The organism is Azospirillum brasilense, from assembly GCF_001315015.1.
Lineage (GTDB): Bacteria > Pseudomonadota > Alphaproteobacteria > Azospirillales > Azospirillaceae > Azospirillum > Azospirillum brasilense.
This window is the reverse complement of the sequence record NZ_CP012915.1, coordinates 229,556-456,309: the sequence shown is the minus strand read 5'-3', so window position 1 is coordinate 456,309 and position 226,754 is coordinate 229,556. Positions and strand designations below refer to the sequence as shown.

211 protein-coding genes, 3 tRNA genes, 5 pseudogenes and 1 riboswitch (2 of these 220 running past the window's edge) are annotated in these 226,754 nt (G+C 67.2%); of the genes and pseudogenes, 96 read left to right on the top strand and 123 right to left on the bottom strand.

Annotated features, from left to right (window positions below):
- The 6 genes from AMK58_RS15820 to AMK58_RS15800 all read left to right on the top strand — a co-directional run.
- Nucleotides 1-620, top strand: the 3' portion of a protein-coding gene (locus tag AMK58_RS15820; protein WP_035676932.1) for a response regulator. The gene continues 79 nt to the left of window position 1, outside the view; only the last 620 of its 699 coding nucleotides appear in the window; its start codon lies beyond the left edge, outside the window; the stop codon is at nt 618-620.
- A 30-nt stretch (nt 621-650) separates the two neighbouring features.
- Nucleotides 651-2,012, top strand: a complete 1,362-nt coding sequence (locus AMK58_RS15815; protein WP_079285363.1) for an ATP-binding protein — start codon at nt 651-653, stop codon at nt 2,010-2,012.
- A 17-nt stretch (nt 2,013-2,029) separates the two neighbouring features.
- On the top strand, nt 2,030-2,362 hold the full coding sequence (locus AMK58_RS15810; RefSeq protein WP_035676770.1) for an HNH endonuclease: 333 nt from the start codon (nt 2,030-2,032) through the stop codon (nt 2,360-2,362).
- 89 nt (nt 2,363-2,451) lie between these two features.
- Nucleotides 2,452-3,630: an NAD(P)/FAD-dependent oxidoreductase gene (locus AMK58_RS15805; protein ID WP_035676773.1), complete on the top strand. Its 1,179-nt coding sequence runs from the start codon at nt 2,452-2,454 to the stop codon at nt 3,628-3,630.
- Nucleotides 3,631-3,695: 65 nt separating this feature from the next.
- Entirely contained in the window at nt 3,696-3,851 is a 156-nt protein-coding gene (locus AMK58_RS30920; protein ID WP_167555917.1) for a hypothetical protein, read from the top strand.
- A 111-nt stretch (nt 3,852-3,962) separates the two neighbouring features.
- Entirely contained in the window at nt 3,963-4,214 is a 252-nt protein-coding gene (locus AMK58_RS15800) for a hypothetical protein (RefSeq protein ID WP_035676775.1), read from the top strand.
- A 147-nt stretch (nt 4,215-4,361) separates the two neighbouring features.
- On the opposite strand, the gene AMK58_RS15795 is transcribed toward AMK58_RS15800, so the two are convergent.
- From AMK58_RS15795 to AMK58_RS15730, 14 genes are all read right to left on the bottom strand, one after another.
- Complete coding sequence (locus AMK58_RS15795) at nt 4,362-5,999, bottom strand: AMP-binding protein (RefSeq protein WP_059399167.1); 1,638 nt, start codon at nt 5,997-5,999, stop codon at nt 4,362-4,364.
- Nucleotides 6,000-6,013: 14 nt separating this feature from the next.
- Nucleotides 6,014-7,087 (bottom strand): SDR family oxidoreductase, encoded by a 1,074-nt coding sequence (locus tag AMK58_RS15790; RefSeq protein ID WP_051140450.1) that lies wholly within the window; start codon nt 7,085-7,087, stop codon nt 6,014-6,016.
- 26 nt (nt 7,088-7,113) lie between these two features.
- The gene (locus AMK58_RS15785) at nt 7,114-7,848 is read right to left on the bottom strand and encodes an ABC transporter ATP-binding protein (RefSeq protein WP_051140451.1); all 735 of its coding nucleotides are present in this window, start codon (nt 7,846-7,848) and stop codon (nt 7,114-7,116) included.
- Nucleotides 7,845-9,548, bottom strand: a complete 1,704-nt coding sequence (locus tag AMK58_RS15780; protein WP_035676784.1) for a branched-chain amino acid ABC transporter ATP-binding protein/permease — start codon at nt 9,546-9,548, stop codon at nt 7,845-7,847. The genes AMK58_RS15785 and AMK58_RS15780 overlap by 4 nt, the downstream gene beginning before the upstream one ends.
- Before the next feature lie 16 nt (nt 9,549-9,564).
- A complete protein-coding gene (locus tag AMK58_RS15775; RefSeq protein ID WP_014198893.1) occupies nt 9,565-10,428 on the bottom strand; it encodes a branched-chain amino acid ABC transporter permease in 864 nt (287 codons plus the stop codon).
- Nucleotides 10,429-10,579: 151 nt separating this feature from the next.
- Nucleotides 10,580-11,725: an ABC transporter substrate-binding protein gene (locus AMK58_RS15770; RefSeq protein ID WP_035676787.1), complete on the bottom strand. Its 1,146-nt coding sequence runs from the start codon at nt 11,723-11,725 to the stop codon at nt 10,580-10,582.
- Nucleotides 11,726-11,800: 75 nt separating this feature from the next.
- Nucleotides 11,801-12,547: an enoyl-CoA hydratase/isomerase family protein gene (locus tag AMK58_RS15765; protein ID WP_059399166.1), complete on the bottom strand. Its 747-nt coding sequence runs from the start codon at nt 12,545-12,547 to the stop codon at nt 11,801-11,803.
- The gene (locus AMK58_RS15760; protein ID WP_035676937.1) at nt 12,544-12,945 is read right to left on the bottom strand and encodes a MaoC family dehydratase; all 402 of its coding nucleotides are present in this window, start codon (nt 12,943-12,945) and stop codon (nt 12,544-12,546) included. The genes AMK58_RS15765 and AMK58_RS15760 overlap by 4 nt, the downstream gene beginning before the upstream one ends.
- Nucleotides 12,946-12,947: 2 nt before the next feature.
- Nucleotides 12,948-13,331, bottom strand: coding sequence for a MaoC family dehydratase (locus AMK58_RS15755; protein WP_014198889.1), 384 nt, complete (start codon nt 13,329-13,331; stop codon nt 12,948-12,950).
- Between the two features lie 26 nt (nt 13,332-13,357).
- Nucleotides 13,358-13,783 (bottom strand): Zn-ribbon domain-containing OB-fold protein, encoded by a 426-nt coding sequence (locus tag AMK58_RS15750; RefSeq protein ID WP_079285361.1) that lies wholly within the window; start codon nt 13,781-13,783, stop codon nt 13,358-13,360.
- A gap of 2 nt (nt 13,784-13,785) precedes the next feature.
- Complete coding sequence (locus AMK58_RS15745; RefSeq protein ID WP_059399165.1) at nt 13,786-14,934, bottom strand: thiolase family protein; 1,149 nt, start codon at nt 14,932-14,934, stop codon at nt 13,786-13,788.
- Nucleotides 14,931-15,779 (bottom strand): IclR family transcriptional regulator, encoded by an 849-nt coding sequence (locus AMK58_RS15740; protein ID WP_059399164.1) that lies wholly within the window; start codon nt 15,777-15,779, stop codon nt 14,931-14,933. The genes AMK58_RS15745 and AMK58_RS15740 overlap by 4 nt, the downstream gene beginning before the upstream one ends.
- Nucleotides 15,780-16,280: 501 nt before the next feature.
- Nucleotides 16,281-17,129, bottom strand: coding sequence for a sugar phosphate isomerase/epimerase family protein (locus AMK58_RS15735; RefSeq protein WP_035676793.1), 849 nt, complete (start codon nt 17,127-17,129; stop codon nt 16,281-16,283).
- A 178-nt stretch (nt 17,130-17,307) separates the two neighbouring features.
- The gene (locus AMK58_RS15730) at nt 17,308-18,003 is read right to left on the bottom strand and encodes a GntR family transcriptional regulator (RefSeq protein WP_035676795.1); all 696 of its coding nucleotides are present in this window, start codon (nt 18,001-18,003) and stop codon (nt 17,308-17,310) included.
- Nucleotides 18,004-18,484: 481 nt separating this feature from the next.
- On the opposite strand from AMK58_RS15730, the gene AMK58_RS15725 reads away from it, so the two are divergent.
- The 5 genes from AMK58_RS15725 (at nt 18,485) to AMK58_RS15705 (ending at nt 23,187) form a co-directional block, all read left to right on the top strand.
- Nucleotides 18,485-19,471 (top strand): C4-dicarboxylate TRAP transporter substrate-binding protein, encoded by a 987-nt coding sequence (locus tag AMK58_RS15725; protein WP_035676940.1) that lies wholly within the window; start codon nt 18,485-18,487, stop codon nt 19,469-19,471.
- A gap of 28 nt (nt 19,472-19,499) precedes the next feature.
- Nucleotides 19,500-20,003, top strand: coding sequence for a TRAP transporter small permease (locus AMK58_RS15720; RefSeq protein WP_035676797.1), 504 nt, complete (start codon nt 19,500-19,502; stop codon nt 20,001-20,003).
- 2 nt (nt 20,004-20,005) lie between these two features.
- Nucleotides 20,006-21,286, top strand: a complete 1,281-nt coding sequence (locus tag AMK58_RS15715) for a TRAP transporter large permease (RefSeq protein ID WP_035676943.1) — start codon at nt 20,006-20,008, stop codon at nt 21,284-21,286.
- A gap of 75 nt (nt 21,287-21,361) precedes the next feature.
- Complete coding sequence (locus AMK58_RS15710) at nt 21,362-22,105, top strand: SDR family oxidoreductase (protein WP_035676800.1); 744 nt, start codon at nt 21,362-21,364, stop codon at nt 22,103-22,105.
- Nucleotides 22,102-23,187, top strand: coding sequence for an Ldh family oxidoreductase (locus tag AMK58_RS15705; RefSeq protein ID WP_035676803.1), 1,086 nt, complete (start codon nt 22,102-22,104; stop codon nt 23,185-23,187). The genes AMK58_RS15710 and AMK58_RS15705 overlap by 4 nt, the downstream gene beginning before the upstream one ends.
- Nucleotides 23,188-23,258: 71 nt before the next feature.
- Here the strand turns inward: AMK58_RS15705 and lipA are convergent, their stop codons facing one another.
- From lipA to AMK58_RS15670, 7 genes are all read right to left on the bottom strand, one after another.
- Nucleotides 23,259-24,176, bottom strand: a complete 918-nt coding sequence (gene lipA, locus AMK58_RS15700) for a lipoyl synthase (RefSeq protein ID WP_035676805.1) — start codon at nt 24,174-24,176, stop codon at nt 23,259-23,261.
- A 181-nt stretch (nt 24,177-24,357) separates the two neighbouring features.
- Nucleotides 24,358-25,143, bottom strand: coding sequence for an SDR family NAD(P)-dependent oxidoreductase (locus AMK58_RS15695; RefSeq protein WP_035676807.1), 786 nt, complete (start codon nt 25,141-25,143; stop codon nt 24,358-24,360).
- Between the two features lie 60 nt (nt 25,144-25,203).
- Nucleotides 25,204-26,337 carry an acetoin dehydrogenase dihydrolipoyllysine-residue acetyltransferase subunit gene (locus tag AMK58_RS15690; protein WP_035676808.1) on the bottom strand — a complete coding sequence of 378 codons (1,134 nt, stop codon included), beginning with the start codon at nt 26,335-26,337 and terminating at the stop codon, nt 25,204-25,206.
- 18 nt (nt 26,338-26,355) lie between these two features.
- Nucleotides 26,356-27,387 (bottom strand): alpha-ketoacid dehydrogenase subunit beta, encoded by a 1,032-nt coding sequence (locus AMK58_RS15685; RefSeq protein ID WP_035676810.1) that lies wholly within the window; start codon nt 27,385-27,387, stop codon nt 26,356-26,358.
- Nucleotides 27,388-27,429: 42 nt separating this feature from the next.
- A complete protein-coding gene (locus tag AMK58_RS15680; protein WP_035676817.1) occupies nt 27,430-28,413 on the bottom strand; it encodes a thiamine pyrophosphate-dependent dehydrogenase E1 component subunit alpha in 984 nt (327 codons plus the stop codon).
- Between the two features lie 40 nt (nt 28,414-28,453).
- Nucleotides 28,454-29,500: an ATP-NAD kinase family protein gene (locus AMK58_RS15675; RefSeq protein ID WP_035676819.1), complete on the bottom strand. Its 1,047-nt coding sequence runs from the start codon at nt 29,498-29,500 to the stop codon at nt 28,454-28,456.
- Nucleotides 29,501-29,675: 175 nt separating this feature from the next.
- Complete coding sequence (locus AMK58_RS15670; protein WP_059399163.1) at nt 29,676-31,610, bottom strand: sigma-54-dependent Fis family transcriptional regulator; 1,935 nt, start codon at nt 31,608-31,610, stop codon at nt 29,676-29,678.
- A gap of 439 nt (nt 31,611-32,049) precedes the next feature.
- On the opposite strand from AMK58_RS15670, the gene AMK58_RS15665 reads away from it, so the two are divergent.
- Nucleotides 32,050-32,640: an IMPACT family protein gene (locus AMK58_RS15665; protein ID WP_035676821.1), complete on the top strand. Its 591-nt coding sequence runs from the start codon at nt 32,050-32,052 to the stop codon at nt 32,638-32,640.
- A 63-nt stretch (nt 32,641-32,703) separates the two neighbouring features.
- Here AMK58_RS15665 and AMK58_RS15660 read toward each other — a convergent pair whose 3' ends face one another.
- The 4 genes from AMK58_RS15660 to AMK58_RS15645 form a co-directional block, all read right to left on the bottom strand.
- Complete coding sequence (locus tag AMK58_RS15660) at nt 32,704-33,120, bottom strand: nuclear transport factor 2 family protein (protein ID WP_035676824.1); 417 nt, start codon at nt 33,118-33,120, stop codon at nt 32,704-32,706.
- Between the two features lie 101 nt (nt 33,121-33,221).
- Nucleotides 33,222-34,067 (bottom strand): helix-turn-helix domain-containing protein, encoded by an 846-nt coding sequence (locus tag AMK58_RS15655; protein WP_051140458.1) that lies wholly within the window; start codon nt 34,065-34,067, stop codon nt 33,222-33,224.
- A 61-nt stretch (nt 34,068-34,128) separates the two neighbouring features.
- A complete protein-coding gene (locus AMK58_RS15650) occupies nt 34,129-34,977 on the bottom strand; it encodes an alpha/beta fold hydrolase (protein WP_051140453.1) in 849 nt (282 codons plus the stop codon).
- Between the two features lie 49 nt (nt 34,978-35,026).
- Nucleotides 35,027-35,395: a nuclear transport factor 2 family protein gene (locus tag AMK58_RS15645; protein WP_035676836.1), complete on the bottom strand. Its 369-nt coding sequence runs from the start codon at nt 35,393-35,395 to the stop codon at nt 35,027-35,029.
- A gap of 373 nt (nt 35,396-35,768) precedes the next feature.
- Between AMK58_RS15645 and AMK58_RS15640 the strand changes: the two genes are divergently transcribed.
- Together AMK58_RS15640 and AMK58_RS15635 are read left to right on the top strand one after the other, a co-directional pair.
- Nucleotides 35,769-36,347 carry a TetR/AcrR family transcriptional regulator gene (locus AMK58_RS15640; RefSeq protein ID WP_035676839.1) on the top strand — a complete coding sequence of 193 codons (579 nt, stop codon included), beginning with the start codon at nt 35,769-35,771 and terminating at the stop codon, nt 36,345-36,347.
- Between the two features lie 137 nt (nt 36,348-36,484).
- Nucleotides 36,485-36,973: a hypothetical protein gene (locus AMK58_RS15635; protein ID WP_035676842.1), complete on the top strand. Its 489-nt coding sequence runs from the start codon at nt 36,485-36,487 to the stop codon at nt 36,971-36,973.
- 336 nt (nt 36,974-37,309) lie between these two features.
- On the opposite strand, the gene AMK58_RS15630 is transcribed toward AMK58_RS15635, so the two are convergent.
- The 4 genes from AMK58_RS15630 to AMK58_RS15615 all read right to left on the bottom strand — a co-directional run bounded on the left by AMK58_RS15630 (nt 37,310) and on the right by AMK58_RS15615 (nt 40,109).
- The gene (locus AMK58_RS15630) at nt 37,310-37,840 is read right to left on the bottom strand and encodes a VOC family protein (protein ID WP_035676845.1); all 531 of its coding nucleotides are present in this window, start codon (nt 37,838-37,840) and stop codon (nt 37,310-37,312) included.
- A gap of 101 nt (nt 37,841-37,941) precedes the next feature.
- A complete protein-coding gene (locus AMK58_RS15625) occupies nt 37,942-38,790 on the bottom strand; it encodes an alpha/beta fold hydrolase (RefSeq protein WP_035676848.1) in 849 nt (282 codons plus the stop codon).
- 50 nt (nt 38,791-38,840) lie between these two features.
- On the bottom strand, nt 38,841-39,665 hold the full coding sequence (locus AMK58_RS15620) for an oxidoreductase (protein ID WP_035676851.1): 825 nt from the start codon (nt 39,663-39,665) through the stop codon (nt 38,841-38,843).
- A gap of 141 nt (nt 39,666-39,806) precedes the next feature.
- The gene (locus tag AMK58_RS15615; RefSeq protein ID WP_244621407.1) at nt 39,807-40,109 is read right to left on the bottom strand and encodes an EthD family reductase; all 303 of its coding nucleotides are present in this window, start codon (nt 40,107-40,109) and stop codon (nt 39,807-39,809) included.
- A 263-nt stretch (nt 40,110-40,372) separates the two neighbouring features.
- On the opposite strand from AMK58_RS15615, the gene AMK58_RS15610 reads away from it, so the two are divergent.
- Nucleotides 40,373-41,233 carry a LysR family transcriptional regulator gene (locus AMK58_RS15610; RefSeq protein WP_035676854.1) on the top strand — a complete coding sequence of 287 codons (861 nt, stop codon included), beginning with the start codon at nt 40,373-40,375 and terminating at the stop codon, nt 41,231-41,233.
- A 57-nt stretch (nt 41,234-41,290) separates the two neighbouring features.
- Here AMK58_RS15610 and AMK58_RS31410 read toward each other — a convergent pair.
- From AMK58_RS31410 to AMK58_RS15600, 3 genes and pseudogenes are all read right to left on the bottom strand, one after another.
- Nucleotides 41,291-41,464: pseudogene (locus AMK58_RS31410) on the bottom strand (transposase); the annotation flags it as partial.
- Nucleotides 41,465-41,666: 202 nt separating this feature from the next.
- On the bottom strand, nt 41,667-43,280 hold the full coding sequence (locus AMK58_RS15605) for a GMC family oxidoreductase (protein ID WP_035676856.1): 1,614 nt from the start codon (nt 43,278-43,280) through the stop codon (nt 41,667-41,669).
- A gap of 49 nt (nt 43,281-43,329) precedes the next feature.
- The gene (locus AMK58_RS15600; protein ID WP_035676858.1) at nt 43,330-44,124 is read right to left on the bottom strand and encodes an alpha/beta fold hydrolase; all 795 of its coding nucleotides are present in this window, start codon (nt 44,122-44,124) and stop codon (nt 43,330-43,332) included.
- 128 nt (nt 44,125-44,252) lie between these two features.
- Here AMK58_RS15600 and AMK58_RS15595 point away from each other — a divergent pair, with 128 nt between their 5' ends.
- Complete coding sequence (locus AMK58_RS15595; protein WP_035676861.1) at nt 44,253-44,726, top strand: MarR family winged helix-turn-helix transcriptional regulator; 474 nt, start codon at nt 44,253-44,255, stop codon at nt 44,724-44,726.
- A 168-nt stretch (nt 44,727-44,894) separates the two neighbouring features.
- Here AMK58_RS15595 and AMK58_RS15590 read toward each other — a convergent pair whose 3' ends face one another.
- Together AMK58_RS15590 and AMK58_RS30915 are read right to left on the bottom strand one after the other, a co-directional pair.
- Nucleotides 44,895-45,683, bottom strand: a complete 789-nt coding sequence (locus AMK58_RS15590; RefSeq protein ID WP_035676863.1) for an SDR family oxidoreductase — start codon at nt 45,681-45,683, stop codon at nt 44,895-44,897.
- Nucleotides 45,680-46,009 (bottom strand): nuclear transport factor 2 family protein, encoded by a 330-nt coding sequence (locus AMK58_RS30915; protein WP_035676866.1) that lies wholly within the window; start codon nt 46,007-46,009, stop codon nt 45,680-45,682. Before AMK58_RS30915 ends, AMK58_RS15590 begins: the two co-directional genes overlap by 4 nt.
- Before the next feature lie 96 nt (nt 46,010-46,105).
- On the opposite strand from AMK58_RS30915, the gene AMK58_RS15580 reads away from it, so the two are divergent.
- Complete coding sequence (locus AMK58_RS15580) at nt 46,106-47,014, top strand: LysR family transcriptional regulator (RefSeq protein WP_035676868.1); 909 nt, start codon at nt 46,106-46,108, stop codon at nt 47,012-47,014.
- A gap of 334 nt (nt 47,015-47,348) precedes the next feature.
- Here AMK58_RS15580 and AMK58_RS15575 read toward each other — a convergent pair.
- The 9 genes and pseudogenes from AMK58_RS15575 to AMK58_RS15540 form a co-directional block, all read right to left on the bottom strand.
- Nucleotides 47,349-48,071 (bottom strand): annotated as a pseudogene (locus AMK58_RS15575) (argonaute/piwi family protein); the annotation flags it as partial.
- A 14-nt stretch (nt 48,072-48,085) separates the two neighbouring features.
- A pseudogene (cas5c, locus tag AMK58_RS29630) lies at nt 48,086-48,571 on the bottom strand (type I-C CRISPR-associated protein Cas5c); the annotation flags it as partial.
- 454 nt (nt 48,572-49,025) lie between these two features.
- Entirely contained in the window at nt 49,026-49,778 is a 753-nt protein-coding gene (locus AMK58_RS15570; RefSeq protein ID WP_035676870.1) for a TlyA family RNA methyltransferase, read from the bottom strand.
- A gap of 89 nt (nt 49,779-49,867) precedes the next feature.
- Nucleotides 49,868-50,851 carry a histidine kinase dimerization/phosphoacceptor domain -containing protein gene (locus AMK58_RS15565; RefSeq protein ID WP_236778294.1) on the bottom strand — a complete coding sequence of 328 codons (984 nt, stop codon included), beginning with the start codon at nt 50,849-50,851 and terminating at the stop codon, nt 49,868-49,870.
- 174 nt (nt 50,852-51,025) lie between these two features.
- Nucleotides 51,026-52,942, bottom strand: coding sequence for a 1-deoxy-D-xylulose-5-phosphate synthase (gene dxs / locus AMK58_RS15560; RefSeq protein ID WP_035676876.1), 1,917 nt, complete (start codon nt 52,940-52,942; stop codon nt 51,026-51,028).
- Between the two features lie 18 nt (nt 52,943-52,960).
- Nucleotides 52,961-53,827, bottom strand: coding sequence for a polyprenyl synthetase family protein (locus tag AMK58_RS15555; RefSeq protein ID WP_174436128.1), 867 nt, complete (start codon nt 53,825-53,827; stop codon nt 52,961-52,963).
- A gap of 25 nt (nt 53,828-53,852) precedes the next feature.
- Nucleotides 53,853-54,107 carry an exodeoxyribonuclease VII small subunit gene (locus AMK58_RS15550; RefSeq protein WP_035676881.1) on the bottom strand — a complete coding sequence of 85 codons (255 nt, stop codon included), beginning with the start codon at nt 54,105-54,107 and terminating at the stop codon, nt 53,853-53,855.
- A gap of 156 nt (nt 54,108-54,263) precedes the next feature.
- Nucleotides 54,264-55,193, bottom strand: coding sequence for a histone deacetylase family protein (locus AMK58_RS15545; RefSeq protein ID WP_035676883.1), 930 nt, complete (start codon nt 55,191-55,193; stop codon nt 54,264-54,266).
- Between the two features lie 168 nt (nt 55,194-55,361).
- Nucleotides 55,362-55,589, bottom strand: coding sequence for a sulfurtransferase TusA family protein (locus AMK58_RS15540; RefSeq protein ID WP_035676886.1), 228 nt, complete (start codon nt 55,587-55,589; stop codon nt 55,362-55,364).
- 271 nt (nt 55,590-55,860) lie between these two features.
- On the opposite strand from AMK58_RS15540, the gene AMK58_RS15535 reads away from it, so the two are divergent.
- Entirely contained in the window at nt 55,861-56,220 is a 360-nt protein-coding gene (locus AMK58_RS15535; RefSeq protein WP_035676889.1) for an ArsR/SmtB family transcription factor, read from the top strand.
- An 18-nt stretch (nt 56,221-56,238) separates the two neighbouring features.
- On the opposite strand, the gene AMK58_RS15530 is transcribed toward AMK58_RS15535, so the two are convergent.
- Nucleotides 56,239-56,643, bottom strand: coding sequence for a DUF423 domain-containing protein (locus AMK58_RS15530; protein ID WP_035676892.1), 405 nt, complete (start codon nt 56,641-56,643; stop codon nt 56,239-56,241).
- A 294-nt stretch (nt 56,644-56,937) separates the two neighbouring features.
- On the opposite strand from AMK58_RS15530, the gene AMK58_RS15525 reads away from it, so the two are divergent.
- The gene (locus tag AMK58_RS15525; RefSeq protein ID WP_051140456.1) at nt 56,938-57,381 is read left to right on the top strand and encodes a response regulator; all 444 of its coding nucleotides are present in this window, start codon (nt 56,938-56,940) and stop codon (nt 57,379-57,381) included.
- Here AMK58_RS15525 and AMK58_RS15520 read toward each other — a convergent pair.
- The 4 genes from AMK58_RS15520 to petA all read right to left on the bottom strand — a co-directional run bounded on the left by AMK58_RS15520 (nt 57,356) and on the right by petA (nt 60,657).
- Nucleotides 57,356-57,907, bottom strand: a complete 552-nt coding sequence (locus AMK58_RS15520) for a DUF924 family protein (protein ID WP_035676895.1) — start codon at nt 57,905-57,907, stop codon at nt 57,356-57,358. The two genes, AMK58_RS15525 and AMK58_RS15520, sit on opposite strands and share 26 nt — an antisense overlap.
- A gap of 118 nt (nt 57,908-58,025) precedes the next feature.
- Nucleotides 58,026-58,790: a cytochrome c1 gene (locus AMK58_RS15515; protein WP_035676897.1), complete on the bottom strand. Its 765-nt coding sequence runs from the start codon at nt 58,788-58,790 to the stop codon at nt 58,026-58,028.
- Entirely contained in the window at nt 58,790-60,058 is a 1,269-nt protein-coding gene (locus tag AMK58_RS15510) for a cytochrome b (protein ID WP_035676900.1), read from the bottom strand. The genes AMK58_RS15515 and AMK58_RS15510 overlap by 1 nt, the downstream gene beginning before the upstream one ends.
- Before the next feature lie 29 nt (nt 60,059-60,087).
- Nucleotides 60,088-60,657 (bottom strand): ubiquinol-cytochrome c reductase iron-sulfur subunit, encoded by a 570-nt coding sequence (gene petA, locus AMK58_RS15505; RefSeq protein ID WP_014198445.1) that lies wholly within the window; start codon nt 60,655-60,657, stop codon nt 60,088-60,090.
- Between the two features lie 256 nt (nt 60,658-60,913).
- Here petA and AMK58_RS15500 point away from each other — a divergent pair, with 256 nt between their 5' ends.
- Nucleotides 60,914-61,387: a tRNA (cytidine(34)-2'-O)-methyltransferase gene (locus AMK58_RS15500; protein ID WP_035676903.1), complete on the top strand. Its 474-nt coding sequence runs from the start codon at nt 60,914-60,916 to the stop codon at nt 61,385-61,387.
- A 20-nt stretch (nt 61,388-61,407) separates the two neighbouring features.
- Nucleotides 61,408-62,295: an oxygen-dependent coproporphyrinogen oxidase gene (hemF, locus tag AMK58_RS15495; RefSeq protein ID WP_079285355.1), complete on the top strand. Its 888-nt coding sequence runs from the start codon at nt 61,408-61,410 to the stop codon at nt 62,293-62,295.
- A gap of 10 nt (nt 62,296-62,305) precedes the next feature.
- On the opposite strand, the gene AMK58_RS15490 is transcribed toward hemF, so the two are convergent.
- Genes AMK58_RS15490 through AMK58_RS15475 form a run of 4 tightly spaced genes read right to left on the bottom strand, consistent with a single transcriptional unit; the run spans nt 62,306 to nt 65,143 of the window.
- Nucleotides 62,306-63,544: a CCA tRNA nucleotidyltransferase gene (locus AMK58_RS15490; protein ID WP_035676906.1), complete on the bottom strand. Its 1,239-nt coding sequence runs from the start codon at nt 63,542-63,544 to the stop codon at nt 62,306-62,308.
- A 25-nt stretch (nt 63,545-63,569) separates the two neighbouring features.
- Nucleotides 63,570-63,875 (bottom strand): DUF6111 family protein, encoded by a 306-nt coding sequence (locus AMK58_RS15485; protein ID WP_035676909.1) that lies wholly within the window; start codon nt 63,873-63,875, stop codon nt 63,570-63,572.
- A gap of 12 nt (nt 63,876-63,887) precedes the next feature.
- Nucleotides 63,888-64,574, bottom strand: coding sequence for a CoA pyrophosphatase (locus tag AMK58_RS15480; RefSeq protein WP_035676912.1), 687 nt, complete (start codon nt 64,572-64,574; stop codon nt 63,888-63,890).
- The gene (locus AMK58_RS15475) at nt 64,571-65,143 is read right to left on the bottom strand and encodes a DUF1285 domain-containing protein (protein WP_035676914.1); all 573 of its coding nucleotides are present in this window, start codon (nt 65,141-65,143) and stop codon (nt 64,571-64,573) included. Before AMK58_RS15475 ends, AMK58_RS15480 begins: the two co-directional genes overlap by 4 nt.
- A 188-nt stretch (nt 65,144-65,331) precedes the next feature.
- Here AMK58_RS15475 and AMK58_RS15470 point away from each other — a divergent pair, with 188 nt between their 5' ends.
- From AMK58_RS15470 to AMK58_RS15430, 13 genes are all read left to right on the top strand, one after another.
- On the top strand, nt 65,332-66,363 hold the full coding sequence (locus AMK58_RS15470) for an AAA family ATPase (protein WP_035676917.1): 1,032 nt from the start codon (nt 65,332-65,334) through the stop codon (nt 66,361-66,363).
- Between the two features lie 10 nt (nt 66,364-66,373).
- Nucleotides 66,374-67,273 (top strand): DUF58 domain-containing protein, encoded by a 900-nt coding sequence (locus AMK58_RS15465; RefSeq protein WP_035676918.1) that lies wholly within the window; start codon nt 66,374-66,376, stop codon nt 67,271-67,273.
- A 168-nt stretch (nt 67,274-67,441) separates the two neighbouring features.
- Nucleotides 67,442-70,177, top strand: a complete 2,736-nt coding sequence (locus AMK58_RS15460; protein WP_059399162.1) for a DUF4159 domain-containing protein — start codon at nt 67,442-67,444, stop codon at nt 70,175-70,177.
- Nucleotides 70,174-72,273, top strand: a complete 2,100-nt coding sequence (locus AMK58_RS15455) for a glutamine amidotransferase (RefSeq protein ID WP_035675777.1) — start codon at nt 70,174-70,176, stop codon at nt 72,271-72,273. The genes AMK58_RS15460 and AMK58_RS15455 overlap by 4 nt, the downstream gene beginning before the upstream one ends.
- Before the next feature lie 79 nt (nt 72,274-72,352).
- A tRNA-Gln gene (locus AMK58_RS15450) sits at nt 72,353-72,427 on the top strand.
- A gap of 113 nt (nt 72,428-72,540) precedes the next feature.
- Nucleotides 72,541-74,289 (top strand): DUF6538 domain-containing protein, encoded by a 1,749-nt coding sequence (locus AMK58_RS15445; protein WP_059399161.1) that lies wholly within the window; start codon nt 72,541-72,543, stop codon nt 74,287-74,289.
- A 677-nt stretch (nt 74,290-74,966) separates the two neighbouring features.
- On the top strand, nt 74,967-75,788 hold the full coding sequence (locus AMK58_RS30545) for a class I SAM-dependent methyltransferase (RefSeq protein WP_137165201.1): 822 nt from the start codon (nt 74,967-74,969) through the stop codon (nt 75,786-75,788).
- Nucleotides 75,757-76,149 carry a nuclear transport factor 2 family protein gene (locus AMK58_RS31970; RefSeq protein ID WP_079285354.1) on the top strand — a complete coding sequence of 131 codons (393 nt, stop codon included), beginning with the start codon at nt 75,757-75,759 and terminating at the stop codon, nt 76,147-76,149. The genes AMK58_RS30545 and AMK58_RS31970 overlap by 32 nt, the downstream gene beginning before the upstream one ends.
- Nucleotides 76,143-76,943, top strand: a complete 801-nt coding sequence (locus tag AMK58_RS30540) for a hypothetical protein (RefSeq protein ID WP_137165202.1) — start codon at nt 76,143-76,145, stop codon at nt 76,941-76,943. The genes AMK58_RS31970 and AMK58_RS30540 overlap by 7 nt, the downstream gene beginning before the upstream one ends.
- Before the next feature lie 30 nt (nt 76,944-76,973).
- Complete coding sequence (locus AMK58_RS29615) at nt 76,974-77,510, top strand: AAA family ATPase (RefSeq protein ID WP_079285353.1); 537 nt, start codon at nt 76,974-76,976, stop codon at nt 77,508-77,510.
- A gap of 388 nt (nt 77,511-77,898) precedes the next feature.
- A complete protein-coding gene (locus AMK58_RS15440; RefSeq protein WP_035675775.1) occupies nt 77,899-78,399 on the top strand; it encodes a site-specific integrase in 501 nt (166 codons plus the stop codon).
- Between the two features lie 37 nt (nt 78,400-78,436).
- Nucleotides 78,437-79,198, top strand: a complete 762-nt coding sequence (locus AMK58_RS15435; RefSeq protein WP_137165203.1) for a hypothetical protein — start codon at nt 78,437-78,439, stop codon at nt 79,196-79,198.
- A gap of 226 nt (nt 79,199-79,424) precedes the next feature.
- The gene (locus AMK58_RS15430) at nt 79,425-80,108 is read left to right on the top strand and encodes a recombinase family protein (RefSeq protein ID WP_035675771.1); all 684 of its coding nucleotides are present in this window, start codon (nt 79,425-79,427) and stop codon (nt 80,106-80,108) included.
- 62 nt (nt 80,109-80,170) lie between these two features.
- Here AMK58_RS15430 and AMK58_RS30535 read toward each other — a convergent pair whose 3' ends face one another.
- Complete coding sequence (locus AMK58_RS30535; protein ID WP_155903515.1) at nt 80,171-80,338, bottom strand: hypothetical protein; 168 nt, start codon at nt 80,336-80,338, stop codon at nt 80,171-80,173.
- A 457-nt stretch (nt 80,339-80,795) separates the two neighbouring features.
- Here AMK58_RS30535 and AMK58_RS15425 point away from each other — a divergent pair, with 457 nt between their 5' ends.
- From AMK58_RS15425 to AMK58_RS15405, 5 genes are all read left to right on the top strand, one after another.
- A complete protein-coding gene (locus AMK58_RS15425) occupies nt 80,796-81,728 on the top strand; it encodes a helix-turn-helix domain-containing protein (protein ID WP_059399160.1) in 933 nt (310 codons plus the stop codon).
- 94 nt (nt 81,729-81,822) lie between these two features.
- Nucleotides 81,823-82,542: a hypothetical protein gene (locus AMK58_RS15420; protein WP_059399159.1), complete on the top strand. Its 720-nt coding sequence runs from the start codon at nt 81,823-81,825 to the stop codon at nt 82,540-82,542.
- Nucleotides 82,539-82,895: a hypothetical protein gene (locus AMK58_RS15415; protein ID WP_035675766.1), complete on the top strand. Its 357-nt coding sequence runs from the start codon at nt 82,539-82,541 to the stop codon at nt 82,893-82,895. The genes AMK58_RS15420 and AMK58_RS15415 overlap by 4 nt, the downstream gene beginning before the upstream one ends.
- A gap of 12 nt (nt 82,896-82,907) precedes the next feature.
- Complete coding sequence (locus AMK58_RS15410) at nt 82,908-83,141, top strand: hypothetical protein (RefSeq protein WP_137165204.1); 234 nt, start codon at nt 82,908-82,910, stop codon at nt 83,139-83,141.
- Between the two features lie 260 nt (nt 83,142-83,401).
- Nucleotides 83,402-83,917 (top strand): hypothetical protein, encoded by a 516-nt coding sequence (locus AMK58_RS15405; RefSeq protein ID WP_145611146.1) that lies wholly within the window; start codon nt 83,402-83,404, stop codon nt 83,915-83,917.
- Between the two features lie 111 nt (nt 83,918-84,028).
- On the opposite strand, the gene AMK58_RS15400 is transcribed toward AMK58_RS15405, so the two are convergent.
- On the bottom strand, nt 84,029-84,724 hold the full coding sequence (locus AMK58_RS15400; protein ID WP_035675761.1) for a hypothetical protein: 696 nt from the start codon (nt 84,722-84,724) through the stop codon (nt 84,029-84,031).
- Nucleotides 84,725-84,772: 48 nt separating this feature from the next.
- On the bottom strand, nt 84,773-85,147 hold the full coding sequence (locus AMK58_RS30530) for a hypothetical protein (protein WP_137165205.1): 375 nt from the start codon (nt 85,145-85,147) through the stop codon (nt 84,773-84,775).
- 25 nt (nt 85,148-85,172) lie between these two features.
- Here AMK58_RS30530 and AMK58_RS30525 point away from each other — a divergent pair, with 25 nt between their 5' ends.
- On the top strand, nt 85,173-85,787 hold the full coding sequence (locus AMK58_RS30525) for a hypothetical protein (RefSeq protein ID WP_137165206.1): 615 nt from the start codon (nt 85,173-85,175) through the stop codon (nt 85,785-85,787).
- Between the two features lie 330 nt (nt 85,788-86,117).
- On the opposite strand, the gene AMK58_RS15390 is transcribed toward AMK58_RS30525, so the two are convergent.
- From AMK58_RS15390 to AMK58_RS15375, 4 genes are read right to left on the bottom strand one after another with little or no spacing between them, the layout of a single operon-like run.
- Nucleotides 86,118-89,249 carry a type I restriction endonuclease subunit R gene (locus tag AMK58_RS15390; RefSeq protein WP_035675758.1) on the bottom strand — a complete coding sequence of 1,044 codons (3,132 nt, stop codon included), beginning with the start codon at nt 89,247-89,249 and terminating at the stop codon, nt 86,118-86,120.
- Complete coding sequence (locus AMK58_RS15385) at nt 89,246-90,631, bottom strand: restriction endonuclease subunit S (protein ID WP_035675757.1); 1,386 nt, start codon at nt 90,629-90,631, stop codon at nt 89,246-89,248. The genes AMK58_RS15390 and AMK58_RS15385 overlap by 4 nt, the downstream gene beginning before the upstream one ends.
- The gene (locus AMK58_RS15380; protein WP_035675755.1) at nt 90,628-91,563 is read right to left on the bottom strand and encodes a GIY-YIG nuclease family protein; all 936 of its coding nucleotides are present in this window, start codon (nt 91,561-91,563) and stop codon (nt 90,628-90,630) included. The genes AMK58_RS15385 and AMK58_RS15380 overlap by 4 nt, the downstream gene beginning before the upstream one ends.
- Entirely contained in the window at nt 91,560-93,302 is a 1,743-nt protein-coding gene (locus AMK58_RS15375) for a type I restriction-modification system subunit M (RefSeq protein ID WP_035675754.1), read from the bottom strand. The genes AMK58_RS15380 and AMK58_RS15375 overlap by 4 nt, the downstream gene beginning before the upstream one ends.
- Nucleotides 93,303-94,893: 1,591 nt before the next feature.
- On the opposite strand from AMK58_RS15375, the gene AMK58_RS15370 reads away from it, so the two are divergent.
- Entirely contained in the window at nt 94,894-96,234 is a 1,341-nt protein-coding gene (locus AMK58_RS15370) for an IS1380 family transposase (protein WP_059399413.1), read from the top strand.
- A 216-nt stretch (nt 96,235-96,450) separates the two neighbouring features.
- Here AMK58_RS15370 and AMK58_RS15365 read toward each other — a convergent pair whose 3' ends face one another.
- The 15 genes from AMK58_RS15365 to AMK58_RS15315 all read right to left on the bottom strand — a co-directional run bounded on the left by AMK58_RS15365 (nt 96,451) and on the right by AMK58_RS15315 (nt 108,209).
- Complete coding sequence (locus AMK58_RS15365; protein WP_035675751.1) at nt 96,451-97,269, bottom strand: hypothetical protein; 819 nt, start codon at nt 97,267-97,269, stop codon at nt 96,451-96,453.
- 568 nt (nt 97,270-97,837) lie between these two features.
- Nucleotides 97,838-98,908, bottom strand: coding sequence for an IS630 family transposase (locus AMK58_RS15360; RefSeq protein WP_059399157.1), 1,071 nt, complete (start codon nt 98,906-98,908; stop codon nt 97,838-97,840).
- Nucleotides 98,909-98,956: 48 nt separating this feature from the next.
- Complete coding sequence (locus AMK58_RS15355) at nt 98,957-99,226, bottom strand: YgjV family protein (protein WP_051141050.1); 270 nt, start codon at nt 99,224-99,226, stop codon at nt 98,957-98,959.
- A gap of 8 nt (nt 99,227-99,234) precedes the next feature.
- The gene (locus AMK58_RS15350; protein WP_051141051.1) at nt 99,235-99,768 is read right to left on the bottom strand and encodes a hypothetical protein; all 534 of its coding nucleotides are present in this window, start codon (nt 99,766-99,768) and stop codon (nt 99,235-99,237) included.
- Between the two features lie 164 nt (nt 99,769-99,932).
- Nucleotides 99,933-100,631, bottom strand: coding sequence for a T3SS effector IpaJ family cysteine protease (locus tag AMK58_RS15345; protein ID WP_035683696.1), 699 nt, complete (start codon nt 100,629-100,631; stop codon nt 99,933-99,935).
- 428 nt (nt 100,632-101,059) lie between these two features.
- Nucleotides 101,060-102,166, bottom strand: a complete 1,107-nt coding sequence (locus tag AMK58_RS29600) for a helix-turn-helix domain-containing protein (RefSeq protein WP_196813287.1) — start codon at nt 102,164-102,166, stop codon at nt 101,060-101,062.
- A 54-nt stretch (nt 102,167-102,220) separates the two neighbouring features.
- Complete coding sequence (locus AMK58_RS30520; protein WP_137165207.1) at nt 102,221-102,814, bottom strand: hypothetical protein; 594 nt, start codon at nt 102,812-102,814, stop codon at nt 102,221-102,223.
- 169 nt (nt 102,815-102,983) lie between these two features.
- Nucleotides 102,984-103,496 (bottom strand): peptidoglycan-binding protein, encoded by a 513-nt coding sequence (locus tag AMK58_RS15340; protein WP_158283150.1) that lies wholly within the window; start codon nt 103,494-103,496, stop codon nt 102,984-102,986.
- A 33-nt stretch (nt 103,497-103,529) separates the two neighbouring features.
- Complete coding sequence (locus tag AMK58_RS30910) at nt 103,530-103,706, bottom strand: hypothetical protein (protein ID WP_167555916.1); 177 nt, start codon at nt 103,704-103,706, stop codon at nt 103,530-103,532.
- On the bottom strand, nt 103,694-104,167 hold the full coding sequence (locus AMK58_RS15335; RefSeq protein WP_035683699.1) for a hypothetical protein: 474 nt from the start codon (nt 104,165-104,167) through the stop codon (nt 103,694-103,696). The genes AMK58_RS30910 and AMK58_RS15335 overlap by 13 nt, the downstream gene beginning before the upstream one ends.
- A 104-nt stretch (nt 104,168-104,271) precedes the next feature.
- Complete coding sequence (locus AMK58_RS15330; RefSeq protein WP_051141052.1) at nt 104,272-104,817, bottom strand: gp53-like domain-containing protein; 546 nt, start codon at nt 104,815-104,817, stop codon at nt 104,272-104,274.
- 28 nt (nt 104,818-104,845) lie between these two features.
- The gene (locus tag AMK58_RS15325; protein WP_051141053.1) at nt 104,846-106,957 is read right to left on the bottom strand and encodes a right-handed parallel beta-helix repeat-containing protein; all 2,112 of its coding nucleotides are present in this window, start codon (nt 106,955-106,957) and stop codon (nt 104,846-104,848) included.
- A gap of 26 nt (nt 106,958-106,983) precedes the next feature.
- Nucleotides 106,984-107,649: a YmfQ family protein gene (locus AMK58_RS15320; protein ID WP_199228256.1), complete on the bottom strand. Its 666-nt coding sequence runs from the start codon at nt 107,647-107,649 to the stop codon at nt 106,984-106,986.
- Between the two features lie 49 nt (nt 107,650-107,698).
- Complete coding sequence (locus tag AMK58_RS30515; protein WP_155903790.1) at nt 107,699-107,845, bottom strand: hypothetical protein; 147 nt, start codon at nt 107,843-107,845, stop codon at nt 107,699-107,701.
- A gap of 115 nt (nt 107,846-107,960) precedes the next feature.
- Nucleotides 107,961-108,209: a hypothetical protein gene (locus tag AMK58_RS15315; protein WP_137165208.1), complete on the bottom strand. Its 249-nt coding sequence runs from the start codon at nt 108,207-108,209 to the stop codon at nt 107,961-107,963.
- Between the two features lie 431 nt (nt 108,210-108,640).
- On the opposite strand from AMK58_RS15315, the gene AMK58_RS15310 reads away from it, so the two are divergent.
- Nucleotides 108,641-108,934, top strand: coding sequence for a YciI family protein (locus tag AMK58_RS15310; protein WP_035683703.1), 294 nt, complete (start codon nt 108,641-108,643; stop codon nt 108,932-108,934).
- 171 nt (nt 108,935-109,105) lie between these two features.
- On the opposite strand, the gene AMK58_RS31880 is transcribed toward AMK58_RS15310, so the two are convergent.
- Together AMK58_RS31880 and AMK58_RS15300 are read right to left on the bottom strand one after the other, a co-directional pair.
- Complete coding sequence (locus AMK58_RS31880) at nt 109,106-109,522, bottom strand: hypothetical protein (RefSeq protein WP_059399155.1); 417 nt, start codon at nt 109,520-109,522, stop codon at nt 109,106-109,108.
- A 300-nt stretch (nt 109,523-109,822) separates the two neighbouring features.
- Nucleotides 109,823-110,170: a peptidoglycan-binding domain-containing protein gene (locus AMK58_RS15300; protein WP_035683705.1), complete on the bottom strand. Its 348-nt coding sequence runs from the start codon at nt 110,168-110,170 to the stop codon at nt 109,823-109,825.
- A gap of 51 nt (nt 110,171-110,221) precedes the next feature.
- Here AMK58_RS15300 and AMK58_RS30510 point away from each other — a divergent pair.
- Nucleotides 110,222-110,431: pseudogene (locus AMK58_RS30510) on the top strand (IS3 family transposase); the annotation flags it as partial.
- 2 nt (nt 110,432-110,433) lie between these two features.
- Here the strand turns inward: AMK58_RS30510 and AMK58_RS15295 are convergent.
- Nucleotides 110,434-110,682: pseudogene (locus AMK58_RS15295) on the bottom strand (IS256 family transposase); the annotation flags it as partial.
- A gap of 1,008 nt (nt 110,683-111,690) precedes the next feature.
- On the opposite strand from AMK58_RS15295, the gene AMK58_RS15290 reads away from it, so the two are divergent.
- On the top strand, nt 111,691-112,320 hold the full coding sequence (locus AMK58_RS15290) for a transposase (RefSeq protein ID WP_059399153.1): 630 nt from the start codon (nt 111,691-111,693) through the stop codon (nt 112,318-112,320).
- Between the two features lie 429 nt (nt 112,321-112,749).
- Here AMK58_RS15290 and AMK58_RS15285 read toward each other — a convergent pair whose 3' ends face one another.
- On the bottom strand, nt 112,750-113,862 hold the full coding sequence (locus tag AMK58_RS15285) for an IS110 family RNA-guided transposase (protein ID WP_035683708.1): 1,113 nt from the start codon (nt 113,860-113,862) through the stop codon (nt 112,750-112,752).
- A gap of 420 nt (nt 113,863-114,282) precedes the next feature.
- On the opposite strand from AMK58_RS15285, the gene AMK58_RS15280 reads away from it, so the two are divergent.
- Nucleotides 114,283-114,639, top strand: a complete 357-nt coding sequence (locus AMK58_RS15280; protein ID WP_079285345.1) for a winged helix-turn-helix domain-containing protein — start codon at nt 114,283-114,285, stop codon at nt 114,637-114,639.
- A gap of 131 nt (nt 114,640-114,770) precedes the next feature.
- Here the strand turns inward: AMK58_RS15280 and AMK58_RS15275 are convergent, their stop codons facing one another.
- The 5 genes from AMK58_RS15275 to AMK58_RS15255 form a co-directional block, all read right to left on the bottom strand.
- The gene (locus AMK58_RS15275; protein ID WP_035676978.1) at nt 114,771-116,372 is read right to left on the bottom strand and encodes an aldehyde dehydrogenase (NADP(+)); all 1,602 of its coding nucleotides are present in this window, start codon (nt 116,370-116,372) and stop codon (nt 114,771-114,773) included.
- 94 nt (nt 116,373-116,466) lie between these two features.
- Nucleotides 116,467-117,969, bottom strand: a complete 1,503-nt coding sequence (locus AMK58_RS15270; RefSeq protein ID WP_035676980.1) for a tripartite tricarboxylate transporter permease — start codon at nt 117,967-117,969, stop codon at nt 116,467-116,469.
- The gene (locus tag AMK58_RS15265) at nt 117,963-118,448 is read right to left on the bottom strand and encodes a tripartite tricarboxylate transporter TctB family protein (protein ID WP_035676982.1); all 486 of its coding nucleotides are present in this window, start codon (nt 118,446-118,448) and stop codon (nt 117,963-117,965) included. Before AMK58_RS15265 ends, AMK58_RS15270 begins: the two co-directional genes overlap by 7 nt.
- Nucleotides 118,449-118,503: 55 nt before the next feature.
- Nucleotides 118,504-119,466 (bottom strand): tripartite tricarboxylate transporter substrate binding protein, encoded by a 963-nt coding sequence (locus tag AMK58_RS15260; protein WP_035676985.1) that lies wholly within the window; start codon nt 119,464-119,466, stop codon nt 118,504-118,506.
- A 51-nt stretch (nt 119,467-119,517) separates the two neighbouring features.
- Entirely contained in the window at nt 119,518-120,507 is a 990-nt protein-coding gene (locus AMK58_RS15255; protein WP_051140463.1) for a Bug family tripartite tricarboxylate transporter substrate binding protein, read from the bottom strand.
- Nucleotides 120,508-120,698: 191 nt separating this feature from the next.
- Between AMK58_RS15255 and AMK58_RS15250 the strand changes: the two genes are divergently transcribed.
- The 5 genes from AMK58_RS15250 to AMK58_RS15230 all read left to right on the top strand — a co-directional run bounded on the left by AMK58_RS15250 (nt 120,699) and on the right by AMK58_RS15230 (nt 125,178).
- On the top strand, nt 120,699-121,613 hold the full coding sequence (locus AMK58_RS15250) for a dihydrodipicolinate synthase family protein (protein ID WP_035676987.1): 915 nt from the start codon (nt 120,699-120,701) through the stop codon (nt 121,611-121,613).
- A 216-nt stretch (nt 121,614-121,829) separates the two neighbouring features.
- The gene (locus tag AMK58_RS15245; protein ID WP_035676989.1) at nt 121,830-122,636 is read left to right on the top strand and encodes an IclR family transcriptional regulator; all 807 of its coding nucleotides are present in this window, start codon (nt 121,830-121,832) and stop codon (nt 122,634-122,636) included.
- 146 nt (nt 122,637-122,782) lie between these two features.
- Complete coding sequence (locus tag AMK58_RS15240) at nt 122,783-123,781, top strand: dihydroxyacetone kinase subunit DhaK (protein ID WP_059399150.1); 999 nt, start codon at nt 122,783-122,785, stop codon at nt 123,779-123,781.
- A gap of 2 nt (nt 123,782-123,783) precedes the next feature.
- Complete coding sequence (locus AMK58_RS15235; protein ID WP_035676994.1) at nt 123,784-124,398, top strand: DAK2 domain-containing protein; 615 nt, start codon at nt 123,784-123,786, stop codon at nt 124,396-124,398.
- Nucleotides 124,399-124,905: 507 nt separating this feature from the next.
- Nucleotides 124,906-125,178: a ribbon-helix-helix domain-containing protein gene (locus AMK58_RS15230; RefSeq protein WP_035676997.1), complete on the top strand. Its 273-nt coding sequence runs from the start codon at nt 124,906-124,908 to the stop codon at nt 125,176-125,178.
- A gap of 117 nt (nt 125,179-125,295) precedes the next feature.
- On the opposite strand, the gene AMK58_RS15225 is transcribed toward AMK58_RS15230, so the two are convergent.
- Complete coding sequence (locus AMK58_RS15225) at nt 125,296-125,883, bottom strand: histidine phosphatase family protein (protein ID WP_035677000.1); 588 nt, start codon at nt 125,881-125,883, stop codon at nt 125,296-125,298.
- A 146-nt stretch (nt 125,884-126,029) separates the two neighbouring features.
- Complete coding sequence (locus tag AMK58_RS15220; protein WP_051140465.1) at nt 126,030-126,839, bottom strand: AraC family transcriptional regulator; 810 nt, start codon at nt 126,837-126,839, stop codon at nt 126,030-126,032.
- Between the two features lie 121 nt (nt 126,840-126,960).
- On the opposite strand from AMK58_RS15220, the gene AMK58_RS15215 reads away from it, so the two are divergent.
- The 10 genes from AMK58_RS15215 (at nt 126,961) to AMK58_RS15170 (ending at nt 140,368) form a co-directional block, all read left to right on the top strand.
- Nucleotides 126,961-127,503, top strand: coding sequence for a carboxymuconolactone decarboxylase family protein (locus AMK58_RS15215; RefSeq protein WP_035677003.1), 543 nt, complete (start codon nt 126,961-126,963; stop codon nt 127,501-127,503).
- 369 nt (nt 127,504-127,872) lie between these two features.
- Nucleotides 127,873-128,985 carry an efflux RND transporter periplasmic adaptor subunit gene (locus AMK58_RS15210; RefSeq protein ID WP_236778271.1) on the top strand — a complete coding sequence of 371 codons (1,113 nt, stop codon included), beginning with the start codon at nt 127,873-127,875 and terminating at the stop codon, nt 128,983-128,985.
- Between the two features lie 13 nt (nt 128,986-128,998).
- Nucleotides 128,999-132,259 (top strand): efflux RND transporter permease subunit, encoded by a 3,261-nt coding sequence (locus AMK58_RS15205; RefSeq protein WP_059399148.1) that lies wholly within the window; start codon nt 128,999-129,001, stop codon nt 132,257-132,259.
- Between the two features lie 386 nt (nt 132,260-132,645).
- Nucleotides 132,646-133,338: a FadR/GntR family transcriptional regulator gene (locus AMK58_RS15200; protein WP_035677007.1), complete on the top strand. Its 693-nt coding sequence runs from the start codon at nt 132,646-132,648 to the stop codon at nt 133,336-133,338.
- Between the two features lie 45 nt (nt 133,339-133,383).
- The gene (locus AMK58_RS15195; RefSeq protein WP_035677010.1) at nt 133,384-134,388 is read left to right on the top strand and encodes a zinc-binding alcohol dehydrogenase family protein; all 1,005 of its coding nucleotides are present in this window, start codon (nt 133,384-133,386) and stop codon (nt 134,386-134,388) included.
- Nucleotides 134,389-134,605: 217 nt separating this feature from the next.
- Nucleotides 134,606-135,514 carry a C4-dicarboxylate TRAP transporter substrate-binding protein gene (locus tag AMK58_RS15190; RefSeq protein WP_236778292.1) on the top strand — a complete coding sequence of 303 codons (909 nt, stop codon included), beginning with the start codon at nt 134,606-134,608 and terminating at the stop codon, nt 135,512-135,514.
- Nucleotides 135,515-135,571: 57 nt separating this feature from the next.
- Entirely contained in the window at nt 135,572-136,042 is a 471-nt protein-coding gene (locus AMK58_RS15185; protein ID WP_035677016.1) for a TRAP transporter small permease, read from the top strand.
- Nucleotides 136,039-137,313 (top strand): TRAP transporter large permease, encoded by a 1,275-nt coding sequence (locus AMK58_RS15180; RefSeq protein ID WP_035677019.1) that lies wholly within the window; start codon nt 136,039-136,041, stop codon nt 137,311-137,313. Before AMK58_RS15185 ends, AMK58_RS15180 begins: the two co-directional genes overlap by 4 nt.
- A gap of 66 nt (nt 137,314-137,379) precedes the next feature.
- On the top strand, nt 137,380-138,867 hold the full coding sequence (locus AMK58_RS15175; RefSeq protein ID WP_035677022.1) for a UxaA family hydrolase: 1,488 nt from the start codon (nt 137,380-137,382) through the stop codon (nt 138,865-138,867).
- Between the two features lie 34 nt (nt 138,868-138,901).
- Nucleotides 138,902-140,368: a tagaturonate reductase gene (locus tag AMK58_RS15170; RefSeq protein WP_035677024.1), complete on the top strand. Its 1,467-nt coding sequence runs from the start codon at nt 138,902-138,904 to the stop codon at nt 140,366-140,368.
- 73 nt (nt 140,369-140,441) lie between these two features.
- Here AMK58_RS15170 and AMK58_RS15165 read toward each other — a convergent pair whose 3' ends face one another.
- Nucleotides 140,442-140,867, bottom strand: coding sequence for an NUDIX hydrolase (locus AMK58_RS15165; protein WP_035677026.1), 426 nt, complete (start codon nt 140,865-140,867; stop codon nt 140,442-140,444).
- Between the two features lies 1 nt (nt 140,868).
- Between AMK58_RS15165 and AMK58_RS31710 the strand changes: the two genes are divergently transcribed.
- Nucleotides 140,869-140,994 carry a hypothetical protein gene (locus AMK58_RS31710; RefSeq protein ID WP_257722159.1) on the top strand — a complete coding sequence of 42 codons (126 nt, stop codon included), beginning with the start codon at nt 140,869-140,871 and terminating at the stop codon, nt 140,992-140,994.
- Nucleotides 140,995-140,996: 2 nt separating this feature from the next.
- Here AMK58_RS31710 and dgcN read toward each other — a convergent pair whose 3' ends face one another.
- The 5 genes from dgcN to AMK58_RS15140 form a co-directional block, all read right to left on the bottom strand.
- Entirely contained in the window at nt 140,997-142,010 is a 1,014-nt protein-coding gene (gene dgcN / locus AMK58_RS15160) for an N-acetyltransferase DgcN (RefSeq protein ID WP_035677028.1), read from the bottom strand.
- A 33-nt stretch (nt 142,011-142,043) separates the two neighbouring features.
- Nucleotides 142,044-144,119 carry a TRAP transporter permease gene (locus AMK58_RS15155; protein WP_059399147.1) on the bottom strand — a complete coding sequence of 692 codons (2,076 nt, stop codon included), beginning with the start codon at nt 144,117-144,119 and terminating at the stop codon, nt 142,044-142,046.
- A gap of 170 nt (nt 144,120-144,289) precedes the next feature.
- Complete coding sequence (locus tag AMK58_RS15150) at nt 144,290-145,276, bottom strand: TAXI family TRAP transporter solute-binding subunit (protein ID WP_059399146.1); 987 nt, start codon at nt 145,274-145,276, stop codon at nt 144,290-144,292.
- Nucleotides 145,277-145,411: 135 nt separating this feature from the next.
- Nucleotides 145,412-146,275, bottom strand: coding sequence for an S-formylglutathione hydrolase (fghA, locus tag AMK58_RS15145; RefSeq protein ID WP_035677033.1), 864 nt, complete (start codon nt 146,273-146,275; stop codon nt 145,412-145,414).
- 7 nt (nt 146,276-146,282) lie between these two features.
- Complete coding sequence (locus AMK58_RS15140; protein ID WP_035677036.1) at nt 146,283-147,401, bottom strand: S-(hydroxymethyl)glutathione dehydrogenase/class III alcohol dehydrogenase; 1,119 nt, start codon at nt 147,399-147,401, stop codon at nt 146,283-146,285.
- Between the two features lie 131 nt (nt 147,402-147,532).
- Here AMK58_RS15140 and AMK58_RS15135 point away from each other — a divergent pair, with 131 nt between their 5' ends.
- Complete coding sequence (locus tag AMK58_RS15135; RefSeq protein WP_035677038.1) at nt 147,533-148,435, top strand: LysR family transcriptional regulator; 903 nt, start codon at nt 147,533-147,535, stop codon at nt 148,433-148,435.
- A 19-nt stretch (nt 148,436-148,454) separates the two neighbouring features.
- Here the strand turns inward: AMK58_RS15135 and AMK58_RS15130 are convergent, their stop codons facing one another.
- The 3 genes from AMK58_RS15130 to AMK58_RS15120 all read right to left on the bottom strand — a co-directional run bounded on the left by AMK58_RS15130 (nt 148,455) and on the right by AMK58_RS15120 (nt 152,268).
- Nucleotides 148,455-149,690: a YeeE/YedE family protein gene (locus AMK58_RS15130; protein WP_079285343.1), complete on the bottom strand. Its 1,236-nt coding sequence runs from the start codon at nt 149,688-149,690 to the stop codon at nt 148,455-148,457.
- A 129-nt stretch (nt 149,691-149,819) separates the two neighbouring features.
- Nucleotides 149,820-151,067, bottom strand: coding sequence for a cation:proton antiporter (locus AMK58_RS15125; RefSeq protein WP_035677039.1), 1,248 nt, complete (start codon nt 151,065-151,067; stop codon nt 149,820-149,822).
- 61 nt (nt 151,068-151,128) lie between these two features.
- Complete coding sequence (locus AMK58_RS15120; RefSeq protein ID WP_236778270.1) at nt 151,129-152,268, bottom strand: MBL fold metallo-hydrolase; 1,140 nt, start codon at nt 152,266-152,268, stop codon at nt 151,129-151,131.
- Nucleotides 152,269-152,333: 65 nt separating this feature from the next.
- Between AMK58_RS15120 and AMK58_RS15115 the strand changes: the two genes are divergently transcribed.
- Nucleotides 152,334-153,446 carry an ABC transporter ATP-binding protein gene (locus AMK58_RS15115; protein WP_079285342.1) on the top strand — a complete coding sequence of 371 codons (1,113 nt, stop codon included), beginning with the start codon at nt 152,334-152,336 and terminating at the stop codon, nt 153,444-153,446.
- On the opposite strand, the gene AMK58_RS15110 is transcribed toward AMK58_RS15115, so the two are convergent.
- The 3 genes from AMK58_RS15110 to AMK58_RS15100 all read right to left on the bottom strand — a co-directional run bounded on the left by AMK58_RS15110 (nt 153,427) and on the right by AMK58_RS15100 (nt 156,769).
- Nucleotides 153,427-155,154 carry an ABC transporter permease gene (locus tag AMK58_RS15110; protein ID WP_079285341.1) on the bottom strand — a complete coding sequence of 576 codons (1,728 nt, stop codon included), beginning with the start codon at nt 155,152-155,154 and terminating at the stop codon, nt 153,427-153,429. The genes AMK58_RS15115 and AMK58_RS15110 overlap by 20 nt on opposite strands.
- A gap of 2 nt (nt 155,155-155,156) precedes the next feature.
- Complete coding sequence (locus AMK58_RS15105; RefSeq protein WP_051140469.1) at nt 155,157-156,185, bottom strand: ABC transporter substrate-binding protein; 1,029 nt, start codon at nt 156,183-156,185, stop codon at nt 155,157-155,159.
- Between the two features lie 137 nt (nt 156,186-156,322).
- A complete protein-coding gene (locus tag AMK58_RS15100) occupies nt 156,323-156,769 on the bottom strand; it encodes a hypothetical protein (RefSeq protein WP_079285339.1) in 447 nt (148 codons plus the stop codon).
- Nucleotides 156,770-156,959: 190 nt separating this feature from the next.
- Between AMK58_RS15100 and AMK58_RS15095 the strand changes: the two genes are divergently transcribed.
- On the top strand, nt 156,960-157,268 hold the full coding sequence (locus AMK58_RS15095) for an Rdx family protein (protein ID WP_079285338.1): 309 nt from the start codon (nt 156,960-156,962) through the stop codon (nt 157,266-157,268).
- A 10-nt stretch (nt 157,269-157,278) separates the two neighbouring features.
- On the opposite strand, the gene AMK58_RS15090 is transcribed toward AMK58_RS15095, so the two are convergent.
- Nucleotides 157,279-158,412, bottom strand: a complete 1,134-nt coding sequence (locus AMK58_RS15090; protein WP_059399145.1) for a D-alanyl-D-alanine carboxypeptidase family protein — start codon at nt 158,410-158,412, stop codon at nt 157,279-157,281.
- Nucleotides 158,413-158,776: 364 nt separating this feature from the next.
- Between AMK58_RS15090 and AMK58_RS15085 the strand changes: the two genes are divergently transcribed.
- Nucleotides 158,777-160,378, top strand: a complete 1,602-nt coding sequence (locus AMK58_RS15085) for a L,D-transpeptidase family protein (RefSeq protein ID WP_059399144.1) — start codon at nt 158,777-158,779, stop codon at nt 160,376-160,378.
- Nucleotides 160,379-160,496: 118 nt separating this feature from the next.
- The gene (locus AMK58_RS15080) at nt 160,497-160,895 is read left to right on the top strand and encodes a hypothetical protein (protein ID WP_051140472.1); all 399 of its coding nucleotides are present in this window, start codon (nt 160,497-160,499) and stop codon (nt 160,893-160,895) included.
- Nucleotides 160,896-161,214: 319 nt separating this feature from the next.
- On the opposite strand, the gene AMK58_RS15075 is transcribed toward AMK58_RS15080, so the two are convergent.
- Together AMK58_RS15075 and AMK58_RS15070 are read right to left on the bottom strand one after the other, a co-directional pair.
- Nucleotides 161,215-161,697, bottom strand: a complete 483-nt coding sequence (locus AMK58_RS15075; RefSeq protein WP_051140473.1) for a MarR family winged helix-turn-helix transcriptional regulator — start codon at nt 161,695-161,697, stop codon at nt 161,215-161,217.
- 117 nt (nt 161,698-161,814) lie between these two features.
- Nucleotides 161,815-162,003 carry a hypothetical protein gene (locus AMK58_RS15070; protein WP_035677089.1) on the bottom strand — a complete coding sequence of 63 codons (189 nt, stop codon included), beginning with the start codon at nt 162,001-162,003 and terminating at the stop codon, nt 161,815-161,817.
- A 535-nt stretch (nt 162,004-162,538) separates the two neighbouring features.
- On the opposite strand from AMK58_RS15070, the gene AMK58_RS29590 reads away from it, so the two are divergent.
- From AMK58_RS29590 to AMK58_RS30905, 8 genes are all read left to right on the top strand, one after another.
- On the top strand, nt 162,539-165,430 hold the full coding sequence (locus AMK58_RS29590; protein ID WP_079285337.1) for a hybrid sensor histidine kinase/response regulator: 2,892 nt from the start codon (nt 162,539-162,541) through the stop codon (nt 165,428-165,430).
- 298 nt (nt 165,431-165,728) lie between these two features.
- A tRNA-Leu gene (locus AMK58_RS15060) sits at nt 165,729-165,815 on the top strand.
- 30 nt (nt 165,816-165,845) lie between these two features.
- A tRNA-Ala gene (locus AMK58_RS15055) sits at nt 165,846-165,921 on the top strand.
- Between the two features lie 238 nt (nt 165,922-166,159).
- Complete coding sequence (locus AMK58_RS15050) at nt 166,160-166,474, top strand: hypothetical protein (RefSeq protein WP_035677092.1); 315 nt, start codon at nt 166,160-166,162, stop codon at nt 166,472-166,474.
- An 80-nt stretch (nt 166,475-166,554) separates the two neighbouring features.
- A complete protein-coding gene (gene treZ / locus AMK58_RS15045; RefSeq protein ID WP_059399143.1) occupies nt 166,555-172,191 on the top strand; it encodes a malto-oligosyltrehalose trehalohydrolase in 5,637 nt (1,878 codons plus the stop codon).
- A 98-nt stretch (nt 172,192-172,289) separates the two neighbouring features.
- Nucleotides 172,290-175,058, top strand: a complete 2,769-nt coding sequence (gene treY, locus AMK58_RS15040; RefSeq protein ID WP_035683634.1) for a malto-oligosyltrehalose synthase — start codon at nt 172,290-172,292, stop codon at nt 175,056-175,058.
- 5 nt (nt 175,059-175,063) lie between these two features.
- A complete protein-coding gene (locus AMK58_RS15035; RefSeq protein WP_236778269.1) occupies nt 175,064-175,543 on the top strand; it encodes a cupin domain-containing protein in 480 nt (159 codons plus the stop codon).
- 179 nt (nt 175,544-175,722) lie between these two features.
- A complete protein-coding gene (locus AMK58_RS30905; protein ID WP_167555915.1) occupies nt 175,723-175,881 on the top strand; it encodes a hypothetical protein in 159 nt (52 codons plus the stop codon).
- A gap of 66 nt (nt 175,882-175,947) precedes the next feature.
- Here AMK58_RS30905 and AMK58_RS15030 read toward each other — a convergent pair whose 3' ends face one another.
- Complete coding sequence (locus tag AMK58_RS15030) at nt 175,948-176,436, bottom strand: response regulator (RefSeq protein ID WP_035683639.1); 489 nt, start codon at nt 176,434-176,436, stop codon at nt 175,948-175,950.
- Between the two features lie 214 nt (nt 176,437-176,650).
- Between AMK58_RS15030 and AMK58_RS15025 the strand changes: the two genes are divergently transcribed.
- Nucleotides 176,651-176,869 (top strand): hypothetical protein, encoded by a 219-nt coding sequence (locus tag AMK58_RS15025; protein WP_035683641.1) that lies wholly within the window; start codon nt 176,651-176,653, stop codon nt 176,867-176,869.
- A gap of 24 nt (nt 176,870-176,893) precedes the next feature.
- Here the strand turns inward: AMK58_RS15025 and AMK58_RS15020 are convergent, their stop codons facing one another.
- The gene (locus AMK58_RS15020; protein ID WP_035683644.1) at nt 176,894-177,085 is read right to left on the bottom strand and encodes a hypothetical protein; all 192 of its coding nucleotides are present in this window, start codon (nt 177,083-177,085) and stop codon (nt 176,894-176,896) included.
- A 168-nt stretch (nt 177,086-177,253) separates the two neighbouring features.
- Here AMK58_RS15020 and AMK58_RS15015 point away from each other — a divergent pair, with 168 nt between their 5' ends.
- The gene (locus AMK58_RS15015; RefSeq protein WP_035683647.1) at nt 177,254-177,955 is read left to right on the top strand and encodes a glutathione binding-like protein; all 702 of its coding nucleotides are present in this window, start codon (nt 177,254-177,256) and stop codon (nt 177,953-177,955) included.
- Between the two features lie 47 nt (nt 177,956-178,002).
- Here the strand turns inward: AMK58_RS15015 and AMK58_RS15010 are convergent, their stop codons facing one another.
- The 7 genes from AMK58_RS15010 to AMK58_RS14980 form a co-directional block, all read right to left on the bottom strand.
- Nucleotides 178,003-178,788: a 3-hydroxybutyrate dehydrogenase gene (locus tag AMK58_RS15010; protein ID WP_035683663.1), complete on the bottom strand. Its 786-nt coding sequence runs from the start codon at nt 178,786-178,788 to the stop codon at nt 178,003-178,005.
- Between the two features lie 67 nt (nt 178,789-178,855).
- Nucleotides 178,856-180,835 (bottom strand): acetoacetate--CoA ligase, encoded by a 1,980-nt coding sequence (locus AMK58_RS15005; protein WP_051141047.1) that lies wholly within the window; start codon nt 180,833-180,835, stop codon nt 178,856-178,858.
- A 47-nt stretch (nt 180,836-180,882) separates the two neighbouring features.
- Nucleotides 180,883-181,869, bottom strand: coding sequence for a branched-chain amino acid ABC transporter permease (locus AMK58_RS15000; RefSeq protein WP_059399142.1), 987 nt, complete (start codon nt 181,867-181,869; stop codon nt 180,883-180,885).
- Nucleotides 181,870-181,872: 3 nt separating this feature from the next.
- The gene (locus AMK58_RS14995) at nt 181,873-182,760 is read right to left on the bottom strand and encodes a branched-chain amino acid ABC transporter permease (RefSeq protein ID WP_059399141.1); all 888 of its coding nucleotides are present in this window, start codon (nt 182,758-182,760) and stop codon (nt 181,873-181,875) included.
- Between the two features lie 155 nt (nt 182,761-182,915).
- Nucleotides 182,916-184,118: an ABC transporter substrate-binding protein gene (locus AMK58_RS14990; RefSeq protein ID WP_059399140.1), complete on the bottom strand. Its 1,203-nt coding sequence runs from the start codon at nt 184,116-184,118 to the stop codon at nt 182,916-182,918.
- Nucleotides 184,119-184,176: 58 nt separating this feature from the next.
- A complete protein-coding gene (locus tag AMK58_RS14985; RefSeq protein WP_035681427.1) occupies nt 184,177-184,899 on the bottom strand; it encodes an ABC transporter ATP-binding protein in 723 nt (240 codons plus the stop codon).
- Entirely contained in the window at nt 184,892-185,656 is a 765-nt protein-coding gene (locus AMK58_RS14980; protein WP_059399139.1) for an ABC transporter ATP-binding protein, read from the bottom strand. Before AMK58_RS14980 ends, AMK58_RS14985 begins: the two co-directional genes overlap by 8 nt.
- Before the next feature lie 290 nt (nt 185,657-185,946).
- Nucleotides 185,947-186,162, top strand: a riboswitch (cobalamin riboswitch).
- A 180-nt stretch (nt 186,163-186,342) separates the two neighbouring features.
- Between AMK58_RS14980 and cobW the strand changes: the two genes are divergently transcribed.
- The 6 genes from cobW (at nt 186,343) to cobJ (ending at nt 194,527) form a co-directional block, all read left to right on the top strand.
- Nucleotides 186,343-187,416, top strand: coding sequence for a cobalamin biosynthesis protein CobW (cobW, locus tag AMK58_RS14975; protein WP_035681422.1), 1,074 nt, complete (start codon nt 186,343-186,345; stop codon nt 187,414-187,416).
- A 162-nt stretch (nt 187,417-187,578) separates the two neighbouring features.
- Nucleotides 187,579-190,989 (top strand): cobaltochelatase subunit CobN, encoded by a 3,411-nt coding sequence (gene cobN / locus AMK58_RS14970; RefSeq protein WP_059399138.1) that lies wholly within the window; start codon nt 187,579-187,581, stop codon nt 190,987-190,989.
- Nucleotides 190,986-192,383, top strand: coding sequence for a precorrin-3B synthase (cobG, locus tag AMK58_RS14965; RefSeq protein ID WP_059399137.1), 1,398 nt, complete (start codon nt 190,986-190,988; stop codon nt 192,381-192,383). Before cobN ends, cobG begins: the two co-directional genes overlap by 4 nt.
- The gene (locus tag AMK58_RS14960; protein WP_035677109.1) at nt 192,373-193,014 is read left to right on the top strand and encodes a precorrin-8X methylmutase; all 642 of its coding nucleotides are present in this window, start codon (nt 192,373-192,375) and stop codon (nt 193,012-193,014) included. The genes cobG and AMK58_RS14960 overlap by 11 nt, the downstream gene beginning before the upstream one ends.
- Nucleotides 193,014-193,766: a precorrin-2 C(20)-methyltransferase gene (locus tag AMK58_RS14955; protein WP_035677111.1), complete on the top strand. Its 753-nt coding sequence runs from the start codon at nt 193,014-193,016 to the stop codon at nt 193,764-193,766. Before AMK58_RS14960 ends, AMK58_RS14955 begins: the two co-directional genes overlap by 1 nt.
- Entirely contained in the window at nt 193,763-194,527 is a 765-nt protein-coding gene (cobJ, locus tag AMK58_RS14950; protein WP_059399136.1) for a precorrin-3B C(17)-methyltransferase, read from the top strand. Before AMK58_RS14955 ends, cobJ begins: the two co-directional genes overlap by 4 nt.
- Before the next feature lie 107 nt (nt 194,528-194,634).
- Here cobJ and AMK58_RS14945 read toward each other — a convergent pair whose 3' ends face one another.
- Nucleotides 194,635-195,369: a cobalt-precorrin-6A reductase gene (locus AMK58_RS14945; RefSeq protein ID WP_035677116.1), complete on the bottom strand. Its 735-nt coding sequence runs from the start codon at nt 195,367-195,369 to the stop codon at nt 194,635-194,637.
- Between the two features lie 23 nt (nt 195,370-195,392).
- Between AMK58_RS14945 and AMK58_RS14940 the strand changes: the two genes are divergently transcribed.
- The 3 genes from AMK58_RS14940 to cobM are packed head-to-tail and all read left to right on the top strand — an operon-like array spanning nt 195,393 to nt 197,784.
- Entirely contained in the window at nt 195,393-196,619 is a 1,227-nt protein-coding gene (locus AMK58_RS14940) for a bifunctional cobalt-precorrin-7 (C(5))-methyltransferase/cobalt-precorrin-6B (C(15))-methyltransferase (protein ID WP_059399135.1), read from the top strand.
- Entirely contained in the window at nt 196,616-197,026 is a 411-nt protein-coding gene (locus AMK58_RS14935; protein ID WP_035677120.1) for a cobalamin biosynthesis protein, read from the top strand. Before AMK58_RS14940 ends, AMK58_RS14935 begins: the two co-directional genes overlap by 4 nt.
- On the top strand, nt 197,023-197,784 hold the full coding sequence (gene cobM, locus AMK58_RS14930; RefSeq protein WP_059399134.1) for a precorrin-4 C(11)-methyltransferase: 762 nt from the start codon (nt 197,023-197,025) through the stop codon (nt 197,782-197,784). The genes AMK58_RS14935 and cobM overlap by 4 nt, the downstream gene beginning before the upstream one ends.
- Before the next feature lie 125 nt (nt 197,785-197,909).
- Here cobM and AMK58_RS14925 read toward each other — a convergent pair whose 3' ends face one another.
- A complete protein-coding gene (locus AMK58_RS14925; protein WP_236778268.1) occupies nt 197,910-199,061 on the bottom strand; it encodes a cobalt-precorrin-5B (C(1))-methyltransferase in 1,152 nt (383 codons plus the stop codon).
- Between AMK58_RS14925 and cobA the strand changes: the two genes are divergently transcribed.
- From cobA to bluB, 3 genes are read left to right on the top strand one after another with little or no spacing between them, the layout of a single operon-like run.
- Complete coding sequence (gene cobA / locus AMK58_RS14920; protein ID WP_051140477.1) at nt 199,060-199,866, top strand: uroporphyrinogen-III C-methyltransferase; 807 nt, start codon at nt 199,060-199,062, stop codon at nt 199,864-199,866. The two genes, AMK58_RS14925 and cobA, sit on opposite strands and share 2 nt — an antisense overlap.
- Complete coding sequence (locus AMK58_RS14915; RefSeq protein WP_236778267.1) at nt 199,859-201,205, top strand: cobyrinate a,c-diamide synthase; 1,347 nt, start codon at nt 199,859-199,861, stop codon at nt 201,203-201,205. The genes cobA and AMK58_RS14915 overlap by 8 nt, the downstream gene beginning before the upstream one ends.
- On the top strand, nt 201,202-201,861 hold the full coding sequence (gene bluB, locus AMK58_RS14910; protein WP_035677133.1) for a 5,6-dimethylbenzimidazole synthase: 660 nt from the start codon (nt 201,202-201,204) through the stop codon (nt 201,859-201,861). Before AMK58_RS14915 ends, bluB begins: the two co-directional genes overlap by 4 nt.
- Before the next feature lie 9 nt (nt 201,862-201,870).
- Here the strand turns inward: bluB and bdcA are convergent, their stop codons facing one another.
- A complete protein-coding gene (gene bdcA, locus AMK58_RS14905; protein WP_035677136.1) occupies nt 201,871-202,584 on the bottom strand; it encodes an SDR family oxidoreductase in 714 nt (237 codons plus the stop codon).
- Nucleotides 202,585-202,657: 73 nt separating this feature from the next.
- Between bdcA and AMK58_RS14900 the strand changes: the two genes are divergently transcribed.
- Nucleotides 202,658-203,257, top strand: coding sequence for a TetR/AcrR family transcriptional regulator (locus AMK58_RS14900; RefSeq protein WP_035677138.1), 600 nt, complete (start codon nt 202,658-202,660; stop codon nt 203,255-203,257).
- A 126-nt stretch (nt 203,258-203,383) separates the two neighbouring features.
- On the top strand, nt 203,384-203,833 hold the full coding sequence (locus AMK58_RS14895) for a carboxymuconolactone decarboxylase family protein (RefSeq protein WP_035677141.1): 450 nt from the start codon (nt 203,384-203,386) through the stop codon (nt 203,831-203,833).
- Nucleotides 203,834-203,848: 15 nt separating this feature from the next.
- Here AMK58_RS14895 and pdxR read toward each other — a convergent pair whose 3' ends face one another.
- Nucleotides 203,849-205,291: a MocR-like pyridoxine biosynthesis transcription factor PdxR gene (pdxR, locus tag AMK58_RS14890; RefSeq protein ID WP_059399133.1), complete on the bottom strand. Its 1,443-nt coding sequence runs from the start codon at nt 205,289-205,291 to the stop codon at nt 203,849-203,851.
- 440 nt (nt 205,292-205,731) lie between these two features.
- On the opposite strand from pdxR, the gene AMK58_RS14885 reads away from it, so the two are divergent.
- Both AMK58_RS14885 and AMK58_RS14880 read left to right on the top strand, forming a co-directional pair.
- Nucleotides 205,732-207,252: a bifunctional metallophosphatase/5'-nucleotidase gene (locus tag AMK58_RS14885; RefSeq protein WP_035677144.1), complete on the top strand. Its 1,521-nt coding sequence runs from the start codon at nt 205,732-205,734 to the stop codon at nt 207,250-207,252.
- A 7-nt stretch (nt 207,253-207,259) separates the two neighbouring features.
- Nucleotides 207,260-209,731, top strand: a complete 2,472-nt coding sequence (locus AMK58_RS14880) for a sensor histidine kinase (protein ID WP_059399132.1) — start codon at nt 207,260-207,262, stop codon at nt 209,729-209,731.
- 25 nt (nt 209,732-209,756) lie between these two features.
- Here the strand turns inward: AMK58_RS14880 and AMK58_RS14875 are convergent, their stop codons facing one another.
- The gene (locus tag AMK58_RS14875; RefSeq protein ID WP_035677154.1) at nt 209,757-210,089 is read right to left on the bottom strand and encodes a DUF1491 family protein; all 333 of its coding nucleotides are present in this window, start codon (nt 210,087-210,089) and stop codon (nt 209,757-209,759) included.
- Between the two features lie 66 nt (nt 210,090-210,155).
- Between AMK58_RS14875 and AMK58_RS14870 the strand changes: the two genes are divergently transcribed.
- Nucleotides 210,156-211,610: a tetratricopeptide repeat protein gene (locus tag AMK58_RS14870; RefSeq protein WP_059399131.1), complete on the top strand. Its 1,455-nt coding sequence runs from the start codon at nt 210,156-210,158 to the stop codon at nt 211,608-211,610.
- On the opposite strand, the gene AMK58_RS14865 is transcribed toward AMK58_RS14870, so the two are convergent.
- Complete coding sequence (locus AMK58_RS14865; protein ID WP_236778305.1) at nt 211,583-211,801, bottom strand: hypothetical protein; 219 nt, start codon at nt 211,799-211,801, stop codon at nt 211,583-211,585. The genes AMK58_RS14870 and AMK58_RS14865 overlap by 28 nt on opposite strands.
- A gap of 328 nt (nt 211,802-212,129) precedes the next feature.
- Here AMK58_RS14865 and AMK58_RS14860 point away from each other — a divergent pair, with 328 nt between their 5' ends.
- The 3 genes from AMK58_RS14860 to AMK58_RS14850 all read left to right on the top strand — a co-directional run bounded on the left by AMK58_RS14860 (nt 212,130) and on the right by AMK58_RS14850 (nt 219,127).
- Nucleotides 212,130-215,579, top strand: coding sequence for a flagellar hook-basal body complex protein (locus tag AMK58_RS14860; RefSeq protein WP_051140105.1), 3,450 nt, complete (start codon nt 212,130-212,132; stop codon nt 215,577-215,579).
- A 78-nt stretch (nt 215,580-215,657) separates the two neighbouring features.
- Complete coding sequence (gene flgK / locus AMK58_RS14855) at nt 215,658-217,064, top strand: flagellar hook-associated protein FlgK (RefSeq protein ID WP_035671656.1); 1,407 nt, start codon at nt 215,658-215,660, stop codon at nt 217,062-217,064.
- Nucleotides 217,061-219,127 carry a hypothetical protein gene (locus AMK58_RS14850; RefSeq protein ID WP_035671652.1) on the top strand — a complete coding sequence of 689 codons (2,067 nt, stop codon included), beginning with the start codon at nt 217,061-217,063 and terminating at the stop codon, nt 219,125-219,127. The genes flgK and AMK58_RS14850 overlap by 4 nt, the downstream gene beginning before the upstream one ends.
- Nucleotides 219,128-219,230: 103 nt before the next feature.
- Here AMK58_RS14850 and AMK58_RS14845 read toward each other — a convergent pair whose 3' ends face one another.
- The 8 genes from AMK58_RS14845 to AMK58_RS14810 form a co-directional block, all read right to left on the bottom strand.
- A complete protein-coding gene (locus AMK58_RS14845; RefSeq protein WP_035671649.1) occupies nt 219,231-219,719 on the bottom strand; it encodes a flagellar biosynthesis regulator FlaF in 489 nt (162 codons plus the stop codon).
- A gap of 92 nt (nt 219,720-219,811) precedes the next feature.
- Nucleotides 219,812-220,825, bottom strand: a complete 1,014-nt coding sequence (locus AMK58_RS14840) for a glycosyltransferase family 9 protein (protein WP_079285258.1) — start codon at nt 220,823-220,825, stop codon at nt 219,812-219,814.
- A 17-nt stretch (nt 220,826-220,842) separates the two neighbouring features.
- Nucleotides 220,843-221,964: an LPS export ABC transporter permease LptF gene (gene lptF, locus AMK58_RS14835; protein WP_035677169.1), complete on the bottom strand. Its 1,122-nt coding sequence runs from the start codon at nt 221,962-221,964 to the stop codon at nt 220,843-220,845.
- 121 nt (nt 221,965-222,085) lie between these two features.
- Nucleotides 222,086-223,798, bottom strand: coding sequence for a methyl-accepting chemotaxis protein (locus tag AMK58_RS14830; RefSeq protein ID WP_059399129.1), 1,713 nt, complete (start codon nt 223,796-223,798; stop codon nt 222,086-222,088).
- A 153-nt stretch (nt 223,799-223,951) separates the two neighbouring features.
- Nucleotides 223,952-224,677 (bottom strand): ABC transporter ATP-binding protein, encoded by a 726-nt coding sequence (locus AMK58_RS14825; RefSeq protein WP_035677172.1) that lies wholly within the window; start codon nt 224,675-224,677, stop codon nt 223,952-223,954.
- Nucleotides 224,677-225,666 carry a branched-chain amino acid ABC transporter permease gene (locus AMK58_RS14820; RefSeq protein WP_035677175.1) on the bottom strand — a complete coding sequence of 330 codons (990 nt, stop codon included), beginning with the start codon at nt 225,664-225,666 and terminating at the stop codon, nt 224,677-224,679. The genes AMK58_RS14825 and AMK58_RS14820 overlap by 1 nt, the downstream gene beginning before the upstream one ends.
- Nucleotides 225,663-226,532: a branched-chain amino acid ABC transporter permease gene (locus AMK58_RS14815; RefSeq protein WP_059399409.1), complete on the bottom strand. Its 870-nt coding sequence runs from the start codon at nt 226,530-226,532 to the stop codon at nt 225,663-225,665. Before AMK58_RS14815 ends, AMK58_RS14820 begins: the two co-directional genes overlap by 4 nt.
- A gap of 119 nt (nt 226,533-226,651) precedes the next feature.
- A protein-coding gene (locus AMK58_RS14810) for a L,D-transpeptidase (RefSeq protein ID WP_236778266.1) crosses the window boundary here: on the bottom strand, nt 226,652-226,754 show its final stretch. Its footprint extends 809 nt past the window's final position; the window shows 103 of its 912 coding nt (coding positions 810-912); its start codon lies beyond the right edge, outside the window; its stop codon occupies nt 226,652-226,654.

Genomic DNA, 226,754 nt, shown 5'->3' with positions numbered 1-226,754 from the left:
CCGGCAACGGCTTCCTGGTGGCCACGGCGAAGGACGCCGCGGAGGCGCGGGCCAAGCTGGCCGGGCTCGCCTTCGACCTGCTGGTGCTCGACATCATGATGCCGGGGGAGACCGGGCTGGAGCTGACCGAATCGCTGCGGCGGGAGCGCGACCTCCCGATCCTGCTGCTGACCGCGCGGGGCGAGCCGGACGACCGCATCGCCGGGCTGGAGGCCGGGGCCGACGACTACCTCGCCAAGCCCTTCAACCCGCGCGAGCTGCTGCTGCGCATCAACTCGATCCTGCGCCGCCAAGCCAGCCGACCGGCGGACCCGGTTCCGCCGCAGCCGGTCAAGCTTGGCCCGATGATCTACCTGCCCGACCGCGACGAACTGCGGGCGGGCGAGGAGGTGGTCCGGCTGACCACGGCGGAGGCCGGGCTGCTGCGCGTGCTCGCCGCCTCCCCCGGCACGATCTTCTCGCGCGAGGAACTGACGGAGCGCAGCAAGGTCGCCGGCAACGCCCGCACCATCGATGTGCAGGTGACCCGCCTGCGCCGCAAGATCGAACCCGACCCGCGGGAGCCACGCTACCTCCACACCGTACGCGGCGAGGGCTATGTGTTGAGGCCGGACCCGTAACGGGACCGCCGGAAAGCCAGGACCAGGACCATGACCACCGACACCGCCGCCGCCCCGATGCCGATGCCGCGCCGCGAGCAGACGGGGCTGCTGAAGCGGTTCCTGCCCCGGACGCTGTTCGGACGCTCGCTGCTGATCATCGTGACGCCGGTCATCCTGGCCCAGGCGGTGGCCACCTGGATCTTCTACGACCGGCACTGGGACACCATGACGAACCGGCTGGCCTTCGCGGTGGCCGGCGACATCGCCATGGTCATCGGCATGCTGGAGCACGACCCGACCCCGGAGGGGCGCAACTGGACCCTGGCCGCCACCGCGCGCAGCACCGATCTGATCGTGACGCTGGAGCCCGGCAGCACCCTGCCCGACCATCCGCCGAAGCTGCGCGGCATGCTGGAGAACACGCTCAGCAAGGCGCTGCACGAGCGGGTGCGGCGGCCTTTCGCCATCAACACCCGCATCACCCGCGAATGGTACGAGATCCGCGTGCAGATGCCGGACGGCGTGCTGTCGGTGATGTCGCCGGAACGCCGCCTGTTCAGCCCGACCAGCTACATCTTCATCCTGTGGATGGTCGGTTCGGCCCTGGTGCTGTTCACCGTCGCCATCATCTTCATGCGCAACCAGATCCGCCCCATCAAGCGCTTGGCCGCCGCCGCGGACGCGTTGGGCAAGGGCCGCGACGTGCGCAACTTCAAGCCGGAGGGAGCGACCGAAGTGCGGCAGGCCGCGGTCGCCTTCCTGCGCATGCGCGAGCGCATCCACCGCCAGATCACCCAGCGGACGGAGATGCTGGCCGGCGTCAGCCACGACCTGCGCACGCCGCTGACCCGCATGAAGCTGGCGTTGGACATGATCGGCGACGGGCCGGAGGTCGAGGAGCTTCTGACCGACGTCACCGAGATGGAGACGATGATCGAGGGCTATCTGGCCTTTGCCCGCGGCGAGGGGACGGAGACCGTGCAGCCGACCGACCTGACGCGCATCCTCAACGAGGTGGTCTCCGGCGTCCGCCGCGAGGGGGCGGAGGTGGCCCTGGCGGCGCCGGACGGGCTGACCCTGCCGCTGCGCCCCAACGCGACGCGGCGCTGCCTCGCCAACCTGTTGTCCAACGCGCGGCGCCACGGCGACCGCATCTGGGTGCGGGCGGAGCGGGAGGATGGCTTCATCGACATCCTGGTGGACGACGACGGGCCGGGCATCCCGCAGGTATCCCGCGACGACGTGTTCAAGCCCTTCTTCCGCCTGGACAGCTCGCGCAACCAGGCGACCGGTGGGGCCGGGCTGGGGCTGACCATCGCCCGCGACGTCGCCCGCAGCCACGGCGGCGACATCACGCTCAGCGACAGCCCCTACGGCGGCCTGCGCGTGCTGATCCGCCTCCCGGTGTGAGCCTCACAGGAGACCCCATGCCCGTCAGCCCCGACGAATACCGCCTCATGGACGTTCTGCAGGGTGGGCGCTGCTTCTATTGCGGGGAGCCGGTGGGCACCAAGGCGACCTTCGACCATCTGATTCCGCTGGCCTATGGCGGCCTCGACGCGGCGCCGAACGTCGTGCTGGCGCACCGCCGCTGCAACCAGCGCAAGGCCGACCGCCTGCCGACGCCGGAGGAGATCGAACGCTTCGTCACCCAGCGCCGCCACAGCCGGTTGGGCGCTTGGCCGCCGCTGCTCGCCCTGCGCGACGCCGAGCCGGGCGACGAGTGGATGACCGTCGCCCGCGCCATCGCCGGGCTGTGAGCACCGGGCCTCTTGAGCCCTCTTGACGGCGGCCCCGCCTTCTGGCCCGATCACCGGAACGATAAACATAGTTAATTCGGGAGCGTTCGATGGCGGATCGGTACGATGTCGTGATCGCCGGCGGTGGTGTGATGGGCTGCGCGGTCGCCTATTTCCTGGCGAACGACCCCGGCTTCGGCGGCAGCATCGCGGTGGTGGAGCGGGACCCGACCTACCAGCGCGCCTCCTCCGCGCTGTCGGCAAGCTCGATCCGGCAGCAGTTCTCGACGCCGGCGAACATCGCGCTGTCGCAGTTCGGCCTCTCCTTCATCCGCAACGCGACGGAACATCTCTCCGTGGACGGCGACCCGGTGGATCTGGGCCTGCGCGAGCCGGGCTATCTCTATCTGGCGACCGGGGCCGGGGCGGACATCCTGCGCCGGAACAACGCCATTCAGCGCTCCTGCGGCGCCGACGTCGCCCTGCTGTCGCCGGAGGAATTGGCTGCCCGCTTCCCCTGGCTGTCGGTGGAGGGGATCGCGCTCGGCTCGCTCGGCCTGTCCGGGGAGGGCTGGTTCGACGGCTACAGCCTGATGCAGGCCTTCCGCCGCAAGGCCAAGGCGCTGGGCGTCGCCATGATCGCCGGGGAGGTCGCGGGCATCGATACCGCCGACGGCAAGGTCACCGCGGTGCGTCTGGCCGACGGCCGGCGGCTGTCCTGCGGGGTGGCGGTCAACGCCGCCGGGCCGCAGGCCCGCCGCGTCGCCACCATGGCCGGGGTGGCCCTGCCGGTGTCGGCGCGCAAGCGCTGCGTCTTCGTGTTCGATTGCCGCGATGAGCTTCCCGGCTGCCCGCTGGTCATCGACCCATCCGGCGTCTGGTTCCGGCCCGAGGGCAAGCAGTTCATCTGCGGCGCCCCGCCACCCGCCGACCGCGACCCGGACACCGACGACCTGACGGTGGAGCACGGCCTGTTCGAGGAAATGATGTGGCCGGCGCTGGCCGCACGCGTCCCCGCCTTCGAGGCGATCAAGGTCACCAACGCCTGGGCCGGCTTCTACGAATACAACGAGATCGACCAGAATGCCGTCATCGGGCCGCATCCGGAGCTTCGCAACTTCCTGTTCTGCAACGGCTTCAGCGGCCATGGACTGCAACAGGCGCCGGGCGCCGGGCGCGGCTTGGCAGAGTTGATCGCGACCGGCGCCTACCGCAGCCTGAACCTGTCGGCCTTCGAGTACGACCGTCTGGTGGAGAACCGCCCCCTGCTGGAGACGAATGTGATCTGAGGGAACGGGCGCGAGCCTGGCCGGTTGATGGGGTGACCTTTCCGAACGGAGCATGAGGCCCCGCCATGAAGCAGCCCCACACCGAAGAGACCGTCAAGCACACCGACGACCAGCAGAACACCGGCAATCACAAAAAGCCGGACGCCCCCGACGCCAAGGGCGCCGACCGCTTCGGCGGCACCCGCAAGGGCGCGGAGAACGTGGAGCCGAGCAAGGACTGATGCTGGGGACTGACGCCGGCCCGAAGGGCTTGCGCCGGTGGGGGCGGACGTGCCACATCCCCTGGCGCGTCCGTCCCCACACAGGCCCCACCCAGGCCGGGAGCCCCTCCCATGGCTCACGCCATGTTCAAACGTTACAAGATCCTGTTCACCCGCCCGCTGCCCGGCCTGCGTCCGGGCCGGCCCGAGCGCGACGCCATGGTGGAGCGGGTCAAACGCTTCGCCAGCCAGAACGGCATGGCGGGCGATCTGCATGCGATATCCCCCAATGCCGGCTTTGGCATCCTGGAAATCCAGTGCACGGACAAGCTGGCCCGCCGATTGAGCGACCTGACCGACGTCGAGTCCGTGCTGGAAAGCTAGGCGCCGGACCGTCTGATTTCTCCACCTGATGCAATGTGACGATGACGGGGATTTATCGGCGTGATGACGTCATGGCCCGCCGTGTGAAGCGCGGCCATTCCCTGTTCAGCGCCCGTATCGGAGCGCGGGTCGCTCATCCGCGGCCTTCTATGGCGCTGCCCTCTCTTTGGCGACGCGGTACGATTCAGACGGCAACGCCTCGCGGTCCCAGATTCCGTCGTTCGGCATCGCGCGCAGCTTGTGACGCTCCACCTCGCGCTTCGTCACGGAACGGGGAAAGCTCTCCACGAAAGCGATGAAGCGGGGAATCTTGAAGGCGGCCATGCGGCCCTCGCACCAAGCGGCGATGGCGGCGGGCTCCACGCCGCTGCCCGGTTCGCGGATGACGAAGGCCTTCACCTCCTCCTCCCCCTTCTCGGAGGGCGTGCCGACCACCACGACCTCGCGGACGCCTGGGCACTGGCTGAGCACGCTCTCCACCTCGTAGGCCGAGACGTTCTCGCCCCGGCGGCGCAGCCAATGGGCCTGACGGCCCGTGAAGTGCAGATAGCCGTCCGCGTCCAGATGACCAAGGTCGCCGGTGTGCAGCCATAGATTCGACAGACACTCCAGCGTGCGCTCCGGCGCGTTGAAATAGCCCGACATAAAGATGTGCGGATAGCGGGGGCGCAGGGCGATCTGACCGGTGATGCCCGGCGGCACCGGCTGGTCATCCTCGTCGAGGATGGTCACCTCCGCCCAGCCGTGGGTCAGGCCGTTGGCGCGCGGCTTGGGCGAGTCCATCCGGTTGTTGACGATCAGCACGCCGCCGGTCTCGGTCAGCGAATAGACGTTGACGAAGCCGACGCCGAACCGCTCCACGAAACGGTCGGCCACGGCGGGCGGAATCTGGCCCGTCACCCCCAGCGAGACGCGCACCCGGTGGTCACGGTCGTCGGCACGTTCCGGCTGTTCGGTCAGCACGGTGATCATGGTGCCGATCAGATCGACGATGGTCGCCCCGGTCTCCCTTGCCCGCGCCCAGAAGTTGCTGCCGCTGAAGCGGCGGTCGATGACCGTCGGTATGTCGGCGACCATCGGCCCCATCACCCCCAGCATCAGGCCGCCGACGTGGAACAGCGTCAGGATCGAGTAATGGACGTCGTCCGGCCGCGTCTCGAACGCCTCGACGTAGCGCATCCCCGCCGCGATCCAGGCGAAATGCGGCAGAAGCGCGCCCTTGGGCAGGCCGGTGGTGCCGCCGGTGTAGATGATGACCGCCGGATCGCCGCCGCACACCTCCACCACCGGCAGCGGATGCCCCGGCTCCAGCAGGTCGGCGAAGGGCCGGAAGCGACCGCCGGTCCCCCCATCGCCATCCTCCACCGCATAGACGCGCATCGGCGGCAACCGCTCCGCGACCGCCTCCACCCGCTCCGCCAGTTCCCCGTCCACCACCAGGACGGCGGGCGTGGCGTTGGTCAGGGTGTGGACGAGATCCTCCCCCACCAGTCCGGCGTTCAGCGGCACCCAGATCGCCCCCAGCTTGCCGGCGGCGACCCAGGTCAGCAGATGCTCCGGCGCGTTGCGCAGGAAGCAGGCCACCCGATCCCCCCGGCGCACCCCCAGCCGATGCAGGTTGGCGGCCACGCGGCTGGACTCCCCGTCCAGCTCGCGATAGCTCATCGCCCGCCCGGCAACGGTCAGCCGGGGCGCGTCCCCGTGCTGCGCCGCACGGGCGGCGACCAGCGCCGGCAGGGTTTCCCACTGCACGGGAACGCCGTGGATTTTGCGCGTGATGGTCATGCGGCGGGCCTCTTTCATTCCGGCAGGATGCGGCGCTTCTGAAGCTCCTGGAGGAGATCGACGAACATCTCCTCGCTGTCCACGCAGTCGTGGAAGCCCAGCTTGCGCGCCTTGATCGTGCTCATGTGGTGCGGGTTGGGGCGCTGGCCGTAACCGAACAGGAAGTCGGCGAACTGCCAGGACGGAACCACCTCGGTGTATTTGTAGGGCTTGAGACCGTGCTTGGCGACCACGCGGTCCCAGATCGGCTCGTTCTGCGGCATGATGCGGGCCAGCGAGAAGGGCTGCGCCGGTTCCAGTTCCATGCGGAACAGCTCGGCCACCTTGGGGAACACGTTCTCCCAGACATAAACGTCGCCGTTGGCGATGTTGAAGACCTGGTTGGCGCATTGCGGGCTGGTGCCGGCCCATTCGGCGGCCTTGGCGATCAGTCGGGCGTCGGTCGCCTCGCCGATGCGCGACGCCCCGCCGGGGAAGCGCAGCGGCAGGCCGTATTCGCGCGACACCGCGGCGAAGACGCCGATGGCGGTGATGATGTTCAGCGGGCTGCCGACCGCGAGGCCGCAGACGATCTGCGGGCGCAGCACGCTCCAGCTCCACTCCTTGCCCTGCTGCCGCTCGGCAATCCAGTCCTGCTGGTCGTAGTAGAAGTTGGGGCGCATGTAGCGCTTGTCGCTCTCGCGCGCCGGCTGGCGGAAGGGGCCGAGATGGCCGCCATAGGCCTTGGTGCCCTGCAACAGCGTGATGTGGCGCAGGTTGGGCGACACCGCCTCGACATTCTCCACCACGTTCTTCAGCATGGCGAGGTTGGTCTCGACATGGTCCCATTCCGACCATCCGCGCGTCACGTCGGGCTTTTCGTAGACGGCGGTGTAGCAGATGTTGGTGACGCCCTTGATCTCGCGCAGCTTGCGGCAATCGTCGGGGTCGCGCAGGTCGACGGCGGCCCATTCGGCGGTGGTCTCGAAATCCGGGGTGCGGCGCGACACGCCGCAGACGTCCCATTCCGGGGACGCTTCGAAATGCTCCAGCATCGGGCGGCCGACGGTCCCCAGCGCACCCACGATCAGCATCTTCTGACGGGCCATGATTTCGTCCTTCTGTGCGGAATTCTTCAGAAAAGGGTCATCAGGTATTGGCGGTCGCCCAGCGGTTCGGGCGGGCCCTCGTAAATCTTGCGGCCGGTGCGCAGCACGGTGACGCTCTGCGCGATGGGCAGGGCGTGGACGACGTTCTGCTCGACCATCAGCACGGCCATGCGCAGCGTCCGGTTGACCTCGGCGATGGCCTCCATGACGCGCTGGACGAGGTTGGGGGCGAGGCCGATGGACGGCTCGTCCAGGATCATCACGTCGGGCCGGTGCATCAGCGCCATGCCCATCGCCAGCATCTGCTGCTGCCCGCCCGACATGGTGCCAGCGATCTGGCCGGCGCGTTCGCGCAGGATCGGGAACAGGTCCATCACCGCGTCGCGGTTCGTCCGGATTTCCGCCGGGTCGTGGGCAGTGTAGGCGCCGAGTTCCAGATTCTCGCGCACGGTCAGGCTGCGGAAGATGCCGTGACCCTGCGGGACCAGCGCGATTCCGGCCTTCACGTTGTCGGCGCAGCGCCGCCGGGTGATGTCCTCCCCCCGGTAGCGGACGGTCCCGGCGGAGGGGCGCAGCAGCCCGAAGACGGAGCGCACCAGCGTCGTCTTGCCGGCCCCGTTGTGGCCCAGCAGCACGCGGATCTCGCCGGCCCGCACGGTCAGGTCCACATCGTGGACCACCGCCCGCTTGCCGTAGCCGGCGCTGAGGCCGCGCACCTCCAGGACGGGTTCGGCGATCGGCATGGTGTGAATCTCGGTCATCCGAAATACCTCTCGGCCAGTTCGCGGTCGCGCATCAGCGTGTCCGGCGGTCCCTTGGTCAGCACGCGGCCCTCGTCGATGAAGACGATCTCGTCGCAGACGCCGCGGATGACCTCCAGATTGTGCTCGATGATGCAGACGGCCTTGTTGGCGCGGGCGAGGTCGCGGATCACCCCGCAGATGCGCTCCACCGTCACGGTGTCGAGGCCGGACAGCGGCTCGTCGAGCAGCAGCACGTCGGCCCCGGTCGCCAGCAGCCGGGCGATGACCAGCAGCTTCTCCTCGGCGTAGGACAGGTTGGCGGCGGTCTCGTCGGCCTTTGCGAGCAGCCCGACGAAGGAGGCGATCTCCAGCGCGCGGGCGACGTTCTCGCGGTCGGTCCGGCGGACGAGGCCGGGGCGGAAGTAGACGTCCAGCGGGCGGTCGCCCGGCTGCGCGGGCAGCGAGACCAGGATGTTCTCCACGACCGTCAGCTTGGTGAAGAGCTTCAGGTCCTGGAAGGAGCGGGCCAGCCCGGCGGCCACCACCTCGTGCGGCTTCAGCGTCGTCACGTCGCGGCCCCGGTACAGGATGGTGCCGCCGGTCGGGCGCAGGAAGCCCGACAACAGGTTGAAGGCGGTCGTCTTGCCGGCGCCGTTGGGACCGATCAGCCCGACGATCTCGCCGCGCTTCAGGTCGATGGTCAGGTCCTTCACCGCCTGGATGCCGCCGAAATGCTTGGACAGCGAAGTCGCGGAGACCACCACCTCCCCCAGCGTGCCGCTCGCGCGCTCCAGCGCACCCGTCAGCGGGCCGTTGGCTGGGACGCTGGACCGCGCGGCCCCGGTCGGGGTGCGGAACACCGTCTCGGGGAACAGCCCCTCCGGCCGCAGGCGCAGGATGACGATCAGCACGACGCCGTAGATCACCTGCCGCACCATGTCGGCGATATCGCCCGGCACATGGACGAACTTCAGCCCCTCCGGCAGCAGCACGAGGATCGCCGCCCCGGCCAGCGAGCCCCACAAATTGCCCATGCCGCCCAGGATCACCATGGCGAGAATGAGGATGGTCTCCTCGATGGTGAAGGATTCCGGATTGACGAAGGCGATGTAGTGGGCGACCAGCGTTCCGGCGACGGAGGCCAGCCCCGCCGACATTGCGAAGACCACCAGCTTCATACGGACGAGGTTCTTGCCAACCGCCTGGGCCGCCGCCTCGTTCTCCCGCATGGCGCGCAGCGAGCGCCCGAAGGGCGAGGCGCCGAGCCTCCAGGCGACGGCACAGCACAGCGCCGCCATCACCGCGGCCAGCGGCAGGAAGGTCACCGGGCTGGTTAGCGCCATGCCAAACAGCGACACCGGGGGGATGCCGGGGATGCCGTCTGGCCCGCCGGTCAGCGGCTTGCTGTTCATCAGCACGTCGATGGTGATGGCCTGCAACGCCAGCGTGATGACGACCAGATAGTGGCTGCCCACCCGCATGGCGGGAAAGGCGACCAGCAGGCCGATGGCGGCGGTGACCACCACCCCGGCCAGCAGGGTGAGGGGAAAGCCGATGCCGAGCTTCGTCGCCAGGATGCCGGCGGCGTAGGCCCCGCTGGCGTAGAAGGTGGCGTGCGCCAGGGCGAAGATGCCGCCGAAGCCGATCAGCAGGTTGAAGGAGGTCGCCAGGATGCCGTAGAGGCAGACCATGACGAGGATGTGGGCGAGATATTCCATGGCTGTGTCCCTCTCCTCACGCCCGGCGGACGATGCCGGAGGGGCGGGCGAGCAGGAACCCGAACAGCACCACGAAGACGATGGTGTTCTGCCACTCCGTGGGGATCTGCCACATGCCCAGGCTCTGCACGAAGGCCAGCAGGAAGGCGGCGATGACCGCCCCGCGCAGCGATCCCACCCCGCCGACGATCACCGCGACGAAGGCGACGAACACCGCGCCGAAGCCCATGTTGGGGTTCAGCCCGTCGCGCAGCAGGACCAGCGCCCCGGCCACCGCCGACACCGCCGATCCCAGCGCGAAGACCAGGATGGACAGCCGCGTGGTGTCGATGCCGATGACGGTGGCCATCTCGCGGTTGTCGGCCATGGCACGGATGGCCTTGCCGTAGCGGCTGGCCCGCAGGAACAGCGCGATGCCGCAACCGACCAGCAGCGCCGCCGCCACCTGCCCCAGCTGCACCGTGGTGAAGAAGGCGTTGCCGACGAAATGCACGTCGTAGGCGACGCTGTCGACCGTCTTGACCCCGGTGCCAAAGACGATGCCGATCAGGTTCTTCATGACGATGAACAGGCCGAGGGAGGCCACCAGAACGACGAAGGGCGGGCTGCCGCTGATCTCGAACGGGCGGTAGATGAACAGGTAGCACCCGACGCCGAGCGCCGCGGTGAAGGCGATCCCCAGCAGCACCGCCGCCCAGAAGGGCAGCCCGACGAGCGCCGCCAGCGCCCAGATGGCGTAGGCGCCGACCGCGTAGACCGGCCCATAGGCGAAATGCACGACACCGGTCGTCCCGAAGATCAACGCGAAACCCATCGCCAGCAGGGCGAAATGCGCGCCGTTGAACAGACCGTTCAGGGTCAGTTGGATGAGCAAGTCCATGGAATGGCGCTCCTGTCTATATCCCCCTCTCCCCTCTGGGGAGAGGGTTGGGGTGAGGGGGATGCGCGTGTCGGAGCGTCCGGCAAAAGCGCAACCCCCTCACCCTCCCCTCTCCCCAGAGGGGAGAGGGCTAAGTCGGACGGACCGGCGATCATTCGCCCGTGGTGAACTTCACGAATTTCTGTTCGCCGTTCTCCAGGCGGAACACCGCCACAGGCTTCTGCGCCACGCCGTTCTTGCGGAAGGTCAGCGTCTTGCCGTAGACGCTGTCGAAGGTCGGGTTCTCCCACAGCGCCTGCACCAGACGCTCCCCGCTGTAGTAATCGCCGCCCTTGGCCTTCGCCCGCCGGATCAGCTCGGCGATGACGTAGACGCCCTCGTAATAGTTGGCGGCGTAGAAGTCGGGCATCTCGCCGAACTTCGCCTTGTAGGCGTCGGCGAAGCGCTTGGACCACGGGTTCTCGTCGGTGGCGGCGAAATAGTCGGTGACGACCTCCACCCCCTCGGCGTGCTTGCCGGCGACCTTGGTGTCCTCGGCGGTCCATTCCATGCAGTAGACCGCCTGCTTCATGCCCAACTCGCGCATGCGCTTCACCGCCAGCCCGGCCTGCGGCGTGGTCGGCCAGTTGGCGATGGCGTCGGGCTGGGAGGCGCGCAGCTTGGCGACCTGGGTGTCGATGTTGGCGGCGTCGGCCTGGAACTGCTCGGCGGCGACCATCTTCAGCCCCATGCCTTCCCACGCCTTGGTGGTGGCGGCAATGGTGGCGTCGCCGAACTCCGACTTGATGGCGATCTGGGCGAGCTTCTTGGCCCCCTGCTCCGCCGCCCGGTGGGCGATGCCGGCGGCCAGATCCGACGCCATGGAGCGGATGTTGAACATGTAGGGAGAGGTGCCGACCGTCTGGGCGCTGACCCCGCCACCGTTGATCATCATCACCTTCTTCTGGTCGCCGATGGGCATGGTGGCCAGCGTCACCGTGGAGAAGGAGGGCAGCACCGCCTTCACCCCTTCGACGTCGATCAGCCGGTTCATGCCGGCGACCGCGGCCTGGGCGCTGCCGCTCTTGTGGTCCTCGATGACCAGTTGCAGCTTGATGCCGTCGATGCCGCCCTGAGCATTGATCTCGTCCACGGCGAGCTGCGCCCCGGCGCTCATCACCTTGCCGTAGTGGGGCGAGGCGCCGGTCATCGCGAAGATGCCGCCGATCTTGTAGACCGCCGGGTCGGCGGCCAGGGCGGCGCCGCTGGTGAGCGCGCTGCTCAGCACAAGCGCGGCGAACAGGGTGCGTTTCGACATCGTTCCCTCCCAGGAATCCGTTTTTCGGGGGTGACGCGGTCCCGTTGGCGGGACTCGTTGCCGTTTCGAAGGAAATCAGCGGGCAAAAGACAGCCCGGACAGCAGCCGCCGGACGGACGGCGCCGCGTGGTTCTCGGCCAGCAGCGGGGCCAGCCGCGCGGTCTTCTCCGCCATCGACGGACGGTCCTCCATCCGCAGGATGCGCCGGCCCGCCGCCAGGGCGTCCAGCCGGTCGCGGTACCAGGCGATGCGCGCCTCCGCAGCCTCGGCAAAGCCGTCGGCGGGCAGGATCTCGGTCAGGAAGCCGAAACCGTAGGCCTGCGCGGCGTCCATCATCCGGCCCCCCGCCAGGATCTGGAAGGCCAGCGCCGCCGGCAGCCGCTCCGTCAGGGCGGCGTGGACGAAGGCCGGGTAGAGGCCGAAGCGCATCTCGGGAAAGCCGAACTGCACATCGTCGGCGCCCAGCACGAGGTCGCTGAGGCACGCCACGATGCAGCCGGCGCCCAGCGTCCTGCCATGCACGACGCTGATGACGGGCACCGCCGAGCCGTGCAGCGCCTGCATCACCGCCCGCAGCGCCTCCTCCTGGGCGGCGAAGGCCTCGGCGCCGCGGCTCATCTCGGCGACGTCGCCGCCGGCGCAGAAGCCGCGCGGCCCGGCGCCGTCGATCGCCACCAGCGCTATTCCAGCGGCGGGAGCGCCGCCCACGGCCTCGGCCAGCACCAGCAAGGTCGCGGTGTCGAGCGCGTTGATCTTCGCGGGGCGGTTCAGGGTGATGCGCCGCAGGTCGCCGTCGTCGCGGACGAGAAGCGTGTCGGTCATGACGCCGCCCTCCCCGCCCCGTGCCGGATGAGTCCGGCGATCACCGTCTCGCCATGCTGGTTGTCGATCCACACGTCGTAGCCGTCGCCGTCGGAGCGGCGCTGGCCGCCCGCGGTCACCACGTCGCCCTCGCGCACCGGGCGCAGAAAGCGGATGTCGAGCGTCGCATCGGACACCGCCGCCTCGCCCAGGCTGCGGCGGACCGACTGCCAGAGCAGGTTCACCGACAGCAGGCCGTGGGCGATGATGCCCTTCATCGGGGTCTTCGCCGCGAAGTCGGGGTCGACGTGGATCGGGTTGAAATCGTCGGTCAGCTCGGCGTAGAGCCGGATCGCCGCGCGGTCGATCCGTTTGGTGACCGGAGTCAGGCGGTCGATGGTGGTCGTCCCGTCCGCCATGGTCAGGCCGCCCACAGGATGGTCATGCGGCCGCGGAAGCAGGGGGTCCCGTCCTCCCCCACCGTCTCGGTGTCGAAATGGACCCAGCGGCGGTCGCGCTTCAGCTCCTTTCCAGCGCAGGCGATGCGGGTGGTCAACCGCTCCCCGACCGCCGGACGGCGCAGCATCTCGTACCGCTGGGAGCCGTGGATGTTCCCCGGCGGGCGCGGCACGACGAGGCTGGAATAGGCCCGCATGGTCGCCACCGCGATCATCCCGGCGGGCATCCGCCCGTCCGGCGGGTCGTCGGGGTAGAGGCTGGTCCAGCGCTCCATCAGCGCGTCGGACAGGTGAAGCTCCTCGGCGCCGAAGGCGGCGCCCTCCCGGAGCGTGTCGAACAGATGCATGGATGGTCCCTCCCGAAGGGTTGGGTTCACTCCACCAGGGGCCGGACCTGCGGCAGCGCGCCGCCCCCGGCCAGCGGCTCGAACAGGACGCGGACGCGCAGGCCGATGCGGGCGTCCGACGGCGGTCCACCGCGCAGATTGACCATCAGGCGGAAGCCCTCGTCGAAATCGACCAGCGCCAGGACGTAGGGCGTGTCCGCCTTGAAGGCCGCGGTCGGCGCGCGGTGGACGATGGTGAAGCTGTGGATGGTGCCGAGCCCGGCGGACCGCTCCATCCCCGGCCCTGCGGCCCGGCATTCGGTGCAGAAGGGCCGCGGCGGAAACTGGACATGGCCGCAGGCGGCGCAGCGCTGAAAGGTCAGCGCCCCCTCCGCGCAGGCGTCCCAGAAGGCGCGGGTGTCTGCGGTGACCAGCGGAACGGGCTTCATGGGGGATGGATCGGTCGCGGTCATCGTCAGGCCCTCCCCAGGATCAGCGAGCAGTGGGCGGACAGGATGCCGCCGTCGCCATGAACGAAGGCGGTTTCCGCCCCCGCCACCTGCCGGGCCTCGGCCTCGCCGCGCAGTTGCCGCACCGCCTCGACGATGTGGAACATGCCGCCCGCCGCTCCCGAATGGCCGTAGGACAGCAGCCCGCCGTGGGTGTTGCAGGGCAGGATCCCGTCCAGCTCCAGCGCGCCGTCGAGGATCGCCGGGCCGGCCTCCCCCTTCGGGAAGAAACCGATGGATTCCAGCTCGGCCAGCAGGGTGATGGTGAAGCTGTCGTAGATCTCGGCCACATCGATGTCCGCCGGGGTCAGCCCGGCCATGGCGAAGGCCTGCGCCGCCGATTGCCGGCAGCCAAAATCGGTCAGCGACGGCATGGCGAAGGCGTGCTCGTGCGTGTTCATCTGGCCGTAGCCGAGGATCGACACCGCGCGGTCCGTATGGTCGGCCGCCGCGTCGGCGGCGCTGATCACCAGGGCGGCACCGCCGTCCGAGACGAGGCAGCAGTCGAACAGCCGCAGCGGGTCGGCGATCATGCGGGCGGACAGCGCCTGCTCCATGGTCAGCGGGTCGCGGGCCTGGGCCTTGGGATGACGGCGCGCGTGGCCGCGCTGGGTGACGGAGATGGCGGCGAGATGCTCCGCCGTGACGCCGCGCTCATGCATGCAGCGCCGGGCGACCAGCGCGTAGGCCGCCGGGATCGACATGCCGTAGGGACGCTCGAACTGCGGGTGCCCGACCTCGGCCAATGCAGCGACGGCGCCGTTGCGCCCCAGCCCGGTCAGGCGGTTGTCGGCGCAGACCGCCAGCACGTTGCGGCAGATGCCCGCCCGCACCAGCGCCGCCGCCTGCATCACCAGCGCGCAGGCGGTCGCCCCGCCGGCCTGGACGGCGGCGCTGTAGGAGGGCGCGATGCCGAAATACTCGTTGAAGACTGACGACAGCATCAGATGCGGCTCGGCCAACGAATAGGCGCAGAGCACGCCGTCCACCTCGTCGGCCCGCAGGCCGGCGTCGGCCAGCGCCGCGGACGCCGCTTCGGCGTGAAGCGCCATGCAGCCGCTGCCGTCCAGCCGCCCGACGGCGGTGTCGGCGGCTCCGGAGATCACCGGGGTCATCGCGTGGTCTCCCGTGGGGAAAGGGGGGCGGCGGCCCGGCCCGGCCCGGCGAGCTGCCGTCCGATGCGCCGCGTGGTGTCGCGCAGGTCGGCGGCCATCGCCGCCGCCCGCTCGTCGGAGAACTGCGCGGTCAGCCCGACCGCCGACAGGGCCAGGAAGGGCCGGCCCTCGGCGTCGAGGATCGGGCTGGACACCGTCGTCACGCCACGCGTGAAGCCGTCGCGGTCCACCGCATAGCCGGCGGCCCGCGCCTCCTCCACCTCGGCCAGGAATTGCTCGAAGGGCGGCGGGTTGTCCTGACGGACGGCGGCGTACTGGCGGCGCATCTCCTCCACCGGCAGGCCGGCGTGCGCCGCCATGCAGCGGCCGAGCGCGCCGACCAGCAGCGGCAGCCGGTGACCGATCCGCATGTGGATCTGGATGGCCGAGCTGGACACCGCCTGATCCACCAGCATGACGCGGTGGTCGCTGACCCGCAGCCACGCCGTCATCGGCGTCTGCCACGCGGCGGCCAGCCGTTCCAGCTCCGGGTGGAGCAGCCGGGTGTAGCCGACCTGATCGAGCGCGCTGCCCGCCAGCTCCAGCAGCCCGGCGCCCAGCCGGTAGGCCTTGCCGACCTCCTCGAACTGGACCACCCGCTCCGCGGCCAGGGTCTTCAGGATGTTGAAGCAGGTGCTCGGGTTGAGGCCGAGCGCGCGGGCGACCTGCGCGCTCGACACCGCCCCCTCCTGCGCCGCCAGATGGCGCAGGATCGCGAAGGCGCTGACCACCGCGCCGACCGGCTTGCCGGCGTTGAAGGTCGTCGAAAGGGTGAAGGACTCCCGGTCCTGATCGTCGGTGAGCATGGCGCGCTCTCCGTTCTCTATTGAGAATTCTATTTTCTATGAAGATTATGAGTGCGCAAATATTGTTGGTCAAACGAATTATCTGTCTTCTGCATTGTTTGAAATGCATACCCCCATAGTCATTTTGCACGACTGTTCCCCTCCGTGTCCCAAACGCGAAACGGCCCCGCCGGGAGGGGCGGGGCCGTTCGTGCCGTACGGTGGTGGCGCCTGCGGATCACCAGGCCAGTTCGAGGATCTCCCTCGCCGGGCGCACCTCCAGATCCTGGGGACAGTGGGAAATTGCTGCGCCTTTTGCGTTTCGGGGCGGTGGGCGGACAGCGAGCCGGACATGGCTGCGCTTCGTCTGCGCAGTCCTTCATCGACACTTTCACCCGCCGCGGCATGGCCTCCTCCGACACCGACCATGCCAAACGTCAATCATGTCTCCGAACAGGTGTCAGCGATGTCTCCGGTCTGGACAACAGCGGCCGGATGGGCGTGCGCCGGCGGCGGGCGTCGTCAGAGGCCGTGTTGATCGAGCAACAGTTGCCCGTCACGCGCCACCTCGTCGCCATGGTCGAACAGGTTGCGCCAGGACGCCACGCCCGCGGTGATGTCCGGATGCGACACGGCGGAGGAGAAGGCTTCGACGCCGATCAGCCCCTGATAATTGGCCGCCTTCAACCGGCGCAGCATCGGGGCGAAATCGATGGCCCCCTCCGTCAGACGGCCGCGGTGGTTCTGGTCGATCTCGAAATAGCCGAGATGGGGCATCGCCAGTTCAAGCGCGCCCAGCAGGTCGTTCTCCTCAATGTTCATGTGGAAGGTGTCGAGATGGACGCGGACGTTGTCGGCGCCGATCAGCTTGACCATCCGGACGGCCTGTTCCGCCGTGTTGATCAGGTTGCTCTCGTACCGGTTGACCACTTCGAGCGCCAGCAGCATCCCGTAGGACGCGGCCCGTTCGGCAACGATCCGCAACCCGTCCGCCGCCGCCTGGAAATTGGCGTCGCTCGGCACCCTCGACGCCTTGCCGAAGGCGCTGTAGAGGATGCCGCCCATGCGGTCCGCGCCCATGTCGCGCGCCAGGGCGAGCGCCGCGCAATGCCGCTCGATCCCGCGGCGGTGCACCTCCGGGTCGGTGCTTGAAATGTCGTTGTCCACCTGAAGGGGCGAGGTCGCCACGGGGCGGACCCCCGCCCGCTCGCACAGCGCGGCGATGGCCGCCGGTTCGATGCTGTCATGGTCGCGGATCGGCACGACGAGTTGGCCATAGCCGAAGGCCGCGGCACGCTCGGCCGCATAGGCGCCGTCCTCGGTGGACCACTTCGGGATCCAAGTGTAGCTGTGGATCGACCGTCTGTTCATCTCGTTTCCTCCTGATTCTACCCGCTTGTGGGGTCGTTGGTTTTGCCGCCGGTTCGCAAAGGGCAGGCAGCCCCCATCCCCGCCGGCCTTTTTCGATCGGCTTGGGCCTGCGTTCGTCAGCGATGTCCGGATGAACCGTCCGGCGATGGGCCCCTTCGGCGGAGCCCCCGGACGGGGTCTATTCGAAGAGAATGTCGTGACGTTTGAGGATGTCGTCGCGCATCGCCTCGATCATCTTCAAATGGGCCAGCAGAAGCGACTGGGTTCCCGTGACGTCGTTCGCCATGATCGAGCCCATCAGCTTGACGTGGTCGGCGATCGCATCGTCCTCATGGTGGGCCTCCTGAAGTTCGAGGAAGCGCACCCGTGTCAGATGCGTCCTCACGTCGCTCAGCATCTCCAGCAGCATGGCGTTCCCCAGAACCCCGATGACGGTGTCGTGGAACGCCACGTCCAGTTCGGTGAAACCGACATAGTCCTTCTCCCGCACGACCTGTCTCTGCTGCTCGATCAGCGACAGCGCCTTGCTCTGCGCCGCGCTGTGATCGGCGGTCTTGTTCCAGATGCGCGCCACCTCGCCGAACGCCGACACCTCCAGCGCCTCCCGGATGAACTGGGCCTCCTTCACCTTGGCCACCGACAGGTGGGATACCTGCGCCCCGCGCTGCGGCAGGATGCTCAGCAAGCCTTCGTTCGCCAGCCGGGAAAAGGCCTGACGCACCGGTGTCCGGCTGACGCCGTATTCGTCGGCGACGGCGTTTTCGTAGATCATCGAGCCGGGCTGGAACGACAGCGAAATGATCCTCTTCCGCAGCTCCTTGTAGATCACGCTGTCCAGCGTGTTGCGTTCCAACACCAGCCGTTCGTTCTTCACCGTGTTCCCCCAGCCGCCGCGCAGGCGGACTTCGCCCTTTCCGAGCCCAGAATCGCGATTATCGCCGGATCGGATTGGCCCACGCAAGGTCGCAGCGCCGCTGAACACAGTCCGGGATGCGGGTGAAACCGAACCGATGTCTGGTACCGCCGGACGATCACTTTGGCATTATTGGTTGCACCTCCCCTCCATGACGCCACCCCTGCGCAGCGGAATCCCATCCGAATGTGGATTTGATTGGGTACCAATCAAATCGCCTTCTTGATGATCCGTACCATCTTGCATCCTTGGATACAAGTGTGCAAGATAACCGAACGTTGCACGGATTGACCCGTTCGCCATCCGTGCATCGCCTGTCCGCTCCGCACGGGCGAACAGCAAAAAAACAGTGCAAGGGCGGTCTCAGGCTCCACGCTCAAAGCAACGAGCGCCCTCGTTCTCCGAACTCATAATAAATTCTAGGGAGTAGAAAGTGATCAACATGTCCAAGCACCTTGGCGCTTTTCTTGGAGCCACCGCGCTGACGCTGATCGCCGGCGTGGGCATGGCCCAGGCCCAGGAAAAGCACATCCTGCGCATGAACCACGTCCACAGCCCGGTCGAAGCCTATCATTCGGCATTCCAGGAATGGGCCAAGCGCGTCGAGGAGCGGACAAACGGCGGCCTCAAGATCGAGGTGTTCCACAGCGCCCAGCTCGGCAACGAAGAGGACATCATCGAGCAGATCCGCCAGGGCGCCAACATCGGCCAGAACACTGACGCGGCGCGTCTCGGCAACTATGTCCGCGAGATCGCGGTCCTGAATGGCCCCTATTTCATCGAGACGCTCGATGAGGCCTTCGCGCTGTCGAAGCTCGACACCGTCAAGAAGTGGAAGACGGAGCTGGCTGACAAGCACGGTCTCCAGGTCGTCTGCTTCGACTTCGTGCAGGGCAAGCGCCATGTCTTCGCCAACAAGCCGGTCCGCAACCCAGGTGAGCTGTCCGGGCTGCGCATCCGCACCCCGCCCGCCCCGATCTGGCAGGAATCGGTGCGTGCGATCGGCGCGGCCCCGACGGCGATGAGCTTCGGCGACATCTACCCCGGTCTTCAGCAGCGGGCCGTCGACGGCGCGGAGCTGACCTATGCCAACATCCGTCCGGGCAACCTCCAGGAAGTCGTCCGGAACGTCAGCGAGACCGGCCACATCCTGCTGATCAACTTCGAGGTCGTCAGCGCCTCCTGGTTCAAGAAGCTTCCCGCCGACTACCAGACCGCGCTGGTCGAGGAATGCAGCGCCGCCGGCCAGAAGGTGTCGAAGGTGCTCGCCGACGCCGCGGAAGGTGAGAAGGCCGCGCTGGTCAAGGGCGGCATGAAGGTGACCGACAACGTTGATCTGGAAGCCTTCCGCAAGGCCGGCGACGCCGCCTACCAGAAGCTCGGCCTCACCGAGGTGCGCGCGGCCATCTACAAGGAAATGGGACGCTAAGTCGTCCGAAGCCGGCGAGGCCTGCCTTATGAAAACTCTCTATGATTATGTTCTGAAGCTGGAGGCGATCCTCGCCGGCTTGTTCCTGATGCTGATGGTGGGGTTGCTTCTGCTGGGCGGCGTGGCGCGGATGATGCAGCACCCGCTCAACTGGACCATCGATCTGGCGACCTGCTTCTTCGCCTGGGCGGTGTTCCTGTGCGCTGACATCGCTTGGCGCAAGGACATGCTGATGTCCCTGGATCTGGTGACCGCGAAGCTGTCCGAGCGGTACCAGCGGACCCTGCTGTTCGTGAACTACGCGGCGATCGCGCTGTTCCTCTGCTACGCCGTCTACGGCGGCACCCTGCTCGCCTGGACCAGCCGGTCCCGGACCTTCAACGGCATTCCCGGAGTCAGCTATTCCTGGGTCACCGCCAGCATCGCCGTCGGGGCGGCCCTGATGCTCATCACCACGATCCTCAAGATACGGGCCCTGATGCGGTCCGACGGCGTTCCGTGCGCCGCTGCCGCCAGCGGGGAGACCGCCTGACCATGCTGCTCGTCGTTCTGGCCTTCGCGGTCTTCCTTCTCATCGGCATGCCGGTCGCCTTCGCGATCGGCATCTCGGGGGTTCTGTTCTTCCTGCAGCACCCGGAGCTGCCCTTCACCATCCCGCTCCAGGTGACGGTGTCCCAGACCCAGAATTTCGCCCTGCTCGCCGTTCCCCTGTTCATCATGGCGGGCAACTACATGAACCGGTCCGGCATCACCGAAAGCCTGCTGAATCTGGCGTCGGTGGCCACCGGACACTTCAAGGGCGGCCTCGCCCAGATTTCGATCGTCCTGTCGGCGCTGATGGGCGGCGTGTCGGGATCGGCCATCGCGGACGCGGCGATGCAGTCGCGCATCCTCGGCGAGGAGATGACGAAACGGGGCATGTCGCGCGGCTTCACCGCCGGAGTGATCTCCTTCACCTCGCTTCTCACCCCGCTGATCCCGCCGGGCATCGGCATGATCCTCTACGGGACCATCGGCCAGGTGTCGATCGGACGGATGTTCGCGGCGGGCTTCGCCCCGGCGCTTCTGCTCGGCATCGCCATGAGCATCGCCGTCTGGTACACCTCCAACAAGCGCGGATACCCTCCGGAGCGGGCGAAACGGGCGTCCCTGGCGGAAGTCGGCAGCGCCCTGAAGGGCGGCGTCTGGGCGCTGCTGTTCCCGGTCATCCTGCTCGTCGGGTTGCGCATGGGCATCTTCACGCCCTCGGAGATCGGCGCCTTCGCGGTGCTGTACGCGCTGTTCATCGGTTTCGTGGTCTACCGCCGGCTCAAGACGAAGAGCTTCGTCGAGGCGCTGGAGATCAGTCTCGCCGACGTCGGCTCCGCGATGTTCCTCATCAGCCTGTCGGCGATCTTCAGCTACGGCATCGTCTTCGAGCGCATCCCCGAAGTCATCGCCTCGTCCCTGACCAGCCTCACCGACAACGTCCAGCTGGTGATGGTCCTGATCGTCCTCCTGGTGCTGGCGGCCGGGCTGTTCATCGACGCCACGGTCATCATCATCATGATGACGCCGATCTTCCTGCCCGCCGTGCGGGCGATGGGCGGCGATCCGGTGCACTTCGGCATCGTCTTCATCGTTGCGGCGACGATCGGCAACTTCACGCCTCCGGTCGGAGCGGCGATGTTCACCGTGTGCTCGATCCTGAAGGTGTCGGTGGGAGCCTATGTCCGGGAGTCCGTGCCCCTGATGGTCGCCATCGGGCTGACGACCCTGCTTCTGATCTTCGTGCCCGAGTTCATCCTCCTGATCCCGAACCTGCTCTTCGGATAACCGCGGCGGGCACACCGAAACCCTGCATCCAACCCGGCGCCCCGCGCGGCGCCGACTGGTGGAGTTCCAAACACGATGACCGGCAGACTAGACGGAAAACGCGCCCTCGTGACCGGCGCGGGACAGGGCATGGGACGGGCCATCGCGCTCGCCTTCGCCAGGGAGGGGGCAAGCGTCCTCGCGGCCAGCCGCACGCTGTCCAAGATGGAAGACCTGCCCCGGATCGATTCCCAAATCACCCCGGTCGCGCTCGACGTGACCGACCCGGCGGCGGTGCGGCGCGTCATCGCCGAGGCCGGGCCGCTCGACATCCTCGTCAACAACGCCGGGTGGGTCCACAACGGCACCATCCTGGACTGCAGCGACGAGGATTGGGCGCGCAGCCTGGACCAGAACGTCACCTCGATGTTCCACACCATCCGCGCGGCGCTTCCCGGCATGATCGAGCGGCGCCGGGGCTCCATCGTGAACGTCGCCTCGGTGGCGTCGAGCCTGACCGGCGTCGCCAACCGCACCGCCTACGGGACCAGCAAGGCGGCGGTGATCGGCCTGACCAAGGCCGTGGCCCGCGACTTCATCGGCGCCGGCGTCCGCTGCAACGCGCTGTGCCCCGGCACCACCCACTCGCCGTCGCTTGAGGACCGCATCCAGTCGAGCGCCGACCCGGAGGGGATGCGGGCGCAGTTCATCGCGCGCCAGCCGATGGGCCGTCTGGGCACCGTCGAGGAGATGGCCGCCGCCGCGGTGTATCTGGCCAGCGACGAATCCGGTTTCATGACCGGAAGCCTGCTCGTCGCCGACGGGGGGCAGACGCTGTGACCCGACCGGCTCAGCCGACCGCGCGCTACGACGCGGACGCCCTGGACTCCTTCTGCCGCGCGGTGTTCCTGGCCGCGGGAGCGGACGAGGCGACGGCGAACGCGGCCACCCGCGCGATGATGCACGGCTCCCGGCTGGGGGTGGACAGCCACGGCGTGCGGCTGCTCGGGCATTATGTGGCCACCATGACCCAGGGACGGGTGAACCCGCGCCCTACCCCGCGCATCCTGTCGGAATTCGGCGCCGTCGCCACGCTGGACGCCGACAACGCCCATGGCGCGCTCGGCGCCTACCGCGCCCAGGAGAAGGCGGTCGAGCTGGCCGGCCGGTTCGGCATCGGCGCGGTCGCCATCCGCAACAACTCCCACTTCGGTCCGGCCGGCGCCTTCGCGCTTGCCGCGGCGGAAACGGGCTGCATCGGCATGGCTTTCTGCAATTCCGACAGCTTCATGCGGCTGCACGACGGCGCCGAACGCTTCCACGGCACCAACCCGATCGCCATCGCCGTTCCGGTGAAGGACGGCGATCCGTGGCTGTTCGACATGGCCACCAGCGCCATCCCCTACAACCGCGTCCAGCTCTACCGCAGCCTCGGCATACCGCTTCCCGAAGCCACCGCATCGGACCCCCAGGGGCACAACACCACCGATCCCGAGCGGGCCGAGATGCTGGCGCCGCTGGGCGGCGAGTTCGGCTTCAAGGGGGCCGGGCTGGCGGGCTTCGTGGAAATCCTCAGCGCCGTCCTGACCGGCATGAAGCTGAGCTTCGAAATCCTGCCGATGCCGGGGCCGGACCTGAGCACGCCGCGCGGCATGGGCGCTTTCGTCATGGCGATCCGTCCGGAGGCCTTCCTGCCGCAGGAAAGCTTCCAGGACAACATGGCGCGCTATCTCGCCGCCCTGCGCGGGTCACAGGCCGTGCCGGGCCGAACGGTCATGGCGCCCGGCGACCGGGAATGGGCCGAGGCGGAGCGCCGCAGGACGCTTGGCATTCCCATCGACCAGACGACCGTCGACTCCTTCAACGAACTCGCCCATGCCTATGGCATTCCCACTCCGGTCCCGGCGGCCTCACCACCATAAGGCCGGCATAAGGCCGGGTGGAGTGGACACCGCTGTCGACGTTGCGGTTGGTCGATGCACTTCCGCGGTCATCACCGCCCTGTTGGGAACGGCCGGCCTGCGCTTCGCACCAACGCCGCGAAGTCCTGTTCGGCATGGTAGGAGGAGCGGGTCAGCGGGCTTGCCGAAACCATCCGGAAGCCCTTGGCCCGCGCCACGCGCTCATACTCGGCGAATTCCCCCGGCGGGGCGTAGCGCGCCACCGGGTGGTGGTGCGGCGTGGGCCGCAGGTACTGTCCGACAGTCAGGAAATCGACGCCCGCCACCCGCAGGTCGTCCATGACCTGAAGCACCTCGGCGCGCTCTTCGCCAAGGCCCAGCATGATGCCGGACTTGGTGAAGATCTCCGGGCGCCGGTTCTTCACCTGATCGAGAAGGCGCAACGAGTGATAGTAGCGCGCGCCCGGCCGCACCGTCGCGTACAGGCGCGGCACGGTCTCCAGATTGTGGTTGAAGACGTCCGGCCGGGCATCGGCGACGGTCTCCACGGCTCCCGTCTTGTTGCGGAAATCGGGGGTCAGGATCTCGATCGTCGTCGCGGGCGAGGCGGCGCGCACCCGTTCGATGCAACGCGCGAACTGTCGGGCGCCGCCGTCCGGCAGGTCGTCGCGGTCCACCGAGGTGATGACCACATGGCGAAGGCCAAGCTCCAGAACCGCCTCGGCCAAGCGGTCCGGTTCCTGCGGATCGAGCGCGGCGGGCCGTCCCGTCGCCACGTTGCAGAAGGCGCATGCCCGCGTGCACACGCTGCCCAGGATCATCACCGTCGCGTGCCGCTTGCTCCAGCATTCGCCGATGTTGGGACAGGCGGCCTCCTCGCAGACCGTGTGCAGGGCATGTCGGCGGACGAGGGCGCGGGTGTCCTCGTTGGCACCGGTGGACGGCGCGCGGGCCCGAAGCCAAGCCGGCTTCTCGGCCTGATGAACAAGCGCAGTGGGTGAAGCGGGCATGGCCGTTATTCCACCGCGACGGCCGGGGCCGCCGGCTGCCCGATGATCTTCACGTTCCGGCCCTTGTTGTGGACCAGCTCCTCGAACCCGCGCGAGACGATCATGTTCGATCCCTCCAATTATGTCGTTGCCAATCCTGCCGTTGAACGGTGCGCATCGCCCCGATATCGCCGGGTTGCGGTCAGGCGAAGACCATCCCGCCGTCGACCAGCAGGGATTGGCCGGTCATGAAGTCGGAATCCGACGAGGCGAGGAAGCGCGCCACCCCGACCAGATCCTCCGCCGTCGACGGACGGCCCAGCACGGCGCCGGCCGCGAACTGGTTGAACGCCTCGTCCTCGGCCGTCGTCAGGCCGGTGTCGCGGAAGCCCTTGTCGATGATCTTCCACATCTCCGTCGCGACGACGCCGGGGCAGATTGCGTTGGCGGTGATCTTCTCCTTGCCGAAGGCACGCGCCGCCGCCTGGGTCAGGGCGACCACCGCGAACTTGCTGGCCGAGTAGTGGGCGAGCGGTTCGTACCCCTGCTTGCCGGCGATGGAGGCGGTGTTGATGATCTTTCCACCCCCGCCCTGCGCGCGGAAGGTCTTGATCGCCTCCTGCATGCCGATCAGCACTCCCAGCGCGTTGACGTCGGTGACGAAACGCCAGTCCTCCTCGGTGATGTCGAGGAAGGGCTTGGTCTGGGCGACGCCCGCGTTGTTGAAGAGGACGTCGAGGCGTCCGAAGGAGGCGACGGCCGTATCGATCATGCGGCGGACCGCGGCGCGGTCGCGGACGTCCACCGTGACCGCGACGGCGTCGCCACCGGTCGCGCGAATGGACTCCGCCACCGCACTCGCGTCCTCCTCCGTGCGATCGGCGATGACCAGCCGCGCGCCGTCGGCCGCGAGCGCGCGGGCCATGGTGGCGCCGATCCCGCGGCCAGCGCCGGTGACGATGATGCTCTTGTCCTTGAGGGTGGGCATGGTGCGTCTCCAAGGGCCGGCCTGGGGGAGAACCGCAAGCCGGCCGCACGGGTGGAAAGGTCAGGCGTTTTTCGTGACGTGGTCCTTGATGAGGGCGTTCACCTTCCCGGCCGCCTCCATCTGCACCATGTGACCGGCGTTCGGGACCACCTCGACCCGCGCGGCGGAGCCCAGCGCCGTGGCGTGGGCGGCGGGAATGATGCGGTCCTCCGCGCCCCACACGACCAGCGTTGGCACCGTCGCGGCCCCGACCGCCTCACCGAGAACGGCCGTCTGCTCCCCGTTCTCGAACATCGAGGACGCAATGGCCCGAAGCGCACCGTCCACGCCGTCCAGCCGCTTGTACTTCAGCAGGTCGTCGATCAGCTGGCGGTTGACCAGCCCGGCGTCGGCGAACAGGGTTTCCAGCACCGGTTTCAGGTCGCGGCGCGACGTCGCGCCGATGAAGCCCGTGATGTAGTCCTGGTTGATCTCCCGCCCCAGGCCGGCCGAGCAGATCAGCGACAGCGACGCCACCCGCTCCGGCGCGTCGAGCGCCGTGCGCATGGACACCGCACCGCCCATGGAATGGCCGACCAGATGCGCGGCCTTGATGCCCACCGCGTCCATGAAGTCCCGCACCGCCTTCGACAGGCCGGACAGCGTCGGGTCGGGCAGCGTTTTGGCGGACTGGCCGTGCCCCGGCAGATCCAGCGCGTAGACCGTGGCGCCCTCCGCCAGTGCGTCGATGGTGAACAGCCAGTTGTCGAGGTCGCCGCCGAAGCCATGGACCAGCAGCACGGTCGCCGCCCCGTCGCCGCGCCTGGCGTAGCGGATGGTGCCTGCCGCCGTCTCGGCGAACTCGTAGCGCGGGCCGGCGTCGGCCCCGTCCTCCCCGCCGTCGGCGGCGGGGACGGCGTAGCCGGCGATGAAGGCGTCGATGTCGCTGTCCGGCACGTCGGGTTCGGCCAGCACGGCGATCAGCGCCTTCACCGGGTAGACGGTGCCGGGCTCGCCCAGCACCCGGCGCAGCACGCCGGCCTCGCCGGCCTCGACCACGTTGGTGATCTTGTCGGTCTCGACCTCCAGCAGGTCGTCGCCTAGGTTGACGGTGGCCCCCGGCTGCTTCAGCCAGCCGGTGACCTTGCCCTCCGACATGGACAGGCCCCATTTGGGCATGACGATGGGCTTGATGCGCTCGTTGGATGTGGTCATGAAAAAGCGGCTCCGGGATCAGGCGGCGAGGGTGCTGCGGGGCGAGGGGGCCATCGTCCGGCGGACAGCGGCGGCGACGGCCTCGGCGCTGGGGATGTAGAGGTCCTCCAGCGAGGGTGAGAAGGGCACCGGCGTGTGCGGCGGCGTCACCATCTGGATGCCGGACTTCAGCGCGCCGAAGGCGTTCTGCGCCACGAAGGCCGAAATATCGGTGGCGAGGTTGCAGCGCGGGTGCGCCTCGTCCACCACGACCAGCCGGCCGGTGCGCTCCACGCTGTCGATGATGGTGTCCCAGTCGATGGGCGACAGGGTGCGCAGGTCGATCACCTCCGCCTCCACCTTGTCCCTGGCGAGCGCGTCCGCGGCCTCCATGGCGCGGTGGACGGTCAGGCCGTAGCTGACGATGGTGACGTGATCGCCGTCGCGGAGCACGTTCGCCTCGCCGAAGGGGATGGCGTAGGATTCCGCCGGCACCTCGGTCTCATGACCGTAGAGGTTCTTGTGCTCGCAGAAGATGACCGGGTCGTTGTCGCGGATCGACTGGATCAGCAGGCCTTTGGCGTCATAGGCGTTCGACGGGCAGACGACCTTCAGCCCCGGAATGTGGGTGAACAGAGGCGTGAGCATCTGCGAATGCTGGGCCGCCGCGCGGAAGCCCGCGCCGACCATGCCGCGGATCACCACGGGGGTCTCCGCCTTGCCCCCGAACATGTAGCGGAACTTGGCCGCCTGATTGAAGATCTGGTCGAAGCAGACGCCCATGAAGTCCATGAACATCAGCTCCGCGACCGGGCGCATGCCGCAGGCGGCGGCGCCGATGGCGGCACCGATGTAGGCGGATTCCGACAGGGGCGTGTCCAGCAAGCGGTCGCCGTGCTTGGCGAACAGGCCCTTGGTGACGCCCAGCACGCCGCCCCAGGCGTCGTCCTCGCCGGGCGCGCCGGTGCCGCCGACGATGTCCTCGCCCATGAGGATGACGGTCGGGTCGCGGCGCATTTCGAGGTCCAACGCCTCGTTGATCGCCGTCTTCATGCTGATTTTGCGGGACATGGTGTTTCCTCCGGTGAAAGCCGATTTTTTGGCGTGGGCCGCTCAGTAGGCGACGTAGACGTCTTTCAGCAGGTCGGCGGCGACGGGCAGCGGGGCCGCCTTGGCGCAGCGCACGGCGTCCTCGATCAGCGCGTTCACCTCGCGGTCGATGGTTTCAAGCTCGGCGGGGGCGACGGTGCCGGTTTCGGTCAGGCGCTGGGCGAGCAGCTTGATGCAGTCGCGGTTGGCGCGCAGGTTCTCGACCTCGCCCTTGGCGCGGTAGGTCTGGGCGTCGCCTTCGAAATGGCCGTAGAAGCGGATCATGTTGCATTCCAGCAGCGCCGGGCCGCCGCCTTCGCGGGCGCGCCGGATGATTTCGCCGGCCGCCTCGTGCACGGCGAAGAAGTCGGTGCCGTCCACCGTCACGCCCGGCAGGCCGAAGCCGGTGGCGCGGTCGATGTAGCTGTCGCAGGAGACCGCCCATTCCATGGCGGTGGATTCGGCGTAGCCGTTGTTCTCCACCACGAAGACGACCGGCAGGTTCCACACCGCCGCGAGGTTCATGCTTTCCAGGAAGGTGCCCTGGTTCGACGCGCCGTCGCCGACGAAGGTGATGCCGACTCCGCCGTCGCCCCGGAACTTGGCGGCCAGCGCCGCCCCGCAGATCAGCGGCGCGCCGGCGCCCAGGATGCCGTTGGCGCCCATCATGCCCTTCGACAGGTCGGCGATGTGCATCGACCCGCCCTTGCCCCGGCAGGCGCCGGTGGAACGGCCGTAGATCTCCGCCATCATCTCGTGGACATCGACGCCCTTGGCGATGCAATGACCGTGGCCGCGATGGGTCGAGGCGATGCGGTCGTTGTCGTTCAGGTGCATCATGATGCCGGTGGCGCAGGCCTCCTCACCGGCGTAGAGGTGCACGAAGCCCGGAATGTCGCCCTTGGCGAAGTCGATGTGCAGACGCTCCTCGAACTCGCGGATGGTCCGCATGGTCCGGTAGGCTTGCAGCAGGTCCGCTTTGTCGAGTGGATAAGGATTGTTGGTCACGGACGTTTCTCCCCTGTCAGGCTTTTCAAAGGCAGGTTCTTCAAAGCTCGGCCGTGACCGGCGCCGGAGCGCCGGTCAGCAGCCTGTATTGGGCGGCGTGCTGCATGCAGCCGCCCACGTTCACGGTGCGGAAGGCGTCGTCCCGGAGCGTCAGGGACACGCGGTCTTGCGCCGAGAAGGCGATTTCCCGCTCGCCGTCGAGCGCGATGGAGCCGGCCTTCACCTCCGGCACGAAGGGCACGCCGGCCGGCATGCGGCGCCAGTCAGCGACGCCGACCGAGGCCATCAGCCCCGGCGCGATGGGCGCGCGCAACACCGTCACGCCGCCGGACGCCGCCGTGCCGAGACGCACCATCAGCCCGCCGCTCTCCTCCCGCGTCACGGGCTCCAGCAGGCCGGCGATGGCCGACATGCCGATGACCTCCGGGTCGGCGAAGGTGACGAACAGCTCGCGGAAGCTGTCCGGCTTCCACAGGGCGCGGGCCCCGACGTAGCGCTCGGTCACCAGGGCGACGTCGACCAGCGCGATCTCCTCCACCCGGCCGTTGAGCGACAGGTCGATGCGCTTGTTCGCCGCGAAGGCGATGTCCGCGGGCACTCGCCCGGTCACCGCCAGGCCGGTCGCCAGTCCGGTGATGGTCGGCTCGCGGTGTTCGGGAAAGGCGTTGTTGGTGCCGGTGGAGATGCCGGCCACGGGCACCGCCCCGCAGTGCGCCACCACGGCGCGGTGCGTGCCGTCGCCGCCCAGCACGACGATGGCGGCGACTCCCGCCCGGCGCATCGCGTCCGCCGCCCGATGGGTGTCGGCGACGGTGCCGGTGACCGGCATGGGCAGTGGGTGAATGGCGGGATAGGGCGCCTCGCCGTGCGCCGCCGCCCGTGACAGCCCGCGCGCCACATGACGCCCGATGCCGCCATGCTCCGGCATCATCAGGACGTCGGTGACCCCGCAGGCGCGCAGCGCGGCCAGCACCCGCAGGACGATGTTGGCGCGATCGGTGATCTGGAGGTTCGCCGCGTTCGCGACGACCCGGCGGATGTCGCGTGCGGATACTGGATTGGCAATGATGCCGACGACCGGTGCCACGCCCCTTCCCCTTCGCTTCGCTGTTTTGAAGGGGTCTATGGCAAGAGCCGTGCCAAATGTCCGTGTGGCTGACTATCGTGGTTCCGCAACGGTTTGCGCGACGCGTGGCGGTGTTGCGATCACCTCACCTGTTGCATGACCTGTTGCAGGGGCGTTGCAACAGGTGTTGCATGCCTCAATCCAGCCGGTGCGGCGGGACGATGCCGAAACGGCGCATCTGGCGGTGGACGGTCGAGCGGTCCACGCCCATGTCCCGCGCCGCCGCCGACACGTTCCAGTGCAGGCGGCGCAGCACCTCGCGCAGGCGGACGGCGGGGTCGTCGCTGTCAGGGGCGGCTGTCGGAGCGCCCGCCGGCCACGCCTTGAACACGTCGCTGCGCTGCATGGGGTCGGGAATGTCCATCAGCTCGATCAGCCCGTCGGTGCAGACGGCGCAGGCGTAGTCGAGCGCGTTCACCAGCTCGCGCACGTTGCCGGGCCAGCCATGGGCGCGCAAGGCCGCCAGCGCCGGGGCGGCGATGGCATAGGCGATGCCGTCCCGCTCCGTCCGCTCGGCCAGCAGCCGGTCGATCAGCCAGTCGAGGTCGCCGCGCTGGCGCAGCGGCGGCACGGTGAACACCGCGCCGTTGAGACGGAAATACAAGTCGTCGCGGAACGTTCCGGCCTTGATCAGCTCGACCAGATCGCGGTGGGTCGCGGCGATGACGCGCACGTCCACCGACACCGCCCTGGTGCGGCCGACGGGCGTGACCTCCCGCTCCGCCAGGACCCGCAACAGGCGTGTCTGCGAGGACAGCGGCATGTCGCCGATCTCGTCCAGGAACAGCGTGCCGCCGTCCGCCTCCAGGATCAGCCCCTTCTTGCCCCGCGACGCGGCCCCGGTGAAGGAGCCGGGCTCATGGCCGAACAGCTCGCTTTCGATCAGCGCCTCCGGCAGCGCGGCGCAGTTCACGGCGACGAAGGGCTTGGCCGCGCGCACGCTCGACTGGTGCAGGGCCTTGGCGAGGTGCTCCTTGCCGGTGCCGGTCTCGCCGTGAATCAGCAGGCTCATCCGCGTGTTCACCAGCTTCGCCGCGCGCGTCAGCACCGCCTTCAGCGCCGGATCACCGCCGCACATCGCCTGGAGCGGATTGGGCAGGCTTCCCTCGTCTCCTTTGCGTGGGCGCGGGACGGCGATGGCCGGCGGCGGCATCGCCTGCGCAAACAGGGGTGTCCCGCTGCGCCGCAGGCGGAGGGTGCGCTGGTCGGTGGGCAGAGAGCGCACGAACCGCACCAGGTCGTCCACTTGGCAGTCGAACAGGTCGGAGAAGGATCGTCCGATGAGTTGCTCCCGGCCCTCCCCCTCGCCGGCCAGCAGTCGACACGCGCGGTGATTGAAGCCGATGATCCGCCCGGCGCCGTCCAGCGCGATCACGAAGTCCGGATCGACCTCCGCGAATTCCTGGGAGGCGGAGAGCTTGACCACCCACTCCCGGCGGAAATTGTTGTAGAGGTTGGCGTTTTCGATCTTGTGCGTGTAGGCCTTGACCAGTTGGAGGGCCAGATACTGGCTGATCTTGGGCTCCGGCGAACGGAGCGCGGAGATGTCCAGCACCGCCGCAAGCCCGCCGCCGCTGTGGAACACCGGAGCCGCCGTGCAGGTGAGGGGAATGTGGGTCGCGTCGAAATGGTCCGTCTGGTGGACGGTCAACGCCTCGCCCGTGGCGATGCAGGTGCCGACCGCGCAGGTGCCGGCCCGTCCCTCGTTCCAGTCGGCGCCGAGATAGAGGCCGGTCCGGCGCAGGTCGTCGTCCGACGCCCGGTCGCCGATGAAGTCGACGGTGATACCGTTGCTGTCGGTCAGCAGCAGGGCGTAGCCCATGCCGGCCACTTGGCGGTACAGCGCCTCCAACCCGAAGCGGGCCATGCGCAGGAACTCGTCCATCGCGTCGCGATGCAGGCTCAGACGCTCGTGCGGCAGGATGTAGGCCTCGCGCCGAACGGTCGGGTCCAGCTTGTGATCGGCCACGCAGCGGCGCCAGGATGCGGTGATGATGGCATCACGCTTCGACGCGGTCCCTTCCGAGACGCGGACCAATTCGTTGATGTGCGCCGCTTTGGCGTTCTCCATCAGCGTATCCTCCCTGGAGCGCAATCGCTCTGATCTGGTCAGCCAGATCAGAGCAATATATCAAGCGCCTCGTCGCACAGGCAATTTGTGCAATGGTATTGTCGGCGCCTGTGCCCCGCCCTGCCCCGCCGGGCACGAATTTCCGTTTCTCCCGCAGCTAATCTTCCCATGGAATGAATACCTTGCCGTCACCGTCGATGCCAGAACCTGGAAAACATTCTTTGCCAAGTCCAGACCGATTGTCATCACGCTCATCGCTGGCTCCTATGAGGGGGTGTCTTCGACGTTGAACGCTTTTCACCAAGATTTGGGAAAAGGGCCGTCCACCACATCACCTCAGTGCGCTGGCGTCGCAATCTCCCCATGGAATGAATAAATTCCATGAACCCTAGGCCAAGGCGGCCTCCGGCCCATGCAGGAATGATCGTGGCGAAAGGTAATGTTCACACTTAAACGGAAAGAGCAATTCGAGCAGGAGATCAAGAAGAGCCGCTTTTCGGCCTCGGCGGGTCCGGTCACGACCGAAGAGGAGGCACGTGGATTTATCGCTGCGTGCAGCCAACGGGATGCGGGCCACAACTGCTGGGCCATCCGGATCGGCGACCTCTACCGGTCCAGCGATGACGGCGAACCGGGGGGAACGGCGGGACGCCCGATTCTTCAAGCCATAGACGGCCAGAAGCTGGATCGGGTGGCGCTGGTGGTCAGCCGCTGGTTCGGTGGCGTTCTTCTCGGTGCGGGCGGGCTGGTGCGTGCTTACGGCGGCACCGCAGCGGCGTGTCTCCATGCCGCTGAACGTCAGCCGATCATCCGCTTTGCAGCCTTGGCCGTCACGTGCGCCTTCGCCGACGAGGCCAGGATCAGGTCGGGGCTTGGCGCCTTCCCAGCAGCCTCTGCCGAGACCAACGGCTTCACGCCCCAAGGCGTGCAACTCCAGATCAAGGTTCCTTGCGAGCAGCTGGACGATGTCGTTGGCATGATCACGGATGCGTCTCGCGGTCAAGCCAAGATCCAAAAGTCGCCCGGTTAGCGAATGAAAATCCATCCGGCGAGCGCTGGTCCTATCACCGCGCTCCGTTGGGCACACGGGCCGTTAAGGCTCGGACGGGCGGCAAGCCGCCTCCAGGGCCGCTTCATCGTCGCAACGCTCCTCGAAGCGGCGGATTCGGCCGTCCTGCAGCACCCACCGGTGTTCGGTCGTCACCGCCACCGGTTTCCCGGTGACCTTGCTGACGGCCTCAACGAGGTTGCGCGTGACGACGTGGTCTCCGTCCCGTGCGATGTCCCGCATCTCGTGCTTGGTGATCGTCCATTCCTGAGCCAACCCCTGGAAATAGCGCTGGACACCATCCAGGCCGTGGAAGTTGCCGGAAAAGGCCGCAAGGGCCGGGGATTGGCCGCAGGATATCCACTCGACGTCAGGCGCGAGATGCTCGAACAGCGGCGCCACATCGCCCACGGCGTAGCGGTCGTACAGGTTGCGAAGCAACTCGATGTCGGTCTGCGCCATGCCGCATCTCCGCCCGTCATGGGATGGTCCGCCATGATAAGGCCGGGTCCCGTGCGCCATGCCGGCGCAAAGGCGGTGCCTCCGTCGGGCGGGGCTGCCTCTCACAACCGGGCGAGGGCCTGCCGCATGATCTCCGCTGTGGCGAGGTCGGCCGGGAAGAAAGCCTCGATGGCCAGTTCGGACAAGGTGACGTCCACCGCCGTTCCAAACACCGTCGTGGTGCTGAAGAAGCTGAGCGTCCCGCTTTCCGTCCTGAGCCGCAGAGGAACCACCACGCCATCATGCGACGACAACGGCTCGCTCCGGCTGTGCGAAGGCTGCCCGTCGGGCACCGGGTAGCCCTTCAACTCGCCGAACAGCGCGGCCAGCACAGGATCGGCGCTGACGTCAATCTGGCGAATCAGCCGGTGCAGGACGTGCGTCCGCCACTGAGCGAGGTTTTCGATCCGCGGCGCCAGCCCGGAGGGGTGGAGGCTGAGGCGCAGCACGTTCACCGGAGGCTGGAGAAGGTCCGGCGCGGCTCCGGTGAGCAGCGGTGCGACCGCCCGGTTGGCCGCGACCAGCGTCCAATGCCGGTCCACAGCCAGCGCCGGATGAGGCTCGTGCCCGGTCAGCACGAGATCGACGGCCTGACGGGCGGCCTGCATCTCCGGATCATCCAACCGGTGTTCGGAAAAGACCGGTGCGAAGCCCGCCGCGGCGAGCAGCGCGTTGCGGTCGCGCAGCGGAATGTCCATCCGTTCCGCCAGATGAAGCAGCATGGTCCGGCTGGGCTGCGAGCGTCCCGTTTCCAGGAAGCTGACATGGCGGGTCGAAACGTCGGCCTCGCAGGCAAGGTCCAGTTGGCTGAAGCCGCGCCGCTTGCGCCAGATGCGCAGCAATTCCCCGACCGGCTGGCGCGGCACGGTCCTGGGGGGCGGCTGGTGACGGGCGGCTGTTTGCGGCATCGATCCGGCCTCCCGTCCGGCGTTTTCGGTGTTCTGCGTTCCATGATACCAGCGCCGCCGCTCATCCATCCAGAAAGGTCAGCAGGTCGCGGTTGAAGCGGTCCATATGCGTCAGGAACAGGCCGTGCGGCGCCCCCTCGTAGACGGTCAGCGTCGCGTTCGCCATCAGTTCGGCGGTTGTCATCCCGGTGATGGCAAGCGGGCTGGACACATCCAAGTCGCCGTGGATCAGCAGGGTCGGCACGGTGATGTCCTGAAGCTCCCGCCGGAAATCTGTGGACGTCGTCGCCCGATGGCAGTCGAGAAGCGCCTTCAACGAGGCTTGCAAGGCCATCGATTTCACCCAGGCCATCATGCCGGGTGAACTGTCCGCCGCCATAAAGGGGCGGATGTTGTCCTCCAGCCATTTCGGAAAGTCCTGCAGCAGGCAATTTGAGCGGAAGGTTTCGAAGACGGCGGGATCGATTCCGTCGGGGTTGTCATCGGTGCGGGAAAGCGTTGGGGTCACCGTGCCAACCAGAACCGTGCGGGAAACGCGGCGGTCGCCGTGCCGGCTCAGATAGCGGACGATTTCCCCGCAGGACATGGAATGGCCGACCAACGTGACGCCGTTCAGGTCGAGCGTGTCGAGCAGGGTGGCGAGGTCGTCGGCCAGCCGGTCGAAGTCGAAGCCGGTTCCCGGGTCGCTCGACCGGCCATGGCCACGGCGATCGTAAGCGATGCAGCGGTAGCCGCGCTCGGCCAGCGCCAGCATCTGGTAGGCCCAGGAATCGGAATTTAGCGACCAGCTGGACAGAAAGACGACGGGCTTCCCCAGTCCCCAATCCCGGTAGAAAAGGGCCACACCGTCTTCGGTGCGGATGAAGCCGGGCTGATCCGGTGCGGCGGGAATTGTCGAAGCCATGCTCATGGCCGGTGCTCCTGGGTTCGGGACGTTGCGGGACGGGATGGCCGGTGCGCTATGCGCCTTCCGGAACCCGGTCCAGAAAGCCGCTCACCGAGCGGATGCGTCCATCGGCGGCCAACCGGATGAAGTCGGTGCCGCCGGCAATGGGCTCTGCCCCCGCCGGAACGAGGGACCAGGAGAAGCGCACGCGGCCGTTGTGGCCGTCGGGCGTGCCCTGCAGGATGAAACGACAGTTCGGGAACCGCTGCTGCACGGCGTCGATCAGGGCGTTAACGCCGGCGTGGCCGTTCGCCTGAACCATCGGGTCAAGGTAATGCGCATCATCGCTCCAATGTTCGACGAGCAGGGCCAGCCGGCGGTCGGGGTCGGTCTCGTTCCAGACGGCGATGTAGCGCTGGGCGACGTGGGCTGCGTTCGTCATGGCGGAACTCCTTCGTGGGGTTGTCCGGATCGACCGGACCTCCACAGCAGCATCGTCGTTCCGCGATCCTCCTGCGATTACATGGGAGGTAACGGTAAAGCCATCGATCGCGTTGGCGATCGGCGGCTGCCGATACGCCTCCGGTATGGGAAAGGGTCCATTCAGCCCCTTCCGGTCCACCCGCCGGATTTTCAGCTTATGGGGATGTTTGTGGGATCACGCATAAACTAATACCGGCGAGCGGAGGCGCTGACTCACGGAGAGGGCTTCCCAAGGCCAGCAACCCGTGATTCGGGTTTACGTGACGATACCCGTCGATATGCGGACATCAAATTTGCGTTGACGGGCTCCCTACTAGTTGGTAGGTAAAGATATGGGGAACACATCGACCAGAGCCGACGACATTCTAAGCTGTGCGCGCACCCTGATCGCCAGGGGCGGCTACAACAGCTTCAGCTACGCCGACATCTCCAAGGTCGTCGGCATCCGCACCGCGAGCATCCACCACCATTTCCCCGGCAAGGCGGATCTGGTCCGCGTGCTGGTTGCGCAATACCGGCAGGAGGTCGAGGCCGGGCTTGCCGAGCTGGAGCGGAACGTTGCCGATCCGCTCGATCAGCTTCGCGCCTATCTCGGCTACTGGGAGGGGTGCTTCGCCGACACGACCGACCCGTTCTGCGTCTGCGCGCTCCTGGCGGGCGAGAGTCCGGTACTTCCCGAAGCGGTCGCTCTCGAAGTGCGGGCGCATTTCCGCAAGCTTGCAGACTGGCTCACCTCCGTCTTTGAGCGAGGCGCCGCACAAGGCCGTCTTCGGCTGGTCGGAACCGCCAGGAGCGATGCCGAACTGTTCATGGCTGGCGTGCATGGCGCGATGCTATCCGCTCGCGCCTATGGCGACGCCACGACCTTCGGAGCGATAGCCCGTCCTTTGCTGCAGCGAATCGTCGCTTGAAGCCGGCGCTTCGCCGGGAGAATGAACGCATGTCCGTTTCACCTATCGACTGATAGGTAGATAGGGCGGCCTAAGATGGCGTTGCCGAGCTGCCTGCTTTGCCGCTCTGCCCCACTGGATAAGAAAGGAAATCCCTTATGTTCGGAATTTCTCCGCTTGGCTGGGCTCATACGCTCGGCAGCCTGCCGGCGATTCCCGTAGCCTTCTATATGTTTGCCCGCCATGGCCGGATCGTTCCCCGGTCAAAGGCGGGTGCCGTCTATCTCGTTTCCATGCTGATCGGCGCTTCGACGGTCTTCCTCGTGGCACATCAGCCGGTCAGCTACGTCATCGGCGCCGTCACGATCCTCCTTCTGTTCGCGGGCTATGGGGTCAAGGGAATTCTTGGGGTGGGGCGCTCGGCCGAATACATCGAGATCGTTTGCCTGAGCGCGAGCGCGTTTCTCCTGATGGTGCCGACCGTCAGCGAAATCCTGCGCCGTTTTCCGGACGGCCACCCTTTGGTGACTGACCTGAAGTCGCCGCTGCTCCTTGGTGCCCAGGGCAGCTTGGCGGTTATCCTGGTGGTTGGCCTGACCGCCCAGCTCCTCCACTTGGCAAAGCAGTGTAGGTCGGCCGCGAAGTAGTAAGCCAACGGAAAACCCGATCGCCCTGTAAGGAAGATCGATCTCTCGATGTTCGCGTTTCAACGGGTATCCAAAGAAAGACGGCAAAGTGCAGTTGGGTGTCTGCGGGTTTCCTCCTGGTCTCACCCAAGTTAATGTGACAATGTTCTGCCGATATTGTTACGATGACGGCGCGGACGGCGAGACGACCGCCGGATGTCTGTTCGGCCATGCGGGAAACGCCTGTTCGTTTTCTTGCATGTTGCCCGTCCGCCATTGTCAACGATGCGTGTGTGAATTCCTCTCGCTCGGCGGTGAACGGTGACTGCGACGCTGTACTGTCCGGTCGTGCCCCGCTCAGTCCTCGTCCTGCCACCTGCGCAGATCAGTCTGGTCATGATAGGGCATACGGTCCGGCGTGGTGATGAATTCCATCGTCGTGCCCCAGGGCATGCGGCAGTAGCAGACCTTGTTTCCAGGACCTTTCTCGGTAGCATAGGGAATAGCGCGCGGCGCGGTGAGGGGGGTGCCTCCAGCCTTCTCGAAGCGCTCGACCGATGCGTCGATGTCGTCGGTGTAGAGAGCGAAGTGCGTGATGCCGAAGTCGCTCGCCCGGATCGGCTGGGCTTGCTCGGGGCCGTGCATTTCGAAGAGCTCGATATCGGGTCCGGTTCCGATCTTGACCATCGCCTGCGCACGCACGACCGTTCCGGGGAAAGCGCCGACGGCCCGCTCGAATTCGGGTCCCTGCCGCGGTGGATCCTGCGGTCCGAAGGATTGGTAGATCACTTGGCCGCCAAAGGCTTTCACCAGGAACGATTTTGCCGCTTCAATGTCGGGCACCGTGATGCCGATATGATTGACGCCGCGAATGAGGGGTGCGGTCATGACAGTCTCCTTGATTTTGTCGATCCATCGCGATCGCTTCGGGTGCAATTCGCCCGCAGCGTCGCGATCCGCCCGGCCCGCGACGGCGCGGGCGCAGAGTATCAGTTGGCTTTGAGGAAATCGATCAGGGCGGCCGCGACTTCATTGGGCCGCTCATCCGCAACATAGTGGCTGCACCGCGCGATCGAGCCACCTGTCACATTACTGGCAAACTCTTTGAGCATCGGCACCATCTGTGCACCGAACCGCTGGTCCCCACCCAGACCGAGCACCGGTATCCCGAGGGGGTGCTTCTTGTACTCAAGAGCCGCCGCATGATCGGCGGCGAGCGTGCGATACCATTCCATGCCGCCGCGCGTGCGGCCAGGAAGAGCCATCGCCTTCGCGTATATCTCGATGTCCGCCGGATTGAATGTGCTGTGATCGTAGAAACGCTCTGCCATGAAGGTCGAAACATAGTCATATTCACGGCCATGGATCAGGCGCTCGGGCAGATCCCGGTTCATGTGGAAGCTGAAGTGCCAGAGCCCCGCGGTCGTCGTCTCCCATCCGGTCCAGCCGGGAAGCGGAACGTCGAGGACGGCCAGATGAGTGACAGCCTCCCGATAGATGGCGGCCTGAGGCAAGGCGACCATTCCGCCGATGTCATGTCCGCACACGGCGTAGCGTTCATGCCCAAGGGCAATCATGACCTCGTGCGCGTCGCGCGCCATCGTCGCCTTGTCATAGCCGTCGAGCGGGCAGTCGGAAAAGCCCGCGCCGCGAAGATCGATGGCCACCACGCTGACATGCTCGGCCAGCAGCGGCATCACATTGTGCCATTCCCACCATGTCTCCGGCCAGCCGTGAAGCAGAAGGATCGGCGGGCCTGAGCCTCCCGTGACAGCGTTGATCTTGATGCCATTCACCGGCACCAGCTGCTGGGTAAACCCCTTCAACGTTGCGATCATGATCGCTTCCCAGTCGATGTTGACGTCTAGACAGAGCTCGCGGCCAACGCTCAGGGCTGATCGAAATCGGTGGCGATCGAGATGTCGCGCCAAGCGTCGATATCGCCGCGGAACGCAGCCAGCTTTCGCTCGGCGATCGCGTGCGCGATGGGGCCGAGCGGCAGATGAAGCGGGGCGTCATCGGCGTCGACCGCCTGCAGGATCACCGTGATCGCTTTGGCGGGATCGCCCACCTGATTGCCGTTGTTGGTTTCGCGATAGTGCTTGCGCGAGCTCGCGGCGTATTCCGGCATCTCGTTGGCCGCCATCCTGATCGAGCGGCCAAGGAAATCGGTGCGGAACGGCCCAGGCTCGACGATCAGCACGCGGATGCCGAACGGCTTCAGCTCGCTGGCAAGCGCTTCGGAAATCCCTTCCACGGCGAACTTGGCGGCGTTGTAATAACCTCCGCCGCCGCTGCCCGCGATGCCGGCGCCAGACGACATGGTGACGATCGTTCCACTCGAACGTCGCAGGACGGGCAAGGCGGCTCTGGTGATTTCGATCAGACCGAAGACGTTCACCTCGAACATCGGCCGATATTCTTCGGGCGTCCCTTCCTCGATCGCGCCGAACAGCCCGTAGCCGGCATTGTTCACGAGCACGTCAAACCCGCCGAAGGTCTCGACCGCCTTTGCGACCGCTGCCTTGGCGGCCGCCGCATCCGTCACGTCCAGCGGCAAGGTGATCATGCGGCCGCCGAAAGGCTCGGCCATGTCTTCGATCGTCTTGACATCGCGGGCCGTCGCGATGACCTGATCGCCGCGCTGTGCTGCGGCGAGCGCGAGGCGCTGTCCAAAGCCGCTCGAGCAGCCGGTGATGAGCCAAGTCTTCATTGTTTCTTCTCCGAGTTGGTTTCAGACGACGCCACGCCGTCGCCGCGGCGAACCGTCATGTCGGCCATGATCGACCAGTCCTTCGTCCCGAAGCCCGCCGAGACAGCTTTGCCGAGCCCCTTGCGGACACCGCTGTGCCGCTCAGAGCGGCTTCACGATGCTGCGCTGCGGTTTGACGGCGGTGACGATGTCCACGTCGGCCATGACCTGGGCGGTTTCCGGCGAATTGAGCGCCGCTTCCATGGCGGCCTCGTCGCGGAAATTGACGACCCCAACCGCGATTAGCCCGGCACCCTTACCTTGCGGGAAGAACCCACCGGCGCTGACCAGCCCATAACGTCCCCAGCTTTCCCGCACGAGCGGGAAGTGCACGTTGATCCAATGGTCGCGGTCGAACGGCGTTTCCTCATCGCCCGCATAGGTCACCAGCATCGTGATCATCATCGAGATCCTCATTTGCGAGTATCGAGGCGGGACGCCGCGTTCCGCGCCCCCTCAGGAAAATCCTCTCTGTTCCGTCCGGACGAGCTTTCCTTGGGCTCCACAGCCAGGGTCACGATTCCTTCACCCAAGCGGTGGCCCACATGGGCTTGGCGGATCCGCAGAAGGATGAATCTCCAGACGATGATGGCAATCTAGGCATTTAGATTTGTTCGATAAGTGACATAACTGTACTCTCGCCGTTCAGTTTTGTGCGGGTGGTTGTGATGGAATGGAGCGACGTCAGAGTCTTTCTCGCGATTGCGCGATCCGGCACGCTCGGCGCAGCCGCGCGTTCTCTTCAGACAAGCCATCCGACCGTCGGCCGGCGCCTCCGCGCACTTGAGCAGGCGATCGGTCACACGCTCTTCCAGCGCACCGCGGACGGTCTTGTTCTGACCGAAGAGGGCCACGGGATCATCGCGCTGGCGGAGCAGATGGAGGAAAGCGCGCTGGCGATGGAGCGCCGGCTTGCGGGGCAAGAGCAGAACCTCAAAGGCAGTCTGCGCATTTCATCCGCGGACTGGTTCGGGGCCTATGTCTTGCCTCCCGTGCTGGCGGATTTCTCGAAAGCGTACCCCAACGTCGACGTCGAGATCCTGACCGGCACCCGCCTGTTCAATCTCGCCCAGCGGGAGGCCGACGTCGCTTTCCGTATCGTTCCGTTCGACGCCGCTGACGTTGTTCAGCGACGACTCTTCCGCCTTGAGTACGGCGTTTACATCGCGGAGGAGGCGCAGGAGCCGAAATATGGCGATGGGACCGGTTTCCGGCTGATCACCCACGACACGTCCACCGGCCATTTCCCTGACATCGCGTGGCTCATCGAAAGTTTCCCCAACGCGAGGCCGGTCCTGCGATCGAACAACCGGAACGTCCAGGGGCGCATGTGCAGGCAAGGCATCGGAATCGCCGTCCTCCCCCGCGTGGTCGGCAATCAGATCCCGGGTATCCGCAGACTGGACCTGCCGACGCCGCCGCCGGCGCGAGACATCTGGATGGGATATCACCGGGACCTACGGCGTCTTCAGCGTCTTCGTGCGTTCATCTCGACCGTATCAGGTCATCTCGTGAATGCGACCGCATGATATGCGGCCCGGAGATGATTTAAGGTTACCCGAGAAACTCCAAGATCGCTGCAGTCGTCTCGGTTCCTCGATGCAGCGCGCCAGGCGCTCGCAGACCCCAAGCCGCCGATCGATCTCGGCCAGCAGCAGGACGCCGGCGTCGGAGGTGAGACGGCCGCCATCGAAGGCGGCGTGAACCGGCTTGCCGGCAACCGGTGACAAGCCGGGCAGAACCCCGGTACTCTCGGCCATGGCGGGCGTGAACTCCGTTGATCCGTGGTGAGACTGCTTCAGCACCAGAATCATACACGAAGTCAGCGGCTTAACCTCGCGCCCGCCACCCCCAGCTTCAGCTCTGGTGAATTATCCGGGCTAGCCTACGGTATGTCCGCGAACCCTCGGCCAGTCGGACGCTCAACATGCAACGTATAGCCCGTGGGTTGGTGAAAGGCGCCTACAACCCATGCCGCCGCCGCAAGATTTCAGCCGCACGCTCGCCCACGATCGCGCACGGTGCTTGCGTGTTGCCCGTCGTGACCCTCGGGAGGATCGAGCCATCCGCGACGCGCAGCCGGTCGATGCCGTGAACCGCCAGCGACGCGTCGACGACCGACAGGTCATCCATGCCCATCCGAGCCGTCCCGCATTGATGCCAATAGGTCACCGCTGCGTCGCGGAGGAATTGATCGTCGATCGCCGCTCCCACCCCGGGGATGGCCTCGCGCTGGACATGGGGGGCGAAAGCTGCATTGTTCCCGATCTCGCGGCACAGCCGCACGCAGGCGCGGGCCGTCTCCAGGTCCCGCGGATCGGACAGCATGTTGGGATCGACCAGGGGCGCTGCGGCCGGGTCCGCCGACCGCAGCCGCACCTCGCCACGGCTATAGGGCTGCGCCAACCCGGCGAACATCGTCCACCCATGATCGGGGACGCCGCGCGCCGCCGTGCGCTCGCTGGGAACGGGGAACTCGACCTGGCAGAACAGAAGGTCCGGCGCCTCCAGTTCGGGACGGCTTTTCCAGTAGAGGGTCGCCTCGCTCCCGCTGGTGTGTGGAGCGATCGGCTGCCGATACTCCCAGGTGCAGCCGAACGACACATGATCCTGCAGGCCGCGGCCTACGCCGGGGAGGTGACGTGCGAGCGGAATGCCGTGCCGGTCAAGTTGGCTCCGGTCGCCGATCCCGGACAGCATGAGCAGCTTGGGCGTGTTGATGGCGCCGGTGGACAGGACGACCTCCGAGCCTGCCATGATCGACAGAATCTCGCCGCCCCGTTCGACCTCGACGCCGGTCGCCGTCGCCCCGTCGAGGAGCACGCGGCGCACAAGCGTATCGGTCAGGATCGTGAGGTTCGGTCGATCGGCCACAGGATGGACATAAGCGCGGTAGAGCGAGTTGCGCCGTCCGTCCCGCACGAGCATATCGGCATAGGCCACGCCTCCCGCGGTTTCCATCATCCTGCCATTGGGGCTGTCGTAGCGCGGAATGCCGAGGGACCCGGCCGCGCTGAGCAGGGCGTCGGCGATCGGGCTCGGGTTCTGTGCGGGCTGCACCCACACCGGTCCGGAACTGCCGCGGTAATGCGGGTCCGGCGCACCCTGCCAATTCTCGATGCGGCGGTAGATGCCGAGAGCCGCCTCATAGCTCCAGCCGGCATCGCCGGACTGTTCCGCGAAATAATCCCAGTCGGCGCGATGGCCCCTTGCCCACACCATGACATTGATGCTCGACCCGCCGCCGAGCCCCTTGCCCATGGACATGGGAAGCGCGCGGCCGTCCAGATGCGGGTTTGGCTCGGCGTGGAATCCCCAATCGCGCCGACTGCCGAGATTCGTGGGCCACAATGCCGGATTCAGCACCGCCTCATCCTCGTCGCTGCCCCCCGCTTCGATGAGGAGCACGGAGCAGTCGGCATTTTCAGCCAGGCGGCGCGCGATCACGGATCCGGATGCGCCAGCACCGCAGACGATAAAATCATAGGCAGGCTTGAGGTTGGAGAGTCTTTGCGTCTGATTGTCACGGACACGTCGGTTGAACTCCTCGGAGCCACCGGGGACGGATTGGTTCATGTCACGGGCCTTTCGGTAAGCGGAGAGAATGGTCCGACGAGGCCGGTGCCTAGCGCGAAGCCGCGCCCGACTGTTGGGCCGCTTCGTCGATCACCGTCGCGACGACTGCCGATTGCGTGAAGTAGACGGCGTGGCTGGCCGGAACGTTCGTGACCTTTGCTCCGATGCGTTTCGCCATGTCCTGGAGCATCCGCTGATCGAACGCCTTGTCCTCCGTCGCGACCACCGCCCAGCTGGGCTTGGTCCGCCAGGCGGCGTGCCCGAGCTTCACGCCGAAGCTCGCCATATTGATCGGCACCTGCGACGCCTTCAGAAAATCGGCGTCGGCCTTCGTCGCATCCGCCGCGAAGCCGGCGGCGAAATTGTCGGGCTTGATGAAGCCGAAGCCGTCCCCGCTGGTCTCGATGACGAACTCGGGCGGTGTCGTATAGCCGTCATACTGCTGCGCCGTGGTCTCGCCGGCGTCGGGCGACAGGGCGGACACATAGACCAGCCCGCGCACCTTGGGATGGACGCCGGCTTCGGTGATGACGGTGCCGCCCCAGCTGTGGCCGACCAGAACGGCGGGACCATCCTGCCGGTCGAGCGCGCGCCGCGTGGCCGCCACATCGTCGTCGAACGAGGTGAGCGGATTCTGGACGATCGTGACCCGGTAACCACGGGTGGTCAGGTCCTCATAGACCTTCCGCCATCCCGATCCATCGGCGAAGGCGCCGTGGACGAGGACAACATTCTTAACGGCCGTTTGCTCGACGGAATGGCTGGTCGGCTGCGCCTGCGAAACCGACGGCGGCAGGGTGACGACCGAAGCGGCCAGGATCAGGGACTGAAACGTCTTCCTCATGTGTACCTCCATCTGTTTGCGATAATTGTTATCGCGATAACTATGTGTATCTCCGGCGCGCGCTCTTGTCCAGGGAAATTTATCGCGATATATGTCAGTGGACGATGCGCTGCGAAGGGAGCCTGCCCATGTCGGATGAGAACAACCCGCCGGTGCCATTGGAGGATCAGCTCTGCTTCGCGATCTACTCGGCCGGCATCGCCATCCAGCGGGCATACAAGCCGCTGCTGGACGCCCTTGGCCTCACCTACCCGCAGTATCTCGTCCTCAACATCCTGTGGCGGGAAGACGGACAGACGGTGGGGAGCATCGCCCAGCAGCTTGCTCTTGAATCCAGCACGTTGACGCCCCTGCTCAAACGCCTCGAGGCCGCGAAGCTGATCCATCGCACGCGCAACCCGACCAATGAGAGGCAGGTCATCGTGTCGCTGACGGACCAAGGACTGGCTCTGCGTTCCAGGGCCGGTTGCCTGGGCGATACACTGCTCCGCGCCTCCGGGCAGTCACCCGACGCTTTGGGAAAGCTCAACCGCGAGATTGCACAACTGCGCGACGCCGTTTACGCGCATATCGGCGGCTGGACGTCCCCCGACGCACATTGACGAGCGGGTCGGTGCGGGGTGAGGGCAGTGCGAGGATGATGCGCCCCAACCGATCCTGCGGTCGATCCAGGCGTGGACAAAGCCGGTGACCAGGAGCGTCATGCCTGCGCCACAGGACCCACTGCTTCCCGACGCCCGCCACGGAGGCCGAACGTCGGGGCGATGACCTCAGACAGTCCGAACGGTGCCGCCGTCGATGATAAACTCGGCGCCGTGGATCGCGGCGGCGCGATCCGAGGCCAGATAGGCAATGAGATCGGCAACCTCATCGGGCTCGGCCGCACGCCCGATCGGGATCCCACCCAGAGCATCGAGGACAACTTGCCGCGCCTCCTCGATCGTTCCGCCATTGGCGGCCTGCAGACGCTTCAGAAAGTCGACGGACGACTCGGTCATGATCCAGCCGGGGGAGACAGCGTTGACCCGCACGCCCTTCGGTCCCAGCTCCTTAGAGATCGACTTGCTGTAGGTCCTGAGCGCAGCCTTTGCGGCGGCGTAGCCAGTGGTCGATTCGGGAAGCGGCAGGATCGATTGGATGGACGTGATATGCACAATCGCGCCGGCCCCCCGTTCCATCATCTGCGGAGCCAGGAGGCGATCAAGGCGGACAGTGGCCAGAAGGTTAAGGTTCAGCTCGGCGAGCCAGTGATCGTCCGTCAGGGCAAGAAAGCCGCCGCCCGGCGAGGCCGAGCCGCCGATCACATGAGCGAGGATGTCGATGCCGCCCATACGGTCGAGCGCCGCCTTGGCCAGGGTTGCCCCGCCCTCGGCTGTCGTCAGGTCTGCCTGGACGAACTCGACGCCGTCGATCGGTTGTGGAGTTCCGCGGGCGGCGGTCATCACCCGGGCGCCGCCGGCCAGGAAGCGATCGACGGTAGCGCGGCCCAAGCCCTTGGTGCCGCCGCTGACGAGCACTCGTTTTCCCGCGAACTCAGTTGGATCAGCTTTGATGCTCATACTGTGATCTCCAAGTCTTTGATCGCGTCATGTTCGAGCGTGAAGCGATAGGTGAAGCGGATGGGGCTGCCCTTGAAGTCGCCATGGGCAGGGCCTTCGACAACGACTTGCCCGTTCTCGTCGCGAACAGTGTCCGGCATGAAGATGGCCTTGACCGCAATCACCTCGTCTTCAAACAAGGTTCGCAGCTCGGCGTGGCCCTTGTGACGTTTTCCGTTGTCCAAGAGGACCGCGTCGGCGGCAAAAGGCGTCAGCATGCCGTCCACATCGAGTTGTGCATTAGCCTCGACATAGTCGGCTATGGGTTTGGGCAGTTCGATCGACATCGCTCGGCTCCTTGACGTTGCAAGGTTGATTTAGAGCCAAACATCAATCACGATAATTGGGGTAAACTGGCATGCGGCATTGCGAAAAGCGGGACAATGTCGAAACACGGTCTGATCGAATTTGATGCTGTTCTCGCCATTGCGCGGCGTGGATCGTTCCGGGCAGCGGCCCTGGAACTTGGCCTGTCGACCACCGCACTGAGCAACGTCATCGGGAAGCTGGAGCGTCAACTCGGCGTCCGACTGTTCAATCGCACGACCCGGAGCGTCTCCCTGACCGACGCCGGGCGGCAGTTCGTGGAGAAAATCGGTCCCGCGCTCCAGGACATCCATGAGGCGATGGAAACCGCCCAGTCGCAGCAGGATACGCCATCGGGCATCTTGCGGATCAACAGCTTTGCCGCAGCCGCGCGTGAGATCCTTCCCCTCCTGCTCCAGTTCCTGCGGCTCTATCCGCAGGTCCATGTCGATCTCGTCACCGAAGGCCGGCTCGTCGACATCGTCGCGGACGGTTTCGATCTCGGCATCCGCACCGCGGACCTCGTCCCCAGCGACATGATCGCGGTGCCGCTCGGTCCGCGCCGCCGCTATGCGGTGGTTGCATCACCGGGCTATTTCCGGACCCGGGGCCAGCCAAGGTCGCCCTCCGACCTGCTTTCCCATTCGTGCATCCGCGTAAGGCTGCCCAATGGAGCGCTTTATCGGTGGCAGTTCGAGAAGAGGGGACAGCCGATCCAGATCGACGTGGGCGGCCCGATCACCCTGGACGAGGCCAGCCTCGCCCGCATGGCGGTGCTGGAAAATATGGGGATCGGCTTCTTCATGGAGTCCGACGTTCAAGGCGACCTTGCCGCCGGCCGCCTCGTTCGCATTCTCGAAGACTGGACCCCGCCACTGGAGCGGCTTTGCCTCTACTATCCCAGCCGGCGACACCCGTCTGCCGCGTTCAAAGCATTCATTGATCTTGCCCGGAAATTTTCTGCTTCAACAACTGCGACGACTTGATCGTCGCCGCAGGGTTCCATTGCAAAGATTGACGGCGGGCGGCGATCACCCCGCCCTTTCGCGACAGCACCGGATAGGGTGGATTCCGGGCGCAACACCCGGCCGCGGCGGCTCCAGGGCGGGCGATTCCGCTTCTCTTGCGCAAAGCGCCAGAGATGGCCATTCGTATAAGTTCCGCTGAACGTCCGACCCTCTCGGAAGCTGCCTATTGGGCCGGTAAAACCGGACAATCAGTAACGCGCCGCAACTCCGATCGGCTGCCGCGCCGGCGCGGGACCCCAAAGTCGCTGAGAACGGTCTGGCCGAGGCGGTGCCACGGCGCGGGTGAGGAGCTTCACATGTAGAAGCTGTAGCTGACCTGCGGCTTCTCGGTCGGGCGAACGTACTTCATGATGTCGCCAATCTTCCGTGCGCATTCGAGAGTGATCGGCAGTCGGCCGTCCATCTGGGTGTTGTTCCAGTTCATCTTGGTCAGGCCGAGGATCTTCTCGCAGAGGCTCTCGAGGGACGAGTCCTGCTCGTAGACGGTGACCTTGAGGGGCTTAGGAACGTACGCGCCGGGATAGGTCTTGTAGAAGTCGACGGTACCGCGCGTGTAGAGCAGGCCCTCGGTCTCGGTTATGGCAAGCATTGTGCCGCGCTTGGGCGGATAGTCGCCGTCGCCGAAGAGGCGGATGTCTGTATCCGTGATAGCGACGAAGTCCTTAGTGCGGATGCCCTTCTCGTAGAGGGCACGCAGGAAGCCCTTGCGCTCGCTGTCGCGAAAGTGGCTCGACTTGTGGATGACGATGCGGGCGGGCATATGCTGCAGCGCGCGGTCGTACTCGTCCAGCGCGTCGCGCAGCAACTCGTAGGCCTGACCCTCGCTCAGGTACGGATGGCGGTTCTTCTTGTCGATCGACACCGGCGTTCCGCGCAGGATAATCCCGTGACCGAACTCGTCGAAGACTTGGGCGAGGCTAAACGAGACAGACTCGCCGTCGCGGTTCTTGTAGAAGCCGATCCCAATGTAGCAAGAGCGCAGCTTGGCGGTGTCCTCGACGAGACGCCAAGGGATACCCACAGCATGACGTCGGCCGGAAACTCGCGGGTACCGAGGCAGGGGGAGCGGAAGCATTGGCCGCGCCGGGCGCGGCGGGTGAAGATGCCAAGGGGAATGTCCAGCCGGCCCCCAACCGGGGCGTCATCGGTCAGGGTGAGGCGGGCGGTGATGAGATAATCGACCTCGACCAGGATGGTGGCGGCACGTCGTTGCCGGTTGTCGGCGGCGATTCGCGGCAGGGTCTGAAAGGCACCGTTCCGCATGGCATGGCGCACCGAGGCAACCGGGATGCGGTCACCGATCTCGTTGCGGCTCAGCGACTGGAAGCGGATTGGCTTGAGGACATGGATGCGGTCGATGATCCAGCGCAGCCCGGGGCGCCAATGCACGCTGTCGAAGATACCGCGAGCGGCGGACGGAGTAATGACATCGTAGGAGACGCGTTCGGTTTTGAACGCCGCGCGAGAAAAGCAAGCTCGAGCCCCCGAGACGCGCAATGTGACGCTGTGCGGCATGGGGAACCTCCTGCGATGAGCGTTCCTCAGCAGGATAACCGAATTTCATCTCCTTGAAATCGGGCATTCGTGAGTGAAATACAGAAAAATTCACTGTTATATAGAATATTATCCTATTCAATACTGAATATTTTGACTCTCCATTAGGTTCATCAGAATAAATTGATCCAATTTATATTCGTTAGATGCCTTTTTTATTTATAGATGGGAGGAAGAAATATTATTTTACAACCATCACGAAACCTACCCTTCCTGACCATGAAAGCCATCCAAAAGCGAGCGCCGGCCAAGCGGTCACAACACACAGAAGGCGCACCATATTTCACAAGGAAAATTATCCATCGGACGCTGTTTTACAGCCGCTCAACATCCTGGCCGGCGATCTTGGCGCGCGGTTGCAACGGACCATTTTATGGTTCCGCGGAGTGCGGTTTATGGGTGCTCTCGTAACAGTTTATGGTTCCATCCAGAAGTCCTTCACCGCTCCGATCAGGAATTCCTTGTTCCCTTCGGGGCCGGTGATCGGGCTTTCGGTGATGTCCAGCACGCGCCAACCCGGCAGGGCATCGAGCCACCCGCGGATGCGGTCGCAGACCTCCTGGTGCAGTTCCGGCTCGCGCACCACCCCACCCTTGCCGACGCGGCCCTTGCCGACCTCAAACTGCGGCTTGATGAGCGCGACGAGCCGCCCGCCCGGCACAACCAGAGCGAGGGCGGCGGGAAGCACCACCTCCAGTCCGATGAAGCTGGCGTCGCAGACCACCATGTCCACCGGATCGGGAATCTCGGTGCTGGTCAGGTGGCGGGCGTTGGTCTTTTCCAAAACCACGACGCGCGGGTCGTTGCGCAGCTTCCAGGCCAGTTGTCCATGTCCGACATCCACCGCATAGACCCTGGCGGCGCCGCGGGTCAGCAGCACGTCAGTGAAGCCGCCGGTCGAGGCGCCCACGTCGACGGCGGTCAGGCCGGTGGGGTCGATGCTGAAGACGTCCAATCCCTTGACCAGCTTCAGCCCGCCGCGTGACACCCAGGGATGGTCCTGGCCCTTCACCGACAGTGGAGCGTCCTCGGCGATCGCATCGCCGGCCTTGTCGATGCGCTTCGTGTCGGAATAGACCAGCCCGGCCAGGATCAGCGCCTGCGCCTTGGCCCGGCTTTCGGCCAATCCGCGCTCCACCAGCGCCACATCCGCACGCACCCGCGCCATCTCAGAACTCCCCCGTCGACGAGGGTGGATGCATGGCGCAGGATGAGGCGTTCGGCAAGAGGCGATGAACTGTCACCGGCCACGGACGGTCAGAAAGGCAGGTCAAGGACGAAGCGCGTGCCAGGAACGTTCGGCTCCGCGCGCAGCTTCCCTTTCAACTGGCCAGCGAAAGCCCGCGCCACCTTCATGCCCAGCGAGTCGGCGCGCGCAACCTCAAAGCCCTGCGGCAGGCCGCGGCCATGATCGGCGACGCTCAGGCGGCGGCCACCCTCGTCGCGCGGCACGAGACTGACTTCGATATCCCCCGGGCTACCCGCCGCATAGGCGTATTTGGTGGCATTGCCAACCAGTTCATTGAGAATGAGGGCGAGGGGGATCACGGAATCCACCGGCAGCATCGCCTGTTCCACCGTCACGGCAATGCGCCGTTCCGGCCCGCCCACCGCAAAGTGGCTTTCCATCTCCCGGCAGGCATCTTTCAGATAGGCCCCGAAATCGACGAGGCTGCCGCGGGCGGCGGCGTGAACGCGCTGGTGCGCCTGGGTCACCGTGCCGATGCGGCCGCACGCCTCCTGGAAGGCGCGGCGCATGTCCGGGTCCTTGGCCGACAGGGTCTGGAGCGTCAACAGGCTGGACACCAGTTGGAGCGTGTTCTTGACCCGATGGCTGACCTCCCGCGCGTGGTGATGGGCGGTCTCAGTCGAATCGGACTCGGCGGGATGCAGGGTGACCAGAAGCGATGGGCCGCCGTCGAGTGCGGCCACAGACAGGTTCCAGGACACCTCCTCCGGCCCGGTGATCCGCAGGCGGGCGCCCTCGCCATTGCGCAGCGTCTCGGCCATGCGCTCGTCGGAAGCTTCCGGAAAACGGTCGGACAGGGCATGCCCCGCTTCCAAGCCCAAGGCGCGCATGACGGCGTTGGCGTAAAGACAACGGAAGGATGTCCCGTCGACCACGGCAGTGGGCGTCGGAGACGACTCAACGATGGACCGGAACATCTCCGGACCATCCTGAGGCGAAGCGCCGTTCTCGTCGGATGCGCGCCCTGCACCCGCTGCAAACACCTGAGGCATGTTCGACAACACCCAGTCCCGCCGGATACGTTAATTATCTATTGTTTTCGAATTGTAAGACAGCGGTCCCAGCCGCACCAGAGAAAGCGCCCCGCGCGACCTTAGGCTAATGGCATTAGCCCCTTCGACCAGGCTCGACATTCGGGGTCGGGCGGCAGCGCTTTCCATTTGGAGTCAGGCCCGCACCGCCGCCGCCTCGATCCCCAGCGCCTGCAGAGCCGTGGCGACGATGTGGCGGGCGGCAAGACCGGCCTCCTCATACTGCTTGGCCGGGCTGTCATGGTCGAGGAAGCGGTCAGGCAGGACCATCGGCCGGATCTTCAGCCCGCCGTCCAGCAGCCCGGCCATCGCCAGATGCTGCAGCACGAAGCTGCCGAAACCGCCGACCGAGCCCTCCTCGATGGTGATCAGCACCTCATGCTCCAGCGCCAGACGGCGCACCAGCTCCTCGTCCAGCGGCTTGGCGAAGCGCGCATCGGCCACCGTCGTCGACAGGCCGCGCGCGCCCAGTTCCGCCGCCGCCTTGCGCGCCTCGGCCAAGCGCGTGCCGTAGCTGAGGATCGCCACCTTGGTGCCTTCCTGGAGGATGCGGCCCTTGCCGATGGGCAGGACCTCGCCGCGCTCCGGCAGCTCCAGCCCCACCCCCTCGCCGCGCGGGTAGCGCAGCGCCGAGGCGCGGTCGTCGATGGTGGCGCTGGTCGCCACCATGTGCATCAGCTCCAGCTCGTCCGCCGCCGCCATCAGCACGATGTCGGGCAGGCAGCCGAGATAGGCCACGTCGAAGGCCCCGGCGTGGGTCGCCCCATCCGCCCCGACCAGACCGGCACGGTCGAGCGCGAAGCGCACCGGCAGGCGCTGCAGCACCACGTCGTGCACCACCTGGTCATACGCGCGCTGCAGGAAGGTCGAGTAGATCGCGCAGAAGGGCTTGAAGCCCTCCGTCGCCAGACCGGCGGCGAAGGTCACCGCGTGCTGCTCGGCGATGCCGACGTCGAAGCAGCGGTCGGGGAAGCGCTGGCCGAACAGGTCGAGCCCGGTGCCCGACGGCATGGCCGCGGTGATGGCGAGGACGCGAGAGTCGCGCTCGGCCTCGGCGATCAGGGCGTTGGCGAAGACGCGGGTGTAGGTCGGGGCGTTGGACTTCGGCTTGGACTGGGCGCCGGTGACGACGTCGAACTTGGCGACCGCGTGCAGCTTGTCGGCCGAGGCCTCGGCGGGGCCGTAGCCCTTGCCCTTCTTGGTGACGACGTGGATCAGGACCGGCTTGTCGTCGTCGGCGTCGCGCACGTTCTGCAGGACCGGCAGCAGATGGTCCAGATTGTGCCCGTCGATCGGGCCGATGTAGTAGAAGCCCATCTCCTCGAACAGCGTGCCGCCGGTGACCATGCCACGGGCGTACTCCTCCGCCCGCCGCGCCGCCGTGCGCAGCGGCCGCGGCAGCTGCTCCGCGATGTCCTTGGCCAGATGGCGCAGGCTGAGATAGGGCTTCGACGAGATCAGCCGCGACAGGTACGCGCTCATCGCGCCGACCGGCGGAGCGATGGACATGTCGTTGTCGTTCAGGATGACGATCAGCTTGCTGTTCGCCGACCCGGCGTTGTTCATCGCCTCGTAGGCCATGCCGGCGCTCATCGCGCCGTCGCCGATCACGGCGACCACATGGTTGTCGCGGCCCAGCTGGTCGCGCGCCACCGCCATGCCCAGACCCGCGGAGATCGAGGTGGAGCTGTGGCCAGCGCCGAACGGATCGTACTCGCTCTCCGACCGGTTGGTGAAGCCCGACAGGCCACCGCCGGTGCGCAGGGTGCGGATGCGGTCGCGGCGCCCGGTCAGGATCTTGTGCGGGTAGCACTGGTGCCCGACGTCCCAGATCAGCCGGTCGGCCGGGGTCTGGAACACGTAATGCAGGGCGACGGTCAGTTCGACCACCCCCAGCCCGGCGCCCAAATGACCGCCGGTCACCGACACCGCGCTGATGGTTTCCGTGCGCAGTTCGTCGGCCACCTGCCGAAGCTGTTCGGGCTTGAGCGCGCGCAGGTCGGCGGGGGTGCGGACGAGGTCGAGAAGCGGCGTCTTGTCGTTGGGGGTCACGTTGGAAACGTCCTCCGTTCAGGTCCGCCGCGCGACGACGAAGTCGGCGACCGCTTTGAGGATATCGGCGCGCCCCTCGAAGATCTCCAGGTGCGCCTTGGCCTGCACGGCCAGCATCGCGGCCTGCGAACGGGCGCGGTCCTGCCCGAGGATGGACACGAAGGTCGACTTTCCGGCCTCCGCGTCGCGCCCGACCGACTTGCCGGTCTCCGCCTCCGTGCCTTCCACGTCCAGCAGGTCGTCGACGATCTGGAAGGCCAGCCCCAGGTCATGGGCGTAGGCGCGCAGCGCGAGACGCTGCGGCGGCGGGGCCTTGCCCAGGATGCCGCCGGCCTCGCAGGAGAAGGCGATCATGTCGCCGGTCTTCATGCGCTGGAGCCGCGTCGTCGTGCCGAGGTCGAAGGTCTCGTGCTCGGCGATCAGGTCGAGCATCTGGCCGCCGACCATGCCGTGCGGCCCGGCCGCCTTGGCGAGCGCCGCCACGAGCTGGCAGCGCACGTTCGGGTCCTCGTGGGTCGCCGGGTCAGCCAGCACCTCGAAGGCGTAGGTCAGCAGCCCGTCGCCGGCCAGGATGGCGGTCGCCTCGTCGAACTTGCGATGCACGGTCGGCTGGCCGCGGCGCAGATCGCCGTCGTCCATCGCCGGCAGATCGTCATGGACCAGCGAGTAGCTGTGCACGAACTCCACCGCCACGGCGACGCGCAGCGCGCAGTCCGGGTTGACGCCGAACAGCGCCGCGGACTGGCACACCAGGAAGGGACGCAGCCGCTTGCCGCCGTTCAGGCAGCCGTAGCGCATCGCCTCCAGCACACGCGATTCGGGGAGGTCGGTCGTCGGCAGGAGGTGCAGGATCGCACGCTCCACATCGGCGGCCATGTCGGCCATGGCTGTCTTGAGGTCGGTCTGCACGTCAGTCGATCCGGGCGGGTTCGGTGCCGAGGGTGCCATCGGCGGCAACGGTGATGCGGTCGATCTTGGCCTGGGCCTCCCGCAGCTTCGCCTCGCAATGCCGCTTCAGCGCGGTGCCGCGCTCGTAGGAGGAGATCGCGTCGTCGAGCTTGCCGCGCCCGTCCTCGAGTTGGCGGACGATGCGCTCAAGCTCGGCCAACGCGTCCTCGAAGCTGAGGGCGGCGATGTCGGGGGGAATGTTAGCGAGGTCAGCCATGATCCATCCGGCCAATGATCCATACGATGGGGTGCCCGCGATGGGACCGAGAACCGAAATTATGGCTCAGCCCCCAAATGCGCAAGGCCCGCGGCGGGCGTATCACGCTCCCACCACGGGCCTAGCCGGAAGAATCGGCCGGAAGAATCGGAAAGCTCAGCAATACATCAATTCGCGCACATGCGCCGCGGTGGCCGTGGCCAGGGCGCGCAGGTTGTAGCCGCCCTCCAGAACCGACACGATGCGGGCGCCGCAATGGGTGCGGGCCAGATCGCCCAGCTTGCGGGTGGCCCAGGCGAAGTCGTCATCGGTCAAATGCAGCCCGGCCAGCGGGTCGCGGGAATGAGCGTCGAATCCGGCGGAGATGATCAACAGGTCCGGTTTGAAATGGTCGATGGCCGGCAGAATGATGTGGGTCATCGCGTGCCGGAACTCCGGCGAGCCGGACATGGCGGCGAGCGGCGCGTTGACGCAGTTGCCGTACTCGCCCTTCTCGCCCGCGTCGCCCGTGCCGGGATAGAGCGGCGACTGGTGGGTGGAGCAATAGAGCAGGTCCGGGTCCCGCTGGAAAATGTCCTGCGTGCCGTTGCCGTGGTGCACGTCGAAATCCATCACCGCAACCCGCTGCAGCCCATGCGCCGCCCGCGCGTGGTAGGCGCCGACCGCGGCGTTGTTGAACAGGCAGAAGCCCATAGCCTTGTCATGCTCGGCATGGTGCCCCGGCGGGCGCACGGCGCAGAAGGCGTTGCGCGAATGGCCCGATGCCACCGCGTCCACCGCCGCGACCACCGCCCCGGCGGCGCGCAGCGCGGCTTCGCCGGAGCCGGGGGACATCACCGTGTCGGCGTCGATGCCCGCGTGCTCCTGCTCCGGCACCAGGGCCAGGATGCGCTCGACATGCTCCCGCGGGTGCGCGCGGGACAGCTGCTCGAAAGTGGCGAGCGGCGCCTCCTGCCGTTCGAGCATGTAGAATTCTTCGGTTTCAAGTGCCGCCAGCACCGCACGAAGCCGGTCGGCGCATTCCGGATGGCCCAGCCCTGTGTCGTGGTCCAGGCAGGCGGCGTGGGTGAACAGGGTGGTGAACATGCTTTTCTGTCTTTTTCGTTCGTGTTCGAGGCATTTCCCTGCACCCATTCTTCCCGGATCGCTAATGAAAGTACAGGATGATTGCGGGGCTTATCGTCACATCCCCCAACCGCCGTCCCCACCCCCTTTGCGCGGGGGACGCGCAAGACGCCCCGTTTCGCGGCGCTGTCAGGCGTTGCGTTCGATCACGAAACGGAAGACGCCCCCCTCCTCCACGCTGGAGGCCAGCCGGTTGCCGGTGGCTTCGCAGAAGGCGGCGAAATCCTTGGGCGCGCTGGGGTCGGTCGCCTCGACGGTCAGCGTCGATCCGGGCGGCACCGTCTTCAGCGCCTTGCGCGCGCGCAGCACCGGCAGCGGGCATTGCAGCCCCTTGGCGTCGAGCGTCTGGTCGGCCATCGTTCCTTGCACTCCTTCGGGCACCGCCACGACAATTCCAGGCCGGGAGTCTAGAACGGCGGGGCGCGCGCCTCAACCCGTTGAACCGTGATTTCACCAGTTGGGGTTTCGCGGAACGGGGAACATTCTTTCGACTACGGGACATCCACGGGTAGACAGCGCGGTACACTCTTCCATATGATTGAACACGAACGATAAACGGCGGTGCTGCGGCGCAAAGGTTGGGCGCAACGGTTCGCTGTTGCTTGGCGCCGATGGAAACGGTCGTTTTATGAACATTGCCGATCTGCAGAGCAACGCACGGCGGGCCAGCACGCTGCTCAAGGCCATGAGCAACGAACGCCGCCTGCTCATCCTGTGCTACTTGACCGAGGGCGAGAAGTCGGTCGGCGAGCTGGAGGAACTGGTCGATCTCAGCCAGTCGGCCCTGTCCCAGCATCTGGCCCGCCTGCGCCGCGACAAGCTGGTGCGGACGCGCCGCGCCGCCCAGAACATTTATTACTCGCTGAACGGACACGAGGCGCAGACCATCATGGCGACGCTCCATGAGCTGTTCTGTGCGCCCATCGCCCGCAAGAAGGACGAGGAGTCCCCCACCTCCGCCGAAGAGCCCAGCAGCGCTTCGGCCTGAACGCGGTTCCTTCTCGGCTCAAGCCTTTCCGAAGAAGCGCCGCCCGAACAGAAGAACGGCCAGGGCCAGAACCAGCCAGCCCAGGATGAAGGCGCTGCCCCCGGTCGGGGCCGTCATGGCGAAGGAAAGCGGACCGCTGATCGCCGTGGCGTAAAGCGTCCCGCTGAAAAGCAGAATTCCGGCCACGAACAGCCACCCCGACAAGCGCAACGCCAAGCGCGCCGGGCCATCGGCGGTGCGCAGCAGAGCGACCAGGGCGACCAGGGCCAGGGCGTGCCACATCTGGTATTGCCCGGCCAGCCGGAACAGCTCCTGCCCCCGCGGATCACCGGTGAGCCCGTGGCTGGCGTAGGCTCCCGCCCCCACCGCGACGGCACCGTTCAGGGCCGCGAAGGCCACCCAGAGCCGATCAAGCAATCCCATATGTCCTCTCCACGCTGGCGTTCCCGCATTCCGCCTTTTGCGGGCGGCAGAAAAAGTTCGATCTCGTAACCAACTGGCCCACCCTTTGCTTAGCATGGGCAGGCCGGCCATCTTACCCCTCGGGAAACCGGGAGTCTGCGGCGGTTCGGCGCAAACTGATTTGCAAAATGCCAAAGGCTCGTGGTGAACCACACCATTCTGCACCGACAGCCGCAAGATTCCTCCCGCACCGATCCGGTGCCACGCACCGCGCCGGTCTCCTCGACCACACCACCATCGCCTGCCGAGGACCGATTGACCTCCTGGGCCCTGGCGCGCGGCGGACGCCTGCTGGTGGTGGATGACAGCCCGACCAACCGGCTGCTGACCGCGGCGCTGATGCGCAAGGTCGGCTTCACCGTGGACACCGCGGATGGCGGAGCGGAGGCCATCGCCTCCGTCACCCTGGCGGAGACGCCTTACGACGCCGTTCTGATGGATGTCGCCATGCCAGAGGTGGACGGGATCGCCGCGACCCTGGCCATCCGGGCCATGACCGGCCCCCGCGCCATGGTGCCGATCATCGCGGTCACCGCCCACGGCTTCGCTGAGGACCGCGACCGCTGCGTGTTCGCCGGCATGAACGATTACGTGCCCAAGCCGGTCCGCCGCCTTGAACTGCTGGTCGCCCTGAAGCGTTGGCTGGAGCCCGGGATGCCGGAGGGCGAGACCGTCAGAAGGACGAACCCGGCTCCTTGAGGAACTCCGCCTCCTCCGGCGTCGTCTCGCGGCCGAGGACCGCGTTGCGGTGGGGGAAGCGGCCGAAGCGCGCGATGACCGCGCGGTGGCGTTCGGCGTAATCCACCACCTCCGGGTCGCTGACCCGCTCCCGGAACAGGGTGCAGGACAGTTCCTGGCAGCCCATGTCCTCCTGATGCTCGAACGGCAGATAAAGGAAGATCCGTTCGTCCTCGGTGCATTCGAGGTCGTAGCCCTGCTCCACCACGTGGCGGGCCACCGCCAGCGCCTTGCCGTCGGTCGCGAAGGCCCGCGGCGAGCCGCGGAAGACATTGCGCGGCACCTGATCCAGCAGGACGCAGAGCGCCAGACAGCCGTCCACATCCTCCAGCCAATGATCGTACCGGCCCTCCGCCGCCGCTTCGTGGTGGGGAAGCAGCGTGTCCCGCACGGTCCGGTCGAAACTGTCGGAGCGGCGGAACCAGTAGGGCTTCATCGCCTCGTCGAACCAGAAATCCACGATCTCGTCGATCAGCCTGTCGGTCATCTGCACCACCTTCGCTTGGGAATGGGGGCGCCGGTCAAGAACCCCGCCCACAAAAGAACAGGGCGCCCGAAGGCGCCCTGTCCAGTCTTCAATCATCCACACCGGGCCGGAAGGCGGCTCAGTGCAGGGTGCTCCACAGCTTGCGCTTGGTGGCGTACATCAGGCCGGCCAGCACGATCAGGAACAGAATCACCTTCACGCCCATCTGCTTGCGCGCATCCATGTGCGGCTCGGCGATGAAGGTCAGGAAGGTGCTGATGTCATGGGCCTGCTGCTGCACCGTCGCCGGGGTGCCGTCGGCGTAGGTCACGCCGTCCGGCATCAGGATGTTGGGCATGCCCACCTGATGGCCCGGGAAGTACTTGTTGTAGTTCATGCCCGGCATCAGGGTCACGCCTTCCGGCGGGTTCTCCTCGAAGCCGGTCAGGAAGGCGTAGAGATAGTCCTCGCCACCCACGCGGGCCTTCGCCATCAGCGACAGGTCCGGCGGCAGGGCACCGTTGTTGGCGGCGCGGGCGGCGTTGTCGTTGGGGAACGGCGACGGGAAGCGGTCGGCCGGGATGCCCGGACGCATGAACATCTCGCCCGCGTCGTTCGGACCGGCCTGGACCTCATAGCCGGCGGCGATCGCCTTCAGCTCGTCCTCGTTGAAGCCGATGCCGGCGAGGGTGCGGATCGGGACCAGCTTGGCCGAGTGGCAGGTCGAGCAGACTTCCTTGTAGATCTGGAAGCCGCGCTGCGCCGAGGCCTTGTCGATGGTGCCGAACACGCCGCTGTGCGACCACTCCTGCTTGGGAATGTGCACCGCTTCCGACGCCTGCGCGGCGCCGGCCAGACCCAGGGCGACGGCCGCGGAGAGGATGGCAGACTTCAGAGAGCGCATTATGCCTTCTCCATGGGCTTGGCGTGGGCGCCGGCGGCAACGCGGCCACCGCCCTTCAGAACCGGTTCGCAGATGCTGGCGGGAAGCGGCAGCGGACGCTCCAGCTTGCCCAGCAGCGGCAGCAGGATCAGGAAGTGGAAGAAGTAGTAGGCCGTGCCGATGCGGGCGACCAGCAGCCACACGCCTTCCGCGGGCATCGCGCCGGCGTAGCCCAGGACCAGGGCGTCAATGGCGAGGATCCAGAAGAACTGGCGGTAGATCGGACGGAACTTGCAGCTGCGCACCTTGGAGGTGTCGAGCCACGGCAGGGCCGCCAGCACCGCGATGGCGCCGAACATGGCGAGCACGCCGCCCAGCTTGTCCGGGATCGCGCGCAGGATCGCGTAGAACGGCAGGAAGTACCATTCCGGAACGATGTGCGCCGGCGTGACCAGCGGGTTGGCCGGGATGTAGTTGTCCGGGTGGCCGAGGTAGTTCGGGGCGAAGAAGACGAAGGCCGCGTAGAAGATCAGGAACACGACGACCGCGAAGCCGTCCTTGACCGTGACGTACGGGTTGAACGGCACGGTGTCCTGCGGGCCCTTGGCGTCGATGCCCAGCGGGTTGTTGGAGCCGGAGACGTGCAGGGCGGCGGTGTGGAGGACGACCAGGCCCAGCAGCACGAACGGCAGCAGGAAGTGCAGCGCGAAGAAGCGGTTCAGCGTCGGGTTGTCGACCGAGAAGCCGCCCCACAGCCAGGTCACGATCGGGTCGCCGACCAGCGGGAAGGCCGAGAACAGGTTCGTGATGACGGTGGCGCCCCAGAAGCTCATCTGGCCCCACGGCAGCACGTAGCCCATGAAGGCGGTCGCCATCATGGCCAGCAGGATCAGCACGCCGAGGATCCACAGGATCTCGCGCGGCGCCTTGTAGGAGCCGTAGTAGAGACCGCGGAACATGTGGATGTAGACGGCGATGAAGAACATCGACGCGCCGTTGGCGTGGACGTAGCGCAGCAGCCAGCCGTAGTTGACGTCGCGCATGATGCGCTCCACCGACTCGAAGGCGATGTGCGTGTTGGCCGCGTACTGCATCGCCAGCACGAGGCCGGTGGCGATCATGATGACCAGCATGATGCCGGCGATGGCACCGAACGCCCACAGATAGTTGACGTTCCGGGGCATCGGATACTGGTTGTACTCATGGTCCAGCATCGTGAAGATCGGCAGGCGGCTGTCGATCCACTTCACGACGGGATTCTTGAACTGGGGGGCGTGAGCCTGAGCCATCTTGGGGTCTCCAGAACCTTAAGGGCCGCTTAGCCGAGCCGAACCGCGGTGTCGCTCGTGAAAGCGTACTGCGGAACGACGAGGTTGGCCGGGGCGGGACCCTTGCGGATGCGCCCTGCGGTGTCGTAGTGCGAGCCGTGGCACGGGCAGAACCAGCCGTCGTAGTCGCCGCGCGGATCGGTCGGCTTCTGCCCCAGCGGCACGCAGCCCAAGTGCGTACAGATGCCGACGACGATCAGCCATTCCGGCTTCTTGACGCGGGCGTCGTCGGCGGCCGGGTCGCGCAGCTCGCCGAGGTTGACGGTGCGCGCCTCCTCGATCTCCTTCGCCGTGCGGTGGCGGACGAAGACCGGCTTGCCGCGCCAGGTGACCGTGATCGCCTGGCCTTCCTGGACCGGGGCCAGATCCACGTCGATCGAAGCCAGCGCGAGGGTGTCGGCGGCCGGGTTCATGCTGTCGATGAACGGCCAGACGGCCGACGCGACACCAATGGCACCCACGGCCCCGGTGGCGAGGTAGAGAAAATCACGGCGGGAAGCCCCCTCGCCGCCGGGGGCCGCGTGGCCACCCGTCCCGGGCGGATGCGTGGTCTGAGCCATAAGCGTTAATCTCCTCAAGGCATACGCGGCGCGCCGAAGCGCCCTATGACACGTGGACCAGTGTTTATCACGACTTGACGGGCATGTCCGCTCACTGGGTGGGTGGGTGCGCGCCGCGTCGACCGGGGTTGTATCTCCCGGGTATCCGGGGTGCGGTATACAGTCGCGGCAACGCCTTGAAAAGGTTTTGTCATCGGGACAACTTGTCGCGCTTTGCAGTGCACCATTAGACATCGCTGAACCAAAAGGGAATTTCATGCGCCTCGTTCTCTTCGAACCGGACATCCCCCAGAACGCCGGCACTCTGATGCGTCTCGCGGCGGGACTCGGGGTGCCTCTGGACCTGATCGAGCCCTGCGGCTTCGTTCTGGACGACCGCAAGCTGCGGAGAGCCGGCATGGACTACATCGACCAGCTTTCCCTGGTCCGGCACAGCTCCTGGGCGGCCTACCGGGCGCTGCCGCAGGGCGGGCGGCTGGTGCTGCTGACCACCCGCGGCGCCGTTCCCTACACCGATTTCGCCTTCGCCCCGGACGACCGGATCATGGTCGGGCGCGAGAGCGCCGGGGTGCCCGACGAGGTGCACGCAGCGGCCGACGCCCGGCTGGTCATCCCCCTGATGCCGCCCGCCCGGTCGCTGAATGTTGCGCTGAGTGCCGCGATGGTGTTGGGTGAGGCCCTGCGGCAGACGGCCGCATTGCCCAGACTCTCGCCCCTTCCTTCGCCCTGACCGACGCCGGACGCCCGCCCATGACCACCTCGCCCACCGACGCCATGGACATCAGATCCGCCCGTCAGGCCCAGGCCAGCGCCTGGTTCACCGAACTGCGCGACCGCATCTGCGCCGAGTTCGAGCGGATCGAGGACGAACTGACCGGCACCCATTCCGACCTGCCGCCGGGCCGCTTCGAGCGCAAGCCCTGGCAGCGCCCCGACCATGGCGGCGGCGAGGGCGGCGGCGGCGTGATGTCGGTGATGCGCGGCCGCGTGTTCGAGAAGGTGGGAGTCAACGTTTCCACGGTGCACGGCACCTTCAGCCCGGAGTTCCGCGCGAACATCCCCGGCGCCGCGGAGGACGGGCGGTTCTGGGCGTCGGGCATCAGCCTCGTCGCGCACATGCGCTCGCCCCTGGTGCCGGCCACCCACATGAACACGCGCCACATCGTGACCAGCCTCGGCTGGTTCGGCGGCGGCGCCGACCTGACCCCGATGGTCCCGGACGATCGGGACACCGCCGACTTCCACGCCGCCTTCCGCAACGCCTGCGACCGGCACGACCCGACCTGCTACGCGCGCTACAAGGAGTGGTGCGACCGCTACTTCTTCCTGCCGCACCGGGGCGAGGCGCGCGGCGTCGGCGGCATCTTCTACGACAATCTGGATTCCGGGAACTGGGAGGCCGACTTCGCCTTCACCCGCGACGTGGGCCTGGCCTTCCTGGAGGTCTTCCCCGCCCTGGTCCGCCGCCACATGAACCGCCCCTGGACCCCGGAGCAGCGCGAGCACCAGCTGATCCGCCGCGGCCGCTACGTCGAGTTCAACCTGCTCTACGACCGCGGGACGACCTTCGGCCTGAAGACCGGCGGCAACACCGAGGCCATCCTGATGAGCATGCCGCCCGAGGTGAAGTGGCCGTAACGGCGGCGCTTCACCCCAGACGCCGCCTCGCCTCCGCCAGACACTCGTCCCGTCCCGGACGGAAGTCCTCGGCGATCCACCACGCCTCGACCTGCTTCAGCAGCGCGCCGACCGCCGGGCCGCGCGGCATCCCCATGGCCAGCAGGTCGCGCCCGGCGATGGGAAGGACCAGGGACGGCAAATCCTCGGCGGTCGCCAGCGCCGCCTTCACCGCGTCGAGCGCCACCGGTCCAGGCGCGTCCACCGCCGCCAGCAGCACGAGGTCGCGGTACAGCCCGGCGTCGCCCAGCCGGTAGAGCGCCTGCCGCCGCTTCACACGACCGTCCGACAGCGACACGGCCATCGGCGGCTCGGTCAGGGCGGCGAGGCGGTCGCGGTCGGCGTTGGACAGGCGCAGGGTCTGGGCCACGGCCAGCGCCCCCGCCCGGTCGGTGTCCAGCACTGCGGCGAAGCGGCGGACCGCGTCGGGCGGCTCGTCCAGGTCATGCTCCAGCCGGACCAGCCCATCCAGCCGGGCGGTGCGGACCGCGTCTGGCAGCAGATGGGCCATCACGCCGAGACGGATCATCAGATCCCAGGCCGACGCCGGATCGGGCGCCGCCAGCAGGCGGGACAGCTCCCCTCGCACCCGCTCCCCGGACAGGGTGGGCAGGCGGGGGGCCATCGCCGCGCAGGCGGCCAGAGCCGCCGCGTCCGGGGCGCCGCGCCCGTAATGAGCGTGGAAGCGGAAGAAGCGCAGCAGGCGCAGCACGTCCTCTTCGATGCGCTGCCTCGGGTCGCCGACGAAGCGCACCCGCCCGGCGGCCATGTCCGCCAGCCCCCCGAAAGGGTCGTAGACGCAGCCGTCCAGCGTGCAGCTCAGCGCGTTCATGGTCAGGTCGCGCCGGGCCGCGTCCTCCCGCCAGTCGTCGGTGAACTCGACACGGGCGTGGCGCCCGAAGGTCTCCACGTCGCGGCGCAGCGTGGTGATTTCGTAATGGGCCTTGCCGACCACGGCGGTGATGGTGCCGTGCTCGATCCCGGTGGGGATGGCGCCGATGCCCGCGGCCTTCAGCAGCGCCATCACCCGTTCCGGCGGCGCGTGCGTGGCGATGTCGATGTCCTTGACCTTGCGGCCCAGCCACGCATCGCGCACGCAGCCGCCGACGAAGCGCGCGTCAGCCCCTCCGGCGGCCAGGGCGTCGAACACGGCGCGCGTCTCGGGCGCGGTCATCCAGGGCTGGGGGGCGATGCGGGCGTTGACGGTCATGGCGGCAGGCTAGCCCGCAAGACGCTCAATTGCCAGACGGCCCGCTGCCAGAGGGCCCACCGCCGACCACCCGCCCGTCTTCGACATGGGCCGGCGTATAGGGCGTGTGCGGCGCCACCCCGCTGGTCAGGGCGACGGAGCCCAGAGTCACGGCCATCGCCGCCACCCCGGCGAAGATCAGCCAGGGCCAGGGTGCCGTCGCCCACCACGGCGCCGGGATGTGCGCCTCCTCCGCCTCGCGGCGGCGACGCTCGACGACCAGCACATACAGGGCGTAACCGGCCGTGGGCAGGACGAGGGGCAGGATGACCGTCAGGAAAATCCGCAGCACCGCGCCGCCGCCCTACGATGGTCCGCCGGCGGGCAGGTCGCCCAGGCGATCACTTCCAAGGCCGTCACACCCCAGCCCCTCGCCCAGCCCCTCGGCGCGCAGAACATCGCAGAGATTCACCAGCATCCCCGCCGTCGCCCCCCAGATAAAGCGCTGCTGGTAGGGGAAGGCGTAGAAATAGCGTTGTGCACCCTGGAACTCGCGGCTGTGGCGCTGCGGGTTGGTCGGGTCGAGGATGGCGGCCAGCGGCACCTCGAACACCTCGGCCACCTCGGTCGGGTCGGGAGTCACCTGGAAGGGCGGGCGCACCAGCCCGACCACCGGGGTCACCCGGAAGCCGGTGCGCGTCACGTAGGTGTCGAGACGCCCCAGCACCTCGATGCGGTCGCGCGCCAGCCCGATCTCCTCCTCGGTTTCACGCAGGGCGGTGTCCTCCGGGTCGCGGTCCTCGCTCTCCATCCGCCCGCCGGGAAAGCTGATCTGCCCGGCATGGGCGGTCAGGTTGGCGGTGCGCTGGGTGAAGATCACCGTCGGCTCCTCCGGCCGGTCGACCAGCGGCACCAGGACGGCGGCCTCCCGCAGCTTGCCCTGCGAGGGCTCGAAGCCGGGATTCAGATCATGGTCGCCGCGCACCTTCACCGGGCGCAGGCCGGCGGCGGCGCTTCCCGGAAAGCGCTTGCGGACCTCGTCGAGACTCACCCGCCAGGCAGCCTGCCCAGCGCGAAGAAGACCTTCTTGCTCCATACCCCCACCTCAGCCTCACCATCATGGCCGCGCGTGTCGGCCCGGTCCACCAATTCGTAGTAGACCGAACGAAGAATTCGCGCTTCGAGCCCGTTACTTAGGAGGATATAGGGCGTCGGTTCGCCATTTTCAGGATTGTGGACAACTCTGATCGGATGATCCGACCCGCATTCAACCCATTCGTCTAAATTTGTACGGAATGACAACACCTGTTCGTCGCCACTTCCGCTTGCGGCCATTTCCACGGCGACGAACGGCGTGTCCTCGACCTCGATCCGCCCGCGCTCGACCGGGGTGACCAGCCAGAAGTCGCCGGCCTCGTCGCGCCGCAGGACGGTGGCGAACAGCTTGACCAGCTCGATCCGCCGGATCGGGTCGCCCTCGTGGTACCAGGTGCCGTCGCGGGCGATGCGGATGTCGAACCGCTGCTCCCTGGCAGTCAGGGGCAGGCCGTCGCCGCTCCCGCCACCCGGACGCGCATCATTTGGGCGCTTGTCATTCGCCCCGTCATTGCCGACCTTCATCGCTAGCCTTCTCGTCTTTTTCGGGCCTGAGGGGCACAGAGGGAACTGGCCGCGCAACGTAATTTCGCCATACTCGTCACATAGGTCCGGACTGGCGGATTTGCCACGATGGCCGTTTCGACCCCAGTTGTCATGATGGGGCGGACATGATTGCCCACCGAGTGCATGGTCTTAACGGGAGCAGAGACGTGAGCGCAACCGACGCCGCCAATCCGAGTCAGAGCTTTCCCGCCGGCGAGAATCCGCACCAGCTCATGGCGGAGATTGAGGCGCTGGGCGGCCGGCTGACCCATGTCCGCGACCGCATCGGCCGGATCATCTTCGGCCAGCAGGAGGTCATCGACCTCACGCTGATCACGCTCCTCGCCGGCGGCCACGTGCTGCTGATCGGCGTGCCGGGCCTCGCCAAGACGCGGCTGGTCGAGACGCTGGGCACCGTGCTCGGCCTCGCCGAGAAGCGCATCCAGTGCACGCCCGACCTGATGCCCGCCGACATCCTGGGGTCGGAGGTGCTGGAAGAGAACGAGCAGGGCCGCCGCTCCTTCCGATTCATTCCGGGGCCGGTGTTCAGCCAGCTTCTGATGGCCGACGAGATCAACCGCGCCAGCCCGCGCACCCAGTCCGCCCTGCTCCAAGCGATGCAGGAGCGGCGCGTGTCGGTCGCCGGCCACTACCACGCCCTGCCCCAGCCCTTCCACGTGCTGGCCACCCAGAACCCGCTGGAGCAGGAAGGCACCTACCCGCTGCCGGAAGCCCAGCTCGACCGCTTCCTGATGCAGATCGACGTCGACTACCCGGACCGCGACGCCGAGCGGCGGATGATGATCGCCACCACCGGCTCGGCGGACGAGCAGGCGGTGACGGTGCTCTCCCCCGCCGACCTCCAGGTCGCGCAACGGCTGGTCCGCCGCGTGCCGGTCAGCGAGGGCGTCGTGGACGGCATCCTCGACCTCGTGCGGCGGGGCCGTCCGGAGGCGACCGACCTGCCGGAGGTGCAGCGCCACGTCGCCTGGGGTCCCGGCCCGCGCGCCAGCCAGGCACTGATGCTCGCCGCCCGCGCCCGCGCGGTGCTGGACGGGCGGCTGGCGCCGTCGCTGGACGACGTGGTGGCCTTGGCGAAGCCCGTGCTGCGGCACCGCATGGCGCTGAACTTCGCGGCGCGGGCGGATGGGATCACGCTGGACGACATCATCAACCGCCTCTGCGCCCCGCTGTCGTAAGGACCCGCCTATGGCCTCCCCCACCCTCGGCGCCACCACCCTGCGGGCGCAGCAGCGCGCGGAGGGGCTGGCCGCCACCCTGCCGCCGCTTCTGGTCGCGGCGGAGCGCGTCGCCTCCACGGTGGCGCAGGGCGTGCACGGACGGCGCCGCGTCGGGCTGGGCGAGACCTTCTGGCAGTTCCGCCGCTACCAGCCCGGCGACTCGCCGCAGATGATCGACTGGCGGCAATCCGGCAAGGCCCAGCCCGTCTATGTGCGCGAGAACGAGTGGGAGGCCGCCCAGACCGTCTGGCTGTGGCGCGACCGCTCGCCGTCCATGGACTACCGCTCCGTCAACGGCCTGCCGACCAAGCGGGAGCGCGCCGACCTGCTGACCCTCGCCATCGCGGTGCTGCTGGTGCGCGGCGGCGAACGGGTGGGCCTGCTGAACTCCGGCCAGCGCCCGGACCATGGCAAGTTCGCCCTGAACCGCATGGCCGGTCAGATGACCGACCCGCGCAACGCCCATTCCCCCGACGCGCTGCCGCAGCCCGAACCGCTGCCCCGCCACGCCCAGGTGGTCCTGGTCGGCGACCTGCTGTCGCCGCTGCCGGAGATCCACGCCACCGTGTCGGCGCTCACCGGGCGCGGCGTGCGCGGGCATCTGCTGCAGATCCTCGATCCGGCGGAGGAGACCCTGCCCTACGAGGGCCGCGTCGAGTTCGAAGGCTTCGAAGGCGAGGAGGAACTGCTGGTGCCCCGCGTAGAGGCGGTGCGCGAGACCTATCTGGAGCGGCTGCGCGCCCACCAGGACGGTTTGGACGCGCTCGCCCGCACCGCCGGCTGGACCTACGCCGTCCACCGCACCGACCGGCCGCCCCAGACCGCCCTGCTCGGGCTGTGGGGCGCCCTGGCGCGCGAGGCGGTTTAGGTGGGGCGGGCGCCCTCGGCCCCCTCCCTAACCCTCCCCCGCTGCGCGGGAGAGGGAATCGTGGGCATCGCCGCACCCGTTCCCTCCACCTCGAAGAGGGGGAGGGTTAGGGAGGGGGCCGGCCCACTGAATCGCCATACCTATCATCCTCCAACAGCGTAGACGCCGATGCTGGGTTTCGGACCGATCGCCTTTGCCGTCCCGTGGGTGCTGGCCGCCCTGGCCGTCCTGCCGGTGCTGTGGTGGCTGCTGCGCGTCACGCCGCCGGCCCCGCGGGTGGTGCGCTTCCCCGCCATCCGGCTGCTGCGCGACCTGACAGCGCGGGAGGAGACTCCCGCCCGCACACCGTTGTGGCTGCTGATCTTGCGCCTGATCGTCGCCGCGCTGCTGATCCTGGCGTTGGCCGGACCGCTGCTGAACCCGCGCGCCGCCCTGCCGGGCAGCGGTCCGCTGCTGCTTCTGGTGGACAACGGCTGGGCGTCGGGCCGCGACTGGACGAGCCGCCGCGCCGCCATGGAGGAGCTGGTGTCGCAGGCGGAACGGCAGAACCGCCCGGTCGTCCTTCTGCCGACCGCCCGGCCCGCCGGGGGCGAGGCGGTGAAGGCCAGCCCGCCCCTGCCCGCCTCGGAAGCCCGCCGCCTGATCCAGGCCTTGGAGCCCCACCCCTGGCCAACCGACCGCGCCGGCGCGCTGGAAGCGGTGCGCGGTCTCGCCGCACGCGGCTCCGCCCACACCGTCTGGCTGTCGGACGGCATCGGCGACCGCACCGCCCGCGGCCTCGCCGAGACGCTGCAGCGCATGGGCTCCCTCGAAATCCTCGACGATTCCGCGGAGAAGCCGCCCCACCTGCTGCTCCCGCCATCGTCGGAGGGCGCCGGCCTGTCCGCCCGCGTGGTGCGTGCCGACGCCTCCCGTCCGGAAAGCGTTACCGTGCGCCTGTCCGGCGCCGACGGCCGTCTGCTGACCCGCCAGCCCGTTGCCTTCGACGCCGGGCAGCTCACCCGCGAGGTGCGTTTCGAGGTGCCGGCGGAGCTGCGCAACGACGCCGCCAGCCTGCGCGTGGAGAACGACACCACCGCCGGGGCCACCGTCCTGCTCGACGAGCGCTGGCGCCGCCGCCCGGTCGGGCTGGCCTCGGGCCGAGCCAGCGGCGAGAACCAGCCGCTGCTGTCCGACCTGCACTATCTGGAACGGGCGCTGGCCCCCTACAACGAGGTGCGCCGCGGCGAGCCGGACGAGCTTCTCAAGCGCGACCTCGCCGTGCTGGTGCTGTCGGACATCGGCGCCCTGACCGGGCAGGAGGCCCAGACCATCGAGGACTGGGTGCGCAAGGGCGGCGTGCTGCTGCGCTTCGCCGGGCCGCGGCTGGCCCAGAACCCCGACCGTCTGGTGCCGGTGCGCCTGCGCCTGGGCGACCGGGCGCTGGGCGGCGCCCTGTCCTGGTCGGAGCCGGCAAAGCTCCAGCCCTTCGACGGCCGCAGCCCCTTCGCCGGCCTGCACATCCCCGACGACGTTGCCGTCTCGCGGCAGGTGCTGGCCGAGCCGGCGCTGGACCTCGCCGACCGCACCTGGGCGCGGCTCCAGGACGGCACGCCCCTGGTCACCTCGGAAAAGCGCGGAGACGGCTACATCGTGCTCGTCCACACCACCGCCAGCCCGGAATGGTCGAACCTGCCGATGTCCGGCCTGTTCGTCGACATGCTGCGCCGTCTGGTGACGCTGAGCGGCGGCGTCGCCGGCGGCGCCCATGGCGGCACGCTGGAGCCGCTGGAGGTGCTGGACGGTTTCGGCCGGCTGGTGCCGCCGCCGGCCGCCGCCTTCCCCATCGCCGGGGACGCCGGGGCCGACGTGATCGGCCCGCGCCACCCGCCGGGCTTCTACGGCACCGAGGAGGCCCGCCGCGCCCTCAACCTGACCGCCACGCTGACCCGGATCGAGCCGCTGGGCGCCATGCCCGGCGGGGTCGCCCGCGGCCCCTACGGCACGCGGGGCGAGGTGGCGCTGAAGCCGGCGCTGCTCGGCATCGCGCTGTCGCTCGCCATGATCGACCTGCTGATCGCCCTGATGCTGCGCGGCCTGCTCGGAGGCTGGCGATTTGGCGGCAAGCGCCGCCGGGCCGGGGCCGCCGCCGCTGTCCTGCTGACGCTGGGCGCCGCGCTCCCCATGGCGGCGGCGCCCTGGACCCCCGCCCGCGCCGACGACGCGCAATCGACCAAGGTGACGGCGGAGACCTACCTCGCCTATGTGCGCACCGGGGACGGCACGGTGGACGACACCTCCCGCGCCGGGCTGGAAAGCCTTGTGGACGTGCTGACCCGCCGCACCGCGGTGGAGGCCGCCGGGGCGGTGGGCGTCGATCCGGAAAGCGACGAGCTGGCCTTCTACCCCCTGCTCTACTGGCCGGTGTCCGGCGGTCAGCGCGCCCTGACCGACCACGCCCGCGCCCGGCTGAACGAGTACATGCGCAACGGCGGCACCATCCTGTTCGACACGCGCGACCAGTCGGCGGGTGCCGTCGGCGGCAACCAGGCGCTCCAGGGCATGGTGCAGGGGCTGGACATCCCGCCGCTGGCCCTGGTGCCGCCCGACCACGTGCTGACCAAGTCCTTTTACCTGCTGAACGACTTTCCCGGCCGCTACAACGGCGGCAATCTGTGGATCGAAGCGCGCGAAGGCCGCGCCAACGACGGCGTGTCCCCCGTGCTGATCGGCGGCAACGACTGGGCCGCCGCCTGGGCGGCGAACCGCAACGGCCAGCCCCTCTATGCCGTCGTCCCCGGCGGGGAGCGGCAGCGCGAGATGGCCTACCGCTTCGGCGTCAACCTCGTCATGTACGCGCTGACCGGCAACTACAAGGCCGATCAGGTCCATGTGCCCGCGATCCTTGAGAGGCTCGGCCAGTGACCCTGCTTGACGGAACCTCCATCGCTCTGGCGCCGCTGCTGCCCTGGGTCTTCCTGGTGCCGCTGCTCGTGCTGGCTCTGGCGATCCTGGCTCTGGCCGTCTTCCGCCGGGCGCGCGGCGTCTGGCTGCGCGCCCTGGCGGTGGCGGTGCTGGCGCTCGCGCTGATCAACCCGTCGCTGGTGCAGGAGAAGCGGGAGCCGATCAAGGACGTGGCCGTCGTCGTGCTCGACGCCTCGCCCAGCCAGAACATCGGCGACCGCCGCGCCCGCGCCGAAGCCGAGCTGGAGCGCCTGGCCGAGCGGCTGAAGGCCTTCGACGATCTGGAGCTGCGGGTGGTCCGCGCCGGGGACGCGGAATCCGGTGCCTCGGCCATCAACGAAACGCACCTGTTCGACGCGCTGAACCGCGCCATGGCCGACGTGCCCCGCCGCCGCATGGCCGGGGCTGTGCTGATCACCGACGGGCAGGTCCATGACGTTCCGGAGAACCTCGCCCGGCTGGCCGAGATCGGCCCGGTGCACACGCTGCTGACCGGCAACCGCGACGAGGGCGACCGTCGTCTGGCCATCGTTCAGGCCCCGGCCTACGGCCTCGTCGGCAAACCGGTGGAACTGACCATCCGGGTGGACGACATGCCGCGCCGCCAATCGGCCGATGCGGCGGTGACTCTGCGTCAGGACGGCGGGCCGCCGCGCACCATCCGCGTGCCGGTGGGCCAGGACTTCCACATGGAGCTGCCGGTCAACCACGGCGGCCAGAACGTGCTGGAGATGGAGGTCGAGGCGGCGCGGCAGGAGCTGACGCTCGCCAACAACCGCACCGCCGTGGTGGTGAACGGTGTGCGCGACCGCCTGCGCGTCCTGCTGGTGTCCGGCGAGCCGCACGCCGGCGAGCGGACGTGGCGCAACCTGCTGAAGGCCGACCCGTCGGTCGATCTCGTCCACTTCACCATCCTGCGCCCTCCGGAGAAGCAGGACGGCACGCCGATCCGCGAGCTGTCGCTGATCGCCTTCCCGATCCGCGAGCTGTTCGAGATCAAGCTGGACGAGTTCGATCTGATCATCTTCGACCGCTACCGCCGGCGCGGCGTGCTGCCGCAGATGTATCTAGAGAACATCGCCGAGTACGTGCAGAAGGGCGGCGCCCTGCTGGAGGCGTCCGGCCAGGGCTACGCCACGCCGCTGTCGCTGTTCCGCACGCCGCTGGGCCAGGTGATGCCGGCGGAGCCGACCGGCCAGGCCATCGACCGCCCCTTCAAGCCGACCGTGACGGAGGTCGGCCGCCGCCACCCGGTGACCGCCGGCCTGCCCGGCGACCGCCCGGACGGCGAGCCGAGCTGGGGCCGCTGGTTCCATCAGGTGGAGGTCGTGCCGGGTAATGGCGCGGTGGTGATGAACGGGGCGGACGACCGCCCGCTGCTGATCCTCGACCGCGTCGGCAAAGGCCGGGTGGCGCAGCTGGCATCCGACCAGATGTGGCTGTGGAGCCGCGGCTTCGAGGGCGGCGGCCCGCAGGCCGAGCTTCTGCGCCGCCTCGCCCACTGGCTGATGAAGGAGCCGGAGCTGGAGGAGAACGATCTGCGCGCCCATGTGGACGGCAACCGCATCACGGTGGAGCGCCGTTCCCTGGAGCCCGACCCGCGCAGCATCACCCTGACCACCCCCTCCGACGAGACCCGGACTCTGGAGATGACCGAGGACCGCACGGGCCGCGCCAGCGCCACCGTGGTCGCCGGCGAGCCGGGCATCTACCGCATCACCGACGGCGAGCGCACGGCCCTGGCCGTGGTGGGCGCCGTCAACCCGCCGGAGTTGGCCGACGTGCGCTCCACCGGCGACCGCCTGTCGGGCGTCGCCGACGAAACCGGCGGCGGCGTGCATTGGATTTCCGACACGGAGAGCGGCGTGCGCCCCGGCATTGACGTGCGCCGCACCCGCCCCGACCGGACACAGACCGGCAACGACTGGATCGGCCTGCGCGCCAACGGCGATTTCACGGTGACGGGGGTGTCGGAGGTGCCATTGCTTCCGGTGGCCGCGGTGCTGGCCCTGGCGCTGGGAGCGCTGTTGATGGCGTGGCGTCGCGAGGGGCGGTAAGGGTCAACGAAGCTGTTGCAATCGGGTCGGGTTTCCGCTTATGGTCCCGACCCTTCCGGCGCTGATCGCGCCGTTCGGTTGGGGCGTCGCCAAGCGGTAAGGCAGCGGTTTTTGGTACCGCCATTCCCAGGTTCGAATCCTGGCGCCCCAGCCATCTTCCTCCTAAGTATTTCAATCGCTTAGCGATTTCCGGGCTTTGCAGTCGGCGAAACCCGTGTGGCCCACAAAAGGGGCCACACGAAGGGTCACATTCGCCCCCGAGGCGCTATGTCTTCCTATCTCAAGCGCAAGGGCGACCGGATGGTGTTCCGGCGCCGTATCCCCCAGAGCCTTATCCCTCGTTTCGGCCGGTCGGAACTGGCAATCTCGCTCGGCGACCTTGGCCCGCGAGCTGCCCGCGCGAAGGCGCGGGCGCTGGCCGCACGATCCGACGAGTTGTTCAGCATGGTTTCCCGGAATCTCCACCTCTCCCCCGATGAAGTGACCGAGCTGGCCCGCCGATGGTTCTCCAGCACGACGGCAGAGTATGAGGAACGCCTTCGGGCCATACCGCCGGGCGATAGCGCCCGTGCTGCTCACGAAAGGCAACTGGCCGAGGATGATCGCGAGTCGACACGCGTCATGCTGGCCGACAACCAATGGCCCGCGGCCAGCGCCATCGCCGATCGCCTGTTGGCAGACGCCGGCATTGAGCATTGGGAAGGTGAAGAAGCGGCCTATCGCGACCTGTGCCGCATGATTCTGCGCGCCAGCGCCCAGGCCGCCGAAATCCATCTCGCGCGATTGAAGGGCGACTACTCGGCCGCCCCCTCCGATCCGGCGTTCATCGAGAAGCCGGAGCCCGTCATCGTGCGGGTAGAGGTGCCTACCCCGCCACCAGCCGAAACGACGGCGCCGACCAAATCCGCGCCAGAGGCGCCTCTGTTCTCGACTGCCGTTGCCTCTTACACCGCCGAGAAGAACCGGGCCGGGGAATGGCGGGGCAGCACCGAACACCAGTACCGGCGCTTCTATGAGCTGTTCTCGGGCTTCTTGGGCGACAAGCCGGTGAACGCCTACGCGCGCGCCGACATTGGCCGGTGGGTCGAGGCGTTGCAGCAGATCCCTTCGACCTACGGCCAATCCACAGTCCTCCGCGGCAAGACTCTCAAGGAGCTGGCCGCCTACACTGCCGCCAATCCGTCCGTCGATCCGGTGACGGCCCGGACGGTGCAGAAGCACACCATCGCCCTATCGGGATTCTTCGGCTGGTGCCGGGACCGGGGCCATATCAACGATAACCCGGTGACTCGCGCCTTCCGCTACAAAAAGGACCGCCGCGCACGGGAGCAGCGGGCCGCATGGGAAGCACCAGAGCTGAACAAGCTGTTCGCCTCCCCGATCTGGACCGGCTGCAAATCGGAGGCTCGCCGGTCGGCTCCCGGCACGCTCATGCTGCGCGACGCGCTGTTCTGGATACCGCTGATCGCCGTGTTCTCCGGGATGCGCTTGGAGGAGATCGCCGCGTTGCGCGTCGAGGACGTTCAGACTGATTCCGGCATTGCCTTCTTTGACATCACACCAGCCGGGGGAAAGCTGCTGAAGACCGCAGCAGCCGTGCGCCGTGTCCCCGTCCACAAAGAACTGGTCGGCGTCGGGTTCCTGCGCTACGTCGAGCAGCAGCGGCGGGCCAAGGTGGAGCGGCTGTTCCCCGAACTCCAACCGGGAGGCCCGGACAAGCGCTTTGGCTTCTATCCGACGAAGAAGCTGAGCCGGTACTTTGATGCGGTGGGCATCCCCGATCTGGACGTTCACGGATTTCGTCATGCCGCGATCACCGGGTTGCAGCGGGCCGAGGTAGCGGAGCCGATCATCCGCGATCTGGTCGGCCATGAGGGGAACGGTTCGGAGACGCACCGCTATTCCAAGGGCTACCCCCTCCCCCAACTCGCCGATGCGCTCAATCGGCTGACCTACCCCGGCCTACGTCTAGAACATCTTAGAGCGCGGATCAAAACCTCCCTTGGGCCGAGCTAAATCAATGGCTTGGGGCCAGGAAACCGAGGTTTTGATCCGCGCTCTTAGATAGCGTTGCTTTGTCGAGAGCCTCCCGGACTGATAGGGTGGTGCCCAACCGACGGGCATCATGGGAAATCAGCTGCTGTGCTTTGCGCGGCTCGCCCACGCTGTGGCGCACCGCGCGCTTCCCGTGCGTCCGAGCAAAAACGCCCATCCTGTCTACCGCCCCTTCAGCCTGTTCGCCGCCTTGCTCGTGAAGGAACACCCGCGCCGGAACTACCGCGGCTTGGAAGACTTGCTGCGGAGCTCGTCTCTCTGCGCCACGTGTTCGGTTTCCTGAGTGTCTCAAACTGTTCCACCTTTTGGTGGTTCAATTGGCGTTGGCTCGGTCCGAAGTTGGTGGCCTCCGTGCTGGCGAAGACCGTGCGAGCATCCTTGTAGGACATAACCCGCTGCGCGATTCGCCCTATCAGCGCCGATGCATCGGCGGATAATGGCCCCGGATCTGTATTTCCTGGCGCATGGACGTTAGGGCTACGGGCTGTATTAGCGCCGTACGTGACGGGCGCGAAAGATCTGCTAATCTCCCACTCCGACCGAACATGGAACATCCCTGACAGGGAGCAAGCTTCAAGGTGGTTAGAAACCATAGGAATGATTTTCCAGCACACGCACTATGTGCGACCAACGGATCGATGATGGTTGCCAGCACAGCCTGTGGCACCGAAGGGGCTGTCCGCAATCCTCCTGCATCGGCCCGCCAATCAGCATCGTCCGCGCCAAACTCACCATTGGCTGCGCTGTTAGCGGACTTGTCCAACTTGCAGATCCATGAAGCATTCGACTTTGTATCGGACACCTTGAGCAAAGTGTATATAGAATGGCCAGAGCTTGCTTCTCAGGAAGCCAAGACGATTGCGCTCAAGAGAAAAGTTAAAAAGCTGCGCTGGTCTTCGTTGAACATCCATGATTACAAGGACAATGCGATTGACTTTAATAAAGCGTACTATCCAAAAAATCTATCAAAGTGCGCGGTGGTAGCTTCAGCTCTGCAATTGCTACATTCAGAGGTGGTTTACGATGTTGGCGGAGGTGCCGGTCCATTTGGCACGATGTGGAAGCACTATCACCCAGATAGCAAAGTCATAGTAGTAGATAGATCAATCGAACAAGAGTCAATTGGAAAAAAAATATCGAGCATCATTGGAATCAACATTGATTATGAGCACGGTGACGCTAGCAACTACTTTACAGAAGAAAAAACACGCGGAATAAGGATTTTTTCATATTTTCTGTGTGAGCAAATGCCTGAATTCGCTAGCATAAGATGGGATACTCTTATCGGAGAGTGCGGAATTTTTGTCGATTATGGAGAAGTTTTAGGAGCTCTCAGAAATATACCAAAGTCATTTAGTGTGAACTATGCGTCAGCCAGCGTAAAGGTTCCCAATAGCCTTGTGAGTTTTGTGGGAGATAAACAGCTAGATGTCAATGTTGCAGTGGTTCAGAGGAGATGATCTTCTTACCCGTTATTTTTGTGCATGGAGGGCGCACGATGAAGACGCGATCTTAAGGCTGTTCACTCCCGACGCTACCTACCACGTGCTAAATAAGAGGAGAGTCTATCGTGGTCTAGGAGATATTTCGAGCTACTGGAAACGAAACTCGTGCCGACAGAAGTCTCTCCACGTGACGTGGTATACCATACTTCGCTCTCGCTGGGTAAGAGTATGCTGGTTTCGCGCGGATTTCATAGACACGGAAGAGCGAGAGCACAATCTTGTCCGCGGACTCATGTGTCTAGAGGGATGTAGCCGCGTAAAGAGGCTATCGGAGTTCTATATTAAATCCACCGACGGAGCAGAGGAAACATGTTAGAACTCTTAAAAAGGGGCTTAGTTTGGTCCATCAATATCATCTGCGTGATAGCCGTGGTAGTAGCCATTGCTATGTTATTTCTACTTCTTGACGCGCGCGGGGCTTTTTCCCAAACTGTTCCAACATCAAGTTACTGGATCCCCTTCCTCAATGCGTGGCTAGACAGCACCACCGGCATAAAGGGCACGCCCAGAACAAGCGGCGAGTATCTTTCAGCGATAGATCAACTGCTGAATGTATGTTTCGCCGTCATTACCGTTGCAGGAATAATTCTAACTGTGTTTGGTGTTATCCGGGTCAGGAAGCCGGAAAATAGCGGAATATCATTGGTTCCACTTTATTTCTGGCGAAATGAAATCAAGCTTATGGCTTCATACTACAAGGGGGCAAGAAGCGTCCGAGTTTATTCCGGAGACTTTAGTTGGCTTATGAAAAACGATAGCATTAGCTGGATAGACCGCGCCTATAACTTTGTTTCTGGCGCGAACATACAAAAGACTACTCGCGAACTTTGTAGAAAAGGGGCGATAAATTTTGTTAGCTACAAGGCTGAGAATCAGGTCAGAGAGGCCCTTGGACAGCTATTTTCGGATTATTCAGCAAGTTTCGCATATAGCAGCTCTCTGCGCGCACACTTCTCGTTCATCGAATATCCTGAGCACAGAGTCTTTCTCTACCTGATCAAAGGGAGACAGAACCCGAATGCGTCATCAGCTCCTCCGAGAAGAATGCTCATTATCCGCGAGACCGATGAAACCAGAACCCTCTTCCAAGTCCTTCAACAAGTCAAATAGCGGTCAAGACTTTTGTGGAGTTCGGTAAACATGAACGGGCGCACTGGAGTTGCTGTTTGCGGTGTTTCTGGGTGCGGAAAAACAACCGCAAGCAAATTTCTCGCCGACACAACCAGAGGACTCGTTTCTGCCGGATCAGTCGTGCGTGAATATTGCATGACAAATGGATTTGCGACAGACCGCCCAACTCTTCAAAAAGTAGGAAGCGAATTAGCTCACCTCGAAGGAGGTGAGCTGTTTGCTAATATGCTCGCACGAAAGTCGTTTCTCGATAAAGAAGTCGTTTTCGATGGCATCCGTCGCCTTCCAATCTTGCATAAATTGAGAAAAAGCTTTGACGCATTCTATATCATCTACATCCATTGCTCCCCCCAAATCCTTGATGAGCGCCTCGCGCGCAGACGCGATCTCTATATACGCTCGTTTAATGATATTCTGACGACGCCTATCGAAAGAGATGCTCTTGACATTAGGAAGGCAGCAGATATTGAAATAGTCAACGACGGAATTTTAACAGAACTAGAAAAGGTCATCATGAATAACGTTGCGCCTGTTTTGTTCCGCTGACTGTTCAGTAGTTATAGTTTCCAATTTACATTCAAGGCATAAGATTTCTCCTGATCGAACACCCCATTCGATGTCCGCTCTTCTATCAACTGAAAGGATTTTTTGAGGGTTCAGGGATTATGTTGCTCTGCCGCGGGCTATTACCTAAACGGCAGAGCGCGGCATGCCCATGCAATCGCTGATGCGGACGATAGTGCGCATGAAGCCTTGATGCTTGTCGGTTTATAACGCTATCACGGGCTGCTTGGCCGATCGCAACCTGCCACCAGTTACGCACTGGCACCACCTCGACGATTCGGCGACAGGCCCAACCAATATACTTGAACCGCTATGCATCCGGTGAATCGCTCCAATTCCGGCAGCACATGTCTCCGGGTTCAAGGAAGATTTGTGTCATGGCTATACGGACGTCCACGCCGACAACAGCAGCGGCGAAGGGAAAGCGCCCGGCCGGCAGCTCGAGCCGCTTGCGGCCGTCCGCAAGGTGCCCCTGCATCGCGTCGCCCTGGAGCTTGGGTTTCGCGAGTACGTCGCCGAAAGGCGGCGCAAGGGCGACACGATGCTCTGGCCCGAGCTGGCGCCCGGTGGTATCGCACAACAATACGGCTTTATTTTCGGCAAATGGTTTGCCCGCTACCGGGAGGCCATCGGGATAGAGGGGGTGGACTTCCACACCTTCCGGCACAACGCCATCACGGCGTTGGTCCGGGCAAAAGCTCACCCGGACATCATCAACCAACTGGATGGGCATGAAGTGCCTGGAGAGCGGGGCCGGTACAACAAGGGTGCGGACTTGTCGGACCTGACGGCAGCTGTAGACACGATCATCTACCCTGACATTGACGCTCTTCTGCTACCCCAAACCCATTGCAAAGCGAAGGTTATCTAGGAAAGGGTTAGCTCCATTTTTCTACGGGGATGCCATAATGGACGACCAGCAAATCAAAGGCAAGTCACAAGAAGAAAAAAAACATACCCGCGTTGAGACAGAACATATAAAGACCGCAAAGTCTATTGGGTTTGGATTGTCCAATATCGTTGCTGTAATTTTGTCCCTAATTGGCTCAATAGCTTCGACATTTACAAGCAAATCACTGAATGGAGCTTTTAATTTTGAGCTGCCGCATTTGCATTGGATTGTTTTAGTGGTTGCGCTCAACATAATCTACGTGGCCGCCTCCTACGCGGTCGTGGCGTTTACCGATAAGGGCGGCTTTCTCGCCCTCATATTCCGCATCCCTTCGTGGGTCGAACTGCGCAATTTCGGCGACCAGCGGGTTGCCCGGATCTCGTACGTAGCCATGGCGGCAATACCCATTGCAGCATATTTCATCGTAGAGAACCCGCTTCAGCTTGAGTTGCTTCGTGGAGCGAAGCTGCCACTCAATACGAAGATTTCCTTCTTCATCGCATTCTTCCTGTCGCTCGCCCTCCTGACGTTCGCCGTTGGGTGTCCGAAGGAGTTCAATCGCAAGCCTGCCTTCGAGGGCGCGAAGACGGTCAATGTTGTGCTAACCTCTGTAGAGCGGAGCGTCGTCAATGTCCGCGAAGACCTGGAGTTCTTCGACGCGGACCTAGATGCATCGAAGCTTGGACTGCGGGGATTTTGCTGGCTGTTCTATACCTTGGGATTGGTACTATCGGTCATTTTACTAATTCGTGCTGCCCTGTTCGTGCTGAAAGCCTGACGTGAGTCCACTGTTTCGGGGGCGCCGCGGTGGGTGACGGTGAAGACGGACCTGACGAGAGAGTCGACCACAACAGCAGCGCACTCGAGCAAATTCCGTGCCAACGAATCAATCTTACTTTTTCATGCATAAGCGGTCCCATGTGCAAGAAATCCCTTGTGCAAGCCCATGTGCAAAGGCAGACTCACGGTATCGGAGCTGAACGCCTGAGATCGGAGTCGCCACCATGACTAGCACCCGCGTCGTCGCCTATGTCCGGGTCAGCTCGACCGACCAAGCTGACAACGGCCATTCCCTCGCCACGCAGCGGGAAAAGGTCGAGCTGTACGCTCGGCTCCATAGCCTGGAGCTGGTGGAGATCATCGAAGACGCGGGTGTGTCGGCGAAGACCCTGGAGCGGCCCGGCCTCACCCGCGCCCTCGCCATGCTTGACGCCGGCGAGGCGACGGCCCTCTTGGTCCCGAAGCTCGACCGTCTCACCCGCTCCGTCCGCGACCTTGGTGAGCTGATTGACCGCTACTTCGCCGAGGGCAAGAAGGCCGCGCTATTGTCTGTCGCCGACAGCATCGACACCCGGTCCGCCGCCGGCCGGCTCGTTCTCAATGTGCTGGCGAGCGTGTCGCAATGGGAGCGGGAAGCCATCGCCGAACGCACCCGCGACACCATGCGGTCGATGAAGGCGCAGGGGAAGGTCGTAAGCCGCCCTACCCTCGGCTTTGATACCGTTGACGGGCGACTGGTGGAGAACGCCGACGAAAAGGCGCTGATCGCCCGCATTTGCGCCATGCACACCAAGGGCGCCAGCTACAACGCCATCGCCGGCCGACTGAACGCAGAGGGCGTGCCGACCAAACGCGGGGGACAGTGGCAGCCCACGACGGTGCGCAACCTGATCCTGCGCTCAGCCTGAAAGACGGAGGGCGCGGCCTGTCCGACCGCGCCCCGTATTGCCATGTTGACCCGGCCCGTTGACTAGGCGGTCGTCAACCCCTCGAAGGCCACGCCATCGACGCTCAGCAACTCCGCGCCGGCCATCGACTGCACGCCCTCTTGGAGCCGCAACGAGAAGAATTCGACGCGCTCAGTGAGGGATAGATCATCCAAGCTCACGTCCCGCACCCGGATCACATATTCGGCCATAGCTGTATGACTCCTCGTCGCGATGCTGCGCCAAAGAGGTACATCTTTCGCCATGCCATCATCAAGAGAAATTTACATCAATTGCGCCATGTTTGATTTACTAAGCGCTTACTTATTAAAGGAAGTGCTTATTTGTCCTTCGAGCACGCCAGCAGGACCAAAAAAAACGGACCCCGCGGCGCGCTGATCCCCTCCCCCCATTGTGCGACGCGCGGAATCGGTCAACGTACGGCGCCGCACCAGCCGGTTGCACGCCCGCCCAACAGCGCGCTTGTCGTATTTGGCTCGAATGAGATAGGGTACAAATGGAAATGGCGGCCTTGCCGGGCCGCCATCGTCCGCGCAGCGGTGCAACGCTGCGACACCACCCGTCGATGATGTTATCGCGGATTCTACCGCCTGGACTGTTGTCGCACAAGTTCCCTGCGCTCCCCCTAACCGCGGAGAGCGTATAGCCATGCCTACGAAGACCCCCGGCGCCCCGGCCGGACCGAAGCACCTTCACGACCGGCCGATGGACCGCAAGTCCAAGGAGGCGCTGTGGAAGCGCTTCCTCGATGTCGCCAAACCGACGCCGGCCGAGAGGCACGTCCTCTCCATGCTGATGTTCCACTATCACAGCAACGAGACCGGCCAGTGCAATCCGTCGCAGGAAACCGTCGCCGAGATCACCGGCTATACCGAGAAGTTCGTCAGCCGGACACTCACCGCCTATCGCTGGTTCGTCCGCAGTCACCGAATGCCGACCGTCGCTGGCAAGGGTGGGGGCAACCGCTACAACTTCGCCCCGGAATCCGATTGGCCGAATACGGCGCTGGCGCGCCAGTCGCGGCCCCGCACATCACCGACCAATCCCACCGGCCGGTTGGCTTGCGACGACCCGATCAACGCCACCGGCCGAGGGGGTACCAACCCCATCGGCGGGGGCGACCAACCCCACCGGCCGGTGGGGTCAAGAAGTAAGGAAGAAGGAAGAAAGAACGAATCTTCTGACGAAGATTCGAGCGGCGAGGCGCCCGCTGCGCGGGCGACATCGCCGGGCGGCTTCGCGCCCGGCGATGGGAAGGTTTCACGACCGGAGGAAGGGAAGGGAAATCCGCCGGCCTCGAAAGACGGGAACCATCCCGCCGGCCCGAACTTGAGTGCGGCTGCGCCGCACCCGGCCTCTCTCTCGTTGGCGCCGCCCGCCCCGGCCCGGCCGGACCTTCAGCAGTTCGTTGCATCCCTCGCCGGGTTGCCGGCCGACCATCCGGCCGCTCCCAAGCGCGACTTTCTCGCCGGCGTCTTGAATCTCCATAATACCGATCTCGTCAATCAAGATGCTTGGCACAACAAGATAAATGAATTTGGCACCGACAAATTCTATGAAGCGGCAAGAATGATCGCCTAATATAAGTAAACATACACGTCTATCTGGCCGTGATTTGACTTAACGCAAGTCACGGCCTAGGATCTTATCCAGCGTTATAGCCCTGGAGAAGATCGTGTTTTTCGTTCACAGCCCCATCATCGGCACCATCGACCATCATCATTTCTTCGAATCCCCCTTCATCGCCGGTATCGGCTTGCACCCCGCCACGTCGTCGCAGATCTCGGCGTGGAAGGTCCGTGTCTCCGCCACCGAGAGCCTGACGCCGGCCGAGGCGACCGCTGCCTTGACGCGCATGGTCCGCGATGCCATCGCCGAGCTGACCACCTTCCGCGACGACCATGCGCGCCGCGTCGGCGACCTCCGGCCGCTCGTTGCCGACGCGGCGAAGCTCGCCGACGCGCCGCTGGACATGGCGAACGACCGCGCTACGGTCAGCGCCTACGTCGAGCAGGCCCGCACGCTCGCCGCGCAGATGCCGCCGGCCTCCCGCGCCATTCAAAACGCCGACCAGCTCGCACGCTGGATCGACCGCACCGAATTCCTGGACCGCACCCCGATCCAGGGGGCCTTGGACGCCATGGAGAAGGCCGTCGCCGGCATCGACAAGAGCCGTTCCCAGGCCGAGAAGTTCGCTGCGGACCTCCAGGCGGCGCTGGTCCGCATGGACGATCCCGCGACCGCTCAGCGCCTCGCCGGCCTCAAGCTCCAGCGTGATCTCTGCCGCGTCCTGCCGGACATGGCCGCCGAGTTCGCCGAGGCACAGGCCGCCGCCCTGGCCGCCGTCGCCCGCATGAGCACCATCGCCGACAAGCTCAAGGGGTTGGCAGCGTGACCGGGCGGTATCTCAACCCGGTGGAACGGGCGGGAATCCGTTTCCTCCGCGCGGAATTCGGCTTCATCCGGGCCGACATCATCGCCGCCATCTTCGGGCGGACCCGTCAGCAGGTTTCCAACATCGCCGCCGGCATCATCGTGGGCGGGACTGCCGGCGCGCAGGATGCGGCGTTGCGCCGCTTGTTCGAAGCGGATCACGGCGGCCCCCTCACGGACAAGATGTGGAAGGGCGTGCGTCAGCTCGCCGAAGCCGAAGCGCTGTTGCGGCTCAAGGCCGCCCTGCCCGATCCCGAACCCTACCCGGAGCTTGACCGCATGATGGGCGAGCTGACGGCGAGTCTGAAGCTGTAGGAGATGACCGACATGCTGTCGAAATCCGACCAGACGGAGTTGGAGGCGCTGAAGGCGCGCCTGGAAGCCGCCCTCGCCGGGGGCGACGACGTGTTGACCGAGGCTGAAATTGATCGCCTTGGCGAACTCCGCGCCCGCGAGCGGGCGCGCATCCTCGCCATCGCGCAGCAGCGCCAGCAGCGCGAGGCCGTGCGCGGGGTGGACCGCATCAAGCTCGCGCTCCAGCGCGCGCAGCGCCGGGCGTAGAGGGCCGGACGGTGGCGTTCCGCGACATCCCGGACGAAGACCTCCAGGCGTTCGCCGAGGGCCGGAAGTCCCTCGATGACCTCGCCGCGACGGCGGGCGTCAGCAAGCAGGCTGTTTCGCAAGCGCTCCGACGCCGTGGGATTCGCCGTGGTGCGTCCGTCGCCTCGCCGGCCCCCTCGGCACCCGCCGCGTCTCAGACTGCATTCAGCGGCCTCCCTGCGGCCTCGGCGGCGGCGCCAACCCCGGAGACCTTCGCTGACATGGTTCGAGCGGAGTTGGTCAACCTCGCCGCGCTGGCGATCATTGAGGGCGGCAAGCTCCTGCGCGGCGAGAAGGCCGCCGTTGGCGCCAGCGCCCTGAAGGCCATCGTCGCCGCCGCCACGATGGCGCGCGCCGAACTTGAGGCCGTTGGCATCATCGACGAAGCCACCGACGAACTGGAGCGCTTCGATATACGCATCATGTCGCAAGCCGAGGCCGACGCGCACCAGGACGCCCTGGACGCTGAGGACGCCGACTCGGACGTGGAGGTGTTCAACACGACCGAAGACCAGGGCAATGAGGACACGCCGGCCCCGACTCCGCCACCCGACCTGGAGGCCCTGCGCATGAAGCTCGCCGGCATCGCTGAGATGCGCGGCGCGGCGGGATTGCGGGCGCTGGCCGTCCAGCACGGGGCACCGGCCGGCCGGACCGCCGAGGCATTGACCGCCGGTCTTCTCGACCACGCTGCCCGCCACCCCGACGTGGCGAAGGCCATTCGGGGCGCCGCTTGATCAACATCGCCGCGAAGCTCGAATTGTCGCGCTTGTCGACCGAGTTGATCACAAAACAAGAAGGCCGGGCAATGCCGCCCGGCCTTCTTTGCATTCCGACAAGGTCATCAGTTATTCAGCGGCCAACACCAACTCTTCCGCACGCGCGTAGAGCCGTGCCTCGCGCCCTCGCCACTCAGGGGATAGGATAATTTCCCGTTCATCCCGGCTATCCGTATAATACAGCACCTCATCTTTCCGCACGTCGAGCGCATAGATGGCGCCGTCCTTGGCGGCGTACCTGCCAGCGTTGGCGAACTTCATCGCTTCATCAGCGTCGAGTGACCACGCGGTGCCGCGAACCATCTTCGTATCGCCGTTGTAGTTCGTGCCGCGATAGACGGTGAACGTTTCCGGCAACCCGCCCCAAACGCCCATGTCCTCGGAGCGTATCAAGGACTTGCCGTGTCTGCGTATCGCGTCCTGGATGCGCATGTTCATCACGGAGAAGGCGAGATACCACGTCGCCCACCCCCGGCCCTTACCGTCGACCATGGCGCACAATGCGAACGCCGCCATCGCCCGGTTGGCGCCGTCGAGATCATATTGGTCGATGGTGCCATAGCGGTACTGGAGCGCGTCCAGGCGACGGCGCCACGCCTGGACGGCGGCGTCAACCTCATCGCCGTTGCGCCAGATGAAATCGTCGGCCCGGTCCAGCACCGCATCGGCCGGATCGGTGACGCGGGCGGAGTTCAGGAACTCGGCGAATTGTTCATGCCGCTTCACCGTTCGGACGAAGGTGCGCGGGGTAAATGCGGCCTTCATTGCATCTCTCCACAAAAGAATGGCGGGGCATGAAGCCCCGCCCTTTGATCACTTCGCGTTCTCGACCGCGCGGAACACGTCCACGACACCTTTGACGAACCCCACCACGAAGGGTTCGCTGGGATTACCCGTCTCGACGTGGTCGCACCAGAAGTTGCGAATGTCATTCCCGTCGATGTAGTCGCCCGGTTCATCCTTCAAACCGGCCATTGCGACATCGGCCATGGTGTAGAAATCGACCTCATCCAGCATCGCGATGGCACGGAGATGGCAGTATTCGGCGTTTTCCTGCGCCCAATCGGCTCCAGCTCTACGCCCTTTCTCAAACTGACCGGCCCGATAACCCTCTTTGGACTTCTGCAATCTCTCCATGTTCGCTGGCAATACCTTCGGGAATTCAGCTTCGTTCGCCTGATCGGTCATGTTCAGCATCTCCGTGAGTACGCATATGCAGCTGCAACGCACATTGACATCACCGCGTTGTCACTACATAGTTAGCACTAACGAGGTCGCCGGACGCCGTCAAGCCAATTTATGGCGTTGTCACTACATTTTTTCCACGACAGAGGGGCAGATGTATATCCGAAAGAAAGATGCGAAGGGAAAGACCTATTACTCCGTTGTAAGATCAGAACGGGATAAATTTGGCCGAGTAAAACAGATAAATATTGTGTCATTAGGAACACACAACAATCTTCCCGATGCAATTTTTCACACTGAAGGAGAGCTTATCGCTTCGTATAAGCTTGGAGATGAGTTTCGCGAAAAGCTAATGGAAATATTCGGGCCACCACCATTCCCGGATTTTCCCGAATGGCCGAAATGGGCACTGAATGCTTTTAAAAAAATACGCAATAGAACAAACGAACTTCATGAAGCAACAATACTGATGAAACAATGCGCTCAAAAAATGAACATAAAATACGAAAGTAATCCGGATTTTATTATGTATCTATATGGTAGCTTTAATAATGTCTATGTCGCTAAGGAAGGGCTTACTGAGAGCGAGATCGAAAGGGTCGTAACCAAACTCAACGAACCTATCGAGCCGGACGACGAATGACCAACGTGAACCAGGGGGGCGGGGCATCAAAAACGCCCCGCCCCTCGTTTGTGCGCCACCACATGAGCGCCACCTAATACAACACGCAAACCTATTGATTTCCGCTCCGAATCGGCTAGTGTTGCTCCATTGCCGCAGTCCACGGCAACAGTCCACGCGGAAATTCATCCACAGCCTAAGCGGTTGATATAAAAGGGTGTTTGGCGAAATGGGTTCGAGCCCTGCAACCGGCACCGCTTCGTATGCTGACCTATAAGCACCGGCTCCCAATACAAAGCGCTTGGCTTTATGAACTTGTCCAGCAATAGCGGAAGAGCTCTTCCTCCATTGCTAAATCGGCGAGTGCGCTGGTTGGAAGCCTCGCGACCGCAGGGCCTCGTATAGCTGCGCCGGCCCCATAAGAATGTCACGCAGCCCGTTGCGCACCTTGTCGGAGTCGAGCGCCTGCTTGCTCATGGTGGTGTGGGCGACCAGCGTGTCCATGATCGCGTTCAGCAACTCGTTCGAGAGGTCGGGTGAGTTGGTGAACTGCTCCTTGGTGTTGTTGGCCGCCTGTTCGACCAGGATCTCCGACTCCAGCAGCTTTCCCTTGAGCACGCTGTTCACGTAGATCAGCTTGTCGTCGTCGCTCAGCTCGCCCTCGAACAGGCCGTTCACCTTCTCGATGATCTCGCTGAGCCGCGCCTTTTCCTTGTCGTGGACCTCGCCGCTGCCGGGCTCGGACATTGGCACCAACTTGGGGCTATCGCCATCGCCAAGCGGCAGGGTGCGCTTGCCCCGGTTCCGCAGGCTGTGGTGTGTCAGCGTCACCGCTGTCAGGTCGACGCCGTCGCGCTCCCGGCCGAACGCCAGCAGGGGCAGCAGGCGCTTGTAGAAGATCGCCCGCTTCTCGATGGCCGTGTTGCCGTAGTCGAAGATCTGCGACAGGAAGGCATACACGCGCAGGAAGGCGCCCAGATTGCGCTTAAACAGGACCATGGCGCTGATCTCGTCCTGCGCCTCCTTCTCAGTCCGGGAATCATTGGACGCCCGCGCGACCGCGACCGTCTCCTTCATGATCTTGTAGCGCTTCAGCAGCCGGTCGGCCACGGGCTCCAGGGCGGCGGCCAACTGGGACTGGGTCGCGTTCGCGTTCATCTCCACGTCCACCACCCGGTCCACCTCGTGGTCGTCGTAGTAGCCGGCGTCGTCCAGCTTGGCGCGCAGGTCGTAGACGAGGTTGGGATCGGTGACGCCGGCCAACTCGGCCGTGTCGTGGTAGGTTTTGAAGGCCGCCAGGATCTCCTCGGGATCGTTCACGAAATCCAAGACGTAGGTGGTGTCCTTGCCGGGGTGCGCCCGGTTCAGGCGCGACAGCGTCTGCACCGCCTGGATACCGGCCAGCCGCTTGTCGACGTACATGCCGCAGAGCAGGGGCTGGTCGAACCCGGTCTGGAACTTGTTCGCCACCAGCAGGATTTGGTACTCGCCCGTCGCGAACGCCTCGCGGATGTCGCGGCCGTTGAGATTGGGGTTCAGCACCCTGCTGGTTTCCGTGAGGGGATCCGGGCTGGACTCCTCGTCCTTCACCTCGCCGGAAAAGGCGACCAAGGCGCCGATCTTGTAGCCTTGGACCTTGATGTACTTCTCAATGGCAAGCTGCCAGCGCACAGCCTCCTTGCGGCTGGCGACCACCACCATGGCCTTGGCCTGCCCGTTCAAGAGCGGCGCGACATTCTCGCGGAAATGCTCCACGATCACTTGGACCTTCTGGCTGATGTTGTAGGGGTGCAGGCGCACCCAGCCCAGAATGCCCTTCATGGCCTCGCTGCGCTCAACCTCCGCCTCGTCCCACTCGCGGCCGTTGCTGGCTAGCCGGAAGGCCAGCTTGTACGGGGTGTAGTTCTTCAGCACGTCGAGGATGAAACCTTCCTCGATGGCTTGGCGCATGGAGTAGACGTGGAACGGCGCTGGCAAGTTGCCTTTCCCGGCCGGCTTGTCCGGGTCCGGGCGCCGGCCGAACAGTTCCATCGTCTTCGCTTTGGGCGTCGCGGTGAAGGCGATGTAGGTGATGCCGGCATCGTTGGCCCGCGCCGCCATCTGCGCGGCCAGGAGGTCCTCCGTGCCGATCTCTCCGCCGTCCGACAGCTCCGCCAGTTCCTCGACCGACAGCACCTGCTTCAGCTTGGACGCCGCCTCGCCGGTTTGGGAGCTGTGCGCCTCGTCGGCGATGACAGCGAAGCGCTTGCCCTCCGTCGCGGCCAGTTCTCGCACGGCCTTCAGCGCGAAGGGGAAGGTCTGGATGGTGCAGACGACGATCTTCTTTCCGCCGGACAGCGCCTTGGCCAACTCGCCGCTCTTGCTCTGGTTCTCGCCGGTGATCGTTGCGACGACGCCGGTGGTGCGCTCGAAGCTGAAGATCGCTTCCTGAAGTTGGGCGTCCAACACCGTGCGGTCGCTGACCACCAGCACCGAATCGAACAGCTTGCGGTGGGCGTCGTCGTGCAGGTCGGCCAGGAAGTGGGAGGACCACGCGATGGAGTTGGTCTTGCCCGACCCGGCCGAGTGCTGGATGAGGTACTTCTGCCCCGGCCCCTCCGCTAGGACGGCCCGCATCAGCCGGCGCGTGGCGTCGAGCTGGTGGTAGCGGGGGAAGATGATGGCGGTGATCCGCTTCTTGCCGTCGCGCTTGGCGACGACGTAGCGGCCCAGGATTTCCAGCCAGCTCTCCCGTGCCCAGACCTCCTCCCATAGGTAGGCCGTGCGGTGCCCGTGGGGGTTGGGCGGGTTGCCGGCCCCGCCCTCGTCGCCCTTGTCGAATGGCAGGAAGGTGGTATCGCTGCCCAGCAGCTTCGTCGTCATGCGGACGCGGGAGTTGCTGACGGCGAAGTGAACCAGCGCTCCGCGCGGGAAATCCAGCAGCGGTTCGGCCGTCCCCTGGCCCTTGGGCCGCGGGTTGCGGTCGAAGCGGTACTGATCGACGGCGTCCTCAACGCTCTGGGTGAAGTCGCTCTTCAGTTCCGCCGTCGCCACCGGGATACCGTTGAGGAAGAGCACCAGATCGATGGCATTCTCGCTGTGCTGGGAGTAGCGCACCTGCCGCACCACCCTCAGCCGGTTGGCGGCGTAGCGGGCTTGCAGCTCCGGGTTCATCGCCAGGGCGGGCCTGAACTGGGCCAGGGCCAAGGGCTGGCGCAGGCCCAGCAGCTCCACCCCGGCGCGCAGCACGTCCAGAGTGCCCCGGTCGTCCATCTGCTTGCGGATGCGGTCGAGCAGGACCGTGCCAGCCGAGGCGCCGTGGCTCTTGGTCAGAGCCTCCCAGGCTTTGGGCTGGGTTTCCTGCATCCAGGCCAGGACATCGGCCGGGAACAACGCCCGCTGCCGGTCGTAGGCCGCCGCGTCGCTCTGGTCGCACAGCCAGCCCTGTGCCGCCAGATGGCCGCAGATGTCGTTCTCGAACTCGACTTCCTTGTGCAGGGTCATGCCAGCTCCAGCACCTTCGCGGGTTGCTCGTCTTCCACCAGCGCCCGCACGTCGATTTTGCCGGTGACGGCGGCGGAGATCAGGGCTGAGCGGCGTTCTTTGAGGAGGTTAATGGCGCGTTGGGCTTCGGCAGTCATAGATCCGAGTTTACCGATGGAGCTATCTAGGCAGTTGAGGAGGGCTTCCTGTTCAGAGCGCGGTGGGAGCGCCAAGACAAGATTGGCGACCGTATCCGTATTCATTCCGGACAAAATTGCCCCGCGCTTGCCCACATTGATTTGCGTCTCAACGTATAGAGCGTCGACAAACAACAATGTAAGGAACTTTGGCAGAACTATCCCGCCGTTAACCCTGACTCGGATGGTATCAGAATCAATTATGCCAGGCGATATGCCGCCGTGTACCAATGCTGCATGACCAAGACTGCCCTTCCTTGTCAGCACAATGTCTCCAGGAGAAAGCTTATAGCTAATTAAATCTCTGAATCGCTCACCATTAATCCATCTTGTTCCGATTTCGAAGTTGCCGGAGATTGTGTTTTGCTGCCCATAGACCTTAAATCCTGTATTTTCTGACTCTAGGTCTAGGAGCATTCCACCAAAGGGTCCCATTTGAAGCCCCTCTGGGCCAGCTATCGTGAATTTTAGGCGCTTCACCTCCCAATGCGCGGGCACCGCGCCAAGCCACTCGATCCCGCTATCCTTCATTGGCACGGTGGGGTCGAGGCCCTTGGTAACGGCGTGGGAGATAACGGCCTGACGCTTTTCTCTCAGCAGCTCGATCAACTTCTCCTGCTCGGCCACCAGCGCGTCGATTTTGCCGGTTTCTCGGTCGAGGAAGGCAACAATGGAAGATTGTTCATGGAGTGGGGGCGCAGCAACGGGGAGCGATGTCCACGCGTCCATTCGCAACGCCTTCGTGCCGTGACCAGCTTCGTCCAATCGTCGCAAAGACTCCTCAGCGGTCCCGCGCAGATACCATGCCACGAAATCGGGAAGGACATTCGCTTTGGCGACGATCCCCTTCAAGTCTTGATTAATTGCCATGCGTGTGCGCGTCACGGTCACGGGGAAAGTCCGCGCCAAGATCATGCCACGCACGACAATCAGGACCGCCCCGACGTCCAACAAAGTGGCCGCACCTTGCTCGACGGCGTAGCCCGTTAAATGGTCTTCGGTGTCGGAAAGGAAATCAACCTTCATGTCCTTGGCGGACACCCAGGGAATTTCTCCTCCCCAGTATTCTTCATTTTCTTTGCTAGGTGTGCCGCCGCTGAAGAAGCGGGCCATATATTTCACAGGAGTCGTGCGCCAGTGCTTAGGCACCTCGCCCAGCCACTCGATTCTGCTTTCCTTGTATTCGGCGTAGCGTGGATAGCTCATTCCTCGCTCCCGGTTGGATCGACGGCGTCAATGCGCTCCTGTTGCCATTGTGAGTAGGTCTTACTAGTCCCTTTTACCCGCCATGTCGTCCGCCCGTTGTCATTCCGGTCTAGGATTACGGCGGATGCTGCACTTGGACTGCGGAAAGCCCGATCCCGCGTGAACTGGAGATAATCACCTTGCACTTTCAGGGTGCCGTCGTTCTTAAGCGTGTCCCGCAGTGCGCGATAGCTGTTCCAGGAATCCGAGCCGTCTCCGCGTGCCCAAGACCCTTCCAACACAACGAACTCGCCGTCGATCTCCCGCGCTTCTGCCCGCAGTTCATGTTTCTGGCTGACCAGTTCGAAGACGGGTGCCGCGACCGGCATAGAGGTCGGCGTGTCGGTCTCTGGATGGGCGGCGGCAACGGAGACGCGCGGCGGTTCGCGCAGGAATTCCAGCCCCAACACCGGCAGAACGGTTCGGACCTGTTCGATAAAGAACTCCATGTCGGCGATGTCTGCTTCGGGCAGCAGGCCGTAATCAGGAGCCGTGCCATTCACCAACTTGGCGCGCCCTGCCTGACCGGCGATGGCGATCAGGCGGCTTTCCAGATAGCGGGCGTGCGCCTTAGTCAGATTGTGGTCCTTGCTCGTAACTACGCAGGCGCGATCCCAAAACGCCTTGTCTTCGTCCCTGTTGTGCTGGGCAAGGCGCTTGCCGACGTTGTCGGTCTCACCGACGTAGACCAGAGAGGACAGCGTTCCCTCTGGGTCGTCCCCGGCGAGGAAATAGACGCCGGTGCGTCCGGCCTCCGACCGTCGCAGCAGATCAGGAAGCCGTGATCGGGGTGCAACCATGACATGGCCAGTCCAATTTACGATCTCGGCCGTGATGATCCCACCCGGCACGCCGTCAGCCAGGAACAGGCGGATGGAACGCCCCAAGGTCATCCCATCACCTCGCTCAGCATCGTTTGTATCCGGCCAACGACCTGCTTCAGTTCCACGTCGATCACCTCCAGCGAGCGCGGCGGGGTGAACACGTAGAAGTGTCGGTTGAAGGGGATCTCGTAGCCGATCTTGGTCTTGTCGTGGTCGATCCAGGCGTCCGAGGCGTGGGGCAGCACCTCGCGCTTGAAGTAGGCGTCCACGTCCTCGTTCAGCGGCACGTTCTCGGTGTCGCGCAGCTTGGCGTCGGCCTGCGGCTTGCCCTTCTGCTTGCCGCGCGTGCCCAGCACGATCTTGCCGGCCTCGTCGCGCTCGGGCCGCTCCACCGTGATGGTGCGGTAACCGAAGTCGCTGTTGCGGAAGATGCGGCTGATGGGCTTGCCGTCCTGCTCGGCCTCGACGAACTGGCCGAACAGGCGGGTGATCTCGTCGATGTGGGCGTCGGACAGCTCCTTGCGCTTGCTGCCCAGGCTCTTGCGCATCTTCTGCCACATACTGCCGGCGTCAATGAGCTGCACCTTGCCCTTGCGGTGCTCTGGCTTCCGGTTGCTGAGGATCCACACGTAGGTGCTGATGCCGGTGTTGTAGAACATGTCCGTGGGCAGGCCGACGATGGCCTCCAGCAGGTCGTTTTCCAGCACGTAGCGGCGGATTTCGCTCTCGCCGCTGCCCGCCCCGCCGGTGAACAGCGGGGAGCCGTTCAAGACGATGCCGAAGCGGCTGCCGCCCTCTGACGACGGGCGCATCTTGCTGATGAGGTGCAGCAGGAACAGCATGGAGCCGTCCGACACGCGCGGCAGGCCGGGGCCGAAGCGGCCGTTGTAGCCCTGGGTCTCGTGCTCCTTGCGGACATCCTTCTCCACCTTCTTCCATTCCACGCCGAAGGGCGGGTTGGACAGCATGTAGTCGAAGCGCTTGTGCGGGTGTCCGTCGTCAGACAGCGTGTTGCCGAAGACGATGTTGGCCACGTCCTGCCCCTTGATGAGCATGTCCGCCTTGCAGATGGCGTAGGACTCGGGGTTCAGTTCCTGGCCGAAGACGGTCAGGCGGGCCTTGCGGTTGTGCTCCGCCAGATACTCGCCAGCGATGGACAGCATGCCGCCGGTACCGGCCGTCGGGTCATAGATGGTGCGGACCACGCCCGGCTTGGACAGTGCCTCGTCATCCTCGATGAACAGCAGGTTCACCATGAGACGGATGACCTCGCGCGGGGTGAAGTGCTCACCGGCCGTCTCGTTCGACAGTTCGGCGAACTTGCGGATCAGCTCCTCGAACACCAGCCCCATCTGGTAGTTGTCCACCGCGTGGGGGTGAAGGTCGACTTGGGTGAACTTCTCCACCACCTGATAGAGCAGCCCGGCTTTGGCCAGTCGCTCTACCTGGGCGTGGAACTCGAACCGCTCGAAGATGTCCCGCACGGCCGGGGAGAAGGCGGCGACGTAGCTGAACAGGTTCTCGCGGATGTGGTCCTGATCGCCCATCAACGTCTTCAGGTCGAGCGGCGACGTGTTGAAGAAGCTCTGCCCGGCCTTGCGCAGCAGGAACGGCTCCGGGTTGATGCCGAGCTTCTTCTTCTCCTCGAACTCCGCCAGGACCGCGACCTTCGTCGGGGCCAGCACACAGTCGAGCCGCCTCAGCACCGTGAGCGGCAGGATCACCCGCCCGTATTCCGACTGCTTGTAGTCGCCGCGGAGAAGGTCGGCGACCGACCAGACGAATGCGGATAAGGCTTGCTGATTCATGACGTTGGCGTTCCTGCGCTTCCCTCCGGTTGCGCTTCAAGAAGCGCAGCCGACGGTAGGCTAGGCGATATACCACCAATGAGTCACTTGGGTTGTTGATCGTGCGCGTTATGTCGCTTGCCAGAGCAACATACGCCAGTATGTTTCTTATTTGGAGGACCAACCTTGGTTGTTTGCTACCAGCACATTCGGCGTGGCTGGATTTTAAGTGTCGCGTAGCCGTTGCCCTTCACATCTGACGACGAGGGACGGAAATCCGCGAGTTGGGTCGCTGCTCACCGCCGGCGGCAGACGGAAGGAGAATGCGGGTACGTTGTGGCCATTGACGAGGTCGCGACGTGGGGCCACAATCATTCCCAAGCCGACCGCACAGACCGGCTAAGCTGTTGATCTACAACAGGACTGGCGGAGCAACGTCAGGCTCCTGGCGCCCCAGCCAACCCAACCCACTGGTTTTGTTCTTGTTTTTGGGTTGGTTGGGGTTCCTTTCCGTGTGCACCAGACTGTGCACACATGGTAATCGAACCCGTTGGAAATCCTCACTTTCCAATTTTGTACGAAAATTTCCGGTGCACACCATGTGCACACGGATGAGCCCGATTTGTGCGCATCTAGGCTTGGCCGGCAACGCTGAGCGACTCGGACGCTCAGCTGTCCGGCAGGCGAATCAATACCCCGCTGGCCAGCTCTCCCACCAACTTCTCCAGCCCTTCGGCGTAGCCGATGATCTCGGTGCGGTTCCCGTCGAGGTTCATGCGGCGGCCCTTCCCTCGTCGGCGGCCGGGCCGCCCTGGAGACTGCCGGGGTCGAGTTCATCCCGGAGAATGGCGGGGTGCGGGGGTACGCTTGAGGAAGGGCAGCGAAGGATGCAGACACAGTCTGTGCCGTCGTTGGCCGACAGTATTATCAAGACCTAGTGGCAGAAGCATACAGAGTATGCAGTTCAACAAACGACACGATCTGTTCGGCACGCACCACTAGCATGCATAGATAGCTGTTCGTAAGTATTATGGCCGAAATGCGTCGAGAAGCGCGCTAATACGCGCCCAGTGATAACACGCAGAGGATTGCAAAACGGCGCCGACGGGAATTCCCTCAACGATTTTACTCAATGCGGGATTGCTCTAGATTGCAATCTGGCTTACCTATAACAGTAGATACCCTTATCATTTATGAGGAATCAATGTATCGCCCTATCCTCTCTGCGGTCGGCCTACTTACCCTCGCGGCATGCGCCGGCGGTCTTTCAGTTTCGGCTCCTGTCCTCATTGGTGAAAAAGACGGACTGCCGCTTTGGCAGTTTTCGGCGAGCTCCCATGATGACAGCGACATCCGCACCGACGCAGCCCAGCTATCCCAGGATCTGTGCGCTGCACCGGCTACGCTAATCGACGTCAGGGAATCTCACCAGCATGCCCTAGGCGCCTTACGACGCTGGAATGCACTTTTTACCTGCGCCAAACGAAGCTAGCCCGGATAATTCACCAGAGCTGAAGCTGGGGGTGGCGGGCGCGAGGTTAAGCCGCTGATTTCGTGTATGATTCTGGTGCTGAAGCAGTCTCACCACGGATCAACGGAGTTCACGCCCGCCATGGCCGAGAGTACCGGGGTTCTGCCCGGCTTGTCACCGGTTGCCGGCAAGCCGGTTCACGCCGCCTTCGATGGCGGCCGTCTCACCTCCGACGCCGGCGTCCTGCTGCTGGCCGAGATCGATCGGCGGCTTGGGGTCTGCGAGCGCCTGGCGCGCTGCATCGAGGACCCGCGGGCTCCTGAGCGCGTCCAGCACACGCTGGCGGAGATGATCCGCTTCCGCGCCCTGCTGATCGCCGCCGGGTACCCGGACGCCAACGACTGCGACGCCCTGCGCAGCGATCCCGCTTTTAAGATGGCGGTGGGCCGACTTCCCGAGAGCGGGGGTGACCTGTGCTCGCAGCCGACCATCAGCCGCCTGGAGAATCTGCCCGGTCCGGTGGCGCTCAAGCGCATGATGGCCGCCATGGTGGAGCTGTTCTGCGATAGCTTCGTCACGGTGCCGCGGCGCCTTGTGCTGGACATCGACGACACCGAGGACCGCGTCCACGGCGCCCAGCAGCTGTCCCTCTTCCACGCCCATTACGACGGGCGCTGCTTCCTGCCGATGCACATCTACGAGGCGACCACCGGCAAGCCGGTCGCCGTCATTCTGCGGCCCGGCAAAACGCCGGACGGTACCGAGGTGGCATTGGTGCTGCGCCATGTCGTGCGGGCCATCCGCGCCCGCTGGCCGCGCGTCGATATCCTGGTGCGCGGCGACAGCCATTACGGCCGCCACGAAGCGATGAGTTGGTGCGAGCGCAACCGCGTCGGCTACATCTTCGGCCTGGGCGGCAACACCGTCCTGCTCGGGTGCGTCACGGCCCTCGCCGAGGACGCCGCGATGGGCCGGGTGGCTGGGGAGGTGGACAAAGTGCGCCGCTTCGGCGAGTTCCGTTATGCCGCCCGCTCCTGGAAGGTCGAGCGCCGGGTCATCGCCCGCGTCGAGGCGTCGGCCCAAGGCACCGATACGCGCTTCATCGTCACCAACCTGACCGGCACGGCCAAGGCGCTGTACGAGACCACCTATTGCGCGCGCGGGCAGATGGAGAACCTGATCAAGGCGCACAAGCTGCACCTCGCCTCCGACCGGACGTCGTGCAGCAAGGCCACGGCCAACCAGTTCCGGCTGCTCATCCACACCGCCGCCTACTGGCTGCTGCACACCTTGCGCAGCTTGGCGCCGAAGGCGTCGTTCTGGCGCGAGGCGCAGTTCGACACGCTGCGCCTCGGCCTCATCAAGGTGGCGGCGCGGGTCACCGAGATGGTGACCCGCATCAAGGTGTCATTGCCGGCCGGCTTCCCCTACCAGGAAAGCCTGGCGATGCTGGCCGCCCGTACCGCGAAGTTGCCGCCGTAACCGCAGGGGCGGCGTGCCCCCGAACGAACCTGTCCCCGCAACCCTTGAGCCCCGTCATGCCGCGCCGTTGGCGCCACCCATCGACGCGCCTCCACGAAGCCCTTCCAGAGCGCTGATGAATGATCTGGGTTAACAAAGGAACCACCCCAATGAAAATAACATTGGGGTGGCGTTATCTTAATAAAAACTTTCAATCGTAACAGATGGAAGCGCAGGTTAATCTATACGCGTTACACAGAGGAAGGTCCAATTTGCCCTAGTCGAAATGGGGGTAGGTGTTCCGTTAGTATGAAAGAGGTGCAGACCGATCCTTTCACCTGCATCAAGGTGAACAATCGCAGTTGCGTTGGGGGTCATGTTCTGCCCCGCCGCCACGGGAGCAACAATTCCTTCAGAAATGATAGCCAGTTCTTTTGACAGGCCCACCATCAGGTAAGTGCCGATTTTCATTGCCATGCCGACTTGGCCAGAGATGAGGTAGTATCCCGAATACGGCGCTTTAAAGCACTGTGCAATGGCATCATAACCGCTGCCCACGTCGGGATTGGGCGACGCCAGATTGACTGCCACCCAAGCACCGGAAGCTGCACTGGGTTGCGGGACGCTGGCAGTGGCCCGAAAGATCACCCGGTCAGGGGGAGCCTCATGGAGCGCCCGCTCGTCCACGACGATATCGTTCGTGATGGCCGACGTGTTGTTCAGCAGATGAACCTGCGCGATCGGTAGCTTACCCGCAGGGATGGCCGGCGGAACGGTCGAACTCTCGACACCAAGAATGATTTCCGCTTCCCCGGTGGAGTGGTCGATGACCACCCGGTCCACACGCAGATTAGCTGTGGGAGCAAACGGACCAACGGTCTGGGCCGGCACCTCCAACAGGTTGGACTCTTTGAGTAGCCAGCCAGCATCGAGACCGAGAGACATGCTCGGGATCGTCAACTCGCGCGGTGCAAACGGGCCAACGATGCGACGGGCGACGGCCCAATTGCTTGCGCTCTGGTCAATGGGAGACGGATAGAAGGTCTGGACGGACATAGTTAGCTCCATATTGATGTAGGAGAATGCGTTTCTCCGATCAGCGAACGTTCCCTTGATCGGTCGATAGTAGGAATATCATCTTATGATAAGTTATTGAAGGACTTTATTCCATTATCAGCTAAAATTCCTATTGGGCGGCTCCCCCTTGCTGCTTGCCGATTTCCAAATCCGAGTCGTAACCGACAACACCAGTTGCTCGTTTTGAGCAACGCCGCCCGGCCCGATCGCATGAAGTGCAACGGGAGTCGCCTCACCCCGCTCCGGTGATAAAGGATGCTGGGCCGCTGCTCCAGCCGGCGCCGGCCACCGCCCCGGCCGCTCCTCACCGGCACCGTTTCCGGATCGACTGGCCCCACTACTCACTTCGGGGTCCAGCGGGCCAGTGCCCAGCGGCAGGGTTTCGACAAGGCGAAAGTCAGGCGCGACAGTGCGCGCCGGGAACATAGGGTTCATGGTGGTTTCCTCAATGATGGTGATGATGGGTGGAGACGGCGGATCAGGCCGCTGCACAGGCCGATGGCCAGCCCGCCCAGGTCAAGGCGGCCAACACCGCTAGTGCACTGACTCATTCAGAAGGTGCAGGCAGCCTGTCGAGTTTTGCGAAGATGCCGTCGGCGGGCTTGGTCCAGACGAAGGGCTTGGCCGCCTTGTTATGCGCGCGGATGTAGCGGGCGATGGCGTCCTGGAGATCGGCCACGGACTTGAAGACGCCGCGTCGGATGCTTCGGCGGGTGATGATCGAGAAGAAGCCCTCGACGGCGTTGATCCAGGAGGCGGACTTGGGCGTGAAATGGAACACCCAGCGGGGATGATCAGCCAGCCAAGCCAGCACCTTCGGGTGCGTGTGGGTGGCGTAGTTGTCGACGATGGCGTGGATCACCTTGCCCGCCGGGACATCGCGCTCCACGGCAGCGAGGAACTTGATGAACTCCTTGTGGGTGTGCTTGGGCATGCAGCGCCCGACCACGGTACCGTCCAGCGTGTTCAGCGCGGCGAACAGCGTGGTGGTGCCGTTGCGCTTGTAGTCGTGCGTCATCGTCCCGCACTTGCCGGGCTTCAGCGGCAAGCCGGGCTGGGTGCGGTCGAGCGCCTGGATCTGGCTCTTCTCGTCGATGGACAGCACCACGGCGTGGCAGGGCGGGTCCATGTAGAGGCCGACAATGTCCTCGACCTTGGCCGCGAAGGCCGGATCGCTGGAGCGCTTGAAGGTGCGCAGGCGATGCGGCTGAAGGCGGTTGGCCTCCCAGATGCGTTGCACGGCGCGCAGGCTGATGCCGACCGTTTTGGCCATCGCCCGGCCCGTCCAGTGGGTGACGGCGCCAGGCGGTTCCGAACAGGTCAGCGCCAGCACCTTGGCCACCGTCGTGGTGGGCAGCGGTGCCCGGCCGGGCTTGCGCGTCTTGTCGCGCAGCAAGCCATCGACGCCTTGTTCGGCATAGCGCACCTGCCAGCGCCATACCGCTGGGCGGCTGACACCAGCCCGGCGCGCCACCTCCTGCACGGGCAGCCGCTCGGCCGAGAGCACGATGATGTTCGCCCGCTGGACATGCTTGAGCGGGCGGTTGCGGTCGCTGAGGAGCGCGGCCAAGCGCGCGCGATCCTCTGCTCCGACGATGACACTGACGGTCTGGGCCATGCCGACAGAATCGCACGTCGGCGGCTCGTTGTGAATCCTATGTCTGTGTCAGTGCACTAGGAGGGGCGCCGTGGCGACGTAGAGAACCCGGCAACAGCGCGGCCGGTCATCCGGCCAGGCGGTGGCGACCTGCAGGACGGACAGCCCGGACATCGCGGCGCCTGTGGTGGCACCGATCAGCAGGTAGTGCAGCGCGAACGCGGCGGCGGATACGCCCTGCCCGGCCAGCAGAGAGCGGCGACCCGACAGCCAGGGCCAGAGGGCCACCAGGACGAATCCGGCAGCCCCGGCGAGGTCGGAGAGGTGAGGAACGATCATGGCACCCCTCACTTCCGCAACAGCTTGTCCTTGGCGGCGGACCCGGCGCTGGAGCCGACCCAGTAGGACACCGCCGCCGACGCCATGGTGGTCAGGGCGCCGAGCATCAGCGTGGCGTTCTGGTCGATTGCGCCGGCAGGCTGACTCAGCACCCGGTACAGCACGATGCCGAACGTCACCAGGACGATGGTCGAGACGATGGGCGCGCCCCAGGAGATGCGGCTGCCGGCCTGGGCAAGCTGGACCGTATGGGCGCGGGCGTCGGCCCGGTCCTCGTTGTCCAGCCGCAGCAGCGCCACGACCTGATCGCCCTGCTGGCGGTACAGCTCGGCCAGCTTCGCCGGATCGGTCTGCACCGCAGCGACGGCGCGCTCGGCATCCGCCGAGGTACTGATCGGCACGCCGGTCACAGCCGAGACGACGGACACTGCGGCCTCGTCGACCTTCTGGGCGGTCTCGCCGCCGCCGAGGGCGGCCTTGGCGACCTCTGGCAGCAGCACCGGGGCCAGGGCGGAGATGACGGGGATGAGCAGTGGCAGCATGGTTGGGCCCCTCCTTCGGGCATGAAAAAAGCCGCCGCGGCGGGGGCCGGGCGGCGGGGTGAACGATTGTCAGGATGGCGCGTCAGGCGCATCCTATGAGGGGACACAGGTCGATGGAGCCCGGCTTGCACACCGGATGGATCAGGCTCCTCCAGTCCAGGCCCCTACTTCAGGACCATCCAAATTCCGGTGAAGGTGTAGCCTCCGGTCATCGTCATCGCGCTATCGGCGTTGACGGCGATGGCGGGCCACACGCTGGCGATGGACGCGTCGCCGGGATCATAGAAGCCGTTCGCCCCACGCGCCAGCCAGTGCATGCTGTGGTCGCTGTTCATCACGCAGAGCAATTGCACCTCGTCGTTCGCCGGGGCGGTGTAGGGCATACCATCGGACACGCCCGTGCCGCCGGGCGCGTTGACAGTGGCGTTTGGAACGCAGCGGAGCACTTCGCCCGGAAGTTTCTTGAGAAGGTCATCCGCCACCGCCTGACACATGTTCGAGCGGGACTTGAAACCCTTGATGACGTTGACAGTGACGGTCCGCCCATACTGTTTGGCGACGTAGGCGAGGGCGGACGGTGAATTGCTCAGATTGGGGGCAAGTTTGTAGGAGAAAACCAGTGCAGTCGGCGGGCCGCTGATCTCGAGATCACCCGTGATCTGGTAGATCTTGTCCGCCAGATCCTTGTTATTCTCGGTGCCGTTGATGGTGATCTCCGTCGTCGGCATCTGAAGGTGTTTGAGCTTGATGGGATAAGGCGTGGTAGTCACGGGCACATAGGCCTTTAGCGCGGCCGTCAGCGCATAGGCACCGCACGCGTAGCTGAGGGGCGGCTGCGCCTCAGGGAAGTTAATGTCGGGCATGGAGTAAGTCCTTTCGTTGGCTCATGCTTCGTTCCCAAGACGATCCGGCGCGGCCACCCGTGAAAGCGGCCTTCCGACGGGCTGCGCAGCGTGAGAGCTGCCTGTGGGAGGAGTGCATGTCCGCCTGCCCATGCTTGGCACCGTCACCGTGACCGGTTGCCTCCATCTGATCGACCGGTCCCGTTGTAGCAGGCACGAATCGGGCTGCCCCCCGTGGACAGCGGGCTTGTACAGAGCCAAGTCGCCGTACTACCGGCGAACCGGCTTCGAACTGAGGATCTCGGTCATGAGATGGCTCCGGAAAATGAAAAGCCGCCGGGCGGGATGCCGGGCGGCTTATGAAGCATTGAGAGGATAGGGATGCTTGCGGTGAAGCACGCAGAGCCCTTGCCCGCGCACAAACCACCATCAATTCTTACTTCTTGGATCTACACACGCCGCAAGCTAACAACCTTTGGGTCATTTATTTCAGGGGTGGATGCGGGGAATCTTGAGTCAGTAATAAGTTCGAGCATTGCAGAGGACATCCCAACTTCATCTCCAACATAACGCGCTCCACCAGACATCACATCTTCGAGAGCAGCAAGAGCGGATGGAAGAAGTTCCGGTTGCTCAACAGGCATACTGGCATCGTTATCGTATTTTTCTATCTTCGACTGCCCAGTCTTTACAAGATGAATATTAGCCGTTCGATACTGCGCAGGAGTGAGCAGGCTCAGATCATAACCCCTCCGCACAATAGCTCGAACTGACATTTTCCACCTTAGCTTCAACTGATACAATGCAGGCCAGTTGATTGACCGGCCTCGAGGAAACTCCCGCAGAACAGCACCACGAGGAAACAGGAAAGCGCCAGCAAACCTATGCGCCTGATCTTCAGTTTCTCGATCACCCGTCTGAATACCGCGATGCATAATTAAGTGTCCGCATTCATGTGCGAAGTCAAACCTCTGCCTTGACAAGCATTGCTTCGCCGAACTTCTAACAATGATAGGGCGACGACGATCCATAGAAAACGCATCGACACGCTCGGACAGATCGCCAAAGTAAGTGACGATGGCACCTGCGTTTTCAACAACCCGCATCATGCTGGTGATGGGGCCCGTCGTACCAAGTTTCCAATGACGGCGAGCCTCTTCAGCAGCTTGCTCGATCTCCTCAGCGCTTTTTGCAGGGAAGTCCGGAAACGATACAGGTGGTAACTCCAGGTGCTGCTCCATAGCGGCGACAAATTTATCGAGCAACGTTCCCCGAGCAAGCACCTGACTCGTCACAGACGCGGGCCGCGTTATGTGACCACGGAAATGGCACTGCTCAGGCCTGACGGTCGATGCTAGAGGCGAAGATAGGAAGCTCCTCGTTACTCCAAGCACATCCACTAACGCTTCAACCACATCATCGGCAGGTGAGCGTGCACCTGTTTCGAGTTGGTGAATGAATTGGCGTGTAGCGCCAATCATCTCACCAATCTCTTCTAGTGAGTATCCATGCGCAAGTCGGGCGAGCCTGAGCTGCTCGCCCGAGATCTTCGACATAAATTCCATGGCAGACAGTCTAACGACCCCCCAAGGCCATTCTTTGAACCCATCTCACTCGGACGTCCCGTCCCTCTTCTTCTTCGCTGGAATACCAACGGAAGGAGCTGGAAGGTCCACCCCATCGCTTCCTTCAACCCAAAGCGGCGAAATCTTACTCACAGGCTCATCGAGCGGAACCTGCCAAGTCAGAACTGGAGTTTCTCCGTTAAGAACAACGAACGTTACCGCCATCAGTGAACCATCAATATCGGTTTCAACGGCGAAGCGGTAAAGGGATTGTTCGGTTAAATTGACCAACTCCTCAGTGCAAAAAAGGCTAAATTGGCGAAGCTCCGAGTATGACTGCTTGAGTGTTCGCGTGTTTGGATCGTCCGGCTCGCCACGATAAAACCGAACGGGAACGCTGCCGATATTGAAAACAAATTGCATGCTTGGATTGAGCACCTCCAGCCAGTCGATGCTTAAGCTGGCCTCAGCAATCTGGTGCTTTTGGAAGGAAAACGCTTCACAACCAAGCGTCCAGCCCGTGCAGCCGATGCTCGGGTCGTAGCGGTCTAACGCGTCATTTCGCCCTCTCTTGATTAATTGGGCGATGGTGATTAATCGCTCACGCGTGAGGTCAGCGTGGTGTTCCCAGGGGGTCATCAGAAGCTCCGGCCAAGTTAGAACCGAAAGATTGGGCAAAAATCAATTTTTGTCAACCGATGCCGAAAATGTAAACACGCGACGAGAATGTCAACAGTCGCGCTTCGCGCGGGCTACGCGATAGCCGGAATATCCTGCAATTTCAATAAGCTTCTTGTTCACTCCCCTCTCAAACCAGCCCCAGCGCAATAGCCGTCCGCGTGTCCACCCACCCAGTGACTGGCAGCCGGTGCACGGCTTGGACCTGCTCGACAGCGTTGGCCGTCCGCCGGCCGAAGTCGCCGTCCTCCACGATGCTGGGGAAGCCGCAACGCTGGAGCGCCCGCTGCAAGGCGGCCACGTCCGGCCCGACGTCGCCGATCCCCAGCACGCCGTCATATTCGCCGGCCGCCGTGCTGGAGTAGAGCCCGCGGTCCCAGCTCTGTTCCGCCAGACCAGGCACCGTCACACCGCCGTTGAGGCGGAAGGCGATATGGGCCTCGAACAGGATCGGCATGCGGCCGTCGGGCCGGTAGGCGCTGCGACCGCCGGTTTCTACGATCAGGACGGCGCGGTAGGCCGCCTCCTCGACGCCGAGGGCCGCAGCAGCGGTAGCGATGTCGTTCGGGCCGAGCGGGCGCGCGGCACCGACGACGACGGGCAGGCGCACGGCTTCAGCCGCGCCGGAGGGCACGTTGGTCATGATGGTCTCCATTATGATGATGGTGAAGGCGGCCTATCGCCGGTCTGGCGGCCCGAGCCGCTGAAAGCCGGAGCACATGCCCCGGCGCGCGTTGATGAGGAGGTGCGCCAGCAGCAGGAGGGCGTCGTCCTTGCTGCCCTCGCAGTCGGCCAGGGCCTGCGTGGCCACTTGCTGGGCGTCGTGCTGGTCCAGCTCGCTCAGCTTTTCCATGGCCGCTCTCCCGGCACCTGCCGCGCTGTGGGCTTCGTGCCGGCTGGCGCCCCACGGGCTTCAGCCTCAGCGACCGCAGCGTCTTCAACCAGCCGCTGGTTTGTCGCCATGAGGTTCTCCACCTCTTGCTGGACCCTGACGAGGGCAGTCCTGGCCTCGTCCCGCTCGGTCCGCGCCGAGTTCAGATGCTCCTTGGCGAGCCGCAATTCGGTTTCGAGCTGCAGCTTCACCATCACCGCTTGGTTTCGCTCGTGGGCCATCGAGGCGATGTCGGTCATCGCCTTGTCGAGCCGCTGGCGGAGGTCGGCGCGGATCTCCGCCTCCATCTTCGCGGCCCGGTCCTGCCGCCCGAAGGAGACCAGCAGCCGCCACGCGACGAGACTGCCGCCGACCCCGGCGGCGACCTGCGAATATATGTTGGACAGGACACCGCCATCAGCGGCGGACGATGGATCGGGCATGGGACCTCCTGCGGCCCGGCGTGGCGGCGCGGGCATAGAAAAGGCGCCTCTCGGGCGCCGGGTCGGTGGGGATGGGCTGGACTGTTGTCTCGGCCGTCAGACGGTCACGTCTGGCCAAGGGCCAGCCAGTTGAAGCTGCCGACCTCGCCGCCACCCTGGCCGCCGGCGACGCGCCCGGCGCGGATCGCGCACTGATCCGCGGCCTTGCCGGCCAGCCCATAGGTGTGCTCCAGCCCCTCCCCGGCGTCCGCGCCGGTCACCAGAACGACCCAGGGCGCCGCCGAAAACGGACGCGGGAAGGGGACCGTGACGGCGACGGTCGAATAGCTGGCCCCCAGCCCGCTGCCGGGATCGGTGAAGGTGGCGGTCCCCCATTGCAGCAGCAGGCCACCCGGCAGACCGAAGTACCCGGACGCGCCGGCCGAGCGGACGGCGAGCCCCAGCACGGTGGCGAGCTGGTCGTACTTGGTCGGGTCCAGCGGTGCGCCACCTGCCTCGACGGCGCGAGCGATTTCCTCCTGGAGGTGATTGAACATACTGGCCGACAGCGTGGTGGATGGGTCCCCGGTCAGCGGGTTGCCGTCCTTGAACCCGTGCTTGCCCGGCCCGAACAGGTCCGTGGCCCTGGTAGCCGTGTCGATGCGCTTCATGTCTCGTCATCCTTGTGATGGGGCGCGGTCAGGTCACGCCGGCCAGAGCCTTGGCGCGCCATTGCCCGTAAATGCTCTGCAGGGTGAGCGTCGAGGCGTTCGCAGCGGCAAGGTCCGCGCCACTCGGCCCGAGCACCACCGGAGGCCCGTTGCGCTTGATCGTGCAGGCCGCGTTGAAGTGGATCGTCAGTTCGCGCCGGCCGACCAGTGGAAGGCCGATCTGCGCCGTCGCGGTAGCGCCGGAGCCGCCACCGCCGCTGAAGGACACGGTCGCGGTGGAGTAGTTGGCCCCGTACTGGCTGACCCGCACCCCCTTGACCTTACCGCTCCCGTCGATGAAGGCGGTCGCCTGGGCGCCCGTGCCATCGCCGGTCACCACGACCGTGGGGGCCGAGGTGTAGCCGGAACCACTGTTGGTCACCTCGATCCACGCGATCCCCTTTGCACCGACCCACCCGGCCGACTGATACTGGATCGCATTGATCGTCGTGCTGGAGGTGACCAGAAGGGTATCCAGGACGTCCGGCACCCACAGGATGCCGTTGCCATCCGGGTTGATGGTCAGGGGGTCGGCGGTGGTCGACACCGTGTTGTCCTTGATGTTACCGCGCTTGCCGACGAACTTGATGGCATTAGCGGCCGTGGCCGAAGAGCCGGTTAGACGGAACATGTTGTCGACGACGTCGATGTCCCTGGCGCCGTCCTGCACGTGCACGCCCAGCCGGGTGTCGACCAGCCAGATGGTGTTGCCGCGGATGGACAAGTCCCGCGTCAACTCCGGCAGCGCCCAGCCGATGGCGTCGGTCTCCACATGCTGCACGCTCACCTCGTACGAGGTCGGTCCGCCGTTTTCCTTCAGCAGGTTGCCGACGAACACGACCCCGACGGTGCCACCGAGGTTGGCGCCGGTTCCCCAGCCGGCAAAACCGTTGCTGACAATGGTGTTGCCGGACAGCGTGCAGTATTCCGAGCCGCCGGCGTCGAGGCCGTACGTACCGTTGAAACGGATGCTGTTGTCGGACAGCGTGCAGAACCGGCCGTTTAGCAACACGCCACCGAAGCCGCCGACGGTGATGCCGTTATGCATCACCACGTTGCTGGTCACAGCCACGTTGTCGCCGGAGATGGCCAGGCCGTAGGCGAGATTGCCGTAACAGATGTTGCCGGACACCACCATCCCCACGGTGTCCGGCGTCCCGTGGCCGTACACCGGCGTGGTATCGAGGACGTTGTCTTCCAGGAAGTTGCCGCAGGAAATCCCGCTGCCGCCGTTGTTGGCACAGATGTTGTCCGACACGATCACGTAATAGTGTTTTTGTAGACCCGCCGGATCGATGCTGGCCACCTGGATACCGTTCCGCCCGTTGTCCGCCACGTAATTGCGCGTGATCAGCACGTTGTCGAAGTCCGGAGAGGTCAGGCCGACGCCGTCGTGGCCGGTGATGCGGCAGTCGATGACCCGGAAGGTGGTGCCCTGCGCCGCGTTGCCGAACACGCCAAGCCCGGTCCCGTATCCGTTGACCGCCTTCGCGTTCATAAATGCGCAGTTGTCAAGCGAGAGTTCATTGCAGGCGGCGTAAACCGTGAAGCAATCGCACGCGCGCGCGTTCTCCGCCTTGTTGGCGTCGAAGGCGACACCCGTGATGTAAAGCTTAGGGACGTTGGCAAACACCATGTAGTTGGTGGTTGACGCGGCGGAGCGGCGAATGATGGAGCGGTCAAGACCGTCGCCGATGACGCACAGGCTGCCGAGGCCCGCCGACCAGGAGAGTTGATAGCCGACCATGTAGACGCCGGCGGGGAAGTACAGCGGCTTTCCGGTGGCGGCGGCGACGAGGACGGCGGCGTTGATAGCGCCCGTGTCATCGGCCACCCCGTTGCCCTTGGCATGGAAGGGGCCGTCCTTGACGTTGATCCGCTCGCCGAAGCGGTCAGCGAGCGGGCGCCCGGCCACCGTCACCGCCGCGCCGTCGCCGTCCTCGCGCAGCAGTGGGTAGCCGCCGGCCTTCGCGCCGTCATGAACGGTGACGGTTTTCTTGTCCTGATCGACGATCAGTTCGCCATCAAGGCCGACAACGGTGGCCAGCAGCGACGACGACCCGCGGACGAGCGCAACTCGCCTTGTGACGCTCTCAGACATTTTCGTTTCCCTCCAAACGCGCCGCTTCAGGCAAGCGCACTCCAATCCTCAACGATCTCCGGCTGGCTTCCGATCTGGTCAAGCAATCCCCAGTCCTCGGCATGACCACCGTCGCGCAGCCAATCCTCATCGGCGCGGTAGCCGAACAGCACCGCCGTGTGGGCCGGAGCCGCCCGGCGGATCACGCATTCCAAAACCGCGCTTCCCCACCCGCGCAAAGCCTCGTCGCAGCCGCTGGTCGCGGTGAAGCTGACTGCGCCGGCCTGGACCGGGACATTGAAGCGCCATGCGTGTGGCCAACCCGTGTCAGCGGTGTTCAGCGGGTCGGAGCATCCAGACCCGGCTGTGAAGGCGGCGTATTCGGTGATGGTGCAGCCGGGGAAACCCAGACTGCCCGCCAAGCCGATGTAGTAGGCCCCCGACTGCCCCCCGGTATCGACCAACTTAGAAACGACGCGCCGACGCCGCTCTGCCAACCCGACCGCCGGGCCGGTGCAGGCGTCGGGGAGCGCCAGCGACACCTCCCATTCCGGCAAGAGCTGGGTCGTGGTTACCGGAAAGGCGTCCACCAGCAGCGCCGTCGCATCGACCGTCTGCCGCTCGTAGGCCGCAGCCAGCCCGTCCAACACTTGCCCCTGCACGGTACTGGCATCACGCGGCCAGACCCGCCCACGGGGCAATAGCGCTTGCATCGCCGACCGGAAATCAGCGCGCGTGAATGTCCATCGCTCCATGGCCGCCTCACGTCCAGTTGCCCACGACCGACGTCGCCATGGCGGTTAGGGCGCCGAGCATGATCGAGACTGTGGGCTCCCGCCCCGGCGGGATGGATTGGGTCAGGACAAGCTGGACCACATTTCCGGAGGCGATCAGCATGATCACCGACACGACCGACGCCCCATGAGATGCGGCTGCCGACCTTCGCCAGTTCGACCGTCTGGGCGCGTGCGTCGGCCAAGTCCTCGTTATCGAGCCTCAGCAACGCCACGACTTGATCGCCTTGCTAACGGTACAGCTCGGCCAGTTGCGCCGGATCGGCCTGCACCGCGGCAGCGGCGCGCTCGGCATCCGTCGGCGTGCTGATCGGGAATCCGGTCACAGCGGAAACGGCGGACACCGCAACCTCGCCGACCTTCTGGGCGGTCTCGCCGGAGCCGTGTGCGACCTTGGCGACCTCCGGCAGTACCGGGGCCAAGGCGGAGATGATGGGGAGAGCAGTGGTAGCATCGGGGGATGCCTCTCCTTCGGACATGAAAAGAGCCGCCTTGGCAGGGGCCGGGGGGCTGGTGGGTTGAAACCTTGATGCTGTAAGCTCCGAGACAGTCTGCGAAGACGTTTCGGACGTTGGGTGGCGGGGGAGCCTCGGCTCAGCACGCGCACGTCGCGGACAGTGACCGCCGTGTGGACCGGACAACACGGGCCGGCGTCGGCCCATCTTCGGATGGCTCGACCGAACGTAGGGGGTGACGTCCCTACCCGGCGGTCACGCCTTCAATCCAGCTCGTCCGCTGGGATGTCCGGCAGGTCCAGCGCTTGGCTGGCGAGTGCCCGGGCCGGTTGCGGCTCAGTTATGACGGGTGAAATGCCCGGAACGCGTTGTTGGATTGACGCCAGATCAGTTTGGGTAGCGGCACCTCTTCCGCAGAAGTAAATTGCGCGGTCGAGAACGCTAGGAGGACCCTGATGCCCAGATGGATCGCCCTGTTCACTGATGCGCCGGAAATGCTGGAAATTCGCCAGCAGCATGGCAATGCCCATCTCGCCTACCTCGATGCCAACCGCGATAAGATTTTGATCGGCGGCGGCCTTCGGCCAGAACCCGGCATGCCCTTCGTCGGCGGCTTGTGGGTGCTTGACGTCGAGAGCCGGGAGGAAGCGGTGATGCTCGTCGAGAGCGATCCTTACTATCGACCGGAATTCAGACGCTACGAGTTGCTGGTATGGGGCAAGGCCATCAATCGACCGGTCACGTTGTGACCGTTGCGAGTTGCAGGGTCAGTTCGCCGTGCTGCCGGCGGACCAGCTTTGGGCTGAGGAGGTCGGTGATGGACGGATCCAGAAAAGGGAAAGCCCGCCGCGGAGATCCGGGCGGGCTGGGTTTACGGCGCTGATCGGCGGTGCTGGACTGGTGGCAGAGGCGTCCTTACGTCACGAGCAGGAAGCGTCGAACGTCTTCGCAACCTCCAGTGCTGTGGAGGTTGCAGCCACCCCTTTTGCTCCCTTGCATGAAAGCAAAGCCTCAACGTAGTCACGGAACTCTGGCTCAGCCTTGCCGACAATCCCATGCCTCATGAATTGGCGCTGGTATTGGTACGTGCTCGTCCACAACGCGGCGATAACCCCCTGAGGATCGACGACAACGGTCAACGGAAGGTCGGAGACGGACTTCGGCGCCGGAAGGTCGCGGGGTAATGGGTCGCGGCTGTCGAGAGCGGCGATGTAGTCCAAGCGCAGCCCCTTTCGCCGCTGATAGTTCAGGTCGCGTTGGAACGCCTCCTCCAGGTCGGTTTCGCTGGGACGCGGGGAAACGAGCATCACGACGGGCACATCGGGGTGGGCCTTCATGAAACTCTCCACCGAAGGCCGCTCTCCGGTGCACGGCATGCACCATTCAGCCCCCCGCTTGAAAAGGAACCACTTGCCACGAAACTCCGCCGTTGAGCGACGCACACCATCCTCGCCGTGGAATGTGTAGATCGGCAGTGTGTCCCCTACTGCGAAGCCGTAGGCCGGCTCCGCAGCAGCCGGCACAGTCAGAGCCGCAATGGAGAGTAGTGCCAGCAGTCCACAAAAGACATTACGGGAGGCTGTTAAGGCTAGAGGCATTCTCATTCTTATCTCGCACGAGGTAGGTTCAATTTTCTATCACGTGCCGTACCGCTGAGCACTATCACTTGTCGAGCTGCCGGCCTGCTGAAATGCCACTCTCAGCGCGATAGCTGTCGGCGTGCCCACCCGCCCGGTGACTGGCAGCCGGTGTACGGCCTGGACCTGCTCCACCGCGCTTGCTGTCTGTCGGCTAAAATCGCCGCCTTCCACAATGCTTGAGAAGCCACGGCGCTGGAGCGCCCGCTGCACCGCGGCCACGTCCAGCCCGTCGCCTCCGATCCCCAGCACGCCGTCGCCTGGATTCCAGCGCCGTTCCGCCAGACCAGGCACGGTCACCCTGCCGTTGGGACCATAGGCAATGTGGGCTTCATAGAGGACCGGCATGCGTCCACACTCGCCGCCACAATGCAGGTCGGTGGGTCAAATCCACGGAATGACAGACCACGATCGGTTGACGGCGCAGCCGGTATCTACATTCCCATGCGCCGCGGCATCCTGTATTTGGTCGTCGTGATGGACTGGGCGATACGCCGTGTGCTGGCGTGGCGACTGTCGAACATCATGGACGTCGAGTTCGGCCTGGAGGCGGTGGAAGGGGCAACGGCGCGGCACGGCCGCCCGGAGATCCTCAACACCGATCAGGGCAGGCTGGCCTGGCTCTTGGAGAGGCCGTTCATGCCGAGTGCCTTGGCCAGATTGCCCAAGGAGCGCGTCGAGATGCCGTAGACGCAGGCCTCCTGATTGACGGCGGTCAGCGTTCTCTCGGCCATCCGGCGCGGTTCCTGCGCCTCCAATTCCATCAGCCGTTCCACGGCAAAATCGATCATCTCGCGGAGCACATCGGCGTCAGGGCTCTTCTCCAGCGGCTTGCGAAGCGCCATCATCTCGTCGGCCATCATGGCCTCCCTCGGTCGGGTCGTGGTGACCAGACTCCACCGGAGAACCACGATGGCCGGTCCCGCTGTGGAAAATCGGCCCGCCTACGCCAGCTTCGGCGGGCCGCGTCCTCACAGGTCCTCCACCACACCGCAGGACACGGCCCGGCTCCGTCCCTGGGGGCTGCCCCCATAATCCGGTGATCGTGCGAACCATCACCCTTTCCAGGTGGCAGAAGTCGGCAAACGCCCCAAGCGACGCCAATGCGTTTTGCTATTGGCGCATCATTGATTTTGGCAACGATGATCTTTATTGCCAAAACCTCCAATGACAAAAGGAATATTGCTTAAGTTACCACAGCAATGGTGAGAAAAATCTGAGGATTGCATATCCTTGTATGCAGGCCATGATAATAATAATCATTTATCAACCAAACGATTTACAGTGAATTTTTTGATGTTTACGATACCAATGAATCATAAGATAAAATTCTTTTGATGGAATGACGCGCTCTGGCATTATATGAATGTTCGGAGCGGTGGTGCTTTCGAAGGCACCTTTCCATAGTTTGCTCTCAGCCTGCCCTCCCATTCTGCACCACTGCCAAGACGACGTTGTAATCAGGAAAATTCTCTGCGGAGGTTGGTTCCTACACCCGAAATGGATGACAGAACCTATTGCAGGCATTTGCCAAAGCGATCAAAAGCGCGTGGCATGAATAACTTAAAGGAAGAGCAAGATAATACAAGAAAATATTGCTGGTGCGGCTAATAACTAAAAATAATTTTGGTGTCCTGGGACTAAGCCGAGTGATGCCTCGCCCCAGTGGAGCATCGAAACCTGATGGATATAACTTTGGTCGGCGATGCCCGTAACCACCGACGTTCAAAGGCGTAGCAGCCATCGCTGGTGGGCGCGCCGTGCGACACCGGTTTGGTCTGGTCTAGCAGGATGCGGAAAAAGGGCTGTGCACGGGCGGTTGGTCGTGATTCTTTTCGGTTGAGGAGAACGCGAGCGACGAGGGGACGGTGCGGGGTTTGGACGAACGCAGCGAGGGTCTGTTCAGCTACGTGAGCTGCGAGGCGCGGGTTCCAGCCAACCACCCGCTGCGAGCGATCCGGGCCATCGTGGACGAGGCGCTGGAAGTGATGTCGCCAGCCTTCGAGGGGCTGTACTCCAAGATCGGGCGCCCCTCGATCCCGCCGGAGAAGCTGCTGCGGGCGCTGCTGCTCCAGGCCTTCTACTCGGTGCGCTCGGAACGCCAGTTGATGGAGCAGCTCGATTACAACCTGCTGTTCCGCTGGTTCGTCGGCCTGTCCATGGACGCGCCGGTGTGGGACGTGACGGTGTTCACCAAGAACCGCGAGCGTCTGCTTGCTGGCGATGTGGCGGCCAAGTTCCTGGCGACTGTGCTGGGTCACGTTGCCCGGAACACCAGCAACCGTCGCTCGGCGATCGACGGCCGGACCACCCGCCATCCCGGCTACGCCGTCAGCCTGCGAGTCCGCAAGCGGATCGAAGAGGTCTTTGGCTGGATCAAGGGAGCCGGCTTGCGCAAGGCGCGCCATCGCGGAGCAGCCCGTGTCGGTTGGATGTTCACCCTGACCGCCGCCGCCTACAACCTGATCCGCCTGCCCAAGCTGCTAGCGGCGGCATAATCACGCCCGCAATCCGCCTGAACGGCGGTTCCGGGAGCCTCGGAGCGAGGAAAAACGCTCCGTCCCGACCAAATCAGTCCGCTGAAACCTGCATTTTCAGCCTCAGCGGAGGCAATAGGCCGGAATATGTTCGTTTTTCCGCACCCTGCTCTCATGTTCGCAGTCAAGGCTTTCAGGTATGCGTCACCGTCCCTGGCTACGCCCAGGCGCTGAAGCTCAGTGGATGCCCACGGCAGGAGACGGGGCCAAAGACGACGGTTGAGCAAGCTCTCATGCGCGGGTTGGGTACCGCATGACCGTGGTTTCGTCCTGAAGCTGCCTCGGTCTAAGCGGCGAGCGTCGACGAGGTCGGCTCATAACAGAGGACGAGGATTCCCCACCGCGCCCCGCCTCCAGCCGTGGGCACCGGTACGACCGGCTGGCGCTGGATCAGGCCGCCGGGGCCACTTGCACCTGCCGAGCAATCGCCCACAGGAAGCCCACCATCTCCCGAGCGATGGCGGTTGTCACCACCACCCGGGCTTTGCCTGTGGCCGCCAGCCGCCGAAAGCGGGCACACAGCCGGACCTGGGCCTTCCAGGCGATGTCGCGGATGGCCTGGGGCAGGTTCTCGAGACGGTCGTGCAATTTACGGCTGACCCGCGCCTGCATCCGGTAGGTCCAGGCGCCTTCGATGAGCGCTCGCCGGGCCAAGGCGTTGCCGGCCTTGGTGATGCCGCCGCGTCGTACGGTGGCGCCGCTGGAATGCTCGGACGGCACCAGGCCCAGATAGGCCATCAGCTGTCGGGGATTGTCGAAGCGGGAGAAGTCGCCGACTTCGGCGACCACGGTCACGGCGACGATGAAGGCGACACCGCGCATGGCCTGCACCGCCTCCACCACTGGCGCCATCGACCAGTGCGGCAGCAGATCCTCGATCTGCCGTGCCAGGCGTTCAACCCGAGCCTCGGCGTCTGTGAGCGCATGGATGTAATCCTGCAGCACCACCTGCTGGGCGGGGTGATCAAAGCGCACCGTGGTCAGCCAGCGCCGATAGGCCAGGGTCCAGCCCCGCTTGCCAGCATAAACACGCCCGTGCCGCAGCAGGAAGCCTTGCAGATGCTGACGCGCCTTGCCGAGCACCCGAACGGCTGTGGCCCGCGCCCGGATCAGGTCGCGCACCGCCTCGTGTGCGCTGTCCGGGACCCAAACAGCCGTGAGGTCCCCGGAACGGTGCAGCTTCGCCAACATCACCGCATCCCGGCGATCGGTTTTCACCCGGTCGCCGACCTTCATCGGGATCAGAGACGGCGCCACCACGATGCAGTCGTTCCCCAAGTCGGTCAGCTGCCGATGCAGACCGTAGCCACAGGGACCGGCCTCGTAGCAAAAGCTCAGCCGCCGGCCACCCTTGGCCAGCTTTTCCGCCAGCTTGGCGATTTGCTCAGGCGTGTGGCGGACGCTTCCCAGTTGCCGCACCTCACCGCCCCGCATGCCTTCCGCCACGGCGACCGCCACCGTCGCCTTGTGGACATCCAGTCCCACGTAGATGGTATCGTTCATCAGGCCCGCCCGCCCTCCATGTCTGAGGCTCGGCGCCGGCCAGTCCGGCGCAACCCTCGATTGGGGCATGTCGCAGGGCGGGCCGCCAGCCCTCTCAGGCCGCGAACATAGGGTCTAATGTTGTAGTTGCGCTGTTCGTCGGTGGGCCTCGTTTTGGCGAGCGCCTGATGGCATCGCCTCCAGGTCGACCACGCGATGACGACTGCTGGCTCAATCCGCCGCCGAGTTATACCGGCGAGCGGAGCCGCTGACTCACTGAAAGGGATTCCCAAGGTCGGCAATCCGTGATTCGATTTCCCAACGCGATGGGGAGGAGCGAATGCCAGCGGCGTTGCCGATCCGGGAAGACTTGAGCGCCAGCGAATTGCGTGCCCTGGCGCGGCGGGAGAGCAAAGGGCGGAAGCGGCGCGGCTGGCCGTCATGGACCGCCAAGCCCCGCGCGATGCGGTGGTGCGCTACAACGCCGAAGGCGTAGCCGGTCTCTATGATCGTCCGCTGCCCGGCCGGCCGGAATGGCTGAGCGAAGGCGAGCAGGCGACGCTCAAGGCCATCATCCTCGCCGGCCCCGATCCGAGACGGCACGGCTGCGTGGAATGGACTCTGCCGATTCTGTGCGAGGTGATTGCCAAACGCTTCGCCAAGACGCTGCATCCGGCCAGCCTGTCGCGCATCGTGCGTCGGCTGAACCTGTCGAAGCAGAAGACGCGGCCCCGCCATCTGCAATCCGATGCCAAGGCCCAGGCCGCCTTCCAAAAAAGTGGTTGCGCGAAGCGCTGAAGGCCGCGGCCGCCGCGCATCCGGAGCGTCGCCTCCAACTCTGGTTCCAGGGCGAAGCGCGCATCGGCCAGAATGGCCGCACCGCTGGTGGGAGCGCGGGCAAGGTCACCCTCGACGCTGCCGGCAGGCTCTCACACGGAGGCGTCCTTCCCATCGGGACTTTGGAGATCCCCATCGATACGGCGCCACAGGTTCAGTGGGTTGCCATCCTGAACCGCTTCCGGCAGCAGCGCCGCCGGAACGTCCTGGTAACAGACGGGGCGCAGGAAGCGGCGGATCGCCAGTGCCCCCACCGAGGTGGTGCGGCTGTCGGAGGTCGCCGGAAAGGGTCCGCCGTGGACGATGGCATGGCACACCTCGACCCCCGTCGGCCAGCCGTTGAACAGCATCCGCCCAGCCTTCCGCTCCAGTGTCGGGAAGAGCTGGCGGGCCTCGTCGGCGTCCGCGTCGTCGGCGTGCACGGTCGCGGTGAGTTGGCCCTCCAGACGCTCAGCCACCGCACGCATCGTCGCCACCTCGGGGCAGCGGATCACCAGCGAGGCGGAGCCGAACACCTCCTCCTGCAACCCCGGGTCGGACAGGAAGGCCTCGGCGTCGGCGGCGAACAGCGCCGCCTGGCACTGGTTCGGCCCAACGCAGGCCTGCCCGCGCGCAACCGTCTGCACGTCCGAACGCGCCGTCAGCCGGCGCACGCCGTCGTCATAGGCGGCGTGGATGCCCGGTGTCAGCATGGTGGCCGCCGCGCTCTCCCGCAAGGCTACCGAGGCCGCCTCCAGGAAGCGGTTCAGGCCAGGACCGTCCACCGCGAGGACGAGTCCCGGATTCGTGCAGAACTGACCGGCGCCCATGGTCAACGAGGCGGCGAACGCCTTGCCAAGCGTCTCCGCGCGCGTCTCCAACGCGGCGGGCAGCAGGAATATCGGGTTGATGCTGCTCATCTCGGCATAGACGGGGATGGGCTCCCGCCGCGCCGCCGCGACGTTCATCAGCGCGATGCCGCCCCGGCGCGAGCCGGTGAAGCCCACAGCCTTGATGCGCCAATCGGCAACCAGCGCGGTTCCGACCGCATGGCCGGAATCGAACAGCATGGAGAACACGCCTTCCGGCAGGCGGCACTCGGCAACCGCAGCCTGGATGGCGCGCCCGACCAGTTCCGATGTGCCGGGATGGGCGGCGTGCGCCTTGACAACCACCGGGCAACCGGCGGCCAGCGCCGACGCGGTATCACCGCCGGCCACGGAAAAGGCCAGCGGGAAATTGCTGGCGCCGAACACTGCCACGGGACCCAGCGCGATGTGGCGCTGGCGCAGGTCAGGCCGCGGCAGGGGCCTGCGCTCGGGCTGCGCCCGGTCGATATGGGCGTCGAGCCAACCGCCCTCCCGCACCACTTGGGCGAACAGGCGCAATTGGTCGACGGTCCGGCCACGCTCGCCCTCGATACGGGGACGCGGCAGGCCGCTCTCGGCAACGGCCCGCTCGACCAGCGCGTCGCCCAGGTCGAGGATGCGCTGGGCGATGGCCTCCAGGAAGCGGGCACGGGCTTCCAGGCCCGTTTCACGAAAGATGTCGAACGCCTCCCAGGCCAGAGCGCAGGCGCGCTCCACCTCGGCGTCGCCGCCACCGCCGAACGCCGGCTCCATCTCGCGGCCGGTGGCGGGGTCGACAGCCCGGAAGGCGATGCCCTTGCCATACACGGCGCCGCCGCCGATCAGCATCTCGCCCGTCATCGTCATGGCACGTTCCTGTCAGGGGTTGCTGGAACCGCAGCGCAGAGGCCCCCTGGAAGTCCTCCGCGCGTGGTCACGATGAGGCGCGGCCGCGGATGCGTCACGTCAGGACGGGGCGCGCCTTGGCTGCGTCCACAAGCTTCAGGACGCCCGCCAGCGCCCAGGAGCCGAGGGTCACAACCGCAAGGGCGATGGCGAGCGGACGGTCGAAGAACACGGACACCTCTCCGCCGCTCTTCAGCATGGACGTCATGAAGGTCTGCTCGATCACAGGCCCGAGGATCAGGCCGAGCACCGCCGGAGCCATGGGAATGTCGTTGGCTTCCATGAAATAGCCGAGCAGACCGACGATGGCGATGATTCCGACCGCGAACAGCGTGTTCTCGACCGAAAAGGCCCCGACGATGCAGAAGAGCAGGATGATCGGCGTCAGATAGGTCCTCGGCACCTTCAGGATCAGGCCGAAGGTGCGGATGCATAGGATGCCCAGCGGAATCATCAGGAGGTTCGCGACGAAGAAGATCGCGAAGATCGAGTAGATCGCCGTCGGGTTGTTGAGGAAGATGGTCGGGCCGGGATTGAGGCCCTTCAGGAACATGACGCTGATCACGATGGCGGTGATCGCGTCGCCTGGGATACCGAACACGGTTGCCGGGATGTAGGCTCCCCCCAGGGCGGCGTTGTTCGCCGCGCCGGCGGAGACGAGGCGTTCGACCTTCTGGTCGAGGGCGTTCGGGTCCTTGCCCTTTTGCGACCGGCGGGTGACCGCGTAGGAGATCCATGCGGCGATGTCCGCGCCGGCCCCCGGCAGAGCGCCGACGAGCGTTCCCAGCGTGCTTCCGCGCAGGACCTCGCGGCGGTGTCGCCACATCAGGCGGCCCATGCCAGCGCTGACCGAGCCGACCGCCAGCCGCGCCTGCCGTTCGCCGGTTGGCGGAAGCGTCACGGTGCGCAGCAGCTCGGAGATCGCGAAAACGCCGATGAGCAGCGGAATCAGGCCGAGGCCGCCGAGCAGATTGGTGACGCCGAAGGTGAAGCGGGGGGTTCCGGAGACCGGATCCATCCCGATGGTCGACAGCCCCAGCCCGAACAGCAGGGCCGCCACCCCCTTGAGAAGCGACGAGCCGCCGACGAAGGTCGCGCAGCTGAGGCCCAGGACTGCGAGCCAGAAATATTCAACGCTGCTGAACTGAAGCGCCAGTTCGGCGAGGTTCGGAGCCGCCAGGGTCAGAACCAGGGCGCTCAGCAGGCCCCCCAGAACCGAGGAGAACAGGCCGGCTCCGAGGGACAGCCCGGCCTTGCCTTCGCGCGTCAGGCTGTACGCGTCGTCGGTATAGGCCGCCGACGCCGGCGTGCCCGGCATGCGCATGAGCGCACCCGGGATGTCGCCGGCAAAGATGGCCATGGCGGAGGACGTGATGATGGCCGCGATCGCCGGCACGGGTTCCATGAACATGACGACCGGCACCAGCAGGGCCGTGGCCATCAGCGCGGTCAGGCCGGGGATCGCCCCCAGCACCAACCCGTAGATGGCCGAGGCAACGATCACCAGCAGCAGATGGACGTCAAGCAGGACGCCAAGAACGTCCGTTAGGATCACCATAGCAGCCACCCCGAAATGTTTTGAAGCGGTCCCCACGGCAGGGGTACGTGGAGCACGGAGGCGAAGATCGCCGTCAGCACGACGGCGGTGACGGCTCCCGCCGGCACGCCGCGGCGCAGGGGCACGCCGGATACGGCCAGCACGAGGACCATCACCAGGACGGCGGTGAGCAGGAAGCCGGCCGTATCGACGATCAGCACGTAAAGGGCGATCGCGGCGGGAATGGAGCAGAACCGCACCCAGCCCCGTCTGGTCCGCGACCACTCCGGCCGGTGCCAGAGGGGTTCTGTGCGCAAGGTGCGGAGGCCGAGCAGCGCGATGATCCCTCCGACGAGGATCAGCCCCGAGCCGATGATCAGCGGGAAGAATCCGGGGCCGAACTTGAGGTGGCGCGGCGGCTTCAGGTCGGCCGCGTACTCGATCATCAGGATGCCGATCGCGATGAAGAACAGGCCGACGAGGACGTCTTGAACTTTCATGGCGGATAGCCTCCACCGTCAGAAGGAATGCATGGTTTGGCCGGCTCCCCGCCGATCACTTGCCGTAACCGAGGGCGTCCATGACGCGGGCGGTGTCCTTCTCGTGCCGCAGCATCAGCTCCTCAAGCTGCTTGCCGTTCAGGTACTTGACCCCGAAGTTCGCCTTCGCCATGGCGTCCTTGTAGGCCGGGCTCTGCGTCGCCTTGGCGACCGCGGCGTCCAGCTTCGCGACCACGTCGCCCGGCATTCCGGCCGGACCGCCGAGGGCCCGCCACGTTCCGCCGTCGACGGCGGTGCCGATGGACTGCTTGGTGGTGGGCGCGTCGGGGAATCCGGGCACCGGCTCGGGGCTCAGAACGGCCAGGGGACGCACGCGGCCGGCCGACATCAGGGCGGACGCCTCGGGAAGGGAGGCGGTCTGGAAATCCACGCCGCCCGCCGCGAGTTCGATGAGGCCGGGTGCGGCGCCCTGGCCCGGCACCCATTTGATCGCGGCGACGTCGATCCCATAGTCGAGCATCATGCCGGCCACCGGGATGTCCCACACGCTGCCGCAGCCGCCGCTGCAATGAACCTTGAAAGTGCCCGGGGAGGCCTTGATCGCCTCCAGGGCCGTCTTCAGGTCCTTGAAGCGGGACCCGGAACCGACCAGAAGGGAGGAGGAATCACCGTTGAAGTTGGCGATCGGCGTGAAGTCCTTGGCCGAGAAGTCGGCTTGTCCCGTCGCCTTGTACCCCGCATACGGGAAGAGAAGCCCGACGGTGTAGCCGTCGGGCGTGGCGTTCTTGATCGCCGTCAGGCCGACCACGCCGCCGCCCTGGCCCTGGTTGACGATGGTGATTGGCTGCCCAAGGATCTCTTTCAGTTCCCGTGCCAGGATGCGGGTCGTCGTGTCGCCGCCGCCGCCGGCCGCCGCCGGAACGATGATGGTGACCGGACGCTCGGGGTATTCGGCTTGCGCCGTGCCGGCCAGCCCGGCGAAAGCCATCAGAACGGATGCAAGAACGCTGATACGCATGGATTTCCCTCCCGTTGCCGTCCGAGGCGCGCACGCCATCGGATCGATATCTTACTTGTTGTACCCGACGGCGTTGATCGCGCGTGCGGTCTCCTGCTCGTGCTGCTCCATGAAGGCCTTCAGCTCGGTCCGTCCAAGCCAGGCCGCCCCGAACCGGCGCGCCTTCATCTCGCTCTGAAAACGGTCGCTCTCGAACGCGTCCTTCACCGCGGATTCGATCCGCGCCACGAGCGCGGGGTCCATGCCGGGCGGGCCGGCCAGACCGCGCCAGGTGCCTCCACTGTACGGCTTGCCGACCTGTTCGCCGACGGTGGCGACGTCCGGGTAGCCCTCGATGCGCTTCTCGCTCATCACCGCGATGCTGCGGACCCGGCCCGCGTCGCGCAACGCGTCGACCTCGGGAAGCGAGCAAAGGACGACATCGACGCCGCCCGAAGCCAGTTCCTGCAGCCCGGCTGCCGATCCGGCGGCGGGAATCAGATTGAGCCGTTTGGCATCGACGCCCTGGTCGAGAAGCAGGGAAATGAAGGGAATGTCCCAACTGGCGTTGCACGTGCCGCCGCACGAGATGCGGAGCGAGCCGGGATCCGCCTTCAGCTTGGCCACGATGTCCGCCACGCTCTTCAGCGGGGAGTTCTGCGCAACGTGCACCGCCGCGGGATCGGCGTTGAACTGGGCGATCGGGGTGTAGCTCGCCGACGTGAAATCGGCCTGTCCCAGCAGCTTGTACTGGGCGAACGGGGCGATCTGGCCCAGCGTGTAGCCGTCGGGCTTGGCCGTCGTATAGGTCGTCATCCCGACGACGCCCGACGCCTGAGGCTGGTTCACGACGTTGAAGGGCCGGCCGAGCTTGGCTTCGAGTTCCCGGGCGAGCAGACGCATCGTGTAATCGCTGCCGCCTCCGGCCCCGGCAATGACGATCAGCGTCACCGGCCGCTCGGGCCATTCGGCGAGAGCCGGCGCGGCCCCCGCAAGACACGTCAGCATGGCAACGGTGGCCGCCGTTCCACGGCCGAGCCTGCCTATGGGCAGTCCCATCATGAGCGTCTCCTCCAAGACATGCCGCAGGGCGGTTCGGCGCCCTGCCTTTTCTGTCGTATCCCACGATACGGGATGTTCGTCAAGCCAACATACTTTCATAACCAGCATTGACAACGTTAATCAGCGTTGACAGGTTATGGGCGCTGAACGCAAATACCGCATTGTGGGACAAACAAAGAGGAAACGTCCAAATGTCAACTTCGCTGAGCGGCATCATCCCCCCTCTGGTCACACCGTTCACGGCCGACGGGGAGATCGATGAGGCGGCGTTCCGCGCCCAGGTGCGGTTCATGCTGCAAAAGGGCGTCCATGGGGTCTGCGTCGGAGGAAGCACCGGCGAGGGGCACACCCTCTCGACCGAGGAACTGACGCGTCTCGTCGCCATTTCCTGCGAGGAGGTCGACGGCGCCGTCCCCGTCGTTGCGGGAATCATCGTCAACAGCACCCGCGACGCCATCGCCAAGGCCAAGGCCATGGCGCACCTGCCGGTGGCGGCCCTGCAGGTGACGCCCGTCCACTACGTCTTCAAACCCGACGAGGACGCGACGCTGGCGCATTTCCGCACGCTCGCGGGCGAGACGCAGGTGCCGATCGTCATCTACAACGTGGTGCCCTGGAACTACCTGTCGCCGTCGCTCCTGGTCCGCATCATGAAGGAGATCGACAGCGTCATCGGCGTCAAGCAGAGCGCGGGCGACCTCAAGCTGATGGCCGATCTGCTGAACGAGCAGGTGCCGGGCAAGCTCGTCTTCACGGCGGTCGACGCGCTTCTCTACCCGTCCTTCGCGCTGGGCGCCCACGGCACCATCGCGGCGAACCCGGCCGCGGTGCCCGGCGTGACGGTCGCGCTGTGGAACGCCGTGCAAGCCGGCGACCATCCGCGCGCGCTGGAAATCCACCGGAGTCTGCTGACCTTCTGGAACACGATCAACGGCGACAACCTGCCTGGGTGCGTCAAGCATTCGCTCAGCCGGCAGGGGTGCGAGGTCGGCGTCCCGCGCCAGCCGATGCCCGCCGCCACCGAGGCGCAGAAGGCGCGCATCGATGCCGCCCTGCGCGAGGTGCTTCGTTACGAGGCCTCGCCGACAACGGCCGCGGCGGAATAGCGGCGTCAGCCGACGCCAAGGAATGCCGGCCACCCTCGCAAGCGCTTGCGAGGGTGGCATCCCCTGGGAGGGACGATGAGCGCGTCGACACGACTTGACCCCGAAGGGCCGGTTGGCCGATCTTTGCTTCGCCCTGCGCCTGAAGCAGGCGGAACGGGGCTCGACGACCAAGCCCGATACGCCTGTCCGGCAGGGGAGCAGAAGGAACAGGCATTCTTGAAGACGAACAACATCAAGTCAGCTGGAAAGATGCTCAGCGTCCTTGAATGTTTTTCCACGGTCGACCGCAGGTTGTCGCTCGCCGATGTGGCGCGCCGGACCAAGCTTCCGCGCAGCACGGCACACCGCCTTATTCTCACGCTCAAGGAAATCGGGTTCCTGGAACAGGACCACAGCCGCGACGAGTACCGGCTCGGCATCAAGCTCTTCGAGCTGGGATCGATCGTTCTGGCCAACATGGACGTGCACCGCGTGGCGAAGCCGTACGTGGACGCGCTCAGCACCCTGTCGCGGGAGACCGTCCACCTGTGCGTCTTCGACGGCATGAAGATGGTCTTCATCGAACGGGGCGCGGGGGGCCGATCCGGCCCGAACAACGCGACGACCACGATGGAGGCGTCGCCCTGCCATTGCACCGGTGTCGGCAAGGCGACCCTGGCCTTCCAATCGGACCTGGTCATCGACCGCGTCCTTGGGGTGGGACTCCCGGCCTACACACGCAACACCCTCACCGATCCCGACCGGCTGAGGGAGGATCTGGCGGCGATCCGCCAGCGCGGATACGCCATCGACGACGGTGAGATCGACATCGGCGTGCGCTGCGTCGCCGCGCCGATCCGCAACACCAGCGGGCATGTCTTCGCCGCGGTGAGTGTGAGCGGCCCCGCCACGCGCATGACGCATGAACGGGTGCAGAGCCTCGCCCCGGTCGTTATGAGCCACGCGGAGTCGATTTCACTCCAGCTGGGCTACAGCAACGGCGACGACGCCGTGGCGCCGGCGCTCACCACACCCATCACGTAACGGGCAGGACCGGGCCCCGGCGTCCGGCCCCAAGCCCCACAAGCCCGCATCCGACCATCGAACCCTTGCAGTCACCGACGCGCCGGAGCGCTGCGGGCGGAGGGCTGCCATGGCGCGCGGACGCGGCGCAACGGGAGGAATCCATCGTGAAGAAGCTGATCAACGATCCTGCGCACTATGTGGACGAGATGCTCGACGGGCTGTGCGCGGCCCATCCGTCACTCATGCGGGATGGACCGGCGGGGCGGGTGATCCGCCGCACCGAAGGCGCGCGGACGGGCAAGGTCGGCATCGTGACCGGCGGCGGGTCCGGACACCTGCCCCTGTTCACCGGCTATGTCGGTCCGGGTCTCGTCGACGCCTGCTCGATCGGCAACGTCTTCGAAGGCCCCACCGTGGATTCCTGCATAGCCGCGATCAAGGCGGCGGACGGCGGATGCGGTGTCCTGCGCCTGTACGGGAACTACGGTGGCGACCGCATGAACTTCGACATGGCGGGGGAGTTCCTTGAGGACGAAGGCCTGGAACTGAGCACGGTGCTCGGCACCGACGACATCGCCAGCGCCGCCCCCGAGGAACGCAGCAAGAGGCGCGGCGTTGCCGGCATCGTCTACGCCTACAAGATCGCCGGAGCCCGGGCCGACGAGGGCGCCTCGCTGGCCGAGGTGACCGCGGCGGCGGCGAAGGCCGTGGAGCGGACGCGGACCATCGGCTGCGCCCTCTCGTCCTGCCAGATCCCCGGTGCGGCGGAACCGTCGTTCCGCATCGCCCAAGGCGACATGGAAATGGGCATCGGCATCCACGGCGAACCCGGCATCTGGCGCGACACGCTCAAGCCGGCGGATGCCGTCGCGGACGAGATGCTCGACCGCCTTCTGGCGGAACGCCCCGAGGGAAGCGGACATCGCGTGTCGGTTCTGGTCAACAGCCTCGGCGCCACCCCGCTGGAAGAGCTTTTCATCCTCTACCGGCGCCTTGCGGAACGGCTGGACAAGGCTGGGCTGACGGTCGTCCAGCCCCTGGTCGGGCCATACGTGACCTCGATGGAAATGGCCGGCGTCTCGCTCAGCCTTTGCTTCCTCGACGATGAGCTGGAACGGCTTCTCGCCGCTCCGGCATCCTGTCCCTTCTGGAAGATTGGTTGAGCATGGGCCTGACCGTCACGCACATTGCCGCCGGTGTCGCCCTCGCGCACGGGCGCATGGCAACCCTTGAACAGGAACTCAACGCGGCCGACGCCAAGCTCGGCGATGGGGACACCGGCGGCATGCTGCGCCGGGTGCTGGATCTCATGGCCGAGCAGCGGATGGAAGGGATCGACGATGTCGGGGTGAGCCTGGGCATCCTTGCCAAGGCCGCGGCCTCCGCCACGGGATCGAGCCTCGGCACCTTGCTCGCGACCGGGCTCCTGACGATGTCGAAGAGGACGAAGGGGCGGGCGGAAATCCCCTGGAGCGAACTGGCTCCCCTTCTCGAACAGGCGCGCGATGCCGTCATGGCGCGAGGCGGCGCGAAACTTGGGGACAAGACCGTGGTCGATGCGCTCGATGCGGTTTCCTCGGCCCTGGCCGGTGCCGGGGAACAGGCCGCGATCCGCGCAAGAGCGGTCGCAGCCTGTGACGAGGCGCTCGTCCGCTTCCGGAATGAACCTTGCCGCATGGGGCGTGCCCGCATGTATGCCGACAAGAGCATTGGCGTGGATGATCCCGGCATGCTCGCCTTCGCGCATCTCACCGAGAGTATCTGTCAGCGTGGCTCGTGACGTTGGGGGGCGGGCTGCAAGATGTTCCGCTCATGAACGGGCACTGGCCGCACTGTGAACCTGTCGTGCCCTCGGCAAGTGTTGCGTCCTGGCACTGATCTGGTCCCCGTTGCGACAAAAAAACGACGAATGGAAAGGTTGATGTGGGCGGCGTTTCCCAGGCTCGGAAGATCAACGGAATGCCGGTGGTGCCGGCCATGAACGGAGTGGCTTGGCCGTTGGCAGGATGGACCGCATGCATAGGATCTGCTGACGGCGCCGGCTCCAGCGTCGTCAGCCCTTCCACGCAAACTGCGGGAGAACCGGGAATGGGGACCACCTCACCACCGCAGGGCCGTGGGGAGGGGCTGTAGCAATAGGATGCGACAGCGTGGCGGCCCTGCTGTGACTTTGTTGATCGGCTGCGTGACTCCCTGCGTTTTATGTGAAGTTCATCACATGTTTTTCGGCTCGGACTCCGCGACCCTTCACACATAAGAGTGCAACCTGTCGCGCAACGGTCCTGCCATGTCATCGAAGAAGCTCAGAAACGTCTATGTCGCGGGAAAACGCACCAGCATGCGGCTGGAGGCCGCCTTCTGGGAAGGGCTGGAGGAAATCGCGCAGCGGGAAAACCTGACCTTGGGCGAACTGTGCAATCGTCTCGCCGAGCGGGTGGAGGCTGTGGATGCCAGCAACCTGTCCAGCGCCGTACGGGTCTACGTGCTGGAGTACTTTAGGGCGGCCACACCAGAACCGCAGGAATACTCCTACACTCCCCTGTCCATGGCGGCGGAGTAACTGGGGCACTTCCGGCCGGCTCGGGAGAGCGAAGGGCGCCCGAAGCCGCCCGATGTTCTCCAGGCGCACAGTCACGGTGCTGGCACCGTGGCCCGTGGGCTTCAACGCGCCAACCGTCTATCTGGAGGCGTCGGCCTTGATGCGCTCCTCGATGGTCGGCTCGTCGGTCCCGTTTGCCCGCAGGAGGACCGACTCTCCTGATGCCGGGAAGACGCCGGTCAACGCGGTCACAATCACCTGATGCGTCACCAGCACGACCGGCGCGCCGTCGGAATGCAGTCCCGCCAGAAAGCGGCGCAACGAAGCAATCTGCGCGTCCTGCTCCTCACGCCGCTCGAAGAATGAGTTGAGAGCCGGCAGTTCCTGCACCGGCCCGACCGCAAGAAGCCGGGCGGTTTCCAGGCATCGGCACCATTGGCTCGAATACACAGTTGCCTCCCCAACAGCGAGGCTCCGCAGCCGATCACCGACCTGCCGGGCCTGCTCACGGCCGTTCGCGTCCAAGTTGCGCTGTGTCGCGCAGTCGCGGATTTGAAAGTTCGGCGGGTCCCCGACTCCGGGCGCCTCCGCATGCCTCATAAGGACGATCAACCCCCGCGGATCGAGCTTGCCTGTATCCGCGGCCCAACCCACCGAAGCGGAGCACGCGATCAGAACGGCCACAACCATGACGGCAAGCGATCTGCGACGGAAAAGCTTCGGCATTGAAGCACCACGGCGGATGACGAGTCCATGAGGTCAATATCGGTCGAGCCGACGGGAAACCCAGCCCGCTTCGCAGCGCACCACTCTGCAACCACGCCGCTGCGCCGTGTCTCGCGTCCGAGACGCCCCACCCGCGGGTCAACCTTCTACGACACGCTTCCCGACAAAGCCCGCGACAGCGCGGCATGGCTGGCATAGCCGACCTCGCGAGCCGCCTGCTTCAGCGTCGCCCCCTCGTCCAGCCGGGCCCTCGCCAACTGAAGGCGCCATCTCCGCAGATAGAGGCCCGGCGTCATCCCCACCACCTCGGCGAAGACTTCCGCGAAGACGCTGCGCGACATGCCGGCCTCGTCCGCCATGCGTTCCAGGGTCCAGGCCGCTGATGGTTGCTCATGCAGCCGGACCAGCGCGCGGGACAGCGCGGGATGGGCCAAGCCGGCCAGCAATCCCGTGCGGCCATCCGCCCGATCAATGGCATGGCGCAGCACATGGACGATCGCGACCTCCGACAGCCGATCCAGGACGACCTGACGGCCACAGCCCTGCCCTCCCGCTTCACCGAACAGCAACTCCAGCACCGCGGCCAAGGGCTGCGCCTGATCGAGCGGAACGACCATGATGTCGGGCAGTCCATGCTCCAGCGGGTTGCGCAGGCCGCCAAGATCGATGTCGGCGCAGACGAGATCCACCGTGGACGCCTCGCTCCGCCCGTCGACATCGGTGGTCAGGTGATGGCGGTGCGCCCGCGGCAGGAGGATGGCTGCGGGTCCCATCACCTCGATGAACTGCCCCTGACCGCTCTCCAGGCCGAGACGCCCGCTCCGCAGCAGGTGGAGATGACCGCCCGCGCGCTCGCCCAGCACGGCGCCCGTCCCACAAAATCCGCCAGCGTGAAACACCCGTGCGGTGATGCGCACACGCTGCAAGGCGGCAGCCAAACGGTCCGGCTGGTTCATGGCGGCCTCCTCGGACGTTCTGCAAACAAAATCGGACGATCTATTGCCAATCGTACGGCTATCCTCTGCCCATGTCGAGGCGGCATCGGGTCGCCTCACCGATTTGGAAGGACAGACCCCCATGGCCCGTATCAGTCCCGTCGATCGCAGCAACCCGCCCGCCGCCGTCGCACCGCAACTCGCCGCCATCAAGGCGAAGATCGGCAAGGTGCCGAACGTGCTGGCCACGCTGGCGCAGTCTCCCGCAGCGCTCGGCAGCTATCTGGCCGTCACCGGTGCCCTGGCCGGAGGCGCTTTGTCTGCCAAGGATCGGGAGCGCATCGCGCTGGCCGTCGCGCAGGCGAACGGCTGTGACTATTGCCTTTCCGCCCACAGCCTGAGCGGCAGAGCCGTCGGGCTGAGCGAGACGGAGGTGCTGGCTGCGCGCGCCGGCCAGCCGGAGGACGCACGCTCGAACGCCATCGTGACGCTCGCCCGCTCCATCGTGGACAACCGTGGCCGCGTCCCGACGGTGGTGCTCGAGGCCGTCCGGGCCGCCGGGGTGGACGACGCCGTCATCCTGGAGGTGCTGGCCAACACCATCGGCGGCATCCTGACCAACTACGCCAACAACCTGATCGAAACCGACCTTGATTTTCCCAGGGCGCCGGCCCTTCCGGCCTGATCGGCGTTGATCGGAGCATGGCCTGATTTGTTGGTTCTGCATCATTTCAGCCATGCTCCGCTCCGGTCATGGTATCCCTGCAAGCGCGCGGACGGGGCACGCAAACGCGATACAAGAACGGGCAACCATGCAGATGACCGGCAACGTCATTCGACCCCATCCGGGCAGGCCGCCCGGCGTTTCACCTCCCTTTTATAATGGATGATGCCCGCAGCTTTCGCGCGCTGTGGAACTCCGCCGATCCATGCAACCATCGATGCTCCGGAAGCGGGAGCGGGGGCGGCCATGATGGTGGTGGGGATCAGCAGGGCCGCATCCTGGATGAATGCCGGGCCGGCGATACTCCTTGCGGCCATCGGAGGCCTATGGGTGGCCGGTTCGTCCGGCAACGCCGCCGAGACCGCCCAGAACGCCCCGCCGCCGGTGACGGTCAGCCAGCCGCTGCGCAAGGAGATCGTCGAATGGGACGAATTCACCGGCCAGTTCCAGGCGGTGGACTTCGTGGAGATCCGGGCGCGGGTCAGCGGTTATCTCGACTCCATCGCCTTCCAGGACGGCCAGCTCGTCAAGCAGGGCGATCCGCTGTTCGTCATCGATCCGCGCCCCTTCGAGGCCGCGCTGGCCTCGGCGCAGGCGGAGCAGCAGCAGGCCGAGGCCAAGCTGGACCTGTCGAACCGCCAGCTCGCCCGCGCGTCGGAGCTGCGGCGCAGCGACAACGTCGCGGCCAGCGTGTTCGACGAGCGCCAGCAGCAGGTCCGCGTCGACGCCGCCGGGGTCGAGGTGGCGAAGGCCGCCGTCCGGACGGCCGAGCTGAACCTGAACTTCACCCGCATCACCGCCCCGATCGCCGGCCGCATCAGCCGGCGCGAGGTCAGCGTCGGCAACCTCATCGTCGGCGGGGACACCAGCACGACGACCCTGCTGACCACCATCGTTTCCCTCGACCCGATCTACTTCACCTTCGACATGAGCGAGTCCGACTACCTCGCCTACCAGCGGGCGGCGGCGCGCGGCGCGCTGAAGTCGCAACGCGACGGCGGCATCGAGGTCGAGGGCCGCCTGTTCGATGAGCAGAGCTGGCCCCTGAAGGGCACGCTGAACTTCATCGACAATCAGGTCAGCCCCGGCGCCGGCACCATCCGCGCCCGCGCCGTCTTTCCCAACCCGTCGCTGCTGCTGACGCCCGGCCAGTTCGGGCGGCTGCGCCTGCCGGGGTCCGACCGCTACACCGCCACGCTGATCCCCGATCAGGCGGTGGTCAGCGATCAGGCCAACAAGATCGTCCTGACGGTCGGCAACGACGGCACAGTGGTGCCAAAGCCCGTGCGCCTCGGCCCCATCGAGGACGGGTTGCGCGTCGTGCGCTCCGGGTTGGAGGAGACGGACAAGGTCATCATCAACGGCCTCGTCCGGGCCCGGCCGGGCGCCAAGGTGACGCCGCAGGACGGACGGATCGAGCCGCCCAAGCCGCCGGCCGGTTGAGCGGAGCCGGGACATGAACCTCTCGCACTTCTTCATCAACCGGCCGATCTTCGCGGCGGTCCTGTCCATCTTCGTCACGCTCATCGGGGTCTTCGCCTATCTGACCCTGCCGGTCGCGCAGTATCCGGAGATCGCGCCGCCGACCATCGTGGTCAACGCGACCTATCCCGGCGCGTCGGCGCAGGTGGTCGCCGACACCGTGTCCGCCCCCATCGAGCAGGAGGTCAACGGGGTCGAGGACATGCTCTACATGGCCTCGCAGGCGACCAGCGACGGGCGCCTCCAACTCACCATCACCTTCAAGCTGGGCACCGACCTGGACACCGCGCAGGTGCTGGTGCAGAACCGCCTCGCCGTGGCCGAGCCGCGCCTGCCGGAGGACGTGCGGCGCATCGGCGTGACCGTGCGCAAGAACTCGCCCGACATGCTGATGGTGATCCATCTGAACTCGCCGGATGGAACGCGCGACCAGCTCTACATGTCCAACTACGCGCTGCTGCAGATCAAGGACGTGCTGGCGCGCCTGGACGGGGTGGGCGACATCCAGGTGTTCGGCGCCCGCGACTACGCGATGCGCGTCTGGCTCGACCCCGACCGGGTGGCCGCGCGCGGCCTGACCGCCGGTGACGTGGTTAGGGCGATCCAGGCGCAGAACGTCCAGGTGTCGGGCGGCGTCATCAACCAGCCGCCGGTGCCGGCCCCCGGCGCCTTCCAGCTCAACGTCGAGACGCTGGGCCGCCTGACCGACCCGCGCGAGTTCGGCAACATCATCGTCAAGACCGAGGGCTCTGCGGTCACCCGCCTGCGCGACGTGGCGCGCGTCGAGCTGGGGGCGCAGGACTACAATCTGAACGCCTATCTGGACCGCCAGCAGGCGGTGCCGCTGGTCATCTTCCAGCGGCCGGGCTCCAACGCGCTGGAAACCGCCGACCGCATCCTGGCGACCATGGCGGACCTGTCCAAGGGCTTCCCCAGCGGGATGCGCTACGACGTGGTCTACAACCCGACGGAGTTCATCGCGCAGTCCGTGGAGGAGGTCTACAAGACGATCTTCGAAGCCGTGGCGCTGGTCGTCGTCGTGGTCATCCTGTTCCTTCAGACGTGGCGCGCCTCCATCGTGCCGATCGCCGCGATCCCCGTCTCGCTGATCGGCACCTTCACGGTGCTGGCGGCGCTGGGCTATTCGCTGAACACGCTGTCGCTGTTCGGGCTGGTGCTGGCGATCGGCATCGTCGTGGACGACGCCATCGTCGTGGTGGAGAATGTGGAGCGGTTCATCCGCCAGGGCATGAAGCCCAAGGACGCCGCGCACGAGACGATGAACGAGGTCGGCGGCGCGCTGATCGCCATCGCCCTGGTGCTCACCGCCGTGTTCATCCCGGCCGCCCTGGTCAGCGGCATCTCCGGCCAGTTCTTCCGCCAGTTCGCGGTGACCATCGCGACCGCCACGGTGATTTCCTGCTTGGTGTCGCTGACCCTCAGCCCGGCGCTGTGTGCGCTTCTGTTCAAGCCGCACGAGGAAAACCCGCCCAAGCCGTCGCCGTTGACGCGCCCGGTCCACGCCTTCTTCCGCGGCTTCAACCGGGGTTTCGACCGGCTGTCCAATGGCTATGCCGGGCTGACCGGGCGTCTGGTGCGGCTGCCGGTGATCGTGCTGGCGGTCTACGGCGTGCTGCTCGCCCTGACGGCGTGGCAGTTCAGCCGGGCGCCGACGGGATTCATCCCGAACCAGGACCAGGGCTACCTCATCACGGTGGTGCAGTTGCCCCCCGGCTCGTCGCTGGCCCGCACGGACGAGGTGGTGCGCACCGCGGTGGACACGCTGCTGAAGACGCCGGGGGTGATCCACGCCGTGCCCTTCGCCGGCTTCGACGGCGCCACCTTCACCAACGCGCCGAACGCCGGGGCGATCTTCGTCACCCTCGCCCCCTTCGCGGACCGCATCCCGAAGGGCCAGACCGCCGAGTCCGTGTTGGGTGACCTGAGGACCCGGCTGGGCGCCATCGAGGACGCCTTCATCATCACGATCCCGCCGCCGCCGGTGCGCGGCATCGGCAATTCCGGCGGCTTCAAGATGATGGTGGAGGACAAGCGGGGCCGCGGCCTGCCCGCCCTGGAGGAGGCGGTGAACGAACTGTCCGGCGCGGCAAACCGCATTCCAGGCCTCGTCGGCGTGTTCTCGCTGTTCAACACCAAAACACCGAAGGTCTTCGCCGACATCGACCGCCAGCGCGCGGAGATGCTGGGCGTCACCGCCGATCAGGTGTTCGAGGCGCTGCAGATCTATGTCGGCTCCGCCTTCGTCAACGAATTCAACCTGCTGGGCCGCACCTACCGGGTGACCGCGCAGGCCGACGGGCGGTTCCGCCAGACCCCGCGCGACATCGCCAACCTGAAGACCCGCAACGCGCAGGGCGACATGGTCCCGATCGGCGCGGTGGCGGAGTTCCAGAACATCACCGGCCCCTACCGCGTCGCCCGCTACAACCTCTATCCGGCGGCGGAGCTTCAGGGCAACACGCTGCCCGGCTTCTCCACCGGCTACGCGCTGGCGGCGATGGAGAAGGCGGCGGCCGACACCCTGCCGGACGGCTTCGGCTTCGAATGGACCGAGCTGGCCTATCAGGAGAAAGCGGCGGGCAACACCGGCCTGCTGGTCTTCGGGCTGTCCGTCGTCTTCGTCTTCCTGGTGCTGGCCGCGCAGTACGAGAGCTGGGCAATGCCGCTGTCGGTCATCCTGATCGTACCGATGTGTCTGCTGGCGTCGGTGACCGGCCTGCTGATGCGCGGACTGGCGGTGGACATCCTGGCGCAGGTGGGGTTCGTCGTGCTGGTCGGGCTGGCCGCCAAGAACGCCATCCTCATCGTCGAGTTCGCCCGCCAGAACGAGCTGTTCGAGGGCAAGGACCGCTTCGAGGCGGCGGTCGCGGCGGCGCGCACCCGGCTCCGCCCGATCCTGATGACGTCCTTCGCCTTCATCCTGGGCGTCGTGCCTCTGATGATCGCGCAGGGCGCGGGGGCGGAGATGCGCCAGTCGCTGGGCACCGCGGTGTTCATGGGAATGCTGGGGGTCACGCTGTTCGGCCTGATCTTCACCCCGGTGTTCTACACGGTGATCCGCGGCCTGTTCAGCGGGCCGCTTGCCGTCAACCAGCATCCCGTCCCGAGCACGGAAGAGCCCGGCCCCGCCCATTCCACGACGGACACCGCGCAGTCCGGCGGGTACCGTCGGGCCACCGAGGAGATGCCGGGCACCTCCGCTCCCGAGCGATGAGCCACGAGGGACGGGCGACCACCCGGCGCGGCGCCGTTCGCCATTCCAAGGTCGGCGGCCCAAGGTCGGCGGCCCAAGGTCGGCGGCGCTACCGGCGCTGTGCACTGACCTCAGGCTTCGACCAGAAGCGTCGGGCTTGGGAGAGACAGCGCAGCGCATCACTTTTCGAAAATTGACGAGAACCAACAGGACGCGCCCCGTCGGAGAAGAACCGGGCGCATGACTGTCTATTTGCGAGATATTGCGCTGCAGCAATTTTGCTTCATGCATTAACAGCGCTGTTTTCGAAATTTCGTGACTCCTTTTGCCGTTTTCCGCCCCGCCCCGCGGTGCTATCGTTGGCCTTCAGTTGTCCAATTGTTGGACCAAACTCTGGCGGCGCGATCATGAACGGCGTCTCAACCGTCAAGGCCATCTTCGAAGAGCTACGCAAGGAGATCCCCGAGCGCTACCAGCCCGGCGATCTGCTTCCGAACGAACGCCTGCTGGCCGAACGGTTCGGCGTCAGCCGCAACACCATCCGCGAAGTCATCATCTTCCTCGAAGCCTATGGGTTGGTGGAGAAAACGCAGCGCGGCCCGCGCGCCAGCAAGCCGGACATCGAGGCGATGTTCCGCATTCTCGATCAATGCTTCGACCGCAGCGTCAAGACCTGTCGGGAAGTCTTGCAGTTCCGCAGGATCATCGAGATCGGCGTGCTGCCCGAAGTGGTCCGGCACATCACCGACGCGGAGATCGACGGGCTCGACCGTCTGGCCGAGGACATGGAGCACCAGTTGACGGTGCGCGAGGCCGCGGAGGTGGACTTCCGCTTCCACGCCGCCATCGTCGCCGCGTCGCGCAACTCCATGTTGCAGAAGATGTATCAGGCGATGTCGCAGCCGATGATCTATTACATGGAGATCGGCAAGAGCAACGCGGTGATCGGGCCGACCACGGTCGATTATCATCGCCAGATCATCGCAGCGCTGCGCGAGCGCTCCGTCGAGAAGGCCGTCGAGGCCAGCAACGCACACTTCCATTTCAGCGAGAGCGTGTTCAACCAGGAAGCGCAGCCGACGGCTGCGCCCACGCCCTGAACACGCCCGCTTCCCAAAAAAAGGACATCACCTGTGAAAGCACTGATGATCGAAGGCGTGGACGTCTGCGCGATCCACGAGGTGGCGGAGCCGACCCCGGGCCCCGGCGAGGTGCTCCTGGCCATCCGCCACGTCGCGCTGTGCGGCAGCGATCTCAGCACCTTCAAGGGGCTGAATCCGCTGGTTTCTCTGCCGCGCATCCCCGGCCACGAGATCGGTGGCGAGATCGCCGCCGTGGGTGAGGGCGTTCCGGCCGAATACACCGTGGGCCGGCGCGCCATCGTCATTCCCTACACCGCCTGCGGCACCTGCCCGTCCTGCCGCAAGGGCCGGGTCAACGCCTGCCGCAGCAACCGCACGCTCGGCGTGCAGCAGAACGGCGGTCTGGCTGAACGCATCGTCCTGCCCTACGGCAAGCTGATCCTGAACGACACGCTGGCGCCGCGCCATCTGGCGCTGGTCGAGCCGCTGTCGGTCGGTTTCCACGCCGCCGCGCGCGGTCGCGTCGAGGCGGCCGACACCGTCCTGGTGCTGGGCTGCGGCATGATCGGCATGGGCGCCATCGCCGGCTCCGTCCATCGCGGCGCCACGGTGATCGCCGTGGACATCGGCGAGGCGAAGACCGGTCTGGCCCGCCGCTACGGCGCCGCCCACGTCATCGACGCCGGCAAAGAGGACGTGTCCGCCCGCGTCCTGGAGCTGACCAACGGCGACGGCGCCGACGTGGTGATCGAGGCGGTCGGCCTGCCCGCCACCTTCACCCAGGCCATCGACCTCGTGTCCTTCGCCGGCCGCGTCGTCTACATCGGCTACGCCAAGGAGCCGGTGTCCTACAAGACGCAGTTCTTCAACCTGAAGGAGCTGGACATCATGGGGTCGCGCAACGCGACCTCCGAGGATTTCCAGGCCGTCATCCACTATCTCGAAACGCTCGACCACGCCCCCGACGACCTGATCTCCAAGGTCTTCCCCTTCGAGGAGGCCGACAAGGCCCTGCCCTACTGGGCCAAGGAGCGGGACACCACGGTCAAGGTGATGATCGAGCGCTGACCCTTCCGGCGGCGCCCACCGGGCGCTGTCACCATCAGAACTGCTGCGGCGGGACGTGCCGGTCCCGCCGCCGGGTCCGGCCTCGTCGGCGGGATCCGTCCATGAGTCACGTCCACAAACGGGCTTCCCGGCATCCACTATGGAGGAAATAATGAAGCGCTTTCTGGCGTCTGCCCTTGCCGCGTGCGTGCTGTCCATCGGTGCCGCGTCCGGCGCCATGGCCAAGACCGAGATCATGGTCGCCTACGAGAACAACCCGGGCGAGCCGCTCGACCGGGTGATGCATCACTGGGCCGACCTTCTGAAGGAGAAGAGCAAGGGCGAGGTCACCCTGAAGCTGTTCCCCAGCTCCCAGCTGGGCGCGAAGAAGGACGTGATGGAACAGGCGATGATGGGCATGAACGTCATCACCCTGTCCGACGTCGGTTTCCTGCAGGATTACGACCCGGACCTCGGCGTTCTGTTCGGCCCGTACCTGACCGACGACCCCCAGAAGCTCTTCAAGATCTACGAGAGCGATTGGTTCAAGAAGAAGGACGAGGCGCTGCGCAAGAAGGGCGTGCACATCGTCATGTCCAACTACCTGTACGGCGTGCGCCACATCCTCGCCAAGAAGCCGATCAACACGCCCGAGGACCTCAAGGGCATGAAGATCCGCGTCCCGAACAACGTGATGCAGATCAAGACGATCGAGGCGATGGGCGCCACCGCGACGCCGATGCCGCTGGGCGAGGTCTACCCGGCCCTGACCACTGGCCTGATCGACGGCGTGGAGAACCCGATCTCCGTGCTGTACGGCGCCAAGCTGCATGAGCAGGCCAAGTATCTCAGCCTCGTCGGCTATCTGACCAACACCTCGGTGTGGGTCGGCGGCGAAGCCTTCTTCAGCAAGCTGCCGGCGGACGTCGTGAAGATGGTCCACGAGACCGGCTACGAGGCCGGCCTCTACAGCCAGAAGCTGGCAGCCGAGCAGGACGCCGAGTTCATCGAGAAGATGAAGGCGTCCGGCGTCACCGTGATCCAGCCGGACCCGGCGCCGTTCCGCGAGGCCACCAAGGTCGTCTACACCCAGTTCCCGAAGTGGTCGGCCGGCCTGTACGAGCAGATCCAGAAGGACCTCAAGTAAAAAAAGCACATCCGGGCGGGGCTGCCGCTCCGCCCGGATCGTTTGGAGGAGTATGCCATGGAGTTGATCCGGCGTCTGCCATCGGTCGTCGCGGGAGGCGCGCTGGCCGCTCTGGTGGTGATGACCATTGCGGCGGTGTTCGCCCGTTACCTTTTCGACGCTCCGCTGCACTGGGGCGAGGAGATGTCCGGGCTTCTGATGATCTGGATCATCATGATCGGCGCCATCGTCGCCGAGCGTGACGGCCAGCATCTCGACATCCCGCTGTTCGTGGACCTTCTGCCCACCCGCATCCGGGCGGCGGTCGATCTGGTCGTTTCGGCCCTGTCGATCGTGGTTCTGGCCTACGCCGGCTGGCTCGGCTATCTGCTGGCCCAGAGCGCCCAGTACAAGCTGACGGAAATTCTCCAGATCTCCTGGTTCTGGATCGACATCGCCGTTCCGGTCGGTGCGGCCGGCATCATCATCTATCTTCTGCGCCGCTGCTTCATCGACGTCGTGGTGATCGCGAAGGGGAACGCGCCATGAGCTGGCCCGTCATCATTCTCATTATGCTTTGCCTGTTCGCTTTGAACATGCGGCTTTACATTGCCATCTTCGCATCGGTTCTTGTCTATTTCGTGTTTTTCAGCCCGGTTCCGGACCAGATCGCGGTGCAGCGCCTGATCGGCGCTTCGCAGAACCTGTCCCTCCTGGCGATTCCCTTCTTCATCCTGCTCGGCACGCTGATGGACCACACCGGCGTGGCCAAGCGCCTGCTGCGCGTGGCCGACCTGCTGGTCGGCAAGTTCACCGGCGGCATGGCGCTGACCAACATCATGCTCAGCACGCTGCTGGGCGGCGTCAGCGCCTCCAACCTCGCCGACAGCGCCATGCTGACCCGCATGCTGGTGCCGGAGATGGAGCGCAAGGGCTACAACCGCGCCTTCGCCGCCGCCGTCACGGCGTCGGGCGCGCTGGTGACGCCGATCATCCCGCCGGGCATCGCCCTGATCATCTACGGTCTCGTCGCCGACGTCTCCATCGGCGCCATGTTCATGGCCGGCATCCTGCCTGGCATCGTGATGGCGGCCATGCTGATGGTTGCCGCCTACATCGTGTCCAAGCGCAACGGCTACCCGCCGTCCCGCGACAGCTGGCCCACCACCTCGGAGACCACCAGCGCGCTGGTCGGCGCCTGGCCGGTGCTGGTCCTGCTGGTCGCCATCATCGGCGGCATCCGCGCCAACATCTTCACCCCGACGGAAGCGGGCGCGGTGGCCGTGCTGATCGTCCTGGTGATCGGCTTCGTGATCTACCGCGAGATGCGCGTCGCCCATGTCGTGGACGCCCTGGTCGGCACCTTCAAGGCGACCTCCTCGGTGATGCTGGTCATCATGGCCTGCTCGGCGCTGGCCTGGATCCTGTCGCTGGAGCAGGCGGCGCAGCAGTTGGCGACCTACATCACGGCGCTGACCGACAACAAGTACGTCTTCCTGCTCATCCTCAACCTGCTCCTGCTGTTCCTCGGCATGCTGATCGAGGGCAACGCGATCCTCATCGTCATGGTCCCGCTGCTGATGCCGACGGTGCACCAGCTCGGCATCGACCCGATCCATTTCGGCATCGTGGTGATCGTGAACCTCGCGGTCGGCTGTCTGACGCCTCCGGTGGGCACGGTGATGCTGCTGGTCTGCAACCTCGCCAAGGTGAAGATCTCGGACTTCATGAAGCAATCCACCCTGCTCTTCGTGGCGCTGTTCGTGGCTCTGATGATCGTCACCTTCGTGCCGGAACTCTCACTGGTCCTGGCCCGCTAAGCCCTGTCCCGCTGCCCCCTCCTGCCGCCCTCCCGCCTCCCTCGCTTCTCCCCCAAGGGGCCTGACATGCCGAAGTACCTGAAGATCCATTCCAGCGACACCGTCGCCGTCGCCCTGGAGCCGCTGGCCCAGGGCACCGCGATCGACGGTCTGGGCGTCGCCCTGCTCGACGAGGTGCCGCAGGGCCACAAGTTCGCCGTGACGCCGCACCAGCCCGGCGACCGGGTCATCAAGTACGGCAGCGTGATCGGCCTCGCCAAGGAGGCGATCCCGGTGGGGCGGCACATCCACACCCACAACATCGGAACGGCGCTGGGCGGCCTGCAGGACTACGCCTACGCCGGCCCGGCGGCCGAGGCGGCGCCGGCCAAGCGGGAGGCGCCGACCATCCAGGCCTTCGTCCGCGCCAACGGCGAGATCGGCGTGCGCAACGACCTGTGGATCATCCCGCTGGTCGGCTGCGTCAACGGCCTCGCCAAGAACGCGGCCAAGCGCTTCGAAAAGATGGGCCTGCTGCCCGAGGGCTCCCGCGTCACGGTGCTGGAGCATCCCTACGGCTGTTCGCAGCTCGGCGGCGACCTCGACAACACCCGCAACATCCTGCGCGACTTCGCCATCCACCCCAACGCCGGCGGCGTGCTGGTCATGGGGCTGGGCTGCGAGAACAACACCCGCGCCCTGTTCACCCAGGGCTTCGAGCACCCCGACCCACGCCGCCTGCGCTACCTGACCACCCAGGAGGTGTCGGACGAGCTTGAGGCGTCGCTGGAGGCGATGACCGAACTGGCCGCCGTCATGCGTGAGGACAAGCGCGAGCCGGTCGGCGCCGACCGCCTGCGCATCGGGCTGAAGTGCGGCGGCTCGGACGGCTTCTCCGGCATCACGGCGAACCCGCTGCTGGGCGCCCTCTCCGACTGGCTGTGCGGGATCGGCGGCGCCACCGTGCTGACCGAGGTGCCGGAGATGTTCGGCGCCGAGCATCTGCTGATGGAGCGGGCGGAAAGCCGCGAGGTGTTCGAGGGCGTCGTCACGCTGATCAACGACTTCAAGCAGTATTTCCTCGACCACAACCAGCCGATCTACGAGAACCCGTCGCCCGGCAACAAGGCCGGCGGCATCAGCACGCTTGAGGAAAAGTCGCTGGGCTGCACCCAGAAGGCCGGCCTCTCACCGGTGCGCGACGTCCTCCGCTACGCCGAGCGCATCCGCAAGCCGGGCCTGACCCTGCTGGAGGCGCCGGGCAACGACGGCGTGGCGGTGACCGCCCTGGCCGCCGCCGGCTGCCACATCGTGCTGTTCACCACCGGCCGCGGCACGCCGCTGGGCGGCGTCGTGCCGACCATGAAGATCGCCACCAACACCGCCATGGCCGAGAAGAAGCGGCACTGGATCGACTTCAACGCCGGCCCCATCGCCGAGGCCACCGCCACGGTGGACAGCCTGCTGCCCTCCTTCATCGACAGCATCCTCGCCGTCGCCAACGGCCGGCAAGCGCGCAACGAGGAGAACGACGTCCACGACCTCGTGATCTTCAAGTCCGGCGTCACGCTCTGACCCGTCAACCACCCCTCAGACAAGGACGCCGACCATGGACCGCCTGAACGCATCCTTTCTCAACGGACGCCCGCGCCCGACGACGCGGATCGTGCAATTCGGAGGAGGCAATTTCCTGCGCGCCTTCTTCGGCTGGAAGGTCGACCGGCTGAACGAGGCCACCGGCAGCGACTGGGGCGTCACCGTTGTCCGCCCCATTGCCGGCGGCGTCCCGCAGACGCTGAACGAGCAGGAGGGCGTCTACACGGTCCTGTCGCGCGGCGTGGACGAATCCGGCGAGAAGGTTTCCCAAGCGCGGCTGATCGCCTGCGTGCGCAATGAGATCGCCGCGCATGGCGCATGGGCGGAGGTGCTGGAACTGGCGCGCGACCCGAACGTCACGGTCGTCGTCTCCAACACCACCGACGCCGGGATCGCCTACGTCCCGTCGGTGGCCTATGCCGACGAGCCGCCGGTTTCCTTTCCCGGCAAGATGACCCGCTTCCTGCACGAGCGCTGGAAAACCTTTGGCGGCGCGCCGGAGGCCGGTTTGCAGGTGCTGGCCTGCGAACTGATCGACCACAACGGGGAAGAGCTGAAACGCATCGTCCTGCTGCACGCCCACGACTGGGCGCTGGAGCCCGCCTTCATCGACTGGATCGAGACGGCGAACGCCTTCTACAACACGCTGGTCGACCGCATCGTCCCCGGCTTCCCGCGCGCCGAGGCCGATGACCTGCGCCGCGAGCTGGGCTACGACGACAGATTGATGGCGGCGGCCGAGCTGTTCCACCTCCTCGTGATCGAGCGCAAGGAGGGGATGCCGGCGCTCCGCTTGCCGCTGCACGAACATGACGAGGGCACCGTCGTCACGGCGGACGTCACCCCCTACAAGGCGCGCAAGGTCGCCATCCTCAACGGCGCCCACACCGGCCTGTGCGCCCTCGCCCTGCTGGCGGGCGTCGAGACGGTGGGCGAGGCGGTGAGCGATCCCGCCGGGGCGCGCTTCCTCGACCGGCTGCTCAACGAGGAGGTCATCCCCTTCCTCACCTTGCCGAAGCCGGAATTGGAGGACTTCGCCGCTGCCGTGCTGCGCCGCTTCCGCAACCCCTACATCCGGCACCTGTGGTACGACATCAGCCTGAACGGCCTCGTCAAGTACCAGACCCGCAACCTGGACCGGCTGCTCGCCTACCGGGAGCGGTTCGGCCGGCCGGCGCCGCTGATGAGCCTGTCGCTGGCCGCTTGGCTGGCTTTCTACCTCGGCCGTTTCCCCGGCGCCGCCACGCTGCCGCCGCGCGATTCCGCCGAAATCATCGAGCGTGTTCGCGCCATCGGTGCCCTGGACGACGGAACCCCGGCGGGGCTGGAGGCGATGGTCGCCGCCTATCTGGGCGAGACCGCCTTCTGGGGCCGCAGCATCGACGACCGCTCGCTGCGCGCCCAGGTGATCGAGGACATCCGCTTCCTGACGGATGAGCCCTTCACCTTTGCCCGCCTCGCCGCAAGGCTGGAGCGCTGACACTGAAAAGGCCCCTTCCGCCGACACGGAAGGGGCCTTTTTTCTTGGCGAACAGCATCATCCCGGCCCGACTTCAGTCCGGCGGGATGCCCAGCCGCAGCAGCATCTCCACGAGGCCGCTTTCCCCCACGGCCAGGGCGGCCTGGGACGGAGTCAGCCAGCGGCGCTCGCGCTGGCCCTTCTCGGGCCATTCGTCCAGCATCTCGTCGACTTCCAGCAGGAAGACGGTCACCGCGCACAGGACCGACTTGTTGGTGCTCAGCCGCTTCATGTAGCGGAAATTGCCGAAGGGCCGGTGATCGACGGTGCCGCGCACGCCGGCTTCCTCATAGGCCTCCCGCGCCGCCATGTCGCAGGGCTTCACGCCCTCCTCCGCCCACCCTTTGGGGATGATCCACCGCTTGGTTTCCCGCGACGTGACCAGCAGGATTTCCGGCCGGCCGTTGCGAAGGCGGAAAGGAAGGGCGGCGTATTGGGTGGCGGGAGTGCGGTTGCTCATCATGTCCAAGTGGGAAGGCCGGACCCGCGATCCAATTCGGCTGAACGGGATGGCGGGCGATCATTCTTATGACGATGGGCGGCTGTGCTTCGTGCCGCCCATCGGCACCACGATCATCCCCTATTAACGTTACTCAGTGGCAAATTCTTCCGTCAGACGGTCAACAATTTCGCCTACGCCAAACCGGATAGGATCACTGGTCGGAAGGTCATGGGCCTTGGCCGCCGCCGCCAGGCAGGCGCGCGCCTCGTCCTCGCCATAGGCCTTGGTGTTGATGGCGATCCCGACCGGACGGATGGCCGGGTTGGTCAGTTGCCCGCAGCGAATGGTCAGGTCGATGACCTCCTGGATCGACGGCAGCGGGTGCTGCACGCCGCGCATGGTGCTGCGGGTCGGCTCGTGGCAGACGACGAAGGCGTCGGGCTGGGCACCGTGCAGCAGCCCCAGCGACACGCCCGCGAAGGACGGGTGGTAGAGCGAGCCCTGCCCCTCGATCAGGTCCCAGTGGGCCGGATCGGCCGCCGGGGCGATCCACTCCACCGCGCCGGAGATGAAGTCCGCCACCACCGCGTCGATGGCGACCCCGCGGCCGGAGATGAAGACGCCGGTCTGGCCGGTGGCGCGGAAATCCGCGTCCATGCCGCGGGCGCGCATTTCCTTTTCCAGCGCCAGCGCGGTGTATTTCTTGCCGACGGAGCAGTCGGTGCCGACCGTCAGCAGCCGCCGGCCCGGACGCTTGGTCCCCTTGCCGGTGGCGAAGCGCTCGTCGGAATGGCGCACGTTGAAGAGCTGGCGGCCATGGCGCGCCGCCGCCTCGGCGATGGCCGGGATGCTTTCCAATCGGGTGTGCAGGCCGCTGGCCACATCCATGCCGGCCTCGATGGCCTGGACGATGGCGCTCGTCCAATGCTCCGGCAGGACGCCGCCGGCGTTCACCACGCCGACCACCAGCGTGCGGGCACCCTGCCCCGCCGCCTCCGCGATCGTCATGTCGGGAATGCCGAGGTCGGCCTTGCAGCCCTCCAGCCGGATCTGGCCCAGGCACCAGTCGCGCCGCCAGTCCACAATGCCCTGCGCCGTCTTGGCGCCGAGCTGGTCCTGAACGTCGCCGAGGAACATCAGGTAGGGATGGGGAATGTTCATGATCGGGTCCTCTCGAAGAGACCGGTTGTTTTTTTAAGCGGCTTCGGGCGTCAGGCGCCGGGCCGACATCTGGCGGAGCAGGACGGGCACGATCAGCGCCAGCCCCAGCAGCGACGAATACAGCTCCGGCGCGACCAGCAGGATGGCGGCCAGCCCCAGCAGCAGCCGTTCCCAGGTCCGCATGGTGGTCAGCAGCCAGCCGGTCAGGGTGGCGCCCAGGCAGACGATGCCGACGATGCAGCCGAAGAAGGCGATGAGGAAGTCCGGCCAGGTGAAGCCCGGCGCCACCAGGAGCAGCGACGGCGAGAAGACGAAGACGAAGGGCACCAGCGCCTTCGCCAGCCCCAGCCGGAAGGCGGTGTTGCCGGTCTTGAAGGGGTCGGCCCCCGCCATGCCCGCCGCCGCGTAGGCGGCCAGCGCGACCGGTGGCGTGATGTCGGCCAGCACGCCGTAATAGAAGACGAAGAAGTGCGCGACGATCGGCGCCACGCCGAGCAGACCCAGCGCCGGGGCGGCGATGGTCGCCATGATGATGTAGTTGGCCGTCGTCGGGATGCCGCAGCCCATCAGGATGCAGACGATGCCGGTCATGACGAGGGTGAACAGCAGCGTCAGCCCCTTCACGTCGGCCAGCCAGGCCGGCAGGAAAGCGCCGAGCACCCCGGCCATCTCGCCGGCGGTGGAGGTGACGATGTAGGAAATCTTGAAGCCGACGCCGGTCAGCGTGACCACGCCGACGATGATGCCCACGGACGCGGCGGCGGCGCCGACCGCCAGAGCGTATTTGGCGCCGTCACGCAGCCCGTCCAGAACCTCCCGGATGGTCATGCGTTTGCGCGGGTTCAGCAGGCCGACCGCGATGCACAGGGTGATGCCCCAGAAGGCCGCCAGATAGGGGGTATAGCCGGCGATCAGGATGCCGATCAGCACCACCAGCGGGATGACCGTCGGCCAGTCGCGGCGGAAGGCTTCCTTCAGGTCCGGCATCTCGTCGGGGCGCAGGCCGCGCAGGCCGTTGCGCTTGGCCTCCAGATGCACCTGCACCAGCACGCCGAAGAAATGCATGAAGGCCGGGACGATGGCCGCCAGGATGATGGTCGTGTAGGGCAGCCCCAGGAATTCGATCATCAGGAAGGCGGCGGCGCCCATGATCGGCGGGGTGATCTGGCCGCCGGTCGAGGCCGTCGATTCCACGGCGGCGGCGAAATGCGGCTTGTAGCCCAACCGCTTCATCGCCGGGATGGTCAGCGAGCCCACCGTCACCGTGTTGGCGACCGACGAGCCGGAGATCATGCCGAACAGCGCCGAGCCGAAGATGGCGACCTTGGCGGGACCGCCGGCGTAGCGCCCGGCCACCCAGGCCGCGCAGTCGAGGAAAAGCTGACCCAAGCCGATGCGCGTTGCGAAGACGCCGAACAGCACGAAATGGAAGACGTAGGTCGCCACCACGCCGAGCGCGATGCCGTAAATGCCCTGCGTCGTCAGGTACAGGTGGTCGACGAGCTGGGAAACCGTGGCGCCGGGATGCTTCAGCAGCCCGGGCATCTGCGGTCCCCAGATCGCGTAGAGCATGAAGATCGACGCGATGATCGGCAGCGGCCAGCCGACCGACCGGCGGGTCGCCTCCAGCAGCACGATGATCAGGACGGAGCCGAGGATCACGTCGGTGGTGGTCGGGTTGCCGACGCGGAAGGCCAGATCGTCGAGCGGGATCAGCGGGACATGCATCACCGCGACGACCGCGCCGATGGCCAGCGCCCAATCCTGAAGGCCGATGCCCAACGGGCGCAGCAGCGTGCCCATCACCGGCTCGCCGTAGCCGCGCTTGGTGAAGGGGAAGACCAGGAAGACGAGGCCCAGCACGAAGGACAGATGGATGCCGCGGTGCTCCATCTCCCCCAGCAGGCCGAACCCCGCGGTGTAGTAGTGGAACAGCGACAGAATAATCAGCAGGCCGCCGACCAGATGTCCCGCCAGCGGCGACAGCGGCCGGAAGCGGATCTCGGAGTCGAACTTCTCCTCCAGCTCCCGCGCCTTGGCCTCGTCGAGTTCCATGGACGCGGACTCCAGCCGGATGTCGGGCGGCGGGTCGCGATGGGTATCGGTCATGGATGCTCCAGAATGAATCGGGCGGGGCCGGGGGCTTGCTTCATGACCCCTCAAACCCGAAAACCCTCCAACCCCGGAAGGGAAGGAGGGAATGACCCCAGGAACGGGGACGGGAAAGGGCCGCGCCATGCCGGAACGGCCCCGCCCGGTGCATCGTGTTCAGAGGCGTCTTACTTCAGGACGCCCTGTTCCTTGTAGAACTTCTCCGCGCCCGGATGCAGCGGGATGCCGAGGCCCGAGGTGGCGTTCTTCAGCGTGACGAGCTTGCCCTTGGCGTGGCCGGCGTCGAGCGCGGCGCGGCTCTTCTCGTTGTAGAGCGTCTTGACGATGTTGTAGACGAGGTCGTCCGGCTGCTTGGCGCTGGTCAGCCACTGGGCGTTGACGGAGATGGTGTTGGTCTCCGGAACGTCCTTGTAGGTGTTGGCCGGAACCGTGTCCTTGGCGAAGAACTGGTACTGGCCCAGCATCTTGTCGATTTCCGGACCGGTGATCGGCACCAGCGAGATGCCCGACGAGGTCGCCAGTTCGGAGATGGCGCCGGTCGGGTAGCCGCCGACGAAGAAATAGGCGTCCAGCGCGCCGTCGCGCAGGCGGTCGCCCGCCGGACCCGGCTTCAGATACTCGGCCTTGACGTCCTTCTCGGTCAGGCCGAAGGCGCCCAGCACGATGCGCGCGTCGACCAGCGTGCCCGAGCCCGGCTCGTCCAGCGACACCCGCTTGCCCTTCAGGTCGGCGACCGACTTGATGTTGGCGTCCTTGCGGGCGACCAGATGGATGGTTTCCGGGTAGAGCGTGGCGATGACGCGCAGGTCCTCCACCTTGCCCTTGCCCTCGAACAGGCCGGTGCCGGTGTGGGCCCAATAGGCGACGTCCGACTGCGAGAAGCCCGACTCGGACGAACCGCCGTTGATCGCGTTGATGTTGGCGACGGAGCCGTTGGAGGCCACGGCGGTGGCGACCAGACCGGGCACGCCGCCGTTGGTGCCGGAGATGACGTTGGCGATCAGACCGCCCACCGGATAGTAGGTGCCGGCGGTGCCGCCCGTGCCGATGCGGAAGAAAGCCGGGGTCTGCGCCACGGCGACGGTGGCGCCGATGGCGACCGCGCCCGCCACGGCGGCGAAAGCCAGACGGCGGGTCTTGGACATGAACTTCACGACAACCTCCCAATTATTTCGCGTCGTAACGAAATGATGCCTTTGGGTCGGAGGCTTGTCGATACGAATGGGAGACCGGTCCGGACATACGGCCCATTCCGTGAATGGGTGGGCCGTATGTCCGGACGAAACGCGTCAGTCCTTCAGCAGCGCCGCCGCGTGGTGGCGCAGATGGTCGTCGATGAAGCTGGCGATGAAGAAATAGCTGTGGTCGTAGCCCGGCTGCATCCGCAGGGTCAGCGGATGGCCCGCCGCCTCCGCCGCCCGCTGCAGGTTCTCCGGCTTCAGCTGCTTCTCCAGGAAGCTGTCGGCGTCGCCCTGGTCCACCAGGATCGGCAGCTTCTCGGTGGCGCGGCCCAGCAGGGCGCAGCTGTCCCACTCCAGCCACGCCGCGTAGTCGGTGCCGAAGAAGCGCTCGAACGCCTTCTCGCCCCAGGGCACGCTCGCCGGGTTGCCGATCGGCGCGAAGGCCGACACGGCGCGGTAGCGGCCGGGGTTGCGCAGCGCGCAGACCAGCGCGCCATGCCCGCCCATGGAGTGGCCGGCGATGGAACGCCGGTCGGTCACCGGCAGTTCGGCCTCGACCAGCTCCGGCAGTTCCCGCACCACATAGTCGTGCATGCGGTAGTGCTTCGCCCACGGCTCCCGCGTCGCGTTGACGTAGAAGCCGGCGCCCAGCCCGAAGTCCCAGGCGCCGTCCGGGTCGCCGGGCACGTCGGGGCCGCGCGGGCTGGTGTCGGGCGCCACGATGGCGATGCCGAGTTCCGCCGCCATCCGCATGGCGCCGGCCTTCTGCATGAAGTTCTCGTCGGTGCAGGTCAGGCCGGACAACCAGTAGAACACCGGCACCTTGCCCGATTTGGCGCCCGATTCGGCCTGCGGCGGCAGATAGACGGCGAAGACCATGTCGCAGTCCAGCACCGCGGAGCGATGCCGGAAGCGCTTGTGCCAACCGCCGAAGCAGCGGTTCGCCGCGATCTGGGTCAGTTGCGACTCCATCCGGTCCTCACGGGTTGTAGAGGATGACGGAACGGATGCTCTTGCCCTCATGCATCAGGTCGAAGGCCTTGTTGATCTCCTCCAGCCCCATGGTGTGGGTGATGAAGGTGTCCAGCTCGAACTCGCCCTTCAGGTAGCGCTCCACGTAATCCGGCAGCTCCGACCGGCCGCGCACGCCGCCGAAGGCGGAGCCGCGCCAGACGCGCCCGGTGACCAGCTGGAACGGGCGGGTGCTGATCTCCTCCCCGGCCCCGGCGACGCCGATGATCACCGACTCGCCCCAGCCCTTGTGGCAGCATTCCAGCGCGGCGCGCATCACCTTGACGTTGCCGATGCACTCGAAGCTGTAATCGACGCCGCCGTCGGTCATTTCGACCAGAACTTCCTGGATGGGGCGGTCGTAGTCCTTCGGGTTTACCACGTCGGTGGCGCCGAGCTGCTTGGCGATCTCGAACTTGTCGGGGTTGATGTCGATGCCGATGATGCGCGACGCCTTCGCCATGACGGCGCCGATGATCGCCGAGAGGCCGATGCCGCCCAGACCGAAGATGGCCACCGTCGAGCCCGGCTCGACCTTCGCGGTGTTGCGCACCGCGCCCATGCCGGTGGTCACGCCGCAGCCGAGCAGGCAGACCTTCTCCAGCGGAGCGGCCTTGTTGATCTTGGCGACCGCAATCTCCGGCAGCACCGTGTATTCGGAGAAGGTGGAGGTGCCCATGTAATGGAACACCGTCTGGCCCTTCGCCGTGAAGCGGCTGGTGCCGTCCGGCATCAGGCCCTTGCCCTGGGTGGCGCGGATCGCCTGACAGAGGTTGGTCTTGCCGGACAGGCAGAATTTGCACTTGCCGCATTCCGGCGTGTAGAGCGGGATCACATGGTCGCCCACCTGGACGGAGGTGACCCCCGGCCCGACCTCTTCCACGATGCCGGCGCCCTCATGGCCCAGGATCGCCGGGAACACGCCTTCCGAATCCATGCCGGACAGGGTGTAGGCGTCGGTGTGGCAGACGCCGGTGGCGACGATGCGCACCAGGACCTCGCCCTGCTTGGGCGCCGCGACCTCGACCTCTTCAATCTCCAGGGGGCGCTTCGCTTCCCAGGCCACCGCCGCGCGTGACTTCACCATCCCACCGTCTCCATGCGTTCGCGTTTCTTTGATGATCGACGTTAGCATTCCGCGCGCGTTGACAACGCTGCAATGTTGGAGAGGATTGTTGCCGTATGGGGATAATCGGCGCGGAATCGGAGGTTTGACGGGTGAGCCGCTGGGATGGCATCGACGAGTTCGTGGCGGTCGCCGAGTGCGGCGGCTTCTCCCGCGCGGCGGAGCGGCTGCGCATCTCCTCCTCGCAGGTCAGCCGGCAGGTGGCGCGGCTGGAAGACCGGTTGCAGGCCCGCCTGTTCTACCGCACCACCCGCAGCGTGACGCTGACCGAGGCGGGCCGCTCCCTGCTTGCCCAGTGCCGCCGCCTGATCGAGGAGCGGGACGAGGCGCTGCTCGCCGTCAGCGATCTCCAGGCGGAACCCAAGGGCCTGCTGCGCCTGACCTGCGCGGTGGCCTATGGCGAGCGGTTCGTGGTCCCGCTGGTCAACGATTTTTTGGAGCGCCACCCGCAGCTCCGCGTCGAGATCGAGCTGACCAACCGCCGGCTGGATCTGGTGCATGAGGGGGTGGACCTCGCGGTGCGGCTGGGACGGCTGATGGATTCCAGCCTCGTCGCCACGCGGATCGCGCCGCGGGTCATGCATCTGTGCGCCGCCCCATCCTATCTGGAGCGGCGCGGGACGCCGCGCCGGCTGGCCGACCTCGCCGAGCACGACTGCCTGACCGGCACCGCGGACGGCTGGACCTTCGACGCGGGCTCGCTGGAGGATGGCGGGCCTGAGTGGCTGTTCCGGCCGCAGGGGCGCTGGCGCTGCAACAGCGGCACGGCGGTGCTGGACGCCGCGCTGCGCGGCTTCGGTCTGTGCCAATTGCCCGACTATTATGTGGTGGAGCATCTGACGGCGGGCCGGCTGGTCTCCCTATTGGATGCCCACCGCCCGCCCAACACCGCCGTCTGGGCGGTCTACCCGCCGCAGCGCCACCTGTCGCCCAAGGTGCGGTTGCTGATCCAGCATCTCAAGGAAGGGCTGGCCCGGCGGCCGGAGTACCGCTGACCCGTCAGCAGGCGGTCGCTCAGCAGGCGGTTTGGCGCGGCGTGCGCTCGACCTCCAAGCCGAAGAACGGGCGCAGGGCGGTGCCCAGGTAGTTGCCGGCCAGCGCCGCGACGATCCACACCCAGCCGTGCAGGCTGCCCGAGGCGATGCCGCTGAAATAGGCGCCGATGTTGCAGCCATAGGCGAGGCGGGAGCCGTAGCCGAGCAGCAGCCCGCCGACCACCGCCGCCACCAGCGACCGCAGCGGCAGTTTCCAAACCGGGGCGAACTTGCCGGCCAGACCGGCGGCGAGCAGCGCGCCCAGGATGATGCCGAAATCCATCACCGAGGTGACGTCGGCCAGCACGCTGTCCTGCAACGCCCTGGCCTGGGCCGGCGCCTGCCAGAAGGGCCAGGAGGCGACGTCCACGCCGAGAGCGGCCAACCCCTTGCTGCCCCACAGCGCGAAGGCCGAGGTGATGCCCCACGGACGCCCCGCCAGCGCCAGCGTCGCGAAATTCAGCACGGCCAGCGCCACCGCCCCCCAGACCAGCGGCCAGGGGCCGCGCAGGAAGCGCCGCAGCCCCTCGGTCTTGGCCGGGGCGCCCTCGATCAGGCGGCCGTGGCGCCGCTTCTCCAGCGCGAGGGTGCCGGCATAGACCGCGGCGAAGAGGACGAGGTTGACCGCCAGCGCCGCCGGCCAGCCCCAGGCCGCGACCACCGACACCGGTGCGGCGGTCCATTGCGCCTGCCACCAGGGCAGGTGATAGGCGCCCAGCACCGAGCCGACGATGAAGAAGGCCAACGTCACGACCATGCGCGTGCTGCCGCCGCCCACCGTGAACAGCGTGCCCGAGGCGCAGCCGCCGCCGAGCTGCATGCCGATGCCGAACAGGAAGGCGCCGACCACCACCGACAGGCCGACCGGCGACACCAGCCCCTTCACCGGCGTGCCGAACAGCGTCCCGGCGGCCAGCACCGGGAAGAACAGGGCGCAGGCCACGGCCAGCATGACCATCTGAGCCCGCAGCCCCGCCCCGCGCCGATCCGCGATGAAGACGCGGAAGGCAGAGGTGAAGCCGAACAGCGCGTGGTAGAGCACGAGGCCCATCGCGCCCCCCACCAGATAGAGCGCCGCCTGCCGCCCCGACACGGCGTCGCCAATCCACAGGCCGCCGCCCGTCAGGGCGAGCAGCGCCACGGTAACCACCCGCCAATCGATTCCCGGCAGCAGCGTGGCCGAACCCGCCGCCCGGCCCAGAGTCGTGTCCGTCATCCCGACACTCCAAAACAACAAAAATGAAACGTTGATAAAGGCGATTGCCTGATTGGCTTCAGTAGATAATGGATTGCTTTCCACAAGAAAGTTCGTTCTGCGCATCCCTGTCCTGCGCGGGATAACCCGTCAGCCCTCGGGGAACAGGCGCCGGGCCAGCCGACCGAGCGTCAGGCTCTGCACGATGATGGTGAAGGCGACGACGGCGTAGCAGGCGACCAGCAGCAGGTCGCGCTGCGGGTTGTCGGGCAGCGACAGGACCAGCGCCACGGCGATGCCGCCGCGCACCCCGCCCCAGGTCAGCACGGCGGTCGCCGCCGCCTTGCGCTGGCTGCGCAGATGGATGGCGACCACGGGCAAGACGCTGGCCAGCCGGGCCACCAGCGCCAGCAGCGGCGCCAGGACGGCCGCGGCCATCACCGGCGCCTGCCAGGACAGCACCACCGCGGCCTCCAGCCCGACCAGCATGAACAGGATGGCGTTCAGGATCGCGTCGACCATGGACCAGAAGGCCTTCATGATGAAGCCCGTCCGCTCCGACGAGACATGGTGCTTGGCGGTGTTCCCGATCAGCAGCCCCGCCACCACGACCGCGATGGGGCCGGACAGGCCGAGCCGCTGGGCGAGGCTGTAGGTCGCCGCCGCCAGGGCCAGCGAGACCGACAGCTCCACCGCCGGGTCGTCCGCCCGGCTCTTCGCCCAGAAGGCCAGGGAGCCGGTCGCCAGCCCCAGCAGGACGCCGCCGCCCGCCTCCTTCACGATGTCCCAGGCAACGCCCAGCACCGTCACATCGGTGTCGGTCCCGGTGGCCAGCCCGAGCAGGAGGGCGAACAGCACCACCCCCATGCCGTCGTTGAACAGGCTTTCCCCCGCGATGGCGGTGCGCAGCCCCTCCGGCAGCGGCGCCTTGCGCAGCACGGCCAGCACCGCCACCGGGTCGGTCGGCGCCAGCGCCGCCCCCAGCACCAGACACCAGATCAGCGGCACCGGCTGGCCCATGGCGTCGAAGACCAGCCACATGCCGGTGCCCATGACGGCGGTCGAGATCACGACGCCCAGCGTCGCCAGCAGCGCCACCGCCCAGCGCCGCCGCCACAGGGGACCGCTGTCCTGCTCCACCGCCCCGGCGAACAGCAGGAAAGCCAGCACCCCTTCCAAAAGCGCTTCGGGCAGGTGGGCGCTGGTCACCAGACGCTCCTCCCAGGCGCGGATGTCGATGGCCGGCACCAGCGTCCCGACCACCGCCGTCGCGAAGGCGAAGCCGAAGGCCAGCAGGAACACCCCCGCCGTCGCCGGCAGGCCGAGCAGGCCGCGGCTGGCGAAACTGAACAGCGCCGCCAGGGTCAGCAGGAGGGACAGCAACTCGAAGGTGCTCATGGACATCCGCCGGCAACGGGACAAGCATGCCAACAGGGTGCCCGCCGCGTTCCTCTCGCGCTCAGTCCTCCGGAGCGTCCAGCCCCTCCAGGATCGCCGGGGCGAAGGCGGCCCGCCAGCCCTCCCGGTGCCGGATGTCGCCGAAGGCGGGCAGCACCCGCTCCGCCCCCGTGGCGTCCACCAGCGCCGTCAACTGGCGCAGCGTGGGATGGACGTTCCAGCGCAGATACCGCGCGCGGCCGGCGTCGACCAGCATCCGCGACGGCGTGCCCGCCGCGAGGTAGCCGGTGAAGACGATTTCAGGACCACTTGGCTCCGGCCCATCCACCCCACCCCAGCGCTCCACCAGCTCCGCGGCGGTGCCGCTGGTCGCGTTGGGACCGGCGGCGAAGGTCACGTCGCGTGGATCGCCCGGCGCCTTGGCGCGGTCCAGCAGCCGCCGCAGACGTTCCTCCACGCCGGGCCGCAGGGCGGTGTCGGCCTCCGCCAGCAGATGGGCGATGGCGGCGCGGTGGGCGTCGTCGATGGCCGGAACCACGCCGTGCTCCAGCGCCCACAGGGCCATTTCAGGCCCGCGCCCGTCCGCCGCCACCGGGAACAGCGCGCCGCCCGCGTGCAGGAAAGGCTCCAGCGCGGCCAGCCGCTCGGTCTGCGGGGTGTCGTCCAGCCCGTAGGAGGCGTCGAGGATCACCCGCCGCGCCGGCGGCGGCGGGTCGAAGGGGAACAGGGCCGATTCGTCGGAATGGTCGCCCATGTAAAGGATCCCGCCGTCCTCCGTGCCCAGGTGAATCCACACCCCGCCCGGCGCATGGCCGGACCGCCCGGTGGTCACCGGCACGCCCTGGATCTCCACCGTTCCGCGGACCGGCAGCGGCAGGGCCGCGACGGTCGGCGGCAGGAGGCGGGCGGCCAGCGGCGTGGCGTAGACTGGCGGGCTGCCGACCCGATGGCGCAGGCCCAGGGCGCCGGCATGGTCGCCGTGGGTGTGGGTGACCAGGATGGCGTCCACCCGCCCCGCCCCGCTCAGCGGCGGCAGGCGCCCGGCGTCCGGCCCTTCGCCGAGGTCGAGCAGCAGCCGCGCCCCGCCGACCATCGCCAGGAAGCAGGCCGGCCCCTTGTTCCCCAGACCCGACAGGGCGCGCAGCCGAACCTTCTGCCCACGCCCCGTCATCGCCCCCGTCATCGCAGCGTCACTTGACATCACGCCCCCGTTCCGCACTGTGCCTATCCCTCGCCGCCTTCCTGAATAGCGCGACTTCCGGTGCCATGACCACTCAGACGCCCGCTCTCCTGATCGACGACGCCTCCCGCCATTATGCCGGGACGCCCGCTCCCGCGGTGGACGGCGTGACCATCGACGTGGCGGCGGGGGAGTTCCTCGCCCTGCTCGGCCCGTCGGGCTGCGGGAAAAGCACGCTGCTGCGCATGGTCGCCGGGTTCGAGCGGCTGGACGGCGGGCGCATCACGGTCGGCGGGCGCACCCTGTCCGGCCCCGCCACCCACGTCCCGCCGGAGGAGCGGCGGATCGGCCTCGTCTTCCAGTCCTACGCGCTGTGGCCGCACATGACGGTGGCCGGGAACGTCGCCTACCCGTTGGAAACAGCCCGCGTTCCCCGCGCGGAACGGGAGCAGCGGGTGCGCGCCGCGCTCGACACGGTGGGGCTGTCGGGCTTCGACGCGCGCCACCCCGCCGAGTTGTCGGGCGGCCAGCGGCAGCGCGTCGCCCTGGCCCGCTGCCTCGTGATGAGCCCGGAGCTGGTTCTGCTGGACGAGCCGCTCGCCAACCTCGACGTGCATCTGCGCGCGGCGATGGAGGAGGAGTTCGCCGACTTCCACACCAAGACCGGCGCCACCATGGTCTACGTCACCCACGATCAGGCCGAGGCCATGGCGCTGGCGACGCGAATCGCCGTGCTCGACCACGGGCGGCTGGCCCAGGTGGCGGCGCCCCGCACGCTCTACCGCGAACCGGCGACGCGGATGGTCGCCGGCTTCGTCGGCCAGGGCGCGGTGGTGGACGGCGTGGTGACGGGTCCGGCCGCCGACGGCCGCGTGCGGGTGCGCCTGTTCGGGGCGGAGGCGCTGGTTCGCTGCCGTACCGGCCAGCCGGAGGGACAAGCGCTGGTCTGCCTGCGGCCCGAGGATTTGGAGCCGGCGCCGGACGGCCCCATCGCCGCGACTGTGGTGCGCGCCGCCTACAAGGGCGGATTCGTGCTGGTGGAGGCCGAACCGCAGGCCGCGCCGGGCGTGCGCCTGTTGCTGCGGGTGTCCGGCGACGCGCAGGTCGCGCCGGGCGAAGCGCTGCGCCTCGCGGTGCGCGACGGCTGGGTGGTGCCGGAGGGCCCGTCTCAGGAACGCCTCACCCCCGCCAGGGAATGATCCCCGCCGGCAACCGCCGCCCCAGCCAGCCGACCGCCAGCAGCACCGTCACCACTACGGCAATCGTCACCACGCTCAGCGCCGCGGCGAGCGTCGGGCTGCCGCCCTCCTCCAGCGCGTAGACGACGACGCCCAGCGTCTCCCGCCCCTGCGACCACAGCAGGATCGACACGGTCAGCTCGTTGAAGGCGGTCAGGAACACCAGCACGCCGCCCGCCGCCGCCGCCGGGGCCACCAGCGGAGCGACGATGGTGCGCAGACGGCGCAACGGACCGGCGCCGCAGGCCCGCGCCGCCTCCTCCATCGCCGGGTCCAGAGCGGCGCAGGCGGCCTGGGCCGGGCGCAGGGCCAGCGACAGGAAACGCGCCAGATAGGCCGCCAGGATGATCCCCAGCGTGCCGTAGAGGCTCACCCCCAGCAGCGGCAGCGGCTTCAGGAAGACCAGGATGCAGCCGATGGCCAGCACCACGCCGGGCACCGCGTGCGGCAGCTCGATCAGCACACCGACGGCGCGGACCAGCCGCCCGCCCTTTCCCGGCCCGGCCATCGCGTGGGCCAGAGGGATCGCCAGCAGGACCAGCAGCAGCGCCGCCACCCCCGACAGCACGAAGGAGTTGGTGAAGGCCCGCCCCACCTGATCGAGTCCCAGCACCGTCGCGTAATGCGCCAGCGTCGCCGTCTCCGGCCCCAGCGGCAGACCGTAGACACGGATCAGGCTGGTCGAGGCCAGCGCCGCCAACGGCGCCGCCAGGATCAGCGCCACCACCGTCCAGCAGAGGATTTCCAAGGGGCGCCGCGCCCGGCCCAGCCGCAGCACCGCTGCGGGCGCCGAGCCGCCGATCACCCGCGCGTCCACCCGCGCCTGGAGGGCCATCTGCGCGGCGATGCCGACGCAGGCGATGGCGCCGATGAGCACGGCCAGAACCGCGACCTCCGGCAGGACCGACGGGCCGAAGCCGGCCAGCCGCCGGTAGATCAGCGTCGGCAGAACCGGAATCCCCGCCGGGATGCCGAGCAGCGCCGGAACCCCGAAATTGCCAAGCGCCGCGACGAAGGACAGGGCCAGCCCGGCGGCCAGCCCCGGCAGGCTGAGCGGCAGGACGATGGTGCGCAACACCCGCCCGCGGCGGGCGCCCGCCGCCTGCGCCGCCTCCACCAGATCGCGCGGCACGGCGCGCAGGGCGGCGCGCAACGCTAGGAAGACCAGCGGCGCGTGCTCGATCCCCATCACCAGGATCATCCCGGCGGAGGAATAGACCGGGTTCGGCGTGCCCGGCGCCGGGGCGAGGCCCAGCGGCTTCAGCAGCGGGCTGCCCGACCCGGCGAGGTGAATCCAGGACAAGGCGACGATCTGCGCCGGGATCATCAGCGGCAGGATCAGGCAGAAGGCCAACGCCGTCTTGCCACGCAGGTCGGTCAGGCCGCAGAGCAGCGCGAAGGGCACGCCGAGCGCCGCCGCGACAACCGTGGCCCCCGCCGCGATGGCGACGCTGTTCCCGGTGGCGCGCCACGTCATCTTGGACGTCAGCACGCGGGTCAGCGCCGTCAGGTCGCCCCCCGCCATCGGTCCGGCGACCTCCCACACCAGCCGCAGGATCGGCAGCAGGACGATCAGCCCGGCCAGCGCGAACAGCAGCGGCGCCCCGGAAACGGAAAAACGACCGGCGGCGCGGAAAGGCCGCCGGTCGTTGAGTGTGGCCAGACTCATTCTTAGCCGCCGAACAGGTCGGCGAAGTCCTTCTTGTTGGCCTCGTCGTCCTTCAGGGCCTTGGCCGGGTCATAGGGCATCAGCGAGATGAAGGAGGTATCCGGGAAGCCGGCCGGCGGCGCCACCCCCGGCAGCGCCGGCAGGAAGCCCTGGCGGGAGGCCAGCTCCTGGCCTTCCTTGCTCAGCAGGAAGGCGATGAAGGCCTTGGCGGCGTCGGGATTCTTGCTGGTGTTCAGGATGGCGACCGGCTCGGTCACCGCGCTGACGCCCTCCTTGGGGAAGACGAAGGCGACCGGGGCGCCCTTGGCCTGCTCGCGGATCGGCAGATAGTCGACGATGACGCCGTACAGCTTCTCGCCGCTGGCCACCGACTTCAGGATGCCGCCGTTGCCTTTGGCCGCGGTGGTCCCGTTGGCCTGGAGCTTCTCGTAGAAGGCCATGCCGAGATCCGGCTGCTCCTTCACGGCGGCCATGTGGATGGCCGCAGCGCCGGAGTAGAGGGGGCTGGGCATCACGGTGGTGCCCTTGGCTTCCGGCTTCAGCAGGTCGAGCCAGGAGGAGGGCTTCATCGGCGCCGCCGTGTTGTAGGCGATGCCGGTGGTGATCAGCTTGGTGGCGAACCACGTGCCGTCCGGATCGTGGGTGCCGGGGCGGTAGCCCTGAACCGGCGCGTCCTTGTAGGCCAGCAGGCGTTTCTCCGCCTTCAGCGACTCCATGGTCACGGCGTCGGCGATCAGCAGCAGGTCGGCCTGCGGGCTGCCCGCGGCGATCTCGGCGCGCAGTTTGTTCATCAGCTCGGTCGTGCCGCTGCGGACCCATTCGACCTCGACGCCGGGGTTCTTGGCCTTGAAGGCGTCCACCGTCTGCTTGGCGTCGGCTTCGAGCTGCGAGGTGTAGAGCACCAGCTTGCCGGCGGGCCCGTCCGTGGCGGCGTGGGCGGGCAAGGCCAGCAGAAGCGCGCCGGCGGCGGCGGCGATGGTCGTCCCGATGGCCGCGAACGCGGCGGCGAGGTGTGTGCGCTTGGCCTTCATGTCTCCCGTTTCCCTCTCTGGTCGTCTCCGCCGGTCCGGAGCCTCACTGGAGTGCCCCGGTATGCGAACGAAGGCCCTTGTTTACGCCAGAACCATGACAGCCGCGTGACGATGGCCGTTCCGGACGCTCTTCAGCGTCATACCCGATTGGGGCGGCACAGGGAAAGGGAACGGCCTGCGGATGGGGGATCGACGGACACGGCTCCCCCCTTGCAGAGGCTCAGCGCCTTGCGGGTGGCCTCCAGCCGGTCGGCGGAGCGCGCCATCGCGCTGGCGCTCGTGCGCAGGCGGTACAGGCTGCGCACCATGCTGTCCACCACGGCGCCGCGGAGCTGGGCGGCGCGTGCGGCTGGCGCGTTCTCGTCGCCGGGCACGGCGCGCAGGGGCGCCGGCCTGGTCACCAGCAGGGTGGAGACCTCCAGCCGCATGGCGTTGTCGCGGACCGCATGCACGCGGTGGACCAGCTCGGTGAGGGAGACGTCACGGCACAGGCCCCGGCACCACAGCGCGCCGGTTTCCGACCGCATACAGAATCCGCAGCCCTTTTCCTGGCGCCACAGGCGCTTCGCGGTGTGTACCGGCATGCTCCACCTCGTTGCTCCGGCTCCAGAGAAGCGCCTGAGGGGGGCGCGAGGCAAAGCGTCTTTGGCGATACCGCTCTGTGGGGAGGCCGCAACGCCCCTTCTTCGAACGGAACAGCGCGAAGGGCTTGGATGACAAGCCGTTCGGCAACACCCTATACGGACGACAGACCAAGCGACAGGAGCGCGGACCGTGACCAGCGAAGCCCCCGACCGGCCCATCCTTCAGATCGAGTATTGCCGCCAGTGCCGCTGGATGCTGCGCGCGGCCTGGATGGCGCAGGAGCTTCTGACCACCTTCGAGGACGAGCTGGGCGGCGTCACCCTGATGCCCGGCACCGGGGGCATCTTCGAGGTGCGGCGCGGCGCGGCGGTGGTCTGGTCGCGCAAGGAGGAGGGCCGCTTCCCCGACATCACCGAACTGAAACAGCGGGTGCGCGACCACATCGCCCCCGACAAGCCGCTGGGCCACGCCGACCGCAAGCGGTCGGCGGAGCCATGAGGAGAAAGCTTTATCGGACGGCCTTCACGTCGGTGACGGCCACCGTCTGCTTGGGAGGCGCCGAGCCGAAGCCCTGCTCCAGAAGTTCGGCGACCTCGCGGTCGCGGGCGGCGGCGGTGGTGCCGCCCAGCACGACGGCGACCAGGCGCTGGCCGTTGCGGCTGGCGCTGCCGGCGAGGTTGAAGCCGCTGAGATTGATGAAGCCCGTCTTGATGCCGTCATAGCCTTCGACTCGGCCGAGCAGCCGGTTGTGGCCGGGCACCACCGCGCCGTTCCAGTCGAAACGCGTGCGCGAGAAATAGGCGTATTCCCGCGCCGGGCGGGACACGACGGCGCGCGACAGGCGGGCCATGTCGCGGGCTGTGGTGCGCTGCTCCTTGTGCGGCAGGCCGGAGGCGTTGCGGAAGGTGGTGCTGGTCATGCCCAGCGCCTGCGCCTTCGCGGTCATCATCTCGGCGAACTGCTCCTCGCTGCCGCCCAGCGCTTCGGCGAGCACGACGGCGACGTCGTTGGCCGATTTCACCGTCAGGGCCAGGATCGCGTCCTCCACCCGGATGGTCGAGCCGACGGCGAGATTGAGGCGCGAGGGCTTCTGGTTGGTGGCGTGGCGCGACACCGGCAGTTCCTGGTCCAGCCGCAGCGTGCCCCGCTCCAGCGCCTCGAAGGTCAGGAGCAGGGTCATCATCTTGGTCAGCGACGCCGGGTAGGTCAGCGTGTCGGCGTTCTCCGAATCGAGCACCCGGCCCGACTGCGCGTCCATCAGCACATAGGCGTGGACCGGGCGGAAGACGGCGGCGCCCGCCACGGTGCCCGCGGCGGCCCCGGCGGCGACGCGCCCCGCGCGGCGCGCCTTGCCCGTACGGTGGACGGTGGCCTTGCGGACGGTGGCCTTGTGGGTGGCCGATTTGTGGACGGCGGCCTTGTGCACGGTCCGGACGGCGGCGGGCTTCGCCGCGGTCTTGGACGCTGCGGCCTTCTGGGGCGCAGCCTTGGCGGCCGTCTTGGCGGTGGGCTTGGGCGCCTGCTTGTGCACCGTCTCCTGGGCCGCCTTGGCGAGGGCGTCCGCAGGGTTGAAGGCGACGGGCGTGGCAATGGCCAGGGACAGAAGCAGCGGCAGGACGAAACCGTACGGCGAACGCGGCATGATGGCGACCGGATGGAGAGATGGTCGCCTCCTGTACCCTGAAAGCGGTTAACAAAAAATGTGTCGAATCTCTGAAGCCTTGTGTGATTTTGCGGTTCTGGCGTGAGCGTCGCCGTTTACCAATCAGCTGGTACCAATCGATCACAACGGATCCACCATTGCCTGTGTCCCAGCGGCAACTCTGCTGTGCACATTGTGGCACAGAAGCATCATCCAGAGCGATGTCACTTGTGCCGCGCCGCCGCGGGCGTCAGATGTCTTATGCCGAAAGGGCGCTGGTTCCCGCGTGTCGTCCATGCGACCTCACGTCTGGACAGAGCCTTTCGTTAGCCGTCTGTTCATCGCCGCGTGGGATGCTTCGATTATGCTGACGACCATTCGCACCTGCGCCCGGCCCGCCCTCGGAGCGAGGGTCGCCGCGTGCCTCCTCGCCGGGCTGCTCGCCCTGCCCGTGCAGGCCGCGCCGTCCACCGCTTCGGGCACCTCTTCCACGGGCCGGGATGTCGTGGGAACCTGGATCGCGCGGATCGACCAGCGCGCCGCCGAACTGGAAGCCATGCCCCGCGTGCAGCAAACGCGCGTGGGCTATGGTTCCGTCCTGAAGAAGGGCGACGGCGGCATGGTCGACGTGGTGGCCCCCGGCCCCGTGCGCCCGTCCGACGTGCCGGAGGGCACCGCCCCCGCAGCCGGGACGGCGCCGACGGTCGTCGTGACTCCGCCCGCCGAACCGATCCCGCAGGCCGATCCGTCGGCGACGCCCGGCAACGCGCTCAGCGGAACGGCGACGCCCGGCACGGTGGTGGAGGTACTGCCCCCGCCCCCGGCCCTGACCATCCAGGTGCGGGCGCGCACCGCCGACCGCGTCGGCCGGCTGTCCACCCGGCTGATCGAGCTGGGCTTCCTGAACCAGGAGCAGTGGACGGAGACCTTCGACGACACTCTTGAAGTGGCGGTCCGCGCCTTCCAGCTTTCCGAAGGGCTGATGCAGGACGGCAAGGTCGGCGAGGTCACGCGCCAGGCACTCGACCGCACACCCAAGGAGGCCGCCAAGCTGATGCGCGGCGCCACCGCGTCGATGCGCGCCTTCCAGACGTCCGTTCCGGACACGGTGATCCTGGTCAACCTGCCCAGCCAGACCGTGTCCTTCATCGAGCGCGGCAAGCTGAACTTCACCATGCGCGCCGTGGTCGGCCGCCCGTCGCGCCAGACCCCGCTGCTCCAGGACCGCGTCACCAGCGTGACGATCAACCCGACCTGGACCGTGCCGCCGACCGTTCTGGTCGAGGACAAGCTGCCGGTGCTGCGCAAGAAGGGCAACACCGGCATCAAGGACGCCGTCGTCTATCTGGACGGGGTCGAAGTGGTGCCGGAAAGCATCAACTGGTGGCAGGTGACGCCGGAGCGCATCCGCATCGTCCAGAAGCCCGGCGACGACAACGCCCTCGGCCGCTTCCGCTTCAACCTGACCAACGGCGACGGCATCTTCCTGCACGGCACCAACGACCCGCGGCTGTTCGAGCGCGACCTGCGCGCCGCCAGTTCCGGCTGCGTGCGGCTGGCCGACGCGCGGATGGTCGCGGAAACCCTGCTGCGCCCCGCCAAGCTCGACTCCGCGGCGATCGAGCGGCAGCTCGACAGCGGCAAGACCAAGACGGTCTCCCTGCCCAACGCCGTGCCGGTCCGCTTCGTCTACTGGACCTCCACGGTGGAGACGGACGGCACCGTGCGGGTGCATCCGGGCATCTACGACGATGTGCCGACCAGTTCGGCCGCTCCGTCGGCCGGCCAGTCCCCCACAGCCGGCACCGTCTCGGCCCCGCGCCGGGTGGAACCGAAGCCCGTCCGTCCGACCCCGGCCGCCGCTCCGCAGCCGGCCCCGGCGCCCGCCCAGTCCTCCTCCACGACCACCCCGGCCCGCGCCGCCGACACGCGCAACGGGGCCGAGGCCGTCCGCACGGCGATGTGACGCCGCCGCGCAGGACCACGCTTCTGAGAACGTAGAAAAGGCGCCGTCTCGACGGCGCCTTTTTCGTACCCATCTTTCTTACGGCGGCGCCCATCCCGCGCCGCGGCGGAGGTATGCCATGACCCCCTTCCCGGCTTCAGCGCGGCTGTGCTCCCTGCTCCTGCCCGCCCTTCTGATGATGCCGGCCCCGGTGTTCGCCGGCGGCGGCTGGCATGGGGGCAACTTTTTCGGCTTCAGCGTCACGCTGCCTCTGGCCTTCGGCTTTCCACCCCCCGTCTACGTTCCGCCACCACCCGCATTCTATCCGCCCGTGGCCTATCCGCCCTCGGCCTACGTGCCGGTCCCCCAGCCGGTGCCGGCGGCACCACTGGCCACCCGGACCTCACCCACCTATCTCGGCCCCGGCGGGCGCTATTGCCGCGATTTCCAGATGCCCGGCGTCGTCGGCGGACGCCCCGCGACGCTGGTCGGAACCGCCTGTCTGGACCCCGACGGGCAATGGCGGGTGATCGGCTGAGTGGACAGGCTGCAGACGGGCAACTCTATCCGCAATATCGGGATATCCCCAGAAGCTGTGGGTAACTCTGTGAGCGAATCCGGGGGCAACCTGTGAGCATGGCCGTGAATCCACGGCCCCGAGCAAATTGCCCAAATTTCAGGCACTGCTGAAATGGCGGAATTGCCCGGCTTTTGTGGGTTTTAACGGTTCCAAACGGGTCTGGAAAAACAAAAAAGCAACATTCGCAGAGTCAAGGACGGCGTTCAGGTGAATGTGCATAACTTGGGCTAACCCGGACCATTGGCCCCACCCACCGTTTCCGCCGCAACGCCGGGTTTCACGCGCCCAAGCGGGCCAGCAGATCGGCCAGGCGATGCCGTTCGTCCACGGACAGGCGCCCGGTCAATTCGGCTTCCGCCCGCGCGATGGCCGGTCCGGCCGCCTCTACCACCCGGCGCCCGCTGTCGGCCAGCCTGACGAGGTTGCGGCGGCGATCCAGGCTGTCGGGACTGCGCAGGAGATAGCCGCGGTCGATGAGCCGCACCACCACACCCTGCATTGTGGCGGGGTCCATCGCGATGCTGCGGCCCAGATCGATCTGCGACATCGGCCCGTGCTGGTACAGCGCCGCCAGCGCCGCCCATTGCGGCGCCGTCAGGTTGAAGTCGGTCAACGCATCGCTCAGCATCGCCGTGGCGCGCTGATGGACGCGGCGGATGCGGCTGTGGATGGACTCGGCGGGGACGGTGCAAAGGGTGACGTCGCAACGCTCCCTGCCGTCGGCACCATCATTGCCGGCCATTTCGGTCGGGAAAGCCATGAACGCGGCGGCCTCGTGTCAATGAAAGACACTTTGGCCTTTAACACCGATCTGTGTCGGTTGTGTTTCAGGAGAGGCTTACTACGTTACCATTTTGAAATATGCCGAATGTCCAGGTCACTCCGCCGCTTGGCGGATCGCTGATGCCTCTCCATCGCGGGTCTCCCGCCGCTCCAGATCGATGAGTTCGACCATCCGACGCTCCACGGCAACCAGATACTCGCGGGTTTCCAACCCGCGGCATTCCCGGCTGTGCCGGCGCAGCAAGGTGATGGCCTGATAGGATGGAGTGCGGCTCCACGGCATGGTCGGCTCACGCGGAAGGACGGTGGTGGGGCCACCAATTACAATTGAGAAATATTACGCGAATGCGAGAGGCGCCATGAAAATTCTTCGTTGCGCATGGGACCCAGCTTTGCTCGGAGCGGTTAGGTGGACCGAAGCCGCGACGCATCGCGCGCAAGCCTGTTTGCCAGACCGGGTCTCTTTGGGGGAGGCGATGCGCATGGGCATGTCCGGCGCGTTGATGGTGACGAGCACCCTCGTCCTTCTGGTGACGGTGGTGTCCTACGATCCGACGCCCTGCCCATCGTCGTGACCGCCCTGTGCTGTGCGCTGGCCGGCTTCCTTCTGAGGCGCCGCTGAGGAAGGCCCCGGTTCCGAAGCAAAATAGAGTTATCCGATCCGTTAATCGTTGCATCTGCGCCTCCATGTGGCATGAACGCACTGTGGAGTTTGAAGAACATCCACCGCCGATGGTTCTTGTCCAGCTGCCGCCCGCGCCGGTTCGGCGCGTCCGGGCGCGAGGGCGGGGGCCTTCCTTCATCAGATTTTCTTGGCGATGCCCCATTATCTGCGTCTGTTTCTCTTGCTCGTGGCCGCCGTGGTGCCGCTCGCGGCGCTCCAGTTCATGACGCAGCACAGCCTGCGGCAGGATCGGGAAAACGAGGTGCGGAACGACACCCTGCGCCTTCTCGACCTGCTGGATGCCGAACAGCAGCGCATCGCCGCGGAAGCGCGGCAGGTGCTGGCGACGATCGTGGAATCCGGTGTGCCACAGGCCGGGCCGCCGGACTGTCAGCCGACCATGGACCGGCTGCGCGCCCGCTACCCCGCCTATCTGTCGGTGGAGGTGGCCGACCGGGAGGGCCGGGTGTGGTGCGCGACCGACCCGGTCTCGCTTGGGGTCGATCTCGGCGGCATCCGCACCTTCCAGAACGCGCTGGCCACCGGCGCCCTGACGACGGGCGAGTACGGACTGCGCTATCCCAACCAGCGCCCCATCCTGCCCTTCCGGCTGGCCTATCCGGCGCCGGACGGCACGCCGGGCGGTCCCGCGGGCGGTGTGGTCACCGTGCTTCTCGACGCCCGCTGGCTTGAGGAGAACCTGGGCAACCGCCCCCTGCCCCCCGGCATGGAGATGGTGATCGCCGACCGACAGGGCCACTTAGTGGCCCGCCTGCCGGAGGCGCCCGACGCCATCGGGCAGCCCCTGCCCACCGCCATGCTCCAGGCCATGCACGCGGCGCGGGGAACACGGTCGGCGGCCGTGTTCGACACCGGCGGAACGGAGCGGATGGTGGTGTCCGCCCCCCTGGACACCGGCACCCGCGAATCAATGATCGCCATCGGGATCGACCGTGACGCGGCGATGCGCCCGGTCCAGGACGCCATGCTCCTTTCGCTGGCTCTGTTCGGCGGGGTGCTGCTGCTTACCTGCCTGGGTGCCGCCTGGGGCATGCGGCAGTTCCTGCGCGTGCGCGATCGGATGCTGGAAACCGTTGTCGAGAAGGCGTCGGTCCTGGAGAGCACGACGGACGCCGTGGCCGAACTCGACCGGTCCTGGCGGGTCGTCTTCGTCAACGAACGGGCGCGGACCCTCTTGCCTGATTCTGGGGACGCCATTGGCCGGAACGGGCGCCAAGCCTTCGCGGAACTGATGGCCGGCGAGTCCGGGCGGACCCTGCAGCAGGCCATGGAGAGCCGCGAGGCGGTGGAGTTCGAGACGCAGGGGCCGCGCAGCGGCGTCTGGTTCGCCGTCCGCGCCTTCCCCTCGCGCAAGGGTTTGGCCCTCTACTTCCGCGACGCCACCGACCGCCGGCGCCTGGAGGACGAGCGCAGTCTCCTGACCCGGCAGCTCGAAGCGGAGCGCAGCCTGCTGACGGCCATTCTGGATCATCTACCCTCAGGGCTGCTGGTGGCGGAGGCGCCGACCGGGCGGATCGTCAAGGTCAACGACACGGCGCTTCGCCTGCTCGGCGGCCCGCTGCCCACCGCCGTCGGCGGCGACTGCGACGGCATGAAGACTTGCAACGGCGGCGCCTGCTTCGGCGATGGGCGTTGCCCATTGCTCCGCGCATTGCGGCAAGGCGAGTCGGTAGAGCAGGAGGATCTGCCTTACACCCGGCCCGATGGCACCGCCATGACCCTATCGGTCAGCGCCACTCCGGTCCGTGCCCCCGATGGACAAATGACCTTGGCGATCTGCACGCTGCGCGACGTCGGGGAGCGCAAGGCGATGGAATTGGCGCTCCAGCGCGCCAAGGAGGAGGCCGACGAGGCCAACCGCGCCAAATCGAAGTTCCTCGCGGCGGCCAGCCACGACCTGCGCCAGCCGATGCAGTCCATGTTCCTGTTCACCGGCGTCCTGCACCGCTTCATCAGCGACGAGCAGGGGCAGCGCAGCCTGGAGATGCTGGAGCGCGGCCTGGACACGCTGAAGGGGCTGCTGGACAGCTTGCTGGACGTGTCCCGGCTGGACGCCGGGGCGGTCGATCCGCGCGTGGAGCCCTTCGCCCTGAACAGCCTGCTGGACGAGATCGCCGCCTCCTACGCGCCGATTTTGGAGAGCAAGAAGCTGGCCTTCCGCATCGTGCAGGATCGGGCGGCAACGGTGCGCAGCGACCGCGTGCTGCTGGGCCGCATGGTGCGCAACCTGCTGGAGAACGCCGTCAAATACACCGAGCGCGGGGCGGTGCAGATCGCCATCCGGGTTCAGGACGAAAAGACACGGAATGGGCTGGTGCGGATCGAGGTCAGCGACACCGGAATCGGCATTCCGCCCGATCAGCTGACCCGGATCTTCGCGGAGTTCCACCAGATCAACAACCCGGAGCGGGACCGGGCGCGCGGGCTCGGGCTCGGGCTCGCCATCGTGCAGCGCCTGTCGGCGATCCTCGACCATCCCGTGGAGGTGAAATCCCAGCCGGGCCGCGGCTCCGTCTTCGCCATCACCGTCCCGCTGGCCGCCGTGGAGCCACCGCCACCGCCGCCGCCGACCGCCTCCCCCTTCACCGGCGGTCGCGACGCCCCGCGCGCCCTGCTGGTGGACGACGACGCCATCGTCCTGCTGGGGCTGCGCGACATGTTTCGCGAATGGGGTTACGAGGTGCTGATCGCCGGCTCCGCCGACGAGGCCGTGGCGAAGGTCGAGGCGGACGGCCGCATGCCCGACGTGATGCTGGTCGACTACCGCCTGCGTGAAGGGCGCGTCGGGACGGAGGCGGTGGTGCGCGTCCGCGCCATGGCCGGATGGGATGTGCCCGCCATGATCCTGACCGGGGAAGCCGGTCAGGAATGCGAGACGGACGCCGCCGCACACGGGCTGGAGGTGGTCCGCAAGCCGGTGACGCCGCGCCAGCTCCGCCGCGTCCTCGACCGCGCCATGACGACGCAGCCCAGAAGGACGGCGGACAGCATGACCGGTGCTGAGGGTGAGCGTCTGCCGCTGTAGAGGGCTCGCGGCTCCCGCAAAAGAAAGCGGCCCGCCGTCCGGATGAACGGCGGGCCCTTGAGGTGCAAAACAGGGAGGCACACGCCCTTGGGGCAAGCTGAAGATAGCAGCGGCGCCTACCCCGCGCGAAAGGGGGAAAGTCGTAGCGCCCGGCGCGCCGGGGGTGCGCCGAAGGGGGTGAGCGCCCTTCGGCGGAAAAATGACGACGTCCAAAGATTTCGCTTGAGCAGCGACGCCCGCAGGGCTATATCAGCGCTCCCGCGTCACCCCAAGAGACGCGGGGCAAAGAGCAGACGATGCGCTTGTGGCGGAATTGGTAGACGCGCTAGGTTCAGGTCCTAGTGGCTGAAAGGCCGTGGGGGTTCGAGTCCCTCCAAGCGCACCAACACTTCTTGTGTTGGTCTGATCGACAAGTGGGGCCATAGCTCAGCTGGGAGAGCGCTACAATGGCATTGTAGAGGTCAGGAGTTCGATCCTCCTTGGCTCCACCATCATGAAGCCGGCAACCTTGACGGGTTGCCGGCTTTTCCTTTTCCACGCCCCCTTGCTTTCGCGCTGGTGCCGACAAGGCTTCACCGGGCATTTCGGGAACAGGCGCTCCGTCACCGCCATGAAAAGCATCGATGCCCTCTACCTCCCGTTCAGTTGACGGGGCATCGGCTTGCGGCCGCGGCACAACGGGCCATTTTCAATGTTTTAAAGCGCAGATGCCGTCAGGAGCGTGCCTTCATGAATCCCCGGTTGCTCGCCGAGGTGCTGGAACCCGTGCTGAACGCCGCGGAGAAGGACGACGCGGCGATGCTCGACGCCGTGAATTTGTCGGCGGAGGCGCTGGCCGCCCTCGGCGCGGTCATCCTCGACCGCGACGGGCGCCCGGCCGACGGCGTGTCCGACGAACGCGCCGTGGTCGCCGCGCTCAACACCCACGCCCACACGCTGATGCAATGCGGACGGCTCGACGACGTGGTCGAAGCGTTGCAACTGGCCGAACGGATCGGCCGGCTGGGCCGCCTGCCCCACCATCCGCGCATGTCCGACGGCTAGCCACCTACGGTCAGGCGGGAGGAACACCGCACCGCCCCGGTTGTTGTGCGAGCCGTGCCGCCCAACAGGGGAGACGTGTCTTGTCGACAGCGCCCAAATCGAACGTTTTTTCCGGCCCCATCGAGGGCGAGGCCCTGTCCCTGCTTCAGGACAAACTGCTTCCCGGCTTCCTGACCGGACGGCGCTGGTACGCCGCCAAGGACGCCGGCACGCCCGCCGTGCGCATCGTCGATGCGCTGCCCCTCCCGCTGGCCTCCGGTTCCGCCCAGCTCTGCCTGCTGCGGGTGGAGGCACCAGGGCGTGAGCCGCAGCTCTACCAGCTTCCCCTGGTGCTCAACCGCGACGGCAAGGCCGATACTGCTGATCCCTTCTCCATCGCCGGCCCCGAGGCGCTCCCCTGGACGGGCAGTCTGCGCGACGGCTACGGCGACGAGGAGGTGGTTCGCGCGCTGCTCGACGGCATCCGCAAGGGCGGCGAGAACGGTGGCCTGCGCTATGGCCGCAGCCGGGCCTTCGACGCTGTGAAGGGGGCGCTGGGCAACGGCGCCGCACTGCGTTGGACGGGGGCGGAGCAGTCCAACACCTCCATCCGCATCGGCGACGCGGCGATCCTGAAAGGGCTGCGCAAGCTGGAATCCGGCATCCATCCGGAGTTGGAGGTCGGGCGCTTCCTGACCGAGGTCGCCAACTTCCGCAACACCCCCGCCCTGCTGGGCTGGGTGGAGCGCACGGGCGACGGGGAGGCCGCCACCCTGTGCATCCTGCAGGAGCTGGTCCCCGACGCCCGCGACGCCTGGAGCCACGTCACCGCCGCCCTGGCGGAGCGCATCGAGCGCTTCGACGACAGGGCGGACGACGTCGCCCCGATGACCTTCATGCGCCGGCTGGGCCGCCGCACGGCGGAGATGCACCGGGCGCTCGCCACCCCCGGCGGCGGCGACGCCTTCACGCCGGAGCCGGTGACTCCCGCCATGCTGACGGGCTGGGCGGACGGCGTGCGCACCCTCGCCCGCCGCGTGCTGGGCCAGTTGCGCGAGGCCGCCCCGCGGCTGAACGCCGACCTCGCCCCCTACGCCGCGTCGCTGGCCGACAGCGAGGCGACGGTGATGCGGCAGATCGAGACGCTGACGCCGCCGCGCGGGACCTTCCACGCCATGCGCCTGCACGGCGACTATCACCTGGGGCAGGTGCTGGCCGGCAAGGACGACCTGTTCATCGTCGATTTCGAGGGCGAGCCGATGCGCCCGCTGGCCGAACGGCGGGCCAAGCACTGCATCCTGCGCGACGTGGCGGGGATGCTGCGCTCCATCACCTACGCCGCCGCCGGGGCGCGGGCCGCCCTGCCCGAGGACCTCGACGAGACGGCGCGCGGCGCCCGCACCGCCTGGCTGAACTGGTGGGAGGGCGAGGCGGCCGCCGCCTTCGTCGCCGGTTACCGCGAGGCCATCGGCGATTGCCCGGGCTGGCCAGCCGACGCGGCGACGGCCACGCAGCTTTTGAAACTCTTCCTGCTGGAGAAGGCGCTCTACGAGATCGGCTACGAGCTGGCGAACCGGCCCGACTGGCTGGCCATTCCGCTGGCCGGAGCCATCGGCATCCTGGGCGCCGACGCCGGGCCGGAAGTGGCCGACCGCGCGTCCGGCCCGGTCGGGCTGGCCGCCCCCGGCGCCACCCGCCTCGGCGAGGCTCGCGCCCACGCCATGCCCTTCGGCGCGCAGGTGCAGCCCGACGGCTCCGTCCGCTTCACCCTGTGGGCGCCGGGGACCGAGCGGGTCTCGCTGTGGCTGGAGGACACCCAGGCTCTGCTGCCCATGGTGCGACGGGCCGACGGCTGGTTCGAGTGGACCACCGCCCAGGCCCAGGCGGGCACCCGCTACCAGTTCGAGCTTCCCGACGGGCTGCGCGTGCCCGACCCGGCCTCCCGCCACCAGCCCGACGACGTGCACGGGCCGAGCGAGGTGATCGACCCCACCGTCTACCGCTGGTCCGACGCCGCCTGGACCGGCCGCCCCTGGCACGAGACGGTGCTGTACGAGCTGCACGTCGGCACCTTCACCGAGGAAGGCACCTTCCGCGCCGCCATCGACAAGCTCGACCACCTCGTCGAGCTGGGAGTCACCGCCATCGAGCTGCTGCCGGTGGCCGACTTCCCCGGCGCCCGCAACTGGGGCTATGACGGGGTGCTGCCCTACGCCCCGGACGCCGCCTACGGCCGTCCGGAGGATCTGAAGGCGCTGGTGGACGCCGCCCACGCCAAGGGGCTGATGGTCTTCCTCGACGTCGTCTACAACCATTTCGGGCCGGACGGGAACTACCTCCACGCCTACGCCAAGGCCTTCTTCACCGACCGGCACAAGACCCCCTGGGGCGATGCCATCAACGTGGACGGGCCGCGCAACGCCACGGTGCGCGACTACTTCATCCACAACGCGCTCTATTGGATCGAGGAGTTCCACATGGATGGGCTGCGCTTCGACGCGGTCCACGCCATCCTCGACGACAGCGACAAGCTGTTCCTTCAGGAGCTGGCGGAGCGCGTGCAGGACGCCGTGCGTTGCCGCCGCCACGTCCATCTCGTTCTGGAGAACGACGAGAACGAAGCCCACCTGCTGGAGCGCCACCCGGAAGGCGACCCGCGCTGGCACACCGCGCAATGGAACGACGACCTGCACCATTGCCTGCACGTCTGGGCGTCCGGCGAAGACGCCGGCTATTACACCGACTATGCCGGCGACGCGGCGAAGCTGGCCCGCGCCATGGCCGAGGGCTTCGCCTTCCAGGGCCACGCCTCCTCCTACCGCGGCGGCGAGGCGCGCGGCGAGCCGTCGGCGCATCTGCCGCCGACCGCCTTCGTCACCTTCATCCAGAACCACGACCAGATCGGCAACCGCGCCTTCGGGGACCGCATCACCCGCTTTTCGCGGCCCGAGGCGGTGCGGGCGGCGAGTTCGCTCTATCTGCTGGGGCCGGGCATCCCGATGCTGTTCATGGGCGAGGAATGGGCATCCGACCGCCCTTTCCCCTTCTTCTGCGACTTCGCCGACGAGCTGGCCGAGGCGGTGCGCAACGGCCGGCGGGAGGAATTCGCCAAGTTCCCCGAATTCCAGGACCCGAAGGTGCGCGACCGCATCCCCGACCCGACCGCGCCGGAGACCTTCCAGTCGGCCAAGCTCGATTGGGACGACCGCGACCGGGGTGAACACGGGGAGTGGCTGGACTGGTACCGCCGCATCCTGGCGGTGCGCCGCAAGGAGATCGCGCCACGGCTGGAGAACCCGCCCGGCGGTGCGGCCGCCCACGAGGTGATCGACGGGCGGGGCATCCGCGTGTCCTGGCGGCTGGGCGACGGCAGCCGCCTGCATCTGCTCGCCAACCTGTCCGACGCCCCCGTGACGGGTATGGGCGAGGCCATAGGCCGCGTCCTGTGGACCGAGGGTAAGGGCCTCGATGCCGGAACCATGGCGCCGCTGTCCGTCCTGTGGACCATCGAGGAGACGACGGCGCTCGACCGGCTCGGCGAGCGGATGGGGATCGAGACGCACTACACCGGGGCGTCGGGCGAGACCATCCAGGCGTCGGAGGGCACCATCCGCGCCCTGCTCGCCGCCATGGAGGTGAACGCCGACGACCCAGAGGAGGCGCTGGCGGCGCTGGAGCGGCGCGAGTTGGCCCGCCCCCTGCCGCCGGTGGCGGTGCTGCGCATCGACCGCCCGCCCTTCAGCGTCACCGTCACCCTGCCGGAAGGCAGCGGGACGCTGCGCTGGACCCTGACGCTGGAGGGCGGGGGCGACCGCAGCGGCGAGGCCGATTTCGGCGACCTGCCGCTGGTCCGCAAGGCGGGCTTGGGTGAGCAGCGCTTCGAGGTGCGCCGCCTCGACCTCGGCGCGGCTCCGGCGCCCGGCTACCACCGGCTGCGGCTGGAGGTCGACGGCCTGCGAGCGGAGCATCCCGGCCTGGAGACCACGGTCATCGCCGCCCCCGCCACCTGCCACCTCCCCGCTCCGCTCCAGATGGGCGAGCGGATCTGGGGCCTGTCGGTGCAGCTCTACGCCCTGCGCTGCGCCGGGGATTGGGGGATCGGCGACTTCGGCGACCTCGTCAACGTCGCGGAGATGGCGGCGGCGCGCGGCGCGGGCATCGTCGGGCTGAACCCGCTGCACGCCCTGTTCCTCGACCAGCCCGATCAGGCCAGCCCCTATTCCCCGGCCAGCCGCCTGTTCCTCAACCCGCTCTACATCGACGTGCTGGCGGTGCCGGAGCTGATGGGCTGCGCCGAGGCCCGCGACCGGATCGCGGATGAGGCGTTCCTGCGGAACGTCAAGGCGGCGGAGGCCGCGCCGCTGGTCGATTACGCCGCCGTGGCGGCGCTGAAGCTGCCGGTTCTGGAACGGCTGTTCGTCCATTTCCAGACCGAAGGCAGCGAGGAGCGGCGGCGGGCGCTCGCCGCCTTCCGGGCTGAGTTGGGTGAGGGGCTGGACCGCTTCGGCACCTTCCAGGCCCTGCGCGAGCGCTTCGCCAAGGACGGCACGCCCGACTGGCGCCGCTGGCCGGAGGAGTATCAGGACGCCGCCTCCCCCGCCGTCCGCCGCTTCGCCGAGGAGCAGCGGGAGCGCATCGACTTCTTCGTCTGGCTGCAATGGCTGGCCGACAGCCAGTTGCAGGCGGCGGCGGAGCGGGCGCGGGAGCGCGGGATGGCCGTCGGCTTCTTCCGCGACCTCGCGGTCGGGGCGGACAGCGGCGGGGCGGAAACCTGGGCCGACCCGCATGTGGTGGTGGCGCGGGCCCATGTCGGCGCCCCGCCCGACCTGTTCAACCCGGCCGGGCAGGACTGGGGCCTGCCGCCCTTCCACCCCCACGCGCTGCGCGAGGGCGGCTACGCCTGCTTCATCGAGCTTCTGCGCGCCAACATGCGCCACGCCGGGGCGCTGCGCATCGACCACGCCATGGCGCTCCAGCACGTCTACTGGATACCGGAGGGGCACCCGCCCTCCGAAGGGGCCTACGTCGCCTACCCGATGGACGACCTCCTCGGAATTCTGGCCCTGGAGAGCCAGCGCAACCGTTGCCTCGTCGTCGGCGAGGATCTGGGCACCGTGCCCGAGGGATTCCGCGAGCGCATGGCGGAGGCGGGTGTCCTGAGCTACCGGGTGATGTTCTTCGAATGGACCGAGGACGGCGGGTTCCGCGGCCCCGACGACTACCCCTACGCGGCGCTCGCCACCGTGGGCAGCCACGACCTCGCCACGCTGCGCGGCTGGTGGGAGGGGCACGACATCACGCTGAAGGAGGAACGCGGCCTGTACCCCGCCGAAGGCGAGGCGGAGCGCCAGCGCGACCGCCGCATGGCCGAGCGCGCCCGCCTGCTGGAAGCGCTCGCCGACGCCTACCTGCCGCTGCCCGCCAGCTTCGGCCCCGACAGCCCTTACAGCGAGGCGCTCGGCCACGCGGTGCACGCCTTCCTCGCCCGCACCGGCTCGGCCATCGCCATGGTCCAGATGGACGACCTGACCGCCGAGCTGGAGCAGGTGAACCTGCCCGGCACGGTGGACCAGTATCCCAACTGGCGCCGCAAGCTGCGCCTCGCGCTGGAGGACATGGCCGACTGCCCGCAGGCCGGCGCCATCGCCACCATCATGGCCGCCGCCCGGCCGGCCGCGGTGGCCGATGGAAAAAAGCCTGAAAGCCCCCTCTCCCCCCTGGGGAGAGGGTTGGGGTGAGGGGGTCCCGCAACTCCCGAACGTCCGGCACACGCGCAACCCCCTCACCCTCCCCTCTCCCCAGGGGGGAGAGGGAACATCCATCAGGAGACCAACCCATGGCGGCGGACGCCGAAAAGCCGATCCCCCTGGCCACCTACCGCGTGCAGCTGCGCGCCGAGTTCGGCTTCGACCGCACCGCCGGAATCGCCGACTACATGGCGCGGCTGGGCGTCAGCCACCTCTACGCCTCGCCCTACATGAAGGCGCGGCCGGGCAGCACCCACGGCTACGACATCGTCGACCACAACGCCCTGAACCCGGAGCTGGGCAGCGAGGAGTCCTTCCATGGCATGGTGGAGGCGCTGAAGCGCAACGGGCTCGGCCAGATCCTCGACTTCGTGCCCAACCACATGGGCGTCGGCGGGTCGGACAACGGTTGGTGGCTGGACGTGCTGGAATGGGGACCGGACAGCCCCTATGCCGGTTACTTCGACATCGAGTGGGAGCCCGACCGCCGCTACCTGCACGGCAAGGTGCTGGTGCCGCTGCTCGGCGACCAGTTCGGCGCGGTGCTGGAATCCGGCGGGCTGGAGCTGCGCTTCGACAAGGAAACGGGCGGCTTCGCCGTCTGGGCCTACGACACCCACAAGCTGCCCATCCGGCCCGCCGACTACGGCACGATCCTCGGCGACGACCAGCCGGACCTGGAGCGCATCGGCGACGCCTTCCGCCATCTCGATCAGGTGCGCCCGCACCAGATCCGCCGCGCCAACGCCCTGAAGGCCGAGCTGGCTGCCCTGGTCTCCGAGAAGGCGGACGTGGCCGAGGCCGTGGAGCGCCGGCTGAAGCGCTTCCGCGGCGAGGAGGGCGAGCCGGAGAGCTGGCGCCGCCTGACCGACCTGATCGCCGCCCAGAACTGGCGCGCCGCCTATTTCAAGGTGGCGGCGGACGACATCAACTACCGCCGCTTCTTCAACATCAACGAACTCGCCGGCCTGCGCATGGAGGAGCGGGAGTTGTTCGACGTCGCCCACCGGCTGGCCTTCAAGCTGGTTGACGACGGCACGCTGGACGGGCTGCGCATCGACCACATCGACGGCCTCTACGACCCCAGGGGCTATTGCGAGCGGCTGGCCGAGGCGACGGAGCGGCCCTTCTATCTGGTGGTCGAGAAGATCCTCGCCCGCCACGAGCGGCTGCGCGAGGACTGGCCGATCGACGGCACCACCGGCTACGAGTTCGCCAACCTGATGGGCGGGCTGTTCGTCGACCCGCGGGGGGAGGAGGCCTTCACCCGCCTCTACGCCGACTTCACCGGGCGGCGCGAGAGCTTCGACGAGGTGGTGCGGACGAGCAAAATCCGCATCATGGACAGCGAGATGTCCAGCGAGCTGCATGTTCTGGCCCGGCAGGCCTCGCGCATCGCCCGCGCCAACCCGCGCACCGCCGACTTTACCGCCAACATCCTGCATCAGGCGCTGAAGGAGACCATTGCCCGCTTCCCGGTCTACCGCACCTATGTGGACTGGCGCGGCGTCAGCGAGCTGGACCGGCGGAGCATCGATTGGGCGATCACCCAGGCGCGCAAGGCCGATCCGAACACCGACGGCTCCGCCTACGACTTCCTGCACAGGCTGCTGACCACCGATCTGGTGGCCCAGCCGCGCAGCGGCTACAGCCGCCAGCAGGTGCTGCGCTTCGCCATGCGCTTCCAGCAGTACAGCGGTCCGGTGATGGCCAAGGGGCTGGAGGACACCGCCTTCTACCGCTACAACCGGCTGGCCGCGTTGAACGAGGTGGGCGGGCACCCGGAGCATTTCGGGGTCGGCACCGCCAACTTCCACAACGCCAACGCGGAGCGCGCCGCCCGCTGGCCCCACGCCATGCTGGGCAGCACCACCCACGACACCAAGCGCGGCGAGGACACCCGCGCCCGCCTCTACGCCCTGTCGGAAATGCCGGAGGAATGGGAGCGGCAGATTCAGACCTGGAGCCGCCTGCTGCGCGCCCGCCGCGGCGACGTGGAGGGCACCGCCCCGCCCGACCGCAACGACGAGTATCTGTTCTACCAGCTCCTCGTCGGGGCTTGGCCGGCGGAGCTGACCGGCGCGGACCCCGCAAGCCTCGACCCGCAGGCGATGACGGAGTTCGCGGAGCGCCTCGCCGGGGCCATGACCAAGTCGATGCGCGAGGCCAAGGTCCACAGCACCTGGGCCGCCCCCGACGAGGCCTATGAAAGCGCCATGACCAGCTTCGTCCACGACGCGCTGGACGTGACGCGCAGCAACGCCTTCTTCGACGCCTTCCTGCCCTTCCAGGAGCGGCTTGCCCGCATCGGCATGGTCAACGGGCTGACCCAGACCCTGCTGAAGCTGACCAGCCCCGGCGTGCCGGACATCTACCAGGGCTGCGAGCTGTGGAACTTCAGCCTCGTCGATCCCGACAACCGGCGCCCGGTGGATTACGACGCCCGCCGCCGCCTGCTCGACGAGGTCGAGGGGGCGGCGATCGGCAGCCTGCTGAGCCGCTGGCAGGACGGGGCGGTGAAGCTCTCCCTGACCCGGCGCGCCCTGGCCCTGCGGACGGCCATGCCCGACCTGTTCGCCAAGGGGGAGTACCTGCCGCTGGAAGCGACGGGCGAACGGGCGGAGCATGTGGTGGCCTTCGCCCGCCGGCTGGGCGACGACACCGTGGTGGTCGCCGCCCCGCGGCTGGTGGGCGCGCTGGGCGAGACGCCGGACTGGGGCGACACCTCCGTCCCGCTGCCGCGCGGGCAGCGCTGGCGCAACGCGTTGACCGACGGGACGCTGGAGGCCGCCGACGCGGTGACCGCTGCCGACCTCTTCCGGGACTTCCCCGTCGCGCTGCTGGTGCGGGAGGGGTGAGTGCCATGGACCGCAACCCGCCGCCGCGCCGCGCGCTCGTTCCCATCGACCAGCGGCTGATCGGGAGCGATCCCGGCAAGCCCGCCGTCTTCGGGATCGTACTGTCCGGCGACCCTCAGGAGAGTTTCCTGAACCTCTACGACGGCGGCGGGGGACGGTTCGCCTGCGGGGTCTGGCAATGCACGCCGGGCACCATCGCCATGGCCGATTGGCCCTACGAGGAGTTCTGCGTCCTGCTGGCCGGGCGGGTGGTCATCACCCCCCGGGACGGCGCGCCGCAGGAGCATGGAGAGGGCGACGCCTTCGTCATTCCCAGGGGCTTCACCGGCGTCTGGGAAGTGCGGGAGACGATCCGCAAATACTACGCGATCGAGAAACCGCTCGGCCCCCGCGCCGCCGTCCGCCAGATGTTGCGTACCCCGCTGTCGCTGGCTCGCCGGCTGTTGCGGCGCGGTGAACCGGCGCTGGCCCGCGGGGGCTTTTGAAAGAGCCCCCTTGACAGGGCTGCCTCACAAAATACCCGATTTCTTCGCTCGGGATTGATCGAATCCCTTCGCCACGCGTTATTCCAAAGGACAGGCGCCCGAACCCGAGAAACGAGAGGCGCCTCATCGGACCATTCCTGCACCACGGGACGCGACCACAGACGGACGGGAGACAAGTCATGAGCGATCATCGCCAGTGGGTCGAGCTGGACCCCAGCAACGGCTCCGAGAACACCAAGCCGCAGGACGTTTCATCCGTCGCGGCCCCCGCGCAGAATTCCGCTCAGCCGGCGGAAGCACCCGCGCCGGGCGGTCCGGAAGAGAGTCCGGACCGCTGACCAACGGTCATTGTCTAAGGATACTGTTTAAAGCATGCGAAAATGGCAGGGCGAGGCCTCAGGGTCTCAGCCCTGCCGCCGCATGGGCTGCTGTACGGGTTGCGGCGACGACTGGGGCGCCGGCTGCGGCACTGCGGCGGGCAAGCGCTCGGGCCGCCCGAACAGTTCCAGCGCCGGGGGAATGGAGGACGGGCGCAGCCCCGCAAGAATTTCCCCGACGGCTCCGACGGCATCGACCAGCGCGTCGGGCATCACCGGCTTGCGCAGCAGGCCGACCGCAAAATCGCGCGCCTCCTCGCCGCGGTGGTCGAAGCCGGTGATCAGCAGGGAGGGGATGTTGTGTTCCTCCCACAGCTTGCGGGCCAGCGTCAGCCCGTTCTCACCCCCGGCCAGATAGACGTCCACCAGGGCAAGATCCGGCTGTTCCCGGACCCCCAGCCGCGTCGCCTTGGCGGCGTCGCGCAGAGGGCCGACGACCGTGTAACCGGCATTCTCCATCACGGCCTTGATGGCGGGCCCGATCAACGGGTCGTCTTCGACGACGAGCAACTTCACGGCATCTGTTCCTTGTTCGCGGACGGCGCGGGCCGACGTGGCCCGCAGCGCCCATGTTTGTCGATGCGGTGCATCAATCAAGGGGCTGATTGCGCGCAATGGAACGAGCCGGCGGGGCACCGAATGGGCAGTGCCATCCGGAGAAGCGAACCCGCCACCCTCTTTGCGTGTTTGAGACAGTCCAAGCGTGATGCAACCTCCGTGGGAGTCCTGCATGAAGTTCATCGAATTCACCGACCGCGCCGGGGCACCGGTCCTGATCAACGCCGCGGGCGTTCTCTACCTGCGCGGAACCGAGGGGGAGCGGACTGAAATCACCTTCGCCGGACGCTCCGAACCGCTGGTGGTCGCCGCCCCGTTGGACGAGGTGGCCCGGACGCTGGAAGACGCCACGCCGATACCGCCCGACCCCACCCTGGCGCTCGTCTCGTGAAAGGTTGGTCGTCAGGGCCCGGCTTCACACGTCGTAGATCGGCCCCGGCGTGGACTTGTTGGCGCCGCCGCGTTTCTGTTCCTCCTTCTCGGTCAGTTCGGCCTCGCCGCCCTGGTCGGGCTTGCCCCGATCAGGCTTGGCGGTGCCTTCTTGGGCCTCGTCGATCCGGTCGTCCTTGCGCTGGGGCTGGGTGGCGGGTGTCCGGTCGTCGCTCATGACGGTCCTCATGCTGATTGTCGGTTCACCGTATTCAACATTTCGGGGGCCGCGACGTTGCGCCCGTCGCCTGCCCCTTCCGGAGGGCTGATCCGCGCACGGCGCGGGTTGCCTGAAACCGTTCGCTCCATCACTTTTCGGGGCTGGAGACAAACCGGAAGGACCGCCATGATCGACCTTCACTATTGGCCGACCCCCAACGGGCACAAGATCACGCTGTTCCTGGAAGAGGCCGGGCTGGATTACACGATCCATCCCGTGGACATCTCCGCCGGGGACCAGTTCAAGCCGGACTTCCTGGCGATGTCCCCCAACAACCGCATGCCGGCCATCGTCGACCGCGCTCCGGCCGACGGCGGGGAGCCGGTGTCCGTCTTCGAATCCGGCGCGATCCTGATTTATCTGGCGGAGAAGACCGGCAAGTTCCTGCCCGCCGACCTGCGGGGCCGCAAGACGGTTCTGGAGTGGCTGTTCTGGCAGGTGGGTGGCCTCGGCCCGATGGCCGGGCAGAACCACCATTTCGTGCAGTACGCGCCCGAACAGATTCCCTACGCCATCGACCGCTATGTGAAGGAAACCAACCGGCTCTACGGCGTCCTGAACAAGCGTCTGGCCGGCCGCGCCTTCATCGCCGGCGACGAGCTGACCATCGCCGACATGGCCTGCTACCCCTGGGTCGTCCCGCACGAGCGGCAGCGCCAGAACCTCGCCGACTTCCCGGAGCTGAAGCGCTGGTTCGAAGCGATCCAGGCCCGCCCGGCGACCGTCCGCGCCTATGAGAAGGGTGCGGAACTGGCCAAGCGCCCGTCGGTCACCGACGAGGGCAAGAAGATCCTCTTCGGCCAGACCGCCGCCAACGTCCAGAAGTGATGATGAACCCCTCTCCCGCCCCGAGGCGGGAGAGGGCAGCAAAGCCCTTACTGCGCGGTCCAGCCGCCGTCCATCAGCAGGCTGGCGCCGGTCATCTGCGCCGCTGAATCGGAGCACAGGAAAACCGCCAGCCCGCCCAGCTCGTCCGGCGTCACGAAGGCGCCGGAGGGCTGCTTGGCGCCGAGCAGTTCCGCCTTCGCCTGCGGCTCCGGGATGTTCTTGGTCGAGGCGATCGCGTCGATCTGCTTCTGCACCAGCGGGGTCAGCACCCAGCCCGGACAGATGGCGTTGCAGGTGACGCCGGTGCTCGCCGTTTCCAGCGCCACCGTCTTGGTCAGCCCGACCACGCCGTGCTTGGCCGCGACGTAGGCCGACTTATTGACCGACGCGACATGGCCGTGCACGGAGGCGATGTTGAGGATGCGCCCCCAGCCGCGCCGCTTCATACCCGGCAGAGCGTGGTGGGTGCCGTGGAAGACGGCGGACAGGTTGAGCGCGATCACCGCGTCCCAGCGGTCGGCCGGGAAGTCCTCCACCGGGGCGACGTGCTGGATGCCGGCGTTGTTCACCAGCACATCGACCGAACCGAACGTCTCCTCCGCGTGGCCGATCAGCGCGGCGATCTCCGCCGGCTTGGACAGGTCGGCGCCGTGATAGCCGACGCGCACGCCGAACTCCGCCGCCAGACCGGCGCGCAGCTCCTCGATGGCGGCCGCGTCGCCGAAACCGTTCAGCACCACGTCCGCCCCGGCTCCGGCCAACGCCCGCGCGATGCCCAAGCCGATCCCGCTGGTCGAGCCGGTGACCACCGCGACCTTCTGAGTCAAGGTCATGGCTTATCCTCTGTTGTCTTGTTGGTTTGGGTGCCCTCCCCCCGCCGGGGAGAGGGCTGGACGCCGGTCAGCCTTCCAGTTCCGGGCGCTCGCGGAACTCGTCGAGCGCCATGGGATTGGCCAGCGCCTCGGTGTTCTTGATCGGGCGGCCGTGCACCGCGTCGCGCACCGCCAGTTCGGTGATCTTGCCCGAGCGCGTGCGCGGGATGTCCTTGACCGCCACGATGCGCGCCGGGACGTGCCGCGGCGAGCAATTCTCCTTGATGCGCTTGCGGATCGTGTCCTCCAGCGCCTTGTCGAGGGTCAGCCCCTCGCGCAGCACCACGAACAGGATGACGCGCACGTCGCCGTCCCATTCCTGGCCGATGCACACCGCCTCCAGGATCTCCGGAAGCTGCTCCACCTGCCGGTAGATCTCCGCCGTCCCGATGCGCACCCCGCCGGGGTTCAGCACCGCGTCCGAGCGCCCATAGATCACCCAGCCGCCATGAACGGTGCGCTCGATGAAGTCGCCGTGCGTCCACACGTTGGGGAAGCGCTCGAAATAGGCCGCCCGGTACTTCGCCCCGTCCGGGTCGGCCCAGAAGCCCACCGGCATGCAGGGGAAGGGCCGCGTGCAGACCAGCTCCCCCTTCTCGCCGCTGACCGCATGGCCGGCGTCGTCGAAGGCCGCCACCGCCATGCCGAGCCCCGCCGTCTGCAACTCGCCCGCCCACACCGGGGCCGTCGGGTTGCCCAGCACGAAGCAGGACACGATGTCCGTGCCGCCGCTGATCGAGGCCAGATGGATGTCCGTCTTGATGGCCCGGTAGACGTACGCGAAGTTCTCCGGCATCAGCGGCGAGCCGGTCGAGGCGAGCGCCCGCAGCGTGTCCAGCCGGTGCGTGCGCATCGGCTCCAGCCCCGACTTCTCGGCCTGCTGGATGAACTTGGCCGAGGTGCCGAGCAGCGTCATGCCTTCGGCGTCGGCATAGTCGAACAGGATGTTGCCATCCGGCGCAAAGGGCGAGCCGTCGTAGAGCAGCAGCGTCGCCCCGGCGGCCAGCCCGGAAACCAGCCAGTTCCACATCATCCAGCCGCAGGTGGTGTAGTAGAACACCCGATCACCCGGCTTCACGTCGCTGTGCAGCCGGTGCTCCTTGACGTGCTGGAGCAGCGTGCCGCCGGTGCCGTGGACGATGCACTTGGGCTTGCCAGTGGTGCCCGACGAATAGAGGATGAACAGCGGGTGATTGAAGGCCACCCGCTCGAAGCTCGGCTCCGCCGCCGCGAAGGGGGCGATGAAGTCGCCCCAGGTGACGCCGCCGCGGATGGCCGAGACGTCCGGCGTCTCGTTGACGTAGGGGATGATGACGGCGGCCTTGACGGTGGGCAGTTCGGTCAGCACCTGGGCGATCTTGGCGCGGACGTCGTGGCTCTTGCCGTTGTACCAGTAGGCGTCGGGGGCGAAGAGGACCGTCGGCTCGATCTGGCCGAAGCGGTCGGTGATGCCCTGGGCGCCGAAGTCGGGGGAGCAGGAGGACCAGATGGCGCCGAGGCTGGCCGTGGCGAGCATGGCGGCCAGCGTCTCGGGCATGTTGGGGACGACGGCGGCGACGCGGTCGCCCTTGCCGACGCCGGCGGCCTTGAGCGCCTGCTGGAGACGGGACACCTCGGCCTTCAGCTCGGCGCCGGACCAGCGGCGCTTGACCTTGTCCTCGGCCCAGAAGACGACCGCCTCGCCTTCCGGCGCGTTGGCGAGCATGTTCTCGGCGTAGTTCAGGCTGGCCTCGGGGAACCAGCGGGCGCCGGGCATCTTGTCGCCATCGGCCAGCGCGACGCCGCCGAGGTCGCCGGTCAGCCCGGCCCACTCCCACAGGAAGCGCCAGAAATCCTCCTTGCCGGCGACCGACCAGTCGTAGAGCGCGTCGTAATCGTCCAGCCGCAGCCCGAAGCGGGCGCTCGCGGCCTGCCGGAAAGCCGTCAGGTTGGAGGCGGCCACGCGCGCCTCCGACGGGGTCCACAGCGGCTGATCAGAAAGCAATTGACCAGGGGGCGGTTGATCCATCTTGCGGTTCCTGATTTTGGCTTTTTATGCCGTTCGGTTCTTGACGTTCAGCGACGGCCGAAGCGGGCCTGAAGTTCGCCCACGATACCACGGCGGAAGACCAGCACGCAGACCACGAAGATCGCGCCGATCACCACCGGAACCGGCATGCTGGTGGCCGCCAGATAGCTTTCCAGCGTGACGACGATGGCGGCACCCACCACCGGGCCGAGCAGCGTGCCCATGCCGCCGAGCAGCGTCATCAGCACCACCTCGCCCGACATCTGCCACGTCACGTCGGTCAGCGAGGCGAGCTGGAAGACCAGCGCCTTGGTCCCGCCGGCCAGTCCGGCGAGGCTCGCCGACAGCACGAAGGCCAACAGCTTGTAACGCTCCGTCCGGTAGCCGAGCGACACGGCGCGCGGCTCGTTCTCGCGGATCGCCTTCAGGACCTGACCGAAGGGCGAATGCACCGCGCGCCAGACCACCGCGAAGCCGACCAGGAACACCGCCAGCACGAAGTAGTACATGGACAGCGAGTTGTTCAGGTCGATCACGCCGAACAGATGCCCGCGCGGCACCGCCTGGATGCCGTCCTCGCCGCCCGTGAATTTGAGCTGCAGCGCCATGAAGAAGACCATCTGCGACAGCGCCAGCGTGATCATGGCGAAGTAGATGCCCTGCCGGCGGATCGCCAGCGCGCCGAAGGCGAGGCCCAGCAGGGCGGAGAAGCCCATGCCGAGCAGGATGCTGACCTCCGGCCCCAGCCCCCAGACCTTGGCGGAATGGGCGGTGATGTAGGCCGCCCCGCCGAAGAAGGCGGCGTGGCCGAAGCTCAGCAGCCCGGCGAAGCCGATCAGCAGGTTGAAGGCGCAGGCGAACAGCGCGAAGCACAGCACCTTCATCACGAAGACGGGGTACAGCACGTAGGGTGCCGCCAGCGCGATCAGCAGGCCGATGCCGAGGATGATGGCGTTGCGGGTGCTGTCCTGCCCCGGACGGCGCAGCGCGATGGTGGTCGTCTGGGTGTCGGTCGTCTTGATTTGGGCGGCCATGGCTCAGCGCTCCCGTCCGAAGAGGCCCGCGGGCTTGATGAGAAGGACGATCGCCATCACGACGAACACCACGATGTTGGAGGCTTCGGGGTAGAAGACCTTGGTCAGGCCTTCCAGCAGCCCCAGCCCAAGGCCGGTGACGATGGCGCCGAGGATGGAGCCCATGCCGCCGATCACCACCACCGCGAAGACGACGATGATGAGGTTGGTGCCCATCAGCGGCGACACCTGGTAGATCGGCGCCGCCAGCACGCCGGCCAGCCCGGCCAGTGCGACGCCGAAGCCGTAGGTGGCGGTGATCATCACCGGCACGTTGATACCGAAGGCCTGGACCAGCACGGGGTTTTCCGTGGCGGCGCGCAGGTAGGCGCCGAGCCGCGTCCGCTCGATGGCGAACCACGTCCCGAAGCAGACGATCAGCGAGGCGACGACGACCCAGCCGCGGTAGTTGGGCAGGAACATGAAGCCGAGGTTCTGGCCGCCCTTGAGCGCGTCCGGGATCGGATAGGGCTGGCCCGACACGCCGTAGAAATGGCGAAAGGCGCCTTCCATGATCAGGGCGAGGCCGAAGGTCAGCAGCAGGCCGTAGAGATGGTCGAGCTTGTAAAGGCGCGACAGCATGGTCTTTTCGAGCACCACGCCGAGCAACCCGACGATCAGCGGCGACAGGCCCAGCGCCCACCAGTAGCCGAGGCCGAGCTTCGTCAGCAGCAGCCACGCCACGAAGGCGCCGATCATGTAGAGCGCGCCGTGGGCGAAGTTGATGACGTTCAGCATGCCGAAGATGACCGCCAGCCCAAGGCTGAGCAGCGCGTAGAAGGACCCGTTGATGAGGCCGAGCAGAAGCTGGCCGAACAGGACCTGGGGCGGCACCCCCAGCAAGTCGAACATGACCGTCCCTCCCTGTGTATCGGACTTGTGTTTTTTTGATTGGGTGCTTGGGGTGGAGCCCCCTCCCTAACCCTCCCCCGCTGCGCAGGGGAGGGAACTTAGCCCTCCCTCACCGAAGGTGGGGGAGGGTTGGGAGGGGGCCCGACGCGACAACCTTACTTCACCAGCGAACAACCGCTCTTGGCCGGGTCGAGGAACGCCTGCTCGGCCGGGATCGTCTTCACGATCTTGTAGTAGTCCCAGGGGCCCTTGGACTCGGCCGGGGTCTTCACCTGGGCCAGATACATGTCGTGGAACATGCGGCCGTTGGCGGCGATCTTGCCGTTCTTGGTGAACATGTCCTCGACCGTGGTTTCACGCATCTTGGCGGCGACCTTGTCCGGATCATCGGAGCCGACCGCCTCGACCGCCTTCAGATAGTGGCGGACGGCGGAATAGACGCCGGCCTGGACCATGGTCGGCTTGCGGCCGGCCTTGGCCTCGAACTTCTTGGTCCACTCGCGGGTCTGGTCATCCGTGTCCCAATAGAAGCCGGTGGTCAGCAGCAGGCCCTGGGCGGCCTGGAGGCCCAGCGCGTTCACGTCGCTGATGAACAGCAGCAGGCCGGCGAGGCTCTGCCCCGACTGGGTGATGCCGAACTCCGACGCCTGCTTGACCGCGTTGGTGGCGTCGCCGCCCGCGTTGGCGAGGCCGATCACGTCGGCCTTGGAGGCCTGGGCCTGCAGCAGGTAGGACGAGAAGTCGGCGGTGCCCAGCGGATGGCGGACGTTGCCCGCGACCTTGCCGTCGAGCTGCTTGACCATCTTGGTGGTCTCATCCTCCAGCGAGTGGCCGAAGGCGTAATCCGCGGTGATGAAGAACCAGTTCTTCTTGCCCTGCTCGACCAGCGCGCGGGCGGTGCCGGCGGCCATGGCGTAGTTGTCGTAGGTCCACTGGAAGCCGTAGGGGCTGCACGACTTGCCGCTGAGGTCGGTCGAGCCCGGGCCGGACATCAGGAAGATGCGCTTCTTGTCCTTGGTGATGCCCTGCACGGCCAGCGCCGCGGCCGAGTTCGGCACGTCGGCGATGACGTCCACGTTGCCGGCGTCGATCCACTCGCGCGCCGTGTTGGCGGCGATGTCGGCCTTGTTCTGGTGGTCGGCGACGACGATCTCGATCGGCGCGCCGGCGATCTTGCCGCCGAACTCCTCGGCCGCCAGACGGGCGGCGATGGCCGAGCCTTCGCCGGCGAGGTCGGCGTAGATGCCGGACCGGTCGTTCATCACGCCGATCTTGATCACGTTGTTGGAGACCTGGGCGTGCGCGGCCCCGGCGGTCAGCGCCAGCAATGCGGTCCCGCAAAGCAACGTCTTGAGCATTTCGAACTCCCTTCGATTGGCTTTGTTTTGCGTGTGTTCAGCAGAGGGGGTGATTTGGTCAGACACCCAGATAGGTGTGCAGCTTGTCCATGTTCTGGGCGAGCTGGTCGTTGGGGATCATGTCCACGACATGGCCTTCCTCCATCACGTAGTGGCGGTCGGCGATGGTCGCGGCGAAGCGGAAGTTCTGCTCCACCAGCACGATGGTGAAGCCGCGCTGCTTCAGCTTGCGCACCGCCACGCCGATCTGCTCGATGATGACGGGGGCCAGCCCCTCGGTCGGCTCGTCGAGCAGGATCAGGTCGGCGCCGGTGCGCAGGATGCGCGCGATGGCCAGCATCTGCTGCTCGCCGCCCGACAGGCGCGTGCCCTGGGTGGTGCCGCGGCCCTGGAGGTTGGGGAACAGCTCGTAGATCTGCGGCACGGTCATGCCGCCCGACTTCACCACCGGCGGCAGCATCAGGTTCTCATCCACGCTGAGGGAGGAGAAGATGCCGCGCTCTTCCGGCACGTAGCCGATGCCGAGGCGGGGGATCTTGTGCTGCGCCATGCCGATCAGCTCCTTGCCCTGGAAGCGGATCGAGCCGTTGCGCTTGCCGACGATGCCCATGATCGAGCGCATGGTGGTCGTCTTGCCGGCGCCGTTGCGGCCGAGCAGAGTCACCACCTCGCCCTGGCGCACGTCGATGTTGACGCCGTGCAGCACGTGGCTCTCGCCGTAGAAGGCCTGGAGGTCGCGGATCTCCAGCATGGCCGTTTTCACAGTCGCGCCATCAGGCATGGCCCACCTCACCCGTCCCCATGTAGGCTTCCATGACCTGCGGGTTGCGCGATACGACGTCGTATGCGCCCTCCGCCAGGATCTCGCCGCGGCGGAGCACGGTGATGGTGTCCGACAGGTGGGCGACGACCGACAGGTTGTGCTCCACCATCAGGATGGTGCGGTCGGCGGAGACGCGCTTGATGAGGGCGGCGGTGCCCTCGATGTCCTCGTGGCCCATGCCGGCCAGCGGCTCGTCGAGCAGCATCACCTCCGGGTCGAGGGCCAGCGTGGTGGCGATCTCCAGCGCGCGCTTGCGGCCGTAGGGCAGCTCGGCGGCGGTGTGGCCGGCCCAGGGGGTCAGGTTCACCGCCTCGATCAGCTCCTCGGCGCGGGCGTGCAGGTCGTAGAGGCTGGCCTCCGGCTTCCAGAAATGGAAGCTGGTGCCGCGCGGGCGCTGCAGCGCGACGCGGACATTCTCCAGCACGCTGAGATGCGGGAAGACGGCGGAGATCTGGAAGGAGCGCACCATGCCGAGCAGCGCCACGTCGGCGGGCTTCATGGCGGTGATGTCGCGCCCCTTGTAGAGGATCTGGCCGCGCGTCGGCGTCAGGAACTTGGTCAGCAGATTGAAGACCGTGCTCTTGCCGGCGCCGTTGGGGCCGATCAGCGCGTGGATCGTGCCGCGGCGAACCTGGAGGTTCACCTCTTTCACCGCGATGAAGCCCTTGAACTCCTTTGAGAGTCCGCGCGCTTCCAGAATGATGTCGTCGGCCATGGGTGCCGCTTTTCCCTCCCTGTTCGTCCGCGTCGTCTGCCGGTCCGCGTTTTTGGTTACGCTGATATAAGCACAGGGCATGCCAATTGCGGGAAAATTCGTTAATTCGTTGAAATCGTTAAATTCATCAAAGGCGGCGACGGGCATCGCACGCGGTCCGGAGTGTCAGCTTTCCAGACAGACTGTACCAATCTTCCGACACACCAACGGCGGGATGAACGGAGCGTTCCGGGTTCGGCGGCATGATTTCCGGGCGCCAAATGGCCGCTTGCAAAACGGGGGTCCGCCTGCAATTCTGCGCCTCCGACGGTGCCCCGTCCGCCGTGAAGGCACGGGGATAATAGGGAATGCGGTGCGGACCCGGATGGGGTCCAAGGCCGCGGCTGCCCCCGCAACTGTATGCGGCGAGTCCGCCTCCGGAAATGCCACGGGCCGTCAGGCCGGGAAGGCGGGAGGCGCGGCGACGACCCGCGAGCCAGGAAACCTGCCGCCGGACCGACACTCATCCAATCCGCCGGGTGTGGCGGAGACAGGGAAACCAGATCATGACGCATCGCGCCGTCCTCAGTCCGTCCGCCTTGCCGCTCCCGGCCGCCGCTCCGTCGCTGGCCGCCGGGCATCCGCTCCGCTGACCGGCGGACCGACGCCCCACTCCATCCCCTCTTTCCATTTTCAGGAGACGGCCGATGACCACCGGCCCGCTGACCGCCGGGAAGACCCCGGCCACCGTCATCACCGGCTTTCTCGGCGCCGGGAAGACGACGCTGATCCGCAGCCTGCTGGAGCAGGCCGCCGGACGCCGTCTGGCGCTCATCATCAACGAGTTCGGGGACGTCGGCATCGACGGCGAGATCCTGCGCGCCTGCGGCGATCCGACCTGCAGCGAGGACGACGTGATCGAGCTGGCGAACGGTTGCCTGTGCTGCACCGTCGCCGACGATTTCGTCCCGGCCATCGAGAAGCTGCTGGCCCGCCCCCAGCCGCCGGAGCACATCATCATCGAGACGAGCGGCCTCGCCCTGCCGAAGCCGCTGGTCCAGGCCTTCCACTGGCCGGCGATCAAGACGCGGGTGACAGTGGACGGGGTGGTTGCGGTGGTCGACGCCGCCGCCGCCGCGGAGGGCCGCTTCGCCCCCGATCCGGCGGCGCTGGCCGCCCAGGCCGCCGAGGCCGGGCAGCTCGACCACGAGACCCCGGTGGAGGAGGTGTTCGAGGACCAGCTCCTCTGCGCCGACCTGATCGTGGTGAACAAGACCGATCTGGTCGGTGCCGCCGATCTGGCGAAGGTCGAGGACCTGATCCGCGCCGCCATGGCGGAGGGCGGCATGGCTGAGGGCGGCACTGGGCGCGAGGCCAAGATCCTGCGCGCCAGCAACGGCAAGGTCGATCCGGTGGTGCTGCTCGGCGTCGGCGCCGGGGCCGAGGACGACCTCGCCAACCGCCCGAGCCACCATGACGAGGAGGAGGGCCACGACCACGACGACTTCACCAGCTTCGTCGTGGAACTCGGCCCGCAGCCCGACCCGGCGGCGCTGGCGAAGACTCTGGAGCGGGTCGCCGCCGCCCATGGCGTGCTGCGCCTGAAGGGCTTCATCGACGTGCCGGGCAAGCCGATGCGCCTGCTGGTGCAGGGCGTGGGAACGCGCATCCAGACCCATTTCGACCGCTTCTGGAAGCCCGACGAGCCGCGCCGCAGCCGTCTCGTGGTGATCGGCGAGACGGGCCTGGACCGCGACGCCGTCACCGCGGCGCTGTCATAAAAGCCCTCTCCCGTCCCGGGAGAGGGAGGGGCCCGCTCGCAGAGCGGGAGGGTGAGGGTCGCCCGCGGAGACCGCAGCGATCCTTGCCCGCACCCTCACCCGCCCGCTTCGCGGGCACCCTCTCCCGGGGCGGGAGAGGGAGTGTTTGCAAAGCTGTGGCCCATGCACCTACTCGCCGCCCGCCAGGAAGACCTCGACGCCGGCCCCCAGGCCGTGGACCTGGGGCAGAGCCCGGCGGACCTCGTCGTCCTGTCCTTCTCCGACAGCGACTTGACAGCGCTTGCCGCCTGCTGGAAGCGCCACCGTGACGAGTTGCCCACCCTGCGGCTGGCGAATCTTGCGCGGCTGGGGCACCCGCTGTCGGTGGACCTCTACGTCGAGTCGGTGATCCGCAAGGCGAAGCTGGTCATTCTGCGGCTGCTCGGCGGGGCTGGCTACTGGCGCTACGGGCTGGACCATGTCGCCGCCGCCTGCCGGGAATCCGGGGTGGCGCTGGCCGTGCTGCCCGGCTGCGCCCAGCCGAACCCCGCCCTGGAGGGCTACGGCACCGTCCCGGCCGAGGCCGCGCAACGGCTGTGGCGTGGATTCACCGAAGGCGGGCCGGACAACATGGCCAACCTGCTGGCCTACGCCGCCACGCTGGCCGGGCAGGAGCGTCCCTGGCGCGAGCCGGCGCCGGTCCCGCGCTTCGGCGTTTATGAGGGCTGGTCCGGCCACGTCACCGGCCAAACCATCGCCCCCTGCGCGCCGGTCGTCTTCTACCGCTCCCACCTGCTGGCCGGCGATCTGGAGCCGGTGCACGCGCTGTGCGACGCGCTGGCCGCGCGCGGCCTCGCCCCGCTGCCGCTGTTCGTGGCGAGCCTGAAGGAGCCGGACTGCGCCGCCTGGATGCGCGCCACCCTGACCGCCCGCGACGCCGCCGTCGTGATGAACCTGACCGGCTTCTCGGCGGCGCGCGAGGATGGGTCGCCGCTGGAGGCCAACGGCACGCCGGTGCTCCAGGCCGTGCTGTCCACCACGCCGGAGGAGGGCTGGCGCCGCTCCGCCCGCGGCATGGGGCCGTCCGACCTCGCCATGAACGTCGTGCTGCCGGAGATGGACGGGCGCATCCTGACCCGCGCCATCGCCTTCAAGGCCGAAGGGGCGCCGGACCCCGATCTGGAGTTTGCCCCGACGCTGATCCGCCCGGTGCCCGACCGCGTGGCCTTCGCCGCCGATCTGGCCGCCGCCTGGGTGCGGCTGGGCACCACGCCGCGGGCCGAGCGCAAGCTGGCGCTGGTGCTGTCCGACTATCCGGGGCCGGGCGGCGGCATCGGGCATTCGGTCGGCCTCGACACCCCGGCGAGCGTCGTCGGCATCCTGGAACGGCTGCGCGCCGAGGGCTACGCGCTGGACGGGCTTCCCGCCGGCCCCGCCGCCCTGATGGAGGCGCTGACCGGCGGCGCCACCGCCCTGCTGAGTTTGGAGGACTACCGCCGCCTCGCCCCCGACGAGGCCCGCACCCGCATCGCGGCATGTTGGGGCGACGAGGAGGCCGACCCGCTGGCTGACGGTGCCGTCTTCCGCTTCACGGTGTTGGCCTGCGGCAACGTCGCCGTCGCCGTGCAGCCGAGCCGCGGCCACGGCCCGTTGACCACCACCCAGCACCACGACCCGGAGACGCCGCCCAGCCACGGCTATTACGCCTTCCACCTCTGGCTCCGCCATGTGCTGGGCATCCACGCGCTGGTGCAGGTGGGCGCACACGGGACGCTGGAATGGCTGCCGGGCAAGGCCGTGGCGCTGTCCGCCGATTGCTGGCCGGAGATCGTCGCCGGCCCCCTGCCCTGTCTCTACCCCTTCATCGTCAACAACCCCGGCGAGGGCGTGCAGGCGCGCCGCCGGCTGGGCGCCGTGCTGATCGGCCACCTGACGCCGCCGCCGGTCGAGGCCGGGCTGCACGGCGACCTCGCCGCGCTTGAAACGGCGATCGACGAATATTCGATGGCGACCGGGCTGGACCCGCGGCGGCTGGGCACGCTGCGGCAGACCATCCTGGATCTGGCCTGGACCTCCGGCGTCGCCGCCGACTGCAACCTGCGGCCCGACGACGACCCCGACGCCATCCTCAGCCGCCTCGACGCCCATCTCTGCGACATCAAGGAGATGCAGATCCGCGACGGGCTGCACGTCTTCGGCACCACGCCGGAGCCGGAGCGCCGCGCCCGCCTGCTCGCCGCCGTCGCGCGCTTCGCCACGGCCGAGGACGTCGCCCCGGCGCTGGACACCTGCGGCGAGGCGGAGATGGCCGCCTTGCTGGCCGGGCTCGACGGGCGCTTCGTCAAGCCCGGCCCCGGCGGTTCTCCGGCGCGGGGACGGGCGGACACGCTGCCCACCGGGCGGAACCTCTACGCGCTCGACCCGCGCGGCGTGCCGACGCCGACCGCCTGGACGCTGGGCTGGCAGGCGGCGGACGCGCTGATCACCCGCTACCTGCAGGACCATGGCGATTGGCCGAAGCGGCTGGTGGTGGATTGCTGGGGCACGCCGGCCATGCGCACCGGCGGCGACGAACTGGCCCAGGCCATGGCGCTGCTCGGCGTGCGCCCGCTGTGGGAGAACGGTTCCGGCCGGGTGACCGGCTTCGAGGTGATGCCGGCCTCCGTCCTCGGCCGCCCGCGGGTGGACGTGACTCTGCGCATCTCCGGCCTGTTCCGCGACGTCTTTCCGCAGCAGATCGCCCTGTTCGATCAGGCCGTCCGCGCCGTGATGGCGGAGGACGAGCCCGCCGACGTGAATCCCGTCGCATCCGCGCTCCGCACCGACCGCGCCGAGCTGGAAGCCGGCGGCACCCCGGCGGCAGAGGCCGAGCGATGGGCCAGCGCGCGGGTCTTCGGCGCGGCCCCCGGCGCTTACGGCACGGCTCTGCCCGGCCTGATCGCGCGCGGCGATTGGGCCGCGCGGGCCGACTTCGGCGCCGCCTATCTGGAAGGAAGCTGCCACGCCTACGGCAAGGGGCTGGAGGGCGTTCCGCTTCCCAGCCTGTTCCGCCGCCGCATCGGCGGGGCCGACGCGCTGGTCCACCACCAGGACCAGCGGGAGCACGACGTCCTCTCCACCGACGGCTTCATGCAGTATGAGGGCGGCTTCTCCGCCGCCGCCGCCTTGGCCAACGACGACCCGGCCAACGACCCGGCGCTCTACCACCTCGACAGCTCCGAACCGGAGAGCGTGACCGTCCGCACGCTGGGCGAGGAGATCGCCCGCGTGCTGCGCGGCCGGGCGGCCAACCCGCGCTGGATCGACGGCATGATGCGCCACGGCTACCGCGGCGCCGGGGAGCTGGCGGCGAGCGTGGACACGCTGTTCGCCTTCGCCGCGACCACCACGGCGGTGCGGCCCCATCATTTCGACCAGTTGTACGACGCCTATGTGGACGACCAGCGGGTGTGGGACTTCCTGGCGCAGTCCAATCCGGCCGCCGCCCGGCATATCCTGGACCGGTTGACCGAGGCTTTGGAGCGCGGTCTCTGGCACCCACGCCGCAATTCGACGGGCGACGATCTGCGCCGCCGCAAGGAGATGTCCGCATGAGCGCGATCACCCAACTCCGCAACCCTCCCCGCCGGCGCGGCATGTGCCCCGGCGTTCTGGCCCCCATGGAGGTCGGCGACGGTCTGCTGGTCCGCGTGCGCGTCCCGGCGGGGGTGCTTCCCGCCGCGTCGGCGAAACGGATCGCGGAGCTGGGACGTCGTTACGGCAACGGACTGGTCGATCTCAGCCACCGCGGCAACCTGCAACTGCGCGGCGTCACCGCGGCGGACATGGCGGTGCTGATCGCCGAGCTTCGCGCGCTCGGCTACGTCTCGGCGGACGCCGAGAGCGAGGCGGTGCGCAACGTGCTGACCTCCCCTACCGCCGGGCTGGACGGGACGGCGGTGCTGGACGTGCGGCCCTACGCCCTGGCGCTCGACGCCCGGCTGGCGGCGGACCGGGACCTCCACCGGCTGCCGCCGAAGTTCGGCTGGCTGGTCGACGGCGGCGGGCAGGCCACTCTGTTTGACAGCAGCACCGACGTGCGCTTCGACGCGGTGGAGGGGGCGGTGGACGGGCCGCTGTTCCGCGTCGGGTTGGGGGGTGATTTCAAGAAGGCCGCGCTGCTGGGTCACTGCCGCCCCGACGATCTGGTGGAGCTTGCCGCGGCGCTGGCGCGGGCCTTCCTGGAGCTTCGCCAGACCCTGGCCGAGCCCCCGCGGCGCATGGCCGGGCTGGTCAAGGCGCTGGGGGTGGAGATGTTGCGGGAGCGGGTGGCAGCGTGGTTGCTCACTTGCCCCCACCCTTCCCATGCTGCGCATGGGCCCCTTCCCTCCCCCGCTCCGCAGGAGAGGGAGGTTCAATCCCCTCCCCTGCGCAGCGGGGGAGGGTCAGGGTGGGGGCAAACGCCGCCCACCCGACTCGTCCTCGGCACCCAACCCAAATGGCTGGGCGTCGCCTTCCCCTTCGGCCGCCTCGACGTCGACAAGCTGGAGGCGCTGGCCGCCCTCACCGTTGAGATCCGCATCACCCCCTGGCGCGCCCTGCTGCTGGCCGCCCCGCAGGACGACGCCGCGAACACAGCAAAAACCCTCGGCGGCATCCTCGACCACCAAGACATCCGCCTGAAGCTCACCGCCTGCAGCGGGGTCACCGGCTGCGACGTCGGCACCACCGACACTCACGCGGACGGCCTCGCCATCGCCGAGCGCGCGGCGGGCTTGCTGGAGGCGGTGCGGATGGTGCATGTCTCCGGCTGCGCGAAGGGCTGCGCCCATCCCGGCGCGGCGGATGTCACGCTCACCGCGCGGGACGGCGTCTATGACGTCGCGCTGAACGCCGCCCCCGGCGGCACGCCCTGGCGGTCCAGCCTGACGCCGTCCGAGGCTATAAATGCCGTTGCCTCTTTGTCTGGGGCCGATCTGTCTGTTGAGGAGTTGTCCCGTGTCCGCTGAGCCGCTTTACGACTACATCCGCGATGGAGCGGCCATCTACCGCCAGTCCTTCGCCACCATCCGGGCGGAGGCCGACCTCTCGGCCATCCCCAACGACCTGAAGGCGGTGGCGGTGCGCGTCATCCACGCCTGCGGCATGGTGGACGCGGCCCGGGACCTAATGTTCTCCCACGACGTGGGGAAGGCGGCGCGGGCGGCTCTGCGCGGCGGCGCGGCGATCCTCTGCGACAGCGAGATGGTCGCCCACGGCATCACGCGGGCGCGCCTGCCGGCCGACAACCCCGTCGTCTGCACCCTGCGCGACCCGGCGGTGCCGGAGCTTGCCAAACAGGTCGAAAACACCCGCTCCGCCGCCGCGCTGGAGCTGTGGGTGCCCCGGCTCGCGGGTTCCGTCGTCGCCATCGGCAACGCGCCGACCGCCCTGTTCAAGCTGCTGGAGATGATCCGCGACGGCGCGCCGAAGCCGGCGGCGGTGCTGGGCTTCCCGGTCGGCTTCGTGGGTGCGGCGGAAAGCAAGGACGCGCTGGCCGAGGCGCCCTTCGGCCTGCCCTTCCTGGCGATCAAGGGCCGGCGCGGCGGCAGCGCCATGGCGGCGGCGGCGGTCAACGCCCTGGCGAGCGACGTGGAATAATGAGCAACGAACCGCAAAACACCGGCATCTCCACTGGCACTCTCTACGGCGTCAGCGTCGGCCCCGGCGACCCGGACCTGATGACCGTCCGCGCCATGCGCACCATCGGCGCCTGCCCGGTGGTCGCCTATTTCTGCAAGCGCGGCACCTCCGGACAGGCGCGGCGCATCGCCGACGGCTGCATCACGGCGGAACACATCGAACTGCCGATGGTCTATCCGGTGACGGTCGAGCTGCCGCCCAGCCACCCCGACTACGGCCGCCAGATCGAGGCCTTCTTCGACGAGTCCGCCGAGCGGCTGGCCGAGCATCTCGCCGCCGGGCGCTCCATCGCCGCGCTGAACGAGGGCGACGCCTTCTTCTACGGCAGCTTCATGCACCTGTTCCTGCGGCTGGCCTCGCGCTTTCCGACGGAGGTGGTGCCGGGCGTGACCTCGATGATGTGCAGCGCCTCGCTGCTGCCGCGCCCGCTGACCCTGCGCGACGACGTGCTGTCGGTCATCCCCGGCACGCTGGGGGAGGAGGCGCTTCTGCGCGCGCTGCGCAACGCCGATGCCGCGGTCATCATGAAGTTGGGCCAGAACCTGCCGAAGGTCCGCCGCGCCGTGGAGGCCGCCGGGCTGGCCGACCGCGCCTGGTACATCGAGCGGGCGAGCATGGCGGACCAGCGCGTGATGCCCTTCCGCGAGGCGCCGGAGACAGCCCCCTACTTCTCGCAGATTGTCATCCCCGGCGAAGGGCTGCGGCGATGACAGGATGGCTGAAGGTCGTCGGGCTCGGCCCCGGCACCGAGGACTGGCTGACCCCGGAGGCCCGGCGCGATCTGGCGGAGGCGACCGACCTCGTCGGCTATTTCCCCTATGTGGACCGGGTGCCGCCGGGGCCGCAGGTGCGCCACGCCTCCGACAACCGGGTGGAGCTGGACCGCGCCCGCCACGCCCTTGAACTGGCGGCGGAAGGCCGCCGGGTGGCGGTGGTGTCGGGCGGCGATCCCGGAATCTTCGCCATGGCCGCCGCGGTGTTCGAGGCGCTGGACGATCCGGCGGCACCCGCGGCGTGGCACCGCGTGCCGCTGTCGGTCGACCCCGGCATCTCCGCGATGCAGGCGGCGGCGGCGCGGGCCGGCGCACCGCTCGGCCATGATTTCTGCGCCATCTCGCTGTCCGACAATCTGAAGCCATGGGAGGTGGTGCTGAAGCGCCTGCGTCTGGCGGCAGAGGCGGATTTTGTCATCGCGCTCTACAACCCGATCAGCCGCGCCCGTCCCTGGCAGCTCGGCGCCGCCTTCGACGCGCTGCGCGACCACCGCTCGGCCGAGACGCCGGTGATCCTCGCCCGGGCGGTCGGACGCCCCGACGAGGCGCTGACGATCACGACGCTGGGTGCGGTGGACGCGGCGCAGGCCGACATGCGGACCTGCGTCATCATCGGCGCCTCGCACACACGGCTGGTGCCGCGCGAGGGCGCGCAGCCGTGGGTCTACACGCCGCGCAGCTATGCGGTGCGGGGGTGAGGACGGTGTCGAAACGTGCCCCCACCCTAACCCTCCCCCGCTCCGCAGGGGAGGGAATCATCTCCTCCCCCTGCGAAGCGGGGGGAGGTCGGGAGGGGGCCCCGACTCTACAGCCCCTCCAACCACCTGAGTGCCGCCGCCGCGTCGTGCACCTCGGCCACGCCATTACCCTGTGGGCGTTCGACCATCACCACGGGAATGCCCCGGCGCCGTGCAGCCTCCAGCTTCGCTTCGGTGGCACTCCCGCCGCTGTTTTTGCTGACGATGACATCCACCCGATGCTTCTCCAGCAGGGCGCACTCCCCCTCCAGCGTGAAGGGGCCGCGGTCGAGGATCAGACGGTAATCGGGCAGGCTCGGTGCCGGTTCCGGCGGATCGACGGCGCGGATCAGGTAGCGCTTGTCCGGCACCGCCTCGAAGGCCGCGACCTCCTGCCGGCCGATGGTCAGGAAGACGTTCCCGCCCAGCGGGCGCAGCGCCTCGGCGGCGGCCGCCATGTCGGGCACGCCGATCCAGCGGTCGCCCTCGCCCGGTTGCCACGGCTTGCGGGTCAGCACCAGCAGCGGCACGCCCACCCGCGCGCAGGCCGCCGCGGCGTTGGCGGAGATCTGGTCGGCGAAGGGGTGCGTGGCGTCCACCACCGCGCCGATGCCGGCCTCCACAAGATGCGCCGCCAGCCCGTCCACGCCGCCGAAACCGCCGATGCGGGTCGGCAGGGGCGGCAGGACCGGCTGCTTGGTGCGCCCGGCCAGCGACACCGTCGCGTCGATGCGCGGATGGCCGCTGAGCAGGCGGGCCAGCGCCGTGGCCTCGGTGGTGCCACCCAGAATCAGCGCCTTCATGCTTGTCCTCCTTGGGGTGCACCATGAATAGCACGGCAGCGGGGCGTTGGCTGAGCGTCGTCGGCATCGGCGAGGACGGGTGGGACGGTCTGTCGCCCGCCGCCCGCGCGCTGGTGGAAGGCGCGGAGCTGCTGGCCGGCGGCGCCCGCCATCTGGCGCTGGTGCCTGAGTTGAACGGACAGGAGCGCCTACCCTGGCCCTCCCCCCTGTCGGACGCCTACCCCGCCCTGCTGGCGCGGCGCGGCCGGCGGGTCTGTGTTCTGGCGAGCGGCGACCCGTCCTGGTACGGCATCGGCGCCACCCTGTCGAAACTCGTTCCGGCTGAGGAACTGTCGATCGTCCCGGCTCCGTCATCCTTCAGCCTCGCCGCCGCCCGCCTGGGCTGGCCGCTGCAGGACTGCGGCACCCTGACGGTGCACGGACGCCCGCTGGAGCTGGTCATTCCGCATCTGCAACCGGGCGTGCGGCTGCTGGTTCTGTGCTGGGACGGAACGACTCCGGCCAAGCTGGCGGCGCTGCTGACGGCGCGCGGCTTCGGACCGTCGCGCCTGACCGCTCTGGAATCCATGGGCGGCCCTCGCGAACGCAGCATCGTTGCGACGGCGGACGCGTGGTCGGCGGAGCGGGTGGCCGATCTCAACACACTGGCGGTGGAGTGCCTCGCCGTGCCCGGCGCCCGCGCCCTGCCCCGCGCGCCGGGCCTGCCCGACGACTGGTTCGAGCATGACGGCCAGATCACCAAGCGCGAAATCCGCGCCGTCACCCTGTCCTGGCTGGCCCCGCGCCGCGGCGAGCTGCTGTGGGACATCGGCGCCGGCTCCGGCTCCATCGGCGTCGAATGGATGCTGAGCGACCCGGCCAACCGCGCCATCGCCGTGGAGCACAAGGCCGACCGCGCCGCCCGAATTCCCGCCAACGCCACCGCCTTCGGCGTGCCGGGGCTGGAGCTGGTGCGCGGCAAGGCGCCGGAGGCACTGGACGGCTTGCCGGCGCCGGACGCCGTGTTCATCGGCGGCGGGCTGACCAACGACGGCGTGCTGGACGCCTGCTGGTCGGCGCTGAAGCCCGGCGGGCGGATCGTCGCCAACGCCGTGACGCTGGAAAGCGAGGCGATGCTGATCGCCACGCACAAGCGGCTGGGCGGGCAGTTGTCGCAGATCGCCGTCAGCCGCGCCGCGCCCATCGGCGGCTTCACCGGCTGGCGCCCACTGATGCCCGTGACGCTGTGGCTGGCGGAGAAGCCGCTGTGACGGCGCATCGAATCATCGCGGCGGGCATCGGTTGCCGGGCCGGCTGCCCCGGTGACGAGATCGCCGGGCTGGTCCGCGCCGCCTTAGAGGAGGCCGCGCTGGACGAGACCGCGCGCCGCGCCGTGCAATTGGCGGCACCGATGCGCAAGCGCAACGAAGCCGGCGTGGCGGAGGCGGCGCGGCGGCTCGCCTTGCCGCTCCAGTTCGTTGACGATTCAGCGTTGATGGCGGCTCAGGACCGGGTGCAGACCCGCTCCGCCCGTGTCGAGGCCGCGGTGGGCGTCGCCTCGGTCGCGGAGGCCGCAGCGCTGGCCGCCGCCGGGCCGGGCTCCACCCTTCTGCTGCCGCGCCGTTCCACCCCGCGCGCCACCTGCGCGCTGGCGATTTCTGGGGAAGTTTCCGCATGACCGTGCATTTCATCGGCGCCGGACCGGGCGCGCCCGACCTGCTGACCCTGCGCGGGCGCGACCTGATCGCGTCCTGCCCGGTCTGTCTCTACGCGGGGTCGCTGGTGCCGAAGGAGATCATCGCCCACGCTCCGCCGGGCGCCCGGATCATCGACACCGCCCCGCTGACGCTCGACCAGATCGTCGCCGAGTTCAAGGCCGCGCACGCGGCCGGGCAGGACGTGGCGCGGCTGCATTCCGGCGACCTGTCGGTCTACAGCGCGCTCGGCGAGCAGACGCGGGCGCTGCGCGAGCTGGGAATCCCCTACGACATCACGCCCGGCGTGCCGGCCTTCGCCGCGGCGTCGGCCGCGCTGGGGCGGGAGCTGACCCTGCCGGAGGTCAGCCAGACGCTGATTTTGACACGGACGGAGGGCCGGGCCTCGGCCATGCCGGCGAACGAGACGCTGGAGGTGCTGGGGCGGTCGGGCGCGACGCTGGCCATCCACCTGTCGATCCACGTGATCGACCGGGTGGTGGAGCGGCTGACCCCGCTCTATGGCGCCGATTGCCCGGCGGCGGTGGTCTACCGGGCGAGCTGGCCGGACGAGCGCGTGCTGCGCGGCACGCTGGCCGACATCGCCGCCCTGGTGGCGGAGTCGCCCATGGAGCGCACCGCCCTGATCCTGGTCGGCCCGGCGCTGGGGGTGGAGGATTTCCGGTGCAGCGCGCTCTACGACGGGTCGCATGCGCGCCGCTACCGGGGGCTGGGGGAGTGAGGGAACCGCTTACTCCCTCTCCCCTCTGGGGAGAGGGTCGGGGTGAGGGGGTCCGGCGGTTGCCGAACGTTCCGGTCCCCCCTGAACCCCCTCACCCTAACCCTCTCCCCGGGGGGGAGAGGGAATCAGGGGCCCGCCCACCCGGACGTTCCGACGATGTTGCCCTGGCGGTCGGTGACCAGCACCTCGACAGCCACGGGGGCGCCGTCGAGCGTGTCCAGCGCCGTGCGCTGGGCCAGCGCCGCCACGCGGTCGGCCAGCGGCAGGCCGGCCTCCTTGGCAATGGCCAGGACGTGCGCGGCAGTGTTGGCGGCGCGGGCCTCGGCCACGGTGTCGGGGGCAGCGCCCAGCTCGGCCATGCGGTCGGCCAGCCAGTCAAGATCGACGCTGCCGCGCTTGGAATGCAGGTCGAGCAGGCCGCGCGCCAGCTTGCCGAACTTGGCGAAGCCGCCGCACAGGGTCAGGCGCGGGATCGGGTGGCGGCGCAGGTACTTCAGCGTGCCCCCCGCGAAATCCCCCATGTCAAGCAGCGCGTGCTCCGGCAGGCCGTAGCGCGCGACGACCGCCTTTTCCGAGGTGTCGCCGGTGCAGGCCGCGACGTGGCCCAGCCCGGCCGCCCGCGCCACATCGACTCCGCGCTGGATCGAGGCGATCCAGGCCGCGCAGGAATAGGGCACGACGATCCCCGTCGTCCCCAGGATCGACAGCCCGCCAAGGATGCCCAGCCGCGGGTTCATGGTGCGGCGGGCCAGCGCTTCCCCATTATCGACCGAGACTTCGACGACGGCGTCGGGAGCCTCGCCGGCCAGCGCCGCGGCCTCCGCGACCGCTTGGCGGATCATGGCGCGGGGCACCGGGTTGATGGCGGGTTCGCCGACCGGGACCGGCAGGCCGGGGCGGGTCACCGTGCCCACCCCCTCGCCCGCGCGGAAGACGACGCCCTGGCCCGGTTCGGCGCGGCTGACGCGGGCGCGGATCAGCGCGCCGTGGGTGACGTCCGGGTCGTCGCCGGCGTCCTTGACCACCCCCGCCGCCGCCCAGCCGTCGCCGCGCGCCGTCCAGGCGAGCGCGAAGGCTGGCGTCTGGCCGCCGGGCAGGGTTACCGTGACCGGATCGGGGAAGTCGCCGGAGAACAGCGCCCCGCAGGCCGCGCGCGCCGCGGCGGTGGCGCAGGCGCCCGTCGTCCAGCCCCGCCGCAGCGCCTTGCCGTCGCTGTTTCCTTCGCCGTTCCCCTCTTCGCCGTCCACACCGTTTTCCGTCGCTGAGTGCTCGTCCATGACCGCAGAGCCGTCGCCCGACTCCCTTTCTCTTCCTCTGGAACTGGCCGACTTCCGGCCCGGCAGCGTGTGGCTGGCGGGGGCCGGTCCCGGCGATCCCGGCCTGCTGACCCTGCTGGCCCTGCAAGGTCTAAGGCAAGCCGACGTGATCGTCCACGACGCGCTGGTCGGTGAACGGATCATGGCGCTGGCGGCGCCCTCGGCAAGGCTGGAGTTCGCGGGCAAGCGCGGCGGCAAACCCTCCGCCCACCAGGACGACATCACCAACCGCCTGATCGAGCTGGCGCGCGAGGGGCACCGCGTGCTGCGGCTGAAGGGTGGCGACCCCTTCGTCTTCGGGCGCGGCGGCGAGGAGGCGCAGGCGCTGGCCGAGCGGGGCATCCCCTTCCGCATCATCCCCGGCATCACCGCGGGCCTCGCCGGCCCGGCCTACGCCGGCATCCCGGCCACCCACCGCACGGCCAACCAGGCGGTGATCCTGGCGACCGGCCACAGCTGCGCGGGCGGGCCGGACTGGAAGGCGCTGGCCGCGACGGGCGCGCCGCTGATCCTCTACATGGCCTGGAAGGGCCTGCCCGGCATCGCCGCCGCGCTGATGGAGGGCGGGCGGTCCGCCGACACGCCGGTCGGCGTGGTGACCGACGCGACGACCGAGCGGCAGCGCGTGCTGGTCACCTCGCTCGGCGCCTGCATCGCCGATCTGGAGGCCAGCGGGATGGAGCCCCCGGCCATCATCGTGATCGGCGAAGTGGTGCGGCTGCGCCCCGTGCTCGACTGGCTGCCCAAGGAGCTTCCCCATGGCTGAGCCCCCCATGGCCGAGGCCGCACCGCGCGGGCTGATCGTCGGGGCTCCGGCGTCGGGCACCGGCAAGACCACCGTCACGCTGGGCCTGCTGGTCGCCCTGAAAGCGCGCGGCCTGCGCGTCGGCGCGGTGAAGGCGGGACCGGACTACATCGACCCGGCCTTCCATCAGGCGGCGACCGGCCGGCCCAGCGTCAACCTCGACAACTGGGCGATGGGGCCGGACCTGCTGGACTCGCTGGCCCGCCGCGCCGGGGAGGGCACCGACCTGCTGGTCTGCGAGGCCCTGATGGGTCTGTTCGACGGGGTGGCGGGCGTCGGGGCGACCGGCACCGGCGCCACCTCGGAACTGGCCGCGCGCACCGGCTGGCCGGTGATCCTGGTGGTCAACGCCAAGGGCCAGTCGCAGTCCGCCGCCGCCCTGGTCAAGGGCTTCGCCACCTACCGCGACGATGTGCGGATCGGCGGGGTGATCCTGAACAACATCGCCAGCCCGCGCCACCTCGCCTTGGCCGGCGGCGCCATCGAGGCGCTGGGCATCCCCGTCCTCGGTTCGCTTCCCCGCACTCCCGACGTGATCCTGCCCGAACGTCATCTCGGCCTGATCCAGGCGGAGGAGACGGCGGACCTTCAGGAGCGTCTGGCGGCGCTGGGCCGCTTCATCGCGCAACATGTCGACCTCGACCGGGTGGCCGCGCTGGCGGCCCCTTCCCGCGCGCCGGAAGGACGATATGCGCCCGCTCTGCCACCGCTGGGCCAGCGCATCGCCATCGCGCGCGACGCCGCCTTCACCTTCGTCTACCCGCATCTGCTGGAGGGCTGGCGCGCGGCGGGCGCCGAGGTAACGCACTTCTCGCCACTGGCCAACGAGGCGCCGCCGGACGATGCCGACGCCGTCTATCTGCCCGGCGGCTATCCGGAACTGCACGCCGGACGGCTCGCCGCCGCCGGACGCTTCCGCGACGGCATGCACCGCGTCGCCGCCCTCGGGCGCCCGGTCTACGGCGAGTGCGGCGGCTACATGGTGCTGGGCGAGTCGCTGGAGGACGCAGCGGGCACCACCCACCCGATGCTCGGGCTGCTCGGGGTGCGGACCTCCTTCGCCAAGCGCAAGCTGCATCTGGGATACCGCCGCGCCGTCCTGCTGGGCGACACGCCGCTGGGCCGGGCGGGAACGGCGCTGCGCGGGCACGAGTTCCATTACGCCTCGATCCTCGACCGCGGAGCCGACGAACCGCTGGTCACCGCTACGGCGGCGGACGGGTCGGACCTCGGGCCGCTCGGCGGCCGGCGCGGCAGCGTCTTCGCCTCGTTCTTCCATGTGATTGCGGCGGACCAATGAGCGACCACGCCTTCGCACCGGAGGAGCGGGACGCGCTCTACAAGGCGATCTTCTCGCGCCGCGACGTGCGCGGGCAGTTCGCCCCCGACCCGGTGCCGGAAGACGTGCTGACCCGCGTGCTGACCGCCGCACACCACGCGCCGTCGGTCGGCTTCATGCAGCCGTGGAACTTCATCGTCGTCCAGGACCCGGCGGTGAAGTCGCAGATCCACGCCGACTTTTCCCAGGCCAACGAGGAGGCAGCCGCCCTCTTCACCGGGGAGCGCAAGGCCCTCTACAGCCGCCTGAAGCTGGAAGGCATCCGCGAGGCGCCGGTCAACCTGTGCATCACCTGCGACCGGGAGCGCTCCGGCCCGGTGGTGCTGGGGCGGACGCACATCCCGACCATGGACCTCTATTCCTGCGTCTGCGCGGTGCAGAATCTCTGGCTGGCCGCCCGGGCGGAAGGGCTGGGCGTCGGCTGGGTCAGCATCCTGCACGAGGACAGGCTGCGCGAGGCGCTGGGCATCCCGGAACGGATCGTCCCGGTGGCCTATCTCTGCCTCGGCTACGTCTCCCATTTCCACGAGACGCCGGAACTGGAGAAAGCCGGCTGGCGCAGCCGGCTTCCCCTGGAAGACCTCGTCTTCCGCGACCGCTGGGGCGAAACGACGTAAAGGCCGCCGTCAGGCCCCGAAGCCGCCGTCGATGGTCTGGAACGAGCCGGTGATCATCGCGCCGTGCGGACCGGCGACGAAGGCGGTCAGCTCGGCGACCTCGCTGGCGTGGGCGTGGCGCTTGATCGCCATGAAGCCGTGCATGGCCGCGGCCATCGGGCCGTCGGCCGGATTCATGTCGCTGTCGGTCGGTCCCGGCTGGATGGCGTTGACGGTGATCCCGCGGTCCCCGAAATCGCGCGCCAGACCGCGCACCATGCCCTGGACCGCCGACTTGGTGAGCGCGTAGGCGGCACCGCCCGCGAAGGGCATCCGGTCGCCGTTGACCGATCCGATGACGATGATGCGCCCCGGCCCGGTCATGTGGCGCGCCGCCTCGACCGCGGCGTGGTAGGGCCCGCGCACGTTGATGTCGATCATGCGGTCAACCTCGTCGGGGTCGAAGGTCAGCGGATCGCCGATCATGGCGACTCCGGCGTTGACGACCAGCACGTCCAGCGCGCCCCGCCCGGCCACCGTGGCGATCACCGCGTCGCGGTCGGCGCTGTCGGTGCGGATCGCCTCGGACCCGGTCTCGGCGGCCAGCGCCGCGGCGGCATCGGCAGAACCGGCGTAGGTGAAGGCGACCTGCCCGCCACCCGCCGCGAAACGCTGGACGATGGCCTTGCCAATGCCCCGGCTGCCGCCCAGCACCAGGATGTTCTTGCCCGCGAAGTCGCTCATGATCGGTTCCTTGAATTAATGTAGTGACCGCTATATAAAATCACTCCAGGGCATCGCGCAAGGATTTTTTATAGTGACTGCTACAAAAAAATCGGAGCCGCGCGGACGGCGGCGTTCCTTCGACGTGGACGAGGCGGTGGAGACGGCGATGCGGCTGTTCCACGCCCGCGGTTACGACGCGGTCGGCGTGGCCGAACTGGGGGCCGAACTGGGCATCAAGCCGCCGAGCTTCTATGCCGCCTTCGGCAGCAAGGCAGGGCTGTTCGAACGGGCGCTGCGACGCTATGCGGCAGGCGAGGCGAACATCTTTGCGCGGGCTCTGGCGGAGGGCGGCGACGTGGCAACGGTGATCGGACGGACGCTGGCGCTCGCCGCGGAGCTTTATCCCGGCCAGGGCGGAACGGCGGGGTGCCTCGTGCTCGATGGCGCGCGCAACAGCGCCGACCCGGAAGCGCAGGCTCTGGCCGACGCGGCCAAACGCGAGGGTTGCGCGGCGGTCCGCGACTTTATCGCCACCGAGGCGCCGGACCGCGCCGACGCGCTGGCCGATCTGGTGGTGGTGGCGATGTTGGGAATGTCGGCGGCGGCCCGCGACGGCGCGGACCGCGAAAGGCTGGAGCGGGTGGCCGCCATGATGGACCGCGCCTTCCGCCGGGAGCTGGCAGGCGCCTGACGGGTCCCCCCTGCGGAGGATGGTGCAGGATTTCCGTCACGTCTTGGTCCTTATGACTGACCGGCGGACGGTGCAGGATCAGCGGCAGCCGGGACCTTCCCGCATCCCCCTTGAGGACCAACCGCCATGTCACCGCGTCTCGACTACCACGCCACCACCCCCGCCGGCATGAAGGCCCTCGCCGGCGCGCACGGCTACGTCAGCCAGTGCGGGCTCCCGGTCACGCTGATCGATCTCGTTTATCTGCGGGTCTCGCAGATCAACGGCTGCGCCTATTGCATCGACCTGCACAGCCGCGACCTGCTGAAGAACGGTATCACCATCGACAAGCTGGTGCTGGTGCCGGTCTGGCACGAGGCGGAGACGCTGTTCACCGACCGCGAGCGCGCCGCGCTGCGCTGGGCGGAGACGGTGACGCGGGTGGCCGAAACCGCCGTCCCGGATTCGGAGTTCCAGGCGGTGTCGGCCCAGTTCTCCGAGAAGGAGGTGGCCGACCTGACGATCGCCATCGGCCTGATGAACCTCTACAACCGCCTCGCCATCAGCTTCCGCACGGTTCCCGCCGCGGCCCGCTGAGCCCATTTCGCCGGGTCAGCCATACCGCTTCGCCAACTCGGCCAACCGGCGGCAATCGTCGGACAGGCGCCGTTCCTGCAGGTTGGTGATGCCCAGCAGCAGCCCCCGGGGGCGCGCGGCCTCCGGGCCATCGGCGTACCAGGGCGACAGCGGCACCGGAGCGAGGCCGTCCGCCCGCGCCGCCGCGGCGATGGCGATGTCATCGCTGCCCGGTGGCAGGAGCAGGCGGACCGACAGGCTTCCCGACGCCTCCACCGCCAGCGGCGATGCCGCCCCCGCGGCGTCGCGCATGGCCGCCAGAAGCGCCTGCTGGCGGGCGGCGTAAAGCCGCTTCATCCGGCGCAGGTGTCGAAAGTAATGCCCGCCCGCCATGAAGTCGGCGACCGCCCGCTGCATCGCCGCCGCCGGGGCCGGGGACAGGCAGGCGGCGGCCTCTCCGAAGAGACCAGCCACCCCCGGCGGCACCATCAGGAAGCCGAGCCGCAGCGCCGGGGTGATCGTCTTGCTGAAGGTGCCGGCGTGCAGCACCCGCCCCTGCCGGTCGAGGGAGGCCAGTGCCGGAGCGGCCCGGCCCTTCAGTTGCAGCTCGCTGAGATAATCATCCTCGACGATCCACGCCCCGGTCCGCGAGGCCCATTCCAGCAGGGCGAGACGGCGCGGCAAGGTCAGAGTCACGCCGAGCGGCGCCTGCTGGCCGGGCGTCACCACGGCCAAGCCCGCCGCCGGCGCCCGCGCGAGTCCCGCATCGATGTCGATCCCGTCGCCGTCCGCCGGCACGGGCACCACGGTCATGCCGGCGAGGTGAAGGGCGCGGCGGGTCAGGGGAAAGCCGGGCTCCTCCATCCAGGCGGTGGCGCCGTCGAGCCGCAAGGCCCGAATCACCAGCCCGAGCGCGCCGGAATAGCCTGCCGTGATGAAAATCTGCTCCGGCGTGCAGCGGATGCCTCGGGCGATGGCCAGCACAGCGGCGATCTCGCGCCGCAAATCCGGATGGCCGCGAGGATCGGGATAGCCGACCGGAGCCGCCGCCGCGGCCCGCGCCGCCCGCCCGACGATCCGGGACCACAGCGTGAAGGGAAAGGCGTCTTGCGCCGGAACGCCCATCTGAAAGGGCAGCGGCGTCCGCTCGAAATTGGAAAACAGTTCCGGGAAGGACGGAGCCTGGACCGGCCCATCGGGGGACGGCCCCGCCATGGCCCCCTCGGCGACCCGCGTCCCCGCGGCGCCCAGACCGACCGCAAGCTGTTCGTCGATCAGCCGCTCATAGGCGTCGCGCACCGTCCCACGGGACACCCCGAGCTGCGCGGCCAGATCCCGCCAGGATGGCAATCGCGCCCCTCCGGCCAGCCGCCCTTCGCGGATGGCATCGCGCAAGGCGGCGTGGATCTGTGTGGACAGCGGAACCTTCGCGGTCCGGCTGAGGGCGATATCCAGAGTTTCCGGGGGGAGGGAAGGCATGAGCCGCAGGATAACGCAACCTTGCCCGTCCGCAATCCGCCGCACGCTCCCCCGGCTTCACACCAGCTGGCCCCGGTGTGCGACGCTCAGCGGACGAAAAAAAGGCCGGAGCAACCGCTCCGGCCTTGAGTCTTGGGAGGAAACGCCCCGAGAATGGGCTGGCGGAGAATAGGGGCACCCCCTTCGAACTGGTATTACCAATGCGGAATGGGTGCGGTGCAACATCCGCATAGGCCGATAATTCCATGTAAAAAATATGGCTTTTTGGTATTTCCGGTTTCCCCATCGCGGCCGGCCGCGGTCCCCGCGCGGAACGGGGCGATTTGTCATCCTCGGTACAGCTTCACCACCGACGTGCGAACGCGCATAATCCGGCGCGGAACCGGGGGTGCGGCCCACGGCTGTGATGACCGCGCGGGCGCTGGATGGGGAACGACGGCATGGGATTCGGCAGGGGTGTCTGGCTGCACCCGGTGTTCGCGCTGGTTCTCGGAGTTTGGGCTTGCGGAACCGCGTGGGCGGACCCCACCCGCTTCACCATCCTCTACGCCCACAGCACGACCGAGCTGGAGGACGTGCAGGGACGCGGCGGCATCGCCCGGCTCGCCACGCTGGTCCGGCAGGAACGGGCGGCGGGCGGCACCGTGCTGGTCCTGCACGGCGGGCAGGCGCTCGCGCCTTCCGTCCTGTCCTTTTACGACCAGGGGGCGCATGTCATCGACCTGCTGAACGGGGTCGGCATCGACGCCATGGCGGCACTGAACCGGGAATTCCATCACGGCGACGACGTGCTTATGACCCGCGCCTTCGAGGCGAACTTTCCCATGGTCGTCTCCAACGCGGTGGCCCGCCAGACGGGCAAGCCGCTGGACGGGCTGGAGGACCGGGCGATGCTCAACGCCGGGCCGATGCGCGTCGGGGTGCTGGCCGCGGCGCCGGCACGGACGGGGGAGATCACCCGCTCGCCGCGCACCGACTTCCTGCCGCCGGGTCCGGTGCTGGCCCAGAAGGCGAAGGAGCTGCGCAACGCCGGCGCCGATCTGGTGGTGGCGCTGACCGGCGATTCCGGCGGCACCCACCGCGAGGTAATCGCCTCCGGCGCCGCCGACATCGTGCTCTACCAGGACCGTGGGCGGGTGGTCGCCGTGGATTACGACGGCAAGACTCTGAGCGCGACGATCGAGCCGCAGGCCGCTTGGGTCCTGGCCCTGGACGTCACCGCGGAGAAGGTCATCAAGGACGGCGTCACGCGCACCGTGTGGAGCAGCGGCGTGCGCGCCATCGACACCGCCACCGTGGCGCCGGACCCGGCGTTGGACACGCAGGCCAAGGCCTACCGCGCGCGGCTGGACAGCATGCTGGGCATGCAGGTGGGCCGTCTGGACGCCCCCATCGACACGAGGCGCGAGGCGGTGCGCGCCAGCGAGAACGCCTTCGCAAACACCGTCGCCGATTCGCTGCGCGAGGCGATGGAGGCCGACGTGGCGCTGATCAATGGCGGCTCCTTCCGCGGCGACCGCGCCTACGCGGCGGGCACGGTGTGGACGCGCCGGGAGATCCAGACCGAATTCCCCTTCCACGACACCGCCGTGCTGATCGAGGTCACCGGGCAGCAGCTGCGCGACGCGCTGGAGTTCGGCTTCTCCGGAATCGAGCAGTTGCAGGGCCGATTCCCGCACCTGTCCAACGCCCGCGTCACCGTCGACGCGTCGCGCCCGCCCGGCCGGCGGGTGGTGGCGCTGACGGTGGGCGGCAAGCCGGTGGATCCGATGGCCCGCTTCCGGTTGGCCACCGGCAGCTACCTCGCCAACGGCGGCGACGGCTATGCGATGCTGTCAACGGCCCCGCGGCTGGTGGACGACCGGGACGCCGATTTCGTCTCGACCATCCTGGCCAGCCGGATCGCCCGCACCGGCAGCTTCGCGCCGCGGCTGGACGGCCGCCTGACGGTCCAGCGGTAGCCGCGGAATGGACGCCACGCCGCCTTCCACCGACCGCACCGATGCCGCTGAGCCCCTGCGCCGGCGCCGTGGCGCGCGCGCTGGCATCGTGCTGCGCATTTCCATCGGCCTGACCATCATGACGATGCTGGTCCTGCTGGTCGGCGTCGTGTCGCTGTCCTCCTTCCAGCTGTTCCGGGGGGAGGTGTCGGTGCTGTCCACCACCACCCTGCCGAAGGTCATCACCAGCGCGGAGCTGCGCGGCTCGCTCCAGAAGCTGGTCGCCCGCCTGCCCGTCCTGGCGGGAGCGGCCACCACCCCGCAGCGCCGGGCCATCTACGACGAACTCATCAGCGAACTGGAATTCCTGAGGAAGCTGGTGGAGCGCATGCACGACCTCCACCAGCAAGGGGAGCCGGGCGGCGATGGCGAAAGCGACGAGCTGCGGCTTCTGGAACAGGCCCAATCCACCCTGCTGATCCTGGCGGCGACGGTGGCCGATCTGAACGCCGAGGTCGGCCGGCAGATCGAGGCCGGCGCCCGTCAGGCGGAAGCGATCCGCGCGCTGGCCCAGCTTGCCGACGCACTGGAACGGTTGCCGGGGGCGGAACCCGGAACCGCTCCGACCGTGGCGGCGCCCGGCGAGGGCGGCATGCTGGGCGCCTGGGCGGTGCGGGCGGGGGCGCTGATGGCGCGGGCCGCCGGGGCGATGCAGACCGACCATCTGAACCGGCTGCGGGTCGAGCGCCGCAACGCGGAGAACACGCTGGCCGAGCTGGGTCGGTTGGCCGCCGCCACGCCCGAGCCGGAGGGCACCGCCATGGAGCGCATCCGGGCCGATCTCGCCACGATCCTGGTGGCGCCGGGCGGGCTGTTCGACAGCTCCGCCGAGCGGCTGCAGGCGCGCAACCGCGCCCAGGCGCTGTCCGGCCAGTCGCGTGTCCTGGTGGAGACGGTGGACCGCTTCACCCTGGCCCTGTTCGACGCCATCCATGACCAGTCCACCGACCGCACCGGCGATCTGGCTGCGATGATCCAAGAGCGCTCGCGCATGGTGATGGTGCTGGGCGGCGCCTCCATCCTGCTGGCAATCCTGGTGCATTTGTTCTTCCGGCGCTTCCTGACCTCGCGGCTGGTCGCGCTGAACGGCGCGGTGCTGGCCCGCCTGTCCGGCAGCGATGCGACGGTGCCGGTGGAGGGCAACGACGAGATCACCGACATCGCCGCCTCCATCCGCTACTTCATCGACGAGATCGACCGGCGCCAGATGGATCTGGCCGACAACGAGCGGCGCTTCCGCGACCTCGTCGAAGGCTCCATCCAGGGCATCATCATCCACCGCGATTTCCGCCCGCTCTACGCCAACGACGCCTTCCTGCAGATGTTCGGCAGCAGCCTGGACCGCACGCTGCGGGTCCGCTCGGTGCTCGACTTCATCGCGGAGGACAGCCGTCCGTTGGTCGAGGACAACTACCGGCACATCGTCGCCACCGGCCTGCCCAGCGAGCGTCGGCGGCTGCGTGCCCGCCGGCTCGACGGGTCGGAGCGCTGGATTGAGCTGACCAGCCGCCGCATCGACTGGAAGGGGGAAACCGCCGTCCAGTCCATCGTCGTCGACGTGACGCGCGAGGTGGAGGCCGAGGCGGCGCTGCGCCGGTCCCGCGACGCGGCGGAACAAGCGCTGCGCGAGCTGAAGGAGACCCAGGCCAGCCTGATCCAGGCGGAGAAGATGGCGTCGCTCGGCCAGCTCGTCGCCGGAGTGGCGCACGAGGTCAACACACCCATCGGCATCACCATCACAGGCGCCTCGCAGCTCGCCCTGCAGTTCGAGGAGCTGACCCGCCAGCTCGCCGCCGGGGCCATCAAGAAGTCGGAGTTCCAGCGCTTCCTGGCCGACGGCGGGGAGATGGCCCGGCTGATCCTGTCCAACAGCACGCGCGCCGCCGATCTTGTGCAAAGCTTCAAGATGGTCGCGGTGGACCAGTCGAGCGACGAGCGCCGCCGGTTCGAGCTGAGGACCTACATCGGCGAACTGCTGCGCAGCCTGCGTCCGGTTTACAAGGATGTGGCCGGTCTGGACATCGGCGTGGACAGCCCCGACGAGCTGGAGCTGGACGGCTATCCCGGCGCGCTGTCGCAGATTCTGACCAATCTCGTCCTCAACGCACTGACCCACGCCTTCACGCCGCACCATCCGGGCCGGCTGACCATCGCCGCCCGCCTGCTGCCGCAGGATCAGGTGGAGCTGACGGTGGCCGACAACGGACTGGGCATCCCGTCGGACATCCTGCCGAAGATCTTCGACCCCTTCTTCACCACCCGCCGCGGCAATGGGGGAAGCGGGCTGGGGTTGCACATCGTCTACAACCTCGTCACCGGCACCTTGCGCGGCACCATCACCGCGCACAGCATCCCCGGCGAGGGGACCCGCTTCACCCTGCGCTTCCCGCGCGTCACGCCCACGGCGGGAACAACGGTGGGAAAGGCGGAACTGGTGTGATCCGGCGCCGCTCCGAAAAGCGGGGTCAGCGGACCTCGCCCTCGAACCAGTGACGGCCCTTGCGGTCCTCGACCTCGATCACCCAGACGTCGGGGTCATAGCGGGTCTGCCGGGCGATGTAGGCGTCCGCCGTCGCCTCGTCCACCGGGTCGGCACCGGTGCCGCGCGACCAGCGCAGCCGCTCTTCCTCGCGCACCTGGACCAGCACGCTGAAGGTCCGCTCCAGCCGGTTCAGTTTCAGGATGACCGTGCCGCGGCTGGGGTCCCCCTTGCGCAGAACCATCATCGTGACGCCTTCGGCATCGGCGGCGCGAATGTGCGCCATCACCCAGAGGTGCGTCGGCAGACGGTCGTCCATGGAAATCCTCGTTCCGGGAAGGTCCGGGGGCTCGCCTTCGGCATGGCCCCGGTGTAGACAACGGGCATGGCGACACTCCTGGACGTTCTCGACGCCGCCGTCAACCACCACATGGCCGGGCGCCTCGCCGAGGCGGCGCAGGATTACCGCGTCGTGCTGGACGTGGAGCCGGCGCAGCCCGACGCCCTCCATCTGCTCGGCGTGACCGAGGCCCAGCGCGGCGCTCACGCCGCGGCGGCGGCGCTGATCGCCCGCTCGCTGCGGCTCAACCCCGACGCGGCGGCGCCCTGGGCGAACCTTGGCGGCGCCCTGCGCTCGCTCGGCGCGGCGGAGCGGGCCGACGCCGCGCTGACCCGCGCCCTGGCCCTCGACCCGGCCTTGGCCGACGCCTTGACCAACCTGGGTTCGGTGCGCCATTCGCTGGCCGACTACCCCGCCGCGCTGGCGTGGCTGGGGCGCGCGGAGCGGCTGCGGCCCGGCCATCCGGACACGGCGCTCAACCGGGGTATCGTGCTGCGCGACGCGCGACGCTTCGCAGAGTCCGACGCCTGCCTGGACGCCCTGATCGCCGCGCGGCCAAACCACATCGACGCGCACTTGGCGCGCGCCGTCAGCCGGCTGGTGCGGGGCGACCTGCGCGCCGGATGGGATGAGTTCGAGTGGCGCCCGCGCCGCCTGCCCGCCCCGCCCTGGGCCGGGGAGCCGCTGGACGGCCAACGCATTCTGCTGCACGCCGAGCAGGGATTCGGCGACACCATCCAGTTCGCCCGCTACGCCCCTCTGGTGGTGCGCGCCGGGGGCCGGGTGATCCTGGACGTGCATCCGTTGCAGTTCCGTCTGCTGCGCTCGCTGGGACCGGAGATCCAGGTGCTGGTGCGCGGCCCCGCCCCGGCGCCACACGACCTCCACTGCCCGCTGATGAGCCTGCCGCGCGCCTTCGGCACCGATCCGGCGAGCATCCCCTGCCCCCCCGCATACCTTTTCGCCGAAGCGGACGAGGTGGCGCGCTGGGGCCGCCGGATCGCCGAGGTTGATACGGGAACAGGGTCCGGACCGCGCGTCGGCCTCGTCTGGGCGGGCAACCCGAACCATCGCAACGACCGCAACCGCTCCATCCCCGTCGAGCGGTTGCCCCCGCTGCTCGACACGCCGGGCCTGCGCCTGTTCAGCCTGCAGACCGGCGACGCCAAGGCGGCCCGGCCCGCCGCCCTGCCCGACCTGACCGCGGGCGTCCGCGACTTCGCCGACAGCGCGGCCATCCTGGCGAATCTGGACCTCGTCATCGCGGTCGACACAGCGACCATCCATCTGGCGGGGGCGCTCGGCGTGCCGGCGTGGCTGCTGCTGCCCTACGCGCCGGATTGGCGCTGGCTGCTCGACCGAGCGGACAGCCCCTGGTACCCGTCGCTGCGCCTGTTCCGCCAGCCTCGCCCCGGTGACTGGGACAGCGTCCTGCGCGCCGTCGCCACGGAACTGGAGCGGTTCGCCGCCGCTCAGTTGGCGCCGCAGAAGCAGTCGTAGGGATCATTCCCGCTCCAGGCCGGGCGGGAACTGGCAACGGGCAGCGCCGGCATTTCCGCCACCAGCAGGGTGGCGTTGAAGGCGGCCACGTCGAAGGGCCGCGGGTCCGGAAGATCGAAGCGGAGCGGCGCGCTGCTCAGCGCGTGACCCAGCAGGGCTGCCCCCAACAACGGTATCAGAAGTTGTTCCACACGGTCCAAGCCGCCCTCCCCCGGCGGCCCCACCGCCGGCGTGCATCCCGTTTCCCTTCCCCCGTTCTACCGCAGCCCCCGACTGGCCACGCCCTATCTTTTGGTCATATCGATTGGTTCGACGGATTGGACGGGAGCTTTCTTCCCTCTTCCCGTCCGGGACGCTAGGCCAATTTTTCCCAGCGTGCGGCAAAAAGGGGTCCGGCGCGTTCCCTCGTCAGCCTTTTCCATACGAAACAACACGTTAAATGCGGCCGCGCAGTTGGCATCGTCCTTGCTTACCCGAATGGCAACGAATTCTGCCCTTTCCGCGTGGAGATCCCTGGCCATGAGCATCTTCGGTTCGATGACCACCGCCGTCCTCGGCCTGAGCGCGCAGTCGAAGGCCCTCGGTCACATCTCTGACAACATCGCCAACGCCTCGACGGTCGGCTACAAGCGGGTCAACACCGCCTTCGAGACGCTGGTGCTCCAGTCCAACGAGCGGTTGCACGCGCCGGGCGGCGTGACGGCGGCGCCGGTCTTCATGAACAACATCCAGGGCAACCTGACCCAGGTGCAGAGCCCGACCAACGCCGCCATCCAGGGCCAGGGCTTCTTCAGCGTGTCCAAGCTCAGCCGCGGCCTGACCGGCCCCGGCCAGCAGGGCGAGACGGTGCAGACCCAGACCGGCACGCTGAACGCCGACAACGTCTACTACACCCGCGTCGGCGACTTCGAGCTGGACAAGAACCGCTATCTGGTGAACAGCGCCGGCTTCGCGCTGAACGGCTGGATCGTCGACGACGTGACCGGCCAGCTGAAGAAGGACGTGGTGCAGCCGCTCCAGGTCAACACCCTGACCGACAAGCCGCAATCGACCAACAGCATCACGCTGGGCGCCAACCTGCCGGCCACTCCGACGCCGGGCGTGCCGATCCCGTCCTCCAGCATCCAGGTCTACGACACCCAGGGCAACGCCCGGACCATCCAGTTCAACTGGCGCCAGGACGCCGCCAACGCGTGGCGCCTGGGCATCGAGGCGCCGGGCAGCTCGACCCAGCCGGTCGCCGGTTCCTTCACCGGCGGTGCCGCCTCAATGGCGGCGGGCAGTCAGGTGTCCGGCGTGACCCCAGTGGCGCAGGTGAGCCAAGTGCTGGTCAACGGCACGACCTCCGTCCCGTCCTCGTCGGTCACGGTCGGCGGCCGCACCAACTACTATCCGGACGGCACGTTCCAGGACAACATCCGGGTCGGCGACACCTACAGCCTGACCATCAACGGCAGCGCTGTTCCCGTAACGGTCACAGTGACTGCCGGCAACATCGCGAATTTCTCGAACTTCACGGACGTGGCGAACGCACTGGCCAGCCAGATCAACGCGACGACACCCTACACCGCCGAGATCGACAGCAAGGACCCACGCCGGATCCTGGTGAAGATGCCGGACGGCACCCCAGTCGAGGTCAAGGGCAACCCCTCATCCAACACCACGCCGCAACTCAACACTGTCAGCGGCCCTTCGACCAACCTGACCGGCTCGGCCAGCGGAACCGAGCAGCGCAGCACCTTCACCTTCTCCACCGGCGGCGGCAGCGGCGCCATCGACGTCGGCGACGAATTCCGCATCACCGTGGCGGGCAGGGAATTCAAGACGCGCGTCACCTCGGCCACCATCGGCACGCTGGTGGACATCAATGGCGTGGTCGACGATCTGCAATACCAGATCAACCACGCCGTTCCGTCACTGGGCGTCACCGCCATAATCGGCGGCTCGGCCGGCGCCCCGGCCGGTAGTACGCCCAATCAGCTCATACTGGATGGCACGGCCGGAACGCCGACCTTCACGACCTCCTACGGCGTGACCAACGCCGACAGCCGCAAGAACGATATCATCGCCTCCACCCCGGTAGCCTACACAGGCGCCACACGGACGCCCATCCAGCTCCCCGTCGCAGACCCCGGCGGCGCGCCCGAGATTACCCAGCTCACTTTTCCGACGGCGGCAAGCTTGAAGGTGCCGGACCAGTACGTCGTCAACGTGGCGGGGGTCGAGTTCAAGACGACCGTCACCTACTCGAATATCAACACGCTGAATGACATGGAAGGCGTCGTCGACGATCTGGTGACGAAGATCAACGACGCCGGACTGGCGGTGAACGCCACGCGCAACGCCGCCGGCGCTCTGGTCCTGACCGGCACGACCAACGGCACGAACCTGAACGTCAGCGGCAACAAGCTGGACATCACCGCCACCGACAACGTGCGGGTGGGCGACAGCTACACCGTGCGGGTGGACGGCGTGCCCTATGCGGTCTCGGTCACCGCCGACAACATCCTGACCATGGGGACCTACGGCGGCATCGCCAACGCGCTGGCGGCCCAGATCAACTCGGCCCGGCCGCAGGCGCCGGTCATCGCGTCGGTCGTGAATTCCCAATTGCAGGTCACCGCCCGCAACCCCGGCACGCCCTTCAAGATCGACCAGGAATACACCTCGGGCGCGGCCTCCAACAACCAGGTGACCGGACCGACGATCAGTGCGCCAACGGAATCCCGCGGCCAGCGCCAGGAGTTCTCCTACCCGCAGACGCAGATCGACGTCGGCGACGTCTATTCGGTGTCGATCGACGGTACTCCGATCTCGGTGCAGGTGGACAAGTCCAACTACGGCAACTTCCAGGACATCAACGGCGTCCTGCAGGAGCTGGCCAACCGGGTCAACGCCGCCAACCTGAACGTCGTCGCCACCTCGACCGGCGGCCGGCTGACCCTCACCCACAACACCTCGACCACCGGCAAGTTCGAGGCAAAGGCCAGCATCCAGAACGCCACCGGCAGTTCCGGCACGCTGACCGCCTCGACCACCACCTCCAACGTGGCGGGTGTGCGGCAGTCGGAATCGGTGACGCTGACCGGCACGCCGGGCGACAAGGACGCCGAATACACGGTCATCGTCAACGGCTCGCCGATCACCTACCGGACGACGGGTGAGGAGACCTCGATGGAGACCATCGCGGCCAGCCTCGCCAATCTGGTGAACAAGAACACCTCCCTGCCGGTGACCGCCAGCGCGGAAGGCAGCGTGCTCAAGCTCGTCGCCAAGTCGGCGAGCGGCACGGTGGCCGACCAGTTCACGCTGGAAACCGCCGCCCAGGCCGGCACCACCCCCGCGCACGTCCTGCTGAACTTCGGCACCGATCCCGGCAACGTCGGCACCATCACCAGCGTCAGCACGGCCAAGGTCGGCACCGGCACGGCGGTGACCTCCGCCAACCAGGGGCTGGGGGCGGATGCCAACGTGACCTTCACGGTGGATTACGGCTTCGGCCCGCAGCAGATCACGCTGAACCTCGGCCAGATCGGCAAGTCGGGCGGCGTCACCCAATTCGCCGGCAGCGAGATCAACGTGCGCGAGCTGGTGCAGGACGGCGCCTCGCGCGGCCAGTACAAGGAGGTGGTCTACGGCGACAACGGCGACGTGATCGTGAACTACGACAACGGCCGCAGCCGCACCATCGGCCGCATCCCGGTGGTCACCTTCAACAACCCCAACGCCCTGCAGCGCGAGGCGGGCGGCGTCTACATCGAGACGGACGACGGCGGCCGACCGAACTTCAACGATCCCGACACCAACGGGGCCGGCGCGGTGGTCGCGAACAGCGTGGAATCCTCCAACGTGGACATCGCGGACGAGTTCACCAAGCTGATCGTCACCCAGCGCACCTACTCCGCCAACACCAAGATCGTCACGACCTCCGACGAGATGCTTCAGGAAGTCCTCGGGCTGAAGCGCTAAGCGCGGTCCTGACCACGCGGGCGGGCGCCCGATCCGCGCCCAGCCCGGCCTATCCCGCAGACGAAAGGTCCAACGACCATGTCCCTCTTCGGCGCCCTCGGCAGCGCGACGGCCAGCCTCCGTGCGGTCCAGGCCCAGGTGAAGCTGGTCTCGGACAACGTCGCCCGCGCCGACGATCCCACCCGCACCCGGCACACCGTGTCGAACGTGCTGGATTCCAACGGGTTCGTTCTCACCTCCCAGTACCGCCGCGAGGTCGACTCCGCCCTGCTCAGCCAGGTGCAGGACCTGACCGCGCGCGAGGGCTCCTCGGCCACCAAATCGTCCTACATGCAGCAGCTGGGCGACCTGCTGCGCACGACCAGCGGCAAGCCGCAGTTGAACGAATACGCCGAAGCCTTCCAGACCGCCTGGAAAGCGGTGGAGACCTCTCCGGAAAGCGAGGTCGCGCAGTACCAGCTGATCCAGGCCGCCGACACCTTCGCGCGCGAGATCAATCGCGTGTCCCAGGGCGTGGAGGACATGGACCGGGAAATCCAGGGCGACCTCAGCCAGTCGGTCGGCGAGGTGAACCGGCTGCTGAAGGAAATCGAAAGCATCAACAACAACATCGTGTCGCTGCAGGGCTACGGTTCGGCCGGCAACGAGGTGGCCGACAAGCGCGACGGGCTGATCCGCGAGCTGAGCACCTATGTCGGCGTGCGCACGATGGCCCGCCCGGACGGCCGCATCGCCGTCTTCACCCCCACGGGGCTGGCGCTGGTCGACAGCCAGGCGGCAAATCTTTCCTACGAGGGCGGCAATATCAACCTGACGGTGGGCAATCAAGTCACCAACGTCAACCAGCACCTGAAGGAGGGAAAGGTCGCCGCGCTGATGAACCTGCGCGCCGACGGCTCGACCGCCAACCCGCCGCAGGCGGCCAGCGCCGACCCGACCACCGAGGTGATCCGCAAGCTGCGTTCGCAGCTCGACACCTACGCGCAGATGTTCACCGGTTCGACCAAGCCCGGCGAGCCCACCAGCTTCCGCGACGCCTACGACCAGGCCAAGACGGTGCCGGGCGAGGAAGGCACGCAGTTCTTCATGGGCAACGACCGCTTCACCATCCATGTGAACGAGAACCTGCTGAACAACACGAAGAAGCTGAAGAGCGCGGCCGTCAAGGACGTGGTGACGGCGCTCGCCGCGACGGGCCGCAGCTTCCAGGCCGACGGGCTGAAGCTGGAGGGCGCGTCCTTCAGCTCCATCACCAGCAACATCACCGGCGGCTGGATGTCCGCGGCCAAGACCGCGATGGACAAAGGCTCGCTGGACAAGGACTCCCGCCAGATCCTGGAGGAGCGCTACCACGCGACGACCGGCGTCAACATCGACGAGGAAATCGCCAATCTGCAGCAGCTCCAGACCTCCTACGCCGCGTCGGCACGGGTCATGCAAGTGGCCAACACGATGTTTGACGCGCTGGAGGCGATCGTCCGATGAGCTCCATCACCCAAGTCAGCAGCTATGCCAAGTATCTTGGCCTGGTTCGCAACCTGACCAACGGCCAGAACAAGGTGGACACGCTCTCGGAGCAATTGACCACCGGCAAGAAGTCCACCGACCTGAACGCCTATGGCGCCGAGACGCAGAAGCTGCTGGCCCTGCGGGCCGAGTTGGTCCAGCGCGAGGCCTACGTCCAGAACATCAACACCGCGTCGCCGCGCGTGAAGGCGACCGACACGGTGCTGAACAGCCTGGAGAAGCTCGCCACGGACTGGCAGAGCAGCAACCTGATGCCGTTCCAGCCCGGCCCGGCCACCGTCACCTCCGCCTTCAACAGCAACCCCGACGCGCTGAAGCTGACGATCAACGGCGACAAGTCCACCTTCACGCAAAACGCCCGCTACACCGTGACCTCCACCCCGTCGAAGGACGGCGTCAACGGGTCGTTCGACGTGACGGTGACCGACGGGCTGGGCGGCAAGACCACCCGCACCATCAATCTCAAGACCGTGCCCCCCAGCGACGGCGGCGGCTACAACTTCAAGATCGATGGCGGCCCCGGCGGAGGCGCGGTCCTGAACCTCAGCTTCGACCAGCTCACCGCGGCGTCGAGCAGCACCTTCAACGTGAGCTGGCCGCAGGCCAACGACATGCGCGACCGGGTCGAGGGCGCGCTGCGCGACATCCAGCAGCTCCTGAACGAGCAGTTCGGCGACCGCTACCTGTTCGCCGGCTCGCGCTACGGCACCGAGCCGGTCGGCGACCTGCTGGCCCAGCCGCAATCCACCCGCGTGACGCTGAACGGGTCGATGGTCAACAAAGACGACTACTTCGAGGTGTCGATCGACGGCAAGCCCTTCGGCTATCAGGTCCAGCCGGGCGATCCGAAGACCGTCACCTTCGTCGCCAACACGCTGAACAGCCTGATCCAGTCGGCCAACCCTAAGCTGCCGATCATCGCCGCCGCCGCCAACGGCGTCATCTCGCTGATCAGCGAAGACCCCAGCCGGAAATTCGACGTGCAGGCGCGCGTCCAGAACTCCATGAGCATCGACAATTCGATGACGGCGCCGACCACCACCCAGGCGGCCACCCTGCCGGCGCCCGCCGGCACCGGGCTGAAGCAGATCGACAGCTTCGCCCTGACCGGCGACGGCGTGGACATCGGTGACACCTACGAGATCAACGTCACCGTCGGCGACCCGGACGACCCCTTCAACCGGAAATACTACGCGGACCATCCGGACGAGCCGGAGGATCTGCCGCCCTACCAGCAATACACGGTGCGCTATACGGTCACCGAGAAGGACTTCAACAACGGCGTCACCGACGTGTCGAAGGTGGCCGACATGCTGCGCGCCGAGTTCACCAAGACGAGCCCCGTGCCGCCGGTGACTATCGACCCCGCCGGCAACGGATCGACCATCCAGTTGACCAGCAACAGCACGATGGACCCCAACCATCCGTCGCGCGTGCAGCAGTTCACCACCTCGGTGCGGGCGGTCAACGGCCAGATCGACAACACCATCTCGGTCGCCACCCTGCCCTCGCAGGCCGACGCGCTGACCGACCTGCCCTATGTGGACCCGCCGGACCTGCCCTTCTACGATTCGGAATACATGTCGAACCGGAAGAACAGCAAGGCGTGGGACAAGGCCGCGGTCACCATCGACGACGGCCAGACGCTGACCTACGGCGTCACCAGCGACGACCGCGCCTTCCAGAAGCTGGTCGCCGCCTTCCGCATGGCCCACGTCGCCGCGTCCAACCCCGGCAAGTACGAGGAGTACATCACCAAGTCGCGGGAGTTGATGGCCCAGGCCAAGGACGAGGTGCGCTCGGTCCACTCCAAGGTGGCGTCCGATCTCGCCACGCTGGAGGAGAAGAAGACCGCCCACAGCACCGCGTCGGCCACGGTGGTCGAGCGCATCGCCGGCATCGAGGGCATCGACGAAACCGAGGTGGCGGCCCGCCTGCGCACCTCCATGAACGCCCTGGAGGCCGCCTACACGGTCGCCGGCCAGCGCCAGAAGCTGTCGCTGCTCAACTACATCAGCTGACGGGGCAACGGCTCCCTCCCCTGCGCAGCGGGGAGGGAACGGTCGCCAAATAAAAAACCGGCGCCCCGAAGGGCGCCGGTTTTTCTTATGATGCGCGTGGATCTCAGATCGAGATCCGCAACGACTGGCGCGGGGGCTGCCCGTCCGGAGCAGACGCCGGCGGGGCCATTTGCGGCGCCATGGGAGGCCGCGCCGCCATCTGCGGAGCCGGCGCAGCCTGACCCTGGGCGGACGATTCTGGGCGGGCCGTCAGGCCGCTGGCCACTGAACGGTTGATGCTGATGAGCGTTTCCAGCTTCGACACATCCAGGTCGACCAGCCGGGCGACCGTCTCACGGTCGACCAGCAGCGACAGGGCGGCGATGTTGGTCCGCACCTCCGGCGGGTGGCCGCAATCCTCTTCGGTCATCGCGGCCTGGAAGATCGTCCACAGGCGCTGGTTCAATTGCAGGGCGGCGCAGAGCGCCTCCTCGTTCACAGGGCTGCGCCCGGCATCGATCAGGCGTCGCGACGCCTCCGCCAAAGCCCAGGCCTCGACATCGCGGGGATTGTCGGAGGTCGGCTTGTTCGCGTATGTCGGTGTCGGCTTCATTCCAAACCCTCGGGACAGGCCGCCGGACAGAGCTATGCTGAATCAGGTCCGGACCAAAAGGATTGTCAGCGATCCTTCAATCCTTGTCAACTTTAGGGACCTGCTTCCGGTGATTTGCAAGGATTTGTCACGACTTCACGGGGTTGTGGCATTACAGGTCCCGGCGCTGCAGGCCCGAGCAGTTCATCCGCCGCCTGTTCGACCGCTTCCACCGATATTCCATCCATCAGGCCGTTGGCCTGCGGATCGGCCTTCTGACGGGCCAGAAGCTCGGATCGCGGAACCCGGCTGATCACAGTGCGCGCCGCCATGCCCCACGGACCGTAGGTTTCGGGAAAGCCCGGCCCGAACAGCCCGACGGTCGGCGTACCGGCGGCGGCGGCGATGTGCATCAGCCCGGAATCGTTGCCGACATAGAGCGCCGCCCGGCGCACGCAGGCCGCAGCAGCCATCGGATCGGTGCGCCCGGTCAGGTCGATGGCCCGTTCGCCCAGCGCGTCCAGAACCGGCCGGGCACGTCCCCGCTCCGGCCCAGCGGCCAGCACGGCGACGCGCCGGCCGGACAGCCGGCCGCCGGGACCGGTCAGCCGCGCGGCAAGCGCGGCGAAGCGGTCCGCCGGCCACTCCTTGCCGGTCCAGTTCGCGGTCGGGCCGATCGCCAGGAACGGCTCCGCGCCGCCGGGCAGCAGCCGGTCGGCCTCGGCCTCGGCCACCGCGTCGATCCACAGGCGGGGGGACGGCGGCGGGGACAGGCCCAGCACTCGCCCGATCTCCTCCACCTTGTGGAGATGCGGGGCGCGGGCGTGGAAGAACCGGCGCTTCGCCAGCACGAGACGGCCGACCGCGGAGTTGCGCAGATCGACCACCAGATCCCAGCGCGTGCCGACGCAGGCCCGCCACAGATCGACCCAATGCCGCGCCCAGGCCCGCTTCGGCATGGGGATCAGCCGCTCCAACCCTGGTACGGAACGGAACAGCGGTGCCGGCAGGGGACCGCAGGCTATGGTCAGCGCGGCGTCCGGATACCGTTCGCTCAGATGGGCCAGCAGGCCGGTGGAAAGGACAGCGTCGCCCAGCCGGTTGGAGGTGATGAACAGGATGCGCAAGAGCCGGCCCGCCTCCCTCAGCCCGCCGCCGCTTCGCCGCCGGGCGGCACGCGCCGCCGCAGGTTGCGCGACAGAATCCAGGCCGCCGGCGCCAGAGCGGCCACCGGCAGCACATACATCAGCGGCACCAGCACGGTCACCTTGGCGGCGAGGCTGGACAGGCCGAGGACGGCGGACTGGATCGCCATCACCACCAGCACCGCGGTGGTCACGCGCACCGACTGGCCGCGCCGGTTGAACTCGCCCGACAGCAGGCAAGCCAGCGCCACCATGGTGTAGGCCAGCGCCAGCAGCGGCGAGGACAGGCGATGATGCAGCTCCGCCAGCAGGTCCCGCATCATCTTCGGGTCCGCCGCCATCTGGGGCGGCGGGTGCAGCAACTCGTCGGTGGAGCGTTCGCGGGCGTCCGGATAGCGTTCGCCGCTGGCGCTGCTCAGCACCTTCAGATCCACCGCGTAGCGTTCGAAGAACAGCTGGGACAGCCGGTTGGTCTTTCGGTCCAGCTCCTGCCGGTTGCCGTTGTAGACGACGAAGCGCGCGCCCTCCGACCCGGTCAGCATCACCGCCCGCTCGCCCATGATCGTCACCGGCTTTTCCGGAACGCGCCCGTCATGGATGATGACGTTGTGCAGATTGGCCTCGCTGTCGCGCTCACGCACGAACACGCTGAAGCGGTCGCCCACCTCGTTGAACACGCCCTCGCGCAGGAACAGCTGCGAATAGTCGCTGCGCACGGCGTATTCCATGCGCACCAGTTCCTGATGGGCGGCGGGTGTCAGCCACAGGTTCAGCACGTAGACGACCACCGTCACGCCGAAGGCCAGCAGCATCGCCGGCGCGGCCAGGGCGAAGGGGCCGACGCCGGCAGCGCGCATCACCACCAGCTCGCTGTCGGTCGCCAGCCGGTTGTAGGTGAACAGCACCGCCCCGACCAGGGCCAGCGGCAGCACGATGCCGAGGAAGGTCGGCACCGTCAGGATGAGAAGCCACAGGAACACCCGCATCGGCGCCCCGGCCTCCACCACCATCTCGATCAGCCGCAGGGACTGGCTCAGCCAGATCGTCAGGGTCAGGCCGGCCGTGGAATAGAGAAGGGCGATCAGAAGATTGCGGAAGAGATAGCGTTGCAGTCGGTTCATGTGCATGCGTCACGGGGGAGCCCGGCGAGAAGCTGACGGGCTCGGGCGTCCGGGTCAAGTGCTGATCTGGTCGGAGGCCCGGCCCGCCGAACTTTTGCCCCGCAAGGCTCCCCTCGCCACATCAGGCCGTGCGCACCGCCGACAGGAACACCTCCACCTTGCTGCGCAACCCATCCGCCTGATCGGACAGCGATCCGGCGGCCTCCAGGACGTTGCGGGCGGCGCTGCCGGTCTCGCTGGCCGCCCGGTTCACGTCGGCGATGTTGGACGTCACGTCCTGCGTGCCGGCGGCGGCCTGCTGGATGTTGCGGGCGATCTCCCGCGTCGCCGCCTGCTGCTGCTCCACCGCCGCGGCGATGGTCGAGGCGACCTCGCTGATTCTCCCGATGGTGCCCATCACGTCGCCGATCGAGGCCACCGCCCCCTCGGTCTCGCTGCGGACGGAAACGATCTTCGCGGCGATCTCGTCGGTGGCGCGGGTGGTCTGGTCGGCCAGCGCCTTGACCTCCGCCGCCACGACGGCGAAGCCCTTGCCCATCTCGCCGGCGCGCGCCGCCTCGATGGTGGCGTTCAACGCCAGCAGCCGGGTCTGGGAGGCCACCTGGGTGATGAGGTCGATCACCGCGACGATCTCCGCCGAGGCGGTGGCGAGGCTGCGCATCGCCTGGTCGGCACGCTCGGCCTTGTGCACCGCCTCGTCGGCGATGGCCGTGCTGCTGGCGACCTGCCGCCCGATCTCCTGCACCGAGGCGGCCAACTCCTCGGTCGCGGTGGCGACGGTCTGGACGTTGGCGCTGGCCTGCTCCGACGCGCCGGCCACGGTCACCGACTGGCGGGTGGTCTGCTCCGCGGTGGCAGCGAGTTGGCTGGCCGTCGCCTTCATCTGCACCGCGGCGGCGGAGACGGAGCCGAGCACGGCCGCCGCCTCGCGGTCGAAGCGGCCGGTCAGCTCCTCGATGGCGCGGGCGCGACGGGCGCGGACGTCCTGCTCCGCGTGCTCGCGTTCAGCCGCCTGCCGCGCCGCGATCATGTTGTCCTTGAACACCAGGACGGCCTTGGCCATCTGCCCGATCTCGTCGCCCCGCCCGGCGGCCGGCACAGGGGTCGCGGAGTCGCCGTCGGCCAGCCGCCGCATCGCCTCGGTCATGGCGCCGAGCGGCCGCACGATGGAGCGCGAGGTCAGCAGAACCGCAGCCGCCGCGATCAGCAGCGCCAGGGTCAGCAGAACCGCCTGCACCATCACCAGACGGTCGGCGCCCTGGATCATCTCCTCCGTATCCGCCTGCAGCCGGGCGCGCTGGCGCGGGATCAGGCCGCTGGAGTCGTTCGACCGGGCGTCGCCGACCAGAAGGCTCATGACCTGGTTGGCCCGGGGGATGGCGTCGTCGTTCAGCGAGTTCAGCGCCCCCAGCTGATCGCCGATGGTGCCCAGCGATTCGGCCATGTCCTGATCGCGGCGCAAATGGTCGAGCAGCGGCTTCACCGCGTCCCAGGTGGCCTGGACCTGCGGATCGGACCAGCGACCCGACAGCCCGTCCAGCTCCTTGCGCAAGGCGTCGATGCGATCCCACGCAACATTGCGCTCCTGCTTCAGATCCTCGCGGTTGGTCAGCAGGTAGCCCTGCATGGCCGCGTTGGTCGCGGTGACCGCCGCGACGATGCCCTGCCCGGCCAGCGCCGTCGGCATGCGGACATCGGCCACCAGACGGTTGAGCGTCTTCCCGTTGTCGGTCAGGAGCAGGCCGGTGCCGACCGTCACCACCAGCACCGCGATCACCGCGGCGAAGCCGATGGACAACCGCTGGCCAATCCGCAGATTGCCGAGTGCCTTCATTCGTTCCTCCCGTGCAGCACCCTTTTCGGACGCTTCATTTTTTCGACCGGACGTTGCTGTGTCGGCCGTTGCCCTTATCTGGGAACGAATGATGGCCCAACAAACATTAATGGAGAGTTTCCGGCGTTGAGGTCACCTGTTGCCGTTGGCCGGTCAAATATCCTCGGCGCCCAGGTACGATTCGATCACCTTGGGATTCGCCACAACTTCCGCGGGCAATCCGTCGGCGATCTTCTCCCCATGATCCAGCACGACCACCTGGTCGGACAGGGCCATCACGGCGCGCATCACATGCTCGATCATCAGGATCGTCATGCCCTCGCGCCGGTTCAGGTCGCGCAGCACCTCGACCATGCGGTCGACCTCGGTCGGGCGCAAGCCGGCCAGCACCTCGTCCAGCAGCAGCAGGATCGGGCGGGTGGCAAGCGCGCGGGCGACCTCCAGCCGCTTGCGGTCCGGCAGGGTCAGGCTGCGCGCCGGGCGCGCGGCCTGGTCGGCCAGCCCCAGCCGGTCGAGCACCGTCCGGGCGTGGTCGCGCGCCGCCGCGACCGACCGTTCGCGGGCCAGCGCGCCGACGACCACGTTCTCCTCGACCGACAGTTGCCCGAAGGGCTTGACGATCTGGAAGGTCCGTCCGATCCCCGCGGCGCAGATGCGGTTGGGCTTCAGTCCGGTGATCGGCGCGCCCTTCAGATGCACCCGCCCCTCGTCGGGCGGGAAGACCCCGGCGATCAGGTTGAAGGTGGTCGTCTTGCCGGCGCCGTTCGGCCCGATCAGCGCGACGATCCGGCCCTCCGGCACGGAGAAGCTGACGTTGGAGACGGCCTTCAGCCCGCGGAACCGCTTGGACAGGCCCTCGACCTCCAGAAGCCCGGCCATCACGCGTCCTCCCCGGGACGGCGGACGAGACCCAGCCGGGCGGCCAGCCACGGCCACACCCCATCCGGGCGGTAGACGACGATCACCACCAGCGCCACCCCGTAGAACAGCTGCTTCAGGCCCGGCAGGTCGAAGCCGGTCGCCTCGATCAGGAAGGTCAGAAGCTCGCCCAGCGGGGTCAGGATGAAGGCGCCGAGGATCGGCCCGATCAGCGTGCCGATGCCACCGACGATGGCCGGCAGGATGATCTCGATGGAACGGCCCATGGAGAAGACCTGCTCCGGGAACAGATTGTTGAAGTAGAAGGCCTGGAACACGCCGCCCAGCGCCGTCAGGGCGGAGGACACGGCCACCGCCGCGATGCGGGCGCGGAACAGGTCGACGCCGACCGCCTCCGCCGCCTCCGGCTCCTCGCGCACGGCCAGCCACTGGTAGCCGAGGCGGCTGTGCAGCAGCACCCGCGACAGGGCCAGCGCGGCCAGCACCAGCGCCAGGATCACGTAGTAGAACAGCTCCGGCGAGCCGCGCAGGTTCAGCAGGTCGTTGCCGGCGTCGCCCGCCACCGGGATGAAGAAGCCGCCCGAGCCGCCGAACCACTGCAGATGGTCGAAGCCGATGCGCGCGACCTCGGCGAAGGCGATGGTCAGCAGCGCGAAATGCACGCCGCGCACGCCGAAGCGGAAGCCCAGGAAGCCGATGAAGCAGCCCGCCGCCGTCGCCGCCAGCATGGCCACCCACATGCCCGCCCAGGGGCCGATCCCGAAATGCACGAACAGCGCCGCGCTGGCGTAGGCCCCCAGCCCGACATAGAGCGCGTGGCCCAGCGACAGCAGGCCGGAGAAGCCCATCATCACGTTCCACGCCTGCCCGACATAGGCGAACCACAGCACCGTGGTCAGCACCGACAGGACGTAGCGGTCGGCGATCATCGGCGCGGCCAGCAGCAGCGCGCCGCACAGCGCCAGAAGGACGATCCCGCGCCCCGTCACGACCGTTTCCCCAACAGGCCCTGCGGGCGCAGCAGCAACACCACGATCAGCACACCATAGCTGAAGAGGGATTTGAGCGAGGGGTCCAGCAGGAAGCCGGCCATCGCCTCCGAAAAGCCGATCAGCATGCCGCCCAGCAGGGCGCCCGGCAGGCTGCCCAGCCCGCCGACGATGACGATGATGAAGCTCAGCAGCGTGTATTCCGGCGCGAGCTGGGGCCGGGAATCGACCAGCAGCGTCATCAGCGCCCCGGCGATGCCCACCACCGCGGCGCCGATGCCGAAGGTCAGCGCGTAGAGCCCGTCGATGTTCAGCCCGACGACGCGGGCGCCCAGCGGGTTGTCGGCGCAGGCGCGGATGGCCTTGCCGGTGCGGCTGAAGCGGAAGAAGGCGAACAGCGCCACCGTCACCACGATCGCCCCGGCCCCGGCGCGCAGCCGCACCGCGTCGAGCAGCAGCGGCCCGATCTCCACGGTGTCGAAGCTGTAGGGCACCATGACGTTGCGCGAATCCGGCCCGAACAGCATCAGCATCGCGTTCAGGATGATCGTCGCGATGCCCAGCAGCAGGATGAACTGCATGTGCTCCGGCCGCTCCACGAAGCGGTTGACCAGCCCGCGCTGCAGCACCCAGCCGAAGGCGAACAGCACCGCCGCCACGATGGGCGCCGCCAGGATCGGGTCGAGCCCGAGCAGGCTGGCCAGCAGCACGGCGCCGTACATGCCGGCGACCATCATCTCGCCATGCGCGAAGTTGACCACGCGCACGACGCCGAAGATGACCGACAGGCCGAGCGCCGCCAGCCCGTAGACCAGTCCGGTCAGCAGGCCCGACGCGGCGATGTTCAGATAATAGTCAAACGGCATGCGCGATTCGCCCTTGGCGGAGCCCCGGAACGGCCAACGGAGCCCCCGGATGGCCAAGCCTGAGCGGCGTAGCAGTCCTTTGTAGTCGTGGCAAGTTTCCTGTGCGGGTCAGGCGACGATCAGCGGCGCTTCGCCTCCTCCAGCCGCACCGTCAGAGCATCGCTCAGGCAGGCGACCGCGGCGGTGGCGACCGCCGGATTCTCTTCCATCCCGCGGCGGACC

Coding starts and splice junctions, on each gene's coding strand:
- AMK58_RS15815 (WP_079285363.1), top strand. CDS start 651: ATGACCACCGACACCGCCGCCGCCCCGATGCCGATGCCGCGCCGCGAG.
- AMK58_RS15810 (WP_035676770.1), top strand. CDS start 2,030: ATGCCCGTCAGCCCCGACGAATACCGCCTCATGGACGTTCTGCAGGGT.
- AMK58_RS15805 (WP_035676773.1), top strand. CDS start 2,452: ATGGCGGATCGGTACGATGTCGTGATCGCCGGCGGTGGTGTGATGGGC.
- AMK58_RS30920 (WP_167555917.1), top strand. CDS start 3,696: ATGAAGCAGCCCCACACCGAAGAGACCGTCAAGCACACCGACGACCAG.
- AMK58_RS15800 (WP_035676775.1), top strand. CDS start 3,963: ATGGCTCACGCCATGTTCAAACGTTACAAGATCCTGTTCACCCGCCCG.
- AMK58_RS15795 (WP_059399167.1), bottom strand. CDS start 5,999: ATGACCATCACGCGCAAAATCCACGGCGTTCCCGTGCAGTGGGAAACC.
- AMK58_RS15790 (WP_051140450.1), bottom strand. CDS start 7,087: ATGGCCCGTCAGAAGATGCTGATCGTGGGTGCGCTGGGGACCGTCGGC.
- AMK58_RS15785 (WP_051140451.1), bottom strand. CDS start 7,848: ATGACCGAGATTCACACCATGCCGATCGCCGAACCCGTCCTGGAGGTG.
- AMK58_RS15780 (WP_035676784.1), bottom strand. CDS start 9,548: ATGGAATATCTCGCCCACATCCTCGTCATGGTCTGCCTCTACGGCATC.
- AMK58_RS15775 (WP_014198893.1), bottom strand. CDS start 10,428: ATGGACTTGCTCATCCAACTGACCCTGAACGGTCTGTTCAACGGCGCG.
- AMK58_RS15770 (WP_035676787.1), bottom strand. CDS start 11,725: ATGTCGAAACGCACCCTGTTCGCCGCGCTTGTGCTGAGCAGCGCGCTC.
- AMK58_RS15765 (WP_059399166.1), bottom strand. CDS start 12,547: ATGACCGACACGCTTCTCGTCCGCGACGACGGCGACCTGCGGCGCATC.
- AMK58_RS15760 (WP_035676937.1), bottom strand. CDS start 12,945: ATGGCGGACGGGACGACCACCATCGACCGCCTGACTCCGGTCACCAAA.
- AMK58_RS15755 (WP_014198889.1), bottom strand. CDS start 13,331: ATGCATCTGTTCGACACGCTCCGGGAGGGCGCCGCCTTCGGCGCCGAG.
- AMK58_RS15750 (WP_079285361.1), bottom strand. CDS start 13,783: ATGACCGCGACCGATCCATCCCCCATGAAGCCCGTTCCGCTGGTCACC.
- AMK58_RS15745 (WP_059399165.1), bottom strand. CDS start 14,934: ATGACCCCGGTGATCTCCGGAGCCGCCGACACCGCCGTCGGGCGGCTG.
- AMK58_RS15740 (WP_059399164.1), bottom strand. CDS start 15,779: ATGCTCACCGACGATCAGGACCGGGAGTCCTTCACCCTTTCGACGACC.
- AMK58_RS15735 (WP_035676793.1), bottom strand. CDS start 17,129: ATGAACAGACGGTCGATCCACAGCTACACTTGGATCCCGAAGTGGTCC.
- AMK58_RS15725 (WP_035676940.1), top strand. CDS start 18,485: ATGTCCAAGCACCTTGGCGCTTTTCTTGGAGCCACCGCGCTGACGCTG.
- AMK58_RS15720 (WP_035676797.1), top strand. CDS start 19,500: ATGAAAACTCTCTATGATTATGTTCTGAAGCTGGAGGCGATCCTCGCC.
- AMK58_RS15715 (WP_035676943.1), top strand. CDS start 20,006: ATGCTGCTCGTCGTTCTGGCCTTCGCGGTCTTCCTTCTCATCGGCATG.
- AMK58_RS15710 (WP_035676800.1), top strand. CDS start 21,362: ATGACCGGCAGACTAGACGGAAAACGCGCCCTCGTGACCGGCGCGGGA.
- lipA (WP_035676805.1), bottom strand. CDS start 24,176: ATGCCCGCTTCACCCACTGCGCTTGTTCATCAGGCCGAGAAGCCGGCT.
- AMK58_RS15695 (WP_035676807.1), bottom strand. CDS start 25,143: ATGCCCACCCTCAAGGACAAGAGCATCATCGTCACCGGCGCTGGCCGC.
- AMK58_RS15690 (WP_035676808.1), bottom strand. CDS start 26,337: ATGACCACATCCAACGAGCGCATCAAGCCCATCGTCATGCCCAAATGG.
- AMK58_RS15685 (WP_035676810.1), bottom strand. CDS start 27,387: ATGTCCCGCAAAATCAGCATGAAGACGGCGATCAACGAGGCGTTGGAC.
- AMK58_RS15670 (WP_059399163.1), bottom strand. CDS start 31,610: ATGGAGAACGCCAAAGCGGCGCACATCAACGAATTGGTCCGCGTCTCG.
- AMK58_RS15665 (WP_035676821.1), top strand. CDS start 32,050: ATGTTCACACTTAAACGGAAAGAGCAATTCGAGCAGGAGATCAAGAAG.
- AMK58_RS15660 (WP_035676824.1), bottom strand. CDS start 33,120: ATGGCGCAGACCGACATCGAGTTGCTTCGCAACCTGTACGACCGCTAC.
- AMK58_RS15655 (WP_051140458.1), bottom strand. CDS start 34,067: ATGCCGCAAACAGCCGCCCGTCACCAGCCGCCCCCCAGGACCGTGCCG.
- AMK58_RS15650 (WP_051140453.1), bottom strand. CDS start 34,977: ATGAGCATGGCTTCGACAATTCCCGCCGCACCGGATCAGCCCGGCTTC.
- AMK58_RS15645 (WP_035676836.1), bottom strand. CDS start 35,395: ATGACGAACGCAGCCCACGTCGCCCAGCGCTACATCGCCGTCTGGAAC.
- AMK58_RS15640 (WP_035676839.1), top strand. CDS start 35,769: ATGGGGAACACATCGACCAGAGCCGACGACATTCTAAGCTGTGCGCGC.
- AMK58_RS15635 (WP_035676842.1), top strand. CDS start 36,485: ATGTTCGGAATTTCTCCGCTTGGCTGGGCTCATACGCTCGGCAGCCTG.
- AMK58_RS15630 (WP_035676845.1), bottom strand. CDS start 37,840: ATGACCGCACCCCTCATTCGCGGCGTCAATCATATCGGCATCACGGTG.
- AMK58_RS15625 (WP_035676848.1), bottom strand. CDS start 38,790: ATGATCGCAACGTTGAAGGGGTTTACCCAGCAGCTGGTGCCGGTGAAT.
- AMK58_RS15620 (WP_035676851.1), bottom strand. CDS start 39,665: ATGAAGACTTGGCTCATCACCGGCTGCTCGAGCGGCTTTGGACAGCGC.
- AMK58_RS15615 (WP_244621407.1), bottom strand. CDS start 40,109: ATGATGATCACGATGCTGGTGACCTATGCGGGCGATGAGGAAACGCCG.
- AMK58_RS15610 (WP_035676854.1), top strand. CDS start 40,373: ATGGAATGGAGCGACGTCAGAGTCTTTCTCGCGATTGCGCGATCCGGC.
- AMK58_RS15605 (WP_035676856.1), bottom strand. CDS start 43,280: ATGAACCAATCCGTCCCCGGTGGCTCCGAGGAGTTCAACCGACGTGTC.
- AMK58_RS15600 (WP_035676858.1), bottom strand. CDS start 44,124: ATGAGGAAGACGTTTCAGTCCCTGATCCTGGCCGCTTCGGTCGTCACC.
- AMK58_RS15595 (WP_035676861.1), top strand. CDS start 44,253: ATGTCGGATGAGAACAACCCGCCGGTGCCATTGGAGGATCAGCTCTGC.
- AMK58_RS15590 (WP_035676863.1), bottom strand. CDS start 45,683: ATGAGCATCAAAGCTGATCCAACTGAGTTCGCGGGAAAACGAGTGCTC.
- AMK58_RS30915 (WP_035676866.1), bottom strand. CDS start 46,009: ATGTCGATCGAACTGCCCAAACCCATAGCCGACTATGTCGAGGCTAAT.
- AMK58_RS15580 (WP_035676868.1), top strand. CDS start 46,106: ATGTCGAAACACGGTCTGATCGAATTTGATGCTGTTCTCGCCATTGCG.
- AMK58_RS15570 (WP_035676870.1), bottom strand. CDS start 49,778: ATGGCGCGGGTGCGTGCGGATGTGGCGCTGGTGGAGCGCGGATTGGCC.
- AMK58_RS15565 (WP_236778294.1), bottom strand. CDS start 50,851: ATGCCTCAGGTGTTTGCAGCGGGTGCAGGGCGCGCATCCGACGAGAAC.
- AMK58_RS15555 (WP_174436128.1), bottom strand. CDS start 53,827: ATGGCCGACATGGCCGCCGATGTGGAGCGTGCGATCCTGCACCTCCTG.
- AMK58_RS15550 (WP_035676881.1), bottom strand. CDS start 54,107: ATGGCTGACCTCGCTAACATTCCCCCCGACATCGCCGCCCTCAGCTTC.
- AMK58_RS15545 (WP_035676883.1), bottom strand. CDS start 55,193: ATGTTCACCACCCTGTTCACCCACGCCGCCTGCCTGGACCACGACACA.
- AMK58_RS15540 (WP_035676886.1), bottom strand. CDS start 55,589: ATGGCCGACCAGACGCTCGACGCCAAGGGGCTGCAATGCCCGCTGCCG.
- AMK58_RS15535 (WP_035676889.1), top strand. CDS start 55,861: ATGAACATTGCCGATCTGCAGAGCAACGCACGGCGGGCCAGCACGCTG.
- AMK58_RS15530 (WP_035676892.1), bottom strand. CDS start 56,643: ATGGGATTGCTTGATCGGCTCTGGGTGGCCTTCGCGGCCCTGAACGGT.
- AMK58_RS15520 (WP_035676895.1), bottom strand. CDS start 57,907: ATGACCGACAGGCTGATCGACGAGATCGTGGATTTCTGGTTCGACGAG.
- AMK58_RS15515 (WP_035676897.1), bottom strand. CDS start 58,790: ATGCGCTCTCTGAAGTCTGCCATCCTCTCCGCGGCCGTCGCCCTGGGT.
- AMK58_RS15510 (WP_035676900.1), bottom strand. CDS start 60,058: ATGGCTCAGGCTCACGCCCCCCAGTTCAAGAATCCCGTCGTGAAGTGG.
- petA (WP_014198445.1), bottom strand. CDS start 60,657: ATGGCTCAGACCACGCATCCGCCCGGGACGGGTGGCCACGCGGCCCCC.
- AMK58_RS15500 (WP_035676903.1), top strand. CDS start 60,914: ATGCGCCTCGTTCTCTTCGAACCGGACATCCCCCAGAACGCCGGCACT.
- hemF (WP_079285355.1), top strand. CDS start 61,408: ATGACCACCTCGCCCACCGACGCCATGGACATCAGATCCGCCCGTCAG.
- AMK58_RS15490 (WP_035676906.1), bottom strand. CDS start 63,544: ATGACCGTCAACGCCCGCATCGCCCCCCAGCCCTGGATGACCGCGCCC.
- AMK58_RS15475 (WP_035676914.1), bottom strand. CDS start 65,143: ATGAAGGTCGGCAATGACGGGGCGAATGACAAGCGCCCAAATGATGCG.
- AMK58_RS15465 (WP_035676918.1), top strand. CDS start 66,374: ATGGCCTCCCCCACCCTCGGCGCCACCACCCTGCGGGCGCAGCAGCGC.
- AMK58_RS15460 (WP_059399162.1), top strand. CDS start 67,442: ATGCTGGGTTTCGGACCGATCGCCTTTGCCGTCCCGTGGGTGCTGGCC.
- AMK58_RS15445 (WP_059399161.1), top strand. CDS start 72,541: ATGTCTTCCTATCTCAAGCGCAAGGGCGACCGGATGGTGTTCCGGCGC.
- AMK58_RS30545 (WP_137165201.1), top strand. CDS start 74,967: ATGATGGTTGCCAGCACAGCCTGTGGCACCGAAGGGGCTGTCCGCAAT.
- AMK58_RS31970 (WP_079285354.1), top strand. CDS start 75,757: ATGTCAATGTTGCAGTGGTTCAGAGGAGATGATCTTCTTACCCGTTAT.
- AMK58_RS30540 (WP_137165202.1), top strand. CDS start 76,143: ATGTTAGAACTCTTAAAAAGGGGCTTAGTTTGGTCCATCAATATCATC.
- AMK58_RS29615 (WP_079285353.1), top strand. CDS start 76,974: ATGAACGGGCGCACTGGAGTTGCTGTTTGCGGTGTTTCTGGGTGCGGA.
- AMK58_RS15435 (WP_137165203.1), top strand. CDS start 78,437: ATGGACGACCAGCAAATCAAAGGCAAGTCACAAGAAGAAAAAAAACAT.
- AMK58_RS15430 (WP_035675771.1), top strand. CDS start 79,425: ATGACTAGCACCCGCGTCGTCGCCTATGTCCGGGTCAGCTCGACCGAC.
- AMK58_RS30535 (WP_155903515.1), bottom strand. CDS start 80,338: ATGGCCGAATATGTGATCCGGGTGCGGGACGTGAGCTTGGATGATCTA.
- AMK58_RS15425 (WP_059399160.1), top strand. CDS start 80,796: ATGCCTACGAAGACCCCCGGCGCCCCGGCCGGACCGAAGCACCTTCAC.
- AMK58_RS15410 (WP_137165204.1), top strand. CDS start 82,908: ATGCTGTCGAAATCCGACCAGACGGAGTTGGAGGCGCTGAAGGCGCGC.
- AMK58_RS15405 (WP_145611146.1), top strand. CDS start 83,402: ATGGTTCGAGCGGAGTTGGTCAACCTCGCCGCGCTGGCGATCATTGAG.
- AMK58_RS15400 (WP_035675761.1), bottom strand. CDS start 84,724: ATGAAGGCCGCATTTACCCCGCGCACCTTCGTCCGAACGGTGAAGCGG.
- AMK58_RS30530 (WP_137165205.1), bottom strand. CDS start 85,147: ATGACCGATCAGGCGAACGAAGCTGAATTCCCGAAGGTATTGCCAGCG.
- AMK58_RS30525 (WP_137165206.1), top strand. CDS start 85,173: ATGCAGCTGCAACGCACATTGACATCACCGCGTTGTCACTACATAGTT.
- AMK58_RS15390 (WP_035675758.1), bottom strand. CDS start 89,249: ATGACCCTGCACAAGGAAGTCGAGTTCGAGAACGACATCTGCGGCCAT.
- AMK58_RS15385 (WP_035675757.1), bottom strand. CDS start 90,631: ATGAGCTATCCACGCTACGCCGAATACAAGGAAAGCAGAATCGAGTGG.
- AMK58_RS15380 (WP_035675755.1), bottom strand. CDS start 91,563: ATGACCTTGGGGCGTTCCATCCGCCTGTTCCTGGCTGACGGCGTGCCG.
- AMK58_RS15375 (WP_035675754.1), bottom strand. CDS start 93,302: ATGAATCAGCAAGCCTTATCCGCATTCGTCTGGTCGGTCGCCGACCTT.
- AMK58_RS15370 (WP_059399413.1), top strand. CDS start 94,894: ATGGCCGAGAGTACCGGGGTTCTGCCCGGCTTGTCACCGGTTGCCGGC.
- AMK58_RS15365 (WP_035675751.1), bottom strand. CDS start 97,269: ATGTCCGTCCAGACCTTCTATCCGTCTCCCATTGACCAGAGCGCAAGC.
- AMK58_RS15360 (WP_059399157.1), bottom strand. CDS start 98,908: ATGGCCCAGACCGTCAGTGTCATCGTCGGAGCAGAGGATCGCGCGCGC.
- AMK58_RS15355 (WP_051141050.1), bottom strand. CDS start 99,226: ATGATCGTTCCTCACCTCTCCGACCTCGCCGGGGCTGCCGGATTCGTC.
- AMK58_RS15350 (WP_051141051.1), bottom strand. CDS start 99,768: ATGCTGCCACTGCTCATCCCCGTCATCTCCGCCCTGGCCCCGGTGCTG.
- AMK58_RS15345 (WP_035683696.1), bottom strand. CDS start 100,631: ATGCCCGACATTAACTTCCCTGAGGCGCAGCCGCCCCTCAGCTACGCG.
- AMK58_RS29600 (WP_196813287.1), bottom strand. CDS start 102,166: ATGTCGAAGATCTCGGGCGAGCAGCTCAGGCTCGCCCGACTTGCGCAT.
- AMK58_RS30520 (WP_137165207.1), bottom strand. CDS start 102,814: ATGACCCCCTGGGAACACCACGCTGACCTCACGCGTGAGCGATTAATC.
- AMK58_RS15340 (WP_158283150.1), bottom strand. CDS start 103,496: ATGACCAACGTGCCCTCCGGCGCGGCTGAAGCCGTGCGCCTGCCCGTC.
- AMK58_RS30910 (WP_167555916.1), bottom strand. CDS start 103,706: ATGGAAAAGCTGAGCGAGCTGGACCAGCACGACGCCCAGCAAGTGGCC.
- AMK58_RS15335 (WP_035683699.1), bottom strand. CDS start 104,167: ATGCCCGATCCATCGTCCGCCGCTGATGGCGGTGTCCTGTCCAACATA.
- AMK58_RS15330 (WP_051141052.1), bottom strand. CDS start 104,817: ATGAAGCGCATCGACACGGCTACCAGGGCCACGGACCTGTTCGGGCCG.
- AMK58_RS15325 (WP_051141053.1), bottom strand. CDS start 106,957: ATGTCTGAGAGCGTCACAAGGCGAGTTGCGCTCGTCCGCGGGTCGTCG.
- AMK58_RS15320 (WP_199228256.1), bottom strand. CDS start 107,649: ATGCAAGCGCTATTGCCCCGTGGGCGGGTCTGGCCGCGTGATGCCAGT.
- AMK58_RS15315 (WP_137165208.1), bottom strand. CDS start 108,209: ATGTCCGAAGGAGAGGCATCCCCCGATGCTACCACTGCTCTCCCCATC.
- AMK58_RS15310 (WP_035683703.1), top strand. CDS start 108,641: ATGCCCAGATGGATCGCCCTGTTCACTGATGCGCCGGAAATGCTGGAA.
- AMK58_RS31880 (WP_059399155.1), bottom strand. CDS start 109,522: ATGAAGGCCCACCCCGATGTGCCCGTCGTGATGCTCGTTTCCCCGCGT.
- AMK58_RS15300 (WP_035683705.1), bottom strand. CDS start 110,170: ATGCCGGTCCTCTATGAAGCCCACATTGCCTATGGTCCCAACGGCAGG.
- AMK58_RS15285 (WP_035683708.1), bottom strand. CDS start 113,862: ATGAACGATACCATCTACGTGGGACTGGATGTCCACAAGGCGACGGTG.
- AMK58_RS15280 (WP_079285345.1), top strand. CDS start 114,283: ATGGACCGCCAAGCCCCGCGCGATGCGGTGGTGCGCTACAACGCCGAA.
- AMK58_RS15275 (WP_035676978.1), bottom strand. CDS start 116,372: ATGACGATGACGGGCGAGATGCTGATCGGCGGCGGCGCCGTGTATGGC.
- AMK58_RS15270 (WP_035676980.1), bottom strand. CDS start 117,969: ATGGTGATCCTAACGGACGTTCTTGGCGTCCTGCTTGACGTCCATCTG.
- AMK58_RS15265 (WP_035676982.1), bottom strand. CDS start 118,448: ATGAAAGTTCAAGACGTCCTCGTCGGCCTGTTCTTCATCGCGATCGGC.
- AMK58_RS15260 (WP_035676985.1), bottom strand. CDS start 119,466: ATGCGTATCAGCGTTCTTGCATCCGTTCTGATGGCTTTCGCCGGGCTG.
- AMK58_RS15255 (WP_051140463.1), bottom strand. CDS start 120,507: ATGATGGGACTGCCCATAGGCAGGCTCGGCCGTGGAACGGCGGCCACC.
- AMK58_RS15250 (WP_035676987.1), top strand. CDS start 120,699: ATGTCAACTTCGCTGAGCGGCATCATCCCCCCTCTGGTCACACCGTTC.
- AMK58_RS15235 (WP_035676994.1), top strand. CDS start 123,784: ATGGGCCTGACCGTCACGCACATTGCCGCCGGTGTCGCCCTCGCGCAC.
- AMK58_RS15230 (WP_035676997.1), top strand. CDS start 124,906: ATGTCATCGAAGAAGCTCAGAAACGTCTATGTCGCGGGAAAACGCACC.
- AMK58_RS15225 (WP_035677000.1), bottom strand. CDS start 125,883: ATGCCGAAGCTTTTCCGTCGCAGATCGCTTGCCGTCATGGTTGTGGCC.
- AMK58_RS15220 (WP_051140465.1), bottom strand. CDS start 126,839: ATGAACCAGCCGGACCGTTTGGCTGCCGCCTTGCAGCGTGTGCGCATC.
- AMK58_RS15215 (WP_035677003.1), top strand. CDS start 126,961: ATGGCCCGTATCAGTCCCGTCGATCGCAGCAACCCGCCCGCCGCCGTC.
- AMK58_RS15205 (WP_059399148.1), top strand. CDS start 128,999: ATGAACCTCTCGCACTTCTTCATCAACCGGCCGATCTTCGCGGCGGTC.
- AMK58_RS15200 (WP_035677007.1), top strand. CDS start 132,646: ATGAACGGCGTCTCAACCGTCAAGGCCATCTTCGAAGAGCTACGCAAG.
- AMK58_RS15195 (WP_035677010.1), top strand. CDS start 133,384: ATGATCGAAGGCGTGGACGTCTGCGCGATCCACGAGGTGGCGGAGCCG.
- AMK58_RS15190 (WP_236778292.1), top strand. CDS start 134,606: ATGGCCAAGACCGAGATCATGGTCGCCTACGAGAACAACCCGGGCGAG.
- AMK58_RS15185 (WP_035677016.1), top strand. CDS start 135,572: ATGGAGTTGATCCGGCGTCTGCCATCGGTCGTCGCGGGAGGCGCGCTG.
- AMK58_RS15180 (WP_035677019.1), top strand. CDS start 136,039: ATGAGCTGGCCCGTCATCATTCTCATTATGCTTTGCCTGTTCGCTTTG.
- AMK58_RS15175 (WP_035677022.1), top strand. CDS start 137,380: ATGCCGAAGTACCTGAAGATCCATTCCAGCGACACCGTCGCCGTCGCC.
- AMK58_RS15170 (WP_035677024.1), top strand. CDS start 138,902: ATGGACCGCCTGAACGCATCCTTTCTCAACGGACGCCCGCGCCCGACG.
- AMK58_RS15165 (WP_035677026.1), bottom strand. CDS start 140,867: ATGAGCAACCGCACTCCCGCCACCCAATACGCCGCCCTTCCTTTCCGC.
- AMK58_RS31710 (WP_257722159.1), top strand. CDS start 140,869: ATGTCCAAGTGGGAAGGCCGGACCCGCGATCCAATTCGGCTGAACGGG.
- dgcN (WP_035677028.1), bottom strand. CDS start 142,010: ATGAACATTCCCCATCCCTACCTGATGTTCCTCGGCGACGTTCAGGAC.
- AMK58_RS15155 (WP_059399147.1), bottom strand. CDS start 144,119: ATGACCGATACCCATCGCGACCCGCCGCCCGACATCCGGCTGGAGTCC.
- fghA (WP_035677033.1), bottom strand. CDS start 146,275: ATGGAGTCGCAACTGACCCAGATCGCGGCGAACCGCTGCTTCGGCGGT.
- AMK58_RS15140 (WP_035677036.1), bottom strand. CDS start 147,401: ATGGTGAAGTCACGCGCGGCGGTGGCCTGGGAAGCGAAGCGCCCCCTG.
- AMK58_RS15130 (WP_079285343.1), bottom strand. CDS start 149,690: ATGACGGACACGACTCTGGGCCGGGCGGCGGGTTCGGCCACGCTGCTG.
- AMK58_RS15125 (WP_035677039.1), bottom strand. CDS start 151,067: ATGAGCACCTTCGAGTTGCTGTCCCTCCTGCTGACCCTGGCGGCGCTG.
- AMK58_RS15120 (WP_236778270.1), bottom strand. CDS start 152,268: ATGTCAAGTGACGCTGCGATGACGGGGGCGATGACGGGGCGTGGGCAG.
- AMK58_RS15115 (WP_079285342.1), top strand. CDS start 152,334: ATGACCACTCAGACGCCCGCTCTCCTGATCGACGACGCCTCCCGCCAT.
- AMK58_RS15110 (WP_079285341.1), bottom strand. CDS start 155,154: ATGAGTCTGGCCACACTCAACGACCGGCGGCCTTTCCGCGCCGCCGGT.
- AMK58_RS15105 (WP_051140469.1), bottom strand. CDS start 156,185: ATGAAGGCCAAGCGCACACACCTCGCCGCCGCGTTCGCGGCCATCGGG.
- AMK58_RS15100 (WP_079285339.1), bottom strand. CDS start 156,769: ATGCCGGTACACACCGCGAAGCGCCTGTGGCGCCAGGAAAAGGGCTGC.
- AMK58_RS15090 (WP_059399145.1), bottom strand. CDS start 158,412: ATGCCGCGTTCGCCGTACGGTTTCGTCCTGCCGCTGCTTCTGTCCCTG.
- AMK58_RS15085 (WP_059399144.1), top strand. CDS start 158,777: ATGCTGACGACCATTCGCACCTGCGCCCGGCCCGCCCTCGGAGCGAGG.
- AMK58_RS15080 (WP_051140472.1), top strand. CDS start 160,497: ATGACCCCCTTCCCGGCTTCAGCGCGGCTGTGCTCCCTGCTCCTGCCC.
- AMK58_RS15075 (WP_051140473.1), bottom strand. CDS start 161,697: ATGGCTTTCCCGACCGAAATGGCCGGCAATGATGGTGCCGACGGCAGG.
- AMK58_RS15070 (WP_035677089.1), bottom strand. CDS start 162,003: ATGCCGTGGAGCCGCACTCCATCCTATCAGGCCATCACCTTGCTGCGC.
- AMK58_RS29590 (WP_079285337.1), top strand. CDS start 162,539: ATGCCCCATTATCTGCGTCTGTTTCTCTTGCTCGTGGCCGCCGTGGTG.
- AMK58_RS15050 (WP_035677092.1), top strand. CDS start 166,160: ATGAATCCCCGGTTGCTCGCCGAGGTGCTGGAACCCGTGCTGAACGCC.
- treY (WP_035683634.1), top strand. CDS start 172,290: ATGGCGGCGGACGCCGAAAAGCCGATCCCCCTGGCCACCTACCGCGTG.
- AMK58_RS15035 (WP_236778269.1), top strand. CDS start 175,064: ATGGACCGCAACCCGCCGCCGCGCCGCGCGCTCGTTCCCATCGACCAG.
- AMK58_RS30905 (WP_167555915.1), top strand. CDS start 175,723: ATGAGCGATCATCGCCAGTGGGTCGAGCTGGACCCCAGCAACGGCTCC.
- AMK58_RS15025 (WP_035683641.1), top strand. CDS start 176,651: ATGAAGTTCATCGAATTCACCGACCGCGCCGGGGCACCGGTCCTGATC.
- AMK58_RS15020 (WP_035683644.1), bottom strand. CDS start 177,085: ATGAGCGACGACCGGACACCCGCCACCCAGCCCCAGCGCAAGGACGAC.
- AMK58_RS15015 (WP_035683647.1), top strand. CDS start 177,254: ATGATCGACCTTCACTATTGGCCGACCCCCAACGGGCACAAGATCACG.
- AMK58_RS15010 (WP_035683663.1), bottom strand. CDS start 178,788: ATGACCTTGACTCAGAAGGTCGCGGTGGTCACCGGCTCGACCAGCGGG.
- AMK58_RS15005 (WP_051141047.1), bottom strand. CDS start 180,835: ATGGATCAACCGCCCCCTGGTCAATTGCTTTCTGATCAGCCGCTGTGG.
- AMK58_RS15000 (WP_059399142.1), bottom strand. CDS start 181,869: ATGGCCGCCCAAATCAAGACGACCGACACCCAGACGACCACCATCGCG.
- AMK58_RS14995 (WP_059399141.1), bottom strand. CDS start 182,760: ATGTTCGACTTGCTGGGGGTGCCGCCCCAGGTCCTGTTCGGCCAGCTT.
- AMK58_RS14990 (WP_059399140.1), bottom strand. CDS start 184,118: ATGCTCAAGACGTTGCTTTGCGGGACCGCATTGCTGGCGCTGACCGCC.
- AMK58_RS14985 (WP_035681427.1), bottom strand. CDS start 184,899: ATGCCTGATGGCGCGACTGTGAAAACGGCCATGCTGGAGATCCGCGAC.
- AMK58_RS14980 (WP_059399139.1), bottom strand. CDS start 185,656: ATGGCCGACGACATCATTCTGGAAGCGCGCGGACTCTCAAAGGAGTTC.
- cobW (WP_035681422.1), top strand. CDS start 186,343: ATGACCACCGGCCCGCTGACCGCCGGGAAGACCCCGGCCACCGTCATC.
- cobN (WP_059399138.1), top strand. CDS start 187,579: ATGCACCTACTCGCCGCCCGCCAGGAAGACCTCGACGCCGGCCCCCAG.
- cobG (WP_059399137.1), top strand. CDS start 190,986: ATGAGCGCGATCACCCAACTCCGCAACCCTCCCCGCCGGCGCGGCATG.
- AMK58_RS14955 (WP_035677111.1), top strand. CDS start 193,014: ATGAGCAACGAACCGCAAAACACCGGCATCTCCACTGGCACTCTCTAC.
- cobJ (WP_059399136.1), top strand. CDS start 193,763: ATGACAGGATGGCTGAAGGTCGTCGGGCTCGGCCCCGGCACCGAGGAC.
- AMK58_RS14945 (WP_035677116.1), bottom strand. CDS start 195,369: ATGAAGGCGCTGATTCTGGGTGGCACCACCGAGGCCACGGCGCTGGCC.
- AMK58_RS14940 (WP_059399135.1), top strand. CDS start 195,393: ATGAATAGCACGGCAGCGGGGCGTTGGCTGAGCGTCGTCGGCATCGGC.
- cobM (WP_059399134.1), top strand. CDS start 197,023: ATGACCGTGCATTTCATCGGCGCCGGACCGGGCGCGCCCGACCTGCTG.
- cobA (WP_051140477.1), top strand. CDS start 199,060: ATGACCGCAGAGCCGTCGCCCGACTCCCTTTCTCTTCCTCTGGAACTG.
- AMK58_RS14925 (WP_236778268.1), bottom strand. CDS start 199,061: ATGGACGAGCACTCAGCGACGGAAAACGGTGTGGACGGCGAAGAGGGG.
- AMK58_RS14915 (WP_236778267.1), top strand. CDS start 199,859: ATGGCTGAGCCCCCCATGGCCGAGGCCGCACCGCGCGGGCTGATCGTC.
- bluB (WP_035677133.1), top strand. CDS start 201,202: ATGAGCGACCACGCCTTCGCACCGGAGGAGCGGGACGCGCTCTACAAG.
- bdcA (WP_035677136.1), bottom strand. CDS start 202,584: ATGAGCGACTTCGCGGGCAAGAACATCCTGGTGCTGGGCGGCAGCCGG.
- AMK58_RS14895 (WP_035677141.1), top strand. CDS start 203,384: ATGTCACCGCGTCTCGACTACCACGCCACCACCCCCGCCGGCATGAAG.
- pdxR (WP_059399133.1), bottom strand. CDS start 205,291: ATGCCTTCCCTCCCCCCGGAAACTCTGGATATCGCCCTCAGCCGGACC.
- AMK58_RS14885 (WP_035677144.1), top strand. CDS start 205,732: ATGGGATTCGGCAGGGGTGTCTGGCTGCACCCGGTGTTCGCGCTGGTT.
- AMK58_RS14880 (WP_059399132.1), top strand. CDS start 207,260: ATGGACGCCACGCCGCCTTCCACCGACCGCACCGATGCCGCTGAGCCC.
- AMK58_RS14875 (WP_035677154.1), bottom strand. CDS start 210,089: ATGGACGACCGTCTGCCGACGCACCTCTGGGTGATGGCGCACATTCGC.
- AMK58_RS14870 (WP_059399131.1), top strand. CDS start 210,156: ATGGCGACACTCCTGGACGTTCTCGACGCCGCCGTCAACCACCACATG.
- AMK58_RS14860 (WP_051140105.1), top strand. CDS start 212,130: ATGAGCATCTTCGGTTCGATGACCACCGCCGTCCTCGGCCTGAGCGCG.
- flgK (WP_035671656.1), top strand. CDS start 215,658: ATGTCCCTCTTCGGCGCCCTCGGCAGCGCGACGGCCAGCCTCCGTGCG.
- AMK58_RS14850 (WP_035671652.1), top strand. CDS start 217,061: ATGAGCTCCATCACCCAAGTCAGCAGCTATGCCAAGTATCTTGGCCTG.
- AMK58_RS14845 (WP_035671649.1), bottom strand. CDS start 219,719: ATGAAGCCGACACCGACATACGCGAACAAGCCGACCTCCGACAATCCC.
- lptF (WP_035677169.1), bottom strand. CDS start 221,964: ATGAACCGACTGCAACGCTATCTCTTCCGCAATCTTCTGATCGCCCTT.
- AMK58_RS14830 (WP_059399129.1), bottom strand. CDS start 223,798: ATGAAGGCACTCGGCAATCTGCGGATTGGCCAGCGGTTGTCCATCGGC.
- AMK58_RS14825 (WP_035677172.1), bottom strand. CDS start 224,677: ATGGCCGGGCTTCTGGAGGTCGAGGGCCTGTCCAAGCGGTTCCGCGGG.
- AMK58_RS14815 (WP_059399409.1), bottom strand. CDS start 226,532: ATGCCGTTTGACTATTATCTGAACATCGCCGCGTCGGGCCTGCTGACC.